Source organism: Streptomyces violaceusniger Tu 4113, from assembly GCF_000147815.2.
Classification (GTDB): domain Bacteria; phylum Actinomycetota; class Actinomycetes; order Streptomycetales; family Streptomycetaceae; genus Streptomyces; species Streptomyces violaceusniger_A.
In genome coordinates this window covers 3,489,667-3,714,080 of sequence record NC_015957.1, presented here as the reverse complement: position 1 = coordinate 3,714,080, position 224,414 = coordinate 3,489,667, and the positions used below count along the sequence as shown (strand labels likewise).

At 71.3% G+C, this 224,414-nt stretch carries 224 protein-coding genes and 11 pseudogenes (2 of these 235 only partly in view); 97 read left to right on the top strand and 138 right to left on the bottom strand.

Annotated elements, in window-relative coordinates; all coding sequences use genetic code 11:
- On the top strand, positions 1-185 hold the 3' end of the coding sequence (locus STRVI_RS16035; protein WP_014056708.1) for a M28 family metallopeptidase. The gene continues 769 nt to the left of window position 1, outside the view; 185 of the gene's 954 nt are visible here — the last part of the coding sequence; the start codon falls outside the window, past its left edge; the stop codon is at positions 183-185.
- A gap of 48 nt (positions 186-233) precedes the next feature.
- Here STRVI_RS16035 and STRVI_RS16030 read toward each other — a convergent pair whose 3' ends face one another.
- A complete protein-coding gene (locus STRVI_RS16030; protein WP_014056707.1) occupies positions 234-548 on the bottom strand; it encodes a type II toxin-antitoxin system Phd/YefM family antitoxin in 315 nt (104 codons plus the stop codon).
- Between the two features lie 84 nt (positions 549-632).
- Here STRVI_RS16030 and STRVI_RS16025 point away from each other — a divergent pair, with 84 nt between their 5' ends.
- The 4 genes from STRVI_RS16025 to STRVI_RS16010 all read left to right on the top strand — a co-directional run bounded on the left by STRVI_RS16025 (position 633) and on the right by STRVI_RS16010 (position 3,848).
- Positions 633-1,268 (top strand): ATP-dependent Clp protease proteolytic subunit, encoded by a 636-nt coding sequence (locus STRVI_RS16025; protein ID WP_014056706.1) that lies wholly within the window; start codon positions 633-635, stop codon positions 1,266-1,268.
- A 5-nt stretch (positions 1,269-1,273) separates the two neighbouring features.
- Positions 1,274-1,582, top strand: a complete 309-nt coding sequence (locus STRVI_RS16020; RefSeq protein WP_014056705.1) for a hypothetical protein — start codon at positions 1,274-1,276, stop codon at positions 1,580-1,582.
- Positions 1,583-1,992: 410 nt separating this feature from the next.
- Complete coding sequence (locus STRVI_RS16015; protein WP_014056704.1) at positions 1,993-2,466, top strand: C40 family peptidase; 474 nt, start codon at positions 1,993-1,995, stop codon at positions 2,464-2,466.
- Positions 2,467-2,627: 161 nt separating this feature from the next.
- The gene (locus tag STRVI_RS16010; protein WP_014056703.1) at positions 2,628-3,848 is read left to right on the top strand and encodes a hypothetical protein; all 1,221 of its coding nucleotides are present in this window, start codon (positions 2,628-2,630) and stop codon (positions 3,846-3,848) included.
- Positions 3,849-3,854: 6 nt separating this feature from the next.
- Here the strand turns inward: STRVI_RS16010 and STRVI_RS16005 are convergent, their stop codons facing one another.
- On the bottom strand, positions 3,855-4,283 hold the full coding sequence (locus STRVI_RS16005; protein WP_014056702.1) for an ATP-binding protein: 429 nt from the start codon (positions 4,281-4,283) through the stop codon (positions 3,855-3,857).
- Positions 4,284-4,557: 274 nt separating this feature from the next.
- Here STRVI_RS16005 and STRVI_RS16000 point away from each other — a divergent pair, with 274 nt between their 5' ends.
- Both STRVI_RS16000 and STRVI_RS15995 read left to right on the top strand, forming a co-directional pair.
- Positions 4,558-5,427, top strand: a complete 870-nt coding sequence (locus STRVI_RS16000) for a helix-turn-helix domain-containing protein (protein ID WP_014056701.1) — start codon at positions 4,558-4,560, stop codon at positions 5,425-5,427.
- Positions 5,428-5,445: 18 nt separating this feature from the next.
- Entirely contained in the window at positions 5,446-5,673 is a 228-nt protein-coding gene (locus STRVI_RS15995; RefSeq protein ID WP_435532583.1) for a DUF397 domain-containing protein, read from the top strand.
- Positions 5,674-5,740: 67 nt separating this feature from the next.
- On the opposite strand, the gene STRVI_RS15990 is transcribed toward STRVI_RS15995, so the two are convergent.
- Positions 5,741-6,946 carry an 8-amino-7-oxononanoate synthase gene (locus STRVI_RS15990; protein WP_014056699.1) on the bottom strand — a complete coding sequence of 402 codons (1,206 nt, stop codon included), beginning with the start codon at positions 6,944-6,946 and terminating at the stop codon, positions 5,741-5,743.
- Positions 6,947-7,114: 168 nt separating this feature from the next.
- Between STRVI_RS15990 and bioB the strand changes: the two genes are divergently transcribed.
- From bioB to STRVI_RS15945, 9 genes are all read left to right on the top strand, one after another.
- Positions 7,115-8,335, top strand: coding sequence for a biotin synthase BioB (bioB, locus tag STRVI_RS15985; protein ID WP_014056698.1), 1,221 nt, complete (start codon positions 7,115-7,117; stop codon positions 8,333-8,335).
- Positions 8,328-9,644 carry an adenosylmethionine--8-amino-7-oxononanoate transaminase gene (locus STRVI_RS15980; protein ID WP_014056697.1) on the top strand — a complete coding sequence of 439 codons (1,317 nt, stop codon included), beginning with the start codon at positions 8,328-8,330 and terminating at the stop codon, positions 9,642-9,644. The genes bioB and STRVI_RS15980 overlap by 8 nt, the downstream gene beginning before the upstream one ends.
- A 106-nt stretch (positions 9,645-9,750) precedes the next feature.
- Positions 9,751-10,455: a dethiobiotin synthase gene (gene bioD / locus STRVI_RS15975; RefSeq protein WP_014056696.1), complete on the top strand. Its 705-nt coding sequence runs from the start codon at positions 9,751-9,753 to the stop codon at positions 10,453-10,455.
- A gap of 70 nt (positions 10,456-10,525) precedes the next feature.
- The gene (locus tag STRVI_RS15970; RefSeq protein WP_014056695.1) at positions 10,526-11,209 is read left to right on the top strand and encodes a class I SAM-dependent methyltransferase; all 684 of its coding nucleotides are present in this window, start codon (positions 10,526-10,528) and stop codon (positions 11,207-11,209) included.
- A gap of 174 nt (positions 11,210-11,383) precedes the next feature.
- Entirely contained in the window at positions 11,384-12,196 is an 813-nt protein-coding gene (locus STRVI_RS15965) for an ABC transporter ATP-binding protein (protein ID WP_014056694.1), read from the top strand.
- A gap of 187 nt (positions 12,197-12,383) precedes the next feature.
- On the top strand, positions 12,384-13,301 hold the full coding sequence (locus tag STRVI_RS15960; RefSeq protein ID WP_014056693.1) for an LLM class F420-dependent oxidoreductase: 918 nt from the start codon (positions 12,384-12,386) through the stop codon (positions 13,299-13,301).
- A gap of 52 nt (positions 13,302-13,353) precedes the next feature.
- Positions 13,354-13,779, top strand: coding sequence for a GNAT family N-acetyltransferase (locus tag STRVI_RS15955; RefSeq protein WP_014056692.1), 426 nt, complete (start codon positions 13,354-13,356; stop codon positions 13,777-13,779).
- A gap of 82 nt (positions 13,780-13,861) precedes the next feature.
- Positions 13,862-15,226 (top strand): hemolysin family protein, encoded by a 1,365-nt coding sequence (locus STRVI_RS15950; RefSeq protein ID WP_014056691.1) that lies wholly within the window; start codon positions 13,862-13,864, stop codon positions 15,224-15,226.
- Entirely contained in the window at positions 15,223-16,227 is a 1,005-nt protein-coding gene (locus STRVI_RS15945; RefSeq protein WP_014056690.1) for a hemolysin family protein, read from the top strand. The genes STRVI_RS15950 and STRVI_RS15945 overlap by 4 nt, the downstream gene beginning before the upstream one ends.
- A gap of 61 nt (positions 16,228-16,288) precedes the next feature.
- On the opposite strand, the gene STRVI_RS15940 is transcribed toward STRVI_RS15945, so the two are convergent.
- Both STRVI_RS15940 and STRVI_RS15935 read right to left on the bottom strand, forming a co-directional pair.
- Positions 16,289-16,513, bottom strand: coding sequence for a hypothetical protein (locus STRVI_RS15940; RefSeq protein ID WP_014056689.1), 225 nt, complete (start codon positions 16,511-16,513; stop codon positions 16,289-16,291).
- A 122-nt stretch (positions 16,514-16,635) separates the two neighbouring features.
- A complete protein-coding gene (locus STRVI_RS15935; protein WP_106685665.1) occupies positions 16,636-16,872 on the bottom strand; it encodes a hypothetical protein in 237 nt (78 codons plus the stop codon).
- A 66-nt stretch (positions 16,873-16,938) separates the two neighbouring features.
- Here STRVI_RS15935 and STRVI_RS15930 point away from each other — a divergent pair, with 66 nt between their 5' ends.
- From STRVI_RS15930 to mug, 3 genes are all read left to right on the top strand, one after another.
- Positions 16,939-17,709: an SGNH/GDSL hydrolase family protein gene (locus STRVI_RS15930; protein WP_014056687.1), complete on the top strand. Its 771-nt coding sequence runs from the start codon at positions 16,939-16,941 to the stop codon at positions 17,707-17,709.
- 119 nt (positions 17,710-17,828) lie between these two features.
- On the top strand, positions 17,829-19,262 hold the full coding sequence (gene purB / locus STRVI_RS15925) for an adenylosuccinate lyase (RefSeq protein ID WP_043238898.1): 1,434 nt from the start codon (positions 17,829-17,831) through the stop codon (positions 19,260-19,262).
- An 8-nt stretch (positions 19,263-19,270) separates the two neighbouring features.
- On the top strand, positions 19,271-19,813 hold the full coding sequence (gene mug / locus STRVI_RS15920) for a G/U mismatch-specific DNA glycosylase (RefSeq protein ID WP_014056685.1): 543 nt from the start codon (positions 19,271-19,273) through the stop codon (positions 19,811-19,813).
- Positions 19,814-19,853: 40 nt separating this feature from the next.
- Here mug and STRVI_RS15915 read toward each other — a convergent pair whose 3' ends face one another.
- Complete coding sequence (locus STRVI_RS15915) at positions 19,854-20,294, bottom strand: hypothetical protein (protein ID WP_014056684.1); 441 nt, start codon at positions 20,292-20,294, stop codon at positions 19,854-19,856.
- A 149-nt stretch (positions 20,295-20,443) separates the two neighbouring features.
- Between STRVI_RS15915 and STRVI_RS15910 the strand changes: the two genes are divergently transcribed.
- Complete coding sequence (locus tag STRVI_RS15910) at positions 20,444-21,664, top strand: ROK family protein (protein ID WP_014056683.1); 1,221 nt, start codon at positions 20,444-20,446, stop codon at positions 21,662-21,664.
- Between the two features lie 101 nt (positions 21,665-21,765).
- Here the strand turns inward: STRVI_RS15910 and STRVI_RS15905 are convergent, their stop codons facing one another.
- A complete protein-coding gene (locus STRVI_RS15905) occupies positions 21,766-22,512 on the bottom strand; it encodes a GntR family transcriptional regulator (RefSeq protein WP_014056682.1) in 747 nt (248 codons plus the stop codon).
- A 164-nt stretch (positions 22,513-22,676) separates the two neighbouring features.
- On the opposite strand from STRVI_RS15905, the gene STRVI_RS15900 reads away from it, so the two are divergent.
- Together STRVI_RS15900 and STRVI_RS15895 are read left to right on the top strand one after the other, a co-directional pair.
- Positions 22,677-23,459 carry an SDR family oxidoreductase gene (locus STRVI_RS15900; RefSeq protein WP_014056681.1) on the top strand — a complete coding sequence of 261 codons (783 nt, stop codon included), beginning with the start codon at positions 22,677-22,679 and terminating at the stop codon, positions 23,457-23,459.
- Positions 23,460-23,760: 301 nt separating this feature from the next.
- Positions 23,761-24,584, top strand: a pseudogene (locus STRVI_RS15895) (alpha/beta fold hydrolase).
- Between the two features lie 108 nt (positions 24,585-24,692).
- Here the strand turns inward: STRVI_RS15895 and STRVI_RS15890 are convergent.
- Entirely contained in the window at positions 24,693-26,282 is a 1,590-nt protein-coding gene (locus STRVI_RS15890) for an alkaline phosphatase D family protein (protein WP_014056680.1), read from the bottom strand.
- A gap of 288 nt (positions 26,283-26,570) precedes the next feature.
- Here STRVI_RS15890 and STRVI_RS15885 point away from each other — a divergent pair, with 288 nt between their 5' ends.
- Together STRVI_RS15885 and STRVI_RS15880 are read left to right on the top strand one after the other, a co-directional pair.
- Positions 26,571-27,104, top strand: coding sequence for a DUF1990 family protein (locus STRVI_RS15885; RefSeq protein ID WP_014056679.1), 534 nt, complete (start codon positions 26,571-26,573; stop codon positions 27,102-27,104).
- 123 nt (positions 27,105-27,227) lie between these two features.
- Entirely contained in the window at positions 27,228-28,490 is a 1,263-nt protein-coding gene (locus tag STRVI_RS15880) for a GNAT family N-acetyltransferase (RefSeq protein WP_014056678.1), read from the top strand.
- Here the strand turns inward: STRVI_RS15880 and STRVI_RS15875 are convergent.
- The gene (locus tag STRVI_RS15875; RefSeq protein ID WP_078505741.1) at positions 28,432-29,739 is read right to left on the bottom strand and encodes a PLP-dependent transferase; all 1,308 of its coding nucleotides are present in this window, start codon (positions 29,737-29,739) and stop codon (positions 28,432-28,434) included. The genes STRVI_RS15880 and STRVI_RS15875 overlap by 59 nt on opposite strands.
- A gap of 95 nt (positions 29,740-29,834) precedes the next feature.
- Here STRVI_RS15875 and STRVI_RS15870 point away from each other — a divergent pair, with 95 nt between their 5' ends.
- A complete protein-coding gene (locus STRVI_RS15870; RefSeq protein ID WP_014056676.1) occupies positions 29,835-30,329 on the top strand; it encodes an Lrp/AsnC family transcriptional regulator in 495 nt (164 codons plus the stop codon).
- Positions 30,330-30,402: 73 nt separating this feature from the next.
- A complete protein-coding gene (locus STRVI_RS15865) occupies positions 30,403-32,085 on the top strand; it encodes a DUF885 domain-containing protein (protein WP_014056675.1) in 1,683 nt (560 codons plus the stop codon).
- A 378-nt stretch (positions 32,086-32,463) separates the two neighbouring features.
- On the opposite strand, the gene STRVI_RS15860 is transcribed toward STRVI_RS15865, so the two are convergent.
- The 6 genes from STRVI_RS15860 to STRVI_RS15835 form a co-directional block, all read right to left on the bottom strand.
- Positions 32,464-33,378: an IS982 family transposase gene (locus STRVI_RS15860; RefSeq protein WP_014056674.1), complete on the bottom strand. Its 915-nt coding sequence runs from the start codon at positions 33,376-33,378 to the stop codon at positions 32,464-32,466.
- Between the two features lie 58 nt (positions 33,379-33,436).
- The gene (locus tag STRVI_RS15855; protein ID WP_014056673.1) at positions 33,437-36,766 is read right to left on the bottom strand and encodes an AAA family ATPase; all 3,330 of its coding nucleotides are present in this window, start codon (positions 36,764-36,766) and stop codon (positions 33,437-33,439) included.
- On the bottom strand, positions 36,763-37,998 hold the full coding sequence (locus STRVI_RS15850) for an exonuclease SbcCD subunit D (RefSeq protein WP_014056672.1): 1,236 nt from the start codon (positions 37,996-37,998) through the stop codon (positions 36,763-36,765). The genes STRVI_RS15855 and STRVI_RS15850 overlap by 4 nt, the downstream gene beginning before the upstream one ends.
- Before the next feature lie 168 nt (positions 37,999-38,166).
- Positions 38,167-38,793 carry a YigZ family protein gene (locus tag STRVI_RS15845; RefSeq protein ID WP_014056671.1) on the bottom strand — a complete coding sequence of 209 codons (627 nt, stop codon included), beginning with the start codon at positions 38,791-38,793 and terminating at the stop codon, positions 38,167-38,169.
- A gap of 165 nt (positions 38,794-38,958) precedes the next feature.
- Positions 38,959-39,291 (bottom strand): hypothetical protein, encoded by a 333-nt coding sequence (locus STRVI_RS15840; RefSeq protein WP_014056670.1) that lies wholly within the window; start codon positions 39,289-39,291, stop codon positions 38,959-38,961.
- Positions 39,292-40,205: 914 nt separating this feature from the next.
- Entirely contained in the window at positions 40,206-40,931 is a 726-nt protein-coding gene (locus tag STRVI_RS15835) for an SDR family oxidoreductase (RefSeq protein WP_014056669.1), read from the bottom strand.
- An 83-nt stretch (positions 40,932-41,014) separates the two neighbouring features.
- On the opposite strand from STRVI_RS15835, the gene STRVI_RS15830 reads away from it, so the two are divergent.
- The 5 genes and pseudogenes from STRVI_RS15830 to STRVI_RS15820 all read left to right on the top strand — a co-directional run bounded on the left by STRVI_RS15830 (position 41,015) and on the right by STRVI_RS15820 (position 45,158).
- Complete coding sequence (locus tag STRVI_RS15830) at positions 41,015-41,893, top strand: LysR family transcriptional regulator (protein WP_014056668.1); 879 nt, start codon at positions 41,015-41,017, stop codon at positions 41,891-41,893.
- A gap of 47 nt (positions 41,894-41,940) precedes the next feature.
- Positions 41,941-42,087: pseudogene (locus STRVI_RS47910) on the top strand (CoA-binding protein); the annotation flags it as partial.
- Between the two features lie 251 nt (positions 42,088-42,338).
- Positions 42,339-42,479: a hypothetical protein gene (locus STRVI_RS52690; RefSeq protein WP_167543182.1), complete on the top strand. Its 141-nt coding sequence runs from the start codon at positions 42,339-42,341 to the stop codon at positions 42,477-42,479.
- A 539-nt stretch (positions 42,480-43,018) separates the two neighbouring features.
- Entirely contained in the window at positions 43,019-43,831 is an 813-nt protein-coding gene (locus tag STRVI_RS15825) for a class I SAM-dependent methyltransferase (RefSeq protein ID WP_043235980.1), read from the top strand.
- Between the two features lie 235 nt (positions 43,832-44,066).
- Positions 44,067-45,158 carry an integrase core domain-containing protein gene (locus STRVI_RS15820; RefSeq protein WP_014056665.1) on the top strand — a complete coding sequence of 364 codons (1,092 nt, stop codon included), beginning with the start codon at positions 44,067-44,069 and terminating at the stop codon, positions 45,156-45,158.
- 28 nt (positions 45,159-45,186) lie between these two features.
- On the opposite strand, the pseudogene STRVI_RS15815 reads toward STRVI_RS15820, so the two are convergent.
- Positions 45,187-45,798 (bottom strand): annotated as a pseudogene (locus tag STRVI_RS15815) (transposase); the annotation flags it as partial.
- Positions 45,799-46,019: 221 nt separating this feature from the next.
- Here STRVI_RS15815 and STRVI_RS54300 point away from each other — a divergent pair.
- From STRVI_RS54300 to STRVI_RS15800, 3 genes are all read left to right on the top strand, one after another.
- On the top strand, positions 46,020-47,114 hold the full coding sequence (locus STRVI_RS54300; protein WP_251982631.1) for a hypothetical protein: 1,095 nt from the start codon (positions 46,020-46,022) through the stop codon (positions 47,112-47,114).
- A 318-nt stretch (positions 47,115-47,432) separates the two neighbouring features.
- Positions 47,433-47,840 (top strand): CoA-binding protein, encoded by a 408-nt coding sequence (locus STRVI_RS15805; RefSeq protein ID WP_014056663.1) that lies wholly within the window; start codon positions 47,433-47,435, stop codon positions 47,838-47,840.
- A 23-nt stretch (positions 47,841-47,863) separates the two neighbouring features.
- Positions 47,864-48,118 (top strand): hypothetical protein, encoded by a 255-nt coding sequence (locus STRVI_RS15800; RefSeq protein WP_014056662.1) that lies wholly within the window; start codon positions 47,864-47,866, stop codon positions 48,116-48,118.
- Positions 48,119-48,171: 53 nt separating this feature from the next.
- On the opposite strand, the gene STRVI_RS52685 is transcribed toward STRVI_RS15800, so the two are convergent.
- Genes STRVI_RS52685 through STRVI_RS15790 form a run of 3 tightly spaced genes read right to left on the bottom strand, consistent with a single transcriptional unit; the run spans position 48,172 to position 49,677 of the window.
- Positions 48,172-48,324, bottom strand: a complete 153-nt coding sequence (locus STRVI_RS52685; RefSeq protein ID WP_014056661.1) for a hypothetical protein — start codon at positions 48,322-48,324, stop codon at positions 48,172-48,174.
- Positions 48,325-48,360: 36 nt separating this feature from the next.
- Positions 48,361-48,606, bottom strand: coding sequence for a hypothetical protein (locus STRVI_RS15795; protein WP_014056660.1), 246 nt, complete (start codon positions 48,604-48,606; stop codon positions 48,361-48,363).
- Positions 48,607-48,627: 21 nt separating this feature from the next.
- Complete coding sequence (locus STRVI_RS15790; RefSeq protein WP_014056659.1) at positions 48,628-49,677, bottom strand: zinc-binding dehydrogenase; 1,050 nt, start codon at positions 49,675-49,677, stop codon at positions 48,628-48,630.
- 92 nt (positions 49,678-49,769) lie between these two features.
- On the opposite strand from STRVI_RS15790, the gene STRVI_RS15785 reads away from it, so the two are divergent.
- A complete protein-coding gene (locus STRVI_RS15785) occupies positions 49,770-50,327 on the top strand; it encodes a TetR/AcrR family transcriptional regulator (RefSeq protein ID WP_043235968.1) in 558 nt (185 codons plus the stop codon).
- A 199-nt stretch (positions 50,328-50,526) separates the two neighbouring features.
- Here STRVI_RS15785 and STRVI_RS15780 read toward each other — a convergent pair whose 3' ends face one another.
- Both STRVI_RS15780 and STRVI_RS15775 read right to left on the bottom strand, forming a co-directional pair.
- On the bottom strand, positions 50,527-51,090 hold the full coding sequence (locus STRVI_RS15780; protein ID WP_043235965.1) for a YbaK/EbsC family protein: 564 nt from the start codon (positions 51,088-51,090) through the stop codon (positions 50,527-50,529).
- A 45-nt stretch (positions 51,091-51,135) separates the two neighbouring features.
- Entirely contained in the window at positions 51,136-51,708 is a 573-nt protein-coding gene (locus STRVI_RS15775) for a helix-turn-helix domain-containing protein (protein WP_014056656.1), read from the bottom strand.
- Positions 51,709-51,807: 99 nt separating this feature from the next.
- On the opposite strand from STRVI_RS15775, the gene STRVI_RS15770 reads away from it, so the two are divergent.
- From STRVI_RS15770 to STRVI_RS15745, 6 genes are all read left to right on the top strand, one after another.
- The gene (locus STRVI_RS15770) at positions 51,808-52,674 is read left to right on the top strand and encodes an EamA family transporter (protein WP_014056655.1); all 867 of its coding nucleotides are present in this window, start codon (positions 51,808-51,810) and stop codon (positions 52,672-52,674) included.
- 92 nt (positions 52,675-52,766) lie between these two features.
- Entirely contained in the window at positions 52,767-53,948 is a 1,182-nt protein-coding gene (locus STRVI_RS15765) for an FUSC family protein (RefSeq protein WP_014056654.1), read from the top strand.
- 71 nt (positions 53,949-54,019) lie between these two features.
- Entirely contained in the window at positions 54,020-54,793 is a 774-nt protein-coding gene (locus STRVI_RS15760) for a VOC family protein (RefSeq protein ID WP_014056653.1), read from the top strand.
- A 224-nt stretch (positions 54,794-55,017) separates the two neighbouring features.
- Positions 55,018-55,572: a DUF2243 domain-containing protein gene (locus tag STRVI_RS15755; RefSeq protein ID WP_014056652.1), complete on the top strand. Its 555-nt coding sequence runs from the start codon at positions 55,018-55,020 to the stop codon at positions 55,570-55,572.
- Positions 55,572-56,456 (top strand): cytochrome c oxidase assembly protein, encoded by an 885-nt coding sequence (locus STRVI_RS15750; RefSeq protein ID WP_014056651.1) that lies wholly within the window; start codon positions 55,572-55,574, stop codon positions 56,454-56,456. Before STRVI_RS15755 ends, STRVI_RS15750 begins: the two co-directional genes overlap by 1 nt.
- Positions 56,443-56,727: a glutaredoxin domain-containing protein gene (locus STRVI_RS15745; protein WP_014056650.1), complete on the top strand. Its 285-nt coding sequence runs from the start codon at positions 56,443-56,445 to the stop codon at positions 56,725-56,727. Before STRVI_RS15750 ends, STRVI_RS15745 begins: the two co-directional genes overlap by 14 nt.
- Positions 56,728-56,889: 162 nt before the next feature.
- Here the strand turns inward: STRVI_RS15745 and STRVI_RS15740 are convergent, their stop codons facing one another.
- The 4 genes from STRVI_RS15740 to STRVI_RS15725 form a co-directional block, all read right to left on the bottom strand.
- Entirely contained in the window at positions 56,890-57,582 is a 693-nt protein-coding gene (locus tag STRVI_RS15740; protein WP_014056649.1) for a GAF and ANTAR domain-containing protein, read from the bottom strand.
- Between the two features lie 23 nt (positions 57,583-57,605).
- Positions 57,606-58,121 (bottom strand): gamma carbonic anhydrase family protein, encoded by a 516-nt coding sequence (locus STRVI_RS15735; protein ID WP_043238880.1) that lies wholly within the window; start codon positions 58,119-58,121, stop codon positions 57,606-57,608.
- Positions 58,122-58,249: 128 nt separating this feature from the next.
- The gene (locus STRVI_RS15730) at positions 58,250-58,918 is read right to left on the bottom strand and encodes a DedA family protein (RefSeq protein ID WP_014056647.1); all 669 of its coding nucleotides are present in this window, start codon (positions 58,916-58,918) and stop codon (positions 58,250-58,252) included.
- A gap of 150 nt (positions 58,919-59,068) precedes the next feature.
- On the bottom strand, positions 59,069-59,521 hold the full coding sequence (locus tag STRVI_RS15725) for a DUF4442 domain-containing protein (RefSeq protein ID WP_014056646.1): 453 nt from the start codon (positions 59,519-59,521) through the stop codon (positions 59,069-59,071).
- 95 nt (positions 59,522-59,616) lie between these two features.
- On the opposite strand from STRVI_RS15725, the gene STRVI_RS15720 reads away from it, so the two are divergent.
- The gene (locus STRVI_RS15720; protein WP_014056645.1) at positions 59,617-60,801 is read left to right on the top strand and encodes a membrane protein; all 1,185 of its coding nucleotides are present in this window, start codon (positions 59,617-59,619) and stop codon (positions 60,799-60,801) included.
- A gap of 76 nt (positions 60,802-60,877) precedes the next feature.
- Positions 60,878-62,179 (top strand): MFS transporter, encoded by a 1,302-nt coding sequence (locus tag STRVI_RS15715; protein ID WP_014056644.1) that lies wholly within the window; start codon positions 60,878-60,880, stop codon positions 62,177-62,179.
- Here the strand turns inward: STRVI_RS15715 and STRVI_RS15710 are convergent.
- From STRVI_RS15710 to STRVI_RS52680, 3 genes are all read right to left on the bottom strand, one after another.
- Positions 62,166-63,011, bottom strand: a complete 846-nt coding sequence (locus STRVI_RS15710; protein WP_014056643.1) for a spermidine synthase — start codon at positions 63,009-63,011, stop codon at positions 62,166-62,168. The two genes, STRVI_RS15715 and STRVI_RS15710, sit on opposite strands and share 14 nt — an antisense overlap.
- A 107-nt stretch (positions 63,012-63,118) precedes the next feature.
- Positions 63,119-64,300, bottom strand: coding sequence for an elongation factor Tu (gene tuf, locus STRVI_RS15705; protein WP_014056642.1), 1,182 nt, complete (start codon positions 64,298-64,300; stop codon positions 63,119-63,121).
- A 97-nt stretch (positions 64,301-64,397) separates the two neighbouring features.
- Positions 64,398-64,550: a hypothetical protein gene (locus STRVI_RS52680; protein ID WP_165449209.1), complete on the bottom strand. Its 153-nt coding sequence runs from the start codon at positions 64,548-64,550 to the stop codon at positions 64,398-64,400.
- Between the two features lie 309 nt (positions 64,551-64,859).
- Here STRVI_RS52680 and STRVI_RS15700 point away from each other — a divergent pair, with 309 nt between their 5' ends.
- Positions 64,860-65,618, top strand: coding sequence for a TVP38/TMEM64 family protein (locus STRVI_RS15700; RefSeq protein ID WP_014056640.1), 759 nt, complete (start codon positions 64,860-64,862; stop codon positions 65,616-65,618).
- A gap of 31 nt (positions 65,619-65,649) precedes the next feature.
- Here STRVI_RS15700 and STRVI_RS15695 read toward each other — a convergent pair whose 3' ends face one another.
- The gene (locus STRVI_RS15695; RefSeq protein ID WP_014056639.1) at positions 65,650-67,170 is read right to left on the bottom strand and encodes an MFS transporter; all 1,521 of its coding nucleotides are present in this window, start codon (positions 67,168-67,170) and stop codon (positions 65,650-65,652) included.
- 286 nt (positions 67,171-67,456) lie between these two features.
- Between STRVI_RS15695 and STRVI_RS15690 the strand changes: the two genes are divergently transcribed.
- Positions 67,457-68,329, top strand: coding sequence for an undecaprenyl-diphosphate phosphatase (locus tag STRVI_RS15690; protein WP_014056638.1), 873 nt, complete (start codon positions 67,457-67,459; stop codon positions 68,327-68,329).
- Between the two features lie 230 nt (positions 68,330-68,559).
- Here STRVI_RS15690 and STRVI_RS15685 read toward each other — a convergent pair whose 3' ends face one another.
- From STRVI_RS15685 to STRVI_RS46330, 3 genes are all read right to left on the bottom strand, one after another.
- Positions 68,560-69,207 (bottom strand): HAD family hydrolase, encoded by a 648-nt coding sequence (locus tag STRVI_RS15685; RefSeq protein ID WP_014056637.1) that lies wholly within the window; start codon positions 69,205-69,207, stop codon positions 68,560-68,562.
- A gap of 28 nt (positions 69,208-69,235) precedes the next feature.
- Positions 69,236-69,859, bottom strand: a complete 624-nt coding sequence (locus tag STRVI_RS15680; protein ID WP_014056636.1) for a flavin reductase family protein — start codon at positions 69,857-69,859, stop codon at positions 69,236-69,238.
- 239 nt (positions 69,860-70,098) lie between these two features.
- Positions 70,099-70,731, bottom strand: a complete 633-nt coding sequence (locus STRVI_RS46330) for an ATP-binding protein (RefSeq protein WP_014056635.1) — start codon at positions 70,729-70,731, stop codon at positions 70,099-70,101.
- A gap of 351 nt (positions 70,732-71,082) precedes the next feature.
- Between STRVI_RS46330 and STRVI_RS52675 the strand changes: the two genes are divergently transcribed.
- Both STRVI_RS52675 and STRVI_RS52670 read left to right on the top strand, forming a co-directional pair.
- Positions 71,083-71,220, top strand: coding sequence for a hypothetical protein (locus STRVI_RS52675; protein WP_167543205.1), 138 nt, complete (start codon positions 71,083-71,085; stop codon positions 71,218-71,220).
- A gap of 131 nt (positions 71,221-71,351) precedes the next feature.
- Entirely contained in the window at positions 71,352-71,678 is a 327-nt protein-coding gene (locus tag STRVI_RS52670) for a hypothetical protein (RefSeq protein WP_014056633.1), read from the top strand.
- Here STRVI_RS52670 and STRVI_RS15665 read toward each other — a convergent pair.
- The gene (locus STRVI_RS15665; RefSeq protein ID WP_014056632.1) at positions 71,621-72,493 is read right to left on the bottom strand and encodes a helix-turn-helix domain-containing protein; all 873 of its coding nucleotides are present in this window, start codon (positions 72,491-72,493) and stop codon (positions 71,621-71,623) included. The two genes, STRVI_RS52670 and STRVI_RS15665, sit on opposite strands and share 58 nt — an antisense overlap.
- A 229-nt stretch (positions 72,494-72,722) precedes the next feature.
- Here STRVI_RS15665 and STRVI_RS15660 point away from each other — a divergent pair, with 229 nt between their 5' ends.
- The 6 genes from STRVI_RS15660 to STRVI_RS15635 all read left to right on the top strand — a co-directional run bounded on the left by STRVI_RS15660 (position 72,723) and on the right by STRVI_RS15635 (position 77,304).
- The gene (locus STRVI_RS15660; protein WP_014056631.1) at positions 72,723-73,046 is read left to right on the top strand and encodes a carboxymuconolactone decarboxylase family protein; all 324 of its coding nucleotides are present in this window, start codon (positions 72,723-72,725) and stop codon (positions 73,044-73,046) included.
- 53 nt (positions 73,047-73,099) lie between these two features.
- Positions 73,100-73,501 carry a (R)-mandelonitrile lyase gene (locus tag STRVI_RS15655; protein WP_014056630.1) on the top strand — a complete coding sequence of 134 codons (402 nt, stop codon included), beginning with the start codon at positions 73,100-73,102 and terminating at the stop codon, positions 73,499-73,501.
- Between the two features lie 44 nt (positions 73,502-73,545).
- Positions 73,546-74,568: a DUF2255 family protein gene (locus tag STRVI_RS53485; protein ID WP_014056629.1), complete on the top strand. Its 1,023-nt coding sequence runs from the start codon at positions 73,546-73,548 to the stop codon at positions 74,566-74,568.
- Positions 74,569-74,631: 63 nt separating this feature from the next.
- Entirely contained in the window at positions 74,632-75,603 is a 972-nt protein-coding gene (locus tag STRVI_RS15645; protein ID WP_014056628.1) for an aldo/keto reductase, read from the top strand.
- A gap of 178 nt (positions 75,604-75,781) precedes the next feature.
- Positions 75,782-76,318, top strand: a complete 537-nt coding sequence (locus STRVI_RS15640; protein ID WP_251982630.1) for an MFS transporter — start codon at positions 75,782-75,784, stop codon at positions 76,316-76,318.
- Positions 76,319-76,389: 71 nt separating this feature from the next.
- Entirely contained in the window at positions 76,390-77,304 is a 915-nt protein-coding gene (locus tag STRVI_RS15635; protein ID WP_078505254.1) for a glycosyltransferase family 2 protein, read from the top strand.
- Between the two features lie 51 nt (positions 77,305-77,355).
- On the opposite strand, the gene STRVI_RS15630 is transcribed toward STRVI_RS15635, so the two are convergent.
- The 15 genes from STRVI_RS15630 to STRVI_RS15560 all read right to left on the bottom strand — a co-directional run bounded on the left by STRVI_RS15630 (position 77,356) and on the right by STRVI_RS15560 (position 93,141).
- Complete coding sequence (locus STRVI_RS15630; protein WP_014056625.1) at positions 77,356-78,177, bottom strand: SDR family oxidoreductase; 822 nt, start codon at positions 78,175-78,177, stop codon at positions 77,356-77,358.
- On the bottom strand, positions 78,174-79,211 hold the full coding sequence (locus tag STRVI_RS15625) for a glycosyltransferase family 9 protein (RefSeq protein WP_014056624.1): 1,038 nt from the start codon (positions 79,209-79,211) through the stop codon (positions 78,174-78,176). The genes STRVI_RS15630 and STRVI_RS15625 overlap by 4 nt, the downstream gene beginning before the upstream one ends.
- Positions 79,208-80,647: a D-glycero-beta-D-manno-heptose 1-phosphate adenylyltransferase gene (gene rfaE2, locus STRVI_RS15620; protein WP_014056623.1), complete on the bottom strand. Its 1,440-nt coding sequence runs from the start codon at positions 80,645-80,647 to the stop codon at positions 79,208-79,210. The genes STRVI_RS15625 and rfaE2 overlap by 4 nt, the downstream gene beginning before the upstream one ends.
- 3 nt (positions 80,648-80,650) lie before the next feature.
- On the bottom strand, positions 80,651-81,412 hold the full coding sequence (locus STRVI_RS15615; RefSeq protein WP_014056622.1) for a D-sedoheptulose-7-phosphate isomerase: 762 nt from the start codon (positions 81,410-81,412) through the stop codon (positions 80,651-80,653).
- Between the two features lie 98 nt (positions 81,413-81,510).
- Complete coding sequence (locus STRVI_RS15610) at positions 81,511-82,752, bottom strand: glycosyltransferase (RefSeq protein WP_014056621.1); 1,242 nt, start codon at positions 82,750-82,752, stop codon at positions 81,511-81,513.
- Positions 82,749-83,714 carry a glycosyltransferase gene (locus tag STRVI_RS15605; protein WP_014056620.1) on the bottom strand — a complete coding sequence of 322 codons (966 nt, stop codon included), beginning with the start codon at positions 83,712-83,714 and terminating at the stop codon, positions 82,749-82,751. The genes STRVI_RS15610 and STRVI_RS15605 overlap by 4 nt, the downstream gene beginning before the upstream one ends.
- Positions 83,711-84,769, bottom strand: coding sequence for a glycosyltransferase family 9 protein (locus STRVI_RS15600; protein WP_014056619.1), 1,059 nt, complete (start codon positions 84,767-84,769; stop codon positions 83,711-83,713). Before STRVI_RS15600 ends, STRVI_RS15605 begins: the two co-directional genes overlap by 4 nt.
- On the bottom strand, positions 84,766-85,458 hold the full coding sequence (locus tag STRVI_RS15595) for a D-glycero-alpha-D-manno-heptose-1,7-bisphosphate 7-phosphatase (RefSeq protein ID WP_014056618.1): 693 nt from the start codon (positions 85,456-85,458) through the stop codon (positions 84,766-84,768). The genes STRVI_RS15600 and STRVI_RS15595 overlap by 4 nt, the downstream gene beginning before the upstream one ends.
- Positions 85,451-86,494, bottom strand: a complete 1,044-nt coding sequence (locus tag STRVI_RS15590) for a glycosyltransferase family 2 protein (protein WP_014056617.1) — start codon at positions 86,492-86,494, stop codon at positions 85,451-85,453. Before STRVI_RS15590 ends, STRVI_RS15595 begins: the two co-directional genes overlap by 8 nt.
- Positions 86,495-86,541: 47 nt before the next feature.
- A complete protein-coding gene (locus STRVI_RS15585; RefSeq protein ID WP_014056616.1) occupies positions 86,542-88,218 on the bottom strand; it encodes a carbamoyltransferase family protein in 1,677 nt (558 codons plus the stop codon).
- 73 nt (positions 88,219-88,291) lie between these two features.
- A complete protein-coding gene (locus tag STRVI_RS15580) occupies positions 88,292-89,266 on the bottom strand; it encodes an NAD-dependent epimerase/dehydratase family protein (RefSeq protein ID WP_043238856.1) in 975 nt (324 codons plus the stop codon).
- Positions 89,267-89,380: 114 nt separating this feature from the next.
- The gene (locus tag STRVI_RS15575; protein WP_014056614.1) at positions 89,381-90,751 is read right to left on the bottom strand and encodes an MFS transporter; all 1,371 of its coding nucleotides are present in this window, start codon (positions 90,749-90,751) and stop codon (positions 89,381-89,383) included.
- Between the two features lie 215 nt (positions 90,752-90,966).
- Positions 90,967-91,863, bottom strand: coding sequence for a glycosyltransferase family 2 protein (locus tag STRVI_RS15570; RefSeq protein ID WP_014056613.1), 897 nt, complete (start codon positions 91,861-91,863; stop codon positions 90,967-90,969).
- Positions 91,860-92,846, bottom strand: coding sequence for a polysaccharide pyruvyl transferase family protein (locus tag STRVI_RS15565; protein WP_014056612.1), 987 nt, complete (start codon positions 92,844-92,846; stop codon positions 91,860-91,862). Before STRVI_RS15565 ends, STRVI_RS15570 begins: the two co-directional genes overlap by 4 nt.
- 100 nt (positions 92,847-92,946) lie before the next feature.
- Positions 92,947-93,141, bottom strand: coding sequence for a DUF2795 domain-containing protein (locus STRVI_RS15560; protein ID WP_014056611.1), 195 nt, complete (start codon positions 93,139-93,141; stop codon positions 92,947-92,949).
- Positions 93,142-93,387: 246 nt separating this feature from the next.
- On the opposite strand from STRVI_RS15560, the pseudogene STRVI_RS54295 reads away from it, so the two are divergent.
- Both STRVI_RS54295 and STRVI_RS52655 read left to right on the top strand, forming a co-directional pair.
- Positions 93,388-93,519, top strand: a pseudogene (locus STRVI_RS54295) (type III effector protein); the annotation flags it as partial.
- A gap of 583 nt (positions 93,520-94,102) precedes the next feature.
- Positions 94,103-94,246, top strand: coding sequence for a hypothetical protein (locus STRVI_RS52655; RefSeq protein WP_167543204.1), 144 nt, complete (start codon positions 94,103-94,105; stop codon positions 94,244-94,246).
- Between the two features lie 50 nt (positions 94,247-94,296).
- On the opposite strand, the gene STRVI_RS15550 is transcribed toward STRVI_RS52655, so the two are convergent.
- Positions 94,297-96,111 carry an APC family permease gene (locus tag STRVI_RS15550; RefSeq protein ID WP_014056608.1) on the bottom strand — a complete coding sequence of 605 codons (1,815 nt, stop codon included), beginning with the start codon at positions 96,109-96,111 and terminating at the stop codon, positions 94,297-94,299.
- Between the two features lie 341 nt (positions 96,112-96,452).
- On the opposite strand from STRVI_RS15550, the gene STRVI_RS15545 reads away from it, so the two are divergent.
- Positions 96,453-96,902: a DUF1931 family protein gene (locus tag STRVI_RS15545; RefSeq protein WP_014056607.1), complete on the top strand. Its 450-nt coding sequence runs from the start codon at positions 96,453-96,455 to the stop codon at positions 96,900-96,902.
- 28 nt (positions 96,903-96,930) lie between these two features.
- On the opposite strand, the gene STRVI_RS15540 is transcribed toward STRVI_RS15545, so the two are convergent.
- The 15 genes from STRVI_RS15540 to STRVI_RS15470 all read right to left on the bottom strand — a co-directional run bounded on the left by STRVI_RS15540 (position 96,931) and on the right by STRVI_RS15470 (position 114,433).
- Complete coding sequence (locus STRVI_RS15540; RefSeq protein WP_014056606.1) at positions 96,931-97,362, bottom strand: DUF2267 domain-containing protein; 432 nt, start codon at positions 97,360-97,362, stop codon at positions 96,931-96,933.
- A 96-nt stretch (positions 97,363-97,458) separates the two neighbouring features.
- Positions 97,459-98,061 (bottom strand): Hsp20/alpha crystallin family protein, encoded by a 603-nt coding sequence (locus STRVI_RS15535; protein WP_014056605.1) that lies wholly within the window; start codon positions 98,059-98,061, stop codon positions 97,459-97,461.
- Positions 98,062-98,067: 6 nt separating this feature from the next.
- Positions 98,068-99,873, bottom strand: coding sequence for an FAD-dependent oxidoreductase (locus tag STRVI_RS15530; protein WP_014056604.1), 1,806 nt, complete (start codon positions 99,871-99,873; stop codon positions 98,068-98,070).
- Positions 99,873-100,136 (bottom strand): UBP-type zinc finger domain-containing protein, encoded by a 264-nt coding sequence (locus STRVI_RS15525; RefSeq protein WP_014056603.1) that lies wholly within the window; start codon positions 100,134-100,136, stop codon positions 99,873-99,875. The genes STRVI_RS15530 and STRVI_RS15525 overlap by 1 nt, the downstream gene beginning before the upstream one ends.
- Positions 100,137-100,141: 5 nt before the next feature.
- Positions 100,142-100,603 carry a thioredoxin gene (gene trxA, locus STRVI_RS15520; protein ID WP_014056602.1) on the bottom strand — a complete coding sequence of 154 codons (462 nt, stop codon included), beginning with the start codon at positions 100,601-100,603 and terminating at the stop codon, positions 100,142-100,144.
- Between the two features lie 5 nt (positions 100,604-100,608).
- Positions 100,609-103,251, bottom strand: a complete 2,643-nt coding sequence (gene clpB, locus STRVI_RS15515) for an ATP-dependent chaperone ClpB (RefSeq protein WP_014056601.1) — start codon at positions 103,249-103,251, stop codon at positions 100,609-100,611.
- On the bottom strand, positions 103,242-103,610 hold the full coding sequence (locus STRVI_RS15510; protein ID WP_014056600.1) for a chaperone modulator CbpM: 369 nt from the start codon (positions 103,608-103,610) through the stop codon (positions 103,242-103,244). Before STRVI_RS15510 ends, clpB begins: the two co-directional genes overlap by 10 nt.
- A gap of 208 nt (positions 103,611-103,818) precedes the next feature.
- Positions 103,819-104,796 (bottom strand): DnaJ C-terminal domain-containing protein, encoded by a 978-nt coding sequence (locus STRVI_RS15505; protein ID WP_014056599.1) that lies wholly within the window; start codon positions 104,794-104,796, stop codon positions 103,819-103,821.
- Positions 104,797-104,803: 7 nt separating this feature from the next.
- Positions 104,804-105,445, bottom strand: coding sequence for a nucleotide exchange factor GrpE (locus tag STRVI_RS15500; RefSeq protein ID WP_014056598.1), 642 nt, complete (start codon positions 105,443-105,445; stop codon positions 104,804-104,806).
- Positions 105,446-105,514: 69 nt separating this feature from the next.
- Positions 105,515-107,443 carry a molecular chaperone DnaK gene (gene dnaK / locus STRVI_RS15495; protein WP_014056597.1) on the bottom strand — a complete coding sequence of 643 codons (1,929 nt, stop codon included), beginning with the start codon at positions 107,441-107,443 and terminating at the stop codon, positions 105,515-105,517.
- 171 nt (positions 107,444-107,614) lie between these two features.
- Positions 107,615-108,775: a glutathione-independent formaldehyde dehydrogenase gene (locus tag STRVI_RS15490; protein ID WP_014056596.1), complete on the bottom strand. Its 1,161-nt coding sequence runs from the start codon at positions 108,773-108,775 to the stop codon at positions 107,615-107,617.
- Between the two features lie 88 nt (positions 108,776-108,863).
- Positions 108,864-111,290, bottom strand: a complete 2,427-nt coding sequence (locus STRVI_RS15485) for a SpoIIE family protein phosphatase (RefSeq protein WP_014056595.1) — start codon at positions 111,288-111,290, stop codon at positions 108,864-108,866.
- Positions 111,291-111,309: 19 nt separating this feature from the next.
- Positions 111,310-112,512, bottom strand: a complete 1,203-nt coding sequence (locus tag STRVI_RS15480; protein ID WP_014056594.1) for a PP2C family protein-serine/threonine phosphatase — start codon at positions 112,510-112,512, stop codon at positions 111,310-111,312.
- 108 nt (positions 112,513-112,620) lie between these two features.
- Positions 112,621-113,370, bottom strand: a complete 750-nt coding sequence (locus STRVI_RS15475; protein WP_014056593.1) for an SDR family oxidoreductase — start codon at positions 113,368-113,370, stop codon at positions 112,621-112,623.
- Positions 113,371-113,527: 157 nt separating this feature from the next.
- Positions 113,528-114,433, bottom strand: a complete 906-nt coding sequence (locus tag STRVI_RS15470; protein WP_014056592.1) for an AraC family transcriptional regulator — start codon at positions 114,431-114,433, stop codon at positions 113,528-113,530.
- Positions 114,434-114,575: 142 nt separating this feature from the next.
- Between STRVI_RS15470 and STRVI_RS15465 the strand changes: the two genes are divergently transcribed.
- Together STRVI_RS15465 and STRVI_RS15460 are read left to right on the top strand one after the other, a co-directional pair.
- Positions 114,576-114,893: a putative quinol monooxygenase gene (locus STRVI_RS15465; RefSeq protein ID WP_014056591.1), complete on the top strand. Its 318-nt coding sequence runs from the start codon at positions 114,576-114,578 to the stop codon at positions 114,891-114,893.
- Positions 114,894-114,991: 98 nt separating this feature from the next.
- Positions 114,992-115,960: an alpha/beta hydrolase gene (locus tag STRVI_RS15460; RefSeq protein ID WP_014056590.1), complete on the top strand. Its 969-nt coding sequence runs from the start codon at positions 114,992-114,994 to the stop codon at positions 115,958-115,960.
- Positions 115,961-116,085: 125 nt separating this feature from the next.
- On the opposite strand, the gene STRVI_RS55530 is transcribed toward STRVI_RS15460, so the two are convergent.
- The 12 genes from STRVI_RS55530 to STRVI_RS15400 form a co-directional block, all read right to left on the bottom strand.
- Positions 116,086-118,101, bottom strand: coding sequence for a heparinase II/III domain-containing protein (locus STRVI_RS55530; RefSeq protein WP_014056589.1), 2,016 nt, complete (start codon positions 118,099-118,101; stop codon positions 116,086-116,088).
- 156 nt (positions 118,102-118,257) lie between these two features.
- Complete coding sequence (locus STRVI_RS54280) at positions 118,258-118,431, bottom strand: hypothetical protein (protein WP_251982627.1); 174 nt, start codon at positions 118,429-118,431, stop codon at positions 118,258-118,260.
- A gap of 208 nt (positions 118,432-118,639) precedes the next feature.
- Complete coding sequence (locus STRVI_RS15445) at positions 118,640-119,788, bottom strand: ROK family protein (RefSeq protein WP_050993953.1); 1,149 nt, start codon at positions 119,786-119,788, stop codon at positions 118,640-118,642.
- Between the two features lie 53 nt (positions 119,789-119,841).
- The gene (locus tag STRVI_RS15440) at positions 119,842-122,955 is read right to left on the bottom strand and encodes an alpha-mannosidase (protein WP_014056587.1); all 3,114 of its coding nucleotides are present in this window, start codon (positions 122,953-122,955) and stop codon (positions 119,842-119,844) included.
- On the bottom strand, positions 122,948-124,978 hold the full coding sequence (locus tag STRVI_RS15435) for a DUF2264 domain-containing protein (RefSeq protein ID WP_050993673.1): 2,031 nt from the start codon (positions 124,976-124,978) through the stop codon (positions 122,948-122,950). The genes STRVI_RS15440 and STRVI_RS15435 overlap by 8 nt, the downstream gene beginning before the upstream one ends.
- On the bottom strand, positions 124,960-126,588 hold the full coding sequence (locus STRVI_RS15430) for a substrate-binding domain-containing protein (RefSeq protein ID WP_014056585.1): 1,629 nt from the start codon (positions 126,586-126,588) through the stop codon (positions 124,960-124,962). Before STRVI_RS15430 ends, STRVI_RS15435 begins: the two co-directional genes overlap by 19 nt.
- Positions 126,589-126,590: 2 nt before the next feature.
- A complete protein-coding gene (locus tag STRVI_RS15425; protein WP_014056584.1) occupies positions 126,591-127,535 on the bottom strand; it encodes a carbohydrate ABC transporter permease in 945 nt (314 codons plus the stop codon).
- Complete coding sequence (locus tag STRVI_RS15420; RefSeq protein WP_014056583.1) at positions 127,532-128,509, bottom strand: ABC transporter permease; 978 nt, start codon at positions 128,507-128,509, stop codon at positions 127,532-127,534. The genes STRVI_RS15425 and STRVI_RS15420 overlap by 4 nt, the downstream gene beginning before the upstream one ends.
- 131 nt (positions 128,510-128,640) lie before the next feature.
- Positions 128,641-129,657: a hydroxyacid dehydrogenase gene (locus STRVI_RS15415; protein WP_014056582.1), complete on the bottom strand. Its 1,017-nt coding sequence runs from the start codon at positions 129,655-129,657 to the stop codon at positions 128,641-128,643.
- 15 nt (positions 129,658-129,672) lie between these two features.
- A complete protein-coding gene (locus tag STRVI_RS15410) occupies positions 129,673-132,696 on the bottom strand; it encodes an alpha-mannosidase (protein WP_014056581.1) in 3,024 nt (1,007 codons plus the stop codon).
- Positions 132,697-132,865: 169 nt separating this feature from the next.
- Positions 132,866-133,954 carry a Gfo/Idh/MocA family protein gene (locus STRVI_RS15405; protein WP_014056580.1) on the bottom strand — a complete coding sequence of 363 codons (1,089 nt, stop codon included), beginning with the start codon at positions 133,952-133,954 and terminating at the stop codon, positions 132,866-132,868.
- On the bottom strand, positions 133,939-134,595 hold the full coding sequence (locus STRVI_RS15400) for a ThuA domain-containing protein (protein WP_014056579.1): 657 nt from the start codon (positions 134,593-134,595) through the stop codon (positions 133,939-133,941). Before STRVI_RS15400 ends, STRVI_RS15405 begins: the two co-directional genes overlap by 16 nt.
- A gap of 624 nt (positions 134,596-135,219) precedes the next feature.
- Between STRVI_RS15400 and STRVI_RS15395 the strand changes: the two genes are divergently transcribed.
- From STRVI_RS15395 to STRVI_RS15375, 6 genes are all read left to right on the top strand, one after another.
- Positions 135,220-137,046 (top strand): right-handed parallel beta-helix repeat-containing protein, encoded by a 1,827-nt coding sequence (locus tag STRVI_RS15395; RefSeq protein WP_014056578.1) that lies wholly within the window; start codon positions 135,220-135,222, stop codon positions 137,044-137,046.
- A 175-nt stretch (positions 137,047-137,221) separates the two neighbouring features.
- Entirely contained in the window at positions 137,222-139,399 is a 2,178-nt protein-coding gene (locus STRVI_RS15390) for an ROK family protein (protein WP_014056577.1), read from the top strand.
- A gap of 109 nt (positions 139,400-139,508) precedes the next feature.
- Positions 139,509-139,769: a hypothetical protein gene (locus tag STRVI_RS52650; protein WP_167543203.1), complete on the top strand. Its 261-nt coding sequence runs from the start codon at positions 139,509-139,511 to the stop codon at positions 139,767-139,769.
- Between the two features lie 337 nt (positions 139,770-140,106).
- Positions 140,107-140,868 (top strand): SGNH/GDSL hydrolase family protein, encoded by a 762-nt coding sequence (locus STRVI_RS15385; RefSeq protein WP_251982625.1) that lies wholly within the window; start codon positions 140,107-140,109, stop codon positions 140,866-140,868.
- An 89-nt stretch (positions 140,869-140,957) separates the two neighbouring features.
- The gene (locus STRVI_RS15380; RefSeq protein ID WP_014056575.1) at positions 140,958-142,292 is read left to right on the top strand and encodes a glycoside hydrolase family 71/99-like protein; all 1,335 of its coding nucleotides are present in this window, start codon (positions 140,958-140,960) and stop codon (positions 142,290-142,292) included.
- 138 nt (positions 142,293-142,430) lie between these two features.
- Positions 142,431-143,045: an SGNH/GDSL hydrolase family protein gene (locus tag STRVI_RS15375; RefSeq protein WP_106685663.1), complete on the top strand. Its 615-nt coding sequence runs from the start codon at positions 142,431-142,433 to the stop codon at positions 143,043-143,045.
- 142 nt (positions 143,046-143,187) lie between these two features.
- Here STRVI_RS15375 and STRVI_RS56390 read toward each other — a convergent pair whose 3' ends face one another.
- Genes STRVI_RS56390 through STRVI_RS15355 form a run of 4 tightly spaced genes read right to left on the bottom strand, consistent with a single transcriptional unit; the run spans position 143,188 to position 145,729 of the window.
- Positions 143,188-143,394 carry a hypothetical protein gene (locus tag STRVI_RS56390; protein ID WP_043235954.1) on the bottom strand — a complete coding sequence of 69 codons (207 nt, stop codon included), beginning with the start codon at positions 143,392-143,394 and terminating at the stop codon, positions 143,188-143,190.
- Position 143,395: 1 nt separating this feature from the next.
- Positions 143,396-143,815, bottom strand: coding sequence for a TetR-like C-terminal domain-containing protein (locus STRVI_RS15365; RefSeq protein ID WP_050993672.1), 420 nt, complete (start codon positions 143,813-143,815; stop codon positions 143,396-143,398).
- Positions 143,812-144,792: an SDR family NAD(P)-dependent oxidoreductase gene (locus STRVI_RS15360; protein ID WP_014056572.1), complete on the bottom strand. Its 981-nt coding sequence runs from the start codon at positions 144,790-144,792 to the stop codon at positions 143,812-143,814. The genes STRVI_RS15365 and STRVI_RS15360 overlap by 4 nt, the downstream gene beginning before the upstream one ends.
- 49 nt (positions 144,793-144,841) lie before the next feature.
- Positions 144,842-145,729, bottom strand: a complete 888-nt coding sequence (locus STRVI_RS15355) for an SDR family NAD(P)-dependent oxidoreductase (RefSeq protein WP_043235951.1) — start codon at positions 145,727-145,729, stop codon at positions 144,842-144,844.
- A gap of 71 nt (positions 145,730-145,800) precedes the next feature.
- Here STRVI_RS15355 and STRVI_RS15350 point away from each other — a divergent pair, with 71 nt between their 5' ends.
- Positions 145,801-146,730 (top strand): LysR family transcriptional regulator, encoded by a 930-nt coding sequence (locus tag STRVI_RS15350; RefSeq protein ID WP_014056570.1) that lies wholly within the window; start codon positions 145,801-145,803, stop codon positions 146,728-146,730.
- 6 nt (positions 146,731-146,736) lie between these two features.
- Here the strand turns inward: STRVI_RS15350 and STRVI_RS15345 are convergent, their stop codons facing one another.
- The gene (locus STRVI_RS15345; protein ID WP_078505733.1) at positions 146,737-146,961 is read right to left on the bottom strand and encodes a VOC family protein; all 225 of its coding nucleotides are present in this window, start codon (positions 146,959-146,961) and stop codon (positions 146,737-146,739) included.
- Between STRVI_RS15345 and STRVI_RS50635 the strand changes: the two are divergent.
- Positions 146,923-147,138 (top strand): annotated as a pseudogene (locus STRVI_RS50635) (hypothetical protein); the annotation flags it as partial. The gene STRVI_RS15345 and the pseudogene STRVI_RS50635 overlap by 39 nt on opposite strands.
- A 152-nt stretch (positions 147,139-147,290) precedes the next feature.
- Positions 147,291-148,190, top strand: coding sequence for a COG4705 family protein (locus tag STRVI_RS15340; protein ID WP_014056569.1), 900 nt, complete (start codon positions 147,291-147,293; stop codon positions 148,188-148,190).
- 83 nt (positions 148,191-148,273) lie between these two features.
- Here the strand turns inward: STRVI_RS15340 and STRVI_RS54275 are convergent.
- Positions 148,274-148,459: pseudogene (locus STRVI_RS54275) on the bottom strand (hypothetical protein); the annotation flags it as partial.
- Positions 148,460-148,705: 246 nt separating this feature from the next.
- Between STRVI_RS54275 and STRVI_RS47875 the strand changes: the two are divergent.
- Complete coding sequence (locus STRVI_RS47875; RefSeq protein ID WP_078505731.1) at positions 148,706-148,894, top strand: hypothetical protein; 189 nt, start codon at positions 148,706-148,708, stop codon at positions 148,892-148,894.
- Between the two features lie 409 nt (positions 148,895-149,303).
- Here the strand turns inward: STRVI_RS47875 and STRVI_RS15335 are convergent, their stop codons facing one another.
- From STRVI_RS15335 to STRVI_RS15325, 3 genes are all read right to left on the bottom strand, one after another.
- Entirely contained in the window at positions 149,304-150,434 is a 1,131-nt protein-coding gene (locus STRVI_RS15335; protein WP_014056567.1) for a hypothetical protein, read from the bottom strand.
- A 313-nt stretch (positions 150,435-150,747) separates the two neighbouring features.
- Complete coding sequence (locus STRVI_RS15330) at positions 150,748-152,271, bottom strand: sensor histidine kinase (protein ID WP_014056566.1); 1,524 nt, start codon at positions 152,269-152,271, stop codon at positions 150,748-150,750.
- Positions 152,258-152,938, bottom strand: coding sequence for a response regulator transcription factor (locus STRVI_RS15325; protein ID WP_014056565.1), 681 nt, complete (start codon positions 152,936-152,938; stop codon positions 152,258-152,260). The genes STRVI_RS15330 and STRVI_RS15325 overlap by 14 nt, the downstream gene beginning before the upstream one ends.
- A gap of 128 nt (positions 152,939-153,066) precedes the next feature.
- Between STRVI_RS15325 and STRVI_RS15320 the strand changes: the two genes are divergently transcribed.
- Positions 153,067-154,596 (top strand): glycosyltransferase family 39 protein, encoded by a 1,530-nt coding sequence (locus tag STRVI_RS15320; RefSeq protein WP_043235950.1) that lies wholly within the window; start codon positions 153,067-153,069, stop codon positions 154,594-154,596.
- A 253-nt stretch (positions 154,597-154,849) separates the two neighbouring features.
- Here STRVI_RS15320 and STRVI_RS52060 read toward each other — a convergent pair whose 3' ends face one another.
- Complete coding sequence (locus STRVI_RS52060) at positions 154,850-155,080, bottom strand: hypothetical protein (RefSeq protein ID WP_014056563.1); 231 nt, start codon at positions 155,078-155,080, stop codon at positions 154,850-154,852.
- Between the two features lie 236 nt (positions 155,081-155,316).
- Between STRVI_RS52060 and STRVI_RS53475 the strand changes: the two genes are divergently transcribed.
- Together STRVI_RS53475 and STRVI_RS52640 are read left to right on the top strand one after the other, a co-directional pair.
- Positions 155,317-155,454 (top strand): hypothetical protein, encoded by a 138-nt coding sequence (locus STRVI_RS53475; RefSeq protein ID WP_208949141.1) that lies wholly within the window; start codon positions 155,317-155,319, stop codon positions 155,452-155,454.
- Positions 155,455-155,905: 451 nt separating this feature from the next.
- Entirely contained in the window at positions 155,906-156,199 is a 294-nt protein-coding gene (locus tag STRVI_RS52640) for a hypothetical protein (RefSeq protein WP_014056562.1), read from the top strand.
- A gap of 143 nt (positions 156,200-156,342) precedes the next feature.
- On the opposite strand, the gene STRVI_RS15310 is transcribed toward STRVI_RS52640, so the two are convergent.
- Both STRVI_RS15310 and STRVI_RS15305 read right to left on the bottom strand, forming a co-directional pair.
- Entirely contained in the window at positions 156,343-157,125 is a 783-nt protein-coding gene (locus STRVI_RS15310; RefSeq protein ID WP_014056561.1) for a TIGR03943 family putative permease subunit, read from the bottom strand.
- Positions 157,122-158,195: a permease gene (locus tag STRVI_RS15305; protein ID WP_014056560.1), complete on the bottom strand. Its 1,074-nt coding sequence runs from the start codon at positions 158,193-158,195 to the stop codon at positions 157,122-157,124. Before STRVI_RS15305 ends, STRVI_RS15310 begins: the two co-directional genes overlap by 4 nt.
- Before the next feature lie 126 nt (positions 158,196-158,321).
- Here STRVI_RS15305 and STRVI_RS47855 point away from each other — a divergent pair, with 126 nt between their 5' ends.
- From STRVI_RS47855 to STRVI_RS15295, 3 genes are read left to right on the top strand one after another with little or no spacing between them, the layout of a single operon-like run.
- Complete coding sequence (locus tag STRVI_RS47855) at positions 158,322-158,582, top strand: hypothetical protein (RefSeq protein ID WP_286012078.1); 261 nt, start codon at positions 158,322-158,324, stop codon at positions 158,580-158,582.
- Positions 158,579-159,010 carry a hypothetical protein gene (locus tag STRVI_RS15300; protein ID WP_014056559.1) on the top strand — a complete coding sequence of 144 codons (432 nt, stop codon included), beginning with the start codon at positions 158,579-158,581 and terminating at the stop codon, positions 159,008-159,010. The genes STRVI_RS47855 and STRVI_RS15300 overlap by 4 nt, the downstream gene beginning before the upstream one ends.
- Positions 158,997-159,353: an ArsR/SmtB family transcription factor gene (locus tag STRVI_RS15295; protein ID WP_286012026.1), complete on the top strand. Its 357-nt coding sequence runs from the start codon at positions 158,997-158,999 to the stop codon at positions 159,351-159,353. Before STRVI_RS15300 ends, STRVI_RS15295 begins: the two co-directional genes overlap by 14 nt.
- Before the next feature lie 54 nt (positions 159,354-159,407).
- Here STRVI_RS15295 and rpsR read toward each other — a convergent pair whose 3' ends face one another.
- The 4 genes from rpsR to rpmG are packed head-to-tail and all read right to left on the bottom strand — an operon-like array spanning position 159,408 to position 161,275.
- Entirely contained in the window at positions 159,408-159,650 is a 243-nt protein-coding gene (gene rpsR, locus STRVI_RS15290; protein WP_014056557.1) for a 30S ribosomal protein S18, read from the bottom strand.
- A gap of 34 nt (positions 159,651-159,684) precedes the next feature.
- Positions 159,685-160,851, bottom strand: a complete 1,167-nt coding sequence (locus STRVI_RS15285; RefSeq protein WP_014056556.1) for a CobW family GTP-binding protein — start codon at positions 160,849-160,851, stop codon at positions 159,685-159,687.
- Positions 160,848-161,105: a type B 50S ribosomal protein L31 gene (locus STRVI_RS15280; RefSeq protein WP_014056555.1), complete on the bottom strand. Its 258-nt coding sequence runs from the start codon at positions 161,103-161,105 to the stop codon at positions 160,848-160,850. Before STRVI_RS15280 ends, STRVI_RS15285 begins: the two co-directional genes overlap by 4 nt.
- A 5-nt stretch (positions 161,106-161,110) precedes the next feature.
- On the bottom strand, positions 161,111-161,275 hold the full coding sequence (gene rpmG, locus STRVI_RS15275) for a 50S ribosomal protein L33 (RefSeq protein ID WP_043238828.1): 165 nt from the start codon (positions 161,273-161,275) through the stop codon (positions 161,111-161,113).
- A gap of 85 nt (positions 161,276-161,360) precedes the next feature.
- On the opposite strand from rpmG, the gene rpmB reads away from it, so the two are divergent.
- Positions 161,361-161,597, top strand: a complete 237-nt coding sequence (rpmB, locus tag STRVI_RS15270; RefSeq protein WP_014056553.1) for a 50S ribosomal protein L28 — start codon at positions 161,361-161,363, stop codon at positions 161,595-161,597.
- Complete coding sequence (gene rpsN / locus STRVI_RS15265) at positions 161,597-161,902, top strand: 30S ribosomal protein S14 (RefSeq protein WP_014056552.1); 306 nt, start codon at positions 161,597-161,599, stop codon at positions 161,900-161,902. The genes rpmB and rpsN overlap by 1 nt, the downstream gene beginning before the upstream one ends.
- 156 nt (positions 161,903-162,058) lie before the next feature.
- Here the strand turns inward: rpsN and STRVI_RS15260 are convergent, their stop codons facing one another.
- A complete protein-coding gene (locus tag STRVI_RS15260; protein WP_014056551.1) occupies positions 162,059-163,273 on the bottom strand; it encodes a GTP-binding protein in 1,215 nt (404 codons plus the stop codon).
- 187 nt (positions 163,274-163,460) lie between these two features.
- On the opposite strand from STRVI_RS15260, the gene rpmF reads away from it, so the two are divergent.
- The 4 genes and pseudogenes from rpmF to STRVI_RS15240 all read left to right on the top strand — a co-directional run bounded on the left by rpmF (position 163,461) and on the right by STRVI_RS15240 (position 166,067).
- Positions 163,461-163,631 (top strand): 50S ribosomal protein L32, encoded by a 171-nt coding sequence (gene rpmF, locus STRVI_RS15255; RefSeq protein ID WP_014056550.1) that lies wholly within the window; start codon positions 163,461-163,463, stop codon positions 163,629-163,631.
- A 7-nt stretch (positions 163,632-163,638) separates the two neighbouring features.
- Entirely contained in the window at positions 163,639-164,862 is a 1,224-nt protein-coding gene (locus STRVI_RS15250) for a GTP-binding protein (protein ID WP_014056549.1), read from the top strand.
- A 187-nt stretch (positions 164,863-165,049) separates the two neighbouring features.
- A pseudogene (locus STRVI_RS15245) lies at positions 165,050-165,427 on the top strand (metal ABC transporter permease); the annotation flags it as partial.
- A 79-nt stretch (positions 165,428-165,506) separates the two neighbouring features.
- The gene (locus tag STRVI_RS15240) at positions 165,507-166,067 is read left to right on the top strand and encodes a GNAT family N-acetyltransferase (protein WP_014056548.1); all 561 of its coding nucleotides are present in this window, start codon (positions 165,507-165,509) and stop codon (positions 166,065-166,067) included.
- A gap of 94 nt (positions 166,068-166,161) precedes the next feature.
- Here STRVI_RS15240 and STRVI_RS15235 read toward each other — a convergent pair whose 3' ends face one another.
- The 6 genes from STRVI_RS15235 to STRVI_RS15210 form a co-directional block, all read right to left on the bottom strand.
- Positions 166,162-166,929 (bottom strand): class I SAM-dependent methyltransferase, encoded by a 768-nt coding sequence (locus tag STRVI_RS15235; protein ID WP_014056547.1) that lies wholly within the window; start codon positions 166,927-166,929, stop codon positions 166,162-166,164.
- An 80-nt stretch (positions 166,930-167,009) separates the two neighbouring features.
- Positions 167,010-168,236 carry an aminotransferase class V-fold PLP-dependent enzyme gene (locus STRVI_RS15230; RefSeq protein ID WP_014056546.1) on the bottom strand — a complete coding sequence of 409 codons (1,227 nt, stop codon included), beginning with the start codon at positions 168,234-168,236 and terminating at the stop codon, positions 167,010-167,012.
- The gene (locus STRVI_RS15225) at positions 168,233-169,570 is read right to left on the bottom strand and encodes a pyridoxal-phosphate dependent enzyme (RefSeq protein WP_014056545.1); all 1,338 of its coding nucleotides are present in this window, start codon (positions 169,568-169,570) and stop codon (positions 168,233-168,235) included. Before STRVI_RS15225 ends, STRVI_RS15230 begins: the two co-directional genes overlap by 4 nt.
- A complete protein-coding gene (locus STRVI_RS15220; protein WP_014056544.1) occupies positions 169,567-171,075 on the bottom strand; it encodes a Y4yA family PLP-dependent enzyme in 1,509 nt (502 codons plus the stop codon). Before STRVI_RS15220 ends, STRVI_RS15225 begins: the two co-directional genes overlap by 4 nt.
- A gap of 392 nt (positions 171,076-171,467) precedes the next feature.
- A complete protein-coding gene (locus STRVI_RS15215; RefSeq protein WP_014056543.1) occupies positions 171,468-171,902 on the bottom strand; it encodes a DUF2267 domain-containing protein in 435 nt (144 codons plus the stop codon).
- Positions 171,903-172,052: 150 nt separating this feature from the next.
- Positions 172,053-172,487: an Hsp20/alpha crystallin family protein gene (locus tag STRVI_RS15210; RefSeq protein WP_014056542.1), complete on the bottom strand. Its 435-nt coding sequence runs from the start codon at positions 172,485-172,487 to the stop codon at positions 172,053-172,055.
- Between the two features lie 137 nt (positions 172,488-172,624).
- Here STRVI_RS15210 and STRVI_RS15205 point away from each other — a divergent pair, with 137 nt between their 5' ends.
- Positions 172,625-173,302 carry a hypothetical protein gene (locus STRVI_RS15205; protein WP_014056541.1) on the top strand — a complete coding sequence of 226 codons (678 nt, stop codon included), beginning with the start codon at positions 172,625-172,627 and terminating at the stop codon, positions 173,300-173,302.
- Positions 173,303-173,798: 496 nt separating this feature from the next.
- Here STRVI_RS15205 and STRVI_RS15200 read toward each other — a convergent pair whose 3' ends face one another.
- Positions 173,799-174,857, bottom strand: coding sequence for a Glu/Leu/Phe/Val dehydrogenase family protein (locus tag STRVI_RS15200; RefSeq protein WP_014056540.1), 1,059 nt, complete (start codon positions 174,855-174,857; stop codon positions 173,799-173,801).
- A 79-nt stretch (positions 174,858-174,936) separates the two neighbouring features.
- Here STRVI_RS15200 and STRVI_RS15195 point away from each other — a divergent pair, with 79 nt between their 5' ends.
- The gene (locus STRVI_RS15195) at positions 174,937-175,410 is read left to right on the top strand and encodes an Lrp/AsnC family transcriptional regulator (protein WP_014056539.1); all 474 of its coding nucleotides are present in this window, start codon (positions 174,937-174,939) and stop codon (positions 175,408-175,410) included.
- A 48-nt stretch (positions 175,411-175,458) separates the two neighbouring features.
- Here the strand turns inward: STRVI_RS15195 and STRVI_RS15190 are convergent, their stop codons facing one another.
- Complete coding sequence (locus tag STRVI_RS15190; protein WP_014056538.1) at positions 175,459-176,427, bottom strand: GlxA family transcriptional regulator; 969 nt, start codon at positions 176,425-176,427, stop codon at positions 175,459-175,461.
- A 71-nt stretch (positions 176,428-176,498) separates the two neighbouring features.
- Between STRVI_RS15190 and STRVI_RS15185 the strand changes: the two genes are divergently transcribed.
- The 4 genes and pseudogenes from STRVI_RS15185 (at position 176,499) to STRVI_RS15175 (ending at position 179,168) form a co-directional block, all read left to right on the top strand.
- Positions 176,499-177,173, top strand: a complete 675-nt coding sequence (locus tag STRVI_RS15185) for an HD domain-containing protein (RefSeq protein ID WP_014056537.1) — start codon at positions 176,499-176,501, stop codon at positions 177,171-177,173.
- 48 nt (positions 177,174-177,221) lie between these two features.
- Positions 177,222-177,644 (top strand): RidA family protein, encoded by a 423-nt coding sequence (locus STRVI_RS15180; protein ID WP_014056536.1) that lies wholly within the window; start codon positions 177,222-177,224, stop codon positions 177,642-177,644.
- A gap of 58 nt (positions 177,645-177,702) precedes the next feature.
- Positions 177,703-177,849 (top strand): annotated as a pseudogene (locus STRVI_RS47845) (M48 family metalloprotease); the annotation flags it as partial.
- A gap of 221 nt (positions 177,850-178,070) precedes the next feature.
- Positions 178,071-179,168 carry a MerR family transcriptional regulator gene (locus tag STRVI_RS15175; RefSeq protein ID WP_043235945.1) on the top strand — a complete coding sequence of 366 codons (1,098 nt, stop codon included), beginning with the start codon at positions 178,071-178,073 and terminating at the stop codon, positions 179,166-179,168.
- Positions 179,169-179,205: 37 nt separating this feature from the next.
- On the opposite strand, the gene STRVI_RS54265 is transcribed toward STRVI_RS15175, so the two are convergent.
- The 6 genes and pseudogenes from STRVI_RS54265 to STRVI_RS47065 all read right to left on the bottom strand — a co-directional run bounded on the left by STRVI_RS54265 (position 179,206) and on the right by STRVI_RS47065 (position 184,518).
- Complete coding sequence (locus STRVI_RS54265; protein WP_251982897.1) at positions 179,206-179,481, bottom strand: ArsR/SmtB family transcription factor; 276 nt, start codon at positions 179,479-179,481, stop codon at positions 179,206-179,208.
- Between the two features lie 159 nt (positions 179,482-179,640).
- Positions 179,641-180,093, bottom strand: a pseudogene (locus tag STRVI_RS54260) (tellurite resistance TerB family protein); the annotation flags it as partial.
- Between the two features lie 483 nt (positions 180,094-180,576).
- On the bottom strand, positions 180,577-180,840 hold the full coding sequence (locus tag STRVI_RS15160; RefSeq protein WP_014056532.1) for a twin-arginine translocase TatA/TatE family subunit: 264 nt from the start codon (positions 180,838-180,840) through the stop codon (positions 180,577-180,579).
- A 168-nt stretch (positions 180,841-181,008) separates the two neighbouring features.
- On the bottom strand, positions 181,009-181,860 hold the full coding sequence (locus STRVI_RS15155) for a helix-turn-helix domain-containing protein (RefSeq protein ID WP_014056531.1): 852 nt from the start codon (positions 181,858-181,860) through the stop codon (positions 181,009-181,011).
- Between the two features lie 73 nt (positions 181,861-181,933).
- Positions 181,934-182,902, bottom strand: a complete 969-nt coding sequence (locus STRVI_RS15150; RefSeq protein WP_014056530.1) for a hypothetical protein — start codon at positions 182,900-182,902, stop codon at positions 181,934-181,936.
- Positions 182,903-183,219: 317 nt separating this feature from the next.
- Positions 183,220-184,518 (bottom strand): methyltransferase domain-containing protein, encoded by a 1,299-nt coding sequence (locus STRVI_RS47065; RefSeq protein WP_014056529.1) that lies wholly within the window; start codon positions 184,516-184,518, stop codon positions 183,220-183,222.
- Positions 184,519-184,741: 223 nt separating this feature from the next.
- Between STRVI_RS47065 and STRVI_RS15140 the strand changes: the two genes are divergently transcribed.
- Complete coding sequence (locus tag STRVI_RS15140; RefSeq protein ID WP_167543202.1) at positions 184,742-185,716, top strand: alpha/beta fold hydrolase; 975 nt, start codon at positions 184,742-184,744, stop codon at positions 185,714-185,716.
- A gap of 30 nt (positions 185,717-185,746) precedes the next feature.
- On the opposite strand, the gene STRVI_RS15135 is transcribed toward STRVI_RS15140, so the two are convergent.
- The 22 genes from STRVI_RS15135 to STRVI_RS15035 form a co-directional block, all read right to left on the bottom strand.
- Positions 185,747-186,415 (bottom strand): class I SAM-dependent methyltransferase, encoded by a 669-nt coding sequence (locus tag STRVI_RS15135; protein ID WP_014056527.1) that lies wholly within the window; start codon positions 186,413-186,415, stop codon positions 185,747-185,749.
- Positions 186,416-186,436: 21 nt separating this feature from the next.
- Complete coding sequence (locus tag STRVI_RS53470) at positions 186,437-186,670, bottom strand: hypothetical protein (protein ID WP_208949140.1); 234 nt, start codon at positions 186,668-186,670, stop codon at positions 186,437-186,439.
- A complete protein-coding gene (locus tag STRVI_RS15130; RefSeq protein WP_208949139.1) occupies positions 186,652-187,362 on the bottom strand; it encodes an alcohol dehydrogenase catalytic domain-containing protein in 711 nt (236 codons plus the stop codon). Before STRVI_RS15130 ends, STRVI_RS53470 begins: the two co-directional genes overlap by 19 nt.
- Before the next feature lie 21 nt (positions 187,363-187,383).
- A complete protein-coding gene (locus tag STRVI_RS55525) occupies positions 187,384-187,641 on the bottom strand; it encodes a hypothetical protein (protein WP_286012025.1) in 258 nt (85 codons plus the stop codon).
- A 320-nt stretch (positions 187,642-187,961) separates the two neighbouring features.
- The gene (locus STRVI_RS15120; protein WP_014056526.1) at positions 187,962-189,023 is read right to left on the bottom strand and encodes an MBL fold metallo-hydrolase; all 1,062 of its coding nucleotides are present in this window, start codon (positions 189,021-189,023) and stop codon (positions 187,962-187,964) included.
- Complete coding sequence (locus STRVI_RS15115; RefSeq protein WP_014056525.1) at positions 189,020-190,525, bottom strand: class I adenylate-forming enzyme family protein; 1,506 nt, start codon at positions 190,523-190,525, stop codon at positions 189,020-189,022. Before STRVI_RS15115 ends, STRVI_RS15120 begins: the two co-directional genes overlap by 4 nt.
- A 90-nt stretch (positions 190,526-190,615) precedes the next feature.
- The gene (locus STRVI_RS15110; protein ID WP_014056524.1) at positions 190,616-190,936 is read right to left on the bottom strand and encodes an EthD family reductase; all 321 of its coding nucleotides are present in this window, start codon (positions 190,934-190,936) and stop codon (positions 190,616-190,618) included.
- A 56-nt stretch (positions 190,937-190,992) separates the two neighbouring features.
- Positions 190,993-191,370: a hypothetical protein gene (locus STRVI_RS15105; protein ID WP_014056523.1), complete on the bottom strand. Its 378-nt coding sequence runs from the start codon at positions 191,368-191,370 to the stop codon at positions 190,993-190,995.
- On the bottom strand, positions 191,367-191,735 hold the full coding sequence (locus STRVI_RS15100; RefSeq protein WP_043235940.1) for a nuclear transport factor 2 family protein: 369 nt from the start codon (positions 191,733-191,735) through the stop codon (positions 191,367-191,369). Before STRVI_RS15100 ends, STRVI_RS15105 begins: the two co-directional genes overlap by 4 nt.
- Positions 191,736-191,939: 204 nt before the next feature.
- Positions 191,940-192,563: a TetR/AcrR family transcriptional regulator gene (locus STRVI_RS15095; protein ID WP_014056521.1), complete on the bottom strand. Its 624-nt coding sequence runs from the start codon at positions 192,561-192,563 to the stop codon at positions 191,940-191,942.
- A gap of 90 nt (positions 192,564-192,653) precedes the next feature.
- On the bottom strand, positions 192,654-193,802 hold the full coding sequence (locus STRVI_RS15090; protein ID WP_014056520.1) for an acetyl-CoA C-acetyltransferase: 1,149 nt from the start codon (positions 193,800-193,802) through the stop codon (positions 192,654-192,656).
- Between the two features lie 29 nt (positions 193,803-193,831).
- Positions 193,832-194,623 (bottom strand): enoyl-CoA hydratase/isomerase family protein, encoded by a 792-nt coding sequence (locus STRVI_RS15085; protein ID WP_014056519.1) that lies wholly within the window; start codon positions 194,621-194,623, stop codon positions 193,832-193,834.
- Positions 194,620-195,399, bottom strand: a complete 780-nt coding sequence (locus tag STRVI_RS15080; RefSeq protein ID WP_014056518.1) for an SDR family NAD(P)-dependent oxidoreductase — start codon at positions 195,397-195,399, stop codon at positions 194,620-194,622. Before STRVI_RS15080 ends, STRVI_RS15085 begins: the two co-directional genes overlap by 4 nt.
- A complete protein-coding gene (locus STRVI_RS15075) occupies positions 195,396-196,172 on the bottom strand; it encodes an SDR family oxidoreductase (protein WP_014056517.1) in 777 nt (258 codons plus the stop codon). Before STRVI_RS15075 ends, STRVI_RS15080 begins: the two co-directional genes overlap by 4 nt.
- Entirely contained in the window at positions 196,169-197,401 is a 1,233-nt protein-coding gene (locus tag STRVI_RS15070) for an acyl-CoA dehydrogenase family protein (protein WP_014056516.1), read from the bottom strand. The genes STRVI_RS15075 and STRVI_RS15070 overlap by 4 nt, the downstream gene beginning before the upstream one ends.
- 37 nt (positions 197,402-197,438) lie before the next feature.
- Complete coding sequence (locus tag STRVI_RS15065; RefSeq protein WP_014056515.1) at positions 197,439-198,413, bottom strand: phosphotransferase family protein; 975 nt, start codon at positions 198,411-198,413, stop codon at positions 197,439-197,441.
- Positions 198,410-199,612 (bottom strand): acyl-CoA dehydrogenase family protein, encoded by a 1,203-nt coding sequence (locus tag STRVI_RS15060; RefSeq protein ID WP_014056514.1) that lies wholly within the window; start codon positions 199,610-199,612, stop codon positions 198,410-198,412. Before STRVI_RS15060 ends, STRVI_RS15065 begins: the two co-directional genes overlap by 4 nt.
- A gap of 126 nt (positions 199,613-199,738) precedes the next feature.
- On the bottom strand, positions 199,739-200,884 hold the full coding sequence (locus tag STRVI_RS15055) for a thiolase family protein (protein ID WP_014056513.1): 1,146 nt from the start codon (positions 200,882-200,884) through the stop codon (positions 199,739-199,741).
- Entirely contained in the window at positions 200,881-201,264 is a 384-nt protein-coding gene (locus tag STRVI_RS15050) for a Zn-ribbon domain-containing OB-fold protein (RefSeq protein WP_014056512.1), read from the bottom strand. The genes STRVI_RS15055 and STRVI_RS15050 overlap by 4 nt, the downstream gene beginning before the upstream one ends.
- 5 nt (positions 201,265-201,269) lie before the next feature.
- Entirely contained in the window at positions 201,270-202,058 is a 789-nt protein-coding gene (locus STRVI_RS15045) for an enoyl-CoA hydratase/isomerase family protein (RefSeq protein WP_014056511.1), read from the bottom strand.
- A 94-nt stretch (positions 202,059-202,152) separates the two neighbouring features.
- A complete protein-coding gene (locus STRVI_RS15040) occupies positions 202,153-203,334 on the bottom strand; it encodes an acyl-CoA dehydrogenase family protein (RefSeq protein WP_014056510.1) in 1,182 nt (393 codons plus the stop codon).
- Positions 203,335-203,461: 127 nt separating this feature from the next.
- Positions 203,462-204,262 carry an SDR family NAD(P)-dependent oxidoreductase gene (locus STRVI_RS15035; RefSeq protein ID WP_014056509.1) on the bottom strand — a complete coding sequence of 267 codons (801 nt, stop codon included), beginning with the start codon at positions 204,260-204,262 and terminating at the stop codon, positions 203,462-203,464.
- A 98-nt stretch (positions 204,263-204,360) separates the two neighbouring features.
- Here STRVI_RS15035 and STRVI_RS15030 point away from each other — a divergent pair, with 98 nt between their 5' ends.
- Together STRVI_RS15030 and STRVI_RS15025 are read left to right on the top strand one after the other, a co-directional pair.
- Complete coding sequence (locus tag STRVI_RS15030; protein WP_014056508.1) at positions 204,361-205,401, top strand: NAD(P)-dependent alcohol dehydrogenase; 1,041 nt, start codon at positions 204,361-204,363, stop codon at positions 205,399-205,401.
- Positions 205,402-205,528: 127 nt separating this feature from the next.
- Positions 205,529-206,272: a glucose 1-dehydrogenase gene (locus STRVI_RS15025; protein ID WP_014056507.1), complete on the top strand. Its 744-nt coding sequence runs from the start codon at positions 205,529-205,531 to the stop codon at positions 206,270-206,272.
- Positions 206,273-206,346: 74 nt separating this feature from the next.
- Here the strand turns inward: STRVI_RS15025 and STRVI_RS15020 are convergent, their stop codons facing one another.
- Positions 206,347-207,666 carry an MFS transporter gene (locus tag STRVI_RS15020; RefSeq protein ID WP_014056506.1) on the bottom strand — a complete coding sequence of 440 codons (1,320 nt, stop codon included), beginning with the start codon at positions 207,664-207,666 and terminating at the stop codon, positions 206,347-206,349.
- Between the two features lie 417 nt (positions 207,667-208,083).
- Between STRVI_RS15020 and STRVI_RS15015 the strand changes: the two genes are divergently transcribed.
- The 3 genes from STRVI_RS15015 (at position 208,084) to STRVI_RS15005 (ending at position 211,192) form a co-directional block, all read left to right on the top strand.
- Positions 208,084-209,286: an acyl-CoA dehydrogenase family protein gene (locus STRVI_RS15015; RefSeq protein ID WP_014056505.1), complete on the top strand. Its 1,203-nt coding sequence runs from the start codon at positions 208,084-208,086 to the stop codon at positions 209,284-209,286.
- Positions 209,283-210,311, top strand: coding sequence for a phosphotransferase family protein (locus STRVI_RS15010; protein WP_014056504.1), 1,029 nt, complete (start codon positions 209,283-209,285; stop codon positions 210,309-210,311). The genes STRVI_RS15015 and STRVI_RS15010 overlap by 4 nt, the downstream gene beginning before the upstream one ends.
- 110 nt (positions 210,312-210,421) lie before the next feature.
- Positions 210,422-211,192 (top strand): SDR family NAD(P)-dependent oxidoreductase, encoded by a 771-nt coding sequence (locus STRVI_RS15005; RefSeq protein WP_014056503.1) that lies wholly within the window; start codon positions 210,422-210,424, stop codon positions 211,190-211,192.
- 329 nt (positions 211,193-211,521) lie between these two features.
- Here STRVI_RS15005 and STRVI_RS55945 read toward each other — a convergent pair.
- The 8 genes and pseudogenes from STRVI_RS55945 to STRVI_RS14970 form a co-directional block, all read right to left on the bottom strand.
- Positions 211,522-211,752, bottom strand: a pseudogene (locus STRVI_RS55945) (hypothetical protein); the annotation flags it as partial.
- A gap of 18 nt (positions 211,753-211,770) precedes the next feature.
- Positions 211,771-211,873, bottom strand: a pseudogene (locus STRVI_RS55940) (hypothetical protein); the annotation flags it as partial.
- A 494-nt stretch (positions 211,874-212,367) separates the two neighbouring features.
- Positions 212,368-213,876, bottom strand: coding sequence for an FGGY-family carbohydrate kinase (locus STRVI_RS14995; protein WP_014056501.1), 1,509 nt, complete (start codon positions 213,874-213,876; stop codon positions 212,368-212,370).
- 110 nt (positions 213,877-213,986) lie between these two features.
- Entirely contained in the window at positions 213,987-214,328 is a 342-nt protein-coding gene (locus tag STRVI_RS53465) for a hypothetical protein (protein ID WP_014056500.1), read from the bottom strand.
- Positions 214,304-214,537: a hypothetical protein gene (locus tag STRVI_RS56385; RefSeq protein ID WP_014056499.1), complete on the bottom strand. Its 234-nt coding sequence runs from the start codon at positions 214,535-214,537 to the stop codon at positions 214,304-214,306. The genes STRVI_RS53465 and STRVI_RS56385 overlap by 25 nt, the downstream gene beginning before the upstream one ends.
- Positions 214,538-214,900: 363 nt before the next feature.
- Positions 214,901-216,373 (bottom strand): ankyrin repeat domain-containing protein, encoded by a 1,473-nt coding sequence (locus STRVI_RS46315; protein ID WP_014056498.1) that lies wholly within the window; start codon positions 216,371-216,373, stop codon positions 214,901-214,903.
- 121 nt (positions 216,374-216,494) lie between these two features.
- Positions 216,495-217,922, bottom strand: a complete 1,428-nt coding sequence (locus tag STRVI_RS14975; protein WP_014056497.1) for a GntP family permease — start codon at positions 217,920-217,922, stop codon at positions 216,495-216,497.
- A 244-nt stretch (positions 217,923-218,166) separates the two neighbouring features.
- Positions 218,167-219,162, bottom strand: a complete 996-nt coding sequence (locus tag STRVI_RS14970; RefSeq protein WP_014056496.1) for a Bug family tripartite tricarboxylate transporter substrate binding protein — start codon at positions 219,160-219,162, stop codon at positions 218,167-218,169.
- A 98-nt stretch (positions 219,163-219,260) separates the two neighbouring features.
- Between STRVI_RS14970 and STRVI_RS14965 the strand changes: the two genes are divergently transcribed.
- The 5 genes from STRVI_RS14965 to STRVI_RS14945 all read left to right on the top strand — a co-directional run.
- Positions 219,261-221,009: a sensor histidine kinase gene (locus STRVI_RS14965; RefSeq protein WP_043235935.1), complete on the top strand. Its 1,749-nt coding sequence runs from the start codon at positions 219,261-219,263 to the stop codon at positions 221,007-221,009.
- Entirely contained in the window at positions 221,006-221,698 is a 693-nt protein-coding gene (locus STRVI_RS14960; protein ID WP_014056494.1) for a response regulator, read from the top strand. Before STRVI_RS14965 ends, STRVI_RS14960 begins: the two co-directional genes overlap by 4 nt.
- Before the next feature lie 251 nt (positions 221,699-221,949).
- Positions 221,950-222,984: a LacI family DNA-binding transcriptional regulator gene (locus STRVI_RS14955; protein ID WP_014056493.1), complete on the top strand. Its 1,035-nt coding sequence runs from the start codon at positions 221,950-221,952 to the stop codon at positions 222,982-222,984.
- A gap of 175 nt (positions 222,985-223,159) precedes the next feature.
- Positions 223,160-223,630 (top strand): RpiB/LacA/LacB family sugar-phosphate isomerase, encoded by a 471-nt coding sequence (locus STRVI_RS14950; RefSeq protein WP_014056492.1) that lies wholly within the window; start codon positions 223,160-223,162, stop codon positions 223,628-223,630.
- 35 nt (positions 223,631-223,665) lie between these two features.
- On the top strand, positions 223,666-224,414 hold the 5' portion of the coding sequence (locus STRVI_RS14945; protein WP_014056491.1) for an MFS transporter. 595 nt of this gene lie beyond the right edge of the window; only the first 749 of its 1,344 coding nucleotides appear in the window; its start codon is at positions 223,666-223,668; the stop codon falls past the right edge of the window.

Below are 224,414 nucleotides of genomic sequence, written 5' to 3'. Positions count from 1 at the left end.
GTCTGTTCACCGGCGCCGAGGCCACCATGAGCCAGGAGCAGGCCGACAAGTGGGGCGGCAAGGCGGGCGAGGCGTTCGACCCGTGCTACCACTCCGCCTGCGACAAGGCGTCGAACATCGACGACAAGGCGCTGGACCTGAACACCGACGCCATCGCCAACGCCATCTGGACGCTCAGCTCCTGACGAGCGTCCCAGCACCCGACCGGCGCTGAGCCGGTCTCGTCCCGTCCGTCACTTCTCGCGGCCCGGACGCCGATCCCCGGCGTCCGGGCCGTTGTGTTCCGCCGCGATGCCGAAGCGCCGCCGTTCGCCCGGAGCGGACGAGGTGGGGCGCGTCGATGACACGGTACTGATCACCTGCTCCTCCGCGCGCTCCTCCGCGTCCGCCTCCATCTCCTCCAGCCGCCGCAGGTCAGCGGCGGAGACCAGGGCGACAAGCGGCTTCCCGTGGCGCGTGACGACCACCCTCTCGCCGCCGTACACCACGCGGTTGATCAGCTCCGCGAGCTCTGCACGGGCTTGCGTCACCGGAATCTCGTAAGCCATGCTCCCATCATATCGGGATGTACGTCCTGTACATTTCTTACGGAGCCAAGCCAACGACGCCCGACGACGCCGAGAGGTGACGCGATGGAACGATCGACCGCGCGCTATGTCCTGCCCGAGTTCACCGAGCGCACCAGTTCGGGGACGCACACCATGGACCCGTACTCCAAGCTGCTCTCCGAGCGCATCGTCTTCCTCGGCACCCCCATCGACGACACCGCCGCCAACGATGTGATCGCGCAGCTCATCCATCTCGAGCACGCCGCGCCCGGCCAGGACATCTCGCTCTACATCAACTCGCCCGGCGGCTCGTTCGGGGCCATGACGGCGGTCTACGACACCCTGCACTTCATCTCCTGCGACGTCGAGACGATCTGCCTGGGCCAGGCCGCCTCGGCGGCCGCCGTGCTGCTGGCCGCCGGCACCCCGGGCAAGCGGCTGGCCCTGCCGGGGGCGCGGATCCTCATCCACCAGGCCGGGTTCGCCGAGCCGGTCGAGGGCACCACCTCCGATCTCGAGATCCAGGCCAATGAGCTGCGGCGCACCCAGGAGACGCTCGAGCAGATGCTGGTGCGGCACACCGGCCGGAGCGCCGAGCGGATCCGGGCCGATATCGACCGCGACAAGATCTTCGACGCCGAGAGCGCGGTGGCGTACGGGCTGGTGGACCAGGTCACCCAGAGCCGTAAGCGGCCGGGCGCGCCGCTGCGGTCGAGGTGAGCGCGGTGCTGCCACCCGAGCTGCCACCGCTGCCCGCGCTCACCCGCGCCGAGGGGAGCGTCGTGGACGGCTATCTGGACGTGGTCGATCTGCTGGGCCGGATCAATCCGGCGCGCGGCCGCGACACCTACGGCGGTCTGCGGGCCGCCCAGGCCCTGGTGGGGAAGGCCACCGCGCTACGGGACGCGCTGGCGCTGATGCATGAGCGCGGGGAGAGCGAGCTGCACACCGCGACCCTGGCCCGGGCGCTGCGGGTGCTGGACGGGGAGCGACGCGCGGAGCGGGTCACACTGCCCCCGGCGCTGCGCGCCTGAGACGCGCCCGTCGGGGCGCGGGCCGTCGCCCGCCGCGGACGCGGGACCGTCGCCCGCCGGGGACGCGGGACCGTCGCCCGCCAGGGGCGCGGGACCGTCGCCCGCCGGGGCACGAGCCGTCGCCCGAACGGCGGAGCGGGATTCCGGCGGCCGGGGCGGGGTCGGCTTGCGGCCCGCGGGCGCCCCGGGTCCGCGTCCCGCCCGCCCCACCATGCCTCGACGCGCCCGTTCGCGCAGGTCACGGACGTGGGGCGGAGCGACCGGCACCACCCGAACGGCCCCGCCGTGACCACCGTCACACCGCGCCCTCTCGACTCGGAACCGGCCGCGCGGCTGCGTGACCATCCCAGGGGACGACAGGACTCCGCCACCACACCGGGGCGGGGTCGGCCCACGAAGGGTGGCGCGTGATGTCTGCGCACATACGTATCCCCAGGATGTTCTCGCGAGCCAGCGCCGTCTCCGCCCTCACCGTCGCCGCTGTGGGGGGCACCGTGGCGACCCCGGGGTATCCACCCGAGGCCGAGGCGGCGACCGTCGCGGCCAAGGCGCTGCGGATCGCGGCGTCCAAGAAGGGCGCACCGTACAAGTACGGCGCGGAGGGGCCCAAGCGCTTCGACTGCTCCGGGCTGACGCTGTACGCCTACAAGCGGGCCGGGAAGCGGCTGCCGCGCACCGCGGCCGCGCAGTACAACCGGACCCGCCACATCAAGGCCGGCTCCCGCAAGGGCGGGGACCTGGTGTTCTTCCACTCCGGGAGCGGGGTCTACCACGTCGGCCTGTACGCGGGCGGCGGCCGGATCTGGCACGCCCCCAAGACCGGCACGGTGGTGCGGCTGGAGCGGATCTGGACCAAGAAGGTCTGGTACGGACATGTGCGCTGACCCCGCCGTAGGTGTCAGTGACCGTGGGTAGGTTGACGGGGCCGGGCCACACCGCTGTGGACCGGCCCCGTCGACCACCGGAGGCATCGCATGGCGTATCCCGACGACGACGATGGGTTCCGCCGGGAGCGCGGCGGCGTCGAGCGCGGTCCGGTGCCGGTATGAACGACCCGTTGCACGGCGAGCCCTTCCAGGCCGACCGGACCTACGACCAGGTGTATCTCCTCTTCGTCGACACCTCCGGGTATTCGACGATCGTCCGCTCGAACCCCAGGGACCGCGCCGCGCACGCCTTCGATCTGCTGCGCGAGCGGATGCGCGCCCGGATCGGGCAGCTCTCGGCGCAGCGGCGCTGTGCCCGCAGCGACTTATGGAGCTGGCGCGGCGACGGGGGCTTCTTCGCGGTCCACGACGACAGCGAGAGCGTGGCCCGCGATGTCGCGCTGGAGGCGGCCCGCACCTTTCTCACCCTGGATCTGCGCCATCTGCGCGACGAGTTCGCCCAGGCGGGGGTGGACGGGGAGCTGCATGTGCGGATGGCGTTGCACAAGGGGGCGATACGGCACACCGGCGAGGGCCGGACCGGCACCATCCACTCCCCCGACATCAATCTGGCCGCGCATCTGGAGAAGGCGACTCCGGCGGACTGCCTCGCGGTATCGGAGGATGTGTACCGCACCGCGGGGCCGTATGCGGAGCTGTTCGCCCATGTGGGAAGCCATGAGGGCAAGGACGTCTATCTGATGGCGGGCGACGGCGGTCCGGGCGGGGCGGCCAAGGCGTGGCTCGCGGGCCGGGGGCTTTCGGACGGTTCCCCGGTGCACGCGTATCCGGAGCGGCCGAGCCCCCAGGAGAAGGCGCGGCTGCTGGACGCGGCGGGCGAGGAGGTCCTCGACATGGGGACGGCGCTGCGCACCTCCTCCGGCCGGCTGGTCACCACCGAGCGTCCGGCCCGCTTCCGCGACGCGATCCTCGGGCTGCTGCGCCGGGGCGGCACCTACCGCTGCTATCTGCTGGACCCGTCCTCGGACGCGGCGGCCACGCTCTCCCGGCAGTACCAGGAGGACATGACGCGGAAGATCAAGGATTCGCTGGAGCGGTTCGGGCGTTTCAAGGAGCGCTATGGAGCGGAGGCGGACGGCTTGCACGTCTATCAGACGGACGAGTTCCCGGGCTTCTCGGCGCTCACCGTCGATATGCACCGGCCGAGCGGGCTGATCCTGTACTCCTCGTATCTGTTGGGCACGAGCCGGTACGGGGTGATCGAGCGCGGCGACATGCCGCACTATCTGATCGGCCCGGACGCCGGGCGGGTCTTCACCCGGATCCGTCAGCTCGCCGAGGCGCGGGCCTCGGAGGGGCAGGCCCAGCGCGTGCTGTGAGCGGGGTCAACGGACCGGCACGGTCCACGGCAGGGCGATCCAGACGGTCTTGCCGCCGTCCGCGGTCGGGGTGACGAACACCTCGCCGCCCGACTCCGCGGCCAGACAGCGCACGATGACCATGCCGCGCCCGCTGTCCTGCTGGGTCGCCAGCGGCAGCCAGCGGGGCCATTGGGGGTGGCTGTCGGTGACCCCGATCTCCAGCCGCTGCTCGCGGTCGAGCCGTAGGTCCACGGTGAAGGTGGGCGACTGGCCCACGGTGTGCTCCACGGCGTTGGTGGCGAGCTCGGAGACGATCAGCCGCACGGTGTCGGCGGCCTCTCCGCCCTGCCCGAGCCCCCATTCGGCGAGCACGTCCGTGACATAAGCGCGTGCCGCGGGAACCGACGCCGGTGCGCTCGGCAGAGTGACGGATGCTTCCTGATGGTCTGCCATGACGGCCTGTCCCTTTCCCGCCGGGGCCCGGCTGCGGACGCGTTGGAAGGTGGAGCTGCGAAGCCGGTGTCGTGGGCTGCCCTGACGGCTCTACGCGTCAGAGTGCCACCGATGGCCGCTGTAACGGGGGCGATCCACCGAGTTATGCATATATCTGTCGCCCAAAGCGGTGAACTCTGCTACGGAAAACCGGATTTGGAAGGCACACTGGGCCACTGGTGCGACACGCGCTGTGGGTGACGCGCCGGCAAGGGAAAGGCGGGAGGGAGAACTCATGCGGTACGGCCCGGCGGTGCGCCGTCGCAAGCTCGGCGCGGAACTCCGCCGCCAGCGCGATCTGGCCGGACTCACCAGTGGTGAGGTCGCCCTCCGGCTGGGCTGGCATCAGTCGAAGGTGAGCCGGATCGAGACCGGCCGGAGCGGGGCCAAACCCTCGGATGTGGCGCGGCTGCTGGAGGTCTACGAGGTCGCCGACCCGGAGCTGCGCGCCCTGCTGGAGGCGCTGTGCCGCGGGGGCGCCTCGGATCCGGAGGGGTCACGGCGCGGCTGGTGGTACGCGTATCGCGATCTACTGCCGCCCGCCTACCGGGACTTCATCAGCCTGGAGGCGGAGGCGTCGGACGCGTACACCCTGGAGACCACGGTGGTGCCGGGTCTGCTGCAGACGCCGGACTACGCCCGGGCGGTGACCCTCGCGGCGCTCCCGGATCTGCCGCGGGCCCAGGTGGACTCGCTGGTGGAGGTGCGGATCGCGCGGCAGTCGGTGCTGCACGGCGAGCGGCCGCTGCGGCTGCACGCGGTGCTGGACGAGGCGGCGCTGCGGCGCGAGGTGGGCGGACCCGACGTGATGGCGGCGCAATTGAGCCATCTGGCCAAACTCTGCGTATTGCCTCAGGTGGAGCTGCAGGTGCTGCCATTCTCCATCGGAATGCCCATTGGTATGACAGGTCCTTTCATTATTTTCTCTTTTCCGCACATTAGTGACCTGGACGTAGTAGTTCTCGACCACCTGACGAGTAGCCTCTATCTGGAGCGGAAAGAAGACCTCCGGGCGTACAGCGCCGCGTTCGAAGTACTGCGGACCCGCGCCCTGACACCTGAGGAATCGTTGTCCTTCATCAACAAAATCGGGGGCGGCGCCTGAGGGGGCACCATGTTCAGTATGTCCGCCAAGTCCGTCCACTGGCTGCGCAGCAGCTACAGCGTCGGCATGAACAATTGCGTCGAGACGGCCCTGCTGGGGTCCGACCAGCTCGGCGTGCGCGATTCGAAGAACACGGCGGGCCCCGTCCTGCTGTTCACCCCGTCGACCTGGGTCTCCTTCCTCGAGGGGCTCAAGGACGACGGCCCCGGCTCCGCCACTTCCCGCTCGGCCGGAACCGGAAGCTGATCCGTCAGTGAAGTATCTGTTCCGCCTGTGAACGGCTGATCCGTTCATCCCTCCCGTCAGTGAGCCATCAGGCGGTCGGCGCGGTCTTCACGATCACGTCGACCGCCCTCTCGACCTGCTCATCCGTCAGGTCCCCACGCGCCGTCAGCCGCAGCCGCGAGATGCCGTCCGGGACGGACGGCGGGCGGAAGCACCCCACCAGCAGCCCGGCCGCGCGGCAATCCGCCGCCCAGCGCACCGCCTGCTCCGGCGACGGGGCCCGCACCGACACCACCGACGCGTCCGGCCGCACCGCGGTCAGCCCGGCGGCGGTCAGCCGTCCGTACAGCCCCATGGCGACCGTACGGACGCGGGCGGCGCGCTCCGGTCCCCGGCGCAGCAGCCGCAGGCTCGCCAGGGCGGCGCCCACGGCCGCCGGGTTGAGTCCGGTGTCGAAGATGAACGTGCGTGCGGTGTTCACCAGGTGCTCGATCACCCGGGCGGGCCCCAGCACCACCCCGCCCTGGCTGCCCAGCGACTTGGAGAGGGTGGCCGTGACCACCACGTCCGGCGCGCCCGCGAGCCCGGCCCCGTGCACCGCGCCGCGTCCGCCCTCGCCGAGCACCCCCAGGCCGTGCGCCTCGTCCACCACCAGCGCCGCGCCGTGGGCACGGCAGGCCCCGGCGAGGGCGGCCAGCGGGGCGGCGTCGCCGTCGACGGAGAAGACCGAGTCGCTGACGGCGAGGGCGCGCCGGCGCGCGGGGACCGCTCCGGTCTCCTCGGTGGCCTCGCCCCGCGCGTCCTCATCGGCCGCGCCCAGCGCCTTGCGCACAGCGTCCGGGTCGGCGTGCGGGACGACGGCGACCTCGGCGCGGGAGAGCCGGCAGCCGTCGATGAGCGAGGCGTGATTGCCCGCGTCGGAGACGATCAGCGCGTCCCGGCCGCTCAGCGCGGAGACGGCGGCCAGATTGGCGGCGTAGCCGGAGGAGAACACCAGGGCCGCCTCGAAACCGCAGAAGTCGGCGAGTTCCCGCTCCAGTGTGGTGTGCAGCTCGGTCGAGCCGGTGACCAGGCGCGATCCGGTCGACCCCGCACCCCAGCGCTCTGCCGCCGCGGCCGCGGCGGCCGTCACCTCCGGGTGGCGGGCCAGCCCCAGATAGTCGTTGCTCGCCAGATCGAGCAGCGGGGAGTCGGCGGGCCGGGGGCTGAGCCGGCGCACCAGCCCGGCCCGGTCGCGCCGCTCCCGCTGTGCGTCGATCCATGCGAACGCGTCGTCCGGGCGGTCCTGGGGCATCGGCTGTCTCGCCTTCCTGGCCTCGTCAAGGGCACCGACTGTCGGGTCCGGATAGAACGTAGCCCCCTCCATGCCCGGTCATGGTGTGGCAATACCCACACCCCGATCCGCGCGTCTTGTACGGTCCCTCCTTGGCCGGAAGCGGTGGGGTAGGAAAGGATCGTCGCCATGGACCTGCTGAACACGCTGGTGGACAAGGGGTTGCGGCGCGAATCGCCGACCCGCGAAGAAGCGCTCGCCGTCCTGGCGACCTCCGATGACGAGGTGCTCGATGTGGTGGCCGCGGCGGGCAAGGTGCGCCGCGCCTGGTTCGGGCGGCGGGTGAAGCTCAACTATCTGGTCAACCTGAAGTCGGGGCTGTGCCCCGAGGACTGCTCCTACTGCTCGCAGCGGCTGGGCTCGAAGTCCGAGATCCTCAAGTACACCTGGCTCAAGCCGGAGCAGGCGGCCGCCGCGGCGGGCGCCGGGGTCGCGGGCGGCGCCAAGCGGGTGTGCCTGGTGGCCAGCGGACGCGGTCCCACCGACCGCGACGTGGACCGGGTCTCCCAGACCATCGCCGCCATCAAGGAGGAGCACCAGGATGTCGAGATCTGCGCCTGTCTGGGGCTGCTGTCCGACGGCCAGGCCGAGCGGCTGAAGGACGCGGGGGCGAACGCGTACAACCACAACCTCAACACCTCCGAGGCGACCTACGGCGACATCACGACCACCCACACCTACGCCGACCGGGTCTCGACCGTGCAGCAGGCCCAGGCGGCGGGGATGTCCGCCTGCTCCGGCCTGATCGCGGGCATGGGCGAGTCGGACGAGGACCTGGTGGACGTGGTCTTCTCGCTGCGCGACCTGGACCCGGACTCGGTGCCGGTCAACTTCCTCATCCCGATCGAGGGCACCCCGCTGGCCGGGGACTGGAACCTCACCCCGCAGCGCTGTCTGCGGATCCTGGCGATGGTGCGGTTCGTCTGCCCGGACGTGGAGGTGCGGCTCGCGGGCGGCCGCGAGATCCATCTGCGGACGCTGCAGCCGCTGGCCCTGAACCTGGCGAACTCGATCTTCCTCGGCGACTATCTGACCACCGAGGGCCAGGCGGGCGAGGACGATCTGGCGATGATCGCCGACGCGGGCTTCGAGGTGGAGGGCACCGACACCACGACGCTGCCCGCGCACCGCGCGGACGCGCTCGCCGCCGCCGGTTCCGGCTGCGGCGGCCACGGCGCGGAGGGCGGTGGCTGCGGCCCGTGCGGTGACGCCGCGCCCGCCGACGCCGTACCCGCCCAGGCGACGGCCGGCGCCACGGTCTCCACCCCGGCGGCCACGGAGGGGTCCCACGCCGATCTGGTCGCGGTGCGCCGCCGCGGCGCGGGCACGGATCTGCCGCCCAATGCCTGAGCCGCTGACCCCGGCCGAGCTGCGGGCGCTGGACCGCGAGCACGTCTGGCATCCGTACGGCCCGATGCCCGGCCGCCAGGACCCCCTGGTCGTGGAGTCCGCGGCCGGGGTCCGGCTGCGGCTGGCCGAGCCGGTGGAGGGCGTCCGCGAGCTGGTGGACGGCATGTCGTCGTGGTGGTCCGCCATCCACGGCTACAACCACCCGGCGCTCAACGACGCCGCGCGGGGTCAGCTTGACCGGATGAGCCATGTGATGTTCGGCGGGCTCACCCATGAGCCCGCCGTCCGGCTGGCCACCCGTCTGGTGGAGATCACACCGGAGCCGCTGCGCCATGTGTTCCTGGCCGACTCCGGTTCGGTGTCGGTCGAGGTCGCGGTGAAGATGTGCCTGCAGTACTGGCGCTCCCTCGGCCGCCCCGCCAAGCGGCGGCTGCTGACCTGGCGCGGCGGCTACCACGGCGACACCTGGCAGCCGATGGCGGTGTGCGACCCGGACGGCGGAATGCACCGGCTGTGGTCCGGTGTGCTGCCAGAGCAGATCTTCGCGGACGCGCCGCCGCCCGGATTCGACGCGGACCCCGACCCGGCGTACGAGGCACACGTACGTGAGCTGGTGGCCCGTCACGCCCATGAGCTGGCCGCGGTGATCGTGGAGCCGGTGGTGCAGGGCGCGGGCGGGATGCGCTTCCACTCCCCCGCGCTGCTGCGGGTGCTGCGCGAGGCGTGCGACGAGCACGATGTGCTGCTGGTGTTCGACGAGATCGCCACGGGCTTCGGCCGCTCGGGCACGCTTTTCGCGGCCGAGCACGCGGGGGTGTGCCCCGATGTGATGTGTCTGGGCAAGGCGCTGACCGGGGGTTATCTGACCCTCGCCGCCACGCTGTGCACCCCGCGGGTGGCGGACGGCATCTCGCGCGGCGAGGTGCCGGTGCTCGCGCACGGCCCGACGTTCATGGGCAATCCGCTGGCCACGGCCGTCGCCTGCGCCTCGATCGATCTGCTGCTCTCCTACGACTGGCGGCAGGAGGTCAAGCGGATCGAGACCGGGCTTCGGGACGGGCTCGCGGAGGCGGCCGAGCTGCCGGGCGTCCGGGAGGTGCGGGTGCTCGGCGCGATCGGCGTCGTCCAGTTGGACCGTCCGCTGGACGACGCGGGGATGGCGGCGGCGACGCGGGCCGCGGTGCGCGAGGGCGTATGGCTGCGCCCGTTCCGCGATCTGCTGTACACCATGCCGCCGTACATCACGGGCGACCACGATCTGGCCCGGATCTGCACGGCGGTACGGGCGGCCGCGGCCGCGGCCGTCTGACCCGCCTGCTCCGCTCGCGGTCGGCCTCCCACCCACAGGAGGGGACCGGCCGCACACCGGGGCAGACCGGGAGCACGAACGAAAGCGAAAGGCAATGGAAACGAAGATGTCAGTACTGGTCGTCACCGGCACGGGCACCGAAATCGGAAAAACCGTCAGCACGGCGGCCGTCGCCGCCGCGGCGCTCGCCCGCGGCCGCTCGGTGGCGGTGCTCAAACCCGCCCAGACCGGTGTCGCGGAGGGCGAACCGGGCGACGCCGCCGAGGTGGCCCGGCTCGCCGGTGCGGTGACCCTGCTCGAACTCGCCCGCTACCCCGAGCCGCTGGCCCCCGCCACCGCCGCCCGCCGCGCCGGACGGCCGCCGGTGCGGCCGCACGAGGTGGCGGAGGCGGCCGAGAAGCTGGCCGCCGAGCACGATCTGGTGCTGGTCGAGGGCGCGGGCGGGCTGCTCGTACGGTTCGACGAGACGGGGGCGACGCTCGCCGACGCGGCCCGGCTGCTCGGCGCGCCCGTCCTCGTCGTCGCCCACGCGGGCCTCGGCACGCTCAACGCGACCACCCTGACCACCGAGGCGCTGCGCGTCCGCGGGCTGGAGTGCCCCGGGGTCGTCATCGGAAGCTGGCCCGCCGCCGCGGATCTCGCCTCCCGCTGCAATGTGGCCGATCTGCCGGATTCGTCCGGTGTCCCGCTGCTGGGCGCCATCCCCCAGGGCGCCCCCGCCCTTCCGCCGGCCGACTTCCGCACCCAGGCGCCCGGTTGGCTGGCGCCCCGGCTGGACGGGAGCTGGGACGCGGTGCGGCTGGCCGCGTAGCGACGCCCCCCGCGTGGGCAGAATCCCGGTATCGGTCCATCGTCCGTACCTGGGACAAGGGGGAGCTCCCATGCCCGTATGCCGTCGCACACCCCCGCGTGACGCCGTCCACCACCCGCTCTTCGCCCGCTGCTACGCCAGAATGGGCCCACTGGCCGACGAGCGGGCGGGGGTCGGTGAGCTGCGCGGCGAGCTGCTGGCCGGGCTGTCCGGCCGGGTCATCGAGATCGGCGCGGGCAACGGGCTGAACTTCCCCCACTACCCCGAAGCCGTCTCCGAGGTGGTCGCCATCGAACCCGAGCGCCATCTGCGGCGGCTGGCCACTCGGGTGGGGCTGCGGGCCGGAGTGCCGGTGGACGTGGTGCCGGGCGTCGCCGAGGCGCTGCCGGTCAAGAGCGAGGCGTTCGACGCGGCGGTGGCCTGTCTGGTGCTGTGCTCGGTGCGCGATGTGCGGCGCGCGCTCGCGGAGCTGCTGCGGGTGCTGCGGCCCGGCGGTGAACTGCGCTTCCTCGAGCACGGACGCGCCGAGGGGCGGGTCCTGGCGACCACCCAGCGGGCGCTGGACCGCACGGTGTGGCCGCTGATGTTCGGCGGCTGCCATACGGCGCGCGAGGTGCGATCGGCGATCGCGGCCGCGGGCTTCGAGCCGATCGGCCACCGCCGGCTGCGCATCCCCGAGCGGGGCCCGACGCTGCCGACGTCCCCGTGCGTGCTGGGCGCCGCGCGCCGTCCGGTCTCGCCTGCGCATCCGTAACGCCGGGGCATCACGTTCCCGTCGTCACCGCGGGCGCGCCCGGCATCGCGTTCGCGCCCCCGCGTCGCCCTCCCGTCGGTCATCGCATTCGTGTACGCCCGCGTCCATGGGGGGGCGCATCGGCGGCCGGGTCCCTACCATCGAGGGCACGACGTTCCGATACGGGGAGGCATCGTGTCCACACCGGCGGCAACGAAGACGGACGGGTTCGCGGAGGGCGGCGCCCATGCGGCGGCCCGCGCCCGGTCCCTGACCAAGGCGTACGGCAGCGGCGAAACGGCCGTGCTCGCGCTGGACGCGGTGGACGTGGAGATCGAACGGGGCAGGTTCACCGCGGTGATGGGCCCGTCCGGATCCGGCAAGTCCACCCTGATGCACTGTCTGGCCGGTCTCGACACGGTCTCGTCGGGCCAGGCCTGGCTGGGCGACACCGAGATCACCGGCCTGGGCGACAAGGAGCTGACCCAGCTCCGCCGCGACCGGATCGGCTTCATGTTCCAGTCGTTCAATCTGCTGCCCACGCTCAACGCGGCCGAGAACATCACCCTGCCCATGGACATCGCGGGCCACAAACCCGACCGGGAGTGGGTGGACCGGGTCATCGACAAGCTCGGGCTGCGGGACCGGCTGCGGCACCGGCCCGCCCAGCTCTCCGGCGGACAGCAGCAGCGGGTGGCGTGCGCCCGGGCGCTCGCCTCCCGCCCCGAGCTGATCTTCGCGGACGAGCCCACCGGCAACCTGGACTCACGGTCGGGCCTGGAGGTGCTGCGCTTTCTGCGGGAGGCCGTCGACGAGCTGGGCCAGACGGTCGTCATGGTCACCCACGACCCGAGCGCCGCCGCCCACTCCGACCTGGTGCTCTTCCTCGCCGACGGCCGGATCGTGGACCGGATGGAGCGGCCCACGGCCGAGGCGGTGCTGGAGCGGATGCATATCTTCACCAGTGCCACGCCCGGGGCCGAACCGGAACCCGACCCGCTGAGCTGAGCCCCTGAGGCGCCCCGAAGGAGCGCGGGGCTGTGTCGATGTGCGGCTCCGCCGCGTGGGCGCGACCAGCCACGACGGCGCCGCAGACGATCGACGGCAGCTCAGCGCACTTCCAGCGGAGCGCTTTGCGATCCCGAACGGCGCCGATCTCGGATACGTTCGCCGTATCCGCGCTCAAGGAGGGCTCATGGCAAGGCCGTTCCGCTTCGGAGTCAATCTGCTCACCCTTGAATCGGCCGAGGCATGGCGGGCGAAGTGCCGCCATGCCGAGCAGCTCGGCTATGACGTACTGCTGACCCCCGACCACCTCGGCAACCCCGCCCCGTTCCCGGCGCTGGCCACCGCCGCCGAGGCGACCGAGCGCCCACGGCTGGGCACCTTCGTGCTCAACACCGGCTTCTGGAATCCCGCGCTGCTCGCCCGGGAGGTGGCCACCTGCGACGCGCTCACCGACGGCCGGCTGGAGCTCGGCCTGGGCGCCGGCTATGTCAAGGCCGAGCACGACAGCGCCGGGCTGCCCTTCGGCTCACCACGGGAGCGGGTGGACCACCTCGTACATACCGTGGCCGAGTTGGAGCGTCTGCTGACCGAGTCCGAGCACCGGCCCCGGCCCGTCCAGTCCCCGCGCCCGCCGCTGCTGCTCGGCGGCAACGGCGACCGGCTGCTGCGGCTGGCCGCGCGCCATGCGGACATCGCGGCCTTCACCGGGGCGGTGCAGGCCCCCGGCAAACCCCAGGGCGCCCTGCAGCTGATCAGCCCCGAGGCACTGGAGGAGCGGGTGGGCGCCTTCCGCCGCTTCGCCGCCGAGGCGGGGCGGGCGGAGGGGGCCGATGAGCCGGGTGAGGCGATCGAGCTGAACTACCTCATCCAGATGGCCGGGCCCAGCGCCGACCGACGCGCCAAGGTGCGTGAGCTGTCCGGGTACGCACCGGGCCTCACCGAGGACCAGATGCTGGAGCACCCGGCGCTGCTGCTGGGCGACGCGAAGGAGATGGCGGAGCAGTTGCGGGCCCACCGCAAACGGTTCGGCTTCTCGTACTTCACCGTGCTGGAGCACAACATGGAGGCGCTCGCCCCGGTGATCGAGGAGCTGCGCGGAAGCTGACCGGGCGGCATTCCCGTCGACGCCGCGGTCCTCCTGATGGTGGGATGCGGCCATGAACGATCTTCGGATACGGGCCGCGGCCCCCGCCGACCTCGACACCGTGCTCGCCTTCTGGAAAGAGGCGGCGGAGGGCACCAGCATCAGCGACGACCGGGACGGGGTGGCCCGGCTGCTCGACCGCGACCCGGAGTCGCTGCTGCTGGCCGAGTGGGACGGGGAGCTCGCCGGAACCGTGATCGCCGGTTTCGACGGCTGGCGCTGCCATCTCTACCGGCTGGCCGTCCACCCCGGGCACCGCCGCCGGGGCGTGGCGACGGCCCTGCTGGCGGCGGCCGAGGAGCGCTTCACGGCCCTGGGCGGACGGCGCGGGGACGCGATGGTGCTCAACGAGAACGGGCCGGCCCACCATGCGTGGAGCGCGGCGGGCTATGCGCGCCAGCCGCAGTGGAGCCGCTGGGTCAAGCCGCTGTCCCCCTGACCCGGCATGACCGTCCTCGGCACGGCCGCGCGGGGGCTGCATTCCTCCGGTCCCTGGCGGATCATGGGACGGAGGTGAACCGATGACCGAAGTCCTCCTCCTGGCCGTGGCGCTCCTCCTTGCGGTGACCTGTGGCGCCTTCGTCGCGGCGGAGTTCTCGCTGACCACGGTCGAGCGCAGCGAGCTGGAACGGGCGGCCGAACGCGGGGAGCGCGGCGCGGCCGGGGCGCTGAAGGCCGTACGGAGCCTCACCTACCAGCTCTCCGGCGCGCAGCTCGGCATCACCGTGACCAATCTGGTCGTCGGCATGCTGGCCGAGCCGTCCGTCGCGGCCCTGCTGGCCGGGCCGCTCACCGCGATCGGCGTACCCCAGTCGGCCGTCCGCTCGGCCGCGCTGGTGCTCGGCACCTTTCTGTCCACCGTCGTGCTGATGGTCGTCGGCGAGCTGGTGCCCAAGAACTGGGCCATCTCCCGACCGCTGCCGGTCGCCAAGGCCGTGGCCACCCCGCAGCGCGTCTTCAGCTCCGTCTTCCGCCCGCTGATCAGCCATCTCAACAACACCGCCAACCGCACCGTGCGCCGGATGGGCCTGGAGCCCGCCGAGGAGTTGGCCTCCGCGCGCGGCCCGCAGGAGCTGATCGCCCTCGCCCGCCACTCCGCCAAGGAGGGCGCGCTGGAGAAGGACACCGCCGAGCTGTTCGTCCGCACCCTCAACCTCTCCGAGCTCACCGCAGAGAACGTGATGACCCCGAGGGTGCGGGTGGTGGCGCTGGACGTACGGGCCACCGCCGAGGACGTCGCCAACGCCACCCGCGCCACCGGGCTGTCCCGCTTCCCCGTCTACCAGGGCAGCCTGGACACCGTCGTCGGCATCGTGCACATCAAGGACGTCCTGGCGGTCCCCGCCGGGGAGCGGCCCCGCCGCCCGGTCTCCGATCTGATGCGCGAACCGCTGTTCGTCCCCGAGTCGCTCACCGTGGACCGGCTGCTGGACCGGCTTTCGGCGCAGCGCAGCATGGCGGTGGTCATCGACGAGTACGGCGGTACGGCCGGGGTCGTCACCCTGGAGGACATCGTCGAGGAGGTGGTCGGCGAGGTCCGCGACGAGCACGATCCGCACGAGACCCCCCATCTGATGCCGATGGGCCGGGACACGGAGGGCCATACGCTGTACGACGCGGACGGCGCGGCCCGCGTCGATCAGCTGGAGCGCATCGGGCTGCGAGTGCCGCCGGGCCCGTACGAGACACTGGCCGGGCTGATCGCCTCGGAGCTGGGCCGGATCCCGGCCGTCGGCGACACCGTCGAGCTGGCGGGCTGGTCTCTGGAGGTGCGGAAGGTGAGGAGCCACCGGGCGGCCCGGGTCCGGCTGCGGGCGCCGCTGCGCGGTGCCGGGAGCGATGGCGACGGCGGCGGGCCCGGGGCCGACGGGGCGGCGGGCCGATGACCGTCCTCCAGTTGCTGATCGGCCTGCTGACACTGGTCCTCAACGCCTTCTTCGTGGGCGCGGAGTTCGCCCTGATCTCGGTGCGCCGCAGTCAGATCGATCCGCATGCCCAGCAGGGCGACCGGCGGGCGCGGTCCGTGCTGTGGGCCCTGGAGCACCTCTCCGCGCTGCTGGCCGCGGCCCAGCTCGGGATCACGCTGTGCACGCTGGTGCTGGGCGCCGTCGCGGAACCGGCCATCGCGCATCTGCTGGAGCCGTTCTTCCATGTGGTGGGGCTCCCACTGGGGCTGGTGCACCCGATCTCGTTCGTGATCGCGCTGACCGTGGCCACCTATCTGCACATGCTGTTCGGCGAGATGGTGCCGAAGAACGTGGCGCTGGCCGAGCCGGTGCGCACCGTGCTGCTGCTCGGCCCGCCCCTGGTCGCCCTCGCCCGCGCCCTGCGCCCGGTGATCTTCGGGGTGAACGCCTTGGCGAACGGGCTGCTGAAGCTGATGCGCGTGGAGCCCAAGGGCGAGGTCGCGGCGACCTTCTCGGACGACGAGCTGGCCCGGATGGTCTCGGACTCCAGTGAGGCCGGACTGCTGGACGACCGGTCCACCGAGCGGCTGCGGGACGCGCTGGAGCTGGGCCGGCGACGGGTGCGGGATGTGGTGCTGCCCATGGATCAGGTGGTCAAGGCGCAGCTCGGAGTGACCCCCGAGGAACTGGAAGAGCTGGCGGCGCGGACCGGCTTCTCACGGTTCCCGGTGGTCGACGACTCCGGGCGGATCCTGGGCTATCTGCATGTGAAGGACGCGCTGGACGCACGGCCGCGGGATGTGCCGTTCCGCCCCGATCAGCTACGCCCGATCCCCCGGGTGCGGTCCCATACGCCGCTGGACGACGTGCTCACCGCGATGCGCGACAGCCGCACCCACCTCGCGGCGGTCATCGCCGCGGACGGACGGCTGGAGGGACTGGTGACCATGGAGGACGTGCTGCGCGAGCTGGTGGCCTGATCGCATCTGGCCTGACCCGATCACCTATGTGGTCGGGCACCTCATTCCTCGTCGCCTCCGGTCACTCCTCGGTGCGTCTGGACTCATGGGCGATGATGCACTCCTGCCAGTGGGCCAGCGCCTCCTCCCGTCCGCCGCCGCCCTCCTCGGCCACCGCCACCAGCGCATGGGCGGCCATCGCGGCGAGCCGCACCGCGACCCGGCACGCATCGCGCATCTCGAGCGGCTCCAGGAGGGCGGCGGCGCCCTCCCCGTCGTCGGCGAGCGCGGCGGCGACGATGGCCATGGTCGTGCGGTCGCATTCGAAGGCATCCACGTCGACCAGACTGCCCCGCCACGCGGTGCGCGGAACCCCGCGCGGTCCAAGCGGGCCAACCGGAGGGCATCGCCCGGACGGCCGCGCGAGGCTCAGCGCCGGGGGCCGGAGGCGCTGCCTGGGCCGGTGCCGGGCCGGGTGCCCATCGGGTCGTAGCGGAAGATCACGTACTCGACCCGGCCGATGACCTTGGTGCGGTTCGTCCGCCGGTACAGCTCCGGTGGCCGGAAGATGTTGTCGTCGTAGATGTCCGCGCCGGGCTCCACATTCCAGCCGGCGGTCGTCCCGTTCCGGGCCCCGCCCTCGAAGTAGATGTGGGTCATCGCCATGCGGCTCATCATGCTCGCGGTCGGCGGTCAACGCAGCCCGCCCACCGGGATAGGATCGCCTGCGCCATGCAGACGAACATCACCTACAGCAGTTTTGTCGCGGTCGGCGACTCCTTCACCGAGGGCATGTCGGACCGGCTCCCGGACGGCACCTACCGAGGCTGGGCGGATCTGCTCGCCGGGCGGCTCGCGGCCCACAGCCCCGGCTTCCGATACGCCAACCTCGCGGTCCGCGGCAAGCTGATCGGGCAGATCGTCGAGGAGCAGACGGGCCCGGCGGCGGCCATGGGCGCCGATCTGGTGACCCTGGTCGGCGGGCTGAACGATGTGCTGCGGCCGAAATGCGATGTGGGCCGGGTGTGCGCCCTGCTGGAGGAGGCCGTCGAGCGGCTGGCGCCCACCTGCAAGCGGCTGGTGCTGATGCGCAGCCCGGGGCGGCGCGGGCCGGTGTTCGAGCGGTTCCAGCCGCGGATGGAGCGGCTGTTCTCGGTCATCGACGAGCTGGGCGCACGGCATGACGCGACCGTCGTGGACCTGTTCGCCTCCCAGGCCGTCGGGGACCCCCGGATGTGGGACGAGGACCGGCTGCATCTGAACGCCGAGGGGCACCGGCGGGTCGCCGAGGCCATATGGCAGGCGCTGGGCCATGAGCCGGAGGCCGACTGGAACGCGCCGCTGCCGCCCGCGGTGCCCGTCGGCTGGACAGCCCGCCGCACCTCGGATGTGCGGTTCGCCCGCCAGCACCTCGGGCCGTGGATCGGCAGGCGGCTGACCGGCCGCTCCTCGGGCGACGGTCGCGCCCCCAAGCGCGCCGAGCTGCTGCCGTACGAGGACTGATCCTCAGCTCATCCGCGGCTGATCCGCAGGGCCCGCGCCCGCCCGCGCCCCGGGGCCCTTCGGAGGGGTCCCTCGGCCACCGGTCTGGCCTGCGAGGACGGCCAGTAGACTCTGTGCACGTGACTGGTAAGCCGCGCATTCCGAACGTCCTGGCCAACCGCTACGCCTCCGCGGAGCTGGCCGTCCTGTGGTCCCCCGAGTACAAGGTGACGCTGGAGCGGCGGCTGTGGCTCGCCGTGCTGCGCGCCCAGAAGGACCTCGGAATCGAGGTGCCGGACGCCGCCCTCGCCGACTACGAGCGGGTCCTGGAGATCGTCGACCTGGCCTCGATCGCCGAGCGAGAGAAGGTCACCCGCCACGATGTGAAGGCCCGGATCGAGGAGTTCAACGCCCTCGCCGGCCATGAGCACGTCCACAAGGGCATGACCTCCCGCGATCTCACCGAGAACGTGGAGCAGCTCCAGATCCGGCTCTCCCTGGAGCTGGTACGGGACCGTACGGTCGCGGTGCTGGCCCGGCTCGGCAAGCTGGCCGCCGAGCACGCCGAGCTGGTGATGGCCGGCCGGTCGCACAATGTGGCGGCGCAGGCCACCACGCTCGGCAAGCGGTTCGCCACCGCGGCGGACGAGCTGCTGGTGGCGTACGGACGGCTGGAGGACCTGCTGGGCCGCTATCCGCTGCGGGGCGTCAAGGGCCCGGTCGGCACCGCGCAGGACATGCTGGACCTGCTCGGTGGCGACGCGGAGAAGCTGGCGGAGCTGGAGCGGCGGGTCGCCGCCCACCTCGGCTTCGCGCAGGCGTTCACCTCCGTCGGCCAGGTCTATCCGCGCTCGCTGGACTACGACGTCGTCACCGCGCTGGTGCAGCTCGCCGCGGCTCCGTCCTCGCTGGCCAAGACCATCCGGCTGATGGCCGGGCACGAGCTGGTGACCGAGGGCTTCAAGCCCGGCCAGGTCGGCTCGTCCGCGATGCCGCACAAGATGAACACCCGCTCCTGCGAGCGCGTCAACGGCCTCGCCGTGATCCTGCGCGGCTACGCCTCGATGACCGGGGAGCTGGCGGGCGACCAGTGGAACGAGGGCGATGTCTCCTGCTCGGTGGTGCGCCGGGTCGCGCTGCCGGACGCGTTCTTCGCCTTGGACGGGCTGCTGGAGACCTTCCTGACCGTGCTCGACGAGTTCGGCGCCTTCCCCGCCGTCGTCGCCCGTGAGCTGGACCGTTACCTGCCCTTCCTCGCCACGACGAAGGTGCTGATGGGTGCCGTCCGGGCCGGGGTGGGCCGCGAGGTCGCCCATGAGGCGATCAAGGAGAACGCGGTGGGCGCGGCGCTGGCGATGCGCGAGCAGGGCGCCGAGCGCAATGAGCTGCTCGACTCGCTCGCCGCCGATGAGCGCATCCCGCTGGACCGGGCCGGTCTCGACGCGCTGATGGACGACAAGCTCTCCTTCACGGGCGCGGCCGCGAACCAGGTCGGTGCGGTGGTGTCCCGGATCGAGGAGATCGTCAAGGAGCGCCCGGCGGCCGCCGCCTACACCCCCGGCTCGATCCTCTGACGCCGGCGATGACCCCCGCCGAACTGGAGGCCGCCCGCGACCGCCTCGTCCCCGATGTGGTCGGGGACGGCCTGCGGGTCCTCTTCTGCGGTATCAACCCCGGGCTGATGACGGCCGCCACCGGCCACCACTTCGCCCGCCCCGGCAACCGATTCTGGCCCGCCCTCCACGCCTCGGGTTTCACCCCTCGCCGACTCGATCCGTCCGAGCAGGCGGAGCTGGTGCGCCATGGCCTGGGCATCACCAATGTGGTGGCACGTGCCAGTGCGCGGGCCGATGAGCTGAGCGACGAGGAGTACCGGGAGGGCGGCCGGATCCTGGAGGAGAAGGTGCTCCGGCTGCGGCCGCGCTGGCTGGCGGTGGCGGGGGTCACCGCCTACCGCGCCGCGTTCGGCGACAAGAAGGCGACGATCGGCCCGCAGACGCGCACGATAGGGGACACCCGCATCTGGGCCCTGCCGAATCCCAGCGGGCTCAACGCGCACTGGACACTGGCGACGATGGCGGAGGAGTACGGCCGCCTCCGCCATGCCGCCGAGGCGGACGGCTAGGCGGACCCGAGGGCGGAGGCCGAGGCCGGAGGGAGGGGCGTCATATCGTCCCCTCCTCACCTATCGCCACCAGGAGCTGGAACGGCAGCTCGCGGTCGCCCTGCCCCACGCCCAGCCCGACCCAGCGGCCGTCGAGGCGCCAGATGCTCAGCTCGGGCACGTAACCGCACAGGGTGTCCAGCGGGGGCGGAACGGGCTCGCCCATCGCCGAGCGCTCCAGGGAGCCGGTGAGATCCAGGACATCGGGGGCGCCCCACCGTAAGGTCAGCACCTGGACCAGCACGCTCAGCTCGGCCTCGAACTCCTCCAGCACTTCCTCGATCCGGGTCAGATCGGCATCCCAGAAGTCCTCGCTGACGCGGAGGTCGGCGACATGGAAGCCGGGGCCGCTCTCCACCCGCCCGTCGGCGGCCCGCTGCGCGGGGAAGTCCCGCGCGCGCAGCTGATCGATCGTGGCCACCTGGTCCGCCGTACTGGTCATGGCGTCAGTAAACAGCGCGGGTCGGACATCTGGCCGCCCGTCAGAATGACCATTTCGGCGGCCGGGCGGCCCGGGTGGGAGGAGGCACTCGCCGCCTCCCCGTCCAGCGGATACGATCCGGCAGATACGCACTGGGAGGGAGGCCGACGTTGGGGCGGCTCACCGGCGGGGATCCGTCTCTGCTGCGACGCATCAACTCCGCCGTGGTACTGCACGCGTTGCGCGCCGCGACCGCGTCCGGCACGGCCACCGAGGGTGGCCCGGACGACGCGGGCGGCTGTGCCGGAAGCGCGAGCCTCACCGATCTCACGCGGGTGACCGGGCTGTCCCGGCCCACCGTCGAGGGCGTGATCGACGGGCTGGCCGACAGTGGTCTGGTGGTCGAGGTGCCCGCCGAGGAGGGCGGCATCCGCCGCCAGGGCCGCCCCGCGCGCCGCTTCCGCTTCCGGGCCGAGGCAGGGCATCTGCTGGGCATAGAAATAGGGGCACACCGGGTCGCCGCGCTCCTGTCGGACCTCGACGGACACGCGCTCGGCTCGATCGTGCGCGAGGTCTCGGAGAAGGCGTCGGCCGACGAGCGCCTGGAGCGGGTGCGCACCGCCGTCGCGGACCTGCTGCGGCGCGCGGGGGTCGCCCGGTTCTCGCTGCGCGCGGTCGGGGTGGGCAGCCCCGGCATCGTCGAGGCCGACGGCACCGTCCATCTGTGCACCGCGCTCCCCGGCTGGACCGGGCTGCCTCTGGGCGAGCGGCTGCGGCGGTCCTTCCGCTGTCCGGTGCTGGTGGAGAACGACGCGAACACGGCGGCGGTGGCCGAGCACTGGAAGGGCGCGGCGGTCGGCTCGGACGATGTGGTCTTCGTCCTGGCCGGGTTGAGCCCGGGGGCCGGGTCGTTGATCGGCGGCCGGCTCCACCGTGGCTTCGGCGGCGCCGCCGGGGAGATCGGGGCGCTGCATCTGCTGGGCCGCGAGGCCGCCCCGGAGGAGGTGCTCTCCACGACCGGGGAGCCGCTGAACCCGCTGGACGAGGCGCAGGTCGCGCATGTCTTCGCGCTGGCCCGAGACGGCGACCTACGCGCCCGCGCGGCCGTGGACCGCTTCGTCCGCAGGCTGGTGCACGACACGGCGGCCCTGGTGCTGGCGCTGGACCCAGAGGTCGTCGTGGTCGGCGGCTGGGCCGCCGGGCTGGACGGTGTGCTGGCCCCGCTGCGCGATGAGCTGTCCCGCTACTGTCTGCGGGCCCCGGAGGTCACGCTCTCGCTGCTGGGCGAGGCGGCGGTGACCACGGGGGCGCTGCGGCTGGCCCTCGACCATGTGGAGCAGGAGCTTTTCGCGGTCGACAGTACGGTGACGACCCGCCGCGCGAGCCGCTGACGCGGGACGCGGGGCGGGCCGGGGCGTTGGGGGATCTGGGTTTCGGAGTGCCGTACGCGGCGGCGACGCGAGACGCGCCCACGACACAGAACGGGCCCGGATCAGCCCGCCAGAAGCTCCTCGCCCGCCGCGTCACCGAAGGTGAGCCGGCAGGTGTCGGCCCGGTAGGTGGCCACGGCGACGGCCGCGGTGCGGCCCTCGGCCACATAGCGGGTGGTCACGAGGAGGACGGGGGCGCCGGGCAGCCGGTCGAGCTCCTTGGCGTCGTCCGCGCGGGCCGAGCCGAGCTCCACGGTCTGCTCACGGCCCTCCAGCTCAAGCCGGCGCAGCTCGCGCAGCACCGCGCGGGCGCGGGCCAGCCCGCTGGGGGTGTCGATGGCGGCGAGGCCGGGGACGGAGTCGGCCGGTACGTACAGCAGCTCGGCGGCGAGCGGCTGGCCGTGGGTCATCCTGGTGCGGCGCACCCGGTGGACCGGGGTGTCGGGGTCGAGCTCCAGCAGCCGGGCGACCTCGGCGGGCGGCACGGCCTCGGTGCTGTCCACGGTCTGCCAGGTGTCCTCACCGGAGGTGTCGGTCCAGCCGTGGGCGTAGTCCCCGACGGCCACGCCGACGCGGGGCGGGGCGACGGTGGTGCCGACGCCGCGGCGGCGCTGCAGCCTGCCCTCCAGCTCAAGCTGCTCGAGGGCCTGCCGGAGGGTGGCGCGGGCGACGCCGAAGCGGGCTGCCAGCTCACGCTCGTTGGGCAGGATCTCCCCGACCGCGAACTCCGAGTCGAGCGCGTCGCTGAGCACGGTCTTCAGATGCCAGTACTTGGGCTCAGGCACCGATTCAAGCTGCGTGGTCCCCACTCTGTCCCCCTTGATTCCGACGGCCGACAGGCGTGCGCGCCTTCACAGTTATGCGCGCTTCTTTATTAAAGGTTGTTGCAGTATCAATGTGACCATAAGGCGGCGTGCGAACTTGGTCAAGACCAATCCTTTGACCGGTTATCGTCGGTGACCGTCGGAACGAAATGCGTTACGGGGCGGAGCTGAGCAAGCGGATGGGCACGGACCAGGTCACGGTGGTCACCGGGGGCAGTCGCGGTATCGGTGCGGCGGTGGCGGTGCGGCTCGCCCGCGCCGGGCACAGCGTCGCCATCGGCTACGAGAGCGCCCAGGACGCGGCCGAGCGGTGGGCGGCGGCGGTGCGCGCGGAGGGTGTGCGGTCGGTGGTCGTCCAGGCCGACACCAGCGACGCGGAGCAGGTCGAGGCGATGTTCGACCGGGTGCGGGAGGAGCTGGGGCCGATCACCGGCCTGGTCAACAACGCCGGGATCACCGGGCCGTTGGGCCGCTTCACCGAGACCTCACCCGAGGTGATGTGCCGCGTCGTGGACGTCAATGTGACCGGGGCCCTGCTGTGCGCCCGGCGCGCGGCGCGCGAGATGTCCACGCGCCACGGCGGGCAGGGCGGCGCCATCGTCAACATCTCCTCGGGCGCGGCGACGACCGGCAGCCCCGGGGAGTATGTGCACTACGCGGCCAGCAAGGCGGCGGTCGACACGATGACCGTCGGACTGTCGAAGGAGCTGGCGGCGGAGGGGATCCGGGTCAACTCCGTCCAGCCCGGGATGACGCTGACCGACATCCACGCACGGATGGGCGACCCCGAGCGGCCGTGGCGCAACCCCGGGCGGGTGCCGATGGGACGCCCGGGGGAGCCGGAGGAGATCGCGGGCGCGGTGGCGTGGCTGCTGTCGCCGGATGCGTCGTACACGACGGGCGCGGTGCTGCGGGTCGCGGGCGGGCTGTAACCGCGCCGCGCCCCGGGCGCCGGGGTCCCGTTCAGTGCGCGAAGGCGCCGTTCAGCTCGCGGCGCCGCTCAGGGTCGCCGGGAATCGCGGTGTGGGCACGTCGACATGACGCCGGGGCCGTTCGCCCCGAGAGCCGACGGGCCAGCCCCTCGGCGATTCACTCGCGCGGGGCGCGCACCGCTCGCGGTCGGCGTAGGCGTATGCACAGGCACCGGGGCTACCCTCCGGTAACTCTTGCTGACATGCTGTCTCATACGCCGCATGCGCGCCTGCCCGAACGCCGATCGCGAGGAGCCATCCCATGCCCGCGTCCCTCTCCTTTTCCGTCGCCACCCCCGGCGGCCCCCGCACCGCCCGGGTCGTCCACGAACGGCGCGGCGCGGGGCGGCCGTTGGTACTGCTGCACGGCATCGGCCACCACTGGCAGGCGTGGGAGCCGGTGCTGGACATCCTCGCGGTCGACCGCGAGGTGATCGCCGTGGATCTGCCCGGCTTCGGGGCGTCGGACGCGCTGCCGGACGGCATCCCCTACGACCTCGACGGCGTCATACGGGTGCTCGGCGCGCTCTTCGAGACCCTTGGTGTCAAGCGCCCCGACGTGGCTCGCTGGGCGGGCTGTTCGCCCTGGAGCTGGGCCGACTCGGACTCGTACGGTCCGTCACCGCGCTGTCCCCGGCCCAGTTCTGGAACGAGGCCGAGCGGCGCTACGCCTTCGGCGTGCTGTCCGCCATGCGGGCCGGCGCGCGGGTGCTGCCGCCGCCGCTGGTGGCCTGGCTGGCCCGCGGCGCGGCCGGACGGGCCGCACTGACCGGCGCCATCTACGCCCGGCCCGCGCGGCGTTCACCGGCCGCGGTCGTCGCCGAGACGCGGGCGATGCGTGAGGCGGTCGGCTTCGACGCCACGCTGGCCGCCGGAAACTCCGAGCTGTTCACGCATGACATCCCCGATGTCCCGGTCACCATCGCCTGGGGCTCGCGCGACCGGGTGCTGCCGCGCCGCCAGGGCGTCCGCGCCAAGCGGGTCATCCCCGGCGCCCGGCTGGTCCGCCTCCCCGGCTGCGGCCATGTGCCCATGAACGACGACCCCGCGCTGGTCGCCCGCGTCATCCTGGACGGCAGCCGCTGACGACCGGCTTCCCGCCCGGCACCCCGGATCACCCGCCGTTCCCGCGCGCCGCCCGGTCCGCGGCCCCGCGGGTGTTCCGCACGGGGCCGCGCACCGCGCCGCATACGGCTACTGGCCGACCAGACCCGGACGCAGGACCTTGGTGAAGAGCACCTTGCCGCCATCCTCGCGCAGCCGGACCGTCATCTCGGCGCTGTCGCCGTCGATGTCCACCTCGCCGTAGAACTGGAAGCCTTCGGCGGGCGAGACGTTCGCCACGGTCGGCGCCTTGACGAAGGGCTGCTCGGGGCCGAACGTGCCGTCCAGCTTCACCGAGGGGAAGGCACCCGCGTTCAGCGGACCGGAGACGAACTCCCAGAACGGCGCGAAGTCCTTGAACGCCGCCCGCGAGGGGTCGTAGTGCTGCGCCGAGGTGTAGTGGACGTCCGCCGTCAGCCACACCGTGCCGGTGATCTTCCGGTGCTTGATGTGCCGGAGCAGGTCGGCCATCTGAAGCTCACGGCCGAGCGGGGCGCCCGGGTCGCCCTGCGCGACGGCCTCGAAGTCGGTGTCCCCGTCCGGGACCACCAGGCCCAGCGGCATATCGCAGGCGATGACCTTCCACACCGCGCGCGACCGCGACAGCTCGCGCTTGAGCCACCCGAGTTGCTCGGCGCCCAGGATGCCCTGGGCGTCCTTCGGCTGGCGGCCCGGCGAGTTGGGGTCGCGGTAGGTGCGGCAGTCCAGCACGAAGACGTCCAGCAGCGGGCCGTGGTGCTGGACCCGGTAGACGCGGCCGCTCGCGTCCGGCCGCAGCGTGCTGATCGGGAAGTACTCGGCGAACGCCTGGCGCGCGCGGGCGGCCAGCACGTCGACGTTCTTCTCGGTGTAGCGGTCGTCGACCAGGATCTCGCCCGGGTACCAGTTGTTGAGCACCTCGTGGTCGTCCCACTGGGTGATGGTCGGCACCTCGGCGTGGAAGCGGCGCAACGCGGAGTCGAGCAGGTTGTACCGGAAGTTGCCGCGGTACTCGTCGAGCGTCTCGGCGACCTTGGTCTTCTCCGGGGTGATGAGATTGCGCCAGGTGGAACCGTCGGGCAGCTTGACGGTCTCGGTCATCGGGCCGTCGGCGTAGATGTTGTCGCCGCTGCACAGGAAGAAGTCCGGCTCGCGGCGGCGCATCTCCTCGAAGATGCGGTAGCCGCCGTGGTCCGGGTTGATGCCCCAGCCCTGCCCCGCCAGATCGCCCGACCAGACGAAACGCACGTCCTTACGGCGCTCGGGAACCGTGCGGAACGTGCCGTGCACCGCCTCACTGGTGCGGCGCGGGTCCTCCGGGTCGGCCAGCAGCACCCGGTAGTGCACCTGGCTCCCGGCGGGCAGGCCGTGCAGTGCGGTGCGGCCGGTGAAGTCGGTGCCGGGGCCGACCAGCGGGCCCCGCCACCGCTTGGCCCGCGCGAACGACTCGGTCGCGGACGTCTCCACGATCATGCGGGCCGGACGGTCGGAGCGGACCCACACCAGCCCCGAAGACGTCGTCACATCGCCCACCTGAACGCCCCACTGGGCGCTCGGACGCCCCGACAGCGCCTGAGCGGGCGCGCCGGACGTGGCCGACGCGGCCGACGCCACGGCGGGCACCGCGAGCGCCGCCGACGCGGCCGCCGATCCCTGCAATACCGTGCGCCGTCCGATCCCTCTGCCGGATTCCCGCCCCATGGTGCCCTCCGTTGCTCGTAGAACTGCTGTGCTGTTGTGTTTGTTATCCGTACAAGATGCCGCTCTTACGAACGCCCAGTGAATAACCGGGCGCCCGCACCGGGGAAGTGCCCCGCGGGGCGTTCCCGAGAAGGCACCGTAAGGGCGCCGCGTTCCCGCGCCGGGCACCGTAAGGCCGCCGCGCAAGCCTGACCGCGACCGTAAGGCCGCCGTGTTCCCGCGCTGGGCACCGTAAGGCCGCCGCGTTCCGGCGCCGCTCGTCGTAAGGCCGCCGCGTACCGTACGGGCATGGGATCCACCGACGCCCCCGACCCGGCCTCCCGTCTCACCTATCCGGAGGTGGGCGCCACCCGACGGTGGCCGCTGCCCGCCGGCTATCGCCGGCTACGGGTGCGGACCCGCATCGGCCACGGGCGGGGCACGTTCGAGGCGGCCGGGCGCGCGGTCATGGACTGGCGGATGCACCGGGCGGTGGGGGTGTCGATCCGCGCCGCGGATCCGGTCGCCACCCCCGGGCGGCCGGTCGTGGTGGGCCTGGGGGTCGGACGGCTGCGGCTGCGCGCGCCGTGCGAGGTGGTGTGGACGGTCGCGGAGGAGACCCGGACCGGCTTCGCGTACGGCACGCTGCCCGGCCATCCGGAGCGCGGCGAGGAGTCGTTCCTGGTGGACCTGGAGCCGGATGGCTCGGTGGTGCTGACGGTGACGGCGTTCAGCCGCCCGGATTCCTGGTTCAGCCGGGCCGGCGGGCCGCTGGTGCCGCTCTTCCAGCGGGCGTACGCACGGCGTTGCGGCAGGGTACTGCGCAGGTGGACGGTAGGGTGACGGAACCTCGGACTTCAACTTTTTAATTTCGGACAAAATGAGCTTCTGTTATCAGATGCACCCTTAACCCATAGGTCACAGTCCGTTCGTGATCACGCAACACCTTTGCGCGAGGGTGTTTGCATGACATTTCGAGCGACCCCCGAGCACCCTTCCCGGCACCGCCCCCGCTGGCGGCGCGAGCTGGTCGCATGGTGGTCACGGCGCCAGGACCACGCACCCCCGGGCAGCTCACCCTCGCCCGCGGCCGACGCGCACAACGCCCACGCCGCGGGCGCCCCGCAGACCACGACCCCCGAGCCCACCACGCTGTGGCGGATGCGCACGACCGTAAGGGACGAGCCGGGCACCCTCGCCGCGCTGTGCGCGGCACTGGCCGGGCACCGGGTCGACATCCTGGCCCTGCAGACCCATCCGCTGACGGACGGCACGGTGGACGAATTCCTGCTGCGCGCGCCCGAGGCCCTGCCGTCCGTCGAGCTGACCGACGCCGTCGCGGCCGCGGGCGGCAGCGACACCTGGGTCGAGCGGGCCGACGCCCACGACCTGGTGGACGCGCCGACCCGGGCGCTGACCCTGGCCACCCGTACCGCCCTGGACGCCGCCGAACTCCCGCTCGCCCTGCGCCAGTTGTTCGGCCGCTGCACCATCCGCTCGGTTCCCGCCAAGTCCTTCAGCGGCCGCTCCCTGGAGAGCACACCGCCCGCCGAAGGTGTCCTGGAGGAGACCGTGATGCGGCTGCGCGACCCGTCCGGCGGCGCGATCGTCATCGAGCGGCCGTATCTGCCCTTCACCCCGACCGAGTTCGCCCGGGCCCGCGCGCTGGTCGAGCTGGACGCCCGGCTCGGCCCGCGGATCCCGCACGACGGTGATGTGCTGACGCTGCCCGAGGGCAACGCCATCACCGTGCGCCGCGCCGACGCCGGCGACCTGACCGCGGCCCGCGAGATGCACGCCCGCTGCTCCCCCGCGACGCTCTCGCTGCGCTACCACGGACCGGTCGGCGACGCCGACCGCTACCTCGCCCATCTGCTGAGCCCGCGCTTCGGCCGCACCCTGGCCGCGTACACCGCCTCCGGGCGGCTGGTCGCCCTCGGCCATCTGCTGTGGGACGGGGACGAGGCCGAGGTCGCCCTGATCGTCGAGGACGAGTGGCAGCGGCGCGGCGTCGGCGGGGAGCTGCTGCGGCGGCTGGTCGCGATGGCCGCCGAGACCGGCTACGGAAGCGTCTACGCCGTCACCCAGTCGGCCAACACCGGTATGGTGACCGCGATGCGCTCCCTCGAACTGCCGCTGGACTACCAGATCGAGCAGGGCACGCTGGTGATCAGCGCCCGCCTGGACCCGGCACCGGCACCGGTCCCCCCGCTGCCGCACTCGCGCTGAGACCGGCCGGGACATCGCTGTAGGCCGCGCGCTCCGCCCGGTGGGCGCCGCGCCCCGCCGGGCCGCCGTCGAGCGCCTGGTCCAGGTCGCGCCAGACATCCGCGACGTCCTCGAGCCCGACCGACATCCGCAGCAGCCGGTCGCCGATCCCCGAGGAGTGGCGGTCCCCCTCGGCCACGATGCGGTGGCTGATGGAGGCCGGGTGCTGGATGAGGGTGTCCACACTGCCCAGGCTGACCGCCGGGGTGATCAGCCGCACCCCGGAGATCACCGCATGCGGATCGCCGCGGGTCTCGAAGGCGACCATCGCCCCGCCGATCCGCGGATAGTGGACGCGGGCCACCCGGGGATCGGCGGCCAGCCGCCTGGCCAGCTCGGCCGCGGTCGCCGAGGCGGCCCGCATCCGTACGGGCAGCGTGGACAGTCCGCGCAGCAGCAGATATCCGGCGAGCGGATGCAGCACCCCGCCGGTGGCGAACCGCACCTGCCGCAGCGCCCGGGCGAACTCCTCGTCGCAGGCCACCACGCCGCCCATCACATCGCCGTGTCCGCCGAGGTACTTGGTGGCGCTGTGCAGTACGGCGCTCGCGCCCCGCTCGGCCGGGCGCTGCAGCACCGGTGTGGCGAAGGTGTTGTCCGCGAGCAGCGGGACCGTACCGCAGGAGTGGGCGACGGCCCGCAGATCGACTTCGGCGAGCGTCGGATTGGCCGGGGTCTCGACCATGACGAGACCGGTGTCGGGGCGTATCGCCTCCGCGATCCCGGCCGGATCCACCCAGGTGACCTCGGTGCCCAGCAGCCCGGCGTCCAGCAGATGGTCGCTGCACCCGTACAGCGGGCGGACCGCGACCACATGCCGCAGCCCCTGGGACCCGCGCGCCAGCAGACACGCGCTGAGCGCCGCCATGCCGCTGGCGAACGCGACCGCGCTCTCGGTGCCCTCCAGCCGGGCCAGGGCGGTCTCGAAGCGGGCCACGGTGGGATTGTCCAGGCGGGCGTAGACGGGCGGGCCGTCCGGCCGGGCGCCGGTGGCGGCGAACGCGTCGATCCTGGCGGCCTCCTGGCGGCTGTCGTACGAGGGATAGGTCGTCGACAGATCCAGGGGTACGGCGTGCAGTCCCATGGCCGGAAGGTCCTCGCGCCCGGCGTGGACGGCCTCGGTGGCGAACGCGCGCCGTCCGGCCTCGCCGCGCGGGCCCCGTGTGCCCGGCGTGGTCCCCGTGGTCCCCGTGGCCCCCGTGGTCCCCATGCTCTCCGTGCTCTCCGTGCTCTCCCTGATGTCCATGGGTGAAGGGTGAACAACCACCGGACTCTCGCGGCAGATGTCCGTGCTACGTTCGGCCGATGGCCGAAACCGTCGCTCTCGATCCGGTGGACCTCCAGATTCTGCGGCTGCTGCAGAACGACGCCCGGACCACCTACCGCGATCTGGCCGCCCAGGTCGGCGTGGCGCCCTCGACCTGTCTGGACCGGGTGACCCGGCTGCGCCGCTCCGGCGTGATCCTCGGCCATGAACTCCGTCTGGACCCCACCAAGCTGGGACGCGGTCTCGAGGCCCTGCTCTCGGTCCAGCTACGGCCCCACCGCCGGGAACTGGTCGGCCCGTTCGTGGAGCGGATCCGGGCACTGCCCGAGTCCCGGGCGCTCTTCCACCTCGCCGGGCCGGACGACTATCTGGTGCATGTCGCGGTGGCCGACACCGCCGATCTGCAGCGGCTGGTGCTGGACGAGTTCACCTCGCGCCGCGAGGTGACCCGGGTCGAGACCCGGCTGATCTTCCAGCAGTGGAGCTGCGGCCCGCTGCTGCCGCCCGCCCGAGACGGCTCGGCAATCTCGTAGCACACCTCTGTTCCCGCTCGTCACACTCCCGTGGTGCTGACGCCGCGCCCCGGAACGTACGAGGATGGGCCGCATGTCCGATACCAAGAACGCTCCGCTGCCCCGTCAGGTCGCCGACAGCTATGTCGACGCCCTCATCGAACTCGACCCGATCACCGGCACCTACCTGGGCGTTCCCGAAAGCTCCCGGCGCCTCCCGGACTTCTCCCCCGACGGGGCCGAGGCCGTCGCCGACCTCTCCCGCACCACCCTGGCCCGGCTGGCCGAGGCCGAGGCGCGCCCCGGGGCGGACAGCGACGCCGAGCGGCGTTGCGCCCGGCTGCTGCGGGAGCGGCTGACCGCCGAGCTCGCCGTGCACGACGCCCACGAGGGGCTGCGCGCGGTCAGCAACCTGAGCTCCCCGCTGCACTCGGTGCGCGGCATCTTCACCGTGATGCCCAGCCAGACCGAGGAGGACTGGTCGGCCGTCGCGGCCCGGCTGCGCGCCGTACCGGCCGCACTGGAGGGTTACCGCGCCTCGCTCGCCGAGGGGCTGCGGCGCAGCCTGCCGGCCGGCCCCCGGCAGGTGGCCACGGTCCTCGATCAGTTGACGGAGTGGATCGGCACGGACGGCGGCTGGTTCGCCGACTTCACCGCCGGGGGGCCCGACGCGCTGCGCGGTGAGCTGGACGAGGCGGCCGCCGCGGCGAGGGGCGCGCTGGTCGAGCTCCGCGACTGGCTGCGCGGGACCTACGCCCCGGCCATCGAGGGCGCCGCCGATGTGGTGGGGCGCGAGCGCTACCGCCGCTGGGCCCGGATGTGGAACGGCACCGATCTCGACCTGGACGAGGCGTACGCGTACGGCTGGGCGGAATTCCACCGTATCCACGCCGAGATGCGCACCGAGGCCGAGAAGATCCTGCCCGGCGCCAACCCGTGGGAGGCGCTGCGCCACCTCGACACCCACGGTGCCCATATCGAGGGCGTCGAGGAGACGCGGGTGTGGCTGCAGGAGCTGATGGACGAGGCCATCGAGGAGCTGAACGGCACCCACTTCGACCTGGCCGAGCGGGTCAAGCGGGTCGAGTCGATGATCGCCCCGCCGGGCAGCGCGGCGGCGCCGTACTACACCCAGCCGTCGGTGGACTTCTCCCGCCCCGGCCGGACCTGGCTGCCCACGATGGGCGAGACCCGCTTCCCCGTCTACGACCTGGTCTCCACCTGGTACCACGAGGGCGTCCCCGGCCACCATCTGCAGCTCGCCCAGTGGGCACACGTCTCCGACCAGCTCTCCCGCTACCAGGCCACGGTCGGCATGGTCAGCGCCAACGCCGAGGGCTGGGCGCTGTACGCGGAGCGGCTCATGGACGAGCTGGGCTTCCTGTCGGACCCGGAGCGGCGGCTGGGCTATCTGGACGCGCAGATGATGCGGGCGCTGCGGGTGATCGTCGACATCGGGATGCATCTGGAGCTGGACATCCCCGCCGATTCGCCCTTCCACCCCGGTGAGCGGTGGACCCCGGAGCTGGCGCGCGAGTTCTTCGGGCTGCACTGCGGCCGTCCGGCGGAGTTCCTCGACAGTGAGCTGGTGCGCTATCTGGGCATGCCGGGCCAGGCCATCGGCTACAAGCTGGGCGAGCGGGCCTGGCTGACGGGGCGGGAGGCGGCCCGTAAGGCGCACGGCGACGCCTTCGACGCCAAGAAGTGGCATATGGCGGCGCTGTCGCAGGGTTCGCTGGGGCTTGACGACCTGGTGGAGGAGCTGTCGGCGCTCTGAGCTTCCGCTGAGCGCGCGGGGCGGGCCGCGATCCTCACGGGGTGCGGCCCGTCCTCCCGCTGGTGCGAGGGCTCGCCCTCCCGCCAGGAGGCGTCCGGCGGATCTTGCCGCCGGCGGCTGGCTGCTCCCCTCCCCGCCCCTCCCCGCCCCTTCCCCAACCGGGGCTCCGCCCCTGGACCCCGGGGTCCAGGGGCGGAGCCCCTGCCACGCAGCGGAGCCGCATATCGATGCCGAGGGAAGGGGCGGGGAGGGGAAAGCATCGATATGCGGCTCCGCCGCGTGGTCCGCCGGACACCCGTAGTGCCCGGGCTCGCCTGCTCGTTGGTGCGACGGCCCGCCCTCGCGCTAGATGAATGAGTCCAAGGGGTGTTGTCACGGTCAGTGGTCATAGGCGATCAGTGATCGCTTGACCGGCTGTCTGGTGAGGTCGTTGTGCCAGACGGCCGCGGTCAGCGCGAGGATCCGGCACAGAACGCGTGCGACCACGCCACGTGGGCTCTTGCCGCCATGCCGTTCCAGATCGAGCTGGCCTTTGAGAGTCTGGTTGATCGACTCGATGACCTGGCGAAGGGGCTTGAACAGGTGCGCTCCGGCCCGCTCGGGCTCGCCCTTGCGGGCTGGCCGCAGCAGGACGAGGTGACGCTCCGCGAGGTCGTGCTCGAACTCGTAGCCGTAGTAGTTCTTGTCGGCGATGATCGTCTGTCCGGGGTGGGAGGCGGTCACGTCCGGCGCGGTGTCGAGCATGTCCCTCAGCGTTTCGCGTTCATCGGCCTTGGCGCCGGTCAGCGCGAACAGGACCGGCAGGCCGCCGAGCGTGCACACCAGGTGCAGCCGCAGCCCCCAGAAGTACCGGGAGTGGGATGCGCAGTAGCCGTACTGGGCCCATCCGGCCAGGTCCGAGCGTTTGGCTGTTTCCCGGGAACATCCGCAGCCGACCGGGGTGGAGTCGACCAGCCACACGTCGTCGCTCCACAGCGAGGTGTCCCGGGCCAGAATCCGGATCATGCTGATGAGCAGGGACGACGCGGCACGCAGGCGCTTGTTGTAGCCAGACTGCTGGGGCACACGGGGAAAGAGATGGCGGAAGTCCTGGTCGACACGGCGCAGCCAGCGCCGCTCGGAGGTGTAGCCGAGCACCGCCGACATCACAGCGAGCGTGAGCAGCTCCGCGTCACTGAGCCGGGGAGCGATCCCCACCGCGGGCCGCGCCGGGGCCAGCCACGGCGAAGCCTTCAACTCATCGTCGATCCGGGCGTACAGTGCCGTTGCGAGGGTGTTCAGGTCGTTCGTCACACATCGACATTGGACGCCCTCGCCTCATGTCCGCAGGCCATCCCTTGGACTCATTCATCTAGTGCGCGGCGGCCGTACGGTGGCGTACGGCCGAGCCCTCTCGGCCCTTGACGACCTCCAACTGGGCGGGGATCCGCCGGCGCAGATCGGCGACATGGCTGACGATGCCGACCGTACGGTCCCGCTCGCGCAGCGAGTCGAGCACGTCCATGACCTCGTCCAGGGTCTGCTCGTCGAGGCTGCCGAACCCCTCGTCGATGAAGAGGGTGTCCAGGCGGACCCCGCCCGCCTCGTCGGTGACCACGTCCGCCAGGCCCAGCGCGAGGGCGAGCGAGGCGGAGAAGGTCTCGCCGCCGGAGAGGGTGGCGGTGTCGCGTTCGCTGCCGGTCCAGGCGTCGATGACATGCAGTCCGAGACCGGAGCGGCCGCGCCCGCCGGAGCGGGCGTCGGAGTGCACCAAGGTGTAACGCCCGGAGGACATGTGGCGCAGCCGGGCGCTCGCCGCCGCCGCGACCTGCTCCAGCCGGGCCGCCAGAACATACGCCTCCAGCCGCATCCTGCGCTCGTTGTCCGTGGAGGTGCCCGCGGCGAGCGAGGCGAGGCGGGCGATCCGGTCGTGCTCCGCGCGCAGCGGGGCGAGCCTGCGGGCGTCCGCGACCGCCTGCGCGGAGAGCGCGTCGAGGTCCTCGCAGCGGGTGCGGGCCGCGGCGTCCGCGGCCGAGACCTCGCGCAGCGCGCGGGTGGCCGCGTCGGCCGCCGTCTGCGCCGCCACGGGGTCGGCGGGCGGCGCCTGCGCGGCGGCGAGCACCCTGGCGTCGGACAGCTCGGCCCCGGCCGCCGCCGACTCCGTCTGCCATGCGTCGAGACGACGGCGCGCCTCGCGCTGCCGGTCCGGGGGCAGCACGGCCTCGGCGGCCTGCTCCGGAGTCGCGAACCCGGCCCGGTACGCGGCGTCCGCGAGCCGGGCGTCGGCCTCCTTCAGCCGGGTCGCGGCCGCGTCGGCAGCCCGCGCCGCCTCGGCGGCGTGGGCCAGCAGCCCCGCCTGCCGCTCGAGCCGCGCCGCACGCTCGGCGACGGTGGCGTCCGCGCCGCGCGCCCGCTCCAGCTCCGCCAGCAGCGCGGCCCGCTCCCGGGCCAGGGTTTCGCGGCGCGAGGTGCGGGCGGCCGCCCGCCGCTCGGCCTCCTGCCGCTGCGCCGTACGCCGTGCGTGCTCGCCCTCGGCCCGGTCCAGGGCCGCGCGGGCGGCGTGCCCGTCGGCCGCCGCGTCACGGGCCTCGGCGTACGCGGCCCGCAACTCGGCCAAGGCCCGGTCGAGTTCGGCCGCGTCCTCGCCCTCCGCCGTGGCCTCCGCGCCCGCGTGGGCCTCCCGTAGCGCGTTCCGCGTGCGCTCGGCCTCTTCGCGGACCTCCTCGGCACGCTGGTAGTCCGCCAGCGCGGTCTCCTCCGCCGTACGGTCCACATGCCCGGCCCCGGGCCGGGCCGGACCCGGGTGCTCGGTCGCCCCGCACACCGCACAGGGCTCCCCCTCGCGCAGCCCGGCCGCCAGCTCGGCGGCGATGCCGCGCAGCCGGGCCTCCTTGAGGTCGAGCCAGTGCTGCCGCGCGGCGGCGGCCCCCTCGCGGGCGCGCAACAGCTCGTCCCGCGCCTCCCGCTCCTGCCCGGCGAGCCGGTCCCGCCGCCGGGCGGCCTCAAGACGCCGCTCGGCGGGCTCGATCCGCCCGCCCAACTGCTCGGCCTGGTTGACGGCCTCCTGCGCGGCCTCGATCCGCCGCTGATGCGCCCGGTGGGTCTCCTCCCACCCGGCGAGCCACTCGGCGGCCTCCTCGATCGCCTCGTCGTCGGCACGGGCCTCCCCGTCGAGCGCACCGATCTCGCCGACCACGGCCTCCGCCCGCGCCTCCCCCCGCCGCGCGGCCCCCAACGCCCCAAGCTCCTCCCGCACCCGCCGCTCAACCCGCCCCAACCACTCGGCATCGGCCTCGCCGAGCACCGCGGACGCGTCCGAGCCGTACGGAGCACGTTCGCCCGAGGCCACCGCCTCCCGCCCCGAAGCGCGCGCTTCACCGGATGACGCCGGGCCCGGCCAAGCCCCTCGTCCGTGCCCGCCGTGCGCAACCGCCGCGCCCCTCGCGTGCCGGGTGGTCTCGTCCGGGGTCGCGGTGCCCTGTGCGGGCAGGGACGTGCCGGGCGATGTCGCCGGGGCAGCGGGCGTGCGTTGGTCGGGGATGTCCGCGATCACCGCGAGGGCCGACGCCGCAAGGCCGGGTTCGGCGGTCAGGCGGGCGCGGGCCTGGCGTTCGGTGGTTTCGGCGGTGTCGTGGTCGCGGGCGGCGGCGGTGCGCAGGTCGAGTGCGGGGACCACCGCGTCGGCCGCGCGGGCTCGTTCCAGCAGCTCGCGCAGCCGGTCGTGGTCGGGCCGCTGCCGTTCGAGGTCGTCCGCCCGGCGGCGGGCCTCGGCGTGGCGGCGCTGCAGTTCGGCCCGTTCGCGTGTCGCGTCGGCGGCCCGCTGGGCGGCGTCGTGGGCCGCCTCGGCGGCCCGTACGGCGGAGAGCGCGATGTCCCGCCGTTCGCGCGCGCCGGTGCGGGCGACGGCGGCCCACTCCAGGACGGCGTCGGCCAGCCCCGGTTCACCGGGGGTCGGCTCGGGCAGCGGATGCCCGTCGAGCTCCGTGGTGCGGCCCGCCGCCTGCCCCATCCGATGGGCGAGTGCGAGCAGCCGCTCGTCCCCGGTCGCGACCCGCTTCTCCGCCGCCCGCCGCAGCTCCGCCAGCCGTTCCTCGACGGCGGCGAAGCGGCCGGTGTCGAACAGCTTGCCCAGCAGCTTGCCGCGCGCCAGTTCGTCCGCGCGCAGAAAGCGGGCGAAGTCGCCCTGCGGCAAGAGCACCACCTGGCAGAACTGCTCCCGGCTCATGCCGAGCAACTGCCCCATCTCCTCGCCGATCTCCTGGTGGGAGCGGCTGAGTGCCTTCCACTGCCCCGGCCCGGAAGCCGAGCCGGATACCGAAGCGGACGCCGCTGCCGGGGCGTACTCGCGCAGCAGGGTCTGCGCCTTCTCCCGGGTCATGCCCGTGCCCCGCTTCTTGGGGCGCGGCTGCTCGGGGCGCCGGGTGATCTCCAAGCGCCGCTCCCCGGCGGTGAATTCGAGAACGACCTCGGTCGGGGTCAGCGGTTCGGCGTGGTCGCTGCGCAGCGAGAGCCCGTTGCCCTGGCGGGCGCCGGGCACCTGGCCGTACAGCGCGTAGCAGACCGCGTCCAGGACGGACGTCTTACCGGCGCCGGTCGGCCCGTGCAGCAGGAAGAGCCCGGCGGCGGACAGCTCATCGAAGTCGATCCCCTGGGTGGCGCCGAACGGGCCGAAGGCCGTGACGGCGAGCCGGTGCAGCCTCATCGCGCCACCTCCCCCGCCGTCGCCCCGGCCCTCGCCGTCGCGGTCGCCGCCGCGCCGTGCTCCTCACCGGGCACAACCCCCTCGTGCGCCTCGCTCCGTACGGCCTCCAGCGCGTCGCCGAGCAGCGCGCGCTCCGCCTCGTCCGGGCCGCGGCCGCCCCGCACATGGGCCACGAAGTCCTCGGCGATCTGCCGGTCCGAGCGGCCGCGCAGCCGCTGTGCGTACGAGGCGAGCGGATCCTCGGGGGGCCGCTCGGGGTCGAAGACCAGCGTGAGTACGTGGGGGAAGCGCCGCGCCAGCCGGGCCATCGGCTCATGCGGCCGCACCGCGTCGGTCAGCGTGGCCTCGACCCACGCCTCCTCATGGCGGTCGAGGTCCGGGTCGTCCAGCAGCCCCTCGATCCGGCCGCGGATCCGGGCCAGCGGGCGCGGCACCGGGCAGTCCACCCGTTCGCACGACGGCGCCTCGCCCGCCACCTCCAGCTCCACCACCCACATTGACTTGCGGTGCGCCGCCTCGGAGAAGGAGTACGCGAGCGGGGAGCCCGAATAGCGGATGCGCTCGGTGATGGTCTGACAGCCGTGGAGATGGCCGAGCGCGGCGTAGTCGACGCCGTCGAAGACGTCGGCGGGTACGGAGGCGACTCCGCCGACCGTGATGTCCCGCTCGCTGTCGCTGACCGCGCCACCGGTGACGAACGCGTGCGCGAGGACGACGGACCGGGTGCCGGACGGCCGGGTGGCGAGGTCGGCGCGCACCCGGTCCATGGCGGCGCCCAGCACCGCCGTATGACCGGCCGCGGAGGCGCCCAACTCCTCGCGCACCAGCCCGGGTTCGAGATACGGCAGACCGTAGAAGGCCACCTCGCCGTGGTCATCGGAGAGGACGACGGGGGTGGCGCATCCGGCGGGGTCGGTGCGCAGGTGGATCCCGGCCCGGTCGATCAGCCCGGCGCCGACGCCGAGACGGCGGGCCGAGTCATGGTTGCCGGAGATCATGACCGTGGGCACGCCGAGGTCCGCGAGCCGGTGCAGGGCGTCGTCGAAGAGCTCGACGGCGGCGAGCGGCGGCACGGCCCGGTCGTAGATGTCACCGGCGACGACCACCGCGTCGATGTGCCGCTCGCGCACGGTGGTGACGAGGTGGTCGATGAACTCCCGTTGCGCGGCAAGGAGGCTGACCCGGTGAAAGGACCGTCCGAGGTGCCAGTCGGAGGTGTGCAGCATTCTCACAAGCGGTCTCCGACCTGCACTTCTGTCCTTCCTCCACCCCAGTGGCCAGCATCACACCCGCGGCGTACGCACGGCCCGGGCACCGACCACGTTAGCCGCGGTCGGTGCCCGGTATCTCACGGACCTCGTATTTCCCGCCCGTGTCGGGATCCCGGAGACCTCCCGGTCTCATGCGTCCTGGTACGCCTCGCCGCCGAGCTCCAGTGCTGCGGTGCCGGCGGTGGCGTCCGCCAGCCAGTCGCGGAAGGCGTCCACATCGGCCTCGGGCAGCCCCAGTTCGATGGTCACGGCCTCGGCGTAGCGCACCTCCCGGACCGCCCGCCCCGTCGCCCGCAGATCGTTCTCCAGCTTTCCGGCCCGCTGGTGGTCGACAGTGACGGTCACCAGCCGGAACCGCTGCCGGGTGACGGTGCCCAGCGCGTCGAGCGCCTCGCCGACCGCGCCGCCGTAGGCCCGGATCAGACCGCCCGCGCCGAGCTTCACGCCCCCGTAGTAGCGGGTGACGACGGCCACCGCGTACCGGACCTCACGGCGCAGCAGCATCTGCAGCATCGGCACCCCGGCCGTACCGCCCGGCTCCCCGTCGTCGCTCGCCTTCTGCACACCGCCGTCCGCGCCGATGACGTACGCGAAGCAGTTGTGGGTGCCGGTGGGGTGCTCCTTCCTGACGCGCTGGACGACGTTCTGCGCCTCCTGCTCGGTCGCGGCGGGCGCGAGCGTGCAGAGGAAGCGCGATCTGTTGATCTCGATCTCGTGCACGCCCTCGCGCGCGACCGTCCGGTACCGCTCCTGCATCAGGCCACCCTATGTCCCGGCCTGTGCGCTGGTCCCGCGTGTGTCCCCCGTGAGCAGCGGCCAGGGGTGGACACCAGCGAGGCCGCCCCACCAGGCGGACGCCGCCCGGCCCCGCTGTCTCGCGGGGAGGGCGGCGCACCCCGGGAAGGGGCGGCGGTATCCAGGTCAGCGGCCCAGGGCCTTGGCCAGCTGGTCCTTGGTCATGTTCGAGCGGCCCTCGATACCGCGCTGCTTGGCCTCGTTGTAGAGCTGGTCGCGCGTCGGACCCTTGGGTCCCGTCCGGTTGCCGGAGCGCTGGCCACCACGCTGCGGAGCGGACTTCGGGTCCTGGGTCGAGGTCTTGCCGGCGGACTTGGACTCCCCGGAGCGGGCGCGCTCCTTGTTCACCGTACGGGCGGCCATTTCCTTCGCCCGGCCGGTGGAGGCACCGCGCTCCTCGGCGCCTTCCTTGATGTGCTCGTACTGCCGTTCACGCTTACGGCTGGATCCTGCGGGCATGGTCTCTTCCTCTCCTTCCGCCCCCTCGGTCGGTCGCGGTCGGCGGTTCATGATTGCCGAGCGCATGAGTCGGGTTCCCCCTGCTTCCGCTCCTATAACCAGCATGCGTCTCCTGGGCGTCGGCCGGATGCCGTGCGGTGTGCGCAGGTGGGTATCGGTCTTTCGGCAGTGTCCGCCGGTCCACGGTTTTCGTAAGGTCACCTCTGCGAATCGGCTGATCACGCAGGTGGGGGACATGACGACACACAGAACCGGATTCACCGGCCGCCCGGGGGCCTTCTTGACCGGGCACCTTCCGCTCGCGGCCACCGTCGCCACCGCCGGGTTGAGCGTGGTCAGTCTGTGGTGGGTGGTGCCCACGGCTCGGTGCGCGTTCACGGCGGGGTGGCGGCCCGGACGGCAAGGACGCCCCGTGCGGCGCGGGCGGCACGCACAGCTCGGGCGCCCCCGACGGCACCGACGCCCCCGACAACCCGGACGGCGCGGTGGCGGATGACCACCGCCGCGCCCGCCGCCGGCTCGGCCGCACCCTGGTCGCGGCCCTCATGGTGCCCCCCGTCGCGGGCGCCCTGCTGATCGGGGCGCTGCGGCGTGGGACACGCTGAGGGCCCGGGAGTCGGTGCTGCCCCCGGACGACTACGCCCGGCTGCGCACCGGACAGGACCGTGACCGGATCGCGGAGTATCTGCCCAGGCGCCAGACCGGCCGACCGACGGCGGCCGAACCGGGGGGAGCCGTTCTTGAGTACTACGCGATGACGGCCGATCCCTTCGCCGACCGGTCCGGGGACAGTGACCGTAGGAACGGCGAAGGCCCGCCGCCTCTGGTGAACGGCGAGGACGGGCACCTGACCTTCGTCGGGGTTGACACCCTGGCGGGCAGGGCCCCCGGAAGCGCCACGTCGGCCCGTCATGTCACCAGGGGACGACACCCCCGTCGTCGAAGAAGCCGCCGCGCGGCCCGTCGTCCGGCAGGGTGGCGAGCCGAATCGCTATAGCGGCGCCCTGCTCGGGCGTCCGCAGCGCGTTGAAGCCGGTGAAGTCGGTCGCGACATAGCCGGGGCAGGCGGCGTTCACGATGACGTTCGTGTCGGCGAGCCGGCGGGCGTACTGTGCCGTGACGCTGTTGAGCATCGACTTCGACGGTGCGTACGCGGCCATGATCGGGCCGGTCTGCAGTGTCAGCGAGCCCATGTTGCTCGACATGTTGACGATGCGCGGCGCGTCCGCGCGGCGGAGCAGCGGGAGCATCGCGTTCGTCACCCGGACGACCCCGAATACGTTGGTGTCGAGGACGGTGCGCACGACGTCGAGGTCGAGCGTCGTCGGATCTTGTGCACCACCGTCGGTCCGGCCGCCGATGCCCGCGTTGTTGACGAGCACGTCGAGCCGTCCCGCCGTCTCCTCGATCGTCGCCGCTGCCGCCGCGACGCTGTCGTCGGAGGTGACGTCGAGGGCGACCCCCAACGCGTCGATGTCCGCGGCACGCAGACGCTCCACGGCCTCCTTCCGCCTGGCATCGTCGCGGGCGCCCACCGCGACCGTGAAGCCGATCGCTCCGAGACCCTGTGCGATGGCGAAGCCAATTCCCTTGTTCGCGCCGGTGACCAGCGCGATCTTCGTGTTGTTCACCCGATCCATGCTCGGCGCATCGCGCACTCGCTGTCCAAGACCGATTGGGCAGGCTGTGATACTCGCCAGGTATCAGGCGGTAGGCTCCGTCCGTGGACGATCTCGAGACCCGTCAGCTCCGCTACTTCGTCGCCGTCGCCGAGGAGCTGCACTTCGGACGTGCCGCCGATCGGCTCGGGATCGCGCAACCGCCGCTCTCCCGCGCGATCCGCCAGTTGGAGCAGCGGCTCGGGGTCCGGCTCCTCGACCGGGACCGTCGTGGAGTGGCGCTCACCGACGCCGGCCGGGTGCTGCTCCGCGAAGCCAACGTGGCCCTCGACGCGGTCGCGGCCGCCGCGCGCCGGACGCGGCGTGCCGCGGATCCGAAGCGTCCGCTGGTGCTCGTGACGAAGGCCGGGGCCTCCCACGAGCTGCTGCAACGGCTCCTCGACGCGCTGGCGAGCGAACCCGGTGCGGCACCGGTCGACGTCCTCCTGTGCGAGGTCGGCGAGCAGGCCGGGCTCCTGCGCGACGGGCGCGCCGACGTGGCGCTGATGCACCGGCCGTTCGACGACCTCGCCGGGTTCGACACCGAGGACCTCCACACCGAAGGCCAGATCGCACTCCTTCCCGCGGGCCATCCGCTCGCGTCACACGAACAGCTCACGCTGGCGGAGGTCCGCGATGTGCCGGACCTGCCGATCGCTCGATGGCCCCAGCTCGACGGGACCTACCCGGACGGGCCCGGTCCGGAGGTGCACACCCAGTCACAGCTCGCTCAGCTCGTGGCGCTCGGCAGGACGCTCCTCGTCATCCCCGCCTCCAGCCGTGCCTGGCAGTGGCCCGATCACGTCGCGGTGCCCGTCGTCGACGCACCGGACGTCACCACGGTGATCGCCTGGCCACCCAGCAGTCGCTCCCCCGCGGTCGCCTCACTCGTCCGCTCGGCAGCCGGGCTCCGCGGCACCGAGCTGCCCGCGTCCGCGGGCTGAGAGCCTCCTTACGCTGACCTGTTGCGCGATCACCCCGACACCGGGGGAATCCCTCGCGTGCCGCCTACGGCGTCGCCGATGTCCTCCAGCGCTTCGGCAAGCGCATCGTGCCCGTGCACCCGAAGGCCGAGACCGTGCACGGCGAGCGGGGGTACGCCTCGCTCACCGAGATCCCCTTCCCGGTGGGGACAGTGTCCTGAGGTCGTGATCCAACACTTACGAGGAGACGAGGGTCGATGCGCCCTTCGATTCGGAGGGCTGACAGAGCACCAACGGTGGGCACCGGGGCCGCTGTCCCGTCCGCCAGGTCAGATGTGATCCACGACACGTGGATTGCGCGAGAAACCCGCGTAATGACTCCGCCGATGCGCTCTCTCCATGGCAGGCCCGCTAAAAACCACGCGCGGGCCGTACCACTTGGGAGGGCTTACTCATGGGCGGTCAGATGGACCAGCGGACAGCGCTGTTGCTGCTGGCGGGCGGTGGCTCCGTGTACGTCGCATTCGAACATCCTTCCTTCGGCACCGCTCTCTTGGTCGGCGTCGGCGTGGTGACGCTGCTGCACCTTCTGCTGAAGGACCACTGACCCGTGCCTCCGGTTTGACTGATCCTCTGCATCGCCCCACCGGATCAGCCGCGCCGTCGAGCGGACCGCCGGTGGCTCGCGCTCAGGCCTGCGCCGGCCCGGAAGACGTCTTCGAGCGGACGTGCTCACCGCGCAGGAAGAACTCCACCAGGTCGCCCACACCCCAGCGCTACGGAGTCGATCCAGTGCTTCTGGCCCCTGCACCAGCGGAACATCCGCCAGGGACTGGCCGACCGGAGCGACGCCGTCGCCACGGACTCCCAGGAGTGCTCTTCAACCCCGCCACCGTGCCCACGAAAGCTGACCGTCGTTTCCGTTCTTCGACTTCTCAGACTTGGCCCGTCTCCGGTGCGGCGGCGGGGAACCTGTACCCGGTGAAGTCAGTGACATGGACGTATCCGATGCGCTGATAAAGCGCGTTGCTGCGCGCATGACTGGCCGGCCGCGCATGAACCTGGCTCCCCCCATCAGGCCCCTTGGAATGGAACGTCTAGGCTGGCGCGGTGACTGATGACCAGGAGCCGGTGCAGCCGTCGGGAGTGTGGGCCACGGCGGTGGGGGTGGCCAGGGTGCGGGCGCTGGAGACCGAGCGGGAGAACGCGCTGTTCCGCGACCCACTGGCACAGTCATTCGCCACCGCCGGCGGCCTGTGGCCCTCCTCGCCGCCGCCCGATGACGAAGCAGCGCGACGCCGCCGACTGGCCGTGTCGTACTCCATCGTCATCAGGACGAAGTTCCTCGACGACCTGTTGCAGCAGGCCTCCGCGTCCGGAGTCCGGCAGGTCGTGCTGCTCGGCGCCGGCATGGACAGCCGGGCCTTCCGAATCGACTGGCCCGAGGGCACCCGGCTGTTCGAGGTCGACACTGCCGCGCCACTGGACTTCAAGGCTTCGGTGCTGCGCCAGGAGCGGGCCGTCGCACGCTGCGAGCGGATCACCGTCGCGGTGGATCTGCGTGATGACTGGCCAGGCGCGCTGGCCGCCGCAGGGCACGACCCGACCGTGCCGACCGCGTGGATCGCCGAAGGACTACTGATCTATCTGCCCGACGACGCGGTGGAGCTACTGCTGGCCAGGATCAGCACGCAGTCGGCGGCAGGCAGTCGGATGGGGCTGACATTGGGCTCGCGCGGCGTAATCGAGCGCTTCGGCGCGGACGCCGCGCCGGGATCGGCGGCGTCCATGTGGGTCTCGGAGATGCCCGACGACCCGGTGGGCTGGCTGGCCGGGCACGGCTGGGAGGCCGACAGCCACACCCTGCGCGAGCGCGCCGCCGCCTACGGCCGTCCGATCAGCACCCCGCCGCAGCGCGAGGAGCGGCCCGGCGGACTGATCTCGGCGATCCGCCGGTAGAGCGCCTCCCGGTTCCCGCCGTCCCTGCACCGTTTACGCGCTGAGCAGCGACGACTTCGCCGCAAGTGAAGACCGAACACTCCAGTAACATCGGTGCGGCTCACCTGCGTGGACTGTGCGGGTGCCGATAAATCATCCACGCAGGTCGGAAGCCTGACCACGGATCTCCGGTTCTCCTCGACGTTCAGCCCGGGGTCTGCACCTGCGCAGGGCCCTGGCGGCATCATGATCTGTCGTGCTCCTGCGCCTGGCCTACCTCGCCGCGACCAACGCCCTGGCGTTCCTACGCCTCCTGCCGATGAGCGACAAACAGAAGGACGTTGAGATCCTCGTACTCCGGCACCAACTGCTGGTCCTGCAACGCCGGGTCGGCAAGCCGACCTTCACCGACACAGACCGCGCCATCCTCGCCGGTCTGCTCCACCACCTCCCCAAAAACACACTGCGACACCTTCTGCTCCTGGTACGCCCCGAGACGGTCCTGCGCTGGCATCGCGACCTGCTCAGGCGGCGCCATGCCGCGACCCGCGCACCCAGACGACGTGGACGCCCACGCACCATCCGCTCGATCCGCGCCCTGGTCCTGCGCCTGGCCAGAGAGAATGCCTCGTGGGGATATCGCCGGATCCACGGCGAACTCACCGCGCTGGGGATCAAAGTCGCCGCCTCCACCGTCGGGGAGATCCTCCGCGAGCACGGCATCCCACCCGCACCCGAACGGCAGAACACCACCTGGGCCCGCTTCCTCCGCAGCCAGGCCAAAGCTCTACTCGCTTGCGATCTTTTCGAAGTCCGCACGCTGACCGGGGCGCGCCTGTACGTCTTCGCCGTCATCGAGCACACCACCCGTCGCATCAGGATCCTCGGCGCCACCCCGCACCCCACCGCGGAGTGGATCGTGCAGCTCGGACGCAACCTCCTCATGGACCTCGAGGACGCAGGCAGCAAGGCGAAGTTCCTCATCCGCGACCGCGACGCAAAGTTCACAGCCGCCTTCGACGCCTTGATGACCGATGCCGGCCTGAAGGTCGTCACCACCGGCATTCGGATGCCGAGGATGAACTCGCTCATGGAGCGCTGGATACAGACCTGCCGCAGGGAGCTGCTGGACCGGACCTTGATCTGGAACCAGAGCCACCTTCTCCGCGCCCTGCGCGAGTACGAATCCTTCTACAACGAGCACCGCCCGCACAGGGCCCTGGAGCAGGCGGCCCCATGCCGCCCGCTACCCACGCCCATCACCCAACAAGCCCAACTCGCCCACCTGGAAATCCACAGACGAGACCGACTCGGCGGAACCCTCCACGAATACCAGCACGCGGCGTGAACTGCACGAATGATTTATCGGCACCCGCAAGGCGCCAGCTGTCCACCCGTGGTCCGTACCGCTTGCTCCATGAGGTCACGTCCACTGTCTGTGCGACCCAGTCCGGTTCCGCGCAGGTCAGCGCTTCCAGTGCGCCGCGGACCGCTTCCCCGGCCAGCTCCAGCCGGTTCAGGTCGCGCACCGCCGCGGTCACGTGGGTGGAGTCCGTGCGCTGCTTGCCTCCTGCGGCCAGCAGGCCTTGTTCGACCAGCCTGGCCACCAACAAGTCCAGCACCTTCTCTTCCAGGCCATGGGCGGCGACCCGGGTACGGAACTGGGACAGGACACTGAAATCGAAGCCGGGATCCTCCAGGCCCAGTCCGAGCGCGTAGGACCACGAGAGTTTGTCCCGCACCGCCTCGGCAGCTTGCCGGTCGGTCAGGTTCTCGGCCATCTGCAGCACCGTGACCAGTGCCAAGCGGCCCGGTGACCAGCCACGCGGCCCCGTCACCGCGAACGCTTCCGCGAACTCGGCATCCGCGAACAACTCACCGAGCCGATCACGCACCACGACCGGCAGCGGCACCTGACGTCCCCGGTACTTTGCCCGCACCGCCCGAGCCACCTCCGGCGCCGGCTCCGGCCACGACTGCGGCTCCATCGACACGGAACCCCTCCCGCTCCGTGACCGGGAACGAAAAGGACCGGCCACCAGACCAGCCTGCCGCAACGATCAACACCCCGACCAGCACAAACAGTAAATGGGCAACAGGATCGTGTAGGTGCCAGAAACCTCATCCGTGCTGGTCATGATGGGCGAACGCTGCGGTGGGCCCGCCAGCCTCGTTGCCGCCCCAGCCTCTCCCCCACCAGCATGGTGGAGTGCTGCTGCGACTGCTCTATCTGACCTTGACGAGCATGTTCACCCTGATACGCCTCCTACCGAGGAGTGACCACGACAAAGACGCCGAGATACTGGCCCTACGCCACCAACTCACCGTGCTGCAGCGACAGACCCACAAACCGAAGCTCACCTGGCCAGACCGTGCGCTGCTGGCCGCCCTCCTGCATTCCCTCCCCCGTGTACGTCTTCGCCAACTACATCTGATCGTCTCACCTGACACGGTGCTGCACTGGCACCGTGAGCTGCTGCGCCGCCGCCACGCGAAGGCTTCCCGTCCCAAACGGCCGGGACGACCCCGCACCGTACGATCCATCCGCGCCCTGGTGCTACGGCTGGCACGAGAAAATTCCAGCTGGGGCTACCGGCGCATCCACGGCGAACTCGCAGCCCTCGGCATCAAGCTCGCCGCCGGCACCGTGTGGAACATCCTCAAGGAACACGGCATAGACCCCACACCCGAACGCGACCGCACTACCTGGGCGACCTTCCTACGCTCCCAGGCCCAGTCCATCCTCGCCGCCGACTTCTTCGAGACCAAGTCATTGACCGGAGCGACGCTGTACGTCCTCGCGGTGATCGAGCACGCCACCCGCCGCGTGCGGACCCTCGGCGCCACGGCACAAGTGGCCGCGGCCAAGGGCAGCTCCCACAGGACTCCACGCTCGCCCCCGCCCTGGCAGCAATCCACGGCTTCTACCTCCACCTGGCCGACCTCCGCCGGATCAGCACGAAGGCGGTCGACGCCCTGTTCGTCACCGCTCCGCACCCGGCGACGGGGAAACTCGTCCTGGAGCCACGCATCCGTGTCGATGCGCGGCCGAGCCACGCTTCCGGGCGGGCGCCGGCCGCCAGCCACGAGGAGTTCGCCGCACTCCTGCGCGCTGCACAGACCGCTCGCGACCGCTGCATGGTCGCCTTGCTCGGCGCGTGCGCGCTGCGCGTCGGCCAGGTCGTCGGCCTGCTCCGCGGGGACATTCACCGGGACGGCGGTCACATATCCGGCATTATGCTCGCCACTCTGGTGGCGCCAAGAAAATCCGACCGGGCGCCTTACTCACTCGATCACCCAATGACTTACCTCAGGGGCCTAATGTCTGGATGCCCTCGTGTGCAATTGGGTGGATAACGCCTCTCCAAGCGGCCACAACTCACGGGACCACCGTTCCACCCTGCCCGGGAGGGCGCCCCCGACTGGCAGCCCCCGACGTCACCCCCGGTGGGCCTTCCAGCCCAGCCCGGGGCCCAGGGTTCTGCCCAGGCAGATGCACTCCCTCGACGCCGGAGCGATCCGGCCACGGCGTTTTCTTCGATCACCCCGGCGCTTGGGAATCCCTGGAATGTGGTGCCCGTTGTGGCAAACAGGTTGTTTGTCGTACCCACAGGAGGCACGCATGTACGGCGACCCGGCGACGGTCCGCAAGATCCTCACAGAGCTGGGAGACACTTGGGCGGTAGTCGGCCTGTCCTCCAACCAGCAGCGTGCGGCCTATGGGGTCGCGGGTGTTCTCCAGCGCTACGGCAAACGGATCATACCCGTGCATCCCAAAGCGGAATCGGTGCATGGCGAGCGGGGGTACTCGACACTGTCCGCAATTCCGTTCGAACTCGATGTCGTGGATGTATTCGTCAACAGTGATCTGGCGGGCCCGGTCGCCGACGAGGCCGTCGCCATCGGCGCCAAGGCCGTCTGGTTCCAGCTCGGCGTCATCGACCCTGCGGCCTACGACCGCACCCGCGCCGCCGGGCTCGCCATGGTCATGGACCGCTGCCCGGCCATCGAGATCCCTCGGCTCGACTGAGCGCACCGCCGTACTGTCGATGTATGGAGTTCCGCATCAGCGCGGATGAGCAGCGCGTTCTGTTCCTCATCGTTGACCATCTGGACGCCGGCGACGCTCCCACCGCCGACGAGCTGTCGCGTGCCGCCGGCGGCGACGTGATGAGGGATGTCGCGTCTCTCCGCTCCAAGGGCTGGATCCTCGTGCGCCACGTCGACGAACACCCGATGGTGATCGGCCTATCCCCCATGGCCGTGGCCGCGGTCAGGAACCTGCGCTACGGCCGACGCGAGACGTGAAGAGGCCCCGCCCGCCGCCAGCGCACGGGCGGGGCCGCAATCAGGCTGCGACGTCAGCGAGGCGGTCTGCGGTCGACGTCGGGGATGATGAACCCTCGGATCGGCCAGTTGTCAGGCGGGGCCTGCCTGGAGGTCTCCGCCTGGGCCTTCCTCATGGCCGCGACCAGATCCGCGTACCGCGGGTCGATCCATTCCATGCGCGCCATGCTCGTCCTCCCTTCCGGTGGCCCGCAGCCTACGCGTCAGTCGGTGGGCTTGGGCTTCGGCTGGACGATGATCGGGCCGTCGTCCTTCCCGTGCTGGCACTTTGCCGCCACGGTGGCCACGTCCGAGTCCGGCGCCCCCCATAAATCGCCATCGATCGAAAATCCGAGTTCGGAGATCCGTAGCTTCGTTCGGTCCAGGACCTCCGGATCGTAATTCTTCGGGTCGTACCCGACGTCTTCCAAGGCACCGTCACCGTCGCGGCGGTCCGCTGATGGCTCCACTCGTGATCCGTCGGATGGAACTCAGGGGTGCATGACGATCTTTCCCACGTGCCCCCTGAGGGAGAGTTCTTCTTGCGCCTGAGCGGCCTGGTTCAGTGGGAAGGTCGCGGCGACGACGGGCTGGACCTCTGCCCGACGAGCGAGGTTCATGAGGAGGTCGAAGTGCGTGGGCGTGTGCATCGCGGACCCGATGACCTGGGCGTTGTGCAGGTAGAGGCGGCGCACGTCAAAGGTCAATTCGTAGCCACCGAGTGCGCCGGCGATGACCCACCGGCCCCCTTCGCGCAGCAGCGGCAGCCCCTCGCTGACCAGTTCGCCGGCCACGACGTCGAGTGCGACGTCGATGCCCTCCGGGGCGGCGGCGCGGATTTGTTCGGCGATGTCTCCCGCACGGTCGATGACTTCGTGCGCGCCTGCTTCGCGCACCGCGTCGATCTTGGGTCCACTACTGATGGCGAGCACCCTTGCGCCGCGTGCACGGGCGATCTGCACCAGCGCGAGGCCGACGCCGCCGGAGGCTCCCGAGACCAGGGCGGTTTCCCCCTTCCGTAGCCGGCCTCGCTCGATCATGCCCAGCGCCGTGCCGTAGGCGGTCGGCAGCGTCGCGAGCTGCTCGTCCGTAAGCGGAGATTCCGTCACGTCGTGTACACGCTCCACCGGCGCCGTCACGTACTCCGCGTATCCGCCGTCGCGTTCGCTCCCCATCAGGCCCACCGGGTGGGCGTCCGGCCCTTCGGTGTCGTAGATCGCGGGGTCGACGACCACTCGGCGTCCCACGAGGCCCCCCGTTACGCCGGTCCCGACGGCCACGACCCGGCCGGCCACGTCGGCGCCCTGGATGCGCGGGAAGTCGATCGGGCCTCGCCAGCCCGACAGCGCCTTCGGGTCGTCCGGACGGCCGTAGGCGCCTTCCCGGGTCCACAGGTCGGTGTTGTTCAGCGCTACCGCGCCGACCTGGACCAGCACCTCCCCTGCCTGAGGGGCGGGGACGGCGACCTCCGTCAGCTCAAGGACCTCCGGTCCTCCGTGCCTGGTGATGCGCACCGCTCGCATGAAATCGGACACACCCATCGCTTGAACCTCCTCGCAGGTATACTGATCTGTGAACCTCCCCCACCGTACACCGATCTGTGAAGGGGCCCGTCGTGCAGCAAGCGCGGCCTATGACGCCGGCCGGCCGCCGCATCGTGGCGGCCGCCGAGGAGTTGTTCTACAACCGCGGCATCGCGGCGGTCGGTGTGGATCTGATCGCCGAGCGCTCGGGCGCGACCAAGCGGACCCTGTACAACCAGTTCGGTTCGAAAGACCGCCTCGTGGCGGCCTATCTCACGGAACGCGACCAGCGCTGGCGGTCACTCGTCCGTGCCGCCGTTGACGCCGGCGACACTCCGGCCGAGGCCGTCACCGCCCCCTTCGAGGCCCTGCGGACCTGGAGCGAGACCAACACCCGCGGATGCGCCTTCATCAACGCACTGGCAGAACTCCCGGATCCCTCGCATCCCGCATACCGCATCGCCGCGAACCAGAAGCTCTGGCTGCTGAACCTGTTCAAGGAACTCGCCGCCACGGCGGGCTGCTCGCACCCGGCCACCCTCGCCACCCAACTCCTCGTGCTGCACGAGGGTGCTGTCGCCACGCAGCCCCTCTCGCTCGACAGCCTTCCGGAGAGCACTGACCTGGCACGAGTCCTGGTTCAAGCCAGCACATCGCCCGGTCAGTAGAGCGTTTTCGACAAGGTGCTGTCGTTCGGCCAGGCTGGGCGGCGCCCGGGGCCTACGACCACAAGGCGGAGGGTCGTCCTGGTACGGGGTGCACGGAGGCAATTCCGACAACACGGCGAGGTACGCGTGATAGGCATCGCGACCCCGGTCATGATCCGCCGGACAGCACACCCAGCCGGGCGTCGCAGCGTGGACGGGTTCAGGCGCCAGGCGCGCCCAAGCCCTCCAGGACCACCGCGCCCGGCAACCCGGCGAGCAGCTTGCCCGGCACGATGAGTTTGCCGCGTCGGGTGCCGCTGCCGATGAGCGCGTAGGGGATGTCCGCCACGGCCGAGTCCACCAGGAGCGGCCACGTGGCGGGCAGGCCGATCGGGGTGATGCCGCCGAACTCCATGCCGCTCTCGCCCGTCGCCGTGTCGACCGGGGCGAACGACGCCTTGCGTGCGCCGAGTTGGCGACGCACCACGCCGTTGACGTCCGCGCGGGTGTGGGCGAGGACCAGACAGGCGGCGAGGGTGGTCTCACCGCCCCGCTTGCCCGCGACGACGACGCAGTTGGCGGACTGCTCCAGCAGCCAGGGGCCGTAGTTCTCGACGAGTACGGCGGTGTCGGCCTTGTCCGGGTCCGTGTCCACGAACAGCACCTGCTCCACCGGCTCCGAGCCACGCCAGTCGCGCAGCGCCTCGGCGACGGGGGCGGTCAGCAGATCCAGGCACTCGACGGCGGGCCGGACCTCGTCGAAGGCATCCATCGGCGTACTCATGCCGCCAAACTAGCAGGCGGGGCGGGGTACGAGGGCCCGGCGGCGTCAGCGCGCGGGCGGTACCGACACCGCCATGGTCATCTCCACCGGCGCCGTCCCCTCGTTGCGGTAGGTGTGCGGGGTGTTCGCCTCGAACGCCGCGGAGGTGCCGGCCGGGACGGTGTGCGCCTCGCCGCCGAGCACCAGGGTGAGCTCGCCCGCCGTCACATGGATCAGCTCGACCGTGCCGGACGGATGCGGATCGGAGGCGCTCTCGTCGCCGGGCATCAGCCGCCATCCCCACATCTCCAGCGGACCGCCCGCCTCGGTGCCGACGAGCAGCGCGGTGTAGCTGCCCGCTTCGGTGGACCACATCCGTACCGCCTGCTCGGGCGGGACGAAGGTCACCCGCGGCCCGTGCTCGTAGTCGAGCAGGGTGGTGATGCTCACGCCGAGCGCGTCCGCGAGCTTGACCGTGGTGCCCACGCTCGGATTCGTACGGGCCTGCTCGATCTGGATGATCATGCCCCGGCTGACCCCGGCGCGGGCCGCGAGGGCATCGAGGGTGAAGCCGCGTTCGTTGCGGCACCGCTTGAGGTTGCGGGCGAGCGACTGCGTGAGCTGATCGAGGTCCGTCACGATCCGGTCCGTCCAAAATAGTGAATGGCGTAGTCGAGTGCAGTGAACTACTGTGGGCTGTACTCCCACGTCCACCACACTGTACGGCGAGGTTTCACCATGTCCGCGCTCTTCGCTCTTGCCACCAGCCTGCTCTGGGGGCTGGCCGACTTCGGCGGAGGGTTGCTCACCCGGCGCACACCCGCGCTCACCGTGGTTGTCGCCTCCCAGATCATCGCGATGACCGCCCTCGGCGCCATCGTGGTGGCCACCGGCGGATGGTCCGAGGCGGGCCCGCAGCTATGGTTCGCGGCGGCGGCCGGTGTGGTCGGCCCGGCCGCGATGCTGTGCTTCTACCGCGCCCTCGCGCTCGGCCCGATGGGCGTCGTCTCCCCGCTCGGCGCGCTCGGCGGGGTCATCGTGCCGCTCGGCGTCGCGCTGGTGCTCGGCGAGCGGCCCGGGCTGCTGCAGGTCTCGGGGGTCGTGGTGGCGGTCGCGGGCGTGGTCCTGGCGAGCGGTCCGCAGACCGGCGGTGCGCCCGTCCAGCGGCAGACGCTGCTGCTCACCCTGGTCGCCGCGCTGGGCTTCGGCTCGGTGATGGCGCTGATCGCCGAGGCGTCGTCCACGCTGACCGGGCTCTTCCTCGCGCTGTTCGTCCAGCGGGTGTGCAATGTGGCGGTCGGCGGCACCGCGCTCCTCTTCTCCGTACGGCGCGGAAACCCCGGGCTGCCCGAGGGCGGGATGGGCGTGGTGTGGGCGTCGCTGCCCGCGCTCGCCTTCGTGGGCCTCGCCGACGTGGCCGCGAACGGCACGTACAACCTCGCCGCCCACCACGGCCCGGTCACCGTCGCCGCGGTGCTCGCCTCCCTCTACCCCGTGGTGACCGCCCTCGCCGCCCGCGCGCTGCTCGGCGAGCGGCTGCGCGTGGTCCAGGCCACGGGCGCTGGACTCGCCCTGGTCGGGACGCTGCTGCTGGCGACGGGCTGAGCGGACCGCGGCCCGGCCCGTCCCGCATAAGCGGCCCGGCCCGCCCCCATCAGCCATGCATAAGCCGACGTGACCCAGGAACCCACTACGCCATGGGGCACATGATCGAGAAGCTGTATGTGATACGAGCCGAACCCCGGGGGATCGCGGGCGCGGCGGTGCGGGCGTGGCGGGGGCCGGGGCGGGAGCGCGACCTGGTCGTGCAGTCGCTGAAGGCGGCCGGGGCGGCCACGCTCGCCTGGGCGGTCTCGGGGTGGTGGCTGAAGGATCCGGTGGCGCTGATGGCGCCTTGGGTGGCGGTGGTCCTGGTCCAGGCCACCGTCTACCGTTCGCTGTTCAAAGGGTTGCAGCAACTGGTGGCCATCGCCGTCGGCACGCTCCTGGCGGCGGGGGCCGAAGCCCTGACGGGGAACACCCTGGCCTCGGTGGCCCTGGTCCTGCCGGTCGTGATGCTGCTCAGCAACTGGCCGCGCCTCGGCGACCAGGGCATCTACGGGCCCACCACCGCCCTGTTCACCCTCATCTCGGGCCCGGTGTCCGGCCTCACGGTCTCCCACCGGCTGCTGCAGGCGCTGCTGGGCGCCGTGATCGGCATCGCGGTCAACGCGCTGATCTTCCCGCCGGTCCATCTGCGGAACGTACGGGAGAACCTCAGCAGACTGGCGCGCGGGACGGAGGAGATGCTGACGGGCATCGCCGCGGGGCTGGCCCAGGAGGACTGGTCCGAGGACACGGCCGCCGACTGGCGACGCCTGGCCGACCAGCTCCAACAGCGGCAGGAGAGCCTGCGATCCGCGCGGCTGTGGAGCCACGAGAGCCTCCGGCTGAATCCCAGACTGCCGTGGAAGTCGCGCAGGAATCTGCCGCCGCTTCCCTCCGAGAACGAGGATCAGCGATGGGGCTCGATCGTCGCCCAGGTCGGCGCCGTCGTCGACACCATGATCGACATCGCCGACGAGAACCGCACCATCCCCACCCCCGACCAGCAGCCGCTGCGCGACTACGGCCGCCTTCTCGCCGATCTGGCGAGCGCCTGCCGGGTCCGGGCGGATCTGATCTGCCTGTCCTCCGCCCCCGAAGACGCGCACGCCCGGCTGGACGAGGCGCTGGACTCCGTGGAACGGCGCCACAACGCCCTGCACAAACAGCTCACCGACGAGCGCATCGTCTCCGCCGCCACCACCGCCGTCCTGGGCACCCTGCTGATCCAGGCCCAGAACATCTGGCATGACATCGCCCCGGAGACCTGGCCCCGCGCCACCGCCGGGGCATAGCACCCGGCCGTCGGGGTACACCGCTGCAGTCCCCGCGGTGATGTCGGGGCGGAGTGTGAGGAGTGGTGCCCATGAAGCCGATCGGCCACGTACGGCCGGGATTCCCCTGCTGGGTGAGTCTCGCCGCCCCCAGCCTCCGGGCGGCGCAGGAGTTCTACACCGCGGTGCTCGGGTGGACCTGGCGCCCCACCGGGCTGGGTGAGGAATTCCGCACGGCGCTGTTCGGCGGCGCGCCGGTGGCCGGGGTCGGAGCGCTCGCGAGCAGCCTCCGGAGCGCGGCCGCCTGGACGCCGTTCTTCGCCGTGGAGGACGCGGACGCCACCGCGGCACGGATCCATGAGCGGGGCGGCACTGTCGGCGTCGGCCCGCTCCCCTTCGGCCCGGGCCGCCGCGCCGCGCTGGCCGCCGACCGCGACGGCGCCGTCTTCGGCTTCTGGGCGGGGGAGGCGCTGCCCGGCTGGCCGTCGGGCCCGGACGGCGCCCCGGCCTGGCTGGAGCTGCGGACCCGTGACGCGTTCGCGGCCGCCCTCTTCTACGGCGAGGTCTTCGGCTGGGCGTCCCCGGCGGGCAACTGCTCGATCGAGTACGAGAACGACGAGGTGATCGTGCGCGAGGCGGGGCGCAAGCTGGCGGTGGTCCACGGCGGCGCCGTCGAGCAGGCCCCCGACCCGGAGGTCCGGCCGCGCTGGTACGTCCACTTCCGCGTCCCCGATGTAACCGCCGCGGTGGCTGCGGCCCGTGCCGCGGGAGGCACGGTCGCCCTCGCGCCGACCGCCTCCCCCACGGGCCGTCAGGCGATCCTGCGCGACCCGGACGGCGGGCTGTTCACCGTCACCACCGCCTGACGGACGACTCGCCCCGGTTCGGCCCGGCCCGCCTCGCCCCGCCCCGGCCCGCCTCGTCCCGCCCCGGCTCGGCTGAGCCCACGCCATACCCCCGCCCCGGCTCGGCGTATGGCGGAAAGACGGCGCGGACCGGTGACGAAGCCGGTCCGGCCGGGAAGCCGTGGTGGCGAAGGGCGCGCGGGAACACCCTGCCGTCCGGACTGTCGTCAGGACGGAGAGCCGTAATGGCCACCACGGCGGACGAAACCCGGGCCGGTCTGCCCGCGCCGCACACCATCCGGCTGCCGGGGATCGTGCTGGGCGTGGGGCTCGGCGGATTCCTCGACGGGATCCTGCTGCACCAACTGCTGCAGTGGCACCACATGCTGAGCAGCACCAACCACGACCGCATCGGGGTCAGGTACTACAACCCGCACACCGTCTCCGGGCTGGAGATGAACACCGTGTGGGACGGGATCTTCCACGCCGTGTGCTGGATCGCGGTCCTGCTGGGGCTGGCCCTGCTCTACGCCCGGGTCACCCACGACCGGCGCCGGGTGTGGGGCTCGCGCGTCCTGTGGGGCTGGATCCTGGTCGGCTGGGGCCTGTTCAACCTGGTCGAGGGGGTGCTGGACCACCAGATCCTCGGCATCCACCATGTCCACAGCGGCCCGGAGCAGCCGTGGTGGGACGCCGGTTTCCTGATCCTGGGCGCCCTTCTGGTGGCCGGCGGCTATCTGCTGCAGCGCGGCGGGGCGCCCTCCGACCCCGAGGCACCCCGCGCCACCGGGCACGTGTGATGGGTGGTGGCGCGGCGCATCCCGGCCACGGACACGGCGGGGGCGCCGGGGGCAGCGGCCCCCTGGACGTATGGCCGCCGGCCCTCGCCCTGCTGGTGTGTGCCGCCGCCTACGCGCTGATGGTCCGCCGCGCCCGTCGCCGTAACCCCGCCCAGGGCTGGCCGCCCGCGCGATCGATGAGCTTCGCCGCCGGGCTCGCCCTCCTCGCCATGGCGCTGCTGCCTCCGCTCGCACCGTTCGCCCATCGGGACTTCCGCGGCCATATGGCCCAGCATCTGCTGCTCGGGATGTACGCACCCCTCGCCCTGGTGCTCGCGGCCCCGGTCACCCTGCTGCTGCGCGCCCTGCCCCCGCACCGCGGCCGACGGCTGACCGCCGTGCTGCGCTCCCGCCCCGCGCGGCTGCTCGCCCACCCCGTCACCGCCCTGCTGCTGACCATCGGCGGGCTGGTGCTGCTGTACTTCACCCCCCTCTACGACACCGTCATGGGCCGACCCGGGTGGCACTGGCCGGCGCACGCCCATTTCCTGCTCTCGGGCTGGCTGTTCGCGTATGTCATCGCCGGTCCCGACCCGGCCCCCGCCCGGCCCGGTGTACCGGCCCGGCTGGTGGTCCTCGGCGTCGCCATCGCGGCCCACGCCGCCATCGCCCAGTTGATGTACGGGGGCTTCTGGGTCGAGGTCCATGCCCCGATCGCCGAGGTCCAGGGCGGCGCGGAGATCATGTACTACGGCGGCGACGTCGCCGAGCTCCTCCTGGCCGCGGCCCTCGTCACCACCTGGCGCCCGGTACGGACCCCTCGGAGTGCGTACGGGACACGGCTACGCTCGGTGCGGCGCCCGACCGGGCGGCTCGAGGAGGGGATTCCTGATGGCGGACCGTGAGGACCAAGACGGAGTGGTGGTGTACTGGCGGCCGCTGTGCCCGTTCTGCATGCACCTGCGTACACGGCTGCGCCTCGCCCGGCTGCGGCACACCGAGGTGAACATCTGGCGGGATCCGGAGGCGGCCGCGTTCGTCCGATCGGTCGCGGACGGGAACGAGACCGTGCCGACCGTGACGGTGGCCGGCCGGCCCATGGTGAACCCGTCGATGGGCGAGCTGATGGAGGCGGTCAGGACCCACGCCCCGCACGTACTTTCCAAGGACGGATGAGGGGTGTCGGACCGGGCCGACTGGGGTACCCACCCCGCAAGCCGTCGGCGTACCCCCGGGGGAATTCGGTGGCCAGGCCCTTCCAGTCCAGACCACGGGCCGGAAGAGCCGTTCGGCTGATGCGTCGGCTCCGGCCGATGCGTCAGCCGTCGATACCGCCCGTCAGCCGTCGATACCGCCGCTCTCGCAGATCTGCCGGGCGAGGTCGCGCAGCTTGACGTTCCGCTCCTGGGACACCCGCCGCATCAGCGTGAAGGCTTCATCCTCGGTGATCTTCAGGCGTTCCATGAGGATGCCCATGGCCTCCCCGATGGTGTGCCGGGTCTCGATCGCCTGCTGGAGCTGATCGGCGGTGCGGGCGCTGGAGAAGGCGACCGCGGCGTGCGAGGCGAGCAGCCAGCCGGCCGTCTCGCTGGCCTTGGTGAAGGCGGCGGGGCGCATCGAGTACAGATTCAGGGCGCCGAGGTTCTCCTGCTCGGTGTAGAGCAGGAATCCCATCATGCTGCCGATGCCGAGGTCGCGGGCCTGGCGGACGTACGCCGGCCAGCGCTCCTCCGGCTGGGTGAAGTCCTTGATCCGGAACACCCGCTCACCGCCCAGCCGACGGGCGGCGTCGAAGCAGGGCCCCTCGCCGAGCCGCTCCTGCAGCCGGTCGGAGCGGACCACCATGCTGTCGGTGGGGGCGAGGGACTCCACCCGCTTGCCGCGGAGCATCAGAATGCCGGCCGCGTCGCAGCCGTCCACGATGTCCACCGCGCACTCGGAGATCCGATCGAGAGTGGCCTCCACGGATTCCTGCGCCAGCAGGTCCCGCGCCAAGGTGGCCATGCGCTCGGCGAAAGCTTCCCAGTCCATGACCACCATCCGATCACATCGAGCTACTCCCCGCCTCTGAGCGCTTCGCGGTACTGCTTGGCCCGGTCCGCGTACACCTGGGCGTTCAGCTTGATGCCTTCCCGTTCCTCGTCGGTGAGGGCGCGCTTCACCTTCGCCGGCACCCCGGCCACGAGGGAGCCGGGCGGTATCTCCATCCCCTGCGGCACCAGGGCCTGGGCGGCGACCAGCGATCCGGCACCGACCCGGGCGCCGTTGAGGACCGTGGCCCCCATGCCGATCAGCACATCGTCCTCGACCGTGCAGCCGTGTACGACCGCGTTGTGCCCGACGGAGACCCGCTCGCCGATCGAGACCGGGAATCCGGGGTCGACGTGCACCGTGCAATTGTCCTGGATGTTGCTGTCCGCGCCGATGGCGATGGGGCCGCCGTCGCCTCGTAGCACCGCCTGGTACCAGAGGCTCGATCCCGCGGCCAGCACGACCTCGCCGATCACCACCGAGGTGGGGGCCACGAACGCGTCGGGGGCGATCTGTGGCTCCTTACCGCCGATTCCCATGATCAAGGCGTCGTGCACCGTCTCTCCCACCTGGTCGTCCCCTTCACGTTCCTCGCCCTGGCCGGTCCCATCGCTTCGACCGGCGGGGCCGTCCCAGTCGCCGGATCGCTTCGACCGGCGGGGCCGTCCTAGTCGCCGGCCGGGACCGGCTGCGGCTCGGCCGTCTCGGAATCGGCTGCCGTGACCGCGGCGGGCTTGGCCTTCTTGGAGCGCCACTTCATGACGAGCATCGAGCCGAGGCCGAAGAGCAGGGCCAGCACGAGGCCGAGCCAGGAGAAGCGCTTGAGCCAGTCCTCGGCGACCTTGCCCAGGGAGTAGATGACCGCGGTGGTGCCACCGGCCCAGATGATGCCGCCGAGCACATTGGCGATGAGGAACTTCCAGTACGGCATCTGCAGCACACCCGCGAGCGGGCCCGCGAAGATGCGCAGCAGCGCGATGAAACGGCCGACGAAGACCGCCCACATGCCCCACTTCTGGAAGGAGCGCTCGGCGGTCGCCACATGTTCGGCGCTGAAATGCTTGGGGAATTTACGGCCCAGCCACGTGAGGAGTGGCTGTCCGCCCTTGCGGCCGATGAGATAGCCGATGGAGTCGCCGATCACCGCGCCCGCGATGGCGCTGCCCCCGAGGATGTAGGGGTTGATGTGATCCTGGGAGGCCGCCAGCAGCGTCGCGCTGACGAGGACGATCTCACCGGGAAGCGGGATTCCCAGGCTCTCCAGGCCGATGACGAGACCCACCAGCAGATACACGCTGACCGCGGGTACGGTCTCGAGCCATGCGTCGATATGCAACGCCGGTTCCTCCCCATGTGGCGATCGCTTCCCGGCGTGCGCCGGACGGGAGCGCGGCACACCCCGGGAAGACTACTCAATCGGCGCGCGGTCGCCATCATCCCCAGGTCGTGCTCCCCTTCGCGTCGACTCCGGCGAAGGGATGACGGCTCAGGACTGGGGACGCAGGGTCCATACGATGGACATCTCGCCGGTGACCGCGCCGTCCTCCCGGGTGATCGCGATGTTCACCGGGAATTCGGGGCGCTCCCCCGCGTCCAGCTCGGCGACCACCTCGGCGGCGGTCCGGCCGAGGGTGGCGGTCGCGGTGACGGGACCCTTGGCGAGCTTCTTGTAGCCGATCTCGGCGCGCACGGCCAGCGGTACGGCACGGCCGAGCTGATCGCCGAACGCCGCCAGCACGATCGCGCCGCTCGCGGACTCGGCCAGGGTGAACATCGCGCCCGCGTGGGGGCCGCCGACGTGGTTGTGGAAGTCGGCCTGGTCGGGCAGGCGCAGCACCGCGCGCTCGGGCGACGCCTCGAGGAACTCCAGGTTCAGGGTGCGCACCATGGGCACCGTGGCGGCGAGCGTCTCGCCGATGGAGGGCTGAGTTTCTGACATGCCACGGAAGTTACCACCCAGTAGCAAACGGCGGAAGGGCCGGTTCCCGGGGCAGACGTAGCAGCCGTCGTCGGCCCCCTCTATCGTTACTCGCCATGTGGCCAGGAGAGCAGCCGCCCGGGGGCGAGCAGAACAACCCGCAAGGTCAGAACCCCTATCAGCAGCCGGGGTACCAGCAGCCGGGATACGACCAGTCCAACCCGTATCAGCAGCCGGGATACCAGCAGCCGAATCCCTATCAGCAGCCTCCCCAGCAGCAGCCGGGACAGCCCGGCCGGCCGGAGCAGCCGGGGTACGGCCAGCAGCCGGGTTACGGTCAGCCGCAGCAGCCCGGCTACGGCCAGCCGCAGCAGCAGCAGCCCGATTACGGCCCGCCGCAGGGGCCGCCGCAGCCGACCGGCCAGCAGTGGGGCGCTCCGTCCGGCCCGCCCGGCGCGCCGCAGCCGCCGCGCGACAACAAGAAGCGGACGACGACCATCGCCATCGTCGCGGCGATCGCGGTCGTCGCGGCCGCCGCCATCACCGGTGTGCTGGTCCTGGGCAAGGACGACAGCCACGGCGGTGACGAGTCCAAGGGGAAGGACAAGACGCCCACCGTCCCCTCGTCCGCTCCGGCCTCCGACAAGCCGACCGAGGACCCGGCCGGCGGCGGTGCGGACAACCCGCGCGCCGGCGGTGACACCACCGACGTCAAGGCGGTCATACCCGGCTGGAAACCGGTCGTCAGCCCCAAGCGGCACAACGCCTTCGACGTCCCCCCGGAGTGGACGGTCGAATCGCCGGGGCTGAGCACAGGCTTCGAGGACGACAAGGGCAAGCCGCTCGTTGTCATGTCCGCTCCGGCCAAGTACAAGAAGGACTACTGCTCGGTCAAGGACAAGGACGGCTACGTCAACAAGAGCCACGCCGCCGGAGTGGGCTCCAAGGGTGCGCAGGGCGCGAAGAACGAGGCGTCGGCCGCCAAGGTCGAGGCCGAGAACTGGGTCTTCGCCGCCTTCGACCAGGATCAGACCGGGACCCGCAAGGTCACCGACGCCAAGAAGTTCACCAGCGCCCACGGCCTCAAGGGCTACACCGCGTCGGCCACCGTCACCGGGGTGAAGAAGACCGACAAGTGCACCACCGACGGCAAGTCCGTGACGGTGACCTACACGGACACCAACGGTGACTTCGCGACGTGGGTCCTGTACTCCGTCAAGGGCACCAAGGAAGAGGTCCCGGACTCCACCATCAAGAAGATCATGAGTTCGCTGCGGCCGGTGAAGTCGGAGGTCTCCTGACCACCGCCTGACCGCCCGCTGACGGCGGCCGGAATCCGGTTGGACGCCGGGGCCCGCCCCCAGGGATAGTCCCGATGTGACGACTCCTCCGGCCCCGCGCCTCCGACCGCGCCGCCCCGCGTGGGCGGGCCATAACTACACACTGCTGACCACCGCCGCCGTGGTGACGGGCCTCGGGAACGCCGGAGCCCTCATCGCGGCGGCGTTCGCGGTGCTGGAGGCCGGTGGGGACGGCGGCGACGTCGGGCTCGTGGCGGCGGCCCGCACGCTTCCGCTGGTCGTCTTCCTGCTGATCGGCGGCGCGCTGGCGGACCGGCTGCCCCGCCACCGGGTGATGGTCGCCGCCAACAGCCTCAACTGCGCCTCGCAGGCGGTCTTCGCCGTCCTCGTCCTGTCCGGCGAGGCGCGGCTGTGGCAGATGGCCGTGCTCTCCGCGCTCGGCGGCACCGGGCAGGCGTTCTTCTCCCCCGCCGCCGAGGGCATGCTGCTCTCCAGCGTCACCGGCGAACAGGCCGCCCGCGCCTTCGCGCTGTTCCGGATGGGCATGAACGGTGCGCAGATCGGCGGGGCGGCGGTCGGCGGCGCGCTGATCGCGGTGGTCGGCCCCGGCTGGATGCTGGCCGTCGACGCCGCCGCGTTCGCGATCGCGGGCGCCCTGCGCGCCCTGCTCGACGTCAGCGCCGTGGCCCGGCGGAAACCCGGGGGCGGCATGCTGCGGGATCTGCGCGAGGGCTGGCACGAAGTCATCTCCCGCCCCTGGCTGTGGTCCATCATCGTGCAGTTCGCCGTCGTCAACGCCGTGGTGGGCGCGGCCGAGTCGGTGTTCGGCCCGCTGGTCGCCGAGGACCATCTGGGCGGCGCGCGCCCCTGGGGGTTCGCGCTCGCGGCGTTCGGCGCGGGCACCGTCCTGGGCGGTCTGCTGATGATGCGCTGGCGGCCACGGCGGCTGCTGCTCGCGGGCTCCTTGAGCATCCTGCCGCTCGCCCTGCCGGCCGCCGCGCTGGCCGTCCCGGTGGCGATTCCGGCACTGGTCGTGGTGATGTTCCTGGTCGGCGTGTCGGTCGAGGTGTTCGGGGTGTCCTGGATGACCGCGCTGCACCAGGAGATCCCCGAGGACAAGCTGTCGCGGGTCTCGGCGTACGACTGGTTCGGCTCCGTCGCCATGGTGCCGGTCGCCACGGCGCTCGCGGGTCCGGCCGAGGAGACGTTCGGCCGGTCGGCCTCGCTGTGGGGGTGTTCGGCGCTGATCCTGGCGCTGACGCTGGCGGTGCTGACGGTCCCGGACGTACGGCGGCTGCGCCGGCGCGAGACCACGCCCGTCGCCGAGGGCGGACCGGCCGCCACGGACACCGCCCCGGAGCCGGTCAGCCCACGCTGAACGCCCCGTCCGGCGGCTCGGGCGACGGTGTGGCGTCCGCATCCCGTACCGGCGCCGCGCCGCCCATGAAACGCTCCAGCGCCGCCCCGTACTCGACCCTGGCCGGGAAGGCGTCGGCCGCCGTGCGGCGGGCCAGCACGGCGACCGGCGGTTCGGACTGGGAGGCCACCAGCACGGCGTTGCCGAACCGGCGGCCACGCAGCACGGACGGCTCCGCGATCAGGGCGAGATGCGCGAACGCCGTGCGGTAGGTGGCCAGTTGGGAGCGGAGGAAGGCGAACGGCGCCCCGTCGGCCAGATTCGCCACGTACCACCCGCCCGGCCGCAGCACCCGGGCCGCGGCGCGGGCGTACTCCACGGAGGTCAGATGCGCGGGCACCCGCGAACCGCCGAAGACATCGGCCACGATCACATCGGCGGACCCCTCGGGCGCGGTCTCCAGCGCCGTCCGGGCGTCCTGCCGCCGCACCGTGATGCCCGCCCCGGACGGCAGCGGCAGATGCTCGGCGACCAGCTCCAGCAGCCCCCGGTCGGCCTCGATCACCACCTGGTGCGAGCCGGGGCGGGTGGCGGCCAGATAGCGGGGCAGCATCAGCGCCCCGCCACCCAGGTGCAGAACGTCGAGCGGGCCGCCGGGATCGGCGGCGGCGTCCAGGACATGGGCGATCCGCCGCGCGTACTCGAATTCGAGATGGGCCGGATCGTCGAGGTCGACATACGACTGCGGGGCGCCGTCCACCGTGAGCAGCCAGGCGTGCGGGCGGTCCAGGTCCGGCATCAGCTTGGCGGTGCCGCCGTCCACGGCGCGGCTTACGGGTATCGGCTCGTTCACCGTCTCATTGTGCCGTCACGGGGCTCGCGCCTCGCGCCGCCAGGGACTTCGCGGCCTCGCTCGCCCGCCTCCTGCCGGGGAGGCGGGCGAGCGGTGCCGCTTCGTCCTTACGGCTGGTCGAGCACGGTGGTCACCGTGCCCGCGCCCACCGTGCGGCCGCCCTCGCGGATCGCGAAGCCGAGGCCCGGCTCCAGCGGTACGGCGCGGCCGAGCTCGACCGTCATGGTGACGGTGTCCCCGGGGCGCGCCACCGCCACCGGCCCGAGGTCCACGGCGCCGACCACATCGGCCGTGCGGAGGTAGAACTGCGGGCGGTAGCCGGTGGACACCGGGGTCCGCCGGCCGCCCTCGGCCGCCGACAGCACGTACACCCGCGCGGTGAAGCGCCGCCTCGGCACGAGGCTGCCGGGCGCGGCCACCACATCGCCGCGGCGCACCGCGTCCCGCGCCACCCCGCGCAGCAGCAGCGCGACATTGTCGCCCGCCTCGGCCGCCACCATGGACTTGCCGAACGTCTCCACTCCGGTGACCACCGTGGCCACCTCGGCGCCGGGCACCTCGACATGGTCGCCGACGCGTACCGTGCCGCGCTCGATGGCGCCGGTGACGACCGTGCCGCGTCCGGTGATGGTCAGCACGTTCTCCACCGGTAGCAGGAACGGGGCCCGGGTGTGGCGCACGGGCGTCGGCACATAGATGTCCACGGCGTCCAGCAGCGCCTCGATCGCCCCCGTCCACCGCGGGTCGCCATCCAGCGCCCGCAGCCCGGAGACCCGTACGACGGGCGTCGTGTCGCCGGGATAGCCGTGCGCGGAGAGCAGCTCGCGCACCTCGAGCTCGACGAGGTCGGTCAGCTCGGGGTCGCCCGCGTCGGCCTTGTTGAGGGCCACCACGATGTGGTCGACCCCGACCTGACGGGCCAGCAGCACATGCTCGGCGGTCTGCGGCATCACGCCGTCGAGCGCGGAGACGACGAGGATCGCCCCGTCGATCTGGGCGGCGCCGGTCACCATGTTCTTGATGAAGTCGGCGTGGCCGGGCATGTCGACATGCGCGTAGTGGCGGGTGTCGGTCTCGTACTCGACATGCGCGATGTTGATGGTGATGCCGCGCGCGGCCTCCTCCGGCGCCCGGTCGATGCGGTCCGCCGGTACGTAGGCGCCGCCGGTGCCGCGCTCGCTCAGCACCTTGGTGATGGCGGCGGTCAGCGTGGTCTTGCCGTGGTCGACATGGCCCATGGTGCCGATGTTCAGATGCGGCTTGGTGCGCACATAGGTCTGCTTGGACATGCGACGGTCTCTCCTCGTCAGCGGAGGTGGGAAGCGCGGACCCCAGAACCTCGCCGACCCTCCCCCTGGGGGATCCGTCGGAGTTGTCCGAGGAGGGTCAGCTTCGGGCGCCGTGGAGGCAGACGGCGGGAACGGCGGCGGGCGGATCCGTGGTGAGGGCGGCGACCGCGGCCGGAGCGAGAGAGGGGACGGCAGCCTTCGGCGCGTCCGCGACCGCGGACGTCGGCGTGAGGAAGGCGAGCCGGAACATGCTGTGATCTTCGCGCACTGTACGGTCCGCGTCGAATGGTTTTCGGTGCGTACGGGGTCGGTGGGACCGGTGGTCCGGGAGCGAACGCCGGTGGCACTGGGGTGGTTGGCCGGTCGCCCGGCCTGCTCGTTTCCGGTGTCCGGCCCGGGCCCGGCGACCGGTTTCGGACCGTTCCGCCGACTGGTTTCGGGCCGTGCGCCGACTGGTTCGAGACGGTCCGCCGACCCCCTGTCGACGGTCTGCCGACAATCGGACGACAACGCGACGACATCACGGCGCCCGCCCGGCTTGGTCGGTTACGCTCCACCGATGCTCGATGTCGCCGCACCGCCCGCGAAACCGGCCGCGCGCCGCGCCCGCGCCGTGCTCCTCTCGCCGTGGTCGCGGCTGGGGCTGCTCGCCGCGCTGCTCACGGGTTCCGCGATCGCGGTCTGGCTGTGGCAGCCGCAGCGGCTGCTGACCCACGGCTGGCCGGAGCTGTCGGGCGGGACGGCTGTGGTGCTGTTCACGGCCGCGTACGGGGTGGGCACCGCCGCACTGGTGCCCCGGCCGCTCCTGAACCTGGCGGCCGGTGCGCTCTTCGGCATCCAGACCGGGCTGGTCACGGCCGTCGGCGGCACGGTGATCGGCGCCGGGATCGCCTTCGGTCTTGGCCGGCTTCTGGGGCAGGACGCGCTGCGTCCGCTGCTGCGGGGCCGCTGGCTCACGGCGGCGGACCGGCAGCTCAGCCACCACGGGTTCCGGTCCATGCTGGCGATCCGGCTGTTCCCCGGCGTACCGTTCGCCGCCGCCAACTACTGCGCCGCCGTCTCACGGATGGGCTGGCCGTCGTTCCTGCTGGCCACGGGGCTGGGCAGTGTGCCGAACACCGCCGCGTACGTAGTCGCGGGCAGCCGCGCCACCACCCCCACCTCGCCCGTCTTCCTCCTCGCGATGGCCTTCATCACGGTGCCCGCCGTCGCGGGGGCGCTGGTGGCCTGGCGCAAACGTGGCCGGCTGCGGCCCGCGGGCCCCGGGGAGCGCCTCGGCCAGGACGCGGCCTCGAGCGAGACGCCACCGTCGGCCTGACGGGCGGGCCCGCTGCGGCCGCTGGGGTCCGTCAGGCGTCGGCCGGGCCGCTCGCGGAGGCGGAAGCGGACGCCGCGCGGGCGGACAGCGGCTCGGCGATGTCCTCGAGCGGGCGCTGTTCCGCCGGGATGGCGAGGAAGGCGGCGACAAGCCCGGCGGCGACCATGAGCGCCGCCCCGATGGAGAAGGCCAGCGCGGTGTCGGCGACCACTCCGCTCTGCGTCAGATTCGAGAAGATCAGCGGGCCGGTGATGCCTCCGGCCGCCGTGCCGATGGCGTAGAAGAAGGCGATGGCCAGGGCGCGCGTCTCCATCGGGAAGACCTCGCTGACCGTCAGGTACGCGGAGCTCGCACCGGCCGAGGCGAAGAAGAGGACCACGCACCAGCAGGCGGTCATCGTGGTCGCGCTGAGCCAGCCGTTGCCGAACATCCAGGCGGTGATGAACAGCAGCACACCGGAGAGGATGTACGTCCCCGAGATCATCACGCGGCGGCCGACCGTGTCGAAGAGCTTGCTCAGCAGGGCCGGTCCGAGGAAGTTGCCGAAGGCGATGACCGCGAAGTAGTAGCCGGTGTCGCCGGTGGGCACGTCGAAGAACCGCACCAGGATCGAGCCGAAGCCGAAGGTGATGGCGTTGTAGAGGAACGCCTGCCCGATGAAGAGGGCCAGCCCCAGGACCGCGCGCCGGGGATACGCCCGGAAGAGCGTCCGGGCGATCTCGATGAAGCCGGTGCTCTTCCGCGGCTTGATGGTGATGGCCCTGTCCGGCTCGGGGAGGCGCCGCCCGGTCTCGTCCTCGATCCGCCGTTCGGCCGCCGCGACCAGTTCCTCGGCGCCCTCCGCCCGGCCGTGGATGAACATCCAGCGCGGGCTCTCCGGGACGTTACGGCGCACCAGCAGGATGACCAGGCCGAGGACGACGCCGAGGGCGAAGGTGAGCCGCCAGCCGACGTTGAGCGGGAAGAAGTCCGTGTTGAGCATCAGCACGGCGAGCAGCGAGCCGCCCATCGCGCCGAGCCAGAAGCTCCCGTTGATGACCAGATCGACGCGGCCCCGATACCTGCTGGGGATCAGCTCGTCGATCGCGGAGTTGATGGCCGCGTACTCCCCGCCGATGCCGAAGCCGGTGAGGAAGCGGAAGAGGAAGAACCACCAGGCGGAGAAGGCGATGGCGGTGAGCGCGGTGGCGGCCAGATAGACCCCGAGGGTGATGAGGAAGAGTTTCTTGCGGCCGTAGCGGTCGGTGAGCCAGCCGAAGACCAGCGCCCCGGTGCAGGCCCCGGCCACATAGAGAGCCGCCGCGACCCCCGTGACCTGCGCGTCGGTGATGGGCAGCCCGCTGCCGGGCTCGGAGAGGCGGCTGGCGATATTGCCGACGACGGTCACTTCGAGACCGTCCAGGATCCATACGGTGCCGAGGCCGATCACGATCATCCAGTGCCAGCGCGACCAGGGCAGCCGGTCCAGCCGTGCCGGGACCTTGGTGGTGATCGTGCCGCCGGGCCCGTCCCCTCGGCCTCCCCGTCCTCCGTCGTGCCCGATCGCGGTCATACGGTTCGGCTCCTCGGCTGTCCACGGCTGATCACGGCTGATCCTCACCAGGGCGCCCGCGGCCGGGCGGCCGAACGCCGAGTACCCAAGGTCAAAGCGATGAACCGATGGTCCGACCAGGCCCTTGATGGGCCGCGCACCCGGGGACGCTACGCTGCCCACACCCGGCAGTTGATCCTCGACCGCCGACTTCCCACCGACCACCCCCGCCTGAATCGGTCACGCCTGGCCATCTCTGGCCAGAAATCGATCAGCGCACGATCAGCCTCTGGATAGCGAAGACTCAATGTCGTGGTTTGAATCATTCATCCTCGGGCTGGTCCAGGGGTTGACTGAGTTTCTTCCGATCTCCTCCAGCGCCCATCTGCGGCTCACGGCCGCGTTCGCCGGCTGGAGCGACCCTGGGCCCGCGTTCACCGCGATCACCCAGATCGGCACGGAGCTCGCGGTGCTCATCTACTTCCGCAAGGACATCGTCAACATCGTGTCGGCCTGGTTCCGCTCGCTCTTCAGCAAGGAGTGGCGGGGCAACCACGACGCCCAGATGGGCTGGCTGGTGATCATCGGCTCGCTGCCCATCGGTGTGCTCGGGCTCACCCTGCAGCACGCGATCGAGGGTCCGTTCCGCGATCTGCGCCTCATAGCCACGACCCTCGTGGTCATGGGCGTCGTCCTGGGCTTCGCGGACCGGCGTGCGGCGCGCGATGAGTCGGGCGGCCGGCATCGCGTCGCCAACCAGCGCAAGACGCTCAAGGAGCTGAGCATCCGGGACGGCCTCATATTCGGCGTCTGCCAGGCGATGGCGCTGGTGCCGGGCGTCTCCCGGTCCGGCGCGACGATCAGCGGCGGACTGCTCATGGGCTACACCCGCGAGGCGGCGGCCCGCTACTCCTTCCTTCTCGCGGTCCCGGCGGTGCTGGCCTCGGGCGCCTTCGAGCTGAAGGACGCGTCCGAGGGGCATACGGCATGGGGCCCGACGATCTTCGCGACCGTTATCGCCTTCTTTATCGGATATGTCGTCATTGCGTGGTTCATGAAGTTCATTTCCACTAAGAGCTTCATGCCGTTTGTGATCTACCGGATTCTGCTGGGCATCGCGCTCTTCGCACTGGTGGGCTTGGGCGTGCTGAGCGCCCACGCGGCCGAGTCGGCGGGCTGACGCGCTTCTCCGCACAGACAGGGAGATGGGCCGCCGGCCGAGGAGGGAGGAGTCCGGCGGCCCCTTCGCTCAGGTCTGGCGCCCCCTGAGCGGCATGGGACGAGTCAATCGCCATGCGGGGCACCCGGGAAGGGTGTGCGGTAGATATATGCAAGCACTCGCGTCACACCGGGTGTGAATCCCTCACCCAGCGCACGCCTCTGCCCTGAGCCGGCGGGCCACCGGGACGATCACACCGACGGTTCGGCGACGATCTCCACCAGCTCACTCAACGAGCCGATTCGCCAGTCCGCCATCGCCGCGTCGGCGGTATCGGCCCACAGATACGCCCACGGCCCCCGGCGGATATGCGCGGCCCGCAGCCCGGCGGCCTTCGCCGGCCGGATGTCGAAGGCCGGATGGTCACCCACGTACAGCGTGTCCCCCGGCGCGGCGCCGCCGAGCTCCAGCACCCGCCGGAAGAACTCCGGATCGGGCTTGGCGACCCCCCACTCACTGGACGTCGCCACGGCATCGACCGGCAGCCCCAGCTCCCGCAGCAGCACACCCGCCCGCAGCGACTGATTCCCGGCCAGGACCACCCGCAGCCCCGACTCCCGCAGCCCGCCGAGCACGGACCGCACATCGGGGTAGACGTCCGACTCGTCCAGCCACTCCCCCCGCCCCGCCGCCTCCCGCGCCCGCCACTCGGCGTCGATGTCCACGCCCGGCCGCACCAGACGGATCGCGTCCTTGTCGTCCCGCCCCTGCGCGACAACGGCCCCCACCAGCGCGGACAGAGTGTGCCGCGGCACCCCGAGCCAGTCGGCCCAATCGCCCCAGTAGCGGTCCTCACGGACGAGGGTCGAGCCGATGTCGAACACGACGCTCTCGATCAACGCGGCCCCTTCCTCCGGCCACTGCCCCTCACACCTTCTCGGGCCCCTGGTCCTCCCAGTCCGCGTAACGGATCCGGGCCAGATCCAGCACCTCACCGACCGTGCCCCATTCGTTCTTCCCCAGCCGGGACAGCGGCCGCAGCCTGGTGATCTCCGCATGCCCGTCGACCATCACCGCGTCGTCGATCGCGGCATACACCACCCGCCCGAAGACCACCGTCGAATTCCCGAGCCCCATCGTGCTGTGCACCACGCACTCCAACGCCACCGGCGACCCCGCCACCCGAGGCGGCTTCACCCGCGCACTCGCCTCCTGCGCCACCCCCACCGCCTCGAACTCGCTCACCCCGTGCGGAAAGTCCGTCGCGGTCGCGTTGACCTGCTCGAACAGCCCCTCCGGCGCGAGGTTCACCACGAACTCCCCGGTGTCCTCGACATTCCGCAGCGAGTCCTTACGCCCCACGGAGGTGAACTGCACGATGGGCGGAGCCACGGCCGCGACGGTGAAGAACGAGTGCGGGGCGAGGTTCGCCGAAAGGTGGTCTCGGCTGATCGTCGAGACCCAGGCGATCGGCCGGGGCACAACGACCGAGGTCAGCAGCTTGTAGAAGGGAGCAGAGCCCATGACCTCGGGGTCGAAATCGATACGCATGCCGCCCAGTATCCGTGCAGGCGGCGGCGCATCCTAACGAGGGATCGCAGCATCACCCGGCCCCTGAGTTCCACGGAAGGTGCCCGGTGTCGGAAGACACGAGCATCCGGAGCTGAGCACCACCATGTCCGCCGTTTCCCCCTGGGACGACTTCGACATCCCACCCCAGGCCCGCACCGGCCGCGTCCCCTCAACCTCTACGACCAGCTCTCCGCCTACGCCCCGAAGCGCCCAGGCGCCTACCTGCGGATCTCTTCCGACCGCTTCGGCCTGGAGGCGGGCGTCGACCGCCAGCGCGAAGACGCCGAGGACACCCTCCGGCGTCTGCGCTGGATCACTTTGCTGCTCACCAGCGCCCCCTCTCGGCGGCGATGGAAGAAGGTGCACCAAGTAGTTGCGCCTCCGTCGCTGGTTCCCCACGCGCCGTTATGTGCGGTCGTCATCCACTCGACGAGCTGGAGTCCACGGCCGCTCTCAGCGTCGCCGTCGACACGCCGGATGACGGGCAGCCATGGCGTCTCGTCGTGGACAGAGATACGTAATAGGTCGTCACCCTGGAGGCTGATCAGGAGGGTGACCTCCGTCCCGTGGCTGTGCAGGATCGCGTTCGTGACCAGCTCGGAGGCAGCCAGGACCACGTCATCCGACATGGCGACCAGCCCCGAGTGCTCCAGGCAGGCTTTGGTCAGGTACCGCATCTCCTTGACGCGGCGGGCGTCAGCCTCAGGTAGCTGGTCGTGTGCGCCACGTTTGGCGATTTCGAAGCGGACCCTCATCGCATCGCCGCTGTCCGACATCTCCGGGGTGCCGAGCGAGGGGCAGTCCTGCCTCCCCCGCTTGGTGAAGGCGTTGACGGCTGCGGGCCTGATCAAGCCAGCTCCTCATGAGTCGGACGGATATGCCGCCGAACGCCGGAGGGGGCCGCAGATCATCACGCGACGCGGCCTTCCCGACGTCCACGCACCCAGGTAACCGCCACGAACGCCCTTTTGTTGATGCCAAGTCGCACAGATGCTGCTCGCCAGAGCAGTGCCATTTTGACTATCTCTTCACCCGGGGTGGTCCACGCGACAGCGGGCGACGGTACGCCGTAGGAGCCGTCTGAACGGCCGTCGGGGCGCGGAAGTAAGAACCCGCCCTCGCGGGGCGAGGGGGTGGCCGTCGGCGCGGTCGCGTCGCCGTCGGTGGAGGTCGAGCCTGTGGGTGGGGGTCGGGTGGTCGGGGTGCAGATCGTGACCGCCTGGCGGGAGGGGATGACCAGCGTGGATCTCCCGCCGGTCTACCGCGACATCGTGGACGTGATCGACGACGCGCCCGAACCGGTGCAGGCGAAGCAGACCGTCCCTCGGATCGGGTTGTAGAAGGCATGATGAGGTTCAGCCACGCCGCGATCTCGATCCCGATATCGCCTACGCCCTACCGCCGTAGTTGCGGGGCAAGCTTCTCGCCCAGATAGCGTTCGCACGCTGTCCTATTTGCCGACGAGGCGCATGTGCGTGTCGTTGTAGCGGTCTCCGTGTACGCCGACGCGGGCGGCGAGCGTGTCGAGGTCGGCGATGTCGTCGGCGGACAGGGCGACGTGTGTGGCGCCGCTGTTCTCCTCAAGGCGTTCGGTGCGGCGGGTGCCGGGGATCGGGACGATCTACGGGTGCTGTGCAAGGAGCCAGGCCAGGGCGACCTGGCCTGGGTTGGCGTCCCGGGATTGGACGAGTGCGGTGACGTGGTCGACGAGCGGACAGGGCCCGGAGCCCGGCATGGGGTTCAGCGGTCGGTGGTGGCCGCCGCGTCCTCGGTGGCGGCCCAGGCGGCCAGCAGCTGAAGTGCATCATGCGCTGGCGTGTGCGGCTGCGCGCTGTACGCCGTCAGGGTGAGGCCGGGCTGTGCGGGCAGTTCCATGGCGTCGAAGTCGAGGGTGAGCTCGCCGACGGCGGGGTGGCGGAAGGATTTGCTGCCGGTGTGGTGCAGGCGCACGTTGTGTTTGGCCCAGGCGGTGCGGAACTCCTCGCTGCGGGTGACGAGTTCGCCGATCAGGCCGGTCAGGTCGTTGTCGTGCGGTGCCCGGCCGGCCTCGGTGCGCAGCAGCGAGACGGTGGTGTTCACCGAGGTGTCCCAGTCGGGGAAGAAGTCCCGGCTCGTGGGGTTCAGGAACTGGAAGCGGGCGATGTTGGCCGGGCGTGGGGCGTCGTCGGTGAACAGCGGGGCGTACAGGGCGCGGCCGAGCCGGTTGACGGCGAGGAGGTCGAGGCGGCCGTTGCGGATGAAGGCCGGGCTGTCGGTCATGGAGTGCAGCACGCGCAGCGTGCTGTCCCGTAGCGGACCGCGGGCGCGCCGGGTGCGGGTGGCGGGGCGCTTGGCGACGGCGCGGGCCAGGTCGTGGAGGTGGGCGCGTTCGGCGTCGTCCAGCTGGAGCGCGTTCGAGACCGCGTCGAGGACCTCCTGGGAGGCCCCGGCCAGGTGGCCGCGCTCCAGGCGGACGTAGTAGTCGATGCTGACCCCGGCGAGCAGGGCGACTTCCTCGCGGCGCAGGCCGGGCACGCGCCGGTTGCCGCCGTAGGCGGGCAGTCCGGCCTGCTGCGGGGTGATCTTCGCGCGGCGGGAGGCGAGGAACGCGCGGATGTCGCTCTTGGTGTCCACACTGCCAGGCTAAGTCGGCTCGCGCCGGGGTGGGGGGCCCTGTCAGTACCTGTAACGCCCGTACCTTCCACATGCGCGTGACCTGCGTTTTCCTCGGGAGTGGCCGCGGTTGCGGCCCCGGCGGGCGCCCCTGGTGAGAGGCCCTGGACCTGCCGGGTCGGGCCTTCCCCCGCACGCGGAAATGCCCGCCTTTGCATATTTTGGCGAAGCGAAGCAAGGAGTCGTCGTCATGACGAAGCAGTCCGCGCCCCCGGAACTGGCGAAGATCGCGCCGAAACTCGTCGAGGTCACCAACGAGGTGCTGTTCGACGACGTATGGGAAAGGACGGAGCTGTCACCGCGGGACCGAAGCCTGGTCACGGTCAGCGTGCTGGCGTCGCTGTACCGCACCGAGCAGCTCGGCTACCACCTGCGCACGGCGCTGGAGAACGGGCTGAGCGTCCAGGAGCTGTCCGAAGCGATCACCCACCTCGCCTTCTACGCGGGCTGGCCGAACGCGATGACCGCGATCAACCAGCTCAAGGCGATCGCCGACGAGCAGACCGCCGCCTGACCACCCCGCACCCCCGTTGTCCGCACCCCGGAAATAGCAAGGAGCACCACCCCATGGAATTGCTGAAGAAGCAGCCCACGATGAAGCTGCCCGCCCAGTGGTTCACCGGTGACGCCTGGGCCGATGTGATCTACCGCGGTGAGGAGCCCTCGCGGGCCCGCGCCAACGCGGTGCGCTTCGCCCCCGGCGCCCGTACCGCCTGGCACTCCCACGGCCTGGGCCAGACCCTCTACATCGTCGAGGGCATCGCCCTGGTCCAGTCCCGCGGCGGCGAGATCATCGAAGGCCACCCGGGCGATGTGATCTGGACGCCGCCGGGCGAGGAGCACTGGCACGGCGCCGCCCCGGACCACTTCATGACGCACATCGCGCTGTGGGAGACCGACAAGGTCGACTGGCTCGAGCACGTCAGCGACACCGAGTACGGCGGCCCGCGCACCAGCACCCGTCGCTGAGCGCCCCGCCCCCGATCCGAACCGAACCGTTAAGGAACGTCATCATGCGCGGAGCAGTTCTCCACGCCCCCGGGGACGTGCGCTTCGAAGAACGCGACGACCCCGAGATCATCAAACCGACCGACGCGGTCATCCGCACCGTCGCGACCTGCGTCTGCGGATCGGACCTGTGGGACTACCGCGGCATCAACCCGGTCGAGCGGCCCACTGCGTTCGGCCACGAGTACGTCGGCATCGTCGAGGAGGTCGGCGACGACGTCACCACCATCAGGCCGGGCCAGTTCGTCATCGGCTCCTTCTTCGCCTCCGACAACACCTGCCCGAACTGCCGGAACGGCTACCAGACCAACTGCCTGCACCGCGAGTTCGTCGGCGCCGAGGGATGCCAGGCTGACAAGATCCGTATCCCGCTCGCGGACGGCACCCTGGTCGCCACCCCCAGCCAGCCCGCCAAGGAACACATCGCCAGCCTGCTGGCCTGCTCGGACGTGATGGGCACCGGCTGGTACGCGGCCGTGGCCGCCCAGGTGCAGCCCGGCGACACCGTCGCCGTGGTCGGCGACGGCGCGGTCGGCCTGTGCGCCGTGATCGCCGCCAGGGAACTGGGCGCCGCACGCATCATCGCCATGTCCCGGTCGCACCCCGTTCCGCCGCCACGGGCCGGCACCCCACCCCACCGGAGGGCCTTCACGATGAGCACCTGGGACCAGACACAGCTGCGCACCTTCACCCCCGCCGACGACCTGCACATCTCCCCGCTCCGCGAGGACGGCGTCACCTACGGCACCCCGACCTGGATCTGGTCCGTCGTCGTGGGCAGCGACCTCTACGTCCGCCCCTACAACGGCCCCCGCTCCCGCTGGTACCAGGCGGCGATGACGCAGAAGGCCGGACGCATCCGCATCGCGGGTACCGAGTACGACGTGGCCTTCGCCCCCGCCGACGACACCGTCCTCGACGCGACCGACGACGCCTACCGCACCAAGTACGACCCCAGCCCCTACGTGGAGCACATGCTCCGCAGCGGCCCCCGCTCGACGACCGTCCGCATCACCCCCACCGCGTAGAGAGCGGGCCGACGGAACACAACCACCCAGCCGATCCGCCCGCGACCCGCAAGGAGCTTCATCATGGAGTACGTCCGTCTCGGCACCACCGGCCTGAGGGTGAGCCGGCTCGCCCTGGGGTGCATGAGCTACGGCGACCCCACCGCCCCCGGCGCCCACCCCTGGGCCCTGACCGAGGACCAGGCCGAGCCGTTCTTCCGGCAGGCCGTCGAGCTGGGCATCACCTTCTGGGACACCGCCAACGTCTACCAGGCCGGCACCTCCGAGGAGATCGTCGGCCGCGCCATCCGCACCTACTCCCGGCGGGAGGACATCGTGCTCGCCACCAAGGTCCGCGGGAAGATGCACGACGGCCCCGGCGGCGAAGGACTGTCCCGCAGGGCGATCCTCGAACAGGTCGATGCCTCCCTGACCCGGCTCGGCACGGACTACATCGACCTCTACCAGGTCCACCGCTTCGACGACGACACCCCCGTCGAGGAGACGATGGAAGCCCTCCACGACACCGTCAAGGCCGGCAAGGTCCGCTACATCGGCGCCTCCTCGATGTACGCCTGGCAGTTCGCCAAGCTCCAGCACGCCGCTGACCTCGGCGGATGGACCCGCTTCGTGTCCATGCAGAACCAGTACAACCTGCTGCGCCGCCAGGACGAACCCGAGCTGATGGCCCTGTGCGGTGACATGGGAGTGGGCCTCGTGCCCTACTCGCCCAACGGCAAGGGCCGCCTGGCCCGCCCTACCGGCGAGCAGAGCAACCGCTCGCGCACCGACCACGTCGTACAGTCCTTCGACAGCCCCCACGACGAGCCCGTCATCAACGCCGTACAGCAGCTCGCCGAAACCCGTCGCGTCACCATGGCCCACATCGCTCTGGCCTGGGTACTGCGCAACCCTCTGGTCTCCGCCCCCATCGTCGGAGCCACCGCACCCCACCACCTGCAGCAGGCCACCGATGCCCTCAGCCTCCGGCTGACGGACGAGGAAGCCGCCACCCTGGAGGAGCCGTACGTCAACGCCGGACCCTCCTGGTTCTGACTCTCCCCGCAGGCCGGGCCCGGGACGGCGAGGCTGCCCGAACTGGACCGGGCCTGGCTGCGCAGTTCGGTGAACCGGGGCCCCCGCCCGTCCCGAGTCACACGGGACGGAAGGCTCGCGCCACACGGCCGACAGGGGTCCCTGACAGGGCCTGCCGCCCGTCGTGTGGCTGCTCGGCGTGGTCACCTTTCTCATGGACACCGCCGAGCTCGTCGTCGGCCTACTGCCGGAAATCTCCGCCGACCTGGACATCAGCGTCTCCTCCGCCGGACTGATGGTCACCGTCTTCGCGATCGGCATGATGGTCGGCGCCCCGCTGATGGCCATGGCGACCCTGCGGCTGCCGCGCCGCTTCACGCTGATCGCCTCGCTGCTCGTCTTCGCCGCCGGACACGTCATCGGCGCGCTCAGCCCCACCTTCGCCCTGGCGCTGATCGGGCGGTTCGTCTCCGCCCTGGCCACCGGCACCTTCTGGGCCGTCGGCGCGGTCGTCGCGACCGCCGCAGCAGGTCCGGCCGCGAGCAGCCGCGTGATGGGGGTCGTGATCGGCGGGGTCACCCTGGCCAACATCGTCGGCGGTCGCCGATGTGATCTCCGTACCCACCGGGCGGGCACGCAGCGCGCACGGCCGCGACGCGGTGGCCGAAACGGGAGGGGTCCTCGCCTGGTGGTGCGTGCCCGTCCTCGGGCCGCGCGGGGCCGGCGCGCCGCGTAGCGCCCCCCGGCCCGGGTACTCGGGTGCCCCGGGTACTCGGATGCGCGGAGAGGAGAACCCATGGTGATGGCATGCGCCGCCGTTCCGCGCGGCCCTCTCCAGCGGTACGGGTCCCGGCAGGCGCCGTGACCACGCCCGCCGTCGGTGTCGTCGTCGCCACCCGCAATCGCGCCGACACCCTCGCCACCACCCTCGAACACCTCGCGGCGCTGCCGGAACGGCCGCCCGTGCTGGTGGTGGACAACGGTTCGACGGACCACACCCGCGCCATGATCGCCGAATGTTTCCCCGGAGTGGATCTTCTGGTCCATCCCGTCAACCGCGGGGCGTTGGCCCGCAACGATGGCGTACGCGCTCTGACCACCCCCTACATCGCCTTCAGCGACGACGACTCGTGGTGGCGGGAGGGGGCGCTGAGCCGGGCGGCCCGTCTCCTCGACGCCCATCCCCGGCTCGGGCTGGTAACGGCACAGGTGCGGGTGGGCCCCGAGGAGCGACCCGACCCGCTCAACGCGGTGCTTGCCGCCTCCCCCGTCGGCCGAGCGCCCGACCTGCCGGGACCGGAGGTCTTCGGCTTCCTCGCCTGCGCCGCCGTGGTGCGCCGCAGCGCTTTCCTCGACGCGGGGGGCTTCCATCCCCTGATCTTCTTCGGCGGAGAGGAAACCCTTCTCGCCTACGACCTCACCGCGCGCGGCTGGGGCGTTTCGTACTGCGCGGAGGTGGTGGCCCACCACAACCCGGCCCCGGCCCCCCGCCCTGGCCGCAACGCCGTGATGCGACGCAACGAGCTGATCGGCCACTGGCTGCGGCGTCCCCTCCCCCTCGCCTTCCGGAGTACCGCCCGGCTCCTTGCCGAGGCCGCGTGTGACCCGGAGGCGCGGCTCGCCCTGCGGGGGCTGCTCGCCCGGCTCCCGGCGGCGCTGCGGCAACGCCGCCCGCTGCCGCCGTGGGTGGAGGAGGCCGTCCGGCGGGTGTCCGCGTCCTGAGACCATGCCCTGGGTCGTGTCCTGGGCCCTGTCTTGAGAAGCCCACGGAATTCACCCCCGGCGCCAGTCCCCGCTGCCCAGGTGTGACCCGGCCATCGGCCCCATGCGGAGCATGCCACCGTCCACCGCCCAGGAGGCGCCGGTGACATAGTCGGCGTCCGGGCCCGCGAGGAAGGCGATCACGGCGGCGACCTCCCGGGCATCCCCGGGCCGCCCGAGCGGGATCCCCGGCCGGTCCTGGCCGCGGACGTCCGTGTCCTCCTGGCCGGTCATCGGGGTGGCGATCTCGCCTGGTGCGACCGCGTTGACCCGGATCCCGTGTTCGGCCAGTTCCAGGGCCATCACCTGGGTGAGCAGGCCGAGCCCGCCCTTGGCCGCGCAGTAGGGTGCGGCGCCCACCCGTGGCTGGTGTTCGTGGACGCTGGTGACGTTGACGATCCGGCCGCCCCCGCCCTGGCGGATCATCCGGCGCGCCGCGCGCTGTCCGCACAGGAAGGGGCCGACCAGGTCGACGTCGAGGACCTGTTGCACGGTGGTGTGGTCGAGGTCGAGGAAGGGGGTGGCGGTTCCCGTGCCCGCGTTGTTGACGAGGACGTCGAGGCGTCCGAGGGCGTCGGCCAGCCGGTCGACGGCCTCGGCGGCCTCCGGGAGTCCGGTGAGGTCCATCCGCTCGATCACGGCCCGCCGCCCGTGTTCCCGCACCTCGGCCGCCGTCCGTTCGGCCCCTTCGTGGTCGGTGTTCCAGGTGATGCCGATGTCCATGCCCTCGTCGGCGAGCCGCACTGCTGTGGCACGGCCGATGCCGGAGTCCGCGCCGGTGATGACGGCGCCGCGGGCGAGACGGCCGGAGCCGGTGGTGTCGCTGGGGGTCATCCGGCGGCCCCGGTGGGGGTGGTCGGGTGCGGGCGGCGGGGCGCGGGCGCGGCCGGGCGGGGGAGCCTGCCGACCGCCGCCAGGACATCGGCCACGCTGATGGCGAGCAGTCGCTCGTCGGGGACGGTGCCGTGCGCGTCACCCGGCCTGGGGGTGGCGTCGCCGCCGTACCAGAGCGCCTGGTGGAGGTCGCAGCGCGGTGGTCCCCACAGCCGGGGGGCCACCGGTCCGAAGAGGACGACGGAGGGGGTGCCCAGGGCGGTCGCCAGATGTGCCAGGCCGGTGTCGCCCACGACCACGGCCCGGGCCCGGGCGACGAGTGCGGCGAGGTCGGCGAACGGTACATCGGCGTCGCCGCCGAGCACGGCCGACCGAGGCAGCCCGGCGGCCCGGGCGACCCCATGGGCCAAGGGGGCCTCATCGGCGCCCGCGGTGACGACGACCCGGTGGCCGGTCGCGGCGAGGGCCCGTCCCACCGCGGCGAAGCGCTCGGCGGGCCACCGGCGCGCGGCGGCGTCGGCGCCGGGATGCAGGACCACCGCTCCGGGCGCGGGCGAGCCGCGGCCCTCGGGGGCGCTGATCCGCTGGTCCCCCGGGTCGGCCGGGATGCCGTACCAAAGGAGCAGCCGGCACCAGCGGACCCACTCGTGTTCGTCGTCGCGCCACAGCGGTCCGGGGACTTGGGGGGTGTCGGGGTGGGCGTAGGCCAGAGTGCGGCCCGGACGCAGGGCGCTCAGCAGACGGTGGCTGGGCGGCCCGTTCCCGTGGAGGTCCACGGCCACCTCCGGTGGCGGTCCGGTCCAGTCGATCCGGTTGGGGACGGCCCGGGCGGGGGCCGAGGTGGCGAGCAACCGGTCGACGGCTCCGGTCGCCGCCGAGGCCTCGGCGAGGCGGCCCGGTGCGGCCAGCAGCAGCTCGTAGCCGGGGTGGGAGCGCCGGAGTGCGCGGAGCGCCGGGACGGCCGTGAGCAGGTCGCCGAGGCCGAGAGCGCGCAGGACCAGCAGGCGGGGGCGGCGGCCCGCGGGGCGCGTCATCGGCGGGTCCGCGAGGGCACCGGGGGCGGGGCCGGGCGGACGGTGGCCCCGAGGGCCGCCCGGCGGGCGAGTTCGGTGGTGGACCGACCGTCGAGATACGGCAGGACGAGGGCCTGCCCACCCCATTCGCGCAGCACGGCGGCCTCGGGCAGGGTGTCGGCACTGTAGTCGCCGCCCTTGACCCAGACGTCCGGGCGCAGTCTGCGCAGCAGCGGCTCCGGGGTGTCCTCGTCGAAGACGGCGACGGCGTCGACGCAGCCCAGTCCGGCCAGCACCCGTACTCGGTCCGCGACCGGGTTGATCGGGCGGCCGGGGCCCTTCAGACGGGTCACGGAGGCGTCGGAGTTGACGCACACGATCAGACAGTCACCGGTGCGGCGGGCGTTCTGGAGCAGTCCGACGTGGCCGGCGTGCAGCAGGTCGAAACAGCCTCCGGCGGCGACGACGGTACCGCCCCGGGTACGGACCGCCTCGGCGAGGCCGTAGGCGTCGCGCGGGCGCCCGGGGGCCTCGTCACCGCTGAGGGCCTCACCCGGCCGGAGGGCGCCGGCGCCGCCCGACGCCACGAAAGCGGCGGCTTCGGCGACGGCAAGCTGGACCGCCTCCTCCGGCAGCCCTCCGTCCGCCAGCACGCTCGCGGCAGTGGCGGCGAAGCGGTCTCCGGCACCGCAGGGGTCGCCCTGGGCCCGGTAGGCGGCCGGAACGTAAAGGTGATCGCCGCTGTGCGGGCGGGTGAGGAGCGCACCGCGCTCCCCCAGGGTGACGGCGACGGCCGCGGCGCCCCAGAGCTCACCGAGGCGGGTGCCGCGCGCTCCGTGGACGCGCAGGGGCCCCTGATCGTTCCTGGGGCCGCCGTCGGAGCCGAGGAGGAGCCGGGCCTCGGCGGCGTTGGGTGTGGCGAGCCGTACGCCGGGCACGGGCCGTTCACCGCGCGGGTGCGGGTCCCAGACCAGGGGTGCGGTGTGCGCCGCGTCGGCGAGGTGTCGGCGCAGCGCGCCCGCGGTGCCGTGGCCGTAGTCGGCGACCAGGACGGCTCCGGCGTTCCGTAGGGCGGCGAGGGCGGCCCTTCCAGGGCTTCCCGGCGTTCCGCCCCCTCGGTCGACGCGGGCCAGGGGGCGGCCTCCGGCGCGGATCCTGGTCTTGACCGGGAGGGTGCCGTCCAGGGGTACCTCGGCCAAGGTGACCAGGGAGCGCAGGGCCTCGCGGACGGTCCGGCTCGCGGCGTCGTCGCCCAGCGCGGTGACGAGGACGACCTCGCGCCCGCCGCGGGCGGCGAGCAGAGCGGCGAGTCCGGCACCGCCGGGGCGGCTGCGGTCCACGGTGACGTCCACGACGGGGGCCGGGGCGTCGGGGGCCAGGCGGGTGGCTTCGCCGTCGACGTCCTGGTCCAGCAGGGTGTCACCGACCACGACCAGGGGTCGCTGCGCGGCGCTCATGGGTCACCTCCCGTCGGTCGCGCGGCTGGGACGGGGCGCGGGGGGCTGGGCGCGCGGGAGGTCGTAGCGCCGTGTGGTTACGGGGTCGGCGGTGCCCGTGGCGAGGGGCTCTTCGTCGAGGGTCTCGTGGTCGTGGTCGTGGTCGTCGTCGAGGGCCTCGTGGTCGTGGTCGAGGGCCTCGTGGTCGTGGTCGAGGGTCTCGTGGTCGAAGCTCTCGCACAGCAGATGGAGGGCCACCAGGTGGGCCTCCTGGACGGTCGCCGTGCTGCCGGAGGCGATGCACAGCGTGTCGTGGGCGCGGAGGGTCAGCGGGTTGGGGCGGGGGCCGGTCATGGCCCAGACCCGCAGCCCGGCGGCGCGCCCGGTGTCGGCGGCGGCCAGCAAGTTGGGGCTGCGTCCGGAGGTGGACATCAGGACCAGCACATCGCCGGGTCTGCCGTGCGCGGCGACCTGCCGGGCGTACAGCTCCTCGAAGCCGTAGTCGTTGCCGATGGCGGTGAGGCTGGAGGTGTCGGTAGGCAAGGCGATGGCCGAGTAGGCGGGGCGTTCGCGGCGGTAGCGGCCGACGAGTTCGGCGGTCAGGTGCTGGGCCTGGGCGGCGCTGCCTCCGTTGCCCGCGGCGATGAGCCGGCCGCCGACGGGGAGGGTGGCGGCCAGGTGGCGGCCCCACGCGGTGATCTGTTCCAGGCCGTTGTCGCGCAGGTGCGCCACGGCGTCCTGGAGCGACTGGCAGTGTGCCTGGGCGGCGCGCAGCGTGTCGGTCATGGCTGTCCGGGCCGGTACTTCGCCGGTGGGCGGGTTCGGCCCGCACCTCCTTCCCGTTGAGTGGGGCGGCCACCCGCGGGTGGCCGCCGTCGGGGCGGTCAAGCCGCCCTGGGCGGTCCGGCCGTGGCCAGCAGATCGCGGTAGGCGCTTTCGGTGGCGGCGGCGACCCTGTCCCAGCTGTAGCGGGTCAGGACGCGCCGTCGGCCCGCTCGGCCGCAGGCGGCGGCCGTCGCGGGGGCGGCGAGAAGTCCGGCGACCGCCTCGGCCAGGGCTGCGGGGTCCCGCGGCGGTACGAGCCGGCCGGTGGCGGGGTCGACGACCGTGTCGCGCTGACCGCCCACGGCGGTGGCCACCACGGGTGTTCCGCAGCTCATGGCCTCCAGGGGCACGATGCCGAAGGGCTCGTAGTCGGCGGGGCACAGGACGAGATCGGCGGCGCGCAGCAGGGCGGGTATCTGTTCGGGCGGCAGGCCGCCGGTGAATCCGACCCTGTCGGGGACTCCCGCCCGGCGGGCCAGGGCCCTCAGACGGCGTATCTCCGGGTCATGGGCCGCCTGGGCGGGCGGCGGCCCGCCCACGATCAGCAGGACGGCATCCGGCAGCAGAGAGAGGGCGGCGAGGGAGACGGCGGCCCCTTTCCGGGGCACCAGCCGGCCGATCTGCACCAGCAGGGCCCGGTCCGCGGGCCGGCGCGCGGTGGGCCCGCCGGGGGTGAAGAGCCGTGGGTCCACGCCGCAGGGCACGACCGTGATCCGGTCCGTGCTCAGGCCCATGGCGGCCAGTTCGGCGACTTCGTCCCGGCAGGTGGCGATGATGCGGTCACAGGCCTCGCCGACCTTCGTCTCCCAGGCGACGCGGTCCGGTGGGCTGGTGTCCGCGTCCTTCTGATGGCGCCGCTTGACGGTCCCGAGCGCGTGGTAGGTGTGCGCGAGCCGCAGTCCGAGGGCCCGGGCGGCCTGCAGCGACGCCACCCCGGACATCCAGAAGTGGGAGTGGACGACATCGGGCGGGGCGATCCGCCACTCGTGTTCCAGGTGGTTTCCGAAGTCGGGCATGTACGGCAGCAGGTCGTCCTTCGGCAGTGGCCGGGCCGGGCCCGCGGGCACATGCCGCACCTCGACGCCCGCGCGGATCGGCACCGTGGCGGGCAGGTCCGGCGCGTCGCGGCGAGTGTAGACGCGGACCCGGTGGCCACGGTCGGCGAGGGCCCCGGCGAGGCGGGCAACGTGTACGTTCTGGCCACCGGCGTCCACTCCGCCGAGCGCGGCGAGGGGGCTGGCGTGCTCCGAGACGAGCGCGATGTCCAGTGACGCGCGGGGGCGGTCGTACTGCGGTGTCATCGGGTCACCTCCGCTATCAGCCGCTCCCAGTCGTCGAGGAAACGCTTGATTCCGTACCGGTCGAGAGCGGCCCGGCGGGCACGCGCCCCGTCCTCGGCCGCGGCGTCCGGGTCGTGCAGGTAGGTACGCGCCGCGCGGGCGAGGACCTCGGGGCGGGTGGAGAGCACTCCCGCGCCGTCCGGTACGGCCTCGACCACCTCGGTGGTGGCCAGGGCCACGACGGGCATGCCCAGGTGCATGGCCTCCAGCAGGGACAGCCCGAGCGAGGTCCAGCGCACGGGGTGCAAATACAGACGGCGGCGTGCCATGGCGGTGTGCAACTCGGCCTGGGGCAGCTCCCAGGTACGACAGAGGCCGCCGGGCAGGGCGAGGTGGCGGGCGAGTCCTCGGGTGGCCATGCCGAAGACGTCGAGCGGAGCGGCCCGGCTGAGCGCGGGCAGCAGGTCGGTGCCGGTGTGGCGGCCCCGCCGTATCGGTTCGTTGACCACGACGGCGGCGCGTTCGCACTCCCCCGTGTAGCGGTGTCCGGGGTCCATGACGCCGTGCTCGACGACGGCGGTGGGGGCGCGTCCGTTGTCCCAGAAGAGCCGGTTGAAGTGGGTGACGTGGACCAGGGTGAGGTCGTCGCGGTCGGCGCACGGGTGGCGGGTGCCGGGAACTCTGCCGTCCGGGGCGTTGTGCTCGACGTAGACGGCGGGCACCTCACGTCCGGGGCGGCGGCCTCCGAGCCAGCGGCGGGCGAGCCCGGGTTCGTGGGGCCGTTGGAGGACGATCAGGTCCACCGGGGTCTTTGTCAGCTCTTCCGGAGTGATCTCGGTGGCCGACTCGGGCCACGGGAAGGTCCGGGCCCGGCCGCGGCCGTCGGGACCACGGCCGGGGAGGACGGGCACCAGGTAGCGGTGGGGGCCTTGCACGAAGGCCGTAGTCCACGAGCCGTGCACATGCCACAGAAGGATGTTCATGCCGTCGCCTCCAGGGGGCGGTCGTCGGCCCGGCCGGTGGCGATCAGCGCGTCCACGGCGGCGAGGACCTCGGCGTCGGTCACGGAGTCCAGGCAGGGGTGGCCCGCTACGGGACAGACGCGGGCGCGGCTGCCCGCGCAGAGGGCGTCCTGACGCCCCAGCAGCCGGTGGGCAACGCGGTAGGGGGCCCAGCGTTCGGCGGGCACCACGGGTGCGAAGAGGCAGACGACCGGGGTGCCGACGGCGCTCGCCAGATGGCAGGGCCCGGTGTTGCCGGTGACCACCGTGTCGGCGCCCGCGAGGACCCCGGCGAGTTCGCCGAATCCGGTCCGCCCGCCGAGGTCCAGGGCGGTTCCGTCGGCGACGTGCGCCGTCAGTTCCGTCTCCGCCGGTCCGCCGGTGACCACCACCCGGTGGCCGGTCTCCCCCAGGGCGGCCACCGCCCGCGCGGCGCGCGCCGGGCTCCAGGCGCGGGCGGGAACGGCGGCGCCGGGGTGGACGACCACATAGGGATCGGTCCCGGTGAGCGGGGCGGTGTCGGGAAGGGAGGTCACGCCCAGCCGCCCCGTGTCACCGGGCGGCAGGGCGAACCCGGCCGCCTCGGCCAGCTCCAGCGCGGCGCGTGCCTCGTGGCGGTGCGCCGCGCGCCGGTGCCGCAGGTCCAGCAGGGTGCCCGGATAGTGCTCGCTGTCCGCCGCGACCCAGGGGACCCCGGCCAGCTTGAGCAGCAGAGCGGCCGGGAGGGGACTTTGATGGTGGGAGCCGAGGATCAGGGCGCGGTCGAAGCGTCGGGCGGCCAGCGAAACGACCAGGGCTTCGGTGGTCTCACGCCGCACCGGTGGGGCATCGAAGCCCACCCATGGCGCATCGTGGACCAGCACCTCGTCGACGCCGGGGAGGAGCCGGGCGGCGGGCTCGCCGAGCGGACCACACAGGATCCCGGTGTGGCGGGAGCCGGCGGCGACGGCACGCACGGCCGGCCCGGCCAGCAGGACGTCTCCGGCGCTGTCGAGCCGTACGACCAGAGTGCGCGGCCCGGCGCCCGGCGGGTTCAAGGGCCGCCTCCCGAGTCATCGCAGCCGCCGAGCAGCGCCCGTACCGCCGTGAGGAGGTCCGGTGCGGTGTGTTCCGCGGCGGCGGTCTCCTCCGGCCGGGTCACCGGGGTGGGGATGAGCACCCCCGTCGCACCGGCCGCTTCTGCCGCGTCGATGTCCGCGCCGATGTCCCCGAGCACCACGGCCGCGCGCGGGCCGACGTCCAGGGCGGCGCAGGCGGCGTGGACGAGCCCCGGGGCGGGTTTGCGGCACCCGCAGCCATCGTCGGGGCCGTGCGGGCACACCGCCCACACGTCAAGGGGGCCGAGCAGTTCCTCGACGCGCCGCCGCACGGCCTCGACCGCGCCGGGGGTGAGCAGTCCGCGAGCGATACCGGACTGGTTGGTGACCACACCGACCGGTATCCCGCGGGCCCGTACGGCGTCGACGGCGGCGCGGGCGGAGGGCATGAGCCGCACCCGGTCCGGATCGCCGTTGTACGGCAGGTCTTCGACCAAGGTGCCGTCGCGGTCGAAGAGGACCGCTGCGGGGCCCGTGCGACGGACACGGGTGCGGGAGCCGTGCGGCTCACCCTGGGTGAACAGCCACGGCCCTTTGCACACGGGCGACGCCTCGGGGGCGTCCACGGTGGACACGGGCCCCGAGTAGCCCGGACATATCGTTATCAAACGATGCAAAGTGCTACGCATGGTCCACCGCCCCCGTAGGCACCGCCGTGCGGTCGAGGCGGGCGGCCGAGCGGTGGCGTATCAGGCCCGCCACCCGGTGCGCGGTGGCCACGGGCGGGATCACGGCACTGGTCAGGGCCATCGTCACGATCTCGGCCCGGGTGCGCGGCCCCGGCAGGACACGGGCCAGGGCGAATTCGGCGGTGCCGGCCAGCCACAGCGCCGCACCGCCCGCGGCCCGCCATCGGCTACCGGTCGCGGCGCCGATCACGGCGGCGGCCCCGGCCGCGGTGATGGCGAGATGGCGGCGCAGACGGCCGCGCGGAGCACCTGCCCGGGCCCACCAGTCGCGCCCGTGGACCCTGGCCATCAGCGCGTCGTCCGCGTTCCCCGCCTGGGTGCGGACCGACACCCAGCGGTCTGCCGGGCGCACGGGATGGGTCGTCCGGCGCGAGCCCGTGGACAGCCCCCATCCGGCCGCCACGATACGCAGCGCGAGGTCGGCGTCCTCGCGGAAGGCGCGAGGGAACCGCTCGTCGAAGCCGCCGACGGCCTCCAGCGCGGCCCGCCGGTACGCCATGTCGGCGGTGATCCAGCGGGCGGTGGCGAGCCCCGCGGTCATGCGCTCCCAGTCCGTGGGCCTGCGGTCATCCGGCAGCGGTACGGCGATCCGGCCCTGGCTGCCCGCGACGCCGGGCCCGGCCGCCGCCAGATCGGCGGCAAGGTCGTCCGCCCAGGTGGGGCCGGGGACGACATCGTCGTCGAGGAAGACGGTCCAGGGTTCGGGGGCGGCAAGCCAGCCGATGTTGCGCGCGGCGGCGGGTCCGGCGGCGCACCCGGGCGTGATCTCCACCAGGGGCGCCAGGTCATCGGGGACCGCGGCGGGCAGCGCCGTGCAGTCGTCCAGCGGCCGGTCGTCGACCAGGACGATGCGCCGCGGCGCCGGCCCTTTGGCGTCGGCGAGGGCGCGCAGGGTCACGGCCAGGCTCGGCCGGCCCAGCGTGGGGATGACCACGGCGTATTCGGGTGCGGCGGTCCGCTCTGCCGCTTCCGTCATGGCGGGCTCCTCCCTCGGCATGTGGTCCGGTAGCGCGGGCAGCCCGCTCAGGTCCCCTTCCGCGGTGCCGTATCGGTCCGGCCGCCCGCGAACAGGGCGCCGCGGCGGATCACGAACGGCCCGATGGCCAGCAGGTCGACGGGGGCGGAGCCGAAGCACTCCAGGGCGTCACGCGGATCGTCGACCATGGGGCGGCCGGAGGTGTTGAGACTGGTGTTGACGACCACGGGCAGCCCGGTACGCCGTTCGAACGCCGTGAGCATGCGGGCCACCAGCGGTTCGGCCGCGGCGTCGACGGTCTGGATGCGGGCCGTACCGTCCACGTGCACCACGGCCGGGATGCGATCACGCCACTCCGGGGCGACACCGTGCACGAACAGCATGTAGGGGCTGGGCAACGGGCCGTCGAAGATCTCGGGCGCGCGCTCGGCCAGCACCATCGGAGCGACCGGCCGGAACTGCTCCCGCCCCTTGACATCGTTGAGCCGCTCCAGGTTTCCGGACCTGCCGGGGTGGGCGAACAGCGAACGGTGGCCGAGCGCCCGCGGCCCGTACTCGGAACGCCCCTGGAACCACGCGACGATCGCGTCGTCCGCGAGCGCCTCGGCGACCGTCTCGGCGACATCGGCCGGACGTTCGAAGGGCACGGCCGCCGTCTTCAGCCACGCCTCCACTTCGGCGTCCGACCACTGGCGTCCCAGGTCCGCGCCGGTCATGGGTCCCGGCCGGTCGCCGGCCTCGGCGGAGAGCAGCAGCGCACCACCCAGCGCGGTGCCCGCGTCACCGGCGGCGGGCTGGACCCAGACCCGGTCGAACTGCCCCTCACGGGCGATGCGCGAGTTGGCCACGCAGTTGAGCGCCACTCCCCCGGCCAGGGTCAACACCCGGTCGTGGGTACGTCCGTGCAGCCAGCGGACCAGGTCCAGCAGCGTCTCCTCCAGACACGCCTGGACGCTCGCGGCCAGGTCGGCGTGTGCCTGTGACCACGCCTGGCCGGAGCGGAGGGCGGGGCACAGACCGGCCCACGGCACACCCGTGGCGTGGAAACCGCCGTCACCGGTGGCGAACACGTAACGGCGCAGCTCGGGGAGCATCCGAGGGGTGCCGTATGAGGCGAGGGCCATGACCTTGTACTCGTCGGAGGAGCGCAGGAAACCCAGGTGTTCGGTGAGTTCCTCGTACACCAGCCCCAGGGAGTGCGGCAGTTCCTGCCCGTACAGCGGTTCCAGCCGGTCGCCGGTACGGCGGGCCGCCAGGTGGGAGGTGGCTTCGCCCCGTCCGTCGAGGACAAGGACGGAGCTGGTCTCGGCGCCGGGCGCGGCGAGGGCGGAGGAGGCGGCGTGGGCCATGTGGTGGGGAACGAAGCGCACGACGTCCGGGTCGAGCCCGGGGAGGGCGGTGTGCAGGAAGCCGGGGGCCTGGCGGGCGTAGGTGAGCCGGAGGTGGTCCCAGGGGTCGTCCAGGCCCATGGTCGCGGCGGGACGGGCCAGGGCCGGGTCGAAGGAGTAGGCGACAGCGTCCAGATCCTGGGGGCGCAGGCCCGCCTGTTCCAGGCACCACACGGCCGCCTTCTCGGGGACTTCCCAGGCGGAGAAGGGAACCGGGCGCTTGCCGTGCTTCCGCCGCGAGAACCGTTCCTCCTCCGCGGCGGCGACGGTGCGTCCGTCGACGACGAGGGCGGCGGCCGGGTCGTGGAAGAGGGCGTTGATGCCGAGGATGCGCATGGGCGGGGCCTTTCCGTGGCTCCGGGGCCGCTGGGGAAACGGGTACGGGGCAGGCGGGACACGGGGCGGGGGCTCAGGCGGCGACCCGCGCGCGGAACCACTCGATGGTGCGGGCCAGCCCCTCGTCGGCGGAGACGGCCGGCGCCCATTGCAGCTTGCCGCGCGCGAGGGTGATGTCCGGGCAGCGGACGGCGGGGTCGTCGGTGGGACGGCCGATGAACTCGACGGTGGAGCGGGACCCGGCCAGCCGGATGATCTTGTGAGCGAGATCCAGCATGGTGATCTCGTCCGCGTTGCCGATGTTCACCGGTCCGCGCAGGTCCGACGCCGCCATCGCCAGAATGCCGCGCACGGTGTCGTCGATGTAGGCGAGGGAGCGCGTCTGCGCACCGTCGCCGGTGACGGTGAGCGGTTCCCCGGCCAGCGCCTGACGGATGAAGGTGGGCACGGCTCGTCCGTCATGGCCGCGCATCCGCGGACCGTAGGTGTTGAAGAGCCGGACGACGGCGGTATCCGTACCGTTGCTTCCCGCCTCCGCGATGGTCAGTGCCTCGCCGAAGCGCTTGGCCTCGTCATAGACGCTGCGCGGCCCCACCGGGTTGACGTTCCCCCAGTAGCGCTCGCTCTGCGGGTGCTGCTGGGGGTCGCCGTACGCTTCGGAGGTCGAGGCCAGCACGAAGCGCGCCCCGTGGCGGCGGGCCAGGGCCAGCGCGTTGCGGGTGCCGAGGCTGCCGGTCTCCAGAGTGTGCAGGGGCAGTCGCAGATAGTCGGCGGGCGAGGCCGGTGACGCGAAGTGCAGGACGAGGTCGGCGGGCCGTTCCACGTCGAAGGGCTCCGTGACGTCCCTGCGCAGCAGGGTGAAACCGGTCCGTCCCCTCAGGTGGGCGACGTTCTCCGGGGTTCCGGTGCAGAAGTCGTCCACACAGGTGACGGTGGCTCCTTGAGCGAGCAGCGACGAGCACAGGTGCGAGCCGACGAACCCGGCCCCGCCGGTGACGACGGCGTGCGCCCAGGAGGGGGCGGAGGCTGCGGAGTCACTGGTCACCATGGCCATTCCCTTCCCTTCACGCATGGGACCCCCGGATACCCGCACGAATGGGACGCAATCAGGACATGACCGATACGCGGACCGCTCGGCCCACCGCTTCCCCGTCCGCACCGATCACGGGACGGGGGCCGGCTCCTCGACGCTCCGGGCCGACCGCGGGGAGGGGGGCGCGGACTCGGGCACGTGGGCGGCCACGGGCTTCGCTCCGGAACGGGGCGCCCTGCGGCGGGTGCGGCACAGCGCGCCCGCCCCGATCACCGCCGCGATGAGCAGCCCGCCGAGGACAAGGGCGCCGCGCGGACCCGCCCACTCCATGAGCAGCCCGAGCAGCGGAGGGCCCACCAGGCCCCAGCCCGTCTGCGCGGTGCGCCACACACCCAGCACCCGTCCGCGCATCCCCGGCGGCGGATCGGTTTGCAGCACCGTGGTCCCGGCCGTGTCGGAGACCGACTCCACGACGGCCATCGGCGCCGTGACCACCAGCAGCACCACCAGGGTGGGCGAGAGCCCGGCGACGACCTGCAAGAGCGCCCCGGCCGCGGCGAACGTGCCGATCAACTGTACGGACGGCCGCTGCATGCGCCCGGCCAGCAGGGCGCCCAGGATGCCGCCGACGGCCAGCACGGTGGCGACGGTCCCGAACTGCTCGTCGCTCCCCGCCAGCGGTCCCGTGACCAGCACCGCCAGCGTCAGCCCGTAGTTGCGTCCGAACATGGCACTCACCGCGGTGACCACCGTGAGGGCGACCAGCCGTGGCCTGCCCATGAAGTAGGCGAGTCCCTCGCGGGCGGCGGCCACGGGCCGTGGCGCCCGCCGGTCGGGTTCGGCCGGGGCGTGTCCGGCCACCGGACGGAGGAAGGGGATGACGGCGGCCACGAAGAGGAAGGACAGCCCGTTGGCCGCGTAGGCCGCGGAGGTGCCGAGCGCCCCCACCGCGACCCCGGCGCATGCCACCCCGATGAGCCGTCCCGCACTGTGCACCACCGAACCCAGGGCGATCGCCGAGGACACGTCCCGGACGGGCACCAGTTCGTTGCCGAGCAGGGCGCACGCCGGTCCCTCCACGGTGGCCACCAGCCCGGTCAGTGCGGAAAGGACCATGAGCGCGGCGACGTCGAGACGGTCGAACGCGACCAGGGCCGCCGTGGTGAAGGCGATGGCCGCCAGCGCCACCTGGCTGACGGCCGCGGTGAGCTTGCGCGGCCAGGCATCCACCGCCGCTCCCCCGGCCAGCCCGAGGAGCAGTCCCGGAGCCGCCTGCACCGCCAGCGAGACACCGGTGGTGGCGGCGGATCCGGTGATGTGCAGCACCAGCAGGTTCTGCACGGTCAGCTGCATCCACGTACCGACGTTCGACACCAGGTTCGCCGCCGACCACCACCGCATGCCACCGTGCCGGAGGCAACGCCAAGGGGAGCGCTTGCTCCGCCCGGACGAGGGCGGTGCGGGACGCTCGGGAGATCGAGGCGCGGGTATCGGAGGCAAGGAGGAGGTCACGCAGGCAGGCCGAGAGTGAGGAGATGAACGGATAAGAAAGCCCCATCAGGGGTCGGCTGACCATGGCGACACCGCTATGGCCCAGCGACCGTCCATGCTCACAGACGAACCCTCCGGGAGAAGACCCCGCCGCCGGTGGCCTTCCTCACACCGGAAAGCACAGGGCCCCGCCCGAAAGCACAGGCCCCGCCCGAAAGCGCCCCTCAGCTCACGTACCGCCGCGCCGTCGAGGTCCGCTGTGTCTCATCCAACAGCCGGAGCCGGTCCTCGATCTCCGCGGGGACGACCCGCCGCTGCGCCAGTGTCCGGGGTGCACCTGCCGCAGCCTGGAGGAATCCGCGCAGGCTCGCCGTGTCCCGGGGGACCGTGCGGGCCAGGAACAGGGTGCGGCGCACGGCGGCGGGAAACGGTCGGCGCAGCCAGGTGAACCAGAGGGTGTTGCGCAGACCCCGTACGCGCCTGGCCACGGGTTCCCGGACCACCGAGGGCGCGTGGTGAGCCGTCATCTCCGGAATGTAGGCGAGCCACCAGCCGCGCACCGCCAGATCGGTGGCGAGCAGCTCCTCTTCGCCGTCCAGCCACAGCCGCGGCGAGAAACCGCCGACACTACGGAAGGCATCGGTCCGCACACAGGTCGCGGCGGCCATGAAGGAGCCGAGAGCCGGGCCCGGCAGCCACGGCGGCCCCGGTACGGGTGAGGAGCGCAGCTCCGCCACGATCGGGTCCTCGGTGCCGGCGGGCTCCACGAGGACGCGGGCCGTGGCAGTGGCGAGGAGCGGATGGCGGTCCAACCGGTCCACGGCGGTTTCCAGGGAGCCGGGCTCCCACCACGAGTCGTCGTCGCAGAAGGCGGTGTACGGGGTGCGCACCTCCCTGACGGCCACGTTCCGGCCGAGTGCCGCGAGGTTGCGGCGGAGGCGCAGCAGCCGTACGCCGCCGTGCAGACGGGCTACCGCGTCGGCGGTCCCGTCGGTGGAACCGTTGTCGGCCACGATCACGGGCGGCCGTTCGGGCAGCTCCGCCAGCCGGTCGAGCGTATGCAGCAGCTCGGCGCACCGGTTGTGGGTGATGACGACCACGGTGATGCGATCGCCGGTCATGGCCCGCTCCTCGCGTCGCTCGTACGCTCTCGCCGGCCCTCGGGCCACGCGGCCGTCGAGAGCACTCGCGCCAGCCCCGCCGTCCCGTCGTCCCGGGTGTCATGGAAACGCGCACCCAGGAACTCCTGCCGGCGCCGCTCGGCGAGATTCCGGCCGTCGCCCAGGCACCAGGACCACCACCGGTCGAGTTCGGCGCGGACGCACTGGCCGGCGCCCAGCGTCGCGGGCCAGGAGAGGGCCCGGGCCTGCGCCGATACCTTCGCCCCACCGGCGACGGGGTCGACGGCCAGCGCCGGAACACCCGCCCGCAGTGCCAGTACGAGCCCGTGCAGACGGTCGGTGACCACCAGGTCCAGCCGGCTCACCACCGACTCGAACTGCCCCGCCGTCGTACACAGCCGCCAGTCATGCGCGTCGAGCCGAGTGGTCAGCTCCAGACATGCGCAGTCCTTGGCCGCCAGCCACCGGGTCAGCGTGGCTGCCACCTCGGCGTGGCGCCGCGCGCCCGCGTACTCCCCCTGCCCGTGGGTGAGGACCACCCCGACGACCGGGGCACCGGGGCCGGTGGGAGCGGCGGCGGCCAGGTCCCGTAGCGGACGGACACCGCCGGGGGCGTCACGGGACAGGACGTGGTGGAAGCCGGTGACAGCCGGGGCGGAGCCATCGATCACGGACGTGCCGACGGCGATACGCACACAGGAGGGAAAGCTCCGGTGCAGTTCCTCGACCTGGGGCCCGTGCGCGGGGCCGCAGAGGAAGACCAGATGGGTATAGAGGTTTCCGGCCGCCTCGGACAGGTCCAGGGCGTCGGGCCGGTAGCCCGCGCTCCAGGCCACGTCGTACGGGATTCCGAGGTGATCCAGGCAGGCTCGGACCCGTCGCAGCGCGAGCGCGTCGCCCGCGGTGACCTCACCGTCCAGGAAGCTGAACCAGCCGGTGAGCAACACTCTCCCGGGCTTCGCCGCCTCGTCCTCGATGGCCATCCAGCCTCCCGCCGCCTCGTACTCGACCGGGGTGGTGATGGGTGGCATTCAGCGCGTGCGCACTTCCCTCCGCCCACCATTGCCTGTCCTCACCGCCGGGCTACTTGCCCTTGAAGACGGCCTTCTGCACCTCGTCCGGGCCTTCGAAACGACCCTTCTTCAGATGCGCCAGTTGGTCGACCAGTTGCCGGTCCGCACCGTTGTCCTTGGCCCGCTCGACCAGGGAGTCGCGGTCGGCCGGATAGTTCGCGTCCTTCAGGGCCTTCTGGAGGTCTGTGGGGTTGGGCTTGGCCACGGCGCATCCTTCCCTTCGCACTTCTCGGGTTGCGCTGCCTCCACCGGCACGGCACTCGATCCGCCGTGCCTTGTGCCGCCGGGTAACCCGCCCCCACGGGAGCCAACCAGCCATAGCCACCCAATTGCCATGTACTGACGAAATGAGCCACATAGGCGCTCCGGCCGACATCCGGACGTAGGGAAGACCCCGCGACAGCTCGGAGCAGGCCCTGGCCGCGCTGCTGCTGCTATGGGAGGTCAGGGACCGGCTGGCGTGGCGAGCCGCCAGGCCGCCGAGCGTCGTCACCTGCGCGTACGCCCCGGACCCCCCGGCGCCACCGGCGAGCAGCGCATACAGGCCACCCGCGACCGCCGCTCCGCCGACCACACCGTCACGACCTCGCGGACCGCGTCGAGAGCCTGCTCGCGGGCGCCCGAGGCAGTGCGCACGAAACCCTGCCGGGCACGTCCGTAACTGTGTGCGACGAGGGTGCGGGCACCGGGCAGGACGTCACCGCCCTGCTCACGATCCGGTCCGAGTCCTCCGCCTTCCGCCTTCACTACCCGGATGACCCCCCGTGTCCGGGCCGGCATCCGGACCAGGCGGCGGAAGGCGTCCCGCCGGCCGCCTCCCGTGGCCCGCCCCACCTCGTCGAAGAGGTTGCGGATCCCGCCGTGCTGACGCATCAGGAGCGCCACCACATCGTCCAGGCCGTCGGCGGCGTGGCGCTGAGCGTCATCGGTCACGATGTCCTCCGGAGGACGCCGAGGAGATCGAAGAGCGGGGTGTGCCCTGGTCCCTGTGGAACGCCTCCAAGGCAGTGCCCGGCTTCTCGGGCCAGGTCTTCGCCATGGGGGGCGGATGCCGAGGAGGCCGTTCGTCTGCTGGCACTGCCCCGCGAACGCCGCCATGCCGAAGTCCTCGACGTGATCCGTTCGCTCGCGCTGCCTTCTCGGTGTGCGACGCCCCGGGGGCCGACGTGATCTACGAACCGCACAACGACACCCTGTACTGGGCCGGCGTGATCACTGATCAAGTCGACTTCTCTCGCGATTCAGGCAAAGAGATCGCGGCGGAGATGCTCGAACGGCTCCCCAAGGAGGACCGGTCCCGTGCCGGTTGAGGGTGGTGCGGGCGGGTCATGAGGCATCACGATCCCGGCCATTGGACCGGTCACAACCTCAGGCGGTACGGCATCCTGCAGACGACCGCATCGGTGCGCGCCTGGAGGACCGCGGCCAGCAGCAGGCCGCGCTGGTTCTGGAGAAGCGCGTAGCGCCGGTGCCGGGGCTCGACCTCAGGGATGAGCACGGCGACCTCGCGGCCGGTCCCCGTCTCGCGCCGCACGTAGCCGACCATCGGCTGCACCAAAGAGCGGTGCGGACTGTCGAGGATCTCCAGACGCACCCCGGGATTCCAGCGCTCCCAGGCGTCCCGCAGCGCCAGCGCCTTCTCGGGCTCGGCCTGGACGCTGACCGCCACGACTTCGTCGCCCAGGGCCAGCGCCGCCGTCAGCGCACGCTGCGCGAGCCTGCTGACCTCGCCGACTGGGACGATGACCAGGCTCATGGTGTGCGCCGGCGGGGGCGGGATCCGTCCGAGCCCCAGTTCCTCGCCGACCGCCGTGTAGTACCGCTGGATGCGGGTGAACAGCAGCATCAGCAGCGGCACCGCGACCATGACCAGCCAGGCCCCTTCGAGGAACTTGGTGGTCAGCAGGACCAGCCCGGCCACGGTCGTCAGCACGGCCCCCAGACCGTTGATCACGGCCCGGCGCAGCCACCCTTCGGGCTGCTCGGTCGCCCAGTGGCGTACCAGGCCGACCTGGCTGATGGTGAAGCCGGTGAACACCCCGATGGCGAACAGCGGGATCAGCCGGTGGGTCTCGGCCCCGACCGCGATGAGCAGCAGCGCCGACAACACCGCCAGCGCCACCACCCCGTACCGGTACACCGGCCGCTCGGAGCGCAGCCCGAACAGGTGGGGCAGCCGGTTGTCCCGCGCCAGCACGCTCATCAGGACGGGGAGACCGCCGAAGCTGGTGTTCGCGGCGAGCGCGAGGACGAGGGTGACGATGAAGCTGGTGGCGTAGTACTCCCATCCGGTTCCGTACGCGCCGGCGGCGAGCTGGGCGAGGACCGTCACACCGCCGCGCGGCGCCACCTGGTCGCGGCGGATGAGATACGCCATCCCGAGCAGCATCGCGCCGAGCAGCACGCCCAGCATCAGCTCGGTGTGCTGGGCCCGCTTGACGTGCGGCTCACGGAACATCGGCACGCCGTTGGCGATGGCCTCCACACCGGTCAGGGCGGAGCAGCCCGAGGAGAACGCCTTGAGGATGAGCAGGGCGCCCAGCGACTCGGTGGCCCGGACGGAGTGGGCGGTGCCGACGACGGCCGCGGGGTGCGAGCGCAGGATCCCCATGACGACGATGCCGAGCATGCTGACGATGAACAGCACGGTCGGCAGCATCAGCACCCGGGCGCTCTCGGCCACTCCCCACAGATTCACCGTGGTGAGCAGGACGAGCAGCACCAGGCAGACGGCGAGCAGATGTGTGGAGAGGGCCGGAAAGGCGGAGGCGAGGCTGGCGGCGCCGGCGGCCAGGCTGACGGCGACGGTGAGGACGTAGTCGACGATCAGGGCCGCTGCGGCGAGCAGGCTCACCCGTGGCCCGAGGCTCTTCTTCGCCACCGCGTAGGCGCCGCCTCCGTCCGGATGGACGGCGATCACCTGGCAGTAGGAGATCACCAGCACGGTGAGCAGAATGACGATGACCACGGTGATGGGCAGCGTGGCGGTCAGCGCCCCGGTTCCGGCGGCGATCAGGACGACCACGATGGCCTCGGGGCCGTACGCGACCGAGCTCAGCGCATCCAGGGAGAGCGCGGCCAGCCCCTCAAGGCTGGTGAGCCGGTGTTTGTCGCCCTCCCCGTGGCGCAGCGGTACCCGGGGCCGTTCCTTGCGGTGTGCCAGTCCGAACGCCATGGGTAACCTCGGGGCGGGATATCGGGGGCGTTGGGCGACAGTGTGCCCCGCCGTGGCGCCCGGCCATCCGAGGCGTGCCCGAACCGCCGCCAGTTCTCCGCCGCTCCCCCGGCTCCCCTGGGCCGACGGAGTGTTCCTGGCGGCGCTCCCCGAGTGTCGCCGTCGGGGCGCGGCCCGCGGCCCTAGCATGAGCTGGCGTGGGCACCGGCCTGTCGACAGGAGAGCGGGCCGCGCGATTGGTTCCCGCGGGCCCGTGCGGTCGCGCGTCCGGCGAGCGAGGGTGGCGCTGACGAGGCGCGCCGGGTTGCCGCCCAGCGCCGGACGACTGGAGGTTGGTGACCATGACGGTGATGTCCGTGCCCAGGTTCGAGCGGTTCTTCCGGGCGGCGGCGGGGCTTGACGTCGACAAGAACGACCTCAAGCGCTATAGCGACTTCGTGAACGACAAACTCTACGATCTGCTGCTCATCGCCGAGGCGACCGCGAAGGCCAACACCCGGGACGTGATCCTGCCGTGGGACCTGCCGATCACCAAGGGGCTGCAGGAGAGCATCCACCGCTTCCGCGCCCTCGACCAGGAGATCGAGCTGAAGCCCATCCTCGACCAGCTCACCGCCCATCCGGCCCTGGACCGCATGCCCGACGCCGACACCGAGGCAAGGTATCCCGAGATCATCGGCGGGCTCAGCCTCGCGCTGGCCCAGACGTTCAAGATCGTCTACCCGGACCTGAAGAACCCCCAGACCCAGCACTGGGAGAGCGTCGGGCGGCTCTTCGATCTCCTGCTGTGACACCTGGCTGGTGCTGGGCCCTCCGCGGCTAGGCCGGGATGACGGTGGCCAGGTCGGCGGGCAGCCGGCCCCGAAGGTCGTGCCATTCGCCCTCGCTGATGTGGCGCTGCAGGGTTTCCAGGACGGTGTGGACGAGCTGCTCGGTGTCGCCCTGGATCGAGTACGGGAAGTCGTGCCGGATCCGCCGGTAGAACTCCTCGCTGTGCATCTTCACCGGCGTCTCCGCGGGTTTCCAGCCGTCGTAGTAGATGCCGCGCACCAGGAGCGGGAGCTGTGCGCCGAACTGGACGGCCTCGTCCACCGTCAGCCGGTCCCGCAGGTGGTGCAGGACCGCGCGCAGGGCGGCGTAGGACTGTTTACGGCGCTCCTTGGGCCAGCCGTACGCCTCCTCGATCTCCTTGAGGAGCCGGTTGGTCTTGTCGACCGTCGTGTCGAACGCGGGAAAGCCTGTCGCAACCATCGTGTTCGTCCTTCCGGTGCCCGCGGCGGCCGCCCGGCGAAGCGGGGGCCGCCGCGGGGAGGAGAGAGCCGGTTCGCGGCCGGCAGGCGCGCAGCCTCAGCGGCCGCCCTGCGACTGCTGCGACTGCTGCGGCTGTTGCGGCTGTTGCGGCTGTTGTTGCCGCTGGGATTCCTGCTGCCGCTGGGATTCCTGCTGCCGCTGGCTTTCGCCTTGAACGCTCTCGGTGATCTCTATATGGCGGGGCTTGGCGGTCTCCGCCTTCGGAACGGTGATCGTGAGGACGCCCTCGGACATGGTCGCCTTGACGCCCTCGGTGTTCACCTCGCTCGGGAGCAGCAGCCGGTACTCGAACCGGCCGGTGCGGCGGCCGCCGCGGCGCAGGACGCCCTTGCGCTCCCGTTCCTTGATCTCCCCGGTGACGGTCAGCTCTTGGCCGTTGACCTCGAGGTCGATGTCCTGGCGCTTGACGCCGGGGAGTTCGAGTTCGATGTGGTATGCCTCGTCGCCTTCGGTCACATCGGCGGCGGGCGTCCACGTCGCCAGACCGGGCGTCGGCGCTCCGCCGACCGTGGATTCGAGCAGACCGCCCATCTGGTTGAGCAGATCGTCGAATTCCGCCAGCGGATTGGGCGCCCACACCCGGGGTCGGTCCATCGCGCCTTGGCGCTGCTGTTGCTGTCGTCGGACGGGTGTGCTCATTATCCTTCACCTCCGGTCATGTGTAACGGATGCGTGCGGGTCACCGCCCGGCGCGGCGGACCGGCCGGACGGAGCTTGGATGTCACCGTTGGGGCGAGTGGGGTCGGCGCTGGTGTGGCCGAGGTGGTCATGGACGTGGTGGATGGCCATCGCCCCCTCGCCGGCTGCCGAGGCCACGCGCTTGACCGAGCCGCTGCGCACGTCACCGGCGGCGAAGACCCCCGGCAGCGTGGTCTCCAGGCTCAGACAGCCGCGGCTCTGGCCCTCCCAGACGCCGGCGCCCGACCGGGCCTCGGCCTCGGCGCCGGTGAGCACGAAGCCCCGGTCGTCCAGGGCCAGGACGTCGGCGAGCCAGTCGGTGCACGGCTTGGCCCCGATGAAGACGAACAGCGCGCGGGCGTCCACAGTGCGGCGCTCCCCGGTGCGGGTCTGCTCCACCACGATCGACCGCAGGACGTCATCGCCCCGTACCTCACGGATCTCGGTGTCCAGCGCCACGCTCACCCGGGGATGGCGCTCGATCTGGTCGACCAGATAGCGGGACATCCGGGCACCCAGGTCCGAGCCCCTGATCAGCAGATGCACCCGGGGCACCCGCTCGGCGAGGAAGAGCGCCGCCTGGCCCGCGGAGTTGCCGCCGCCGACCACGGCGACGGGGTCCGCGCCGCACTGCTGCGCCTCGTAAACAGTAGCCGCGTAGTAGACGCTCGCCCCCTCCAGCCGCTCGATCCCGGGGACCTCCAGCCTGCGGTACCGGGCGCCGGTGGCCAGGACGACGGTACGGCCCAGCGCCTCGCTGCCGTCGGCGAAGGCGACGCGGTAGTGGCCGTCGCCAGGTTCCAGGGACGTCGCCTCGGCCGGGATCCGCACCTGCGCCCCGAACTTGCGCGCCTGCAGCACACCCCGCTCGGCCAGTTCGGAGCCGGAGATCCCCGTCGGGAAGCCGAAGTAGTTCTCGATCAGGGACGAGGTGCCGGCCTGACCGCCGGTGGCGATCGCGTCCACGACCGTGGTGGTCAGCCCGTCGGAGGAGCCGTACACGGCGGCGGCGATCCCGGCCGGGCCGGAGCCGACGACCAGCAGATCGTATTGGCCGCGGTCGGGGGCCGGTGGGGAGAGGCCGATGAGCCGGGCCAGTTCGGCGTTGTCGGGGTTGCGCAGCACCTGGTGCTCACGCCAGATGACGATCGGGGTTTCCTCCGGGCTGATGGAGAAGCGGCGCAGCAGCGCCTCGGCCTCTTTGTCCGTCTCCAGGTCGATCCAGCGGTGCGGCAGCCGGTTGCGGGCTGCGAACTCGCGCAGCCGCCGGGTGTCGGGCGAGTAGCGCGAGCCGAGGATGCGGAACCCGGCGCCGGTCCCGACCAGCAGGGCGCGGCGGCCCAGATAGGCGCGGAGGATGAGGTCGCCGAGGACGGGGTCGCGGGCGACCAGCACCCGCAGCCGGTCCACCGGGAGGGCCAGCACCTCCCCGGCCTGGCGGGAGCGGGCGGTGTAGAAGGCCACCTGTCCCTGGAGCAGACCCAGTTCGCCGAGGAAGCGCCCCGGGCCGTGCACCCTCAGGAGCCGCTCGTCCGGGGTGCCGTAATCCTCGATGATCGCGATCGAGCCGCTGAGGATGACATAGAAGTCCGTGCACTGGTCGCCCTCGCGGATGAGCACCTGGCCGGGCACCACCGGATGGCGGGTACCGTGCCCGGCCAGGAACGTGATCTGCTCGTCCGTCAGCCGCGGATACGCGCCGTAAATATCCGGGGTCTCGTCCGGTACCGCTCCCTCGGGTGCGGTGTCCGCGGACCTGTCCTCGCTCGTCATCAGGCCATGGCCTCGTGGGCGTAGCACCACCGCCAGGTCTCGCCCGGTTCCAGGGGCTCGACGATGGGGTGCTGGTCGGCGTACGCGTGCGCACGGGCGTGCTTGAGGGGCGAGGAGTCGCAGCACCCGACGTGTCCGCAGGTCAGACAGAGCCGCAGATGGACCCAGGGGGACCCCAGGCGCAGGCACTCCTCGCACCCCTCGGGGCTGCGCGGGGTGACCGGACGCACCATCGCCAGGTGCGGATCGGGCTCGATGGCCATGGCGTTCACCCTTCCTTGCTGTCGCGGCCCGTCATCACCTGCTCGATCCACGAACGCAGGGCGCCCGCGGGCGCCGCGCCCGCGCGGCGGGCGACCAGCTCCCCCTTGTCCAGGATGAGCAGGGTCGGCACGGCCTGCACCTCGAACCGCTGGGCGAGCCGGGGATTGCGGTCGATATCGACCTTGACGAGCTTGATCTCTCCGGCGAGTTCCCGGGCCACCTGCTCCAGCGCGGGGCTGACCATGCGGCACGGCCCGCACCAGGTGGCCCACAGGTCGACGACGACGAGGGGGTCGGCCTGCTCGGCGACCTCGGTGAAGTCCCGCTCCTCGGCGTCCACGATCCACGGCAGCGGGTTCTTGCAGTTGCCGCACCGCGGACGGCCCTCCGCCGCAGTGGGCACCTTGTTGGTCTTCCCACAGGTGGGGCAGGTGATGGTCGAAGCCTTGATGGTCTGGCTGGGCATGGTTCTCACGCGGCCTTTCCGAGTCCTGCGGTCTCGGGTTGTGGTTCGTAGGTGACGACGAGTTCGCCGTGTTGGGCGTCGACTTTGACGGTGGCGCCTTCGTCGATGTCGCCGCGGAGCAGGGCGCGGCCGATGAGGGTTTCCACTTCGTGGGAGATGAAGCGGCGTAGTGGGCGGGCTCCGTAGACGGGGTCGTAGCCTTCGTGGGCGATGACCTGGCGGCCGGCGGGGGTGAGTTCGACGGCGATGAGGCGTTCGGCCAGGCGTTTGCGCAGTTCGTCGAGTTGGAGTTCCACGATGCGTTCGATCTGGGGTTCGCCCAGGGGTTTGAACAGAACGATGTCATCGACCCGGTTGAGGAATTCGGGGCGGAAGTGGCCGCGCAGTTCGCTCATCACCAGGCCCCGGGCGTCCGGCTTGAGCTCGCCGTCGGTGGTGACGCCGTCCAGGAGGTGCATCGAGCCGATGTTGGAGGTCATGATGATCACGGTGTTGCGGAAGTCGACCAGCCGTCCCTGGGCGTCGGTGATCCGGCCGTCGTCCAGGACCTGCAGCAGGGTGTTGAAGACATCGGTGTGGGCCTTCTCGATCTCGTCGAAGAGGACGACCGAGTACGGTTTGCGCCGCACCGCCTCGGTGAGCTGGCCGCCCTCCTCGTAGCCGATGTATCCGGGCGGGGCGCCGACCAGGCGGCTGACGGTGTGCCGTTCCTGGTATTCGCTCATGTCCAGGCGGATCATGTTCTCCTCGGTGTCGAAGAGGGCTGCGGCCAGTGCCTTGGCCAGCTCGGTCTTCCCGACGCCGGTGGGGCCGAGGAAGATGAACGAGCCGATCGGGCGGCGTGGGTCGCGGATGCCCGAGCGGGCCCGGATGATGGCGTCGGAGACCAGCTTGACGGCCTCGTCCTGGCCGATGACGCGCTCCTGGAGGATCTCGTCCAGGCGCAGCAGTTTCTCCCGTTCGCCTTCCTGCAGGCGGGAGACGGGGATGCCGGTCCAGGCGGAGACGATGTCGGAGATCTCCTCCTCGGTGACCACCTCGCGCAGCAGCCGGTGCGCGCCCTGTTTGGCGGCCAGTTGTTCCTCCTCGGCGGCCAGTTTGCGCTGAAGCTCCTGGAGTCTGCCGTAGCGGAGTTCGGCGGCGCGGTTGAGGTCGTAGGCGCGTTCGGCCTCCTCGGCCTCGCGGCGGACCTCTTCCAGCTCCCGGCGCAGGTCCTGGACCCGGCGGATGGACTGCCGTTCGGCCTCCCACTGGGCGTGTTTGGCATCCGCCTCGGCCCGCAGATCCGCCAGTTCCCGGCGCAGTTCCTCCAGGCGCTGGGCGCTGGCGGGGTCGCTCTCCTTGGAGAGCGCGGCTTCCTCGATCTCCAGCCGGGTGACCCGGCGGGTGATCTCATCCAGTTCGGCGGGCATGGAGTCGATCTCGGTCCGCAGTCTGGCGCATGCCTCATCGACCAGGTCGATGGCCTTGTCGGGCAGGAACCGGTCGCTGATGTAGCGGTGACTGAGGGTGGCGGCGGAGACCAGGGCGGTGTCCTGGATCTTGACGCCGTGGAAGACCTCGAGACGCTCACGCAGGCCCCGCAGGATGGAGATGGTGTCCTCCACACTCGGCTCGTCCACCAGCACCATCTGGAAGCGGCGTTCCAGCGCGGCGTCCTTCTCGATGTGTTTGCGGTACTCGTCCAGGGTGGTGGCGCCGATCATGTGCAGCTCGCCGCGGGCCAGCATCGGCTTGAGCATGTTCCCGGCGTCCATGGCACCCTCGGCGGCCCCGGCGCCGACCACGGTGTGCAGCTCGTCCACGAACAGCAGGATCCGGCCCTGGGCGGAGTTGACCTCGGTGAGCACGGCCTTGAGCCGCTCCTCGAACTCCCCGCGGTACTTCGCGCCGGCCACCAGGGAGCCCATGTCCAGGGCGAAGATCGTCTTGTCCCGCAGCCCCTCGGGGACGTCACCGCGCACGATACGCTGCGCCAGGCCCTCGACGATGGCGGTCTTGCCGACGCCGGGATCGCCGATGAGCACCGGATTGTTCTTCGTCTTGCGGCTGAGGATCTGCGTCACCCGGCGGATCTCCGCATCCCGGCCGATCACCGGGTCCAGCTTGCCCGAACGGGCCTCCAGCACCAGATCCCGCCCGTACTTCTCCAGCGCCTCATACGCCACCTCCGGATTGGCGGACGTCACCCGCTGACTGCCGCGGACCCGGGTCAGAGCACCCAGGAACGCCTCCTTGGTGACGCCGTGCTCCCCCAGCACCCGCCCGGCCGCGGTGGCCGAACCCTCCTCGGCGAGGGCGAGCACCAGGTGCTCCACCGACACGTACTCATCCTTCAGCCGCCGCGCCTCCTGTTCGGCGGTATCCAGCAGTTGGGACAGCCGCTGGGTGACGAAGACCTGCCCCGGCGTGGCTCCGGGGCCGGTGACCTTGGGTTTACGGGCCACCTCCGTCTCCAGCATGGTGCGCACCGCCTCCGGATCGGCGCCCAACTGGCCGATCAGCCGGGGCACCAGCCCCTCGGGCTGGTCCAGGAGAGCCAGCAGCAGATGCTCGCCGTCGACCTCGCTATGGCCGTACCGCTGAGCCCTGGTCTGCGCGTCCTGGAGGGCTTCCTGGGACTTCTGGGTGAGGCGGTTCATGTCCATGACGGTTCTCCACTCCTCACGCCACTACGGCGCAGTGCGGCTTCCAGCAGATCGATACGGTCGAGCAGATCCAGCACCAGACCGATGGAGGCGTAATTCAGGCAGAGCCCCGAACGCAGCCGCTCCACACGGCCCACCGCCGCCGGAGCACCAGGAGCGAACACCAGCCGCCCCGCCGCATCACGCTCCGCCTCCACCAGACCGAGGACGACAAAACGCCGGATCAGCTCGGGATGGAGCCCGGTACGAGTAGCCACCGTCTCCAGGGAGAGCCTGGGCGCGGGCACCAGGTCGTAATGAACCGACGTCACGGGCGCATACCGGGCCGCCGTGACCATCCCGGGTGTGTGCGTGCTCATCGCTCACTCCCCCGTGTGTGCGTGCTCCCAGGTGTGGGAGTGCTCCCGGGGGTGGGAGTGCTCCCGGGTGTGTGCGTGCTCCCGGGTGTGGGGGTGCTCCCGGGGGTGGGGGTGCTCCCGGGGGTGGGGGTGCTCCCGGGTGTGGGAGTGCTCCCGGGGGTGGGGGTGCGCCCGGGGGTGGCCGTGACGGTCCCTCGTGCGTGGGTGGTCATTGCTCGCTCCTGGGGTCGAAGGAGGAGGTGCGGCCCAGTTCCTCGAACAGCTCGCGCTCGCGGTCGCTGAGGCTGGGCGGCACCATGATGCGGATCTCCGCGAACAGATCACCGTCGGGTCCGCGCGGGTTGGGCATGCCCTCACCGCGCAGCCGCAGCCGGCGTCCGCTGGAGGACCCGGGCGGGACCGTCACCTTGGCAGTACCGCCGGGCGTGGGCACCGGGACGGTCGCGCCCAGCGCGGCCTCCCACGGCGCGACCGGGAGCGTCACATGAATGTTCCGGCCCTCCAGCCGGAACCGCGGATGCGGCTGGATCCGCACCCGCAGATACAGATCCCCCGCCGGCGCGTCACCCGTGCCCCGCCCGCCCTGCCCGGCCAGCCGGATCCGCTGCCCATCGACCACACCCGCCGGGACATCCACCTCGAACGTGCGCTGCCCCGACGGCCCGGCCAGGGTCACGACACGGTGACCACCATGGAAGGCGTCCTCCACGGTGAGCGGCAGCTCCGCCTCCTGATCGGCCCCCGGAATATCCACCCGCCCCCCACCCCCGCCCGGGCCCGCACCACCGCCGAAGAACGCGCCGAACAGATCCTCGAAATCCACACCCCCGCCCCCGGCGTCCTCCCCGAAACCACGCGTGAACCGCACCCGCCCCCCGTCCCCGGCAGTCGTCCACCCACGGAAACCACCACCACCGGCACCAGCACCGGCGCCGGCGCCGACACGCTCCTCCCAGTCCTCCGGGATCTTGCGCCAGTCATCACCGAACCGGTCATAACGAGCCCGCGTCTTGGGGTCGGAGAGCACGCTGTAGGCGTCGTTGAGCTCCTTGAACCGCTCCTCCGCGTCCGGATCCTTGTTCACAACGGGGTGAAGGCGACGGGCCCGGGTGCGGAACGCCTGCTGGATCTCATCCTGGCTCGCACCCCGTGAGACACCGAGCACCTCGTAGTAATCCCGTGCCATCGCCGTCTCACTCCCGCTTCGCCACGGCCACCGCCACCGGCCTGAGCTGGTTGCCGGGATCCCCGTAGCCCGGCCGCAGGACCTGGACCACCGTGCCCGGCTCGGCCTCGGGGTCCTCGACCACACCGACCACCTCATGCCGGGCCGGATCGAACGCCTCCCCCGTCTCGCCCCGCCGCTCGTAACCCAACTGGGCCAGAGTGTTCACGGCCTGATCACGGACGGCCCTGACACCCTCCACGATCGAACCCGGGTCGGACTCGGCATGGGACAGAGCGAGTTCAAGATTGTCGATGACGGGCAGCAGAGCCGCCGCCGTACGGGCCCGCTCCGCCGCCCGCTCCCGCTCCACCTCCCTGACATGACGCTTACGCAGATTCTCCACATCCGCCAGAGCCCGCCGCCAGCGGTCCTCCAACTCCGCCAGCGCGCCAGCCTGCTCACCGGACGCCGTGTCGGAGCCGGTGCCGGCGGGGCCGCCGGCCGCATCCGGACCCGGTCCCTCCCCGCCCCTCCCGCGCGCGTCCACGCCACCCGGCGCGGGCAGACCCTGCTCCTGCCCCTGCCCCTGCCCCTGCTCCTGCCCTGGCTCCGGCTCGGTCACGGCACCCTCCGGCACCGGTTCGGGCTGCTGCGGTTGAGTGGACATAAGCGGCCTCTCCATCAGCCTTCGTCGAATGAGCCTCTGGCCGAATACGCCTTTGCGGTGCCGTACCGGTCAGCCCTTGTCGAACTCGGCGTCGATGACATCCTCATCGTCCCCACCCCCGCCCCCGGCCCCGGCCCCGGTGTCCTGGGCACCGCCCGCCCCACCGGCCGCCCCACCGGCACCCGCGCCCGCATCGGCGCCGGCCGTCTCGTGGGAGGCCAGGCCCGCGTAGACCTGCTGGAGCTCGGAGATCAGCGGCCTGGTCCGGTCGACACCGGCCTCGTTCCTGACCGCCTCACGGGCATCGTTGACCAGCATCTCGGCACGCGACCGCTCATGCGAGGGCACCGCATCACCCAGCTCGGAAAGACGCTTCTCGACCTGGTAGGCGATGGCGTCCAGCTCGTTGCGCGCGTCCACGGCCTCGCGCAGCGCCTGATCCTCACCACGATTGCGCTCGGCCTCCTGCACCATGCGCTCGATCTCACCGCGGTCCAGATTGCCGGTCTCCGTGATCTGGATCGACTGCTCCTTCCCCGTGTCCTGGTCACGCGCGGTGACACTCAAGATGCCATTCGCATCGATATCGAAGGTCACCTCGACCTGCGGCTCGCCCCGCGGCGCCGGACGGATACCAGTGAGCTGGAAACGCCCGAGCACCCGGTTGTCAGCAGCCCGCTCACGCTCCCCCTGCAGGATCACGATGTCCACGGCCTGCTGATTGTCCTCAGCCGTGGAGAACGTCTCCGTACGCCGCACCGGAATCGTGGTGTTCCGCTCAATGATCTTCGTCATCACACCACCACGGGTCTCCACACCCAGCGACAGCGGGGTGACATCCAGCAGCAGCACATCCTTGACCTCGCCCTTGAGCACCCCCGCCTGGATCGCGGCACCCAGGGCCACGACCTCGTCGGGGTTGACGCTCATATTGGGCTCCTTGCCGCCGGTCAGCCGGCGGACCAGGGCCTGTACGGCGGGGATCCGGGTCGATCCGCCGACCAGGATCACCTCGTCGATGTCGTTCTCGCCGGCGTTGGCGTCGGCCATGGCCTGCTGGACCGGGCCCAGGCAGCGCTCCACCAGATCGGAGGTGATCTGCTCGAACGTGGACCGCATGACGGTTTCGGTCAGATGCTTCGGACCGGAGGCGTCCGCGGTGATGAACGGCAGACTGACCTGCGTCTGCGTCACCGAACTCAGCTCCGTCTTGGCCTTCTCCGCAGCCTCGAACAACCGCTGCAGCGCCTGCGGATCCTGACGCAGATCGATGCCGTTCTCCTGCTGGAACTTATCCGCCAGATGATCCACCAGCCGCCGGTCGAAATCATCCCCGCCCAGATGACTGTCGCCCGCGGTGGAGCGCACCTCCACCACCCCGTCCCCGACATCGAGGATCGACACATCGAAGGTGCCGCCACCCAGATCGAAGACCAGAACCGTCTCATGACCCTTCTTGTCCAGCCCGTAGGCCAGGGCGGCCGCGGTCGGCTCGTTGATGATCCGCAGCACCTTCAGCCCGGCGATCTCACCGGCATCCTTGGTGGCACTGCGCTGAGCATCATTGAAGTACGCCGGCACCGTGATGACTGCCTCGGTCACCCGCTCACCCAGCTGCTTCCCCGCGTCGTCGGCCAGCTTGCGCAGCACCTGCGCACTGATCTCCTCCGGCGAATACAGCTTGTCGCGGACCTTGAACCGGGCCAGGCCGTGCTCGTCGGGGACCACGTCGTAGGCGACCGCCTTGGCCTCGTCCGAAACCTCGTCGTAGTGCCGGCCGATGAACCGCTTGGCCGAGTAGATGGTGCCCTTCGGATTGAGAATCGCCTGGCGCCGGGCCAACTGCCCCACCAGCCGTTCACCGGTATCAGTGAACGCCACCACCGACGGTGTGGTACGGCTCCCCTCGGCGTTCGCAACGACCGAGGACTCACCACCCTCCCACACGGCGATCACCGAGTTGGTGGTGCCCAGATCGATTCCGACTGCCTTGGCCATGGCAACTCCTTCCCAGGCGGCCGCCAGCCACAATCAGCGCCCGGCCGGCCGCGGGAGCGGGATCGGTTAACGAGCCTCTACCACAAAGGGTGACAAACCGGGCCATGAACGGTCCAGCGATCCGGGGACGAATATCCACCCCCCGAATGCACCCACAGGACAGGGCATCCGTCAGCGCGAGCCGTCCGGGTGCAGGACGACCTTGGTCCAGCCCTCGTCGCGGCGGTCGAAGTGCTCATAGCCGCTCGGGGCCTCGTCCAGCCCGAGCTCATGGGAGACGACCCAGCTCGGCTCGGCCTTGCCCCCGGCGATCAGATCGCGCAGCATCCGGTTGTACCGCTTCACCGGCGCCTGGCCGGTGCCGATCCGCTGGCCCTTGAACCACAGCTTGCCGAAGTCGATCGGCACCTTGCCCTGGGCCTCGAGTTCACCCTGGACGTCCTTCCCGCCCGGGTCCTCGGGGACGAACACGCCCACGACGCCGATCGCGCCGGTGAACCGCACACAGTCGATCAGGCCGTTCATGGTCATGGAGGCGTCCTCGCGGCCTTGCGGGTCATGGGCCTGGTAGCCCACGCACTCACAGCCGTTGTCGGCGCCGAGCCCCAGGGTGGCCGACTTGACGACGTCGGACGGGTCCTGCTCGCGGATGTCGATCGGGATGGCCCCGATCTCCTCGGCCTTTCGCAGCCGGTCGCTGTGGAAGTCCACCGACCACACCCGGCCGGCGCCCCTGAGCACCGCCGAATAGGCCGCCATCAGCCCGACCGGGCCCGCGCCGAAGATCACGGTCTGGTCCCCGGGCTTGACGCCGGCCATCTCGGTGGCGTGGTAGCCGGTGGGAAAGATGTCGGCCAGCATCACATAGTCCAGCTGGCGCTCCTCGGCGTCCTCACCGAGCCGCAGCGCGTTGAAGTCGCCGTACGGCACCCGCAGATACTCGGCCTGGCCGCCCTGGTACGGCCCCATGTCCGCGAAGCCGTACGCGGCTCCGGCCGCAGAGGGTTCCGGCTGCATGGTCAGGCAGTAGTTGGTCAGCCCGCGTTCGCACTGTTTGCAGAAGCCGCAGGCGATGTTGAACGGCAGTACCACGTACTGACCGACCTTGACCTTCCGGACCGCCGAGCCGACCTCGACGACCTTCCCCAGATTCTCGTGCCCCAGGGTGCGGCCCGGTTCGAACGAGGTGCGCCCTTCGTACATATGGAGATCGGAGCCGCAGATGTTGGTGGTGGTGATCTGCACGATGATGTCGCAGGGATGCTCGATCTTCGCGTCCGGCACATCCTTGACCGTCACCGTCCGCGGTCCCTCGTATACAGCTGCTTTCATGGTCGCTCCTCGAATCGGAGGCTCCCCCTCCATTCGCTACGGTCTCACTCGTAACACCCGCCCGCGACCGGGGAGTTATTGGCCCAGTTCAGTGCGGGGAGAGGTCCTGCTCGACCCAGATCGTCTTGCCGTCCGCGCCCTGCCGGGTGCCCCAGCGCGTCGCCAGCTGGGCCACCAGCATCAGACCGCGGCCGCCCTCGTCGAAGACCCGGGCCCGCCGCAGATGGGGCGCCGTGTTGCTGGTGTCGGAGACCTCGCAGATGAGGCGGCCGCGGTCGCGGATCAGCCGCAGCCGGATGGGCGGGCGACCGTAGCGGATCGCGTTGGTGACCAGCTCGCTGACGATCAGCTCGGTGGTGAAGAGCGTCTCCTCAAGACCCCAGGCCAGCAGTTGCCCGGTGGCGTTCCGGCGGGCCTCGGCGACGGCGGCCGCGTCCGCGGGGATGTCCCAGGTGGCGACCCGGTCGGCGGGGAGCGCCCGGGTGCGGGCGAGGAGCAGGACGATGTCGTCGTCGGGACGGACCGGGAGCAGGGCCCGCAGGACGTCGTCGCAGAGCGCCTCCAGGGAGGGGGCGGGCCGGCTCAGGACCTCGCGCAGAGTCTCCAGCCCCTCGCCGATCTCGCGGTCGCGGCCGACGATCAGGCCGTTGGTGTACAGGGCGAGCAGACTGCCCTCGGGCAGCTCCGTCTCCATGACCTCGAACGGCAGCCCGCCCAGCCCCAGCGGCGGACCGGTGGGCAGGCCGAGAAGATCGGCGGTGCCCTCCGGGCCGACCACCAGCGGTGCGGGATGGCCCGCCGCGGCGATGGCGCAGTGACGGGAGACCGGGTCGTAGACCGCGTACAGACAGGTGGCGCCGACGGCCCCGCCAATCTCGGGGTTCTCGTCCGAGGACAGCCGGTTGACCAGATCGTCGAGGTGGGCCAGCAGCTCACCGGGGGGCAGATCGATATCGGCCAGGGTGCGCACGGCGGTGCGCAGCCGCCCCATGGTGGCGGCAGCCTGGATGCCGCGGCCCACGACATCGCCGACCACCACGGCGGCGCGGGCGCTGGACAGCGGAATCGCGTCGAACCAGTCGCCGCCCACTCCGGCCCAGGCGCCCGAGGGCAGATAGCGCGAGGCGATCTCCAGCGCCGTCAGGTCGGGCAACCCCTGCGGCAGCAGGCTGCGCTGCAGGGTCTCGGCCGTCATGCGTTCCCGCAAATAGCGGCGGGCGTTGTCGACACAGACGGCCGCCCGGGCGGTGAGCTCCTCGGCCAGCATCGTGTCGTCCTCGGTGAAGGGCGCCGGTGTGCGGTGGCGGGCGAAGAAAGCCGCACCGAGGGTGACCCCACGGGCGCGCATCGGCGCCACGATCACCGAATGCATCCCGTGCTCGCGGATCCGGGCGGCCCGGGCGGGGTCCGTGGCCTCCCAGCCCGCCAGCAGGGACTCCGTCACCTGGTGCCGCGCGGCCCGGCCCTCGATCAGGCACGCCGCCGTGGGGGAGTGCCGGGGATGCGTGGCCAGGCCTCCAACGTCGACCAGCGCCTCCGGGGTGCCCTCGAGGACGGACCGGTGGGCCGCGCGCCGCAGGGTGATGGGCTCGCGCAGCGGCCCCGCCGGGGGCTCGTCGCCCCGGTGGAGGAAGGTGAGCAGATCGATACTGGCGAAGTCGGCGAACCCGGGGACCGCCACCTTGACCAGTTCCTGGGCGATCCGGTCCAGGTCCAGGGTGCTGTCCAGCCGTGCCCCCGCCTCGCTGAGCAGCAGCAGCCGCTGCCTGGCCTCCTGCGCGGCGGTGGTGTCGCGCGCCGCGAAGCACACGCCCTGGCGCCCGCCGGTCCGGTCGACCAGCGGGGCCAGGGAGACCGACCAGGCGTGCGCATGGCTCTTGCCAGGCCCCCGCAGGTTCGTCTCCAGCTCGAGCCGTTCGCCACTCTCCAGCACTCGCCGCATGGCCCGCTCGACCCGTTCAATCTCCCCGTGGCGGATCAGCTCCGTCAGCCGCAGCCCGCGCATCTGGTCCTCGCTGCGGGTAGTGGCGGCCTCCATGTCGGCGTTCGCCGACACCAGGCGCAGCTCCGTGTCGAAGACCGCCAGGACGCACGGACACTGGGCGAACGCGCGGTCCGCCGGTGCGCCCGGCTCCCGGGAGAGCGGCTCCCGGGGCGCGGCGGAGACCAGCAGCCAGCCCGCGGATCCGCCGTCCACCGGGCCGCGGTGCGCCAGCAGCTCGACCTCCACCCGGCGCCCGTCCCGGTGGCACAGCGCGACCCGTCCGCTCCACCGGGGCTCGTCCGCCAGGCACGGCCCGGGGCCCTCGCCGGCGGGCCCGGCGGTCCGCTCCGCGCGCAGCTCGCCCGCCGACCGCCCTACGACGTCCTCGGCGCGATAGCCCAGCAGCCGCCGGGCACCCTCGCTCCACCCGGTCACCACGCCGTGGCCGTCGACCGTGGCCGTGGCCAGGCCGGGGGCGCCGGGCGGAGTGTCCGGCCGGACGCGGCGGGCGGCGGGGTCGGGGGGCGTCATCGGATATCGTCCCGACGGCTCAGGGATCCGGCGGCAGCCACTCGATCATCAAAATCGTGGCGTCGTCGCTGAGCTCACTGTGCCGGTGATCGAGGATGGCGTGGATGAGCAGCCGGAGCACCTCGGGGGCGTTCTCCCCGGCGGCCGTCGAGCGGATGATGTGGTCGGCGAAGCGCTCCAGGCCGAACTGCTCACCGCCCTCGTCCCGCGACTCCACAACCCCGTCCGTGTACAGCAGGAGGCGGTCACCGGCCTCCAGGGCCGTCTCATGGACCTGCCGGGGAGCGTCCGACAGCTGCGCGAGCAGCCCCAGCGGGGGCTCGGAGGTCCGCTCCAGCTCCTTGTCCAGCAGCCGCCGGCGGCGGATGACCAGCGGGGTCGGGTGGCCGCAGTTGGACCAGCGCAGCGCCCCGCTCGGCATGTGCAACTGGAGGAAGACGCCCGTACAGAACTGGTCCGGAAGCCATTTGGCCAGCGCCTCGTCCACGGTGGTGACCAGCTCCGCCAGATCGGCGCCGGTGCGCCGGGCGTTGCGGCTGCCCGCCATCGCCACGGAGGTGGTCAGCCCGGAGGCCAGATCGTGGCCCATGGCGTCGAGGATCGTGGCGTGCAGGACGTCCTCGGTGAACGAATGGTCGAAGGCATCGCCCCCCAGCTCGTACGCGGGCTCCACGACGGCCGTCGAGACCACCCGGCCGGTGCCGATCGAACGCGGCGGGAGGAAGGCCCGCACCATCTCGGTGGGCAGCTCCATGGACCGGGTCCTGATGCGCTGCGCGAAGGTATCGATATACGTCCGTTTGGACGTGATGACCAGGGCCAGGAGCGAGGCCAGCGTCCGGCAGCGCCAGAGCGTGAGCCCGTCCAGGGATTCCATCCGCAACTGCAGCACCCCCAGCCGCTCCGCGCCGTTCATCAGCGGCAGCCAGACGGACAAGCCGCCCGCGTCCTCGTCCTCGATCTGCGCCGAATCGGTGCGGAAGGCGAATCCGGCCAGGGAGTCGTCGATGTCCAGACGCGGTACGTCCTCGTCGAGCGGCATCAGCAGCCGCTGCTCGAGGTCGACCAGGTAGATCACCGCGCGGCCGATGCCCATGGCCTCGGTGTAGCGGTCCAGGGCCACCGGGAGCTCCATCGGTGATGCCTCGTGGGTGGCCCGGAGCAGCTCGTCCAGCGACTGCTCAGCGGCCTCGGCCGAGGTCGACACACTCGCGTCCACCATGCGGTCCACCTTACGGCGGCGGGCCGCCCGGCGCCCTCGGGACGGCGGCGGGCTCGCGCACGGCCGCCTCCGGCTTCGGCGCCCCCGCCGACGTCGCCCGCTGGTTGATCACTTCGCCTGGGCGAGCCGGACCGCGTCGGGACCGGCCGGGAACCGGAGCTGGCCGGTCGTGTCGTGTACGGCTCGCCACACCGTCTCGGCGACATCGCTCTCCTTGGTGAACAGGTCCTGGCTCGTGAAGTCGCCCATGGCCTTCTTCACCCACGGTGCGTAGGGCGCCGGGACCAGCGCGTCCAGCGACCCGCCGTTCGTCGCCCTGTCCGCGAAGTTCGTCGCCAGGCAGGCGCCCGGCTCGACCGTCTTCGCCTGCACACCGAAGGGCTCGAGCTCGAGCGCGAGAGATGAGGTGAACCCCTCAATGGCCATCTTGCTCGCCTTGTAGACGGCCGAGAGCGGCATGTGGCCCAGCACCACGCTGGAGGTCACGTTGACCACCACGCCACAGCCGCGCTCGCGGAACTGGGGCAGCACCGCCTGCGTCGTCGCCATCACGCCGAACGTGTTGGTCTCGAAAACTTCCCGCACTCGGGCCATGGGGGTGCCCTCGAACACACTGATCGACGGGACGCCCGCGTTGTTGACCAACACGTCGATGGGCCCCGCTTCCTCCAACGCGGCGGTGATGGTCCCGGGCTTGGTCACGTCGAGCTCGACGACGCGCAGCCGGTCCGACTCGGGCAGGACGCCTGCCCGCGGGGTGCGCATCGTGGCGATGACGTTCCACCCCTGGGCGTGGAAATAGAGGGCGGTCTCGCGCCCGTATCCGGAGGAGGTGCCGGTGATCAGAACTGTCTTCATGCTGTGTCCCTTGCGATGTGGTGGGATCCGCGGAGGGACAGGCATTTTTCTGCTCCGCGGGAGAACTGCTGATCCCATTGAATCGCTCTGACCTGCGGTAATAGTAGAACTATTCTCCCTTCCCCTTGCACGATCCTCCTCCGTGGTCCAGCCCTGCTCAGGGCAGGAAGCCCACGGGGGCGCGTACGGTGTTCCGCAGGCGGGCCGCGTCCCGGCTCGGGGGTGCGCCGAACTGGCGGCGGTACTCGCGGCTGAACTGCGAGGGGTTGTCGTACCCGACGTGGTGGCCGACCCCGGTGACGTCGCCCGGGTGGGTGGCGAGCAGCAGCCGGGCCTCCTGGAGCCGGATCTGCTTCTGGAACTGGATGGGGCTCATCGCGGTCACCGCCTGGAAGTTGCGGTAGAAGGCGGAGACGCTCATGCCGGACAGGCGTGCCACGTCCTCGACCCGGAAGGGCTCCGCGTAGTGCTCGCGGATCCAGCGCACGGCCCGGGAGATATGGCTGAGGCCGCTGTCGGCGAGGCCGAGCTGGCGCACCGTCGCACCCTGCTCGCTGGTGATCAGGCGCCACAGGATCTCGCGCTTGACCAGCGGGGCCAGTACGACGCGGTCGCGGGGCTCGTCCAGCAGGCGCAGCAGCCGGACCACCGCGTCGAGCAGTGCGGGCGGGGCATCGCTGACAGCGATGCCCGACGGCGCGCCTGCGCCGGCGCGGGGGGTGTCCGCGGGACCGGCCTGCAACAGCAGTTCGGCGACGGCGGACGGTTCCAACGTGAGGCCGAAGCCGAGGGCCGGCTGCTCCGGTTGGGCCTGGGTGAACTGTCCGGTGACGGGCAAGTCGACGGATGCGACCAGGTACTGCCCGGCGCCGTACTCGTAGACCCTCTCACCCAGCGCGAGTCGTTTGGCGCCCTGGGCAATGACCGCCAGCACCGTGCCGGACATGGAGGGCGCCAGCGGGTCCGCCCGGTCGACTCTCGAGATCAGGACGCCGTCGATGGCAGTGGTCCAGTCGGGCCGGGCATGCCGGGCCAGCAGGGTGCGGAGCTCTTCGAGGAACATGCGTCCAGTTCAGCACCATTCCGCAGCGCAGCTCCCAAGCCCGCGAGGATCGTGCAAGTACAAGCGCGCATCGTTCTACGTTCCCGCAGGCCAGGCGCATTGAATGGAGTCACCTCACTCCATCACCAAGAAGAAGGCAGCCATGATCGTCACATACGGCTTCAACGCCGTCCTGACCGCCAAGCCCCACATGGGGGACCGGCTGGTCGACCTGCTGCTGACCGGCCTGAACGAGGGCAGCCCCGGCGCGAGCGAGCACTGCGTCGTCTACCTGGTTTCCCGCTCCGCGTCGGAGCCCGACGTCGTCCACATCACCGAGGGCTGGACCAGCGAGGAGGACCACCACCGGATCTTCGCCGACAAGGCCGCCCAGGCCATCGTGGCGCAGATCGACGGGCTGCTGGCCAAGGAATCCGAGTACACCGACTACGTCCCGGTCCGCGGCAAGGCCGCCTTCTGACCCCCGGACCGCTCCCCCGGCCTGCCGCCTCGATGCCCACCGAGGCGGCCCCCACCCTCTCCGACCGTCCCGCGCCACCCCACGAAAGGCCAACGACCATGACCACGGCACGACCCGCCCTGGACCCCGAACTGCGTGAGCTCCTGGCCGACATGCCACTGATGTCCCGGCTCAGCCCGGAAGTACTCGCGCAACTGCGCCAACTCCCCTCGACGCCCATCGAGTCCCTGCTCGCGCACCGGCAGGTCGACCGGCGCGAGATCACCGTGCCCGTCAAGGACGGTGCCCCGGTCCCCCTGTCGGTCTTCAGCCCCGCGAACACCGATCGCACCACTGCCGCACCCTGCGTCTACTGGATGCACGGCGGCGGAATGGTCATGGGCGACCGCTACTCGCAGATCGACATCCCGCTGGAGTGGCTCGACGAGTTCGGCGCGGTCGTGGTCTCCGTGGACTACCGACTCGCCCCCGAGGCCACCGGCACCGCCCTCGTCGAGGACTGCTACCAGGGACTGCGCTGGATCGCCGAACACTCCGAAGAACTGGGCATCGACCCCGTCCGGATCGTCGTCGCCGGCGCCAGCGCGGGCGGCGGCCTCGCGGCCGGCGTCACCCTGCTGGCCCGCGACCTCGGCACCCCGGCGATCGCCGCCCAGATGCTGATCTGCCCCATGCTCGACCACCGCAACACCAGCACCTCCAGCCGCCAGTACTCCGGCGGACCCGGTGTCTGGACCCGCGAGATGAACGAGTTCGGATGGCGCGCCGTCCTCGGTGACCTCACCGACGACGAGGTGTCCGAGTACGTCTCACCCGCACTGGCCGCCAACCTCTCCAGCCTGCCGACCACCTTCATCGACACCGGCTCCGCCGAAGTCTTCCGCGACGAGGACACCGACTACGCCACCCGCATCTGGACGGCCGGCGGCCAGGCCGAACTCCACGTCTGGGCGGGCGGCTTCCACGGGTTCGACGCCCTGTACCCGCAGGCACACATCTCGGCCACAGCCCGCCGAACCCGAACCGACTGGCTCGCCCGAGTCCTGTCCCCGAACCGCGCCGCATAACGCCGACCTGGCGCGGTCGGGCGCCACAGCCGCCGTCACGCAGCACCACCGACTCGGCCGGAATCTCCCCCGAGGCCCTCCACGCCGGAGGAGATCAGCAGGACATCGAGGGTGTTGTCACTGGCCTACAGCGATCTGGTTGACGAGGCGCTGGAGGAAACGTCCAACGCAAGCTCACCCTCCGCCGCAGGGTCGAGATCGCCGCGTGGGCGTGGAGGACGGGAATCCGGCCGCACCGTCAGCGTGTGCTCACCCTCGGTCGCGGGCCGGCGGGCGGTGAGGACGAGCCGGTGGATCGCCGAGCCCCACACGCGGGTAAAGGCCGGGTCGGTGAGCGGGATCGTCTCCACTGAGGCGGTGAACGCCCCGGCGTTCCAGCCCAGGATCAGCCCACGCCCGGCCGACGGGCTGACGACGGCCCGGCCGCCCCCGTCCGCGAGGGCCACATCCCCGCCGGCCAGGAGGTGCAGCGCCAGTGAGCCCGGCGGGGCGGAGCAGCCCCAGGCGTCGCCGATCTCTATGCGCTCGTCGTCGTCCGCGTCGCGTACGAGCCGGAACGTACGCTGCCAGCGAGTCAGCCCTGCTTCAGGCGGATAGGCCGCGGCCAGGTCACACCTCAGCTCGTCAGTGGTGCCGTCGCAGCAGTGGGCGACCGCGGCCGCCCGGAAGCCCGGCCCCGGCGGCTGGCCGAGGCCGTTGACCATCGGCACGTTGTGATACTCGCTGGTCATCGACCAGATTCCGTAACGCTCCGGGCTGAACGTCTCCTTGCGGTACGTGCCGACCCCGGCGTCGATCAGCAGCGGCCGGGCGTCGAGGGCCACGATGAAGGTGCCGACATCGTTGTGGTTGTGGCTCTCGTCGTTGTGGCCGCCCTTCGCCGCGAGCAGCAGCCCGCGCTCCGTGCCCGCCGCGGCGCGGGTGACCAGGACCTGGGTGTCGGGCAGCCAGCTTCGTACGGGCAGTGGGAAGGGGGCGGGCCCGGCCGCCTGCCAGTCGGCGTCGAAGAGGGCATCCGAGATTCGGCGCAGGTCGAACGGCCCGCCGGTCTCCGGGGTCGCGGCATCGGCGCCGCCGCGCAGCGCCCGGGCGTGTGCGGACACCTCCGGCTGATCGGTGCGGCGGCCGTACCGGTGCAGCACCGCCGGCCCCATCTCGCGCGGACGCGCCGGCCCGTCCGCGAAGTTGACCGCCCAGCCGTCGCCGATCCAGGTGGCCAGGGGATAGCGCGCGATGGCGCGTATCAGCGGATGGTCGAAGACCCCCGCGTCGGTGCCGAGCAGCGAGGTGAGGGTCTCCAGGCACTCGAAGAGGCTGGCCCCGGCGCGCCACCAGTAGTGCGGCCCTTCGTCGCAGCCGCCGTCTTCCGGGTGCGCCGCCAGGTAGTTCTCCAGGCCCTGGACGATGCGGGAGACCAATGTGCCACGGACCTCGTCGGACTCCTCTGTCAGCGCGGTGGCCAGCAGCAGCTCGGAGTGGATCCAGGGATTCCAGTTGTTCAGCTTGGCGGTCGAACCGTCATACCAGCCCCAGTCGTCGCGTTGCAGATACGGCTGCAGCACCCGGGTGGAGACCTCCCGGCGCAGCCGTCGGCGCACCAGCGGGTCGATCCGGTCCAGCTCCTCGCCGACGATCGCGTCGGTGAGCGCCAGGAGCACGGCCGTCATCGAGGCGCCGAGGTCCAGGGTGGGGCACTCCGGGTCCGGCAACAGGCCGCGTTCGCGGCCGTGGGAGCCGAGGACCCGGAAGTCGTGCGCCGGGAGCACCCAACTGGTCTCCTCGCACAGCGCCCAGACGCCGTCCATCACTTCGTCCAGGAATTCCGCGGATGAGGGACTTATGGCGGCGGCCAGCACCGCCCACCCGAGCCGTTCTCGCCGCGCGGCGGCCGGCGCCTGGTGATCCCAGCGGTCGCCGTCGCGCGCGAAGCGGGCGAACAGCGAGGCGGGCAGGGACGGCCACGGCTCTTCGAGCGTCGAGGCGGCCGCCTGCAGCACGCGGTCACGGGTGTCGTTGCCGATGCCCTCCCACGCGCCCCGGTCCGCCGCAAGCGGTACGGGACTCCACTCGCCGATCCGCGGCATACGGGCGGCGACCAGCGAGGACGGGAACAGCTCTGTCAGACGGGGATAGCCGGGCATGGCGTAGGGCTCCAGGGGGTTGGGGACTTGGGACGGACAGGAGGCGATGGGCCGGGGCTACGGCCCGCGGTGCGTGCGCGGCCGCGGCACGAAGGCCATATGGAAGACCCCCGCCCGCCCCGACCGCCGCGGCGGAGGCGCTGAGCGTCGAGTACGTCACCCGCATCGGCGCACCCGGCGGGCCATCGGGAAGCGGTTCACTGCCGCGGAGATCTCCGCCAAGTGCAGCTCGGCGGCCTTCGGCGGCACCGCGGGGCCGCCCACGACCATCAGGTCGGTGTCGTACGGATCGGTCCTCGCGACCGCGCCACGCGCCAGAACCTGCGCCACGTGCCGGATCGCATCGACCGCCCGGGGACGTTCCCGGCGGCCGCCGCGCACACCGTGCCGTACCGCAGCGCGCCGTCCGGAGCGGTCATGCCCGCGGCCGCGGCCCACACGACGACGGCGGACATCGGCGCGCGCTCGGGCACCACACGCGGGCCGCCCGCGGGCGTCATATGGCCGAGAGCGTGGCGCCCGGGCGCTTTCGGGCGCTTCAGACCAGCAGCAGCGACCTGGGCTGAGCGGACAGGGTGCGGTCCAGGACCAGGGCGGCTGCGCCGATTGCCGCCACGTTTTCGCCCAGGGTGGTCGACGTGACCGTCGTCGGGTGGGTCGGTCTGACGAATGGGCTCCGCGCCACCATCGACTCGATCGTGGTCAGGAGGCGATCGGACAGAAGCTGCCACACCGGACCGCCGAACACGACCGTGTCCACGTCCAGGAGCGTCGCCGCCGCGCAGACGCCGCGGCCGATGCGGATGGCCAGGCGCTCGATGATGCCGTCCGCCGGTACGTCCCCGGCCGCGGCCGGCGCCGCCAGGCGTTCCAGGCCGCGCTGGGCGTCGGCCGGGTCGAGGCAGGTGTACTCGGTGCCGAGCACGCCCAGGGCGATGGCCTCGTCGACGAGCGTACGGGCCGAGAAGGACGCGCCGAGGCCGCCGACCTCGCCCGCGTTGCCCGACACGCCACGCAGTACCGTGTCCTCCACCGCCAGGCCCATGCCGGAGCCGGTGCCGAGGTAGAAGAAGAGCAGGTTGCGGCTGTCCGTGGCCGCGCCTGCCCAGCGCTCGGCCACCACCGCCGCCGTCACGTCCTTGTCGAGCAGCGCCGGGAAGCCGGTGGCTTCGCTCAGGCGATCGCGCAGCGGGTAGCGGCCCCAGCCCGGCAGCTCCGGCGGGTCCACCACCCAGCCCGCTTCCGCGTCGATGGGGCCGGGAGCGGCGATGCCCAGGCCCAGTACCCGGGCGTCGTCGATGCCGGACTCGGCCACCAGCGCCGACACCGATGCCGCCATGTCGGCGGTGGTCCGGTCGGTGTCGCCGCCGCTCGGCGTCTGCCGGCTGCGCCGGGCGACGACGGTGCCGGCCAGGTCCACCAGGACCGTGGTGATCACGGCGGGGTCGAGGTGAATGCCCACGGCGTAGCGCGAGCTCGGCACGACCTCCAGCAGCGTGCGGGGCTTGCCGCTGCCGGTGTGCTGTTTGCCCGACTCACGCGCCACACCCTGGTCGAGCAACCGGCGCGTGATGTTCGAGACGGTCTGTGCCGACAGGCCAGTGGCCTGGGCGAGTTCCACCCGGCTGAGGCCGTCCGCGTGCCGGCGGATGGCGTCCAGGATCACGGACTCGTTGAAGTCCGCCATCCGCGGCAGGTTGGTGCCGCGCCTGATGGCCGGCTTTTCGGGCTTCACGGTCGTCAACGTACCTCCCCCTGGCTCGGGGGCATCGTAGGCCGCAGCCGCAGCGTACGGATCTGGAATGGGCGGAACTCCAGGACCACGGTCCCGTCCTCGGACGCGGCCGGCCGCGCGCCCGGCTGCTCCAGCAGATCGCAGTCGTACGCGGCGGCGAGCTCGAAGCCCGCCGTGAGCCGCGCCGCCCGCACCGCCCCGCCGCACGCCTCGTACAGCCGCACCACGACGTCGCCGCCCCGGTCGTCGGCGAGCTTCACCGACTCCACCACGACGTCGCTGGTGTCGACGGACACCAGGGCGGCGGCCGACGCCGGGGCCGGGCGCAGCGGCAGGTTCAGGGCGTAACCCCCCGCGATGGCCTCCTCGATGCCGGCTCCGGCCACCAGCGCGTAGCTGAAGCTGTGCCGCCCGCGGTCGGCCTGCGGGTCGGGACTGTGCGACGAGCGGAGCAGCGAGAGCCGCACCGTGGTCGTGGTGCCGCCGTCCGCGCGGGTGTCGCGGCGGACGTCGTGCCCGTACGTGGAGTCGGTGAGCAGCGCCGCGCCCCAGCGCCGCTCCCCCACGTGCACCCAGCGGTGCGCCCACAGCTCGAAGCGGGCCGCGTCCCAGCTGGTGTTCTCGTGCGTGGGCCGCTGCACATGCCCGAACTGGATCTCGGCGCTTTCGCGCTCCGCGTGCACGTCCAGCGGCCAGGCCGCCTTCAGTACGGTGTCGCGCTCCTGCCAGTCGATGTCGGTGCGGATCGTCACCTGACGGGATTCGGCGGCGAGGTCGAGGTGCTGGACGATCCGGGAGGCGCCGAAGGCGCGCTCCACCCGCACCGAGGCGAGCAGCGGGCCCTCGTCGACAAGCGTCACCGACTCGGCCTCGTCGAGGTCGCGGACGGTGTCGCGGTAGTAGGTGTCGATGTTCCAGGCCGACCACAGGTTGGGGTCGTCGGGGTGTAGCTGGAGGAGGTTGCCGGCGCTGCCCGGGGCGATCGACTCCCGGTCGGCGGCGTGGTGGTGGACCGAGGTGATCAGACCGCGCCGGTCGACCACGACCCGTACCACGCCGTTGTCGAGGACGAAGCCCCCGCCTTCGGAAGCAGCCGTGACCTCCTGCCGCGGCGCGGCCACCGTGCCGCCGGAGGCGAGGGCGTCCACCTCGGCGAGGACGGCGCTGCGCCCGTCCGACAGGCGCTGCGCACCGGGGAGTTCGGCGCCGGACACGACGGCGACCTCGCGGCGCGCGTACGGCCCCGCGTTGAGCAGCGCTCCGGCAGCGCCCGGCAGCCGACCCGCCGCATCCGCGATCAGCGTCTCCAGCTCGTCGCGGATTTCCCCGTACTCCCGCTCGGCCTGCTGGTGCACCCACGCGATGGAGGTGCCCGGCAGGATGTCGTGGAACTGGTTCAGCAGCACCCGCTGCCACAGCGCTTCGAGGCGCTCGTACGGGTACGGCGCGCCCGCCCGTACCGCCGCCGTCGCCGCCCACAGCTCGGCCTCGCGCAGCAGTGCTTCGCTGCGCCGGTTGCCGCGCTTGGTACGGGCCTGGCTGGTGTAGGTGCCGCGGTGGTTCTCCAGGTACAGCTCGCCGCGCCATACCGGAAGCTCGGTGCGCTCGGCACGCGCCGCCGCGAAGAAGGTGTCCGGCGCCTCGATGACGACCTTGGGCGAGCCCTCCAGGTCGCGCAGCCGGCGGGCCTTCTCCAGCATGGAGCGGGAGGGGCCGCCACCGCCGTCGCCGTAGCCGAAGGGGACGAGGGAGCGGGTGGCCACTCCCTTGTCCTCGAAGTTGCGCTCGGCGTGGGCGAGTTCGGCCGCCGTGAGCGACGCGTTGTAGCTGTCGACGGGCGGCAGGTGGGTGAAGATGCGGGTGCCGTCGATGCCTTCCCAGTGGAAGGTGTGGTGCGGCAGCTTGTTCGTTTCGTTCCAGGAGAGCTTCTGGGTCAGGAACCACTCCGCGCCGGCGAGCTTGGCCAACTGCGGGTAGGCGGCGGTGTAGCCGAAGGAGTCCGGCAGCCACACGCCCTTCTGCTCGACACCGAACTCCTCCGCGAAGAAGCGCCGCCCGTACACCAACTGGCGGGCCATGGCCTCGCCGCCGGGGAGGTTGCCGTCGGCCTCGACCCACATACCGCCGACCGGGACCCAGTTGCCTTCCTCGGCCGCCTTCTTCATCCGGGCGAAGATCTCGGGGCGCTGCTCGCGCATCCACGCGTACTGCTGCGCCGAGGAGCAGGCGAAGATCAGCTCGGGGTACTCCTGGGCGAGCGTCGTCATGTTGGTGAAGGTGCGCGCGCATTTGCGTACGGTTTCGCGCACCGGCCACAGCCAGGCCGAGTCGATATGGGCGTGCCCGACGGCGGCGAGGGTGTGCGCGGAGGCGTGCGCCGGCCGGGCGAGCACGTCGGCGAGGCGGTCGCGTGCCGCCGCGGCCGTGCTCGCCACGTCGGCCGGGTCGACGGCGTCGGCGGCACGGCGCAGGGCGTAGCGGATCTCGTGCCGCCGGGCAGAGCCGAGCGGGAGCTCGCGCATCAGCTCGTCGAGGACCTCGATGTCGTGGATGAGGTGCCAGACGTCGTCCTCGCGGACTGCGATCTCGGCCTGCTTGAGGCGGTAGAGATGGTCGGGGCCGGCCGTCGCCCGCGAACCGTAATGGGTGTTGATCCCCGCACTGCCGGTGATGGGCGGATTGGCGGCGAGCTCGATGAGGAGGTCGACGCCGTCGCCGCCGGTGGCGGGGTCGGCGAGGAGCACGCTGCGGTTGTACGGGTGCAGGCCCTGGACCGGCGCGCCGTGGGCGTCGTGGACGAGGCCCTCGGCCTGGCCGCCGGGCCCCTTGGTGAGGTCGAAGTCCAGGTCGAAGACGGCCTCGACTCGGCGGCCGGCCCAGTCGGCGGGGATCTGGGCGCTCGCGCGCATCCAGGTGGTGCACCAGGGCGCGCCCCATGTCGAGCCGAGCTGGAAGGGCTCGTACGCGGCGGTCAACGCGTCGGCCACGGGCACGGGCTCTCCGTCCACGAACCAGGCGCTCAGCGAGAGCGGCCGGGCAGCGCTGTACAGGGCGGGGCGGACGACCCGGTCGAGCAGCTTGCGGATCCGGTCCTCGATGATCCTGCGGTCGTCATGCACGGTGGTAGTCCTTCCAGGGGTCGTACGCGTCGGGATCGGGGGCGGGGAGTCGGATCGTGTCCCGGGTGCCGTCCGTCCAGGTCACGTCGGCGAGCAGGGTGGTGCCGTCGGCACGGGTGGTGACCTGCGGCAGGGCGGCGGGGTCGGTGCCGCCGAGGTGCGTCAGGGCGATGTGGAGGGTGCCGTGGGCTACGGGGCCTTCGGTCTCCACGACGGGGGTGGCAGAGGCGGGGCCGAGGGCGTTGCTGTCGGAGCCCGGGCGCACCGCGCTGTTGGGCAGCCCTTGCGCGCCCACGACGAGGGAGATGAGGCCGTTGGTGCCTTCGACTCGGGCGGGGCCGCCGGCCGGGGATGCGAGGCCGTCTGCGCCGGCGGCCCGGGCGGTGCCGGCGTCCGGTGGCGTGCCGCCCACGGCCAGGGCCCAGCCGCCGACCCGCAGCACATGGCCGGGGCCGGGGTCGCCGTCGACGCGTACGGCGCGGACCTCGACGGAGCCGCGCAGCGCGGAGCCGACGGTGACCCAGGGGCCGAGGGTGTAGTCGGTGTCGGGGCCACCGAACACATCCCATGTCGCGTCGTCGAGCCAGTGCGCGCGCGAGCGCGAGACGGCGGTGGCGCCGTCGACGGAGATACGGGTGGCGGGGCGCCGATGCGAGGCGCGCCCGGCCGCGTCGAGCAGCACGACCGCGTTGTCGAGCGGGTCGGTGTCCGCGCTGCCGCCGGGGACGGTCGGGTCGCCGGGGGTCTCCGGCGCGGTGTGCGTGGAGTAGGCGAAGCGCGCGTAGGACGGGTCGTCGGCGTGCGGACGGGCCGGGTCGGCGTGGTCGCCGCCGTGGTTGACGACGCGTACGACGCCATCGGCGGCGGTGCCGGAGACGAGCCAGCCGGGCGTCGCCAACGCCTGTGCGAAGTCGCCCTCTTCGACGGCGAGCGGCGTCGCCTCCTCCGTCCACACCGGGTGGTCCGGCGGCAGGGCGAGACCGATGAAGCCCTTGCTCGCCCAGTACGGGGAGGCAGGGCCGGAGTAGCTCTGCAGGATGCCGCGGAAGGGCCGGTGCCAGCCGAGCGTGAGCAGCCCCCGCGCATTCAGCGCCCCGTGCCCGTTGAAGTGGTCGAGCATGCGGGTCGCAAGCGACCGGGTCTCCCCCGGCGCCAGCGGTGTGGCGTCGAAGACGGCACCGGTCCACACGGAAGCCAGCGCCGCATGCCGGTACGTGAGCGAGCGGCCCTGGATCAGCGGTGAGCCGTTGGCTCCGACCAGCAGCCGCTGGTCCGCCAGAAACCGTCGCAGCCGCTCCCGGTAGCGGTCCAGCAGCCCGGCGGGCGCCGCATCGCCGAGGATGCGGCAGAACCACAGCGGGTAGAGGTGCATCGCCCACCCGTTGTAGTGGTCGAAGTTGCGGTGTCCGGCGCCGGTCAGCCCGTCGGAGTACCAGCCGTCGCCCGCGTACCAGCCATCGGTCAGCGCGATGGTCCGGTCGAGGTCCTGCCGGCGCCACTCGCCTCCAACGGTCCGGGCGAAGGCTTCGGTGACGCCCTGGAACCAGATCCAGTTGTTCCCCGGCATCAGGTTGCCGACCATCGGCGCCAGCCAGTCCAGCACCCGCTGCCGGACCTTCGCCTCCAGCCGCTCCCAGATCCACGGCCGGGTCTCGTGCAGCGCCAGCGCGATGGACGCCGCCTCGACCTTCGCCTGGTTGCACTCGGCGAAGGCCGGCCAGCGGTCCGGGTTCTTCGGGTCGGTGCCGGCGGCGAGGCCGGCCGCGTACCACCCGGCAAGGTCGTGCGGATCCGCGCCCGCCGCCCCCGCCAGCCGGAATGCGGCCAGCAGGAACGTGCGGGCGAACCCCTCCAGGCCGTCGCTGTGCGCGCCGTTGTGGCTCGGCCTACCAGGCAGGTGGATCAGGTCGTGCCCTTCGGTGGCGTACGGACGGACGGCGAGCAGCATGTCGTCGGCGGTCCGCTCCCAGTTGGCTCGGTCCTCGGCGGGGGTGCGGTGGCGCATCAGTGGCGGATCTCCCATGCCTGCTCGTACTCGGCACGCATCTTGTCGCCCGCCCGCTTCCGCCAGTCCCTCATCGCGGCGTCCCACTCCGCCATGCGGTTGCGGCCGTCCATGATGCCGTAGCGGAGGCTGTCGAGCTGCGTGTTGAACAGCTTGGACAGCTTGGCGTCCGTCGCCGAGTACAGGGCCTCCGCCGGGTTGGGGATCAGCCGCTTGACGGCCTCCTCCTGGAAGGCGTATTGGGTGGGGACGATGTCCGGTTTCTGCGGGTAGTAGAGCGTGAACGGCGCATCCGTGGCGAAGTTCGTCGGCAGATAGGTCTCGGCCGTGCCCTTCGGTGTCAGGATCGGATCCGGCCCCTTGACGGTGTGGTCGGGGCCCCGGACGCCGTACTTGCGCAGCAGATAGCCGTCGGTGCCGAAGGGGGCGGCGAGGGCATTCAGGGCGCGCAGGATCTGCTTGATGCGCGCCTTGGGGGCCTTCCTGATGATGAGCGTGGCGTAGTTGGCCCGGCCCTGCCACTGCCCACCGCGGGTGCTGTCGTCCCACGCCGGCGGCAGCATGTAGCCGACATCCAGGCCTTTGGAGATCGGGCCGTAGGTCGTGTAGTAGTCATTCCACGCCGCGGGCGCGTCCGGGTTCATGGCGATCTGACCGTTTCCGAACCAGTCCTTGAACTTGCCCTTGACGGCGAAGGCGTCCGGGTGCAGTACGCCGGCCTTCTTCAGTTGGTGGACCGCGTCCAGGGCCTGCTTGCACTCCTCCGTCTCGTAGTAGTGGGTGAACCTGCCCTTCTCCGCGCGCCACCAGTTGGGCGCGCCCTGCATCTGCATCACGAGGTTCCACGTGGTGACGGGGTCTCCGAGGGCGTACTGATGGACCTTCGGGTCGGTGATGTCCTTGCAGAGCTGGACGAATTCGCGCCATGTCTTCGGGTTCGGGTCGAGGCCCTTCTTCTTGAACAGGTCGAGCCGGGTGAAGATCGGGCCGCCGGAGACCGGGCGGGGCATCGGGATCGCGTAGATGCCTCCGTTGCGCACGCAAGGGCGCCAGGAGTCGGTGGGGATATTGGCGAGGTACGGGTAGTCGCGGATGTTGTTCCCGGACAGGTGCGGGGTGAGGTCCTCGAAGAGCATGTCCAGCATGTCCGGCGTAGCGGCGCTGTTCTGGTCCGGCGGCAGCATCAGCATCGCGTCCGGCAGATCGCCGCCGGCGAGGACCACCGCGAACTTCTGCGGGTAGTCGTTCACAGGGGTGATCTCGAAGTTGAGGTCGCAGCCGACGTATGTGTTGAGCGCCTGCCACATGGCGTTCCGACCCACTGGCGGCGGCACCGGGTTGAAGATCAGGTTCATGATGTTGATGGCGGCGCCCCTGGCGGGCGGGCCGTCCGGGAACGCCTTGGCGGGCTCGTGCGGGAAGTGTGTGTAGCCGGCGGAGACGCCGTCCTTCGTGGCGGGCATCGAGGTCGGCACGCCCTTGTACTGGATGTACGTGGGTAGCTGCGCGTCCGCGTTGGCCAGCCGGGCCGGCTTGGGCTTGAAGTCGCCGCAGCCAGTGAGGGCGAGGCCGGCGCCGACACCGGCGGTCGCGCCGAGGAAACCGCGGCGGCTGAGTGGTGGCTTCATGTTCATCCCTTCACCGCCCCGACCATGACGCCCTTGTTCATGTGGCGCTGGACGAAGGGGTAGACAAGCACGATCGGCACGATGGACAGCACGAGGATCGCCGCCTGCAGGGAAGGCGTCGGCGGCACCGGCGCTCCGGCGGCGGCGTCGACCTGGCCACCGCTGATCGCGTTGTTGTTGACGACGTAGGAGCGCAGCACGAGCTGCATGGGCCACTTCGACGCGTCGTTCATGAACAGCAGGGCGTTGAAGAAGGCATTCCAGTACGACACGGCGTAGAAGAGGCCGATGACACCGATGGACGCCTTGGAGAGCGGGACCACGATCCGGGTGAGGATGTTCCACTCCGAAGCGCCGTCGATACGGGCGGCGTCGATCAGCTCACGCGGCAGGCTCATGAAGAAGGAGCGCAGCACGATCACGTTGAACGCGTTGATCAGTGTGGGCAGGATCAGCGACCAGTAGCTGTTGATCAGGCCGAGCTGCTTGACCATCAGATAGGTCGGGATGACGCCCGGTACGAACAGCAGGGACATCAGCAGCAGCAGAAGCACCGGCTTGTGCAGGAAGGAGCCGGGCCGGCTCAGCCCGTACGCCAGCATGATGGAGGTGACGAGGCTGAGAGCGGTGCCGACGACGGTGACGCCGACGCTCACCATCATCGCCTTGGACACCAGGCCGCCGGAGAGCAGCGCCGAGTACGAGGCGAAGGTGGGGCTGTGCGGCCAGAGCACGAACCCGCCGGCCTTGGTGACCTGGTGGGAATCGGCGACCGAGGTCGCGACGATCGCGAGGAAGGGCAGCAGGACCAGCAGCACACAGATCAGCAGGAGCAGCGACTTCAGGGCCCGCCACGGCGGGGTGCCGGGCGACTCGCCGGGGACGGCGCTGTAGGACCTGCGCGGTTTGCCGGTGCCAAGGGGGCGGGCGGGAGTCAGCGTGGTCATGAGCGGTAGACACCTTCTTCGCCGAAGAAGTGGGCGGCCTTGTTGGCGCCCAGCACGAGGAGGACACCGACGATGCCCTTGACCAGGCCGACCGCGGCGGCGACGCCCCAGGCCCCGCCGACGATGCCGTTGTTGAAGACATAGGTATCCAGCACCTCGCTGCTGTCCAGGCCGACGGCCTGCTGCTGCAGCAGGATCTGCTCGAAGCCGACGGACAGGGCGTCCCCGAGGCGGAGGATGAGCAGCAGGATCACCAGGCCGCGCAGGGCGGGCAGGGTGACGTGCCAGGTCTGCCGCCAGCGGCTGGCTCCGTCCATCGCGGAGGCCTCATAGAGATCGCTGTCCACACGGGAGAGGGCGGCCAGGAAGAGGATCGTGCCCCAGCCGGCGTCCTTCCAGATCACCTGGGAGGTGAGCAGCCCCTTGAAGAAGTCGGGGTTGCCGATGATGTTCCAGGTGTCCAGGCTGTGGGACTGCAGGAACAGGTTGAGCAGGCCGGTGGCGCCGAGCATCTGCTGGAAGAGCGCGACGATGACCACCCAGGACAGGAAGTGCGGCAGGTACAGCACGTTCTGCACCCACTTCTTGACGCTTTCGCTGACCAGGCTGTTCAGCGCGAGCGCCAGCAGGATCGGCACCGGGAAGACGAACACGACTTGGATGAGCGTGAGTTCCAGGGTGTTGACCAGCGCCTTGAGGAAGGCGTCGTCCCCGTTGAAGATCACGCTGAAGTTGTCGAAGCCGCTCCAGGGGCTGTGCATGATGCCGATGAACGGCTGATAGTCCTGGAACGCGATGATGTTGCCGAGCAGCGGGATGTAGTGGAACAGCAGCATCACGACGAGCCCTGGTATCACGAACCAGAACAGGGCCAAGTCGTGGCGGCCGACCGGGCGCAGCCGACGCGGCCGACGCTTGTCCGCCCTTCTGCCCTCCTCGGCCGGCGGGGCCGCCGGTTGTTGAACCGTTGTCATGAGGTGGAGCCCCTTTCATCAACGAAATGTGGCTTCCGGCCCTCCCCGGCCGGTGGGGTCACGATGTGAATCCAGTGGATATGCTTGTGGTGGGGCAGGCTTCCGCCAGTTCCTGGCCTGAGCCGGACCACTCAGGCCAGGCGCACCAGTGCCTGCTGGGTGACCTCGCCCCGCAGCGGCTCGCCCGCCACCCAGCGGGCGACCTCCGCGACCGCGTACTGCCCGAGCCGCCGCACCTCTGTGCCCTGGGCGCCGGCGATATGCGGAGTGAGCAGCACATTCGGCAGCGAAACCAGCGGGTGCCCCGGCGGCACCGGCTCGGGGTCCGTCACGTCGAGGTACGCATCGAGCCGGCCCGAGGCGCATTCGCGCGTCAGTGCCTCGGTGTCGAGAATCGCGCCCCGTGCCGTATTGATCACCGCGGCCCCGTCGGGGAGCAGCGCCAGCAGCTTCGCGTCCAACAGTCCCGTCGTCTCCGGCAGCAGCGGCGCGTGCACGCTCACCACCGCCGAGCGGCGGCAGAGTTCGGCGAGTTCCACCGGCTCCGCGCCCAGCGACCGCGCCTCCTCGTCCGTGACGTACGGGTCGCTGAGCAGGATCCGGTAGCCCGCGTCGGAGCGCGCCAGTCGGGCGATCACGCCGCGGCCGATGCGGGAGGCGCCGATGATGCCCACCGTCAGGCCGTCGCCGCCCGAGCGGAGCGCGTGGTCCGGCCACCCGACCCCGTATCCCGCCGCCATGGTCAGCGTCCGCCGGGCGGCGAGCGTGATCAGAGCGGCGGTGTACGCGATGACCGGGCCGGCATTGGCATCGGCGGCCGACGAGACCACGATGCCGCGCTCCCACACTGCCTCGCTCACCAGCGACTTGACCGTCCCGGCGGCGTGCAGTACGGCCCGCAGCTTCGGGGCCCGCGCCAGCACCTCGGCCGTCAGCCGCGGGCAGCCCCAACTGCTGACCAGCACCTCCGCCTCGGCAAGCGCCTCGGGGAAGGCGGCGTGCACCTGAGCACCCGAGGGGTCCGTGACCAGCCGGGCCATCTCGGCCAGCTCATCGCGCAGCTCCGTCGGCAGTACGAGACCGGCGACGTCGGGGCTCATCACGCACACCGCCGTGGGGCGGTCCGGGCGTGCCGCTGGGGCAGTCATATCGGTCCGGTCCTCTCAGGCGCGCGGCAGCCGCAGGGTCACCAGCTGGAACGGCCGCAGCGCGAGCGCCACGCCACCGTCGGCCACGGTCGGCCGTTCGGCGCCGGGGAGCGGGCGTTCCAGCAGGTCCGTGAGTACCGCGCGGTCGGCAGCGAAGCCGTCGACGCGGACGGTGGCGCGGGCGCGGGCGCCGTTCGCCTCGTAGAGGCGCACCACCAGGTCGCCGCTGTGATCGTCGGCGAGCTTGACCGCGCTCACCACGACGGCGTCGTTGTCGACCCCGACCAGGGGCGCCACCTCGGCGGCGGTGCCGGTGACGCGACGCTCCGGCAGGTTGGCGCGGTAGCCCTCGCGGACCGCGTCGCCGACCGTGGCGCCGGGGACCAGCGCATGGTGGAAGCGGTGTACGCCCTGGTCCGTCTCCGGATCCGGGTAGCGGGGCGCGCGCAGCAGCGACGCCCGTACAGTGGTGGTGGTCCCCGCGTCGACACCGGTCCGTACCGCGCGGGTCACATCGTGGCCGTACGTGGCGTCGTTGACGATTGCCACGCCCCAGCCCGGCTCGTCGACATGCACAAAGCGGTGGTTGCAGGCCTCGAACTTCGCCCACTCCCAACTGGTGTTCTGGTGGGTGGGCCGGTAGACGTGTCCGTACTGCGTCTCCGAGGCGTACCGGTCGGCCTTCACGTCCAGCGGGAAGGCGAGCTTCAGGAAGCGCTCGGTCTCGTGCCAGTCGACCTCGGTGTCGATGTCGAGCCGCTTGGCGTCCTTCGGTACGGACAGGAGCTGGCTGACGCGGGAGCGGCCGAAGGCGCGCACGATGCGCACCGAGGTGCCCTCGACGCCCAGAGCGGCCACCTCGGTGAGGTCGCTGCCGGTGTTGCGGTAGAAGGCGTCGACGTCCCAGGCGTCCCACTGGTTGGGGAAGTCGGGGTGTAGCTGGAGCAGGTTGGCCGCCTGCCCGGGGGCGATCGCCTCTCGGTCGGCAGCGCGATCGTACGCGGAGACGACCAGGCCGCGGGCGTCGATCTCGACGCGCAGGAGGCCGTTGTCGAGGAGGTAACCGCCGCCGTCGCGCGGGACCGGGACGACGCCGCCCTCGTCAGCCGCGGCCGACGCGCCACCGGCCGGGACACCGCGCCGTGCGTGCGGCGCCGAGTTGAAGACCAGCTCACTGGTGCCCGCACCGGCGAGCGCCCGCTGCGCACCCCCGATGATGCCCTCCAGCTCCTCCGCCACCCGCGCATACGTCTTCCGCGCCTCCCGGTGCACCCAGGCGATCGACGAGCCCGGCAGGATGTCGTGGAACTGGTGCAGCAGCACCGTCTTCCAGATCCGGTCGAGCCCTTCGTACGGATACGGAACTCCCGCCCGTACCGCCGCCGTGGCCGCCCACAGCTCGGCCTCCGTCAGCAGGGACTCGCTGCGCCGGTTGCCGCGCTTGGTCTGCGCCTGGCTGGTGAGGGTGGCGCGGTGCAGCTCCAGGTAGAGCTCGCCCACCCACACCGGCGGGTCGGGGTATTCGGCCTCGGCCTTCTCGAAGAAGTCGGCAGGAGATTCCCACTGGACCGTCGGCGCACCCTCCATGCTGCGCAGCCGCGCCGCCTTCGCGACCATCTCGCGCGTGGTGCCCCCGCCACCGTCGCCGTAGCCGACCGGGGCGAGGGACCGCCTGGCGACCCCCTTCTCCTTGAAGTTGCGGGCAGCGTGCGCGAGCTGGGCGCCCGTCATCTCGCAGTTGTACGAGTCGACCGGCGGGAAGTGGGTGAAGATCCGGGTGCCGTCGATGCCCTCCCAGTGGAAGGTGTGGTGCGGGAAGGGGTTGGTCTTGCTCCAGGAGATCTTCTGAGTGAGGAGGCGGTCGGATCCGGCGGCCTTGATGATCTGCGGCAGGCCGGCCGCGAAGCCGAAGGTGTCGGGGAGCCAGGCCTCGTCGTTCTCGATGCCGAACTCTTCGAGGAAGAAGCGCTTGCCGTGGACGAACTGCCGGGCCATCGCCTCGGAGCCGGGCATGTTGGTGTCGGACTCGACCCACATGCCGCCCGCCGGCACGAAGCGGCCGTCCGCGACCGCCTTCTTGACCCTGGCGTAGACCTCGGGGCGGTGCTCCTTGATCCAGGCGAACTGCTGGGCCTGCGACATGGCGAAGACGAAGTCCGGCTCGTCCTCGAGGAGCTTGGTCATGTTCGAGGCGGTGCGGGCGACCTTGCGGACCGTCTCGCGCAGCGGCCACAGCCAGGCGGAGTCGATGTGGGCGTGGCCGACGGCGCTGATGCGGTGCGCCGCGGGGCTCGCGGGCGCGGCCAGCACCTCGGCGAGCTCGTCCCGCGCGGCCTGAGCGGTGCCGTTCACGTCCTGCAGGTCGATGGCGTCCAGCGCACGGCTGACGGCGCGCAGGAGCTCCCAGCGGCGGGCGCCGTCGACGGGCAGCTCGGCCATCAGCTCGCCGAGCACCTCCAGGTCCATGACCAGGTTCCACACCGTCTCGTCGAAGACGGCCAGCACCATGTCGCCGAGGACGTACTGGGGCGCGTCGCCCGCGGTCGCCTTGTCGCCGAGCCGGGTCGGCCGGAAGGGCACGCCGTCCGCCTCGAGGTCGGGATTGGAGGCGGCCTCGATGCGCCAGTGGATCTGCTCGCCGCCGGCGGCCGGGGCGCCGACGCGGACGTGGTTGTTGCGCGGGTGGAGGCCCTTGACCGGGGTGCCGTCGAGCTCGTGGACGAGGCCCTCGCACTGGAAGCCCGGGGTACGCGGGGTGAAGCCGAGGTCGAGCACGGCCTCGACCGTCCTTCCGGCCCACTCGGCCGGCACCTCGCCGGTCACCTTGAACCAGCTTGTCCCCCACGGCGCGCCCCAGGGGGCGCCGGTGACAATCGGGCGGGTCGGTGCCACCAGCCCCTCGGCCACCGGGACGGGCTCGTCCGCCGTGGACCAGATCTCCACGGTCAGGGGTGTGGTGGCGGGGTGGACGGCGGGACGGACGCGTTCGTTGAGGACGCGTTCCAGGCGGGCTTCGACCAGCTTCCGGTCGTCGTGCATCCAGGGCCTGTCTTTCGGGTCTTGTCGGCGAGTACGGGGTGGTGACGAGCGGGGCGATGACGCGGATGGGGTGTGGCAGGGGACCGTGGTTCGGAGCGTGCGTTCCGGGCGGTGCGGGACCCGGCGAGATCCGGAAGAGACAGGCCCTGGGATCTCCTGGTGGGGCGGGTCAGAGGGCGACCGGGGCGGGGCGCTCGCAGGTGCTGCTGACCGGCAGGGCCCGGCCCTGCTCCGCCGCGTCCATGAGCGTCAGCATGACGTCCAGGACGTGGGCGGCGAGTTCGGCGGACGCGCGGTGCGGGCGACCGGCCGACAGGGCCTCGGACAGGTCGGCGAGGGCCGCGCCGCGCCCCGCGTCCGGGTAGCCGGCCGAGGCCGGCAGCGTCTCCCAGCCGTCGCCGCGGTTCAGCTCGACGGCGCCGTCGAAGTTGTTCGGGTCGGGTACGGACAGCGAGGCCTCGGTGCCGTGTACCTCGATGCGCGGCAGGCGCGCGGCGCGTACGTCGAAGCTCATGATGAGCGTGGACAAGGCGCCTCCGGCGTGCTCCAGCGTGCCGGTGATGTGCGTGTCCACCTCCACCGGGAAGCTGTGCCCTGCGCGCGGGCCGCTGCCGATGGTGCGCTCCGTGCGCGAGCGGGAGGACGCGCCGGTCACCTTGACCACCGGACCCAGCAGGTGCGCCAGGGCGGAGAGGTAGTACGGGCCCATGTCGAGCAGCGGGCCGCCGCCGGGCCGGTAGTAGAACTCCGGGTCCGGGTGCCACTTCTCGTGGCCGGCGCCGGTCATGAAGGCCGTAGCGGCGACCGGTCGGCCGAGCAGGCCGTCGTCGATTGCCTTGCGCGCGGTCTGGGTGCCGGTGCCGAGGACGGTGTCGGGCGCGCAACCGACCCGCAGACCTGTCTCGCGGGCTGCGGCGAGCACGGCGTCGGCTTCCTCGCGGTTCGCAGCCAGGGGCTTCTCGCCGTAGACGTGCTTGCCCGCGCGTAGTGCCTGAAGCGCGACGTCGGCGTGGGCGGCCGGGATGGTGAGGTTGAGGACGGCGTCCACGTCCTCACGCGCCACCAGGTCGGTCACGGAGTCCGCCACGGCGACCTGGCCCTCGTACTGCGCGGCGACGGCCTCGGCGCGGCCACGGTCGAGGTCGGTGACGGCGGTGAGCTCCACCGATATCAGCTTGGTCAGGGTGGCGAGGTAGGCGCCGCTGATCTTTCCCGCGCCCACGATGCCTACGCGCAGTGGCTTCAGCGGCTCGCCCACAGCAGTCCCCTCTCGGTCAGCGTCCGGACCTCCGGCACGTCGAAGTCGTCGGGCTTGTGCCCGATGGTCGATACGAAGACCCGGCCCCGACCCCAGGTCCTGGTCCACACCGCGGGCATCACCGCGGGCCGGTCGTGGAACTCGTCCGGCGGGAAGACGGTGGTGGCCAGCACGTCGATATGCGGGTCGGTGAGCACCCAGTACTGCTCGGAGTGGAGGGTGAAGTCGCCGAGCCCGGCGACGATGGGGTGGTCGGCGCGCTCGGGCACGATCTCGTAGCCGTGGTCGAGGTAGCCGGGCGGGTGCATCACGAACTTGCCGCCGGTGAGCAGGTGGTAGCCGTGGTCATGAAAGCAGTCGACGATGCCGCCGTGCCAGCCGGCCAGGCCGGTGCCGGCGCGGACCGCGGCGGCGAGATTGGCGCTCTGCTCACGGGTGACGCTGCCCATGGTCCAGCACTGGACGATCAGGTCGGTGGTGGCGAGGCGCTCCGCGTCGTCGTACACCGCGAGGTCCTCGGAGGTCTCGACGGTGAAGCCGTGATCCTTGAGGTACGGAACGAAGCCGTCGCTGATCGTCACGGGGTGATGCCCGTCCCAGCCGCCGCGGACGACCAGCGCCCGCCGGGTGTCGGTGGTCAAGGTGGATACACGCTCCCATTCGTCACCGCGTGGCAGGACGCGGCTTTCGGGGTGGTCTGGGCTGCGCCCGGCAGGTCTGGCGGGAGAGGAGACGTGCCACCGATCGACGGTGCCGGTCGCGAGGTTGCGAACGTATGAACCGACTCGGCTCTTTGTCAATACGTTGTACTAACTCGCTGCCCCGGTGGTGGGTGCCGGGTGGTGCGCTCGGGCGGTGACACGAACTCGGCGAAGCCGTCGGCAAGTCGTTGTCATGCGGACGCGGTCGGCGGCCCTCACCCCTGCTTGGAGGATTTCTCGTATGCCATCAGGCCCTGCCGACCGGGGTCCTGCGCCACGGATGCGGTAGCGACCCTGCTGGTCAGAGCCACATCGCAGGAGCGCTGCGGAAGGGCGGCCGACTGCCCGGCCCCCTGCCGCATCGCGTGCCGTACCACCCGCTCCGTCGGCATCCCGGCAGGACGTGCGGGCTCATGCCGTCGGGTCAACTCTCCCGAGCGTCCGATGAATAGGGCCTGTCGACCGCATTGACGTAAGTCAATCGGATGGACTTTCATGTCCGCCCAGTGACGCCCTGAGGGCTCACCCATCCCCACCGCCGCTCACGCGAACGAGAGGCCATACATGCATCACCGCAGAGTCCGGCGACTCTCCATCTGGGTCGCCGGTGCCGCACTGCTCGGCGTCCTCATCGACCTCCCCGGCACCGAAGGGCGCGCGGAGGCCGCGGCCGGAGCCGGCTCCGAAGCCAAGGCCGCCGCCGAAGCCGGGGCCCGTACCCCCTTTGCGACCGTCGAGGCGGAGTCCGGGACACTCGGCGGTGGCGCCAAGGTCCACGCCATCAAGCCGGGCGATCCCGCGCCCACCAAGGCCACTCCGGAGACCGAGGCATCCGGCTACGCCTATGCCAAGCTGGACCGGACCGGCCAGTCGGTGGCGGTGGTGAACAAGACTGGCAAGCAGGCCAACACGCTCGTCGTGCGCGCCTCCATCCCCGACGCGCCGCAAGGCGGCGGCATCGACGCCTCGCTGAACCTCTACGTCGACGGCACGTACCGCCAGGCGATCACGATCAGCTCCAAGCAGGCATGGAACTACCGTCACGCCGGCACCAACGCGGACGACCCGAACGCCGGCGGGGCGGCCTACCGCTTCTACAACGAATTCCCCGTCCGCATCGAGGGCGCCCCGATCCTCGACGGCAGCACCATCACGCTCAAGAAGGATGCCGCCAACACGGCCGCCTACTACGACGTGGACTCCGTCGATCTGGAGAACGTCGGGGACGCGCGCACCCGCCCTGAGAACTCGCTCTCCGTGGTCGACTACGGCGCCGACCCGACGTTCGGGAAGGACTCGACGGTCGCCATCCAGAAGACCGTCGACACCGCCCGCGAACAGGGCAAATCGGTCTGGATCCCGAAGGGCAAGTACCTCACCAACAGCTTCGACGGGGCCGCGCCGTTGGACTTCACCGGCGTGACCGTGCGTGGCGCCGGCATGTGGTACACCACGATCTACCGCAAGCCGCCGCTGCCGGCCAGGCAGCGCTCCCAGATCCTGGTCGGCTCCGGCACCCGGCTGAGCGACATCCAGATCGACGCCAACGCCATCTACCGGGACGTCCGCGGCCCCGGCGGCTCCGACTACGGCATCAACGCCAGCGGCGCCAAGGGCTGGCTGGTCGAGCGGATCTGGACCCGGCACACGGATGCCAACTGGCTGTCCGGCACAGGCGGCACCATCCGCGACAGCCGGACCGCGGACTCCTACGGCGATGGCTTCAACATCAACAACAGCAATACACCCAGCCCGGACAGACGTGGCGACAACATCACGGTCCAGAACAACTTCGCCCGCAACACCGGCGACGACTCCTTCGCCGTCTACTCCGACTCCGGCACCAACGGCGACAACGGCCGGCTGAGCGGCGCCCGGGTGCTGAACAACACCGCGATCGCACCCTGGTGGGCCAATGGCCTCCGGATCGCCGGCGGCAAGGACATCCAGTTCAAGAACAACCTGGTGAAGAGCGTGTCCTCGAACAGCACGCTGGAAGTCGGCGTGTTCGGCGACTCGGGCCACCCGCTGGAATCCGCCACAGTCAGCGGAAACGTCCTGCTCGGTGGCGGCGGCTGGAACGGCATCCGGCACGGGGTGCAGATCGGCTCGCCGTCCCCGACGTCGAACTTCCCCGACGCGTTCACGAACGTCACCATGACGGACAACGTCATGCGGGGCGCGCTGCGCGCGGGCCTGTTCATCACCAAGAAGAACGTAAAGGTGACGCTGCGGAACAACACGGTCGACGGCCCGGCGAACCAGGGCATCTGGGTCACCTCGGGGGTCACCGGGACCGGGGCGTTCTCCGGCAACAAGGTGCAGAACCTGCTGCCGGGGCAGGTCGAGCTCCAGAACGACTCGAAGGACACGTTCAAGATCACGGAATGACGTGCGCGCGCCTGGCGGCCCCCACCTCGGGGCGAACCGCCGGGCGCGTCCACGTCTTCCCCCGCCGCCACCGGAGAGCGGCTGGTCATGGCGCGGAGGGCCCGCAGTTCCGCAGCGTGACGGGACTCAGTAGTGGCCATTAAATGCTGTGCGAGTGGGGGCGTGAGGGGCGGCCGTGTCTACGTCGGGTGAGGTTTCGTTGACCCAGCGGGAGCTGGCGGAGCTCGATGCGTGGTCCGGGAACAGACCGGAGCGGGCGGTGCGGGCAGCGATCGTGCAGGATGCGGCTGCGGGGCTGTCCGTGTCGCAGAGCGCACACCGGCTGGGTATCTCGCGGCCGACGGTGAGCGCCTGGCGGCAGCGGTATGCGGCTGACGGCCTGGCCGGCCTCGAGCACCGGCCGCGCAGCGGACGCCCGGTGCGCATCGACGAGGCGGACGTCGTCGCGGCGACGCTTGCGGGCCCACCCTCGCCGCAGCGCACGTGGTCGGCGAGGGCGCTCGCCGACCATCTCGGGATCTCGCACACTACGGTCGGCCGGGTGTGGCAGCGCTGGCGGATCCGGCCCGACGGCCCGACGGCCCCTGCGTGCCTGCCTCTTGAGCCACCACTGGCCTGCGCGCGGCCCGAGCTACTGGCCACGTGGGCTCGTGCGGACGGCGCGGCGTTCCTCGTCGTCGCCGACGCCGTCCCTGGCGGCCAGCCGCGCACCAGAGCAGCGACCGCGGACGAACGGCGCATGCGCTACGCGGCGTTGGGCGCCGCGCTGCGGGGCGTGCACCCCGGCGACATGGAGCAGGGCGCGGCGCCGCCCGGCGCGGCCGTCCGCCCGGCACCGGCGCTGCCCGCGGGGCGGCTTGCCCGCTGGGCCGGGCACCGTCTCCACCTCGTCACCTGGGGTGGAGCGGCGGGACCTGCCGGGCTGCCGGCTAACACCCGCACGCACGTGGCGCCCGCGTCGATGGGTTGGGCCGCCACTGTCTCCCTGATCGCCCAGCTCGAGCTGGAGCATCAGCCGCAGGCCGCGCGGGTGGCCCTCGACGCACTGTCGGACACGGCGCGTGAGCTGTCCCGGACACCCGGCGGCGCTCCGGTTTGGTGGCTGCGCCCGGACCTTGCGGCGGCGACCGGGCAGCGGCGCGCGGTGCACCGCGCCTTCGATCAGCCTGCGTTGGGGTCGTTCAACGAGAAGCTGGTCATCGAGTCGGTCAGGGTGGCGGGTTCGCTCAGCCGGATCGAGATCGCCGAGCGCACGGGTCTGACTCCGCAAGCGGTCTCCCGGATCACCCGCAACCTGCTCACCTCCGGGATCCTCGTGGCCGACGAGCGGCGCTCGACCGGCACCGGCAAGCCACGGGTGCCGCTGCGGCTGCGTCCGGAGGCGGGCTGTGCGATCGGCATCCACGTGGATCCCGAGTTGATTACCCATGTACTGGTCGATCTGTGCGGCACCGTACGGTCGCGTCACACACTCGCGGTGACACAGAGCAGCGACCCTCAGTCCTGCATGGAGTGGATGGAGCGCACGACCCAGCACACACTCGCTGCCGCGGGGCAGCTCGGGCAGAATCTGCTCGGGGTCGGTGTCGCGGCGCCCGGCCCGCTGGACGCGCGGGAGGGCGTGCTGCTCAATCCGCCGTTGTGGGCAGCGTGGGGCGAGGTGCCGCTCCGCGCCGAGCTGGGCAAAATGCTGGGTCGGCCGGTGCTCCTGGAGAAGGACGCGACGGCCGCGGCGATCGGCGAGCAGTGGCTCGGCGCGGGCGAGAGCAGCACCGACTTCGTGTACCTGTATCTCGGCGCGGGGGCGGGCAGCGGCGCGTTCCTCAACGGCGATGTGTTCCGGGGCGCTTCGGGCAACGTCGGCGAGTTCGGCGAGCTCGCCGCCTACGCGCTCGGTCACGTGACTCCCGAGGGTGGCCCGTTGATGGTTCCCGAGTGCGCGCCGATGTCCGCGGTGGTCGCGCGCGCGGCCCAGGCGGGTCTGAGTGCGGCGCCGGGCCGGCACGCCTACGGCGCGGTGTGCGCGGCGGCGGCCGACGGCGACGCACGGGCGATCGACGCGATCCGCGGCGTCGCCCGGGTCGTCGCGCGCGGTGCCGTTGCGATGACCGAGCTGTACGACACGGACCTGATGATCGTCGGCGGGCCCGCGGTCCCGCCCGAGGTCGCGGAGTTGTATCTCGCGGAGATCTCCACCGCGGTCAACCGCTTTCCGATCGCCCGACGGGTCCGCCCGGTGCGGGTCACCTACTCCACACTCAGCGCCAACGCCGCGGCCGTCGGCGCCGCGGCCGGCGTGTTCCACATGGCTTTCGCTCCCCGCCTGCGCACGCACAGCGGCACAGCGAGGTGAACCTGCCCGCTCGACAGCCAAGCCCAACAACTCGAATCCATTGATCCACTCCGGGCCGCTGCTGGCGACCGCGCCCACCGAACAGGACGACTAGCAGCGTGCGGCCGGTGTGCAGCATCCTCCAACGGGCTGCTCCACGATCGATCTCGCCGTACTCCTCGCGTCGTCCGGTGTACCGCTGGAGGGGCCGCCACTGCCGATGCTCGGCGTGGGCGTGCTCGACGCAGCTCCGGCGGGAAGGTTGCCGGCGTCGCAGCGCGCGCCACCCGTACCGCGCCCGCACTCCTGGTGGCGCACCGGTGCGAGCCACTTCGAGTGGCTGGAGGCCCTCTCCTTCCTGGCGGGCAAGGCACCGCGCGCGGCCTCGTAGATGAGGTCCGCGAGGTGACTCACCCGGACACGACTGCAAAAGTATTTACTGCCCACGCGCGCATGAGGGGGCGCGTGCCGCAGGACGGCCGTCACGGGCGCCGATCGGCGCCCGTGACCAGTTCACGCGCGAGATGCCCACGTCACCGCGGAAGGAAATAAGTTTTCCGGCCGTGACTTCTTCAAGGCAGAGCACGCCTTCCGTATTGACGTGACGCAATCCAATGCATTTTCTTACTCCCGGCGCTCGGTGACCGAGGTGCCATTTCGCGCCTGAGAGTGTGCGCATCCGCACGCCCCTTCGCAGCCGTCTTCGCGGGAGTCCCATGAATGCCACCATGTCCAGACGCGCAGCCCTTCTCTGCGGCGCCTTTGTGGCCGCCGATCTCGTACTGCGATCGACCCCAGCGTCGGCGGACACCCCAGGAGAGTCCAACGGCGGTGTGCGCATCATGCCGCTCGGCGATTCCATCACCGACGGATTCACCCCCTACCCCGGCGGGTACCGCGTCGGTCTCTGGCAGCGTCTGGCAGCCGGCGCCCACACCGTGGACTTCGTCGGCTCCAAGTCCAACGGCCCCACCGAGCTCGGCGATCACGACCATGAGGGCCACTCCGGCTGGCGCATCGACCAACTGGACGCCAACATCAACACCTGGCTCCAGCAGAGCGACCCCCGCACGGTCCTGTTGCTCATCGGCACCAACGACCTCAACCAGAACTATGACATCGCCAAAGCGCCCGCACGCCTGTCGCGGCTGATCGACCACATCCGGGCTGCCAAGCCGAGGTGCGAGCTGTTCGTCGCGACCATTCCGCCCCAGTCCAACGCCACCCTCGAGAGCAGGGTCAGGGCATACAACGCGGCGATTCCCCAGATCGTGGCCTCGAAAGGGCCGCACTCGCATCTGGTGAAGATCTACGACGCGATGACCACCGCGGATCTCGCCGACGGCATTCACCCGACCCGGGCCGGCTACGGGAAGATGGCCGCCGTCTGGTACGAGGCGCTGCGCGCGGTTCCCGGCTCGCTCGTGCCGCTTCTCCAGAGCTCCAGCGCTCGCGATGACCACCGGCGCCTGCGATCCCGTGCGGCCTGAGTCAACGGTGCCGCGCTGCGGCCGGGTGCGGGAGCGGCCGCCCGGCCCTATCGATTCGTCTCACACACAGCGCCAAGCAAGGAGCTGAAATGGCTGAACACTCCCACAACCGGCGGAGTTTCCTGCGCGGTACCGGCGCTCTCGGCGCGGCAGGGGCAGCAGCCTGGACCGGAATCGGCAGCCTCACGCCCGCCGATGCGCAGACCGGAAGTTCCTCGGGCGCGCGTCCCGCACCCAAGCACGTGCGGACATATGCGGCCGATGCGGTCAAGGGGAAGGTGTACGTGGGATACCAGGGGTGGTTCGCCGCCGCTGGCGACGGCTCTCCGATCAACACCTGGACGCACTGGTCCAAGGGCACCACACCGTCCCCCGGCAACCAGACGTTCGAGCTCTACCCGGATATATCGGCCTATCCCGTTGGGTCCCTCTTCCAGACGGGGTACGCGCGGTTGGGCAACGGCAAGCCCGCCACATTGTTCAGCTCCTACTCCACCGCGGTCATCGACCAGCACTTCCACTGGATGCAGCAGTACGGGATAGACGGCGCGGCCCTCCAGCGTTTCGGCAGTGACATCGCCGCGGTCGGCCAGCCGCGCCTCAGACAACGCAATGACATCCAGAGCAAGGCACGTGACGCGGCCCAGAAGTACGGGCGCGGCTTCTATATCGAGTACGACATCAGCGGCCTGAACGACACCAATCTGGTGGCCACGATCCAGAGCGACTGGACCAACACCATCAACGGCACGCTGCACCTGCCCGATTCCCCGGCCTACACGCGCGAGGGCGGAAAGCCCGTCGTCCACCTGTGGGGCCTCGGCTTCACCAACCGGCCCGGCAACGTCGCCAGCTCCCTTGAACTGGTCAATTGGTTCAAAAGCAAGGGCGCCTACGTCATCGGGGGCGTCCCCAGAGGCTGGCGCACCGATGCCAATGCCAAGCCCGGCTTCGGTCCCGTCTATGCCGCCCTGAACATGGTCTCTCCCTGGAACGTCGGCAACGCCACCGTGGACCAGAAGCTGTTCGACGATGACATGGCCAAGCTGAGGGCGAACGGGCAGGACTACCAGCCCGTGATCTATCCCGGATTCGCCTGGTCCAACTGGAAGGAAGGAGCGCCGCGCAACGAGATCCCGCGCAGGGCCGGTGACTTCATGTGGCAGCAGGCCGTGGCCGCCGCCCGGTGCGGCACCAAGTCCGCCTTCATCGCGATGTTCGACGAGTACGACGAGGCCACTGCCATCGCACCGGCCGCGGCGGACAAGTCGATGATCCCCGCCAACCAGTACTTCCTCACCCTGGACGCCGACGGGACGAGCGTCTCCTCCGACTTCTATCTGCGCCTGGCGGGCGCCGTCACCAAGATGATCAACGGGTCGACCGGCATCAGCCCCACCGTGCCGATCCCGCCAAAGGTCTGACCGAGCTGCCGTAGGCGGAGGAGACCTGACGCCCTCCCCCTACGGCCTTCAACCGCCCGCGTCCCCAAGGAGCCCTTCGTGGCAGCGCCACTCAACCCTCATGGCCACTCCAGCACGTCCGCAGGAAGCGTGCGCATCATGCCCCTGGGTGATTCCATCACCGATGGGCACAACGCCTACCCTGGTGGCTACCGCGTCGCACTATGGCAGCGGCTGGCCGCGGACGGCCATGCCGTCGACTTCGTCGGCTCCCTCGCCAACGGCCCGGTTGAACTGGGCACCCGCCACCACGAAGGACACTCCGGCTGGCGCATCGACCATTTGGACGCACACATACGGGCATGGCTGCGGCACAGTGTCCCCCACACCGTGTTGCTGCTGATCGGCACGAACGACATGAACCAGAACCACGACGCCGTGCAGGCCCCGACGTGCCTGGCCCGGCTGATCGACCACATCCAGGAGGCCAGGCCGGCCTGTGAGCTGTTCGTCGCCACGGTTCCGCCGCAGTCCGATCCCACACGGGAGCGGCGGGTCAAGACCTACAACGCGGCCCTTCCCGAGGTGGTCGCCGCAAAGGGGCAGCGGGTGCATCTCGTGAACATGTACGACGCGTTGACCACCGCCGACCTCGCCGACGGCATTCACCCCAACCAGGCGGGTCACGAGAAGATGGCCCGTGTATGGCACGGCGCTCTTCGTTCCGTACCCGCTGCGCTCACGCCGGCGGTGTCGAGCCTGGCCACATGCTAGGCGACCCGTCTGCCGCCCCTGGGCAGACCGGCCCGGCCCCGTCGCGGCTGATGCTCCACCTCAGGGCACTGAGCCGGACCGAAGTCATCGACAGGGGCGACGTATTGATGTCCGGCCTCACACGGGGATCGGACAGTATGTGTTACGGGTACACCAGGAGCTTGCCGCTGGTCGTCCGGGACTCGATGTCGCGGTGGGCCTGGGCGGCGTCCTTGAGCGGGTAGCGACCCCCGATGTGGTGGATGATCAGCAGTTTCCACCGTCCCCGGATGACGCCGAGGGCATGCTCGACCCGGCTGATGTGGCAGTCCGGGCCTGACGTCCCGGCAGAGGTCTCCAGATGTTCCATGTCACTGACTTCTGTTCCTGGAATCGGACGTGGATGCCGGTCCAGCGGGGCGGGCGGTGAGTGCCCACCAGTCGGAGGTGGCCTCCTGCGCCGTCATGCCCCAGTCCCACTCGTCCTTGTGCAGGCGCAGGGAGACCACGCCGTGCCAGGCCGACCGGAGCAGGAGGGCGGCGGCGAACGGGGCGTCCGGATCGACCCGGCGGGCCAGGTCCACGATCCGCCGCTGCAGGCGCGGGCCGTGCTCGGCTCTGGTGGCCGGGAGTTCGTCGCCGCTCTCGAAGAGGAGTTGGTAGGCGCCGGGGTGCTCCAGCGCCCAGGCGATGTACGCGTCGCCGGCGACCACCAGCCGGTCAGTGCCTTCCACCGCGGCGTCCAGCGCCGCTTCGACGGCCTCGATCAGGGAGGCGTACTCGGCATTCACTCGGCCGTACTGGAGCGGCAGGTGCAACTCGTCCAGAGGGACCCTGTCCGGGCGAGCAGGCCCTGCGACAGGTCCCACAGACGCCGGGCGTTGTCCGGGTCGACGGCGTACCGGGCGACTCCGTGCAGCGTGCCGGAGCGCCGGTCGACGACCTCGGTCTCGTTGCAGTCGACGAAATACCGGCCGCCGACGCCTTCGAGGAGCGGCGAGGTCGCGAGGAGGACCGAGGTCGCGGCGCCCTGCTCGACGCTCTTGATCAGCTCGGCGGGCACCCTGCCACTGCCCCGGCCCCCGGTGTGGCGCTGCAGATTGGTGTAAATGGCGCCGGGCATCAGGGCGTTGGCGGTGATGTTGTCGTCGGCCCAGCGGCGGGTCGCCTCGACCGCGAAGAGGACGTTCGCGGTCTTGGACTGGCCGTAGGCCAGCCACGGGTCGTAGGGACGGAAGGCGAAATTGACGTCGTCCCACACGACGGGGGATTGCTGGTGGCCGGTGGAACTCACCACGATGACACGGGCGTTGCCGTCGGCGGCCAGCGCGTCGTGCAGGCCGGTGGCAAGGGCGAAGTGGCCCAGGTGGTTGGTGGCGAACTGCCACTCCCAGCCCTGATCGGTGTACTGCTCGGGGCAGGCCATCACGCCGGCGTTGTTCACCAGTACGTGCAGCGGGCCCTGCCAGGCGGCGGCGAAGGCGGCGACGGACCCCGGATCGGCGAGGTCGAGCTGTGCGACCCGCACCTCCTGGTTGCCGGTCGATGCGGTGATGTCCTTGGCGATGTGCTCGCCCGCCGCCATGTCACGGACGGCGAGGGTGATACTCGCGCCGGTCCCGGCCAGGGCGCGGGCCGTCTCGGCCCCGAGACCGGACGAGGCGCCGGTGACCACCGCCTGGCGGCCGGTGAGATCGATCCCTTCCGCCACCTCGGCGGCCGTGCTGGAGAAACCGAAGGGGGTGGTGATCGTGGTGGTGTTGCTCATGCGTGAACTCCTTGCCGGGTACGGGGATGAGTGCGTCGGCGCCGCGTGTTCAGGGCGTGACCAGGCGGTCCTGCTCCACCGGAGGCGTGCCGTCGTGCCAGTCCAGGGCTTTGCCGGACCGGACGAGTTCGCCGTAGAGGGCGGGATCGACGTGGTCGGAGAAGACCAGGTCGAGTACGGCTTCGGCGGCCTGGGCCGGCGACTGTGCCTGGCTGTAGTCGCTGAACCAGGGGCGCGAGGTGGCGGTGTCGACCATGCCGGGGCACACGGCCGCGATCAGCGTGTCGGTGGCGACGTCATGTTCGCGGCGTTCGGCGGCGAGCGCGCGGACGGCGGCGACCTGGGCCACCTTCGAGGGCACGTTCAGCCAAACCGGCCAGCCCGCCTCCCGCGCGGTCCGGTGATGGATGGCGCTGCGCCACGACTCCACGGCGTACTCGACCTGGTCCAGGGTCGCGCCGTCGAAGAGATGGTGCAGGCGCGCATCGAGGTGGCCGAGGGTGCCCAGGCTGCTGGCCACGACGAGCAGCCGGCCGCCCGGGCGCAGGACGGGGCCGAAGGCGCGCAGGATCGAGTGCGTGGCGGTGTTCGATACGTCGATGAACTCGTCGGCCCGCTCGACCTGCGACTCCTCGGGCAGCAGCCGGGCAACCGCGTTGGAGAGGACGATGTCGACCCCTCCGTACCGGGCGCGCAGGTCATCGGCGAGACGGGCGACGGCCTCGGAGTCGGTGACGTCCAGTACCCGGCCCTCGACGCGGGCCCTCGTGCCGGGCAGCCGGCTGACCTCGCGGGCGGCGTCCGTCACCCGCTGGTCATTGCGTCCGGTGAGCAGGACCAGGTCGTCCGGTTGCATACGGGCCGCAAGCCCTTCGACGAGAGCGCGGCCGAGTCCTTGGTTGGCGCCCGTGACAAGGGCGATGCGTGAGCTGTTCATGCACGCCACGCTAAGAACGCCACGTCCATGAGTCCAACGAAAGTTCAGCACGGCTAGTATGCGTAAACGTCATGGACTTCACGGATGTGTCACTCACCGCGCTGCGCGTCTTCCGCGCCGTCGCCGAGCAGGGAACCTTCACCGCGGCCGCCGCGTCGCTGGGCTACACGCAGTCGGCGGTGTCCCGGCAGATCGCCGCGATCGAGCGGGCCGCGGGCGCGGAGCTGCTCGAGCGGCGCCGCGAGGGCGTACGGCTCACCACGGCCGGGCACCTCGTCATGCGCCGCGCGACGGTCGTGCTCGACGAGATCGACGCCACCGCGCGCGAGCTGTCCGGCCTGCCCGAGCAGGCAGGAACGGTACGCCTCGGCTGGCTGCCCAGCGCCGGCGCCGCTCTCGTGCCCCGCGCTCTGGCCGCCCTGCGCCATACGGACCCCGGCATTCGGGTCGTCGGCCGGGAGGGCGGCACCCCGGCGCTGGTGCGCGCCCTGCGGGCCGGCAGCCTCGACCTGGCCCTGCTCGCCTCGGCTCCGCCGTTCCGGCCGCCAGACGCCGAGTCGCCCCCGCTCGCCCTGCAGACCCTCACCGAACGCGCCCTGTGCCTGGCCGTGCCCGCGGCGCATCCGCTGGCCCGCGGCGACTTCATCGACGTGGCCGATCTGCGCGGGCAGCACTGGATCGCGAGCTCGGCCTCGGGCGAGGACCGGCTGATGGGCGTGTGGCCCGGACTGGACGAACGGCCAGAGATCGCCCACACCGCCCGCGACTGGCTCGCCAAACTCCAACTCGTCGCCGCGGGTTGCGGATTGACCACGGTTCCCGCGTCGCTCGCTCCAGCCGCACCACACGGCGTCCGCATCCTGCCCGTCCGCGGCGGCCCCCAGGAACAGCGACGCCTGCTTCTCGCCCACCCTCCCCAGACGCCGACCGAGCCGGTGACTCGCGTGGCGGCGGCCCTGCGCGCGGCGGCCCTCAGCTCCGGCACGCCCGATGCCTCTTGATGCTGATCAGCCCGGTGCCGTTTCGATCAGCTCGAGGAGGTTGCCTTCCGGGTCGGCGACGTACGCGTACCGCATACCCTCGGTCGCGCCGGGCGCGGGCGGCGACACCGCCCCGGCACCGCACTCAGCGGTCAGGCGCGCGAACGCCGCGTCCAGATCTGGGACTTGAAGCGCGAGGTGCGTGAAGGTCTGGTGTGGAGCTTCTGGATCGCCTACATCCTCACCCGCCAGCTGGGCGCGTCGATCGGCGACTGCCTGTCCCGGCCGACCGGTGGTGGCGGTCTGGGGCTGGGCAGGGGCCTGACCGGTGCGCTGTTCCTGGCGGTCATGCTGGGCCTGGTCGGGTACCTCGGCGTGACACGCGAGGACGTCTCCGAGCCGGAGCCGGTCGCCCGACACGCTGTCTGACCTGCCGCTCGGCCTCATTCAGGATGCGTTCAGGTTTCCTCTGTCACGGTCGAAGATCTCGGCCGCCGTCGGCAGTCGGCTCATCTCACAGGGCGCTCGTCCCGGTTCCGGAGGCGAGCGCCCTGTCGTTCGACCGGACAGGAGTAGTCGTTTTGAAGGAACCTGAGGTCCACACCGACCTCGGCGTGGCGAGCACGTCGACGAAGACCAAGTCGGTGATGAAGAAGCTGCCCGAGGTGACGCTCGCGTTCTGGATCATGAAGATCGCGGCGACGACCCTGGGCGAGACGGCGGGCGACCTCTTCGCGCAGACACTGAAGCTCGGCTACTTCCTCACCACGATCGCGCTGTTCCTGGCCTTCGTGGTGACGTTGGTGGTGCAGCTGCGATCGAGCCGCTACAACCCGTTCTTTTACTGGACGGTGATCCTGTCGACCTCCATGGCCGGCACGACCATGTCCGACTTCATGAACCGGGACGCCAGCGCCAAGTACCTCTCGGGCGGCGCGACGAAGCTGGGCTGGGGCCCGCAGGGCTTGGGCCTGGGCTACCCGGAGGGCGCAGCGATCCTGATCTCGATCCTGCTGCTGATCTTCCTCGGCTGGAAGCTGAGCGGGATGACCTTCCAGATCACCGAGATCGTCACCTTCCGGGGCGAGGCCCTGTTCTGGTCGGCGATCCTGGTCTCCAACACGCTCGGCACCTCGATGGGCGACTTCCTGTCCGACAGCTCCGGCCTCGGGTACGCCGGCGGCGCCCTGCTCGTGACCGGGGTGCTCGCCGTGCTCGTGGCGCTGATGAAGGTGCCCGCGGTCCCCAATGTGCTGCTGTTCTGGATCGCCTTCGTCCTCACCCGTCCGCTCGGTGCCACCGCGGGCGACTTCCTGACCAAGCCGGTCGCCAAGGGCGGCCTGGACCTGGGCACGGCCGGCTCGTCGGGCGTGCTGCTGGCCGTCCTGTTCGGTCTGATGGCCTACGCCCACGTGCAGGAGCGCCGGGCCGTCGCCCCGGCGGAGGAGGAACGGGAGCCGGGCACCCGGCAGGCAGGCTGACGTCTTCTGGCAGAGCCTCGTGCACCGGCGGCGGCGAGGCTCCTCGCCGGGAGTCCTACCCAGCACATCACCACGCCCCGGCCGCTGCCGTGGTCGCTGGTCACCGTCTCCGGCGCGAAGAACGGCCGCCCCGCCACCGGGTAACCGGCGAACTCAGCGACCAGAGCAGCGGGCACCCCTGGATACAGCCACTCCATCTCCAGACTCCAGCCCGGCCGCATGGGCAGCGGCAGCAGCACGTCCCGCAGCAGCATCGCCACCTCCACCGACGGCGCTCGGTCAGCGTGGCGCGATCCGGGTCGTACCCAGGCCACGGCTCGCCCGCCGACGCCGATCAGATGGGCAAGAGCGCCACCCCCGGGACCGGCCCCGGCAGCCGCTGCGGCGGGCAGGGGGACGATGAACCCGCGGCGGCCGGAGCGGACTGTGAGTGCGGCTCAGGCTGTTGTATCCCGGACGACCTCGTACGGCACGTCTGGCTCGCGGGCAGCCCGGTCCTGCCGTACACAAGACGCATGAGCGAGGAAAGCGGCGACGTCCACCACCCGGGAGAGATCGTGGCGGAGTCCGGGATCTACGAGTGCGACTGCGGCCAGTCGCACGGCTACAGCACGGACGTCAAGGGTCACCGGTTCCCTCCTCTACCAGCCGGCTGCACCGGTAGGGGCTGGAAGCTGAAGACCGCCGCTCACCCCGGAAGCTGACAGCCGGGCCCCGTCAGACTCCAGCTCGGTGGCGTTGGCGGCCGGCCGCGCCGTGGCATACGGATCCTGGCGATGTGAAGCCCGGAGCGGCGTCACGCTGCGGCCAACGCTCAGGTGGCCGCTTCCTCAGTCTCGCCCTGGGCCGTCCAGGTCTCGCGAACGCGGCGGCGGCCGTCGGTCTCCTCAAGGAGCTTGATCACGACGGCCGGGTCGGTTCCGTAGCGCCCGACCCACTCCGCGTACCGGCGCTGAGCAGTGCCGACGGCGGTCCATTCGGCCTCGATGCTGGGCCGCCCCCGCCGAACTGCAGCGTGGCGAGGTGCTTGGTGATCGTCATGCGGTTGCTCCTCACCTCCGTGCTCCGGTTCGCCTCCATCATGTCGCTCGCCCCGGCCCGGCGCGTCTTGGCCTAAGAGGGGGGCGCGGTGCCGGACTCGGCCTCTTTACGTCTGCGCTCCGCCTGCTCGCGGCGCATCCTCTCCCGTTTGCCATAGGCGGCGCGGCGGACCGCTTCATCGCTTTCGAACTCCGAGCCGAGCGCTCCGCCGATGATGGCCGCCGAACACGCCAGCCACGCCAGACGCGCGTAGTCGCCGGATCCCACCGGGCGCTTCACCTGATTCGCCAGCACTCCGCTCTCGATGAGGAACGACGCCACCGCGAAGTCCACGACGAAGAGCCCGAGGAGACCCCCCAGGACGCCCAGGGACAGGGTCACCACCGTGGAGGCGTTGTACAGCGCGGCCTTCTCCCGGTCCTGGCGGGATGGGGAGTCGGGGCGCTCCCACAGATGCCGGTGGACGATGAGCCAGGCCACCATGGTCGCCGTGGAAAAGACCGACAACACCGCGAGCCGCTCCACCGCGATCGCGGTGGACACGTTCCAGAGCGTTCCGTTGACGAGGACGACGGCGCTGGTGGCCAGCGCGGCGGCGAGCGCCTTCGCCAGGGCGGGGATCAGCCGCCAGGGGGTGTTGGCCCGCACCATGCCCAGCAGCAGGCGCAGCCGCCCCCGCGCGGCGGATCCCACGATCCGTAGATCGATGAGGTCCTCGTCCGCCACCGCGCGCTTCAGCGGGGCGGTCCGCTGCGGGACCACAGGGCCCGTATCCACCCGCATCAGATCCCTCACCAGCCGGACGATCGAGCGGCGCAGCCGCCGTCGCAGGAAGATCCCGCCGAGCGCGGGCATGGACACCAGGGCCACCCGGTCCGCTGTGTCCGCGTCGACCGCCAGTGGCCTGCCGTTGCCGTACAGGGGAAGATCGGTGAGGCAGATGGCGATGTCCCAGGAAGCGCGGATCTTCCGCTCCCGCGTCACATCGAGGATGCTCGCGCTGTCGAGCAGGGCGGCGGTCGTGGGGTCGCGGACGACCTGCACGGACCACATGACGTTCGGGTCGATCTGCTCGGAGAGCAGGTCGGGCAAGTCCTCGGCCAGCTCCTCCGCCAGCTCCGCGGGGGCGTCCGGATCGGCGACGAGGCCCACCGTCACCTGCGGTGGCGGCTCACCCCCGGCGTCGTGAGTTGGCTGGCTCACCCGTCCCGCCTTCCGTGATGTCATGGCCTGGCCCGCGCCGCATCACGGTAACGGGACGTCCGCGCGGTGGCGCGGCGACACGGCGCTTCTCCCACGGTTCGGCGAACCATTCGATCCGCCCCCGGAGGAGCGGATCGGCGGCATCACGGCATCCGGCGCGGCCGCCGCGCGTCACAGCTCCAGGACGGTCCGCACCGGCAGATGGTCGCCTGGCAGGCTCGGTGCGGTAGATAGGTGAAGATCGGTCGGCGCCGCATCTGAACCCATGGTGGCGGGTGGATGATCGTTTCTGCGGCAGTGGCGGTGGGCGTGGTCATCTGGTGGTCTTCCGGTTCCGAAGGGCTGCCGCGGTGAAGCGCGTCATTTCTCGGCCCGGGGTGGGGGCTCGGGGAAGGCGTAGCTGGAAGCATGCTCCGAGGGTCCGGGGGGTGAGGGTGAGGGTGCCTCGGTGGCGGTGGGCCAGATCGCGGGCGATGGCGAGGCCCAGGCCGGTGCCGCCGTGGTCGCGGGAGCGGGCGTCGTCGAGCCGGACGAAGCGTTCGAAGATGCGCTCGGCGTCGTCGGTGGGCACGCCCGGTCCGTCGTCGTGCACCGTGAGGACGACCCAGGCGTCCTGGTTTCGGATGGTGATCTGGATGCGGTGCGCGGCGTGGCGGGCGGCGTTGTCGATGAGGTTGCGCAGCAGCCGTTCGTATTCGTCGAGGTTTCCGTGTGCGTGTGCGGGGGCGGTGCTGTCGCAGGTGAGGGTCAACGGCCGTTCGGTGAGGGGGTATTGCTCGGTCAGCCGGGAGGCGAGGGCTGTCAGGTCGACGGTTTCGGGGCCGGCTGTGGGGGTGCGGGTGTCGAGGCGGGCGAGGAGCAGCAGGTCTTCGGCGAGGGCGTGGAGGCGGCGGGTCTGTCGTGCGGCGGTGGTGGCCGCGGCGGGCCAGTCGGTGCGTTCCGGGTAGGCGAGCGCGACTTCCAGGCTGGCCAGCAGTGTGGTGAGGGGGCTGCGTAGTTCGTGGGCGGCGTCCGCGACGAAGCGGCGTTGCTGGGCGGCGGCGTTGTCGAGGCGTTGGAGGGTGGTGTTGATGGTGGTGGCCAGGGCGGTGATCTCGTGTCCCGTGGCGGGGACGGTGACGCGTTCGCGGGGGTCGCTCGCGGTGACCGAGGCGGTGAGGACGCGGATGGCTTCGACCGGCCGCAGCGCGATTCGGACGGCGAAGTAGGCGACGGCGGCGATCAGTACGAGGCTGACGAGCCCGGCCCGCAGCAGCAGGCGGTCGGTGGTCTTGGTGATTGCCTCGGCTGTGTGCGGGAGCACCACCACATAGACCCGCAGCTTGGCGTCGGCGGCGACGCCCAGAGCGGCGACTTTGTCGCCGCTGAGTTCATCGGCGCTGATATCGGCGGACATGACCATGTAGGTCTCGCCGGCCATATTGAGTCTGTCCCTGGGGTTGTCGTCGCGGCGCACCGGCATGCGGATGGGACGGATCGTCCAGCCCCCGGGCTCCCTGGCCTCCGATGGGGCGGGCAGCACATGGCGGGTGCCGGGATCGAAGGCGTCCATGCCTCCGCCGTAGGCGACGGCGGTGCGTCGGCCGGTCGCGACGACCTCGTACGGCATGGCGCTTCTGCGAACGGGAACCACACCCTCGTTCAGCTGATCAGCGAGAGCCCGGAGCTGTGTCTCGGCTTGTTTTTCGGCGACCTGCGTGCTCTCGCGGTAGACGTCGCGGTGTACCCACCAGCCGATGCCGACCAGGATGACGGCGGCGGTCGAGGCGGCGGCCAGGGCCGCGCGGGCTCGTACCGAACGCGGCCACCAGCGGCGTCGCGGCTCAGTCGCGTTCACGGTCGTCCACCAGTCGGTAGCCGGTACCCCGTACGGTCTGCAGGGACTGCCGGTGGAACGCGGTGTCCACCTTCTTGCGGAGGGCGCTGACGCGCGCCTCCACCAGGTTGGGATCCTGGGCTTCGTCGGGCCACGCGTGATAGAGCAGATCCGTTTTGGAGACCGCCTGGCCCGCCCGGCGGGCCAGCAGCTCCAGCACGGCGAACTCCCGGGGTGTGAGTTCCACCCGGGCCCCGGCCCGGCGGCAGACCCGGCCGGCGACATCCAACGAGAGGTCGCCCACGGCAAGGACGGGCGGGGCGACCGTGGCGGCTCGTCTGACCAGGGCCCGCAGCCGTGCGACGAGCACCACGTAGGAGAAGGGTTTGGCCAGGTAGTCATCGGCCCCCGTGTCCAGGGCCTCTGCCTGATCCCAGTCCCCGTCCTTGGCGGTGAGTACCAGGATGGGGGTCGCGTTGCCCTCCCGGCGCAGCTGGGCGCAGACCTTGTAGCCGTTGAGTCCGGGCAGCATCAAGTCCAGGACGACCAGGGCGTATTCGCCGGTCCGGGCCATCCACAGTCCGTGTCGGCCGTCATGGGCGAGGTCGACGCTGTAGCCCTCGGCGGTGAGACCGGTGTGCAGGGTGTGGGCAAGGTCCACCTCGTCTTCGACCACCAGGATGCGCATGCGGTGCAGCCTTGCACAGCGCCGGCCCGCCTTCCTGATCGGCCGGTCAGGTTGGATCAGCATCCGGTCAACGAGGTCCGGGCACGCTGGCGGAGTTTCTTCGCCGCTGCTGAAAGGCCCTGCTGCTGATGTCCGTTGCTGAACGTGGCCCCGCCGTGGCCAGGACGGTTTCCCCTCCCGTACCCGTCCGTCGACGATCACCGGGCCCGGCCAAAGCCGTTGTCGTCATCGCGCCCTTGTCGCTGGCCATCGCTCTGGGGCTCTGGGGTATCCGCAGGAAGAACACCATGTGGGGGGACGAGTCCGTCACCTATCAGCTCGCGCACCGCGATCTTTCACAGATATGGCTCACCGCCCAGCAGATTGATCTGGTCCATGCCCTCTACTACGCCGTGATGCATGAGATCTTCGGTCTCTTCGGCGGAGGGCTGCTGACGTTGCGGCTGCCGTCTGTGCTGGCAATGTCCGTGGCGGCCAGCGGAGTCGGGCTTCTGGGGCTACGCCTGGCGGGACCCCGTGCCGGGCTGCTGGCCGGGCTGGTGTTTCCGCTCCTTCCGCAGGTACAGAAGTACGCGCAGGAAGGCCGCTCGTATGCCATGGTCTGTGCCCTGGTCACCTGGGCCTCCTATGCGCTCGTGGTCAGCGTCCCGCATCGCGCCCGGTGGCGGTGGGCGGTCTATGGCTCCACCATGCTGCTGGCCTGTCTGCTCCATGAGTTCGCGGTCCTCGCCCTGGTCGCACACGGCGTCACACTGGTCGTCTCCCGTGTTCCACGACCGGCGCTGAGGGCGTGGAGTGTGACGGCCGCGGGCGTTGTGGCCGGGCTGTTGCCGCTGGCGATCTGCAGTGCGGGGCAGTCGGGGCAGGTGTCCTGGATCGGCGGACCGGTGCGGCTTCCTTATTTCCTGGTTGTGGTGGTCGTGGGCGTGGCGTGTGCCCGAGCGCCCCTGGGGGTGAGGGGGCCCGTGCGGCTCCCCGCGCTGGCTGTGCCGATTCTTGTGCTTCCGGGCCTTCTGCTGCTGATCGTCTCACTGGTCAAGCCCCTTTTCGTCGACCGGTATGTGCTCTACGGCAATATCGGAATCGCGTTGCTGCTGGGCGCCTGGATGGATTACTTCCACCGGCGGCAGCGGTCTTCCCGCAACGCGTGGATCGCGGCGGTTGCCGTACTGGCCGCGCTCGTCCCGCCGAGCCTTACGCTGAGGACGCCCCAGAGCCGGAGCAATGACGTCACCGCCATCGGCGCCGCCGTACGCAAGGAAGGCCGTCCCGGCGACGGGCTGCTCTATCTCTCCGGCCGGCACCGGATCTTGACCGCGGCCACCCCCGAGGACACCCGTTTTCTGACAGATCTCGCCCTGGCACAGGACGCCGTTTCGTCGAACACACTTGCAGGTGTCGAGCTTCCCGCCCAGGAAATAGCGGCACGCATGCTGGAATTCGACCGGATCGTCGCGGTCCGCGCGGCGGGTGCGCACTCGCCGACCAACCCGCAGGAGGAAGCGAAAACAAGCACCCTGCGGCGCTACTTCCGCGAGTACGGAACAACCCGTGTCAACGGGGCGCGAGTCACCGTCTATGTCCGAGACCACGGCCCAGCTCCGAAGGCCGGTCCTGGATCCAACAGCCCGGGAGCGAGCAGTGGGGTGATGAGGTGACCGCGACTGGTGCCGGCCCGGCCGCCACCACCGCCGTCACGCTGTCTCGACCCGGAAGCCACGGACCTTGACTTGCCGGTCGCTGCTGCCATGGGAGGCCGCGGCTGTTCTGCGCCACTGCCCAACTCATCGCGACCGCACGCCAACGGCGCCTGCGAGGAGGGCACCCCGACAAGGTAACGCCACCGGTGCGGGCAATCTCGGCTGGAGTGGCGGCTACCGCCTGCCGCGGGCCACCGGATGCTTCACCCACCTACCGCACCTCGCGCTCCAGCTCACGCGCGTGTGTACGCAGGGCCAGGCGGTGGCCGGCCCCGGCCTTGCGCCAGTACGGGTGCCACCACACCTGCGCCGACAACGCCAGCAGGCGCCGCCGCAGCGCTGTCGTCCGTCCGCTCTGAGCCGGGTCGGCGAGCGCACGATACGTGCGGTACCAAGCACACTGCGCGGCGACCAGGTCTTCGGGGAAGGCAGGGCAACACATACCGACTATTGCATCACGTGTTCGAATTCTGGCGCATCCCCGCAGGTGGCGTGCCGCCCCCCCCAACTGTGACTGAGCGCCGTAGTTGGCGAGTGAGCGCTTTGGCCGGCGGGTTCTGAGCGCATCTGACCCAGGCCGCTGGTCGGCCGATCACCTACAGCCGCCTGCCCACGACGCTGCTGGCGCAGGACGAGATCCTCGGCAAATCGGCAGCACTCGTCGACAACGGCAGGCTGGTGGGAAACGCGAACCCCGACGCGATGCGCGCCGAGTTCCCCTTCCTGCTGCGCTTCGACCGCTGGCTGGCGGGCCCTGGCGCGGGCCTCCTCGAGGAGGCACTCCGTTCCGCGGGCACGGGCATCGCTCTGCGCTGAACGAGGCCCTGCGCACGATCCGTCCAGACCTGGGCGACGAGCTTCACCTCGACCGGCAACTCGGGGAAGGCCACCCGAGGGGTACCGATCTCGTGCTCGCCACCTGCGGATCAGCGACCAGAGCGGCGGCCTGACCTGGATGGCAGACGCCGGAGTCCCCGTCCACGTTCTGCAGGGAATCGCCGGACACGGCTCGCTTGCCACCACCCAGCGCTACCTCCACCCGAGCAGACGGTCGATCCACCCATCGTCTCGAAGACCCTGCGCCACTCCACGATCTCCACCACTGCCAACACCTACGGCCACCTCACCAACCGGCCGCAGGAATGCCCATGAACCGTCCGGGGGTGCAGCTCCCAGGGCGACACGGATCCATGTCTTGATCACGGAGCGTGGCACGGGCCGTGGCCGGAGTGCAGAATGGGCCAGGGGGGAGAAAGAAGGTGCCCCCATGACTACGCACGCTCCCCACACCGACCACGCCCACCAGCATGGAAGCGGCTGCGGCCACGTCGCGCTCCCACACGACGATCACACCGACTACGTCCACGAGGGCCATCTGCACCGGACACACGACGACCATGTCGACGAGTGCGAGCCCAGTGGGCACACCGTCCACGAAGGCCACGACCACCAGCACCACGACGACTGCGGACATGTCGCCGTACCGCACGGCAAGCATGTGGACTACGTCCACGACGGGCACCGCCACGCCCAGCACGAGGGCCACTGGGACGACCACTGACCACGCCCCTGGCCGGCGCCACGATCGTCTTCGACCAGTCCCCCGAGTCCCGCAACTGCTGGCTCTCGGCTCCCCGCCCCCGGGATACGGAAAGCCCCAGGCCAACGGCCTGGGGCTGAACCGCTGAACCGTGTGCCCGCCTTTCACCGGCCCGGCCGGGTCGCCACCGCATCGTTGTACGGGTCTTTGGGCGCGGGAACGCGCTTGACGGTCGTGGCGTCCAGGGCCGGGCTCGCGTCGTCCGTCCCGACCTTGCCGGTGGGGTGCCAGGTGCCGGTGACGGTGACCCAGGCATCGGCGGGCGGCGGCGTGGCCCCGTGCACCCGCACCTTGCGCACCGTCGCGTCGGCGGCGCAGCAGCTGATGGCCAGGCGGCTGACGTACCAGGTGCCGTGGCGGCCGGGGGTGACGAAGCCGGTGAGGCGCACGGTGTGCCCCCTGAGGGTGCCGTCGGTGTCCCAGACCGCCCGGGAGCTGAAGTCGTTCAGCGACAACTCGACGATCCCGCTCTGCGGGAGGGCGGGGAAGAGGCTGTCTCCGGCAGTGGGGGCCTTGGCCTTCGCCTCGTCACGGGCGGCGGTGTACGAGCCGAGCGCGGGGGGCGCGAGGAACAGGATGGTCAGCGCCGGTACGTACAGCAGCCAGGCGATCCGCGGCCCCTGCGAGTGATCGTGTCCGTGGCCTTGGTGGCCACCGCCTTGGTGGCCACCGTGTCCGTGGTCGTGGTCCGTACGCGGGCGGTTGAAGGGAAAGCCGTCGCGGGCGGCACTGACCGCGCCGAGCACGATCAGCAGCACCCCCGAGGCGATGAGCGCGGGCCGCAGGCCCGGGCGCACATAGCGCAGATACAGATCGGTCAGCAGCGAGATGTGCAGCAGACCGACACCGGTGAACAGGAGCAGCAGCACCTGGATGTTGCGTTTCACAGCAGCCACCACCCCACCAGAGCACTGCACAAAACCGCCACCACCCAGGTGGCCGACGAGAAGCGCAGCGCGAAGGCCCGCCCGAAGGTGCCCGACTGCAGCGCGATCAGCTTCAGGTCGACCATCGGCCCGACCACCATGAAGGCGAGCCGGGCGCTGGGCGAGAACCCGGTGAGCGAGGCGGCGACGAACGCATCGGCCTCGGAGCACACCGCGAGGAGCACCGCCAGCACCCCCAGCATGGGCACCGACAACCACACGGAGTCGGAGAAGAGCCGCAACGCGGAATGCGGCACCGCCACATTGAACGTGGCCGCGGCCGCCGCACCGACCACGAGGAACCCCCCGGCGTGCAGGAAGTCGTGCTGGAGCGAGACCCGGAGCTCCTCCGCCCGGCTCACACCGGCGGTGTGCCCGGTGGGCCCCTTCGGGGCGCGCAGCCACTCCTCACGGCCCAGACGGAGCCACAGCCAGCCCATCACCACGGAGGTCAGCAACGAGGCGACGAGACGAGCCGCGACCATCCAGGGGTTGCCGGGAAAGGCCACGTACGTCGCCATCAGCACTATCGGGTTGATGGCAGGGGCCGACAGCAAAAACGCAAGCGCCGCCGCCGGGGTCACCCCGCGCCGCATCAGACTGCCCGCCACCGGGACCGACGCGCACTCACATCCCGGCAGCACCGCCCCGGCCACCCCCGCGACCGGCACCGCGAGCGCCGGGTTGCGCGGAAGCACCCGGGTGAACACCCACGCCGGTACGAAGGCACTGATCGCGGCCGACACCAAAGTGCCGAGCAGCAGAAACGGCACCCCCTGGATGACGATCGCGGTGAACACCGTCCGCCACGCCGCCACCGCCCGGCTGTCGAGCCCGCCGGAGATCTCCGGCCCCAGCACGATGGCGACGACACCGAGCACCGCCACGGGCAGCCCCGCGATCAGCGCATGAGAGGCGACACGTACGGCCGCGCGCAGTCCGCCGCCCCCGTCGGGGTGTGTGGCCGACGGCTTCCGGTCGTGGGCAGGGCTCTCGGGCAGCGGTGGCGCGACGTCGACATCCCTGTCCACTACGCCTCCCTCACACGGCTCTTCGCCACGGTGACATCCGCAGCCACACCTTAGCGGTGGGTCGGCAGATGGCCGTGCGGGGACCGCCGGTCCGGTAGGGGCCCCGCCGGCACCGCGCCCCGTTCCCTGCGCTGCCACGAGACGATCACCGCGCTCACCTGGCGGCCGGGCAACAGCGGCCACCTCGCCAGCGGCGGCCACGACGGCACGGTCGCACTGTGGCGGGCCACCTCCGGCAGGCCCCGGTCCCGGCTCTCCCCCGTCCGCACCCTGGACGGCGACGCGGCGGTCGCGGCACTCGCCTGGGCCGGTCCCCACCTGCTGATCGCCGCGCACCGGGACGGCCGCGTACGCGCCCACCGGCTGCCCTCCCGGACCGCGCTGTGAACCCCCGTACGGCCACGATCGGCGGCGCCCGCGACCGGCCGTGCACCCTGGTCGTCTGCCGGGGCTGCTGCTGCGGCAACCCGCGCAAGCACCCCGGCACCGACCACCAGTGGCAACTCGACCGGCTGCGCGCCGCCGCCGCCGAATCCGGTGGCCGGCTCGCCGTCCGCACGACCGACTGCCTCGGCCCCTGCGACCAGGCCAACGTCATCGTCGTCCAGCCCTCCGGAGCCGGACGCCGCAGCGGCGGCCGCGCCACCTGGATCGGCTGGGCCAACGACGACGACTGCACCGACGACATCCTCGGCTGGGCCGCCGGCGGCGGACCCGGACTCGCCGAACCACCGGCCACGCTTCGGCTGCAGTTCATCCGCCCGCCCGGTGAAGCCCGGACGCGGGCACGCGGGCGCGGACGTGCACGCCGATGAGGCCCTGGGCGGCCGCGGTGTCCGCGCGGCCGTCCGCCTCGACGATGCCACGGCGGCATCCGTCGCCGCCGCGCTCCAGGCCCTGGCCACCCCGTCCCGACTGCTGATCCTCACCACCCTGCGGCAATCGCCGCACTCGGTCACCGAACTCGCCGCCGGCATCGGCATGGAGCAGTCCGCCGTCTCCCGCCAGCTCCGTCTGCTGCGCACTCTCGGCCTGGTCACCGGGCGCCGGAACGGCCGCCGCATCGTCTACAGCCTCTACGACGACCACGTCGCCCAACTCCTCGACCAGGCCGTCCACCACATCGAACACCTGCGCCTCGGCATCCGCGACACGTAACGAAAGCCGCTGGGGGTGGTCATCGTCGATGACCACCCCCAGCGGCCGGAGCGCCTATCGGGAGCCGTAGGGGAGCAGGGCCATCTCGCGGGCGTTCTTGATGGCGCGGGCGATCTGGCGCTGCTGCCGGCGCGTCACATGGCTCACCCGGCGGCTGCGGATCTTGCCGCGGTCGGAGATGAACTTCCGCAGCAGGTCGGTGTCCTTGTAATCCACGTAGGTGATGCCCGCCGCGTCGAGCGGGTTGACACGGCGACGCTTGGGGTCCGGGCGCTTGGTGCCGATGCGTCGGGACATGATCAGTTCCTTTCCGTACGGTGCCCGTCCGCGTTCAGGACACCGGGTCGAGCAGTTCGTCGAAGGCGTGCGACAGCTTCTTCCAGCCGTCCGGCCCCGCCGCGTACTCGACGTCGGTCAGCAGACACGAATCCAGCAGGGCGACCAGACCTTCGCGGTCGAGGCCGGGCGAGGTGAAGGTCATGTGCTGACAGCGGTCGCCGTGTTCGGGATGCCAGTCCATCGAAGCGGCCACCCGCCGTTCGGCCGGCACCATGTCCCAGGCGGCGTCCGGCAGCGCTGCCAGCCAGGGCCCGGCGGATTCCACACACAGGGCGCCGCCCGCCGCGTCCCACGACAGCAGGGTGTCGGGCCGGTCGGCCAGCCAGAAGCGCCCCCGGCTGCGGGCGGCGGCACAGCTCAGGTCTTCCAGCGCCTCATACAGCCGATCCGGATGGAAGGGGCGGTCACGGCGCCAGACCAGGGTGCTCACCCCGTGTTCTTCGCTCTCCTGCGGCAGCAGCGCACACGCCGGATGCTGACGGGCTGCCGCCGCCTCGACATCGAACCCGGCCAGCAGAGCCGCCACCAGAGCCCCATCGCCGACACGCACCTGCCGTGCGCCCGGAGTGAGCTGGGTCAGCAGGGCGAGATCGCCGTCGTCCGCGGACTCCTCGCACGTCTCGTCCTCGGCGACGGCGATCACGGTGGGGTACTCCAACTGCCGGGCGAACGTGTCACCGACGGTGCGCTGGTCGGTCGGGGCGGCGGCGAAGCCCACATCGGCGAGGTCGTCACCGTTGGCGAGATACGGCACCATCAGGGCCGGGTCGACCGCGGTGGCCACCCCGGTCAGCTCCAGCGGCGCGCCCTCGGCCGCGATGACGGCGGCCATGGCCTGGAGCTCGACCGACTCCCACAGCTCGACGACCGCGAGCCGGTGGCCGCCCCCGGTGGCCAGGCGCAGCAGTTCGGGGACCATGTCCTCGCGCAGCGCACAGCACGCGCAGTCGTTCACCAGCGGCGCCTCGCCCTCGCCGAGCGATCCCGAGGCATCGCGCACGGTGCGGCGCACGGCGCGGTCGGTGGCGGCGGACAGGTCGTGGTGCAGCGCCACGGAGCCGGGCACCGTGCGCAGGATCTCCTCGACGGCCGCCCGGCGCGCGTCGGCGTGCAGCCCGCCGACTATGGCGACGGGCAGCCGCCCCTCCGTCACGCTCACCGGTCCCCCCGTCCGCGTCCGTAGCGCCGCTCGAACCGCTCGACGCGGCCCGCGGTGTCCACGACGCGCTGGTTGCCGGTGTAGAAGGGGTGGCTCGCCGAGGAGATCTCCACATCGATGACCGGATAGGTGTTGCCGTCCTGCCACTCCACGGACTTGTCGCTGGTGGCGGTGGAGCGGGTGAGGAAGGCGAAGTCGGCCGACCGGTCACGGAAGACGACGGGCCGGTACGCGGGGTGAATGCCGGGCTTCATGGCGGTCAGCGCTCCTCACGGAAGTCGACGTGGCGGCCGGCGACGGGGTCGTACTTGCGCAGGGTCATCCGGTCGGGGTCGTTCCGACGGTTCTTGCGGGTCACATACGTGTAGCCGGTGCCCGCGGTGGACCTCAGCTTGATGATCGGGCGTAGTTCATTGCGTGCCATGGACGACAGCATACATGGGATCGATTTTCATTTTCATTTAGCTGATACGGTGCTGCCGTCGCAACCCGCACGAGAAAGAGGAACCATGTCCGCCCACTGCCAACTCACCGGCCGACAGCCCGGCTTCGGCCACCACATCTCCCACTCCCACCGCCGCACCAAGCGCCGGTTCGACCCCAACATCCAGCACAAGCGCTACTGGCTGCCGAGCGAAGGCCGCCACATCCGCCTCACCCTCAGCACCAAGGCCATCAAGACGGTCGACACGATCGGCATCGAGGCCGCCGTGGCCCGCATCCGCGCCCGGGGAGGGAAGGTCTGATGGCCAAGAAGAGCAAGATCGCAAAGAACGAGCAGCGACGGGTGATCGTGGCGCGTCACGCCAAACGCCGCGCCGAACTGAAGGCGCTCATCGCCGACCCCCGCGCCTCGGCGGAGGAACGACTCGACGCCCAGCGGGAACTGCGCCGCCAGCCCCGCGACGCCAGCGCCACCCGCGTACGCAACCGCGACTCCATCGACGGCCGCCCCCGCGGCCACCTGCGCGCCTTCGGCCTCTCCCGCATCCGCCTGCGCGAAATGGCACACGCGGGCGAACTCCCCGGAGTGACCAAGAGCAGCTGGTGACCATCGCCGGGCCGCCTCCCGTCGGTCGGCCCGGCCACCCACCCCAGCACGAGATCCGGCGACGCCCCCACACACCGCCCCGCGCAGCGGCGAGGCCGACACCGTCGTGGCCGGCCTCGACACCGTCGAGGCCGGCCACGCCCTCACGGTGCCGTGTCAGCTCTCCGGGCCCGGCGCCGCGTCGCCGAGCAGCGGATCGGGCAGGCGGGCCCAGCGGTCGGCGCCGAGGGCCAGTTCACCGTCGTCGAGCACGGCGGAGTCCAGCGCGGCCCGCAGCCGGTCCAGGTCCAGGTCGGCACCGGTGAAGACGATCTCGTTGCGCCGTTCGCCGTAGTAGTCGTCCCAGTACCACGAGGCGAGCGTCCGGCGCTGGGGCGAGGCGGCGCGCCATGCCACGGTGTCCCCGTCCTCCAACCAGCCTCCCGCCTCGTGCAGTTCGAGGTGGCGCCCGGCCGAGCGCCAGGAGATGACCGTCCGCGGGCGAGTGGCCATCCACAGGCGTCCGCGGCTGCGTATCACCGACGGCATGACGCGCGGCAGGCTCGCCGCCAGCCGCTCGGGATGCAGCGGGCGCCGGGACCGCCAGAGCACCGAGGTCACGCCGTGGTCGATGCCACGGCGGCGTATGACGGGGGCGACGACGTCGAGACGGTCGGCCGGTCCGGCCGTGCTCCAGCCGGAGTCGGACCGCGCCAGAGCCGTCAGCGCGGTGACATCGGCGTCGTCCGAGTCGAGATGCACCACCGCCGACGGGTTGAGATGGCCGAGCAGGGCGCGGCACCCTTCCCGGCGGCCGTCCCCATCCCCCGGCCCGCCCCGCAGGACCATCACCTGGGCGGCCTCCAATTGGCGGGCGGCGGCTTCGGCGACCGTGAGGGGCGCGGCAGTCGGGTCGTGACCGAAGACGCGGGTGGCGCGGTGCACACAGCGCAGATCGTTGAGCAGGCGGCCGGGGTCCACGCCGACGGCGGTCGGGGCCAGTTCGTAGTGGTGCGACAGCGGAGTCCTGCCCAGTGGGGTCCGCCACAGCTCGGCGAGAAACGGCGCGGTGTCCACGGTGTCAGGGAGCGCGAGCACGACATGCGGACGCGAGGCGGTCCGGGCGATGGTGTCGAGATCCTGCCGGATGATCACAGCCGGGTCTCCGGTCGCTCCTTGGCACAGCGAGGCGCGCCGCCGTTCCTCACCGCCCATGACGAAGCGCTGTACGAAGGGGTACCGCCCCGTCCCGTCGGCGTGGACCGAGACCGAGAGCACCAGCGCGTCGGGCGAGGCACACCGCAGCAGGTCCAGTACGCGCCCCCGGACCTCCGGGGTGTTACCGCACACCAGGCCCAGGAGACCCCGGCTCGCGTTCGCACCGGCGCTCACTCCGCCACCTGGGCAAGGGCGGTCACGACGGCATGGGCGGTTCTGCGCACCCGTAGCAGCACCAGCGGCACATCTCCTCCTGGATGACGACGTCACAGTGTCACCGCGGAGACTACATGGAAACGGTACCCATTTTCATATAGGCTGCAGGTGACCACCCGCCGAACAGGAAAGGACCCTTGACGTCATGGCCGTGCCCAAGCGGAAGATGTCCCGGAGCAACACCCGCCACCGCCGCGCCCAGTGGAAGGCGAACACGCCGGAACTGGTGACGATCACCATCGACGGCCGCGAACACCGGGTGCCGCGCAACCTCGTCCCCGCCTATCGGCGCGGACTGCTGAGCCCCGAGGGCTGACCGCCCGATGGCCGACCAGCTTCCGGTGACGGTCCTGTCGGGTTTCCTGGGGTCCGGCAAGACCACACTCCTCAACCACCTCCTCAACAACCGCGAAGGACTGCGGGTCGCGGTCATCGTCAACGACATGAGCGAGGTGAACATCGACGCCGCTCTCGTCCGCGATGGCGACGCGGCCCTCTCTCGCACCGAAGAGCGCCTGGTCGAGATGACCAACGGCTGCATCTGCTGCACCCTGCGGGACGACCTGCTGGAGGAGGTGGACCGGCTCGCCGGGGAGGGACGGTTCGACTACCTCCTCATCGAGTCCAGCGGCATCTCGGAACCCATGCCCGTCGCCGCGACGTTCGCCTTTCCGCGCGACGACGGCGCCACGCTGGGCGAGGTCGCGCGGCTCGACACCATGGTCACCGTCGTCGACGCCGCGGGCTTCCTGCCGGAGCTGACAGGCGGCGACGAGCTCATCGAACGGGGCCTTGACCAGTACGAGGACGACGAGCGCACCGTCAGCGATCTCCTCATGGACCAGGTCGAGTTCGCCGACGTCATCGTCCTCAACAAGCTCGACCTGGTCACCCCCGAGACCGCCGAACGTCTGGCGGCGGCGCTGTCCCGGCTCAACCCCGCCGCCCGTATCGTCCCCGCCACCCACGGCCGAGTCGCCTCCGCGGAGGTGCTCGGGACCGGCCGCTTCGACCTCGAACGCGCCCAGCAGGCCCCCGGCTGGGTCATGGAGCTCAACGGCGACCACGTTCCCGAGACCGAGGAATACGGCATCTCCAGCACCGTCTTCCGCGCCACCCGGCCGTTCCACCCCCTGCGGCTGTGGGACTTCGTCGCCACGGAGCTGGACAGCGGGACCTACGGCAGCGTCCTGCGCTCCAAGGGCTTCTTCTGGCTGGCCAGCCGCCCGCGAGTGACCGGGCTGTGGTCACAGGCCGGCGCGGTGGCCCGGTTCGAGCCGTCCGGAGCACGCGACGGCAGCGAGCCCGGCTCCGCACCCGGCCCCGACCGCGGTCAGGAACTCGTCTTCATCGGCACCGGACTGCAACTCGCCGCCCTGCACACGGCCCTGTCCGCATGCCTGCTCACCGACGACGAGCACGCCGGGGGCGTACCCCACTGGGTGACCTGGGACGATCCCTTCCCCGCCTGGGAGACCTACGGTCTCGACGAAAGCTGCGACCACGAGCACGGACCGCACGACGCCGTGCCGGTACCGCAGCACTGACCAACGGCGTGCCGCGAAGCGGGCGCCATGCGTAACCGCTCGGACAACGCGCCGTCGCTCCCCACCCCCACCTGCAGCCGGGCATGTGACAGCACAACAATCCTGGTCATGGATGTCATGTTCAACTAGCATGCGCAACAGATCGATGCCTGTGTAGCGGGAGGCAAGCGTCATGCACAGTTCGTCGGCCAGCGCCGATCCGGACGTCGCCGAGGCCCGCGGGGTGCCGGTGCACGCACTGTCCATCGCCTTCATGATCGTGCTCGGACTCGCGGTCGCCCTGTCGGTGCAGATCGTCGGCGCGCTGCTGGTCCTCACCCTCGTCGTCACCCCCGCCGCGGCGGCCGCCCGCATCACCGCGTCGCCCGTGCTGCTGCCGGTGCTCAGTGTGGTCTTCGCCGTCGCCTCGATCGAGGGCGGCATCCTGCTCGCTCTCGGCAGCTCCATCCCCATCAGCCCCTACGTGACGACCATCTCGTTCACCATCTACATCGTCTGCCGGCTGGCGGGCACCTACCGCACCCGACGGTGGGGAGCCAGGAAGGCAACGCCCCAACCCACCTGAACGACGGCGCCGACCTGCCTTTGAGGGGAGGAGCAGAGGTGACCCACGCGCGGCCGCGCCGTCTGGCAGGCTGCTCGTCATGGCAGCGCACGAGACGGTGAAGTCACCCGAGTTCGCACAGTTCTCCCGGCCCCAGGAGATCACCCCTGCCCTCAGGCGGGAGCTGATCGACTGCTGGACGGCCGTGAGCAACGCGGGCGGGGCGGTTCTCGCGGGCGGCTTCCCGCTGCCGCCCGTGAGCACGCGGGACGTCGGACCAGTGGTGGACCAGATCGTCCACGGACTTGATCCGCGACGCGGCAGGCTGCTCGTGGCCGCCGTCGAGGGTGTGCTCGCGGGCTGGCTCATCCTTCGCCGCGATCCACATCCGCTCGTCACACACTGCGGCGTGGTCAACCACGTCCAGACGCACACCCGTTTCCGCGGTCTGGGCATCGGCGCCGCGCTGATGCGCCGCGTCCCCGGCATCGCACGCGACGAGATGGGCCTGGAACGGCTGGGGCTCGCCGCGAGGGCGGGTCTGGGGCTGGAGGAGTTCTACGCCAAGCTGGGCTGGGCGGAGATCGGCCGATGGCCGGGGGCACTGCGGGTGGCCCCCGGCGACGACCGGGACGAGATCCTGATGAGCCTGGCCCTGTAACAACCCTCTGGACGAGGAAGGTCACCGGCTGCCGCCCCCGGCCGGGGTGTGCCTCCCGGCACCGGGCGGGACCTCACGGAGACATCCGGGCGTATCAGTCCTTGACCGCCACAAGGACGTGGCTGTCGCCGAACTGCCAGACCGGGGCGACCTGGCCAAAGCCCGCCTGTCGCAGCAGTTCCGCATGGCGGGCCGCGGTCAGGTGGCCGCCCTCGTTGCCACCGCCGCTTGCGGGGCGGCGCTGCTCACGCTGGGTGAACAGGTCGGCCAGTTCGGGGTCCCGGGCCGCCGCGGCCCACCAGGATTCCCAGTCCTCGTGGCCGTGACTGCCTGCCCGCTCGGCCCGGCGGCGCCCCACATGCGCGGTGAGCTCCGAGCAGAGCGGGCCGTCCTGGGGAAAGTGGTCGCCGTTGACGAGGGCACCGCCGGAGCGCAGGAGTGACCCGAGACGGCGGTACGTGCACAGGAGCGTCGGCTCGGGGAGGTAGTGGAGGGCTGTCGTCGAGACGGCCGCGTCCAGGGGGCGGCCCAGTTCGAGGGCGTCGGTCCAGCCGTCGTCGCCGATCAGGGTGTCGACGTAGCGGGCGGCGCCCGCGTGGTGGGTGCGGCCGAGTTCCAGGAGGAGCGGGTCCATGTCGACGGCGACGATCTCCGCGTCCGGCAGGCGCTCGGCGAGTCTGGCGGCCAGGGAGCCGGGTCCGCAGCCCAGGTCCAGGACGAGAGGCCGGTCGCGGCCGGCCGTAACGTGTTCGACAACATCGGCGACCACGGTGAACCGCTCCTCGCGGTCGACGGCGTAGTGCTGCTGTTGTCGCTCCCAGCGCTCCACCCACATTTTGGCCGTCGCCATGCTCACGCCCATCTGGTCGCGCCACCTCTTCCGTCTGTCACCTGTCGCGGACACCGCCGAATGTACAGGTGGAAACGGTTTTCATTCCAGCTTTACATGAGCGACGCGAGTACAGTCAGCAGGCGGTCGATCTCGTCCACGGTGTTGTACACGTGCAGACTGACCCGCACCGAGCCGTCCTTCTCGGCCGCCCCGGCCTGGCAGAGACTGTCGGCCCGCACCATGAAGCCATGGCTGAAAAGAATGAAGCCGAGGTCATCCGAACGGATGTCGTGGTGCCGGAAAGTGACGATGCCGTGGCGCCGCTGCGCGGCGGGGACGACGGAGCCGGCGGCCAGGCTGGACTGGCAGCCCAGGATCTCGTACGCGGCAAGGCGTCGCAGCCCGTCGGTCAGCCGGGTCGTGAGGGCGGCGGTCCAGCGCGCGATCCGGTCCGTACCGACCGTGTCCAGCCAGTCGAACGCGGCTTCCAGAGACGCGATGCCCACGGTGTTGGGGGTGCCGTGCCAGCCGCCGGGCCGGAACACCGGCCCTCGCGAGTTCCGTGCCCAGACCGCCCCGGAGCCGGGCAGCGCGAGGGCCTTGTGCCCCGAGAAGACCACGAAGTCCACGTCGAGCGTGGACTGGTCGACGCGGACCGGCAGATGGCCCACGCTCTGGGCGGCGTCCAGAGCGATCGGGACGTCCGGGCCGACGGCGGCACGGATGCGGTGCACGTTCATGTCGCCGCCGTACACGTGGTGGATGTGCGTGGCGGCGACGAAGCGGGTGCGCGGGCCGACGACCCGGTCCAGCGCCCGGTGGTGGTAGTCACCCGACTCCACCTGGTACGGCAGTGCCCGCACGCGGATGTCGATTCCCCGGTCGGCCAGCAGCCGCCGGGCCTCCAGCCAGGGGTCCAGATTCGCCTGGTGGTCGCCGAACGGAACGAGGATCTCGTCACCGTCGGCGAGGTACGTGGTGAGCCAGTCACGGGCGATGGTGCGCAGCCCTTCGGTGGTGCCACTGGTGAAGTGGACGTCGGACCGCTGCGGCTCCGGGTCGCCGAGGAAGTCCTTGACCCTCTGGCGGGTCCCTTCCACCAGTTCCGTGGTGCGGTTGGCCCACGGGTAGGTGCCCCGCCCCGCGTTGGCGTTCGAGGTCGTCAGATATGCCTGGACGGCTTCCAGGACGGCTCTGGGCTTCTGGGAAGTGGCCGCGCTGTCGAGGTAGGCCAGCTCGGGGTGGGCGGCGATGATGGGGAACTGCTCCCGCGCCTCGCGCTGCCAGTCCGCCGCTTCGGCCCGCTCCTCCCCGCACACGGGGTCCACCGCGTTCATTCCCTCACCAGCGGCGCGCCCGCGTCCCGCCAGGCGACGATGCCGCCGGCCAGGCTGCGCACATCGGGATGCCCCATCCGGGTCAGCAGCGCGGCGTACCGGGCGGACTTCTCGCCGACCGGGCAGGCCAGCAGCACCGGCCGCCGCTTGCTGAAGGGCAGTCCGCCCCGGACGAGTTCCTCGAAAAGCTCGTCGACGAAGTTGACCGAGCCCTCGATGTGCAGCGCGGCGTACGCGTGCGGGCCCCGCAGATCGACCACGAGCGGGGGCGGCTCTGCGTCGGCGATCCACCGCCGGGCGTCGTCGACGCCGATGACCTTGGCCTGGGCCGCCACCTCGGCGCCGGTGAGGGCGGCGGCTAAGTGTCCGCGGCGGGGCTGCCCCAGGAGTTCGGGCCGGCGCTGGCGCACATAGCTCAGATAGCTCTCGGCCCGGTCGCAGACGATGAAGACCGCTGTCCGGCGGAACCCCGGATCCGTCAACTCCGCGTCCACCGCCCGCAGATGGCGGATCGCCCCCTGGTAGGCGGCGCCTCCGGTCGGTCCCGACAGCAGTCCGCAGCGCCGGATGAGCGTCAGCATGCCGTCGATGGCCTCCTCGGAGGTCACCGACTCGATCGTGTCGTACGTCGCCGGGTCGAACAGGCCGACCTGGCGCACCTCGTCGATGGTGCGGATGCCGGGGATGAAGTCCGATTTGTGGGCGACCAGGCCGAGGACCCGTACCTCCGGGTCGTGCTCGCGCAGCACCCTGGCCACGCCGGTCGACGAACCGGCCGTGCCGACGCAGGCGATGAACCAGTCGGGCGCCCGCCCGTCCAGGTCCTTGACGATCTCCGGGCCGGTGCCCGCCGCGTGCGCCTCGGTGTTGCGCGGGTTGAAGTACTGATCGGTGTGCAGATACGCGCTGCCCGGCTCCGTCAGCGCCTGGTGGAAGCGGGTCAGGGGATCGTCGGTGTCGGTCGGGTCGAGGCACTCGCTCTGCCCGGGCAGTTCCTCGATCTCGGCGCCCAGCAGCAGAAGCAGTTCCTTGATCTCCGGCACCCGCATCCGGTTGGTCACGCTCTTGAACCGCAGCCCGTGCATGCCCGCCAGCAGGGCGAGAGCCTTGGCCGTATTGCCGCTGGAGAGTTCCACGACCGTCTCACCGCGCCGGCCCGCGGCCTCCAGATGAGGCAGGGCCATGTTCCAGGCGGGCCGGTCCTTGACCGAGCCGAACGGGTTGAGCATCTCCAGCTTCGCGTACAGGTCGATGTGGCGCAGGCCGTGCACGGCCGGGTCGATGCGTACCAGCGGCGTGTTGCCGATGGCCTCCGTGATGCTGTCGTACCTCATGACAACGCTCCCCCCGCGTTGGTGATCGGCCAGTACTCCTCGTCCAGGCACCAGCGCCAGGAGCCCCCCTCCCGTACGACCGCGACCGTGCGGGCGACCGGCTGCCGTTGTGCGTGATGGGCGTGGAAGTCCATCGCATAGCCCGCGGTGTTGGCGAAGGCCAGCAGGTCGCCGGTGCGCGGCAGCCGGGGGAGGAAAACCATGCGCCGCGTGATCAGATCGGCCTCCAGACAGAGATTGCCGACGAGGTACACCCCCACCGGTTCCTCGTCTCTCTCCCCTCCCCCTCCGGTACGGGGCAGCAGGACGGGGTCGACGAGTACACCGTGCTCCTCCAGGCTCACGTCCCCGGCGTTCATGCCGAGACGCACCAGATACTCCCCCGGCCCCGCCCCCTCCCCCGTACGCCGTACGTCCAGGACTCGCGCCAGCGAGAGCCCGCACTGGTCGACCAGGGCCCGGCCCGGTTCGGCACACAGGTCGTAAAGGTGCTCCAGGAGCAGGGTGGCCGACGGGCGGCCCAGCGCGGGTGCGGACAGCGAGAGCAGCTCATCGAGGTAGCCGGGCCCGGCGGTGGGGCGGTGCGCCGGGTAGAGCGCCGCGGCCCCGCGCACCGTGCCGCCCTCGTTGCGCAGCCCGTAGCCGTGCCCGCGCCAGGTCAGGGCCGGACGGGTGCCGAGCACCGCCTCGGTCAGCGCGGTGGTGTAGCTCTCCCACTCACCGGCGTCGGCGACGTAGCCGACCCCGAAGCCGCCGCCGATGTCGACGACGCGCGGCGCCAAGCCCCGGGCCCGGCACTCGTCCATGACCATCACACAGCGTTCCAGCGCGCGGACCTTCTCGGCGAAACCGGTGGTGTCCAGGTGGTACGCGACACCGGTCAGCTCCACGGCGTCACGGTGGCGTTCCACAGCGGACAGCAGCTCGCCCGCCTCCCCTGCCGGGGAGCCGAAGCGGCTGCGCCGTGAGAGCACCCGCACACCGGACGCCTCGGGACCCGCGGCCGACTCGAACTCGGAGAGGCGCAGGAGGACATCGACCCGGGGCAAGGCGTACTTGCGTACCAGATCGGCCAGTTGCTCCAGCTCGCCGCGTGAATCGAGGTTCACTGTCACCCCGACGCGGGCGGCCAGCCACAGGAACTCCGGATCCTTGGGCCCGGTGGCCATGATCCGCTCCGGAGTGAAGCCGCACCCCAGGACGTGCCGCAACTCCCCCAGCGAGGCCACGTCAACCCCCACCGCGGCCGGATCCTCCGCCGCCAGCCGCCGCGCCAGGGAGCTGGACCGGTTCGCCTTGTGCGCGAAGTACACCCGCCCGGCGAGGTGGTGACGGCGATAGACGTCGCGAAACCGTTCGGTGTTCTCGGCGATCCGCTCCGGGAGCAGCACGTTGAGCGGAGATCCGAGCGCGTCGACAAGGGAGTGCAGGAACGGTCCGGCGTCCAGCAGCCCGGTGAGCGGTGGTTCCAGTCGCGGCCGCAGGTACAGGGGCACACCCACCACAGGTCCCTTCCCTCAGAACCAACCGACCGTAACCGGGACAACCGTTCGGGCGTAATCATTTCCGCCTACAAACGTCATTAAGCCCCGGCGCAAGACGCTGTCGCCGATCGTTTCGGCCTCTTTCCGAGCCGCAGCCACCCGGCCCGTAGGCTCACCCCTGCCCCTGCCCCCGCCCCTGCCCCCGCCCCTGCAACTCGGCTCACCTACGGTCGGCCCGCTCTTCCGGGGTCTCCACACGGACGGCCCTCGTCTCCCCGCCGGCATCCCCCAGCGCGGCGGGGCCACCGGCACCAGGGACAAGGACTCCAACCTGAGCTGGTACGTCGAGGCATGCCCGGGCGCCATCCGCACCACACTGAGGTACGGATGGCGCTGCTGAAAGGCGTCGGCAGTCAGGCCGCGCGCGTCAACTCGATCCGGCCGAACAGGAGGGCATAGCCGGAGGGAAGCTGGGCGAGGATACGGTCCACCAGCCCGTCTCCCGCGAGTTGCGTGACGACCTTGAGGACGGAGCCGGTGTCCCAGCGAGCGGTGGCGGGAGTGCCGCCCACCCGGGTGGCGATGTCCTTGACGAAGCCCCAGCCGGTGAGGGGCTCGGGGGCGGGGATCTGGTCGGCGAGCGCCCGGGCCGCCTCCACGGGCAGACAGGCGGCGAGGTCGACCCGCTCATCGCCGGTGAGCTGCCGGCCCAGGCCGGCGAGCACGGCACGGACGACCGTCTCGGCCCGTTCACGGGTGGGGTAGGCCCCTTCATAGCGGACCTTCTCCAGCATCTGGTCGAACCTCATCTCCGCTGCGGTCGGGGCGTATTCGGACTGGACCGGCATGGCTGGGTCGATTGCCTTTCTCGTCATGCTTGCTTGTCATGATGGTGTACGCGAGTGATCGCGGAGGTCGCGGAGGACGGGGCAGAGGACGGGAAGGAAGCGCCCGGCCTTCCTGGCGTCCTCCGCCCGCGATGGTGCATACCCCCGGCGTCAGCCGCTGATCTGCTTGCGCCCGGCGCCCTCGCCGATGGCGATCTTGCGGGGCTTGGCCCGCTCGGCGACGGGGATGCGCAGCGTCAGGACACCGGCTTCGTAGTCTGCCGTGATGTGCTCGGTGTCGAGGGTGTCGGCCAGCATCAGCTGGCGGGAGAAGACTCCGAGAGGCCGTTCGGACAGCTCCATCTGCACATCGTCGGCCTTGGCGACCGGCCGCCGCTCTGCCTTGACGGTGAGCATGTTCCGCTCGACATCGATGTCGATCGCATCGGTCGAGACGCCGGGGAGGTCGAGGGCGATCACATAGTCGTCACCCTCACGGTAGGCGTCCATCGGCATGGTGGACGGCCTGGACCAAGTGCCGGACGAGCCCATGAGCTGCTGGGTGAGCCGGTCAAGCTCGCGGAACGGGTCGGTGCGCATCAACATCGTGAAACACCTCCAGTGTGCTTGTCTGCTTTGGGCAGTACCGCCAATGCGCTGTAACCTGCCCTCCGTTGTAGCATGTCATCGGAACGATGACAAATGATTCTGTCGTCAACCCGATGACGAAGGAGGGATACGCCATGGTCAGCCCGGAGGAGTCTCGCGAACCCGACACCCACCCCGCCCCCACGTCGTTCCACGCCACCTCGGCGGCGTTGGAGGCCATCAACGAGGTCGTGCGCACCGCCACCGCCCCACCGGGCCGAGGGCCGGAGCCGCACCGGACCAGCTCGGAGGAGGCCCTGGCCGCGCTGTTGCTGCTGCGGGAGGTCAGGGACCAACTCGCCGGGTGGGAACCGTGGCTGATCGAGACGGCTCGCGAGGCGGGCGCCAGCTGGGCCGAGCTCGCACACCCCCTGGGCGTGGCGAGCCGCCAGGCCGCCGAGCGTCGTTACCTGCGCGTACGCCCCGGAACCCCCGGCGCCACCGGGGAGCAGCGAGTACAGGCCACCCGCGACCGCCGCGCCGCCGACCGCACCGTCACCTCATGGGCCCGGGGCAACGCGGCCGACCTGCGTCGGCTCGCCGGGCAAGTCACCTCCCTCACCGATCTGCCCGCCGAGGCCCGTAACCACATCGCCCGGCTGACGGACGCCCTCGCCCACGACGACGCCGCCCAGCTCGTCACCCCGCTCGCCGAAGCCCATCAGCACCTGTCAGCACGTCATACCGACCTCGCGGACCGCGTCGACACCGTAGCCCGCCACGCCGACCGGCTCCGGCAGACAAGCGGCGACCAGCGCCGCGGCACGGACTGACTCCGCCCCGAGTCAGCCGATGCGCCGCCGGGACCCGCGCCGGAGCCAACGCCCGGCCCAGCCCACCGAGATGGCTCCTTCGGCGCGGCGTCGGCACGCGCCCTGCCGGTCGTCGAAGGAGCGGCGGTCTGAGGGCGGCCGGCATGGGCTTCTCAGCCACCTGCCCGGTCCTGTCCGAAGCGGCGGGCCTGAGACGTTCCCGCAGGTCCGGGACAGCCGCTCCAGGAGGGAGCGGCTCATCGTCCCTGCCGGGACTCCGCCCGTCACTGGATGCCCTCGGCAGCCCCGCGCGGTCCGGTGGGTGACCTGCCCGTCCGCCTGCACGAGGCGGACGATGGCCGGCACCGTGTTGCCGCCGGCGGACGCGAGCACGACCATGGCCGACCGTAACCGGATCGGCGAGCCGGTGCCCCGGCAAGAGGCAGAGCACTGGCCGGATACCGGACTCCTGGTCCAAGGCGCCGGCGAAGTGCATGTCCGACGTGCCCGCCGGCCATCAGACGGCGTGGGCCTCCAAGTCCGAGGACGCCAGTCGGCGCTCGGCAATCTGCTGGGCCGCCCGCAGCAGGGTGGTGCCGGCCGAGAGCGCCAGGTCAAGGAGGCGGGTCACGGTGTCGCCGATGCCCTCCACCCGCTTCTGCGCGGCCTCGTGGCTGTAGTTCTCCGACTCCCGGCTCAGGGCGTAGGCGATACCGCCGGCACTGGCGACATAGTCGGGCACCCAGACAATGCCCCGCTCCGCGAGGGCATCGGCCACGCGCTCCTCGGTGAGCTGGTTGTTCGCCGGGCCGACGACCAGGCGCGCGGTGATCTGCGGGACGGTCACGTCATTGAGTACACCGCCGACGGCAGCCGGGACCAGGATGTCGGCCGGCGCGGACAGAGCCTGACCGGGCTCGACCCATCCGTACCCGCTCGCCAGGGCCGCCTCCTTACGGGAGGCTTCCAGGTCCGACACGACGACATGCGCGCCCTTGGCGGCCAGGCCGGCGGCAATACCGCTGCCCACCGACCCGAAGCCGCTGATCACCACGGTCCGTCCGGTGCAGGAGGCATCGCCGAATACATGCCGCGCACCGGCGCGCAGGGCCGCCAGAACGCCGGTGGCGGTCGGGCCTCCGGAATTGCCGGTACCGCCGTGCCCCTCGGGCGCGCAGTACGCGTACGGCGAGAAACGCCGCAGGACCACCATGTCCTCGGGGCCGGTGCCGACGTCGGGGCCGGTGCGGTAGGAACCCTGGAAGGAGGCGATCAACTCGCCCAGATCCTCCAGTGCGGTCTCACGCAACTGTGGAGTGAGTGCGGTGTCGTTGTCGAGGGCGATCACGCTCTTGCCGCCGCCGAAGTCCAGACCGGCGACCGCGGCCTTGTAGGTCATCGCCTCCGACAGGCGCAGCGCGTCAGCCAGTCCATGCTGCCAGGTGTCGTAGCGGCGCAGTCGGCAGCCGCCGACCGCCGGGCCCAGGGCCCGGGAGTGGACTGCCACGATCAGCGGCAGCCCAGAACGGCGTCCGCGTCGAATGATCACGTCCTCATGTGCAAGTGCTTGGCTCATGCCCCCGAAGCTAGGCTGATGCACGGAACGGTCGACGTGACGCCGAAGTAAATTCGGTATCGCGATGCAGGAGGTAGCCATGGATGAACTTGATTCGGCGATCGTGCACCATCTGCAGGCCGATGGTCGGCAGTCCAACCGGGCCCTCGCCGAGAAGCTCGGTATCGCCCCCTCCACCTGCCTCGAACGCACCAGGTTGCTGCACAAGCGCGGCATCATCCAGGGCTACCGGGCCCAAGTCTCCCTGCGGGCACTCAACCGCTCCGTGCAGGCGATGGTCTTCACCCAGGTCCGGCCTCTGCGCCGGGATGTCGTCGCCGCCTTCGAACGGTCGGTGACCCAGCTACCAGAGGTGGTCTCCGTCTACACGATGGCCGGCAGCGACGACTTCCTCGTCCACGTCACCGCCCCGGACATCGACCACCTGCACGCCTTCCTCCTGGACCAGTTCACCAACCGCCGGGAGATTCTCAGCTTCCGCACCTCGATCATCTACCAGCACCTCACCAACCCAGTGCTCGACCCGCTGCCCACAGAGACAGAGCGCCTGTGACGCCACGCGGTCACCGGACAGCCCGCTGTTCCGGTGCCCGCATACGCCTCAACTCGTACGTGAACAGGCCGGACCGCGCGACGTCGAGCGTCCGAAGGTGCGGCGGTAGGCGGTGGGGGTGGTGCCCAGTGCGCGTCGGAAGTGCAGCCGCAGGTTGGCTGCCGTGCCCAGTCCGCAGTCCCGCGCCACCCGATCCATCGGGTGGTCCGTGGTTTCCAGCAGTTCCCGCGCCCTGCTGAGGCGGGCGCCCTGCAACCACTGCAACGGGGTCGTGCCCGTCTCCTCGGTGAACCGGCGCATGAAGGTGCGCTGCGAGAGACCCGCGTGCCGGGCGAGCACGCGCAGTGTGAGCGGTTCGCCGAGCCGGTGCAGGGCCCATCCCCGGGTACCGGACAGCGACGCCTGACCGGCCACCGCGACCGGAGCCGGCACGTACTGGGCCTGCCCACCGTCCCGGTGGGGGGCGGCCACCAGACCGCGGGCGATCTCGTTGGCCACCACCGCCCCCAGGTCGCGGCGCACCAGGTGCAGGCAGAGGTCGATGCCGCAGCACACCCCGGCCGAGGTGAGCACGTCGCCCTCGTCGACGTAGAGCACGTCGCGGTCGACCTTGACGGCCGGGAAGCCCCGCTGGAGCTCGTCGATGTGCTTCCAGTGAGTCGTGGCGTGCAGCCCGTCCAGCACGCCCGCCGCGGCCAGTGCGAAGGCGCCCGTGCAGATCGACACCACACGCGTGCCTCGGTCGCGGGCCTCGGCAAGCGTGCCGAGCACGGCGTCCGGCAGTTGGAGGATCGGTTCGAATCCCGGCACGACCACGGTGTCTGCGGTGCGCACCTGCTCCAGCTCCCCGTCGGCTACCAGGGCGAACCCCGCGCTGGTGACCACCTTCGCGTCCAGCGCGCACAGGGTCATCTCGTAAGGGGTTTCCGGCCGGGTGGTGAAGATCTGCGTCGGGATCGCCAGGTCGAGCGGGGTGACCCCGTCCAGCGCCAGGACCGCGACTCGATGCACTGTCATGGCAAGATTCTATCGAAGTGAGGAAATTTTGCCTCTCGCCAGGTCAGGGCGGTCGCGGCCAGGCTGAGGACATGACCGGATCTACCCACGAGGCGACCGCCGACCTGATCACGCTGCCCGGCACACCACTTGCCGACGCCGTCGTGAACTTCATCCGACCGGTGGAAACGCCGTCCGTGTTCAACCACAGCGTCCGCAGCTATCTGTTCGCCCGGCTGGTGGCCGGCCGCCTCGGCCTGGCCGTCGGCCACGACTACCACGACGACCTGTTGTTCGCCGCGTGCGCGATGCACGACCTCGGCGTGGCGTCGGACGGCCCGCACAGCCAGCGGTTCGAGGTCGAAGGCGCCGACCGGGCCGCCACATTCCTCATCGAACGCGGAGTGCCCGCAGCCGACGCCGACCAGGTCTGGCAGGCCATCGCCCTGCACACCTCACCGGGCATCGCGGAACGCCGCGGCACGCTGTGCGTGCTCGTCCGCGAAGGCGTCGCCCTCGACTTCGGCGGCGCACTGGGTGCCGACCACGTCGACGCCGTCACCGATGAGCAGGCCGACGCCGTGCACGCCGCCTATCCACGGCTGGACATGATCCGCTCACTCACCGACGCGATCGTCGCGCAGGCCGCGAAGAACCCGACGAACGCACCCCGGTACGCGATTCCCGGCGAATTCCTCCGCGAACGCGAGACCTTCGGCCGGACCCGGCTGGAGCACGCCTGCCGTTCGTCCCGCTGGGGCAACTGACTCCGCGGACTCCACGCCTTTCATCAACAGAGAAAAGGAAGCACCGCCATGACCGTCCACACCGTCGAGATCCCTGAGGACAACGCAGTCTTCGGGCAAACCACCAGCGCCTTCGCGGGCTTCGGCTATTCCGCCGCGGTCCGCGCGCACGGCCTCCTGTTCATCGCGGGAACGATCGGCCGCCGAGCCGACGGAACCATCCCGGACACCATCGAGGAGCAGACCGAGATCGCCATCCGGAAGATCGAGGAGATCCTTCGACTGGAGAACCTCGACCTGTCCGCCCTCGTCGACGTCACCAGCTACCACGTCGACATCCGCCAGCACCTGCCCGGCTTCATCGAGGCCAAGCAGCGCCTCGTCGAAGCGCCTTACCCGACCTGGACGATCATCGGGGTCAGCGGCCTCGCCAGCCCGGGACTCCTCGTCGAAATCCGCGCGACCGCCGCGTACCCCGACTCATCCCGGTAGCCACCGCTCGTGGGCCCGCTCCCGGGCCCACGAGCCCATCGGCGACTGACGTGAGGGCGTGGTGAGTACCGGGATGCTCACCGGGCTGGATGCGGCCGAGCGCCGGGCACTGTTCGCTCACGAGCACGCGCATCTGGCCCGCCGCCGCCACCATCGGTTCCTGCTCACCGTGCAGCTCGCGGCGCGGGCCAACCCGCGACTTCGGGAGTCGTTTTGGAGCGGGCATCGTGATCAATATCAGTGACTTTTGGGTTCTGGCACAGATCTTGGGGAGTGGTCGCGGAGGGTTACTGAAGCAGGATCATCTTGCGGAGCAGTTCGAATCCGGCGCACCCGTAGGGCTCTTGAGCAGGGCCCTTGAGTAGGGCTCTTGACCCTCACGTCACGTCAGGCTGCATAGTCGGTGCCGTGGAAGATCACTGGACTGTGGGACGCGTGGCCGAGCTGGCCGGCGTGAGTGTCCGCACGCTGCATCACTATGACGAGATCAGGCTCGTTCGGCCGTCGGCGCGGACCACGGCCGGGTACCGGGCCTATTCGGCGGGCGACGTGGAGCGGCTGCGGGAGGTGCTGGCCTATCGGCGGCTGGGCTTCGGGCTGCGGGAGGTTGCGGAACTGGTCGGCGACCCGTCCACCGACGCGGTCGCGCACCTGCGCCGACTGCGAGGCCTCCTGCTGGAGCGGCGCGATCGCGCTGACGCCATGGTGGCGGCCATCGACAGAGAACTGGAGGCACGGGCGAAGGGACTGATGGTGACACCGGAGGAGCAACTGGAGATGCTCGGTGCACGGCTGTACGACGCGATCGGCGGCGCTTACACCGCGACGCGATGTACCGAGCCGCGGATCGCCGGGCAGATCTGGGACGCGCTCGGCGACGCGGAAACGGTGCTGAATGTCGGGGCGGGCACCGGCTCCTACGAGCCTGCTGATCGCGACGTGACCGCGGTGGAGCCATCGGCGGTCATGCGGGGGCAGCGGCCTGCCGGCTCGGCGCCGTGTGTGGCCGCCGCCGCGGAGAGTCTGCCGTTCGAGGACCAGTCCTTCGACGTCGCGATGGCCGTCTCCACCGTTCACCACTGGGGGGACCCGATAGCGGGGCTGCGCGAGATGCGGCGCGTGGCCCGACGTGTGGTGGTGCTCACGTTCGACACCGACGAGCCGGGATGGCAGGACCGGTTCTGGCTCACCCGCGACTACCTGCCCGAGTTCGCCGCCGTCCTCGCGGAGTTTCCCTCGCTTGCTGGGATGGCCGACGCGATCGGCGCCCGCGCTGAGCCGGTGCCCATCCCGTGGGACTGCGCCGACGGCCTGTTCGAGGCATACTGGCGCCGACCGGGGGCGTATCTGGAGGATCACGTGCGCCGTGCGGTGTCGGTGTGGACGAGGGTCGGACCCAAGGCCGAGCAGCGGGCGGTGCGAGGCCTCGGCGACGACCTCGACTCCGGCCGGTGGGCCAGGCGCAACAGCGACCTCGCCGACCTCGACGCGGCAGATCTCGGCCTCCGCCTGCTCATAGCTTGACCCGCGTCGCATCCGATGAGGGCGGGAGGCCGGCCGCTCAGCCCTGGGTAAGAGGGGGGTCCTGTGGCCCGGAGGGGGCGAGGAGGTAGGAGTGGAGCTGCCCGAGCAGTTCGGCGATGCCTTCCCGGTCGGCGCGGTAGCGGACCAGTTTGCCGCTGCGCGTCGACTGGAGCAGGCCACCGCGCCGGAGGACCGCGAGGTGCTCGGAGGTGGTCGACGGGCCGAGCCCGGCACGCTCGGCGACCTCGCCGACGGTCAGCTCCTCGCCATCGAGGAAGTGCGCGAAGAGCCTCTGCCGGGTTCCGCTGGTCAGCGCCTTGAGGAAGACCTGGAGGTCGTCGCCGGGTACGGCGCCCCCGGGGCGTATCCCCTGTGCCGTACCGGAGCCCGTCCGCTCGGACGCCTGGTCGCCGGCCGCCGGTGGGAGCTCGTCCGGGCCCCGGTACGGGCGGGGGACGCGGAGGGGGCGGTGGAGGTCGAACTCGGTCGGAGGGATGTCCAGGGCTGAGCAAGCCTCGCGGACGACGTCCCGTTCGCTGTCGTCGAAGTAACCGTCGGCGCAGCCGATGACGATGCCGATCTGGATGACGGCCCGGGCCTCGGCGGGCCTCCTCTTCGCCTTGCCGATCTCCCGCATGGCGCTCGCCATCCCGAGGGCGAAGTCCGTGGTGAGCTCGTCGAGGTGGTCCTCGAAGCGGCGGTGCAGCTCGTCCGGGGCGAAGTTCTGGAGCACGTCGTTGGTGGCGATGAGCTGGGCGACGCGCTGCCGCTCGGACGGATCGATCGTGCCGTCCGCCGCCGCCACCAAGGCACACATCGCCATGCTGGCGTCCCGGAAGGCCCCGCTCCGCAAATCGTTCTTCTTCGCCGTGAGCTGAGCCTGCATCGTCTGGACCGAGTCCTTGAGGCGGTCCCACAGCGTCATCTGCATCTCCTTGTCAGTAATACCTCCATTGTGAGGAGAAAACAGAATCTACAGGTTTGTAGAGCCCCCTCGCGCGCCGCCACGGCACCCCTCGCTTCCCTTGGCTTCAAATGATCGGATGCGGCCGGCCCGGCACACCCGGCGGGAGCAACGGGAGCTGCACGTGGTGCTCCTGGACGTGGGGGGTGGACGAGGCGCCGGCGGCGCAGAAGGCCCGGGGCCGGTGGGTTCCACCACGCGTCTTCGCCCGGCACCAGCGGGGTCTCGACCGCCTGCTGCACGCGTTGTCCGGGCCTGACACGGCGTACCCGGACGACGCCGTGAGGCCGGTCCCCGAACCGGTGGCGGAAGCGGCTTCCACCGTCCTGCTCGACCGGATATCGCGAAAGCACGTGGGGGCAGCGGTGTTCGGCCTGTTGCCATAGGTGGTTACGAGCAGTCGGCCACACCAGCGCCGTACCCGACAGGCCCCTCCTGGCGGCGTCAGCGCGGTCCGGTGCCGCTGTTTCCGCTGCCGGGCTCGGTGTCCGTCGTCCGGGAGCTGATCGCATCGCCGGGCCGGGCTTTGATGACCCTCGGACCGGAGGGGTCCCGCTGACCGTCGTCGTCGGATGCCATCGCCTTGGCTTCGCTCTTGAAGATACGGGCCGATTTGCCCATGGAACGGACCAGTTCGGGGAGCTTCTTGGCCTCGATGACGACGATGACCACGATGAGGAGGAGGGCCAGCTCGCTTATCCCTAGCATGGGTGCCTGCTTTCTCCATGGATGGTGGGGTGGTGGCGTCGCAGCACGCCGAGGCATCGCGGCGGCCCCTGTGAACGCGGCTCCGGTGCTCGATGAACCACGAGGAAAATCTACAGCACTGTAGATGACCGCGGCGCGTAGACCGGGCCGAGCTCAGTCGTCATGCCGTCAGACGGTGGTCCGGGCGGCGGCAATTCGCAAGTACTCCAGCTTTTCCTCGTCCGACGTGCCCGGCTCTGCCGTATAGGTGACGACCCGCACATCGTGGTCAGGCACCTTCAGTACATCGTTGTCGAGACCTATCTCGCCCACAAGAGGATGCCGCAGGCGTTTGTGGCCGCCCAGGCGGGAGCCGAGCGCTGGGGTGCTCCAGAGGGATCGGAACTCTTCGCTGTTACTCATGACCTCATCGATCAGAACTCTGAAGTCCTCATCGTGAGGATATGCTCCGCGCGTTATCCGAAGGTCTACGACGAGAGCAGCTTTGAATTCGGTGGTGTTCTGCTCGGCGGGAAAGAGCGGTTGACCCATGTCCGGTGGCTCGTTGAACACCGCGCGTACCAGGTTTCGTTCTTCTGGCGATCGGAGGGACGGGTCACCCAGCAGGGCCGTCCACATGGATGTCCAGGTCAGCAGGGTCCATGAGGCGGAGAACACTCCCACCGGAATGTTCCCCCAGCGGCTGACGAGCCGTTGCACTCCAGGCGGCATGAGTTGCGGGATCTTGAGGGGCGTCGGCGGAAGAAGCCTGGCCACCAGGTGCAGATGGCAGGTTTCATCCGTACTGAGTCGCAGCGCGCGGGCGAGTGAGGCCACGACGTCGCGAGAGGGGCGCCGGGACCGGCCCTGTTCAAGACGGAGAAGGTAATCCGTGGATATTCCCGCCAGATGGGCAAGCTCTTCGCGGCGCAAGCCGGCGGTGCGTCGCCGGCGGGTGGACGGCAGTCCAACGTCTGCAGTCGTAATTCGGGCACGCCATGCACGCAGCGCGTTCCCCAGCGAGTTCTCTGGACGACTCATGTTGCCATTGTTGCCGACCCTGCGGTCGGTAGCATGGTACTGCCGTTCCTGGGATAAAGCGGCCGCGGTCACCTTAGTCGTGGTGACCGAGATGGGCCGTCAGCAGATTCGCATCCCCGCCTGTGGTGAGCGCACCGCTGGCGACGTAGACCGTGTCGCCGTCGACCGCCACCGATGTGGTGTTCTGCAGACCATCGCTCTCATCGAGGACGGTACGGTCGGCCTTGCCCGGAGTGATGAGGACCAGTTCGCTCGGGACATTGAGTGCGGCCAGGAGCTGATCACCGCGGCCGGTGAAGGCGAAATCATCGACGCTGTCGAGTCCGGCTGCCATGACCTGATGCGGACCAGCGGTTCCCGTGTCTGTCAGCGGTATCCGAAGGATTGTTCCTCGATCGATGTTGGAGATCCAGACGGCTCCGTCGTGCACCTTCACGCCGTTGGCGCCGAAGAAGTGCGTCGGGGCGAGATCCTCTCCCGCGGCCCAGAGCTTGGCGGTTCCGCCGTGCGATCCGACCTGCCACACTCCGCCCTGTGTGGAGTCGGTGATGTAGAAGTTCCCCGTACGGTCGTCCCTGGCAAGTCCGTTGAGGAAGCTCGCCGCCGGCAGAGCGGCGACGCGCTCCGGCTTGCCTCCCGGGCGCAGTTTCCATAGACCGGTGAGGTATTCGTCCCCTGCCGAATACAGGAAGTAGAGAGTTCCGTCTCCCGTTCGTTCGATCCCCGTCACCGCGGCGGATCCGGTGCCAGGGGTGTTCACGCCCCCATCCGCGGGGAGAGGCATGGTCGCCACTACCTCAACACGTCCGCCGAGCGTGACGTGAGCCACCTGCCGCGACAGGATGAGGCCGACATCCGCCGACCCGTTCGGCCGCACGATGACGCTCTCCGCCACCTGCCCGGCCGGACGGTCGAAGTGGGCAACGATCCGCGGGTGCGTCAGGGGTGGCGCGGCCGCTTCCGCTGTTGACGAGACCGCGGTCAGTCCGATCACGGCGCCGGCCGTGGTCACCGCCAGGTGGAAGACAAGGTGTTTCGGCATGATCGCCTCCGAAGGTGATGCGCTTCATCGCAGGCGGTCCGGCCTGCGGGAAGAAGCATCAGCGCACCCGCGTGGCTCAACCAGTACCCGGCTCATCCCCGGAACCGAAGGACCATGCTGTCCGGGGACACCCGGACGGTACGCAGGCGTTGGCCGTGGGGCGGGACCTACTCCTGGTGTCCGTGTCCACCAGGACTCGGTCTTCGGTGATGAGCATCGTCCGATTCTCCTCGATCAGGAGGACACGACGTCACCAATGCCGGCTCGAGGACATCAACGAGTATCTGGAAGCTCTGGGGCGCGGCGGGTCCGGGCCGTCAGCCGATGCGCACGGCGCGGGCCAGGAAGTGCCGGGGCGCGTCCTCGTAGCAAGTGGGCGCCCAGCCCGCCGCGTTGAGGGCGGGGCGCAGGTTCTCCTCGGCCAGCGGGTCGTCCGGGTCGAGGGGACGGCCGTGGCGGGCGGCGCGTTCGGCGCGGCCGGAGGGGTGGAAGAGCAGCAGGACACCGCCGGGGGCGGTCACCCTGGCCCACTCGTGCAGGGCCGCCACCGGATCGGGCACGTGGTTGACCAGGCCCGCGCTGAAGATGCCGTCCACCGCCCCGGCCGACAGCGGCAGACGGCAGGCGTCGGCCAGCAACAGCCGGGCGAGGCCGGCGCGGCCTTCCTTCGCGGTGGCCGTGAGCATCGCCGGGGTGATGTCCACGCCGAGCACGACACCCTCCTCGCCGACGTCGGCACGCAGTGCGGGCAGCGCCCGGCCGCTGCCGCAGCCCACGTCCAGCGCGCGCTGCCCCGGACGCAGCCCCATCCGGGAGACGGCCGCCGCGTAGACCGGGCCTTGGGCGGTGAAGCGCTCTTCCCAGACGGCGGCGCGGGGTGTGAAGAAGGTACGGGTCGCGGTCACCGCCGCCCGCTCCGCGACAAGGGCGGCGAAGCGCGCGAACACACCGTCACGGTGTGGTGCCAGTGCGGCCAGCTCAACGGGGGCGGACTCGACGAGGGCCGGTGCGATGGCCGCTTCGTCCGGGAACGCCACGGCGAAGGCGCCGACCGCCGGCGCGTCCACTTCCAGGTGGAACTGCAGACCCCAGGCCGAGCCGCCGATCCGGAACGCCTGGACCGGATAGCGGTCGCAGGAGGCCAGCAGGGTGGCCCCGGACGGCAGGTCCATGGTGTCGCCATGCCACTGCAGGACGCGGAGCCGCTCGGGCACGCCGGTGAAGAGCGGGTCGGTGTGCACGGCCGGAGACAGCCGTACCTCGCTCCAGCCGACCTGCAGGCCATCGGTACCGGCGCGGGCCGTACCGCCCGCCGCCACGGCCAGCAACTGGGCACCCAGACACACGCCGAGCACCGGCACCTCGGCATCGAGCGCGGCGCGCAACAGCGCCAACTCCCGCGTACGGCTGGGAAAGTCTTCGTACGCCGCCATCGGCCCGCCCATCACCACCAGGGCGACCACATCGGCCAGCGTGTCCGGCACCGCGTCCCCCGCCCACGTCCGGCACACCCGCACCGGCAGTCCGGCCGCCGCCAGCGCCGTACCCAGGGCGTACGGGCCCTCGTGCGGCATGTGCTCCACGACCAGGACACCCGCGACCTGCGCCGGACTCATCAGGCTCCACTCATCCCGGGGCAGCCGCCGTCCACCCGGGCTGCCGCCTCCCGGATGACCGTACCCGAACCCGCGTCCGGGGCACATGCATTTGCCAGCCTGGTTGGCCATTGGGCCAGCTCATGCCGTGGGAAAGAAGGCTTTTGCCTCGCACTTGCGGGCGCGGCCGACCCGTGTCGATGGCGAGCGGTCGCCGACGATCATGGCGCGTACGCTCGTGTACATGGTTGAGCATCGAATGGTCGACACGAACGGGATTCGGCTGCACATCGCCGAGGAGGGCGAAGGCCCCCTGGTCGTGCTCCTGCACGGCTTCCCCGAGTCATGGCACTCCTGGCACCACCAGTTCGGTCCCCTGGTCGAGGCGGGCTTCCGAGTGGTCGCCCCCGACCAGCGGGGATACGGGCGCAGCGACCATCCCGACGACGTCGACGCGTACAGCATCCTCCATCTGGTCGGGGACGTCGTCGGTCTGATCCGGGCACTGGGCGAGGACAAGGCGTACGTCGTCGGGCACGACTGGGGCGCGCCGGTCGCCTGGAACACCGCGCTGCTGCGGCCGGACATGGTGCTCGGGGTGGCCGGTCTGAGCGTGCCACCCCCCTTCCGCGGCGCGCAGCCTCCGCTGGCCGCCATGGAGAAAAGGTTCGGTGGCCGCTTCTACTGGAACTACTTCAACCGCCCCGGTGTCGCCGACGCCGAGCTCGCGAGGGACACCCGCACCGCGTTGCGGAAAATCTTCTACTCGATTTCCGGCGACGCTCCCGACACGGGAGAGCAGCCGCTCGTCGCCCCGGAGCAGGGCTGGCTCGCCACCATGACGGACCCCGACGTACTGCCGGAATGGTTCACCGAGGAGGACCTCGACGCGCTCACCGAGAGCTTCTCCAAGGGCTTCACCGGAGCCCTCAACTGGTACCGCAACCTCGACCGCAACTGGGAACTGACCGCGCCCTGGCACGACGCCGTCGTCACCCCGCCCGCCCTGTACATCTACGGCGACCGCGACCCCGTTCCCGCTTTCCCCGGCGCGCCCGAACTCATCGCGCGCCTGCCCGATCTGATGCCCAACCTGCGACGCGCGCCCCTCGAACTGGCGGGCTGCGGACACTGGACACAGCAGGAACGCCCGGCAGAGGTGAACGCCGCGCTCATCGAATTCCTCACGGCCGGCTCGTGGGCCCGGCCCGCCGGGTGACCGGGCCTGAGGACCGGGCGCGGCCGGTCCTCAGGCGGGGCGCTCGGCCATGACGACCACGCTCGGCCCGGTGTGCTCAGCCGCGGGGAACCGAAGCTCGGCGACCGGGTGCAGGCCGGCCTGCTCGATCAGGTCCACGAGTTGTTCCGGCCGCCATTTGTGTGTCGTCCAGCGAACGGGCACACCTCCGTAGGCCTCGGTGCGCGCCACGTCCTCGTCGCCGACGTGTGTCCCGGTGATGAAGTGTCCGCCAGGCTTCAGGGCGCGCGCGAACAGGGCGAGGACCTGGGGAAGGACGTCGCGAGGGAGGGTGAACAGCGACCACCACCCGAGTACGCCGCCGAGCGACGCTTCCTCAAGGTGGAGGTCGGTGGCGGAGGAGACGCTGAAGCGGCATTGCGGATGAAGACGGCGCGCGTTTTCGATCATGCGGGGTGAGAGGTCGACTCCGGACACGTCGAGTCCGCGTTCGGCGAGGTAGGCGGTCACCATTCCGGGTCCGCAGCCGACGTCGAGGACGGGCCCGAGGTCGCCCACGGTGTCGGCGAAGACGTCGATGGACGCCTTGAGCCAGGGATGGCGACGGATGTCGCCGACTCCCGTCGTCGCCACCATGTGGGCGTAGTTGTCGGCCACCCGATCATAGGACTCACGGACCACGTCGAGATCGGCCGGGCGGTCTATACGGTGTGCGCGCATCGGACAACCATAGGACGACGGTCACCTCAAGGCGCAGGCCTGGATGTCGCCGACCTCGTAGGTGTGTGTCACATAGCGTTCCGCCAGGGGGCGATGGGCTGCCAGGTACCGACCGGCCGCCTGGAGGTGGCGGCGCCGCTCCAGTGTCGTACCGGCCTGCAGCGTCAGGTGCTTGCGCAGGAACTTCCACATGTCCAGTGCGTACGGGTGTTCTTCGGGGATGCCGAAGTAGTGGATCAGGCCGGACGGCGCCACGGCGTCGATCGCGTCGCCGAGCGTCGCGGTCTGGTGGCGATCGCCTCCACGATCACGCCCGGCCGCCGGTCGTCGGCCAGTTGCGCGGCCCAGCGCCCGGTGGCGCCGTGCACGGCCTCGTCCACTCCGAACAGGGCGGCGTGGTCGGCGCGGTCGACGACATCCACCCCGGTGACCCGCCGCGCCCCGCGCTCCTTGATGACGTGGCTGAACAGGATGCCGATCGGCCCCTGGCCGAGGACGGCCACATCGGCGCCGTCCAGGGGGCCCAGCCGGTCGACGGCGGACAGGACGCAGGCCAGGGGCTGCAGCAGGACCGCGATGGCCGGTTCCGGCGCCGTGTCGTACTCCGCCAGCCCGCCGCCCGCTGTGACCACGTATTCGGCGATCGCGTTGGCGGAGTCCGCCCATCCGACGACCCGGGCGCCGGGCGCGAGGGAGGCGTCTTTCGAGGCCAGCACCTCTCCGACCACTTCATGCATCGGGAAGCCCGGGAGAGCGGGAGCGCCGGGCCCCTTGTCCCGCGCGGTCAGCGGTGCCCGCAGACCGCGGAAATCCGGGGCGTCACTGCCGCAGATGCCACCGGCGAGGGTGCGCAGCAGCACCTGCCCGTCCCGCAGATCGCCGGCTTCCGGCGCGGGCACATCGACCTTCTCGAACCGCCTTGGCGCGGCCGGCACATACGCCCACATCGTCGAACGCTCGCTTTCTCCTCAGCGGTGCCTTGTCTCGTCCTTCGCGGCGTCGGTCGCGGAGCGCCCGCCCGCGGCGCCCATGCCGCGGGCGTCCATCCCGCCCAGCGTGTCGCCCGCCACCTCCGCGTTGTGCGCATGCGCGAAGTGGTGCAGGCCGAAGACGGAATCCATACCCGCCAGCGCACCCTGGCCCACTACCTCCGGCAACGCTATGCGGGAGACCCGAACGGAGCCCTGCGGGCCGAAGTGCAGGCCGCGGCCATCGTCGCCGCGCACCACAACGGGTTGCGGACCTGGCTGCGAAGCGGGGGGCACGGCGATGGCGCGAAGGCGGTGGATCAGTCGCTGGCATTCGTCCGGCAGACGTGGGGCAGTGCCCGCGAATCCACGGAGAGTGGCGCCGCGCCCGCCCCCCGCGCTGGGGAGTGAGGAGGACGATGTGGTCGTCATCGTCGCGCCGCGGAAAGCTCCTCTGTGGCGCGTGGTGCAGAAGATCGAGAAGACGTTGGGGGACGACTGGCCACCGACTGGCCACCGGCGTGGCACTCAGCGCCTCGAGAGGGTACTCAGTGCCGTACCGGGGCCAGGTGCCGGGTTCATGAGGACGGCGCCGACCCGTTGGTCGCCGCCCGCGTGTACTGATGCACACCGTCGGTGAATGCCACCGTCGCCTGCCCCCGCAGCACCAGGACATCCAGGTGTGCGGCCGTCTCATTGATCGCGAGCATCTGGTTGAAGGCGCTCAACTCCGCGAACGGCACGGCACGGCGCGTCCAGGCGAGCTCGCGCGCCACCGCGTGGGCGTCGAGTGTGTTCTCGCCCAGCGCCGCCAGGCTTCTGGCCAGCCGTTCGTCATGGTGGGCGAGCAATTCGGCGACCCGGGTGTGGGTGCTGTCGGTCACCGGCCCGTGTGCGGGCATCAGGCGGGCGTCGGCGTAGCGGGTCATCAGCCGCAGCGAGTCCAGGTAGTCGGCGAGCGGACGGCCGCCGGGCTCGGCGAGCTCGAAGCCGATGGACGGGGTGATGTGCGGCAGGACGTGGTCCCCGGAGAACACCAGCCCCCGCTCTTCGTCCAGGAAGACCACATGGCCCTTGGTGTGTCCGGGGGTGGGGACGACCCGCAGCTCGCGCTCGCCGAAGCGCAGGGTCTCCGCACCCAGCCAGCGGTCGGGTGCCTCCCACACACTCGGGTCGTAGCCGCCGTGGTCCAGCGCCTCGATGCGGTCGGCGAGGTCCCCGGCCCCCGCCGCGCGCAGGGTCCGCAGTGAGCCCACGGGCCGGTCGCTGCGCAGCCGGTCGAGCATCTCCAGGCCAGGCCGCTCCCCCGCGCCGAGGTAGACGCGCGAGCCCAGCAGCCGGCGCAGTTCCACCGCCTGTGTGTAGTGGTCGCGGTGGATGTGGGTGACCAGGATGTGGCTGATGTCGCCTGGGTCGCGGTCGATGGCGGCCAGGGCGTCCTCGAGCACCTTGCGCGCCTCGGGGATCGCCCAGCCCCCGTCGATCATGACGATGCCGTCGTCGGCCAGATCCTCCAGGAGGTAGACGTTGACGGCGCGCAGCCCGTCGCCCGGAAGTGGCAGCGGCACGCGGTGCACCCCGGGCTGTACGGTCTGGATTCCGGCCTCCGCCCAGGGAGCCTGGTCGAACCGTGCCGTCATGATCCTCCTTCGCGGGTGTGCAGCCTGATGGCCAGGTCCCGGGCCCCGCCCCGGTCGAGCTTGCCGACCTTCGTCTGGGGCAGTTCCTCGACACCGTAGACGTACTCGGGCCACTTGGTCTTGGACAGACCGACGCTCTCCAGATGGCCGGTCACCTCGTCCAGCTCGACACCGCCGCCGTCCTCGGCCACGACGAGCAGCGCCACGCGTTCGCCGAGGACGTCGTCGGGGACCGGCGCGACACAGGCTCTGGCCACGCGTGGATGGCTGGCGACCGCGCGCTCGATCTCGGTGATGTCGATGTTGCGGCCGCCGCGGATGATGATGTCCTTCTCGCGGCCCATGATGGTGAGGGTGCCGTCCTCATGGACCATCAGCAGGTCGCCGGTGGGCAGGTAGCCGTCCTCCGTCAGCGCCGGCGGATCGGTCCTGCCCTCGCGGGCGTACCCGAGGAAGAGGGACGGGCCGCGGACCTGCGCCCGGCCGGTCACTCCCGGGCCGGCCGCCTGACCGTCGGTGGTGAGCGCGCGCACGTCCGTCCCCGGGAAGGGGCGGCCGTCCCTGCCGAGCCGGATCTCCTCGGGGTCGTCGGGGCTCGGCGTGGTGTGGCCGAGGCATTCGGACATGCCGAAGACGCGGAGGATCTTGGTGGCCAGGGACTGTTCGGCCCGGGCCAGGGCTCCGCGGTCCATGGGCCCGCCGCCGACGGTGATCGACCGGACGCCCCGGAGGACGCCGGAACCGGCCGCTTCGGTGCCCATCTGCAGCGCCATGGTCGGTACGCACATGGTCCAGCGGACACCGGCCTCGGCCATCCGCCGCAGTGCGACCGCCCGGTCCCACTTCCCGGTCAGGACGAGCGGTCCGCGCAGCACGAGGGAGAGATAGACCCCGAAGCAGTACGCCGCCGTGGACGACAGCGGAACGATCGCGGCGATGGCGTCGCCCGGCGCCAGGCCGTTGACGTCGATGGTGCTCGTGGCGGCGTAGCGCAGGGCCCGCTCGGACTGGACGACGCCTTTGGGGCGCCCGGTCGATCCGGAGGTCAGGCCGATGAGGGCGCCGCCGGACCACCGCGACACCTCGCGTTTGTCGGGTGCGGACCGGCAGGTCCAGCCGTCGAGCACGGTCCGCGCCGGGTCGGGCAGCCGGGTGGGCACCGCCCACTCGTCCATCGCCGAGGGCTCGGCGACGACGGCGTCCGGGCGGATGTCCTCCCATGCGGCGGTGAACTCGGCGGGTGTGGTGTGCCGATTGACCACCGCGAGGACCCCGCCCCGCAGCCCCACGGCGAGCGTGGCGGCGACGGTGCGCCATGAGTTGTCCGCCTGGACCAGGACGGTGCCGACCGAGCCGTCGGGCTCGCCCGCGGACAGCGCTCCGGCCAGCCGTACGGCCTCGTCGAGCAGTTGCCGGGCCGTATGGCTGCCGGTGTCGTCGATCACGGCGATGAAGTCGGCCTCTTCCGCCTTCTGCTGGAACTCCCGCACTACCTGTCGCATCCTGCCCCTCGTTGCGCTGTGCCGAACTCCGTTTGCCGAACTCTGTGGTGCTTGCCCTGCCGCTGGACCGCGCCGGGCGGCCCGGCATCCTCAGGCGGCGAACAGCTCCGCCTCGTGTCCCATGACCGCGATCCGGCGGCCCTTCATGTCGCCGACCTGGGCGACGGCCTCGGCCCACTCGGGGCTCGCGAGGGCCTTCCTCAGGTCCTCCGGGGAGTCGAAGCCGAGCACGGAGATCCCGTCCCAGCCCTCGGAACGCGGCTCCAGAGCGGTGTCGATGTCGGTGTGGCGCCAGGCGCGCAGCCCGGGCAGGCGGTAGGTCAGCTCCGCGTGGTCGCCGCGCCACCAGGTGATGAACTGTTCATGCGTCCACTCCGGGGGCCGGGCTGCCAGCAGGACGAGGTTGTACATGACGGTGCTCCGCACGGGGTCGGGGGGATGGGGGTGGTGAGCGGGTCCGATACCGCTCAGGTGAAGCGGATCTCGGATGAGCGCCCGATCAGCAGGCGCCGCAGTCGGCCTTCGCCGTTCACCTGCCCGGCGGCGACGAAGCTGGCCTCGGGGACGCCGGCGCGTCGTACCTCGCCCAGGAAGAGCTCCTCCTGGCCGAGCGTGGTCGCCGAGAGCAGATGGTGGGTGCGGGTGCCCTTCTCGCGCTGTTCGAGATAGCCGACGAGGGCGGCGCGGTCCCCGGCGAAGTCGGTGGCGTTGCCGTCGCCGGTGGAGAACAGGATGGACAGCGAGAAGTCGTCGCTGATCAGGTCGAGGATCCGGGACGGCTCGTCACCGTCCAGTATCTCGAACCACGCGGTGAGGAAGGGGGCCGCGGCCGGGGTGTCCGTCATGCCCGGCTCCCGTCGTTCGCCCAGTCGACCAGTTCGAACGAGGTGGTGAAGAAGGACTGGTAGCGCGACAGGAGCCCGCCGGGCGAGATCACCGCGGCGGAGAGGAAGGAGCCGGTGTACCGCCCGCCCTCCGTCACCACCCCGTACACGGTCTCGACGTCGCCGTCCCGGCTGTGGCGCAGGATCTCATGCGACCGGTCCTTGGGGTTCCGGCCGGCGATGTAGGCGGCGAAGTCCTCCTTGGATTCGCCGGTGACCTCACTGCCCGGCAGGGCGATGAGGAAGCGGAAGTCGGGTTCGAGCAGGTCCAGCGTCCGTTCCGGATGGTCGCTGTCCATACTGGCCATATACGTGCGCAACGTCATGACTGCGCCCTTTCGATGGGTGGCCGAGGGCTCCCGGGGACCCGGGGCCGCCACGGCGGCCTCCAGATCAACCTGAGTTCAGTTCAATTCAGGTTGGATGCTAATCCCGGGGAAACACGGCTGACAAGAGTCCGTACGAAACATGAAACGGCCCCCGGCGGATATCCGCCGGGGGCCGGAAGCGACAGGGGGCCGCTCAGGGGGTCAGGTGGCGACCATGCGTACGCAGGCGCCCTCGATCAGTTCGCCGACCTCCGACAGCGGCGTCGGCCCCGAGGGCCGGTACCACCGCCAGACGCTGACGATCAGGCCGAGCACGCCCGAGCCCAGCAGTTGCGCGTCCCGGAGCGGGAAAGCGCCCATGGACATGCCCCGGACCAGCAGGTTCGTCCAGTTCCGCTCGACGAGCTGGACGAGCTTGCGGGCTTCGACGCGCTCGGCCTCCTCCCGCTTGGACTTGCGCGTGCCGGAGAGCAGATCCATGTGGTTGTGCAGGATCCGCATCTGCAGGACCTCTTGGTCCGAGACGTCGTAGGCCGCGCGGACGGCCGCCCGGAGCGCCTCGGTCGGGTCCTCGACGCCCTCGGTCGCCTCCGTGAACTTGTCGTGGGACCGCTGGAGCTCCAGCCGCATGATGGTCAGCAGGCAGTGCGTCTTGGACTCGAAGTAGTGGTACAGCGCGGTCTGCCCGATGCCGACCCGCTCCGCCACGGTGGACCACTTGGTGGCCTCGAACCCCGTCTCGCCGAAGCAGTCGACGGCGGCCGCCAGGATGGCGGCGCGCTTGGACCTGGGTCCCGCTTCCGGTTCAACGATTCTCGTCGCCATGCCTCGTCTCCTGGCTGCAGCCCACCGTGTCCGTACCCGAGAGTAGCCCCAAGCTGAACTCAGTTGCCAATCGACGTGAACAGAGCCGGGTCAAAGGCGCTCCAGCACGGTCGCGTTCGCCATGCCGCCGCCCTCGCACATCGTCTGCAGACCGTAGCGTCCCTGGGTCCTGCGCAGTTGGTGGACGAGCGTGGTCATGAGGCGGGCGCCGGTGGCGCCGAGCGGATGGCCGAGCGCGATGGCGCCGCCGAAGGCGTTGACCCGCTCCGGGTCGGCGCCGATCTCCTTCTGCCAGGCGAGGACGACGGAGGCGAACGCCTCGTTGATCTCCACCAGATCGATGTCGCCGATCGACAGCCCGGCCCGGTCCAGGACCTTCTCGGTGGCGGGGATCGGACCGGTCAGCATATGGATCGGATCGGAGCCGACGACGGCCATGGTGTGCACCCGCGCGAGCGGGGTCAGGCCATGGCGGCTCACCGCCTCCTCGGAGGCGATCAGCAGGGCGGCGGCTCCGTCGGAGATCTGGCTGGAGACGGCGGCGGTCAGCCGGCCGTCCTCGGTGAGGGTCTTCAGCCCGGCCATCTTCTCCAGGGTGGTGTCGGCGCGCGGGCCCTCGTCTGCGGTGAGTCCGAAGGCCGGGGTGATCTCGTCGTCGAAGGCGCCGTCGGCCTGGGCGGCGAGGGCGCGCTGGTGGCTGGTGAGCGCGAATTCCTCCATGTCCGCCCGGGAGACGCCCCACTTCTCGGCGATCAGTTCGGCCCCGCGGAACTGGGAGACCTCCTGGTCCCCGAAGTGCTCGCGCCAGCCGTCACCCGCGTACGGGCTGCCCATACCGGCCTGTTCGCCGACGGTCATGGGGCTGGCGATGGGCACCAGACTCATCACCTCCACCCCGCCGGCCACCACCAGATCGGCGGCCCCGGAGCCGACCGCCTGGGCGGCGAAGTGCACGGCCTGCTGGGAGGAGCCGCACTGGCGGTCGATGGTGGTGCCGGGGACGTGCTGCGGCAGCCCGGCCGACAGCCATGCGGTGCGTGCGATGTTGCCGGTCTGCGCGCCGATCTGGCTGACGCACCCGAAGTACACGTCGTCGACGGCGCCCGCGTCGGCTCCGGTGCGCTCCAGCAGGGCGCGCAGCGCATGGGCGCCGAGATCGGCGGGGTGCACGCCGCTGAGCGTGCCTTTGCGGCGGCCGACGGGGGTGCGGACGGCTCCGACGATGAATGCTTCCGACACGGTGGGGCTCCAGGGGTTTCGGGGAGGTGTCAGGTGCTGGGGGCGGCGCGGGTGAAGTCGGGTGCCCGCTTGCCCAGGAAGGCGGCGACGCCCTCGCGGCCCGCGGCGGAGGCGGCCGCGGCGGCGATCGCATGGGCCTCGCGGTCCAGGTGCGTGCCGAGGTCCGAGGTCAGCCCGGTGGCGACGAGACGGCGGGTGGCACCGAAGGCGGCGGTGGGGCCGCCGCACAGCGTCTCGGCCGTACGGACGGCCTCGGCGGTCAGCCGGTCGGGGGCGACGACCCGGCTCACCAGGCCGATGGCCTCGGCTTCCGCCGCCTTGCTGCGGCGGTTGGTCAGCAGCAGGTCCAGGGCCCGCTTGGGGCCGACGAGCCGGGGCAGGAACCAGCTCACCCCGGCATCCGGTGAGTAGCCGATCCCGGTGTAGGCGGTGGTGAACGAGGCGTTGTCGGCGGCGAGGGTCACATCGGCGGACGCGGCCAGGCCGATGCCCGCACCGGCGACGGCGCCCTGCACGGCGGCCACCACGGGCGCGTCGCCCGCCGCGAACGTGCGCAGGGCCTCGTGGAGCGCGCCGGTCACCGCGATGAGGTGCTTTTCCAGCGCCTCGCCGGAGAGCCGGGAGAACTCCCCGAGATCGCCGCCGACGCAGAAGGACTTCCCCTCGCCGGTGAGCAGCACGGCCCGTACCGACTCGGTGGCGCAGGCCCGGGCCGCGTCCAGCAGTCCGCGTGCCATCTCCAGGTCGATGGCGTTGCCCGCCTCGCCGCGGCGCAGGGTGACGCGGGCCAGACCGTCCTCGATCTCGATGCCGACCCTCATCGCGCGGTCCATCCGCCGTCGACGGTCAGGACCTGCCCGGTGCAGTACGAGGATGCGTCCGAGGCCAGGAACAGCAGCGCGCCGTCGAGTTCCTGGGCGTCGCCGCCGCGCCGCAGCAGGGTGTTGCGCTCGACCCAGCGGCTGGAGCGCTCGTCGTCGAAGAGGTCGGCGGTCATCTCGGTGCGGAACCAGCCCGGGGCGAGCGCGTTGACGCGGGTTCCGCCCGGGCCCCACTGTCCGGCCAGCTCGCGGGTCAGCCCGATCAGCCCGGCCTTGGACGCCGCGTAGCTCGCGCCGCCCAATGGGGCGGCGGTGACCAGGCCGAGGATGGAGGAGACGTTGATGACGCTCCGGGGCGGCGTGCCGTCCCCGGCGGGTGCCTCCGCCACGAGACGTGCCAGGTGGAAGGGGGCGGTGAGGTTGACGCCGAGGACGTCGGCGAAGGCGTCCGGGGATTCGTCCTCGGCGCGGGTCTCGCCGGACGTGGCCGCGTTGTTGACCAGGATGTCGATGCGGCCGGTGGTGGTCCGCGCGGTCTCGATCAGCCGCGTACGGTCGGTGGCGAGCGAGACGTCGCAGGCGACGGGGTGGATCGTTGCGTCGGAGTCGGCGAGTTCCTTCAGCCGGTCGATCCGCCGGGCGGCGGCGAACACGGTGGCGCCGGCCTGCGCGAGGACGGCGGCGAAGCGTGCGCCGAGCCCCGCGGACGCGCCGGTGACCACGGCCGTCCTGCCCTCGATCGAGAACAGCTCCGCGGCGGGTCGGGGCGCGCTCATCCCTCCACCCCGATCGGCAGGGCGGTCGCGCCACCGTCGAGCACCAGGGTCTGGCCGGTCATCCAGGAGGAGGCGTCGGAGGCCAGGAACAGCGCCGCATGGGCCACGTCCTCCACCGTGCCGAGGCGCCGCAGCGGCAGCTTGGCGGTGAGGATCGGCTCGCGGACCTCCCACACCGCCCGCGCCAGCTCGGTCTTGATCAGGCCGGGGGCGATGGCGTTGACGCGCGCGTGCGGCCCCAGTTCGTAGGCGAGCTGCCGGGTCATATGGAGCATGGCGGCCTTGGTGGCGTTGTAGTAGCCGATGTGCGGGTCGACGATGAGCCCGCCGACGGAGGCGATGTTGACCACCGCTCCCCCGTGTTCGGCCAGCCAGGCGCGCCAGGCGCACCGGGTCCAGGCGATCATGCCGTACTGGTTGACGCGGACGGTCTTCTCCGCGCGCGGCAGGTCCAGGTCGAGCAGATCGCCGTGGTACGGGTTGGTCGCCGCGTTGTTGACGAGGAGGTCGAGGCGGCCGAAGCGGGCCATGGTCTCCTCGACACATTGCTCGGCCTGCTCGGGTTCGCCCGCGTTCGCCACCACCGTGTGCACGTCGCCGTCGCCCTTGACGCGCAGCAACTCCTCGCGGGCCTCGGCGAGTCCGGCCGGTTTACGGGCCGCGATCACCACGTGTGCGCCGGCCGCCCGGTAGGCGGTGGCGATGCCGAGGCCGATGCCACGGGATCCGCCGGTGATGACGGCCACCTTGCCGTCGAGGCTGTTGGCGCTCACGCCGCCCCCGTCTCCGTGTCGGTCTTCTTCTTGTAGTGCGCGAGTTCCTGGCGGGCCACCGTCCGCAGATGGACTTCGTCGGGGCCGTCGGCGATCTGCAGCGCCCGGGTGATGGCGTACAGCCGGGCCAGTACGGTGTCGTCGCTGACCCCCGCCGCGCCGTGTGCCTGCACCGCCCGGTCGACCACCTTGTGGGCGACCTCCAGCGCCGCGACCTTGATGGCGGCGACCTCCATGCGGGCGGCGGCGTTGCCCACGGTGTCCATCAGCCAGGCCGATTTGAGGACGAGGAGACGCAGTTGCTCGATCTCGATGCGGCTGCGGGCGATCCACTCCCGGACCACTCCCTGGTCGGCGAGGGGCCCCCCGAAGGCGGTGCGTTCGGTGACGCGCTCGCACATCAGCCGCAGGGCGCGCTCGGCGAAGCCCACGGCGCGCATCGCGTAGTGCATCCGGCCGGGACCGAGCCGTCCCTGGGCGAGCGCGAAGCCCTCGCCCTCCCCTCCGAGGATGTTCTCCGCCGGGACGCGGACGTTCTCGAAGAGCACATCGCCGTGTCCGAGCCGGTCGGTGTAGCCGAACATCGGCAGATCGCGCAGGACGGTGACGCCCGGGGTGTCCCGGGGGACGAGCAGCATGGACTGCTGCCGGTAGGTGGGCGCGTCCGGGTCGGTCTTGCCCATCAGGATGATCAGCTTGCAGTCGGGGTCGAGGATCCCGGAGGTGTACCACTTGCGGCCGTTGACGACGTAGCTGTCGCCGTCGCGGGTGATGCGGGTGCGGATGTTGCGGGCGTCGGAGCTCGCCACCTCCGGCTCGGTCATGGCGAAGCATGAGCGGATCTGGGCGTCGAGCAGCGGGCGCAGCCAGCGTTCCTGCTGCTCGGGGGTGGCGTACAGGGCGAGCAGCTCCATGTTGCCGGTGTCGGGCGCCGAGCAGTTGAACACCTCGGGGCCGATGATGGAGCGGCCCGCCAGCTCGGCGAGCGGCGCGTATTCGAGGTTGCTGAGCCCCGCGCCCCAGTCGCCGTGCGCCATGAAGAGGTTCCACAGGCCCTCGGCGCGGGCCTTCTCCTTCAGCTCGGCCATCACCGGCGGCAGGGCGTGCGGGTCGTCCCCTTCGGCCAGTTGCCGGTCGTACGTCGCTTCCGCGGGGAAGACGTGTTCGTCCATGAACGACCGCATGCGGTCCTGGAGTTCACTCGCCCGTGGCGAGTATCCGAAATCCACGATTGCTCCTGTTCGGTGGGGGCGTACCGGTGCCGGATCAGCCGAGGATGTCGCGGGCGGTGCGGATCATCGCGGCGATGGTGGGCGGCAGGCGTTCCTGGTCCGGGTCGTGGTGCTTGCCCTCGCGGTGCCGGCGGAGGTTGTGGCCCATGATCGCGGCCATCTTCATGCGGCCGAGGGCCCGGAACCAGTCCATCGCGGGCAGCGCGGGCCGCCCGTCGCGGTAGGTGTCCAGCAGTTCGGCCTCGCCGGGCAGTCCGGGCACGGCGTGTCCCAGTTGCGGGAAGTTGCGGTGGTCGGCGAAGAGCAGGAACCAGCCCAGGTCGATGCGCGGGTCGCCGACGCTCCAGATCTCCCAGTCGACGACGGCCACGGCTCGCTCGCCCACGCACAGCACATTGCCGAGCCGGAAGTCCCCGTGCAGCAGCACCGGCGGAAGGCCGTGGGGTACGCCGTCGGCGAGACGCGCCAGCAACTCCTCACCGCCGGGCCGCAGTTCGGCGGGAACGGCCCGCAGGGTGCGGCTCCACCGCTCCAGCTCACCGGCGGCGTCCAGCGGTGCGGGCGCGTCGAGCCCGGGCGTGTCCACATCGGTGCCGTGCAGTCGGCGCAGGACGGAGGCGATCTCCAGCATCCGGGCGCGGGCCGTCGCGGGGTCCACCTCGTGGTCGTCCAGTACCGGCTCGACGGCCTCCCCGGCCGCGAAGTCCATGGCGAACCAGGCGGGTTGGGTCTCGTCGACGGCCACGACGCCCGGTACCGGCACCGTGGATCCGGCCAGCGCGCCGAGCACCCGTGACTGGCGCAGGACGTCGTTGCGTCCGACGGGCCGCTGCCCCGGAGGCACCGCCTTGACGACGTACCGGGCATCCTCCACCGCGACCTCGTACGTCAGCCCGGAGTGGCCGCCCGGCAGCACCGTCAATTCGCCGACCGTGGCTCCCGGGTGGTGGCGGGCGAGCCGGTCGCGGACCCGGGCGGCCAGCTCCGGCACCTCGGTGGCCATGCTCATCGGACGGGCTCCTTGGGCAGGCCGAGTACGCGCTCGGCGAGGATGGTGCGCTGGATCTCGTCGGTGCCGCCCGCGATGCTGTAGCCGGGGGCGCCGAGGAGGTGTTCCGTCCAGGCGTAGGTGCCCCACTGCCCCGTGTCCGCCACGAGGCTCGGCCCCAGCAGTTCGGACACCAGGTCGCTGGTGCGCCGCATGGTCTCGGTGGCGTACAGCTTGCCGACCGATGCCTCCGCGCCCGGTTCGCGCCCGGCGACGAGGGCGGCGGTCACCCGCAGCCCCATGAGTCGCTGGACGAGGGTGCGGAGGTGGAGGTCGGCGGCCCGCTGCTGTTCGCTCCCGGTGAGCGGGCGCGACAGGTTTCCGGCCAGGTCCAGCGCCCGGTCGGCGTTGTCCAGGCCGAGGCTGCCGGAGTCGAGCCGTTCGGCGGCCAGCACGCTGAGCGTGACCCGCCACCCCTCGCCGACCGGCCCGAGCCGGTCGGTGTCGGGCACCCGCACACCATCGAGGTAGACCTCGTTGAAGCTGGTGCCACCGGTCAGCTGCCGGATGGGCCGTACGGTGACGCCCGGCGCGTCCATGCGCACCAGGAAGACGGTGATGCCGGCGTGCTTGCGGACGTCCGGATCGGTGCGGCACACCGCCACGCCCCAGGTCGCCACGCGGGCCCCGGAGGTCCACACCTTGTGCCCGGTCAGCACCCAATCATCGCCCTCGCGCACCGCCCGGGTGCGCACCGCGGCGAGGTCGGAGCCCGCCTCGGTCTCCGAGAACAACTGGCAGGCCAGCTCGTCGGTGCGCAGCATGGGCACGAGCCAGCGGCTCTTCTGTTCCTCGGTGCCCCACAGGCCGATCGCGGGGGCGACGAGCGCTTGGGTCACCGGGAAGATCTCGGGGCGGTGCGGTACGTCGAAGGCCGCCTCCTCGCCGCGGTAGAGCTGCTCGTAGTACGCGGGCAGCTCTCGGCCGCCGTACTCCTGCGGCCAGTTGAGCGCGGACCAGCCCTGGTCGTAGCGGGTGCGTTCCCATTCCTGGACGCGGGCGGTGTGCTCGCGCTCCTGCTCCTCGGTCCAGTTCTCGAATACGGCGACGGAGTCGGAGCCGCTGCCCCACTCCCCGTCGGCGGCGCGGGGCCGGGCCACTCCGGCGAGCCACGTCCGGGCCTCGGCGCGGAACTCATCGGGTTCCGGGATACCGCTCATCTCTTCCTCCACCTCCGATCGGGGGGCCGTTCAGCGGGACATTCCGCCGCACATTCGGCGGGACATTCCGCCGCACATTCGGCGGGACATTCCGGCGGACATCCGGCGCAACTCTCAACGGGACCTTCAACGGGACAGGACCGTGCAGGCGCTCACGCCGGGGGCGCCGTACACATGGGTGAAGCCGATCCTGGGGCGGTCCGGGACCTGGCGCTCACCGGCCCGGCCGCGGAGCTGCTGGACGACCTCGTAGACCTGGCGCAGACCCGAGGCGCCGATGGGTTCGCCGTTGGCGATGCAGCCGCCGTCGGTGTTGACCGGCAGCGTTCCGTCGATCGCGGTGGCGCCGGAGGCGATCAGCCGCTCCTGCTCGCCGTCCTCGCAGAATCCGCACTCGGCCATGTGCATGACCTCGGCGCCGCTCTCGGTGTCCTGCAGTTGACAGACGTCGACATCGCCGGGGCCGAGCCCCGCCTCCTCGAAGGCGGCGGCCGAGGCGTCACGGCTGACGCTGGTCGGTGTGCCCCCGGGAATCCACGGGCTGAACACCTCGAACGAGCCGAAGCGCCGGGTGCGTACGGCCGCCGAGCGCAGGGTGACCGGTGTGCCGTCCATCGCGCGGGCGGCCTCGGGCGAGCAGAGGACCAGCGCCGCCGCGCCCGCTCCCGGGGAGCAGAACATGAAGCGGGTCAGCGGATCGCTGACCATGCCGGATTCCAGGATCTCCGCGGCGGACACCGGTTCGCGCCGCCACGCCTCGGGGGTCAGACCGCCGTTGCGGTACGCCTTCTCGGCGACCAGGGCGAGGGTCCGCGGGGTGATCCCGTGGTCGTGCATATAACGCTGGATCTTCATGCCGAAGAACTGGGTGGTCACCATCAGCCCGTCGCTGCCGTACTCCGCGCCCAGGCCCCAGTCCTCGGGCCTGGGATCGAAGGCGCCGCGCGGGTGTTTGTCGAAGCCGACGGCGAGGACGACGTCCGCCATACCGGAGCGGATCGCGTTCACGGCGGAGACCAGCGCGCTGCCACCGGTGGCGCAGCCGTTCTTGACATTGACGAACGGCAGCCCGGTCAGGCCGAGTTGGGTCACCAGGGTGTCCGCGAGGCCCGCGCTGTCGCTGCCGCCGAACGCGGCCCGCACCCGCGACCACGCGATCCCGGCGTCCGCCAGCGCGGCGTTCACGGCGGCGACGGCGAGCTGCCGGCCGGTCGTCTCCGACCGGCCGAACGGGGTGCGCCCCGCGCCGCAGATCAGCACATCGGTGCTCAAGAGCCCTCCTCGCTCGGGGGTGTGGGCCTGGCCCGGGGCACCCCGGGACCGGCGGTCACGGAGAGCGGCATGCCGATACGGACGGCGTCGAGGTCGTCGACGTCGAGGACGGCGGCCACCCGCACGCCCTCCGCCAGCTCGACATAGCCGAGCGCGAACGGCTCGAAGCCTCCGGGCGGGGCCTGGTAGGGCGGCGATTTGGGGGCGTACCGCTGCACCGTCCAGGTCCACAGCGTGCCCGTGCCCTGGAGGGCCGCCGGTTCGGCCGGCCCTCCGCAGCGCGGGCACGTGTCGTCCGCGGGGTACACCGTCACCGAGCAGCCGGAGCAGCGTGCGCCCTGGAGCCCGCCGGCGGCGGAGCTCCGCGGATCCGTGGTCATCCGGATCAGCGCCCCTGCCACTTGGGTTCGCGCTTCTCCAAGAACGCCGACACGCCCTCGTTCGCGTCCTCGGAGTTGAGCGCCACACCCACGGCGAGGTGCTCCATGACCATCAGCGACTGGGTGTCGGCGTCCAGGCTGCGGTCGATCGTCATCTTCGTGAGCCACATGGTGAAGGGGCTCTTGTCGGCGAGGTGGCTGATGAACTCCTCGACCGTCGCGTCCAGCTCCTCGGCCGGTGCCGACTTGTTGATCAGGCCGAACTCGGCGGCCTCGATGCCGGAGAGCAGCTTGCCGGTGAGCATCAGCTCCTTGGTCTTACGGATGCCGATCATGCGCGGCACCCGGTAGATCGGACCGGCGCCGCCGAAGAGCGCGCGGCGGATGTGGAAGTCGCCGATCTTCGCGTCGTCGGCGGAGATGGCGAAGTCGCAGGAGATCATGATCTCGAAGCCGCCTGCGGTGACATGGCCCTCCAGGACCGCGACCGAGGGGGTCTTCATCGAGTACAGGCGGTCGCACACCTTCGCGGACTTCACCGCGACGTCGATCGCGTTCGACTTGCCGACGTACTCGGCCTTCAGGCTGTCGAGGTCGAACCCCGAGCAGAACGTGCCGCCACGGCCGCGCACCACCAGGACCCGAAGCTCGGGGTCCTCGTCCACCTCGGTGATGATCTCGTCGAGCCGGTCCAGGATCGGCACGGTGACGCAGTTCTTCTTCCACGGACGGTTGAGCCACACACGGGCGACGTGGCCGTCGCGCTCGAACTGGATCTCTTCTTCCGTTGTCATCCCTCACCCCTCTGAAACTGAACTGAATTCACTACAACTTTGATTCCAGAGCCGCACCGTGTCAAGCCCTTGATCGAGACATACCCATTCGAGTTCAGGCAGCGGGGCGGCTGGCGAGGCCGACGAGCCCGGCGAGCCGGGTCCGGTGCTGGTCCGCCGTGCCGAACAGCACCTCGGCGCCGCGCGCCCGGCGCACGTACAGATGAGCCGGGTGCTCCCAGGTGAAGCCGATCCCGCCGTGCAACTGGACGTACTCGGCCGTCGCCAGGCGGAAGGTCTCGGAGCAGACCACGGCGGCGGCGCAGGCGGCCACCGGAAGCTGCGGCGAGGCGATGGCGGCGCAGGCGGTCGCGTACGCGGACCCCGAGCGCGCCGCCTCCAGCGCCACCAGCACATCGGCCAGCCGGTGCTTGACGGCCTGGAAGGACCCGATGGGGCGGCCGAACTGGTGGCGCTGGGCCACGAAGGCGACGGTGCCGTCCAGCGCGTGCCCGCTGCCGCCGACCTGCTCGGCCGCGAGCGCGGCCCGCCCGATGTCCAGCGTGGCCGAAACCGTGCCCTCGGCCTCCTCCGCCGTGCCCACGGCAGTGGCCGGGGCACCCATGAATTCCACCAGCGCCTGGCGCCGCGTCTCGTCCAGGACGCGGCGCGGAGTCCGCCGGCAGGTGTCGGGGGCAGGCTCACAGGCGAAGATCCGAGGCCCGGCGGGCGTTCCGGCCCGGACCAGGAGCAGATCCGCACCGGCCCCGTCGAGCACGAAGTCCGCCCGGCCACGCAGCACCCAGCCGTCGCCCCCCTGTTCCGCGGTGACGGCGAGCCCGCGGGACCGATCGGGGCCACCGGGCCGACCGGGGCCGCCGGGGCCGAACCCGGCCACGGTGGCGGTGAGCGTGCCGTCGGCGATCCGGGGCAGGTAGCGCTCGCATGCCGTACGGTCGCCGCTGAGCAGGAGGGCGTGTGCGGCCAGGACCACTGTGGGGAGCAGCGGCGCGCAGTACAGGGCGCGTCCGGATTCCTCCAGGGCCACGGCCAGTTCGGCGAAGGTGAAGCCCGACCCGCCGTACTCCTCCGGAACGGCCAGGCCGTGGACGCCGATCTCGCCCGCGAGCCGTGCCCAGAGCGCTTCGTCGTATCCGCGCGGGGTGGCCAGATGCTTGCGCACCTCCTCGACGCCACTCGCCTCGGCGTAGAGGTCCCGCAGGACGGTACGCAATTGTCGCTGTTCGTCCGTTTCGGACAGTAGCTGGGGGTCGACCTCGGGGTGGCGACGGTGCATGGGATCTCCATCGTGCTCGTACGGCGGGCGAGGAGCGCAAGAACTGAACTCAATTCATGACCGTAGGCATGGGACTCCAGGCAGGCAAGACCATCCGGCGCCAGGATCGGGGCGGGCCCGGATCCGCTCAGGCGGTGAACCGGCCGCCGTTGGCGAGCAGCACCGCGCCGACGAGGTTCGCCGCGGCATCGCTCGCGAGGAAGAGGACGATCTCGGATATCTCCTCGGGCGTCGCGTACGGGCGCACCCGCGGGTCGGCGAAGGCCGACCGCAGCGCCTCGGGAGTGCGGGCCGCCATCCCCGTGTCCGTCGGCCCCGGGGCCACCAGGTTCACGCGGATCCCGGACGCGATGACCTCCTTGGCCACGGCCTGGGCCAGGGCGTGCACACCCGCCTTGGAGGCGGCGTAGTGCGGGTAGCCGACGGGCGCGTCGAAGGCCGACGACGATCCGATCACCACGATCGCCCCGGCCTCGCGGGGCCGCATGACCCGCACCGCGGCGCGCAGCACATGGAAGGTTCCGTCCAGGTTCACGCGCAGGACCCGCCGCCAGGAGGCGTCGTCGAGGGAATCGGTCAGCTCGACCGGTCGGCCTTCGACGGCCGCGTCCGCGATGCGCCGCTTCGCCTCCGGATCGTCGACCCCCGCCGCGTGCACCAGGACGTCGAGCCGCCCGTGTCGGTGCAGTACATCCTGGAAGGCACTGTCGACGCCCGCCGCGTCCGTGACGTCGAGTGCGACCGCCCGGGCCGCGGGCAACTCCTCGGCGACGGCCGCCGCGCCGTCGCCGTTCACGTCCGCCAGGACGACGGCCCGCGCCCCTTCCGCGGCCAGTTGCCGGGCGACCGCCGCGCCCATGCCCGAGGCGGCTCCCGTCACCATCGCGACCCTGTCGGCGAACCTCCCCGTGCGGGCCTCTTCGCTCATCGCACCGATCCCCTTCCGTTGCTGCAACCATCTATTGAACCGACTTCACCTCTGTTACCGTGGCAGCCGCAGCGCTGACAAGACCCGGGACGGTGAAGATGAGGGCACTGCGGCTGACGGCCTGGGGCGAGGCTCCGGCACCAACAGATGTCGAGCGGCCCGTTCCCCACGGCGCCGAGGTGCTGGTGCGGGTCGAAGCCGCCGGCCTGTGCCGCTCCGATCTGCATGTCATCGACGGTGCTCCGGGCGCGCTCCCCTACCGGCTGCCGTTCACCCTCGGCCACGAGGTGGCCGGGCAGGTCACGGCCCTGGGGCCCGCCGCCGACGGGGTGCGCGCAGGTGACCGCGTGGTGCTCTACGGGCCGTGGGGCTGTGGCTCCTGCGCGCGGTGCGCCGCGGGCTCCGACAACTACTGCGATCGGCGGAACACCCTCGCCTGGCACGGGGCCGGACTGGGCCGGGACGGCGGAATGGCCGAGTATCTGCTCGTCCCCTCCGCCCGCCATCTGGTGCCGATCGGCGACCTGCCGGCCGACCAGGCCGCCCCGCTCTCCGACGCGGGCCTGACGTCCTACCACGCCGTGACCGGGCTCCGGCACGCCCTCGGCGAGGGCACCACCGCCGTCGTCATCGGTGTCGGCGGGCTCGGCCATCTGGCCGTCCAGGCCCTCCACGCGACCACCGCGAGCCGCGTGCTGGCGGTGGATGTCCGCGAGGACGCCCTGGCTCTCGCGGACCGCTCCGGCGCGGACTTCGGCACCCTGATGCGACCGGACACCGCCCGCGTCCTGAGGGCGCGCAGCGGTGGCGTGGGAGCGGACGCCGTATTCGACTTCGTCGGCGCCCCACAGACGCTGGAACTGGCGACCGGCGTCCTGCGCCCCGGCGGCGAACTCGCCGTCGTGGGAAGCGGAGGCGGCAGCCTGACGGTGTCCAAGCCGGGTGTCCTGCCACCCGGCTTCCGGCTCTCACTGCCCTTCTGGGGAACGCGCCAGGAACTGGCCGCGGTCGTCGCGCTGGCACATTCGGGGGCGCTCCACGTCGAGACGGAGCGCTTCCCGCTGTCCGCCGCCGCGGAGGCGATCGACCGGCTTCGCCGGGGCCAGGTGCGGGGCCGGACCGTGCTCGTACCGGACTGATCACATTCGCGGTGGACTGATGGCTCCGGCTCATGGACGCGGAGCTTATGGACGCGCGAGCGCGCGGACTCACGGATGCGCGGGCTCACGGACACGGCAACTCACGGTTGCGGAAGGGAAGTTCAGCATGCGCTTCACCGGAAAGGTAGCGATCGTCACCGGCGGTGCCCGGGGCATGGGTGCCACGCATGTACGGGCGCTGGTCGCGGAGGGCGCCCGGGTCGCCGTCTGCGACCTGCTGGACGACGAGGGAGCGGCCCTGGCCGATGAACTCCCCGACACACGGTACTGCCACCTCGACGTCACCGACGAAGCGCAGTGGCGGTCCGTCGTCCGCACGGTCGAGGACACCCTCGGCCCCGTGGATGTCCTGGTCAACAACGCGGGGATCATGCACTACGGCGGTGTGGAGCAGCAGTCGCCCGAGCACTTCCGCCGGATCGTCGACGTCAATCTGGTGGGCGCGTTCCTCGGCATGCACACCGTCCTCCCCGGCATGCGCGACCGCGGCCACGGGGCCGTCGTCAATGTCTCCTCGGCCGCCGGCATGACGGGTTTCGCCGGTGGCATCGGCTACGTGGCGAGCAAGTGGGGGGTGCGCGGGATGACCAAGGCCGCCGCACTGGACATGGCGGGCAGCGGGGTGCGGGTGAACTCCGTCCACCCGGGTGTCATCCGTACGTCCATGGGTGAGACCGCCTCACCCGCGCTCTTCGCCCATCAGCCGGTGCGGCGCATCGGGGAGCCCGAGGAGGTCACCCGCATGGTGCTCTTCCTCGCGAGCGACGACGCCTCGTACACGACGGGCGGGGAGTTCCTCATCGACGGCGGCCAGACCATCGGCCACGGCGGCCACTCCACCGCGGATTAGAGCGGCGCTGGGCTCGCGGCCGTGCGTGGCGGCGCCGTGCGTGGCGGCCTGCCGCCGCCACGGCCGAACACCTTCTAGACATCCTTGCGGACGGTGAGCAGGGAACCGATGCCGATCAGGCAGACCAGCATGACGAAGAACGCCGGGGAGAGCAGGTTCCCGGTCCGGTCGACCAGGAAGGCCGCGATATACGGAGCCGTACCGCCCGCGAGGACGGTGCCGACGTTGTACCCGATCGCCATACCGGTGTAGCGGACCCGGCGTTCGAACAGATGCGGCCACAGACTCGCCGCCGGGACCTGCACGAACGCACTGCTCAGCATCAGGAGCAGATACGCCAGACCGGCCAGCGCCAGGCTGCCCTGGCCCATCAGCAGCATCGCGGGGTAGGCGGTCACCAGGAAGCCCAACAGCCCGCCCATCAGGACGCGCCGGCAGCCGAACCGGGCGGCGAGCCGGCCGGCCGGCACCATGAGCAGCACGGTGACGAGCACGACACCCGCGGACAGCCAGTACACCAGCGTGGTGTCGTATCCCAGGTTGGTGGTCAGGTAGATGCCGATGTACGTCAGCCCGAGGAAGATGGCGCCGCCCTGTGCCATGGCCAGGCCGACGGACTGCAGCAGCGCCGTACGGTGAGTGGCCAGGACCTCCCGGATCGGAGCCGCGGGGATGTCGGCGCGCTGTGCGGCCTCCTTGAATTCCGGGGTGTCCTCGATCCGCAGCCGGGCCCACAGGCACAGGAGGGTGAGCGGCACGGCCATCAGGAAGGGCAGCCGCCAGCCCCAGTCGCCCATCTGTTCCTTGGTGGTGAGGGCGGAGATCGCTCCGGCCGTCGTGGCCGCGAACATGAACCCGAGATTGGACCCGATGGGCGTGACGGAGCCGAGGAAGGCCCTGCGCTGGGGTGGCGCCGACTCGTAGATGTAGGTGTAGGCGCCGACCGACTCGCCACCCGAGGAGATGCCCTGCACCAGCCGGGTGATGAACAGGAGCACCGCGGCGAACACGCCGATCTGGCTGTAGGTCGGCAGCAGTCCGGTGAGGCTGCTGGCCACCCCCATGCACAGGACCGAGGAGACCAGCGCCTTGCGACGCCCCCAGCGGTCGCCGATCCATCCGAAGAAGACGCCGCCGATCGGCCGCACCACGAGGCCGGTGGCGAACACCGCGAGCGCCGCCAGCGTCGAGGCCGCCGGATCGTCGCCCGGGAAGAACTGCGGAGCGATCGCCACGGCGAGATAGCCGTAGACGCTGAAATCGAAGTACTCGATCAGGGTGCCGATGCTCCCGGCGAGCATCGCGCGGCGCACCGTACGTGGATCGTACGACGCCGACTCCTCCGCCGGCGCGGGCTCCTCCCCCGGCGGCGCGGGCTGCTGTGTGGTGCTCATGATCCGGCTCCCTTCCCCGCGGCATGGTCCGGTACCTTGCCGACGCCCGGGACGCTACAGAACTGAACTCAGTACAGCTAGCCGTCGCACACGAGTTTTCTCCGGGGGCGCGGCAGAGGCCATGGGCACGATCAGGCACGCAGGCCGGAAGGGCTCCATGCATACGGCGCACGACCTGCGATTCAGCCAGCAGCGGCGGGCCGCGCGAGACGGTCACCGTATCGGCACACGCCCGACCGGTTGAGGATCTGAATTGGATTCGGTTTACTCGTAAGGGGCGGGGTGTGCCGGGTGCGGTGCCCGCGCTTCGGACCAGCTTCGCGTCGTGGGTACGCGGTCGCGCGCCCACGAAGCGAAGTGTCGCCGTACAAGTAGGTCGCCGTACACGTAGGCAGTAGCCAAGCTCGGGAGTGCAACGTGCCCATAGGGTTCGAGATCGATGAACGGGTCGCCGGGATCGCACGGCACACCACCGAGTTCGTACGGGAGGTGGTGATACCCGAGGAGCAGGCGTGTGATGGCAACGTCCATGCCGGGCCGGAGCCGCTGCGCCGCCGACTCCAGGACGCGGCTCGCGAGGCGGGGGTGTTCGCCCCGCACGTCGGCGCCGAATGGGGCGGACTCGGACTGGACCTGTGCGGACAGGCAGTGGTGTTCGAGGCGGCCGGGTACTCGCTGCTGGGGCCCCTCGCGCTCAACTGCGCGGCTCCCGACGAGGGCAATACGCATCTGCTCGAGGTGGTGGCCACGGAGGAGCAGAAGGAGCGGTATCTGCGCCCGCTGGCGGCCGGTGAGGCGCGCTCGTGCTTCGCGATGACCGAACCGGCGCCGGGCGCCGGCTCCGACCCGCGTGCGCTCACCACGACCGCGACGAAGATCGACGGCGGCTGGCGGCTCGACGGCCGCAAGTGGTTCATCAGCGGCGCCGACGGGGCGGCCTTCGCCATCTGCATGGCCCGCACCAGCGGCGGCCCCGGCGACCCGGGCGGCGCGACGATGTTCCTCGTCGCCGCCGACAACCCCGGCATGAAGATCGTCCGGAATATCGACACTCTGGACCAGGGCCTCTTCGGCGGGCACAGCGAAATCGCCTTCGAGGGCTGCGAGGTCGCGGACGATGCCGTACTGGGCGAAGTGGACGAGGGCTTCGCGTATGCCCAGGTACGCCTCGGGCCCGCGCGCATGACCCACTGCATGCGCTGGCTCGGAGTGGCGCGGCGGGCGCAGGACATCGCCCTGGAGCGCGCCGCGGACCGTTCGGCCTTCGGCAAGCCGCTGGCCGAACTGGGCATGGTGCAGCAGCTGCTGGCCGACTCCGAGATCGACATCGAGACCAGCCGGGCCGTGCTGTGGCGGGCCTGCTGGGAGCTGGACCAGGGACGCCCGGCCGCCCAGCACACCTCGATCGCCAAGACCTACGTCTCCGAGGCGGTGAACCGGGTGGTCGACCGGGCCGTCCAGATATGCGGTGCGCTCGGCATCTCGGGGGACGCCCCGCTGTCGCGGCTGTACCGCGAGGTGCGTCCGTTCCGTATCTACGACGGCCCTTCCGAGACCCATCGCTGGGCCATCGCCAAGCGCGCGGTGCGGGCGGCGCGGGAGCGGCGGGGCACCCGGTGACCGGCTCCGGGACGACGGTGGCCGGCGTCGACGTGGCCGCGTTGCAGCGCTACTTCGAACGAAACGTACCCGAGTGCGCGGGCCCGCTCACGGTCACGCTGCTGCAGGGCGGGCGCTCCAATCTCACCTACGCGGTGACCGACGGGGCACACCGGTGGGTGGTGCGCCGGCCGCCACTGGGGGTGCTGACACCGACCGCACACGACATGGACCGCGAATACCGCGTCGTCGCGGCGCTCGGCGACACCGCGGTGCCGGTCGCCCGGGCCGTGCTGTCGTGCACGGACCCGGAGGTGATCGGGGCGCCGTTCTGCGTCGTCGACTTCGTGGAGGGCACGGTGCTGCGCGACGGCGACGAGGCCGCCGCGCTCCCGCCCGACGACGCGCGGCGCGCCGCTGACGCGCTGGTGGACGCCCTGGTCACGCTGCACTCGGTGGACGCCGCCACCGTCGGGCTCGGCGACTTCGGCCGGCCCGACGGCTATCTGGAGCGCCAGGTGCGGCGCTGGCGTGGTCAGTGGGACAAGGTCGCCACGCGGAGCCTGCCCGACCTCGACGCACTGCACGGCAGGCTGGCCCGTTCGCTGCCCGCGAGCGGCGCCCCGGCCATCGTGCACGGCGACTACCGCCTGGACAACGTCATCCTGGCACCCGGCGAGTTCGGGCGTATCGCCGCCGTCCTCGACTGGGAGATGGCCACGCTCGGCGATCCGCTCGCCGACCTCGGGATGCTGCTCATGTACTGGGACCGGACCTGCGAACCGGTCCTCGCGGCGCGCCATGTCCCGACGGCCAATTCCGGTTTTCCCTCGGGCCGCGAGGTGGCCGAGCGATACGCCGAGAAGTCCGGACGGGACATCGGTGGCCTGCCCTTTTACCAGGCGCTGGGCTGTTTCAAGCTCGCCGTCATCGCGGAGGGCATCCACGCCCGCTATTCGGCGGGACAGACGGTCGGAACGGGATTCGAGCGGGTCGGCTCCGCGGTGCCCGCGCTGCTGCGCTCGGGGCTGGAGCTGCTGCCGTGACCGCTGACAGCGGAGATGCCACGGCTGACACCGGAGATGCCACGCGAGAGGCCATGCCAGATGCCACGCGAGTTACCACCCAAGGTGCCACGCAAGACGGAGGAGAGCCCGTGCGAGACCGACTGTCCCGACAGATCGCCCTGGTCACCGGCGCGACCGGCGGTATAGGAGCCGCCGTCTCGCGGCGGTTGGCCATCGAGGGCGCCACGGTGGTGGTGACCGACGTGGACGCAGACCGCTGCGAGCAGCTCGCGGAGGAGCTGACGAAGGAGCTGGCGGCCGACGGAGCGCGGGCGTTGGGCCTCGCGCTGGACGTGAGCGACGAGGAGGCGTGGCGCGGCACGGTCGAGCGCGTGGTCTCCGAACTGGGCGGCCTGTCCGTGCTCGTCAACAACGCGGGTATCGCCCAGATGCGCACCGTGGAGACGGAGACCCAGGACTCCTGGGACAAGGTCATCGCGGTGACCCAGGGCGGTGTCTGGCTCGGCATGAAGCACGGTGGACCCGCGATCGAACGCTCCGGGGGCGGCTCGATCATCAACATCGCGTCGATCTTCGGCACGGTGGGCGGCTTCGGCAGCCAGTTCTCGTACCACGCGGCGAAGGGTGCGGTGCGGCTGATGACGAAGAACGCCGCCCTGCACTGGGCCACGCGCGGCGTCCGCGTCAATTCGATCCATCCCGGTTTCATCGAGACCCCTCTCTCGCGCGAACTGTGGCGGGGCACTCCCCGTCACAGCGCGATGGTCGAGGGCACCCCCATGGGGCGGCTCGGCACTCCGGACGAGGTCGCGGGGGCCGTCGCCTTCCTCGCCTCCCAGGACGCGAGCTTCGTGACCGGCTCCGAGCTGTACGTGGACGGCGGCTGGACGGCACGCTGACGCCCCACCACCCGGTCGCGGGGACGACGCCCCACCACCCCGTCGCGGGTACCACGCCCCACCACCCGGTCACCGCGGACGAGCCAGGTGGCGGGGCGGGGAGCGCTCAGTCCGTCGCCTGTGACGCCCTCGTCTGTGCCGCCTCCGCCGTCGCCGTCACCGTCGCGGTGGCGGTGGCGGTGGCGGTGGCGGTGGCGGTGGCGGTGGCGGTGGCGGGTGGCGGTAGCTGTGTCCGCGGCGGTCAGTCCGAACATCAGGGCCGAGGCGATGCCGCCCGCGTAGGCGCGGTGCCACAGGCCACCGGTGTCCGACCCAGCAGCGAGGAGTCCGTGGAGCGGTTCATCGTCCCCGCGCAGGACGCGGGCCCGGTCGTCGATGCGCACACCGTGAAAGGGGAAGGTGATGGCCGGTACCGTCTCGATCACGTAGTACGGCGGTTCGTCGAGGGGAAGGCGGTCCAGTTGTCTGCCGGGCACCGCCTCCAGCCCCGCCGCGGCGTCTTCGTAAGCCGCCGGTCGCGATGAGCGTGGAGCCGGCACACACGCGCATGCGCGTGCCATCGGCCGGCCTCAGCTCCGCCCCCGTCACGCCCCCGTCCTCGACCACCAGCCGTTCGGCACACGTCTCCAACCAGCAACGTGCCACCGCCTTCGCGGATGATCCGACGACAGGTGTCGACATACTGATGGGTGTCGAACTGGTGCCCGCGACCGAAACCGAGGACGCGCTGCGCGTCCTTGATGTCCACGTCGAGCGAACGAATCCATTCGACGCCTTCGGGAAACCGATCCACGAGGGCGCGCTTGAGCACGGTGTCTCCCCATGGATTGTGCTGGTCCATGACGTCGTGGCTCGGCGCGGTCCACGCGTAACCCGCGACGCGCGCGGAACCGCCGGCGTCCGCGGCGATCTCCACGACCATGACGGACAGACCATTGCGAACGGCACGGGCACCGGCGGTCAACCCCGCCATACTCGCACCGATGACCAGCAGGTCCACATTCTCCACGCGCACGTGACTCCCCTCCGGCGATGAGCTCGACGGCTCGCCAAGGGCGACGACACATCCTTGACGACCCTCCCAGCGAAACCAAATCCAATTCAACACACAAGCATTGGGCCGGGATGCACAAGCAGCACCGAAGTGAATTCGCTTTCAGAATGTGGAAGAGCTCTCAACGCTCCTGCAGTGCCGCAAGGGCGTGGACGGTCACGGCGGTGTCCGGGTACAGCCGCCGGTAGAGGGCGTACAGCTCGTCGTAGCGCCCGGTGTGCTCGGCGCCGGGCGTCACCGTCTCGCGCACCGGGTTCCAGTCCTCGATGGAGGCGTCCCCGACGAGCTGCGCGGCCAGCAGAGCGTCGCCGTAACCGGCGCCGATGGTGATGGTGCGCAGCTCCTGCGGGCGGCCGGTGATGTCGGAGACGATCTGCGTCCACAGGGAGCCCTGGGTGCCGCCACCGACGGCGACCACACGGCGGATGTCACCGCCGGCCGCCTCGATGACCTCGATGTTCTGGCGGACGCCGAACCCGGTGGCTTCGAGCGCGGCCCGGTAGAGGTCGCCACGGGTGTGGGACAGGGTCAGCCCGGCGATCACTCCGCGGGCGTCCGGGTCCATGATCGGGGTCCGCTCGCCGGAGAAGTACGGGAGCATCAGCAGGCCATTGGCGCCGGGCCCCGACTCGGCGGCCAGCGCGGTGAGTTCGGCGTGGTCCCCGTCGGCGAACAGGTCCCGCAGCCAGTTGGCGACCGCACCGGAAGTGGCCATGCCGCCGGCCAGATTCCGGGTTCCGGGCAGGGCACCGACCGTGCCCCACAGGGACGGGCTGGTCAGCGGCTTGGGCACGGTGTGGATGAGAAACATGGTGGTGCCGTACATCAGCATCAGATCGCCGATGTGCTGCGCCCCCACGCTCAGGGCCTCGGCCCAGGCGTCGATGGTGCCGGTGGTGACAGGGATCCCGGCGGGCAGGCCGGTCGCCTCGGCGGCCTCGGTGGTGAGGGCGCCGGCCACCTCGCCGGGCCAGCGCAGTGGCGGCAGTTCGATACCGGGGGCGACCTCGGCGGCCCAGGGGCCGTACCACTCGCCTGCGAGCGTGTCGTACAGCGGGGTGCACTGGCTGGCCGAGTGGTGGTCGAGGACGTAGTTTCCGGTGAGCTTCCTGACCAACCAGGAGCTCGGCATGTACAGCCGCCGGGCCCGCGCGTAGACCTCGGGCTCCTCCTCGGCGATCCAGGCGATTTTCGGCCCGGCGGCCTGCGTGGTCAGGGCGGAGCCGCAGCGGCGGATGATCTCCTCGGCCCCGAGCCGCGCCTCGATGCGCTGGATCTGCAGGACCGAGCGGGTGTCCACCCCGTACAGAACGGCGGGGCGCAGCGGGGTGTCGTGCTCATCGGCCAGCAGAACGCAGGGCCCCATGCCACTGACCCCGACGGCGACCACGGTGGTGTCACCGGGGGCGGTGCCATCCGCGGCGGTGTCACCGGAGGCGGTCAACTCCCGGGTGAGTTCGACGAACTCGCACCACCAGACGGCAGCGTCCATCTCGAAGTGACCGGGGCCGGGCCTTGCGGGGGTGTGCTCCCGAGTGGCCGAGCGGATCAGTGTGCCATCGAGACCGACGAGAACGCCCTTGCTGCTCGAGGTGCCGATGTCCACACCGATGACTGCGTTGCGAGGCATGGCGAGCACGCTGGCAGAAGGCGATTTCAGCGTCAAGGAAGTGCGGACACATGGCCCTTATCGGGGAGAAAAGCCATATCAACAGCACGAACAGCAGCTCGTGGAGTCGGTCACGGCGTCCCGTGAGAAGTCGTCCCATGCCACGGTGGCCCGGTGGCGATGGTGTGGCCGAGCAGGTGCAGTGGGGCGGCGCTTACTCCGGCCGCTTCGACCGCGTCCCAGTAGGCGTGCGCATGGGAGGCGTTGACCAGCCCGTGGACCAGTGGCAGGCCGGGCACGGCGGTGCGCAGCAGGGATTCGAGTCGGCAGGAGGCGACCGTGCCCGGTAGCCAGGATCGTTCGGCGTATCCGGAGGCGGCGGCCGGTGGGAGGTTGTCCGCGATGTGCCGCTCGGTGTCGCCGACCGCGAGCAGGCCGCCTCCGACGGTCAGCACATCGCGCTGCCCGCGCATCCGGGCGAGGGCGCGTGCGGTGTCGAAACAGTGCGGGAAGAGTCGTCGACCACGACGGTGCCGGGGCGCAGCCGGTCGACGTCGAGGACGGCCTTGCCGCCGCTGACGGCGGTGACGACCAGGTCGGCCTCGTACACGGCTGAGGGAAAGGCCGGGGCGGACTCGGCCGTCGCCACCGACTCGGCCAGGCCGCTCCCGCGCAGCTCCATGGCATCAACTCCACGGCGTCCGGGCCCAGGACGGTGTCCACCGCGCGGCCGCGGCTGAGGGCCGCGCGGTCCAGGACACGTGGCACCGCCACCTCGTCCAGGGGCGGGAAGGTGACCGCCAAGGTGGCCTCGGCCAGGCCGTAGACCGGCAGCGGGGCCCGCTCGTCGAGCCCGGTCCGGGGCCGCGCGTCGGCGGCGTCCAACAAGACCTGCGGAAGCGTGGTCTCGCCATTCGGTCCCGTCATCAAGATCCCCAACTCACTTGCCGTCCCCTAGTGGGAGGCACGGAGAGAGCATCGGGTTCCAGGGGGTCGGCAATCCCTCACCTCGGCATTCACCTCCGCGTTCACCTCCGCGTTCACCTCAACGTTCGCCCGGGGCCACAGCGGCGAGCCGGTCCACCACGGCCTGGTAGTGGGTCAGGCCGTGGTCGACCCACTGCATGGCGCTCTCGCGAGCCGTCCGACCATAGGTGCCCGGCCGGTCACCCACGCCGCGGCTCACCATGATGTCGACGAGTTCAACGAGATAGTCGGCGGAGAGTTCACGCTCGTAGTAGCCGGTGACGGCGAGCAGAGAGTCCAGCGGATGGTCGTAGGGCGCGCCGGTGTCCAGCAGGAAGCGGACCTGATTGCGCAGTACGGACAGCTCCTCCTCGTAGCCGTACGGCAGCCTGCGGACGAGCGCGTCCACGCGCGTGGTCGCGAGTTCGCGGCTGACGGCTCCCCGTTCCAGCAGCAGGCGCACCTGCCGCTCCGGGTACGGATCCGACCGGACGGCCAGGTCGAGCAGGGTCTGACCGGCGGTGTTGGTGGCGTTGATATCGGCGCCCGCGTCCAGCAGGGACCACAGGAGGCTCCAGTGCTCCTCGTCTTCGACCCGGCGGGCGGTGGGATACGGACGGCCCGGACCGGCGGCCGCGAACTGGGGTGCGTTGCCGAAGGCCGCCTGGGCGCACGGATCGGCACCCGTCGCAAGCAGTACGTCGACCGCCGCGGCCGAACGCGCCGCCACGGCGTGGTGCAGCGGTGTTGCGGCGTACTCGTCGAGCGTGCCGACGTCAGCGCCCTCGCCGAGCGCGGCGCGCAGCGCGGCCGGGTCCCCGGCGGCAGCGGCCAGCAGCAGGGCGCGGCCGGCCGGGTCCGGGGTATCGCGGGGTGGGAGTTCCAGGATGGCGAAGGCCACTTCCTGGTTCGGCGGGGCGGCGCTGGCCAGCATGACGAACCGTGCTCCGGGGAGCCGTGTCGCCACATGGCCCAGGTAGCAGTCCTCCTCGAAGTCCTCCGTCAGGAAGTCCATCGGGCCGAGGACACCGCAGAGCAACTGGACGACGGAGCGTCGCCGCGGGTCCCGTATGCCTCGCAGAAGAGCGAGCCATTCGTTCCCTTCTTCGCCGTCTGCCTTTACGCCTTCATCCTCCGCGGCCGTGACGAAAACGTGCGCGCCGAACTCGGCCGTCTCCGCCGCCCACTCCTCCTCGTCGAGTTCCGTCAGATCCTCCTCGTCGGGGAGTTCGTCGCCGAGGAGATCCAGCGCCTCGTAGAGCGAGGGCGCGACACCGATGAGGGAGAACCAGGCACCGTCCTCGTCCTCGAACTCCTCGTCCTCGGACTCCTCGTCGGTGTCCTCGGTGGCGTCCGGCACCGGCACGGCGTCCGGGGCCGCCGTGCCGGTGCCGGGGGCTGGGGCGCCGAAGAGTTCAGCGAGGGCCGCGTCGTCGAACACCGTCTCCTCGGGGTCGTACTGCAGGACCACATAGCGCCCACCGGTGAGCTCCTCCCGCAGCTCACCCGACTCGGCCTCCGCGAGACACCGCAACAGCTCGTCAAGATCCATGGCCGGAGTCTGGCAGGCGGGTCCGACAGCCTCCGGGCAGCCGGGCCCGCCGCGATCGGCGCGGTCGTGGTAGGCCCGGTCGCGACCGGGCCTACCACGACCGCCCCGCCGCCGCCTCCCCTCAGGCGAACACCGACAGCAGCAGGGCCATCGCCAGGCCGAGCACGCTGACCAGCGTCTGCACAACCGTCTGGGTCTTGGTGGCCTGGCCGAGGTCCATCCCGAACGACTCCTTCACCAGCCAGAACCCCGCGTGGTTGACATAGTTGAGGCCGAGGGAACCGGCCCCGATCGCGACCACCAGCAGGGACGCCTCCAGGCCCCCGCCGTCACCGATCAGCGGGGCCACGATGCCGGTGGCGGAAACGATGCCGACGGTGGCGGAGCCCGTGGTCAGCGACAGCAGCAGGGCGATCAGCCAGCCCAGCAGGATCACATTGATATGGGCGCCCTCGGCGGCAGAGGCGATGGCATCGCCGATGCCGGAGTCCTGAAGGACCTGCTTGAACGCCCCTCCCCCACCGATGATGAGCAGGATCGCGGCGATGGACTTCAGACTGTCGGTCAGGGAGGCGCGGGTCTCCTCACCGGAGCGGCCGGAGCCGGCGAACGTCACCCCGAGGGCGAAGACGAAACCGGCGAGCATCGCCACCAGCGGCTCTCCGGCGAATACGAGCGCCGCGCCCAGCCCGCTCGACTCGTCCAGCACCGTCTCGGCGAGCGTACGCAGCAGCATCAGGACGACGGGGACCAGCACGGCCGCCACGGCCAGGCCGGTGGGCACACCGGTCCGGCGGGGCGTGTCCGTGCCCGCCTGCGCACCGGGTCCCGAGGTGGCCGCAGCGGGCTGCCGCTCGGCCCCGGCGAACTGGGCCACCAGTTCGGCGTCCGGGGCGACGTCGGGAAGCCGGGGCGCGATCCAGCGGGCGTAGACGGGACCCGCCAGGATGACGGTGGGCACGGCGCAGACGATGCCGACGCCGAGGGTGAGACCGAGGTCGGCGTGGAGGCCGGTCATCGCGGTCAGCGGTCCGGGGTGGGGCGGCAGCATGCCGTGCAGGGTGGACAGCGAGGCGATGGCGGGCACGCCGAGGAGTACGTACGGGCTGCCCTTGGTGCCGCCCTGGCCCTCCATCCTGCGGGCGACGCTGAAGATCAAGGGCAGCAGCACGATCAGGCCCACCTCGAAGAACATGGGCACGCCGATGACGAACGCCGCGGCGCCGACCAGCCAGGGCAGCCTGCGCGGCTCGGCGCGGGCGACGAGGGCGCGGGCGATGGTGTCGGTCGCACCCGAGTCGGAGAGCAGACGGCCGAGCATGGCGCCGAGGGCGAGGGTGACGCCCACGTCGCCGAGGGTGCCTCCGGCGCCCTCTTCGATGGATCCGGCGAGTTTCGAGGCGGGTTCCCCGGCCGCGATCCCCGTGCCCACGCTGACCAGGATCAGCGCGACGAACGGGTGGACACGCAGCCGGGAGTTGATGAGGTAGATCAGTGCTGCTATCGCCACCGTGAGGATGAGCAGCAGCCACCAGGTGTGTGCGGTCATGCGGTGCCTTCCAGGACATGCGTGTCATTACGGGACACGGGACATGCGGGCGGGTTCGTACGGCCACCAGGGCATGGGTGGGTCAGGGGGGCAGGGGAGTGGGTCAGAGGGCGGGGGTGATCCGGGTCGAGGGCATGGGTGGGTCAGGGGGTGGTGGGGGTCGAGGGCATGCGGGCGTGAGGCGGTGGCCGGTGGCAGCCGCCATAGCGGTCACCGGTGGCGGCCCCGCCCCGGAGGGTGTCGGTCAGTCCAGTCCCAGGTGTCCGACCAGTTCGGCCACGGCCTTGTCCTGCCGGGCCAGGTAGGTGGCGAAGGCGCCACCGGTGGCGAAGGCGTCGGTCCAGCCGTGGCGGGTGAGCTCGGCCTTCCACTGCCGGGAGGTGTGCAGCGCGGTCAGCACCTCGATCCAGCGTTTGCGGTCCGCGGAGCTGATGCCGGGCGGGGCGACGATCCCCCGCCAGTTGTCGAAGACGAGATCGATCCCGGCGGCCTTCAGCGTCGGCACCCTGGGCAGCGCGGCCACCGGCCGGTCGCTGGTGACCGCGAGCACCCTGAGCTGTCCTGCGGCGATCTGGTCGAGGAACTCGCCGATGCCGCTGGTGGCGAAGTCGACTCGGCCGTCCAACAGGGCGGGGAGCAGATCGCCGCCACCGCCGTCGTAGGCGGCGTACCGCACCTTCTTCGGCTGGATGCCGACCGCGCCGGCCAGCGCCATGGGCAGCAGGTGGTCCGGGCCGCCCAGGGACGAGCCGCCGCCGACCGTGACGCCTCCGGGGCTGTTGCGCCACTCGGTGACCAGGTCGGCGAGGGTGCGGTACGGCGAGTCCTTGCGGACGACCACCGCTTCGGGCTCCTCGATCAGGCGGGCGATCGGGGTGGTCCGCGCGACGGTCACCTTCGCGCCCTGCACATGGGCCGCGCCGAGGACGCCGAGGCCCATCTGCAGGGCGAGCCGTCCGTTGCCCCGTTCGTCCACGGTGCGCCGCAGGCCGACGGTGCCACCGGCTCCGGGCAGGTTGAACACCTCCATGTCCGAGGCGGTCCCGGTCTCCTCCAGCACCCGGGCCACGGTCCGTGCCGTGGTGTCGTACCCGCCTCCGGGTGTGTTGGGCACCAGGATCCGCAGACCGTCGTCCGCGGTGTCCCCCGGGCCCGGCCAGGTGCCACACGCGCCGACGAGCAGGGACAGCACAGCGGCCAGGAGGCCGGACAGGGCGCGGGTGCGGGTGCGGCCGCTCATGGCACCTCCCTTTCGCTTCCCATACGGCGGACGCCATGATTGTGCAGCCTGGTGAGAAATGCGCCCAGGTTGTGTCAGCAGGAGAGATTGAGTTCATTGTGGTCGCCGCGTTCCGTCGTCAAACGCTCGCGGGCGAGATGCTGGTGTTGCAGCTCGCCATCGTCGTGGTGGTGCTGATGGCGGTCGCCGCGGTCTCGCTCGCGCAGTCGGAGGCCACCTTCAACCGGGTGGAGGGCCGCCGGGTCGGTGCGCTCGCCGAGCAGCTTGCCGCCCAGCCGCTGGTACGCACCCGGCTGGTGGGCCCCTCACCGGCGGAGGCGCTGGCCCCGTTGGTGTATTCGTCCCGGGTGCAGTCGCGGGTGACGTCCGTCACGGTGGCCGACGGTAACGGGCGCGTCGTCAGCTCGACGAATCCCACGGTGCTCGGCGACCAGCTGCCGCTGGGCAAGGGGGTCGGTGCGGGGCGCGGCTGGTCGGGCACGCTGGACTGGGACGGCAGCCGGGAGCTGGTGGCTCAGGTGCCGGTCCTCGGTGCGACGGGCGACGACCTGGGGCGGCAACTGGGCACCGTCATGATCGGCGAGGCGTCTCCCACGGTGTGGCAGCGGCTGAGCGGCGCGTCCTCGTACCTGCCCGTCTACCTCGGTGTCGCCAGCGCGCTCGGCGTCGTCGGCTCCTGGCTGCTCGCCCGGCGCGTCAAACGGCAGACGCTCGGGCTGGAGCCGCGTGAGATCACCGGGCTGGCCGAGCACCGCGAGGCGATGCTGTACGGCATCGCCGAGGGCGTTGTCGCGCTCGATCCGCAGCATCGGGTGACGCTCGTCAACGACATGGGCAGACGGCTGCTGGACCTGCCCGAGGACTGCGTGGGCCGGAATCTGGCCGAGCTCGGCATCGAGGGACGGCTGCTGGACGTGCTGGCCGGTGCACGGAAGGAAACGACGGACCCGAAGGACGAGGTCGTCGTCCGGCACGGCCGTGTCCTGGTCATGAACCGGATGACCGTCGTCAAGGACGGACGGCCGCTCGGCTCCGTCACCACGCTGCGGGACCGCACCGAGCTGGCGAGGCTGGAGCGCGAGATCGGCTCTTTCCGGAGTACCTCCGAGCTGCTGCGCGCGCAGACCCACGAGTTCGCCAACCAGTTGCACACCATCTCCGGGCTGATCCAGATCGGCGAGCAGGAGGAGGTGGTGCGCTACATCCGCGCGCTGAACCAGCGCCGCCAGTCGCTGGACATGTCCATCGGCCGCCGGGTCCGGGACACCGCCGTGGCCGCGCTGCTGATGGCGAAGGCGTCGCAGGCCGCCGAGCGGAAGGTGGCCCTGCGCCTCTCGGACCGCACCGCGCTGGACCGGCTGACCCCCGAGGACGCCGCCGATGTGGCGACCGTGGTCGGCAATCTGGTCGACAACGCCATCGACGCCGCCACATCCGAGCGCGGTGACGGGAATGGGGGCGGTGACGGGAATGGGGGCGGTGACGGGAACAGGGGCGGTGACGGGAATGGGGCCGCCGGGGACATGACCAGGCTCGGGGCCCGGGACGGCGACGAGCCATGGGTGGAGGTCGAGTTGCGCCAGGACAACGCCAGTGTGGAGATCGTGGTGCGCGATTCCGGCCCCGGCGTCGCCCCCGGACTCGCCCAGGAGGTCTTCGCCCATGGCTTCACCACCAAGGCCGCCCGGGAGGGCGAGCGCGGCATCGGGCTCGCCCTCACCCGGCTCGTCTGCGAGCGCCGAGGTGGCGAGATCGCGGTGACCAACACCCCCCAGGGCGCGATGTTCAGCGCCCGCATGTCCGTCAGCCACCCCGCCGACGCGGTGGCGGAAGGAGCGACCCGATGACCGAGTCGGCCGGCACGATCGATGTGCTCGTCGTGGACGACGACTTCATGGTGGCCCGTGTCCACCGCACCTTCGTGGAGCGGATGGCGCCGTTCCGCGTCGTCGGCACCGCGCACACCGGCGAGCAGGCGATCGAGGCGGTCGACGCGCTCCGTCCCGACCTGGTCCTGCTCGACCTCTATCTGCCCGACCTCTTCGGCCTGGACGTCATCCCCCGGCTGCGCACCGCCGGGCACGACTGCGATGTCATGGTGATCACCGCGGCGCGGGAGGCCGACGCGGTGCGCGGCGCGGTCCGCCAGGGCGTGGTGGACTACCTCCTCAAGCCCTTCGACTACGAGGATCTGCAGCCCCGCCTCGAACGCTATGCGACCCAGCGCGGACGGCTGCTCACCACCGTCGTCCGTGGCCAGGCGGATGTGGACCGGGTCCTGGCCGGGGCGTTCGCACCCCCGGCGGGCGGCGCCCTCCCCAAGGGCCTGAGCGTGGAGACCGCCCAGCTCGTCGAGCGCGCCCTCCGCGAGGCGGACGGCACCGTCTCCGCCGCCGAGGCGGCCACCACGATCGGCATCTCCCGCGTCAGCGCCCGCCGTTACCTGGAGTACTTCCACGCCACCGGCAACGCCGACGTCTCCCTGCGATACGGCACCGCCGGCCGCCCGGAGCGCCGCTACAACTGGCGAACGTAGCACCCCGGTCCGGTCCGCACCGGTTCGCACCGACCCGGTGGGCGGCCCGGGGTGGGACAGCCGAACGAGCCTTGTCATGACCCTTGACGCGGGTCGGCGCGTCCACCAAGATCCCACTGGAATCGATTCCATGGAAACGGTTCCAGTGGGATTCATTCCGAGCCACGCCGTCCCTGTCCCTCCCCCAACCTCACCATCAGGGCGGCCGCTTCGCCGCACCCGCACGAGCCCGACCCAGCGAAAGGCCCCATGTGGACGCCACCGTTACCCTCAAGGACGTCGCGGCGCGTGCGGGTGTCTCCGTGGGGACCGCGTCGCGGGTGCTCTCCGGCCACTCGGCCACCTCACCCGCGGCCCGCGAACGTGTGCGGGCGGCGGCCACCGAACTCGGCTATCGGATGAACGCCCGGGCGCAGGCGCTGCGTTCGGCGCGCAGCCATGCGGTGGGGCTCCTCGTCTCCGACGTACGCAACCCGTTCTTCGCGGACATCGCCCACGGCGCCGAACAGACCGCGCTCGCCTCCTCGTACGTCACGCTGCTGGCCAACGCCAACGAGGACACCGCACAGCAGGACACCTACCTGGATGTGTTCCTCACCCAGCGGGTGGACGGCATCATCATCGCTCCCCAAGGAGAGGGCCGCGGCGACCTGCGCGCTCTGGAACAGGCGCGGGTGCCGCTGGTCTTCGTGGACCGCACCGTCGACGGGTTCGATGTGCCCAGCGTGACCGCCGACAACGCACAGGGGGTCGAGCTCGCCGTCGCCCATCTCGCCGAACAGGGCCACACCCGTATCGGATACATCGGCGGACCGCCGTCCGTGTCCACCGGGCGGGCGCGTCTGAGCGCGTTCCTGGAGTCGATCGCCCGCCACGAGCTGGACGACGACCCCGCGCTGATCACGGCGGGCGACTTCCGCCGGGCGAGCGGTGGCACGGCGGCCGCCAAACTCCTCGCGAACCACCGGCCGCCGACCGCGTTGCTCGCCGCCGACAGCCTGATGGCGGTCGGCGCCGTGGCCGAGGTGCGCCGGCGCGGTCTGCGGATCGGCGAGGATCTGGCCCTGGTCGCCTTCGACGACATCGAGTGGTTCGGCGAACTCGACCCCCCGCTCACCGTGGTGGCCCACGACGCCCGCGCCTTAGGGGCGACCGCGATGCGGCTCCTGCTCGACGTCATCAACGGCGGCACGGCCGAATCCGTCGTCCTCCCCATGCGGCTGATCCCCCGCCGGTCATCGTCGGCGCGGCCGACACACACCGCCGCCGTCCACCCCTCCGTCTGACGGCCCCGACCCACCCACACCCACGGCCCGAACACCCACGGCCCCAACACCCACAGCCCCAACACCCACAGCCCGAACACCCACTCCGCGGAGCCGCCCACTGTGCGGCCCCGCCGCCTCGGCGCGGCCTTCGCGGACCACCCTCACCTGCCCGACGCACGACGAAAGGCTGACCATGCGCATCGCACTCGGCAACGACCACGCGGGGCTGGCGCTCAAAGAACACGTCCGCCAGGTGCTGCGACGTCTGGGACATGAGGTGGCCGACTTCGGCCCGGACACCGAAACCCCCGTCGACTTCCCCGACATCACCTTCGCCACCTGCGACGCCGTACGCCGCGGCGAGGCCGACCGCGCCGTGCTGGTGTGCGGGACGGGCGCGGGGGCGCTGATGGCCGCCAACAAGATCGCGGGCATTCGATGCGGTCTGGGACATGACGTGTACTCCGCCCACCAGGCCGTCGAGCACGACGACGCCAACGCGCTCGCCATGGGTGCGTGGCTGATCGGTCCTGCCATGGCCACGGAGGTCCTGGAGGCGTTCCTGGCCGCGACGTTCGACGACGACGCCGACACGGTGCGCCGCGTGGCCAAGCTCCGCGATCTGGAACTGCGCTCGGCCCGCGAGCTCGCCGACCGCATCTGACTTCTCTGGCACACCTCCGATCGAAGGAGACCGGTATGAGCGCTCCTGCCTCGCCCCCGACCCCGCCACCCACGCGTGGACGCGTCCGCACGGCCCTCGCGTCCGCCGTCGGCACCTGTGTCGAGAACTACGACTTCGTCGCCTACGGCACCGCGTCCGCCCTGTACTTCGGCGACGCGTTCTTCCCCAACTCGGACCCGGTGGTCGGCACTCTGCTGGCCTTCGTCACCCTCGGCGTCGGCTTCCTGATGCGCCCGATCGGCGGGGCCATCGGCGGCTACCTCGGCGACCGCCACGGGCGTAAACCGGTCCTGGTCGCGGCCCTGCTGACGATGGGCATCGCCACCGTCCTGATCGGCATGCTGCCCACGTATGGGCAGGTCGGGGTGTTCGCGCCGGTGCTGCTGGTGGTCATCCGCTGTATTCAGGGGCTGGCGTTCGGCGCCGAGTGGGGCAGCGCCGTGATGATGACGTACGAGCACGCGCCCCGCACCCGCCGCGGCCTGTACTCGGCGATACCCCAGGCAGGCAACCCGCTGGGCATCGCGCTCGCCAATATCGCCTTCCTGCTCTCCTCCACCCTCGACTCCGACTGGGCCTGGCGGCTGCCGTTCCTGGCCAGCGCCCTGCTGATCGTGGCCGGAGTGGTCATCCGGATGAAGCTCACCGAGTCCCCGGAGTTCGAGGCCGCCCGGGCGAAGGGCACCACCGTGCGCAACCCGGTGCTCAGCGTGGTGCGCGAGGACTGGCGCAACATCCTGCGCATCATCGCCCTGCGCGTCGT

Coding starts and splice junctions, on each gene's coding strand:
- STRVI_RS16030 (WP_014056707.1), bottom strand. CDS start 548: ATGGCTTACGAGATTCCGGTGACGCAAGCCCGTGCAGAGCTCGCGGAG.
- STRVI_RS16025 (WP_014056706.1), top strand. CDS start 633: ATGGAACGATCGACCGCGCGCTATGTCCTGCCCGAGTTCACCGAGCGC.
- STRVI_RS16015 (WP_014056704.1), top strand. CDS start 1,993: ATGTCTGCGCACATACGTATCCCCAGGATGTTCTCGCGAGCCAGCGCC.
- STRVI_RS16010 (WP_014056703.1), top strand. CDS start 2,628: ATGAACGACCCGTTGCACGGCGAGCCCTTCCAGGCCGACCGGACCTAC.
- STRVI_RS16005 (WP_014056702.1), bottom strand. CDS start 4,283: ATGGCAGACCATCAGGAAGCATCCGTCACTCTGCCGAGCGCACCGGCG.
- STRVI_RS16000 (WP_014056701.1), top strand. CDS start 4,558: ATGCGGTACGGCCCGGCGGTGCGCCGTCGCAAGCTCGGCGCGGAACTC.
- STRVI_RS15995 (WP_435532583.1), top strand. CDS start 5,446: ATGTCCGCCAAGTCCGTCCACTGGCTGCGCAGCAGCTACAGCGTCGGC.
- STRVI_RS15990 (WP_014056699.1), bottom strand. CDS start 6,946: ATGCCCCAGGACCGCCCGGACGACGCGTTCGCATGGATCGACGCACAG.
- bioB (WP_014056698.1), top strand. CDS start 7,115: ATGGACCTGCTGAACACGCTGGTGGACAAGGGGTTGCGGCGCGAATCG.
- STRVI_RS15980 (WP_014056697.1), top strand. CDS start 8,328: ATGCCTGAGCCGCTGACCCCGGCCGAGCTGCGGGCGCTGGACCGCGAG.
- bioD (WP_014056696.1), top strand. CDS start 9,751: ATGTCAGTACTGGTCGTCACCGGCACGGGCACCGAAATCGGAAAAACC.
- STRVI_RS15970 (WP_014056695.1), top strand. CDS start 10,526: ATGCCCGTATGCCGTCGCACACCCCCGCGTGACGCCGTCCACCACCCG.
- STRVI_RS15960 (WP_014056693.1), top strand. CDS start 12,384: ATGGCAAGGCCGTTCCGCTTCGGAGTCAATCTGCTCACCCTTGAATCG.
- STRVI_RS15955 (WP_014056692.1), top strand. CDS start 13,354: ATGAACGATCTTCGGATACGGGCCGCGGCCCCCGCCGACCTCGACACC.
- STRVI_RS15950 (WP_014056691.1), top strand. CDS start 13,862: ATGACCGAAGTCCTCCTCCTGGCCGTGGCGCTCCTCCTTGCGGTGACC.
- STRVI_RS15945 (WP_014056690.1), top strand. CDS start 15,223: ATGACCGTCCTCCAGTTGCTGATCGGCCTGCTGACACTGGTCCTCAAC.
- STRVI_RS15940 (WP_014056689.1), bottom strand. CDS start 16,513: ATGGCCATCGTCGCCGCCGCGCTCGCCGACGACGGGGAGGGCGCCGCC.
- STRVI_RS15935 (WP_106685665.1), bottom strand. CDS start 16,872: ATGGCGATGACCCACATCTACTTCGAGGGCGGGGCCCGGAACGGGACG.
- STRVI_RS15930 (WP_014056687.1), top strand. CDS start 16,939: ATGCAGACGAACATCACCTACAGCAGTTTTGTCGCGGTCGGCGACTCC.
- mug (WP_014056685.1), top strand. CDS start 19,271: ATGACCCCCGCCGAACTGGAGGCCGCCCGCGACCGCCTCGTCCCCGAT.
- STRVI_RS15915 (WP_014056684.1), bottom strand. CDS start 20,294: ATGACCAGTACGGCGGACCAGGTGGCCACGATCGATCAGCTGCGCGCG.
- STRVI_RS15900 (WP_014056681.1), top strand. CDS start 22,677: ATGCGTTACGGGGCGGAGCTGAGCAAGCGGATGGGCACGGACCAGGTC.
- STRVI_RS15890 (WP_014056680.1), bottom strand. CDS start 26,282: ATGGGGCGGGAATCCGGCAGAGGGATCGGACGGCGCACGGTATTGCAG.
- STRVI_RS15885 (WP_014056679.1), top strand. CDS start 26,571: ATGGGATCCACCGACGCCCCCGACCCGGCCTCCCGTCTCACCTATCCG.
- STRVI_RS15880 (WP_014056678.1), top strand. CDS start 27,228: ATGACATTTCGAGCGACCCCCGAGCACCCTTCCCGGCACCGCCCCCGC.
- STRVI_RS15875 (WP_078505741.1), bottom strand. CDS start 29,739: ATGGGGACCACGGGGGCCACGGGGACCACGGGGACCACGCCGGGCACA.
- STRVI_RS15870 (WP_014056676.1), top strand. CDS start 29,835: ATGGCCGAAACCGTCGCTCTCGATCCGGTGGACCTCCAGATTCTGCGG.
- STRVI_RS15865 (WP_014056675.1), top strand. CDS start 30,403: ATGTCCGATACCAAGAACGCTCCGCTGCCCCGTCAGGTCGCCGACAGC.
- STRVI_RS15855 (WP_014056673.1), bottom strand. CDS start 36,766: ATGAGGCTGCACCGGCTCGCCGTCACGGCCTTCGGCCCGTTCGGCGCC.
- STRVI_RS15845 (WP_014056671.1), bottom strand. CDS start 38,793: ATGCAGGAGCGGTACCGGACGGTCGCGCGCGAGGGCGTGCACGAGATC.
- STRVI_RS15840 (WP_014056670.1), bottom strand. CDS start 39,291: ATGCCCGCAGGATCCAGCCGTAAGCGTGAACGGCAGTACGAGCACATC.
- STRVI_RS15835 (WP_014056669.1), bottom strand. CDS start 40,931: ATGGATCGGGTGAACAACACGAAGATCGCGCTGGTCACCGGCGCGAAC.
- STRVI_RS52690 (WP_167543182.1), top strand. CDS start 42,339: ATGGACCAGCGGACAGCGCTGTTGCTGCTGGCGGGCGGTGGCTCCGTG.
- STRVI_RS15805 (WP_014056663.1), top strand. CDS start 47,433: ATGTACGGCGACCCGGCGACGGTCCGCAAGATCCTCACAGAGCTGGGA.
- STRVI_RS15800 (WP_014056662.1), top strand. CDS start 47,864: ATGGAGTTCCGCATCAGCGCGGATGAGCAGCGCGTTCTGTTCCTCATC.
- STRVI_RS52685 (WP_014056661.1), bottom strand. CDS start 48,324: ATGGCGCGCATGGAATGGATCGACCCGCGGTACGCGGATCTGGTCGCG.
- STRVI_RS15790 (WP_014056659.1), bottom strand. CDS start 49,677: ATGGGTGTGTCCGATTTCATGCGAGCGGTGCGCATCACCAGGCACGGA.
- STRVI_RS15785 (WP_043235968.1), top strand. CDS start 49,770: ATGACGCCGGCCGGCCGCCGCATCGTGGCGGCCGCCGAGGAGTTGTTC.
- STRVI_RS15780 (WP_043235965.1), bottom strand. CDS start 51,090: ATGAGTACGCCGATGGATGCCTTCGACGAGGTCCGGCCCGCCGTCGAG.
- STRVI_RS15770 (WP_014056655.1), top strand. CDS start 51,808: ATGTCCGCGCTCTTCGCTCTTGCCACCAGCCTGCTCTGGGGGCTGGCC.
- STRVI_RS15765 (WP_014056654.1), top strand. CDS start 52,767: ATGGGGCACATGATCGAGAAGCTGTATGTGATACGAGCCGAACCCCGG.
- STRVI_RS15760 (WP_014056653.1), top strand. CDS start 54,020: ATGAAGCCGATCGGCCACGTACGGCCGGGATTCCCCTGCTGGGTGAGT.
- STRVI_RS15755 (WP_014056652.1), top strand. CDS start 55,018: ATGGCCACCACGGCGGACGAAACCCGGGCCGGTCTGCCCGCGCCGCAC.
- STRVI_RS15750 (WP_014056651.1), top strand. CDS start 55,572: ATGGGTGGTGGCGCGGCGCATCCCGGCCACGGACACGGCGGGGGCGCC.
- STRVI_RS15745 (WP_014056650.1), top strand. CDS start 56,443: ATGGCGGACCGTGAGGACCAAGACGGAGTGGTGGTGTACTGGCGGCCG.
- STRVI_RS15740 (WP_014056649.1), bottom strand. CDS start 57,582: ATGGACTGGGAAGCTTTCGCCGAGCGCATGGCCACCTTGGCGCGGGAC.
- STRVI_RS15735 (WP_043238880.1), bottom strand. CDS start 58,121: ATGGGAATCGGCGGTAAGGAGCCACAGATCGCCCCCGACGCGTTCGTG.
- STRVI_RS15725 (WP_014056646.1), bottom strand. CDS start 59,521: ATGTCAGAAACTCAGCCCTCCATCGGCGAGACGCTCGCCGCCACGGTG.
- STRVI_RS15720 (WP_014056645.1), top strand. CDS start 59,617: ATGTGGCCAGGAGAGCAGCCGCCCGGGGGCGAGCAGAACAACCCGCAA.
- tuf (WP_014056642.1), bottom strand. CDS start 64,300: ATGTCCAAGCAGACCTATGTGCGCACCAAGCCGCATCTGAACATCGGC.
- STRVI_RS52680 (WP_165449209.1), bottom strand. CDS start 64,550: ATGTTCCGGCTCGCCTTCCTCACGCCGACGTCCGCGGTCGCGGACGCG.
- STRVI_RS15700 (WP_014056640.1), top strand. CDS start 64,860: ATGCTCGATGTCGCCGCACCGCCCGCGAAACCGGCCGCGCGCCGCGCC.
- STRVI_RS15695 (WP_014056639.1), bottom strand. CDS start 67,170: ATGACCGCGATCGGGCACGACGGAGGACGGGGAGGCCGAGGGGACGGG.
- STRVI_RS15690 (WP_014056638.1), top strand. CDS start 67,457: ATGTCGTGGTTTGAATCATTCATCCTCGGGCTGGTCCAGGGGTTGACT.
- STRVI_RS15680 (WP_014056636.1), bottom strand. CDS start 69,859: ATGCGTATCGATTTCGACCCCGAGGTCATGGGCTCTGCTCCCTTCTAC.
- STRVI_RS15660 (WP_014056631.1), top strand. CDS start 72,723: ATGACGAAGCAGTCCGCGCCCCCGGAACTGGCGAAGATCGCGCCGAAA.
- STRVI_RS15655 (WP_014056630.1), top strand. CDS start 73,100: ATGGAATTGCTGAAGAAGCAGCCCACGATGAAGCTGCCCGCCCAGTGG.
- STRVI_RS53485 (WP_014056629.1), top strand. CDS start 73,546: ATGCGCGGAGCAGTTCTCCACGCCCCCGGGGACGTGCGCTTCGAAGAA.
- STRVI_RS15645 (WP_014056628.1), top strand. CDS start 74,632: ATGGAGTACGTCCGTCTCGGCACCACCGGCCTGAGGGTGAGCCGGCTC.
- STRVI_RS15635 (WP_078505254.1), top strand. CDS start 76,390: ATGCGCCGCCGTTCCGCGCGGCCCTCTCCAGCGGTACGGGTCCCGGCA.
- STRVI_RS15630 (WP_014056625.1), bottom strand. CDS start 78,177: ATGACCCCCAGCGACACCACCGGCTCCGGCCGTCTCGCCCGCGGCGCC.
- STRVI_RS15625 (WP_014056624.1), bottom strand. CDS start 79,211: ATGACGCGCCCCGCGGGCCGCCGCCCCCGCCTGCTGGTCCTGCGCGCT.
- rfaE2 (WP_014056623.1), bottom strand. CDS start 80,647: ATGAGCGCCGCGCAGCGACCCCTGGTCGTGGTCGGTGACACCCTGCTG.
- STRVI_RS15615 (WP_014056622.1), bottom strand. CDS start 81,412: ATGACCGACACGCTGCGCGCCGCCCAGGCACACTGCCAGTCGCTCCAG.
- STRVI_RS15610 (WP_014056621.1), bottom strand. CDS start 82,752: ATGACACCGCAGTACGACCGCCCCCGCGCGTCACTGGACATCGCGCTC.
- STRVI_RS15605 (WP_014056620.1), bottom strand. CDS start 83,714: ATGAACATCCTTCTGTGGCATGTGCACGGCTCGTGGACTACGGCCTTC.
- STRVI_RS15595 (WP_014056618.1), bottom strand. CDS start 85,458: ATGCGTAGCACTTTGCATCGTTTGATAACGATATGTCCGGGCTACTCG.
- STRVI_RS15590 (WP_014056617.1), bottom strand. CDS start 86,494: ATGACGGAAGCGGCAGAGCGGACCGCCGCACCCGAATACGCCGTGGTC.
- STRVI_RS15585 (WP_014056616.1), bottom strand. CDS start 88,218: ATGCGCATCCTCGGCATCAACGCCCTCTTCCACGACCCGGCCGCCGCC.
- STRVI_RS15580 (WP_043238856.1), bottom strand. CDS start 89,266: ATGGTGACCAGTGACTCCGCAGCCTCCGCCCCCTCCTGGGCGCACGCC.
- STRVI_RS15570 (WP_014056613.1), bottom strand. CDS start 91,863: ATGACCGGCGATCGCATCACCGTGGTCGTCATCACCCACAACCGGTGC.
- STRVI_RS15565 (WP_014056612.1), bottom strand. CDS start 92,846: ATGGCCATCGAGGACGAGGCGGCGAAGCCCGGGAGAGTGTTGCTCACC.
- STRVI_RS15550 (WP_014056608.1), bottom strand. CDS start 96,111: ATGGCGTTCGGACTGGCACACCGCAAGGAACGGCCCCGGGTACCGCTG.
- STRVI_RS15545 (WP_014056607.1), top strand. CDS start 96,453: ATGACGGTGATGTCCGTGCCCAGGTTCGAGCGGTTCTTCCGGGCGGCG.
- STRVI_RS15540 (WP_014056606.1), bottom strand. CDS start 97,362: ATGGTTGCGACAGGCTTTCCCGCGTTCGACACGACGGTCGACAAGACC.
- STRVI_RS15535 (WP_014056605.1), bottom strand. CDS start 98,061: ATGAGCACACCCGTCCGACGACAGCAACAGCAGCGCCAAGGCGCGATG.
- STRVI_RS15530 (WP_014056604.1), bottom strand. CDS start 99,873: ATGACGAGCGAGGACAGGTCCGCGGACACCGCACCCGAGGGAGCGGTA.
- STRVI_RS15525 (WP_014056603.1), bottom strand. CDS start 100,136: ATGGCCATCGAGCCCGATCCGCACCTGGCGATGGTGCGTCCGGTCACC.
- trxA (WP_014056602.1), bottom strand. CDS start 100,603: ATGCCCAGCCAGACCATCAAGGCTTCGACCATCACCTGCCCCACCTGT.
- clpB (WP_014056601.1), bottom strand. CDS start 103,251: ATGGACATGAACCGCCTCACCCAGAAGTCCCAGGAAGCCCTCCAGGAC.
- STRVI_RS15510 (WP_014056600.1), bottom strand. CDS start 103,610: ATGAGCACGCACACACCCGGGATGGTCACGGCGGCCCGGTATGCGCCC.
- STRVI_RS15505 (WP_014056599.1), bottom strand. CDS start 104,796: ATGGCACGGGATTACTACGAGGTGCTCGGTGTCTCACGGGGTGCGAGC.
- STRVI_RS15500 (WP_014056598.1), bottom strand. CDS start 105,445: ATGTCCACTCAACCGCAGCAGCCCGAACCGGTGCCGGAGGGTGCCGTG.
- dnaK (WP_014056597.1), bottom strand. CDS start 107,443: ATGGCCAAGGCAGTCGGAATCGATCTGGGCACCACCAACTCGGTGATC.
- STRVI_RS15490 (WP_014056596.1), bottom strand. CDS start 108,775: ATGAAAGCAGCTGTATACGAGGGACCGCGGACGGTGACGGTCAAGGAT.
- STRVI_RS15485 (WP_014056595.1), bottom strand. CDS start 111,290: ATGACGCCCCCCGACCCCGCCGCCCGCCGCGTCCGGCCGGACACTCCG.
- STRVI_RS15480 (WP_014056594.1), bottom strand. CDS start 112,512: ATGGTGGACGCGAGTGTGTCGACCTCGGCCGAGGCCGCTGAGCAGTCG.
- STRVI_RS15475 (WP_014056593.1), bottom strand. CDS start 113,370: ATGAAGACAGTTCTGATCACCGGCACCTCCTCCGGATACGGGCGCGAG.
- STRVI_RS15470 (WP_014056592.1), bottom strand. CDS start 114,433: ATGTTCCTCGAAGAGCTCCGCACCCTGCTGGCCCGGCATGCCCGGCCC.
- STRVI_RS15465 (WP_014056591.1), top strand. CDS start 114,576: ATGATCGTCACATACGGCTTCAACGCCGTCCTGACCGCCAAGCCCCAC.
- STRVI_RS15460 (WP_014056590.1), top strand. CDS start 114,992: ATGACCACGGCACGACCCGCCCTGGACCCCGAACTGCGTGAGCTCCTG.
- STRVI_RS55530 (WP_014056589.1), bottom strand. CDS start 118,101: ATGCCCGGCTATCCCCGTCTGACAGAGCTGTTCCCGTCCTCGCTGGTC.
- STRVI_RS15445 (WP_050993953.1), bottom strand. CDS start 119,788: ATGGCGGACTTCAACGAGTCCGTGATCCTGGACGCCATCCGCCGGCAC.
- STRVI_RS15435 (WP_050993673.1), bottom strand. CDS start 124,978: ATGGGAGATCCGCCACTGATGCGCCACCGCACCCCCGCCGAGGACCGA.
- STRVI_RS15430 (WP_014056585.1), bottom strand. CDS start 126,588: ATGAAGCCACCACTCAGCCGCCGCGGTTTCCTCGGCGCGACCGCCGGT.
- STRVI_RS15425 (WP_014056584.1), bottom strand. CDS start 127,535: ATGACCACGCTGACTCCCGCCCGCCCCCTTGGCACCGGCAAACCGCGC.
- STRVI_RS15420 (WP_014056583.1), bottom strand. CDS start 128,509: ATGACAACGGTTCAACAACCGGCGGCCCCGCCGGCCGAGGAGGGCAGA.
- STRVI_RS15415 (WP_014056582.1), bottom strand. CDS start 129,657: ATGACTGCCCCAGCGGCACGCCCGGACCGCCCCACGGCGGTGTGCGTG.
- STRVI_RS15410 (WP_014056581.1), bottom strand. CDS start 132,696: ATGCACGACGACCGGAAGCTGGTCGAAGCCCGCCTGGAACGCGTCCTC.
- STRVI_RS15395 (WP_014056578.1), top strand. CDS start 135,220: ATGCATCACCGCAGAGTCCGGCGACTCTCCATCTGGGTCGCCGGTGCC.
- STRVI_RS15385 (WP_251982625.1), top strand. CDS start 140,107: ATGTCCAGACGCGCAGCCCTTCTCTGCGGCGCCTTTGTGGCCGCCGAT.
- STRVI_RS15380 (WP_014056575.1), top strand. CDS start 140,958: ATGGCTGAACACTCCCACAACCGGCGGAGTTTCCTGCGCGGTACCGGC.
- STRVI_RS15375 (WP_106685663.1), top strand. CDS start 142,431: ATGCCCCTGGGTGATTCCATCACCGATGGGCACAACGCCTACCCTGGT.
- STRVI_RS56390 (WP_043235954.1), bottom strand. CDS start 143,394: ATGGAACATCTGGAGACCTCTGCCGGGACGTCAGGCCCGGACTGCCAC.
- STRVI_RS15360 (WP_014056572.1), bottom strand. CDS start 144,792: ATGAGCAACACCACCACGATCACCACCCCCTTCGGTTTCTCCAGCACG.
- STRVI_RS15355 (WP_043235951.1), bottom strand. CDS start 145,729: ATGAACAGCTCACGCATCGCCCTTGTCACGGGCGCCAACCAAGGACTC.
- STRVI_RS15350 (WP_014056570.1), top strand. CDS start 145,801: ATGGACTTCACGGATGTGTCACTCACCGCGCTGCGCGTCTTCCGCGCC.
- STRVI_RS47875 (WP_078505731.1), top strand. CDS start 148,706: ATGAGCGAGGAAAGCGGCGACGTCCACCACCCGGGAGAGATCGTGGCG.
- STRVI_RS15325 (WP_014056565.1), bottom strand. CDS start 152,938: ATGCGCATCCTGGTGGTCGAAGACGAGGTGGACCTTGCCCACACCCTG.
- STRVI_RS15320 (WP_043235950.1), top strand. CDS start 153,067: ATGTCCGTTGCTGAACGTGGCCCCGCCGTGGCCAGGACGGTTTCCCCT.
- STRVI_RS52060 (WP_014056563.1), bottom strand. CDS start 155,080: ATGTGTTGCCCTGCCTTCCCCGAAGACCTGGTCGCCGCGCAGTGTGCT.
- STRVI_RS52640 (WP_014056562.1), top strand. CDS start 155,906: ATGACTACGCACGCTCCCCACACCGACCACGCCCACCAGCATGGAAGC.
- rpsR (WP_014056557.1), bottom strand. CDS start 159,650: ATGTCCCGACGCATCGGCACCAAGCGCCCGGACCCCAAGCGTCGCCGT.
- STRVI_RS15280 (WP_014056555.1), bottom strand. CDS start 161,105: ATGAAGCCCGGCATTCACCCCGCGTACCGGCCCGTCGTCTTCCGTGAC.
- rpmG (WP_043238828.1), bottom strand. CDS start 161,275: ATGGCACGCAATGAACTACGCCCGATCATCAAGCTGAGGTCCACCGCG.
- rpmB (WP_014056553.1), top strand. CDS start 161,361: ATGTCCGCCCACTGCCAACTCACCGGCCGACAGCCCGGCTTCGGCCAC.
- rpsN (WP_014056552.1), top strand. CDS start 161,597: ATGGCCAAGAAGAGCAAGATCGCAAAGAACGAGCAGCGACGGGTGATC.
- rpmF (WP_014056550.1), top strand. CDS start 163,461: ATGGCCGTGCCCAAGCGGAAGATGTCCCGGAGCAACACCCGCCACCGC.
- STRVI_RS15250 (WP_014056549.1), top strand. CDS start 163,639: ATGGCCGACCAGCTTCCGGTGACGGTCCTGTCGGGTTTCCTGGGGTCC.
- STRVI_RS15240 (WP_014056548.1), top strand. CDS start 165,507: ATGGCAGCGCACGAGACGGTGAAGTCACCCGAGTTCGCACAGTTCTCC.
- STRVI_RS15235 (WP_014056547.1), bottom strand. CDS start 166,929: ATGGGCGTGAGCATGGCGACGGCCAAAATGTGGGTGGAGCGCTGGGAG.
- STRVI_RS15230 (WP_014056546.1), bottom strand. CDS start 168,236: ATGAACGCGGTGGACCCCGTGTGCGGGGAGGAGCGGGCCGAAGCGGCG.
- STRVI_RS15225 (WP_014056545.1), bottom strand. CDS start 169,570: ATGAGGTACGACAGCATCACGGAGGCCATCGGCAACACGCCGCTGGTA.
- STRVI_RS15215 (WP_014056543.1), bottom strand. CDS start 171,902: ATGCCGGTCCAGTCCGAATACGCCCCGACCGCAGCGGAGATGAGGTTC.
- STRVI_RS15210 (WP_014056542.1), bottom strand. CDS start 172,487: ATGTTGATGCGCACCGACCCGTTCCGCGAGCTTGACCGGCTCACCCAG.
- STRVI_RS15205 (WP_014056541.1), top strand. CDS start 172,625: ATGGTCAGCCCGGAGGAGTCTCGCGAACCCGACACCCACCCCGCCCCC.
- STRVI_RS15200 (WP_014056540.1), bottom strand. CDS start 174,857: ATGAGCCAAGCACTTGCACATGAGGACGTGATCATTCGACGCGGACGC.
- STRVI_RS15195 (WP_014056539.1), top strand. CDS start 174,937: ATGGATGAACTTGATTCGGCGATCGTGCACCATCTGCAGGCCGATGGT.
- STRVI_RS15190 (WP_014056538.1), bottom strand. CDS start 176,427: ATGACAGTGCATCGAGTCGCGGTCCTGGCGCTGGACGGGGTCACCCCG.
- STRVI_RS15185 (WP_014056537.1), top strand. CDS start 176,499: ATGACCGGATCTACCCACGAGGCGACCGCCGACCTGATCACGCTGCCC.
- STRVI_RS15180 (WP_014056536.1), top strand. CDS start 177,222: ATGACCGTCCACACCGTCGAGATCCCTGAGGACAACGCAGTCTTCGGG.
- STRVI_RS15160 (WP_014056532.1), bottom strand. CDS start 180,840: ATGCTAGGGATAAGCGAGCTGGCCCTCCTCCTCATCGTGGTCATCGTC.
- STRVI_RS15155 (WP_014056531.1), bottom strand. CDS start 181,860: ATGAGTCGTCCAGAGAACTCGCTGGGGAACGCGCTGCGTGCATGGCGT.
- STRVI_RS15150 (WP_014056530.1), bottom strand. CDS start 182,902: ATGCCGAAACACCTTGTCTTCCACCTGGCGGTGACCACGGCCGGCGCC.
- STRVI_RS47065 (WP_014056529.1), bottom strand. CDS start 184,518: ATGAGTCCGGCGCAGGTCGCGGGTGTCCTGGTCGTGGAGCACATGCCG.
- STRVI_RS15140 (WP_167543202.1), top strand. CDS start 184,742: ATGGTTGAGCATCGAATGGTCGACACGAACGGGATTCGGCTGCACATC.
- STRVI_RS15135 (WP_014056527.1), bottom strand. CDS start 186,415: ATGCGCGCACACCGTATAGACCGCCCGGCCGATCTCGACGTGGTCCGT.
- STRVI_RS15130 (WP_208949139.1), bottom strand. CDS start 187,362: ATGTGGGCGTATGTGCCGGCCGCGCCAAGGCGGTTCGAGAAGGTCGAT.
- STRVI_RS15120 (WP_014056526.1), bottom strand. CDS start 189,023: ATGACGGCACGGTTCGACCAGGCTCCCTGGGCGGAGGCCGGAATCCAG.
- STRVI_RS15115 (WP_014056525.1), bottom strand. CDS start 190,525: ATGCGACAGGTAGTGCGGGAGTTCCAGCAGAAGGCGGAAGAGGCCGAC.
- STRVI_RS15110 (WP_014056524.1), bottom strand. CDS start 190,936: ATGTACAACCTCGTCCTGCTGGCAGCCCGGCCCCCGGAGTGGACGCAT.
- STRVI_RS15105 (WP_014056523.1), bottom strand. CDS start 191,370: ATGACGGACACCCCGGCCGCGGCCCCCTTCCTCACCGCGTGGTTCGAG.
- STRVI_RS15100 (WP_043235940.1), bottom strand. CDS start 191,735: ATGACGTTGCGCACGTATATGGCCAGTATGGACAGCGACCATCCGGAA.
- STRVI_RS15095 (WP_014056521.1), bottom strand. CDS start 192,563: ATGGCGACGAGAATCGTTGAACCGGAAGCGGGACCCAGGTCCAAGCGC.
- STRVI_RS15085 (WP_014056519.1), bottom strand. CDS start 194,623: ATGAGGGTCGGCATCGAGATCGAGGACGGTCTGGCCCGCGTCACCCTG.
- STRVI_RS15080 (WP_014056518.1), bottom strand. CDS start 195,399: ATGAGCGCGCCCCGACCCGCCGCGGAGCTGTTCTCGATCGAGGGCAGG.
- STRVI_RS15065 (WP_014056515.1), bottom strand. CDS start 198,413: ATGAGCATGGCCACCGAGGTGCCGGAGCTGGCCGCCCGGGTCCGCGAC.
- STRVI_RS15060 (WP_014056514.1), bottom strand. CDS start 199,612: ATGAGCGGTATCCCGGAACCCGATGAGTTCCGCGCCGAGGCCCGGACG.
- STRVI_RS15050 (WP_014056512.1), bottom strand. CDS start 201,264: ATGACCACGGATCCGCGGAGCTCCGCCGCCGGCGGGCTCCAGGGCGCA.
- STRVI_RS15045 (WP_014056511.1), bottom strand. CDS start 202,058: ATGACAACGGAAGAAGAGATCCAGTTCGAGCGCGACGGCCACGTCGCC.
- STRVI_RS15040 (WP_014056510.1), bottom strand. CDS start 203,334: ATGCACCGTCGCCACCCCGAGGTCGACCCCCAGCTACTGTCCGAAACG.
- STRVI_RS15035 (WP_014056509.1), bottom strand. CDS start 204,262: ATGAGCGAAGAGGCCCGCACGGGGAGGTTCGCCGACAGGGTCGCGATG.
- STRVI_RS15030 (WP_014056508.1), top strand. CDS start 204,361: ATGAGGGCACTGCGGCTGACGGCCTGGGGCGAGGCTCCGGCACCAACA.
- STRVI_RS15025 (WP_014056507.1), top strand. CDS start 205,529: ATGCGCTTCACCGGAAAGGTAGCGATCGTCACCGGCGGTGCCCGGGGC.
- STRVI_RS15020 (WP_014056506.1), bottom strand. CDS start 207,666: ATGAGCACCACACAGCAGCCCGCGCCGCCGGGGGAGGAGCCCGCGCCG.
- STRVI_RS14995 (WP_014056501.1), bottom strand. CDS start 213,876: ATGCCTCGCAACGCAGTCATCGGTGTGGACATCGGCACCTCGAGCAGC.
- STRVI_RS53465 (WP_014056500.1), bottom strand. CDS start 214,328: ATGCGCGGGCAGCGCGATGTGCTGACCGTCGGAGGCGGCCTGCTCGCG.
- STRVI_RS56385 (WP_014056499.1), bottom strand. CDS start 214,537: ATGGAGCTGCGCGGGAGCGGCCTGGCCGAGTCGGTGGCGACGGCCGAG.
- STRVI_RS46315 (WP_014056498.1), bottom strand. CDS start 216,373: ATGGATCTTGACGAGCTGTTGCGGTGTCTCGCGGAGGCCGAGTCGGGT.
- STRVI_RS14975 (WP_014056497.1), bottom strand. CDS start 217,922: ATGACCGCACACACCTGGTGGCTGCTGCTCATCCTCACGGTGGCGATA.
- STRVI_RS14970 (WP_014056496.1), bottom strand. CDS start 219,162: ATGAGCGGCCGCACCCGCACCCGCGCCCTGTCCGGCCTCCTGGCCGCT.
- STRVI_RS14960 (WP_014056494.1), top strand. CDS start 221,006: ATGACCGAGTCGGCCGGCACGATCGATGTGCTCGTCGTGGACGACGAC.
- STRVI_RS14950 (WP_014056492.1), top strand. CDS start 223,160: ATGCGCATCGCACTCGGCAACGACCACGCGGGGCTGGCGCTCAAAGAA.